The organism is Flavisphingomonas formosensis, from assembly GCF_009755815.1.
GTDB lineage: Bacteria > Pseudomonadota > Alphaproteobacteria > Sphingomonadales > Sphingomonadaceae > Flavisphingomonas > Flavisphingomonas formosensis.
Genome location: NZ_WRPK01000001.1, coordinates 333797 through 564482, shown reverse-complemented (window position 1 = coordinate 564482; position 230686 = coordinate 333797). Strand labels below are relative to the sequence as shown.

Annotated in this window: 205 protein-coding genes, 6 pseudogenes, 1 riboswitch and 1 other annotated feature (2 of these 213 cut by a window edge); of the genes and pseudogenes, 105 read left to right on the top strand and 106 right to left on the bottom strand. The window is 65.0% G+C overall.

All coding sequences use genetic code 11. From position 1 onward, the window contains the following. From GQY20_RS02750 to GQY20_RS02730, 5 genes are all read right to left on the bottom strand, one after another. Positions 1-251, bottom strand: the 5' portion of a protein-coding gene (locus GQY20_RS02750; protein WP_157215498.1) for a threonine aldolase family protein. 751 nt of this gene lie to the left of the window's left edge; only the first 251 of its 1002 coding nucleotides appear in the window; the start codon lies at positions 249-251; its stop codon lies beyond the left edge, outside the window. A 31-nt stretch (positions 252-282) separates the two neighbouring features. Beyond that, the gene (locus GQY20_RS02745) at positions 283-579 is read right to left on the bottom strand and encodes a hypothetical protein (protein ID WP_157215497.1); all 297 of its coding nucleotides are present in this window, start codon (positions 577-579) and stop codon (positions 283-285) included. A gap of 178 nt (positions 580-757) precedes the next feature. Continuing rightward, positions 758-3172: a TonB-dependent receptor gene (locus GQY20_RS02740; RefSeq protein ID WP_157215496.1), complete on the bottom strand. Its 2415-nt coding sequence runs from the start codon at positions 3170-3172 to the stop codon at positions 758-760. Positions 3173-3310: 138 nt separating this feature from the next. Next, entirely contained in the window at positions 3311-4144 is an 834-nt protein-coding gene (locus GQY20_RS02735; protein WP_157215495.1) for an oxidoreductase, read from the bottom strand. Next, positions 4141-5376: a DUF1214 domain-containing protein gene (locus tag GQY20_RS02730; protein WP_157215494.1), complete on the bottom strand. Its 1236-nt coding sequence runs from the start codon at positions 5374-5376 to the stop codon at positions 4141-4143. The genes GQY20_RS02735 and GQY20_RS02730 overlap by 4 nt, the downstream gene beginning before the upstream one ends. A 136-nt stretch (positions 5377-5512) precedes the next feature. On the opposite strand from GQY20_RS02730, the gene GQY20_RS02725 reads away from it, so the two are divergent. From GQY20_RS02725 to GQY20_RS02705, 5 genes are all read left to right on the top strand, one after another. Next, positions 5513-6379 carry a helix-turn-helix transcriptional regulator gene (locus tag GQY20_RS02725; RefSeq protein WP_157215493.1) on the top strand — a complete coding sequence of 289 codons (867 nt, stop codon included), beginning with the start codon at positions 5513-5515 and terminating at the stop codon, positions 6377-6379. 112 nt (positions 6380-6491) lie between these two features. After that, positions 6492-7748 (top strand): MFS transporter, encoded by a 1257-nt coding sequence (locus GQY20_RS02720; RefSeq protein ID WP_157215492.1) that lies wholly within the window; start codon positions 6492-6494, stop codon positions 7746-7748. Further along, entirely contained in the window at positions 7745-8494 is a 750-nt protein-coding gene (locus tag GQY20_RS02715) for an SDR family NAD(P)-dependent oxidoreductase (protein ID WP_157215491.1), read from the top strand. Before GQY20_RS02720 ends, GQY20_RS02715 begins: the two co-directional genes overlap by 4 nt. A gap of 30 nt (positions 8495-8524) precedes the next feature. After that, complete coding sequence (locus GQY20_RS02710; RefSeq protein ID WP_157215490.1) at positions 8525-8965, top strand: carboxymuconolactone decarboxylase family protein; 441 nt, start codon at positions 8525-8527, stop codon at positions 8963-8965. Beyond that, on the top strand, positions 8965-9492 hold the full coding sequence (locus GQY20_RS02705) for a carboxymuconolactone decarboxylase family protein (protein ID WP_157215489.1): 528 nt from the start codon (positions 8965-8967) through the stop codon (positions 9490-9492). Before GQY20_RS02710 ends, GQY20_RS02705 begins: the two co-directional genes overlap by 1 nt. A 40-nt stretch (positions 9493-9532) precedes the next feature. Here the strand turns inward: GQY20_RS02705 and GQY20_RS02700 are convergent, their stop codons facing one another. From GQY20_RS02700 to GQY20_RS02680, 5 genes are read right to left on the bottom strand one after another with little or no spacing between them, the layout of a single operon-like run. Then, on the bottom strand, positions 9533-10657 hold the full coding sequence (locus GQY20_RS02700) for a Gfo/Idh/MocA family protein (RefSeq protein ID WP_157215488.1): 1125 nt from the start codon (positions 10655-10657) through the stop codon (positions 9533-9535). Further along, on the bottom strand, positions 10654-11517 hold the full coding sequence (locus tag GQY20_RS02695; protein WP_157215487.1) for a sugar phosphate isomerase/epimerase family protein: 864 nt from the start codon (positions 11515-11517) through the stop codon (positions 10654-10656). The genes GQY20_RS02700 and GQY20_RS02695 overlap by 4 nt, the downstream gene beginning before the upstream one ends. Then, positions 11517-12734 (bottom strand): DUF1214 domain-containing protein, encoded by a 1218-nt coding sequence (locus GQY20_RS02690; RefSeq protein WP_157215486.1) that lies wholly within the window; start codon positions 12732-12734, stop codon positions 11517-11519. The genes GQY20_RS02695 and GQY20_RS02690 overlap by 1 nt, the downstream gene beginning before the upstream one ends. Beyond that, positions 12731-13999 carry a sulfotransferase family protein gene (locus GQY20_RS02685; RefSeq protein ID WP_157215485.1) on the bottom strand — a complete coding sequence of 423 codons (1269 nt, stop codon included), beginning with the start codon at positions 13997-13999 and terminating at the stop codon, positions 12731-12733. The genes GQY20_RS02690 and GQY20_RS02685 overlap by 4 nt, the downstream gene beginning before the upstream one ends. Positions 14000-14012: 13 nt before the next feature. Further along, positions 14013-15032, bottom strand: a complete 1020-nt coding sequence (locus GQY20_RS02680; RefSeq protein WP_232475855.1) for a zinc-dependent alcohol dehydrogenase — start codon at positions 15030-15032, stop codon at positions 14013-14015. Positions 15033-15626: 594 nt separating this feature from the next. Here GQY20_RS02680 and GQY20_RS02675 point away from each other — a divergent pair. Further along, positions 15627-16148 carry a MucR family transcriptional regulator gene (locus tag GQY20_RS02675; RefSeq protein WP_157215484.1) on the top strand — a complete coding sequence of 174 codons (522 nt, stop codon included), beginning with the start codon at positions 15627-15629 and terminating at the stop codon, positions 16146-16148. Positions 16149-16309: 161 nt separating this feature from the next. On the opposite strand, the gene GQY20_RS02670 is transcribed toward GQY20_RS02675, so the two are convergent. From GQY20_RS02670 to GQY20_RS02655, 4 genes are all read right to left on the bottom strand, one after another. Further along, on the bottom strand, positions 16310-17245 hold the full coding sequence (locus tag GQY20_RS02670; RefSeq protein WP_157215483.1) for a ribose-phosphate pyrophosphokinase: 936 nt from the start codon (positions 17243-17245) through the stop codon (positions 16310-16312). A gap of 321 nt (positions 17246-17566) precedes the next feature. After that, the gene (locus GQY20_RS02665) at positions 17567-18277 is read right to left on the bottom strand and encodes a hypothetical protein (RefSeq protein ID WP_157215482.1); all 711 of its coding nucleotides are present in this window, start codon (positions 18275-18277) and stop codon (positions 17567-17569) included. Then, positions 18277-19467 (bottom strand): toxic anion resistance protein, encoded by a 1191-nt coding sequence (locus GQY20_RS02660; protein ID WP_157215481.1) that lies wholly within the window; start codon positions 19465-19467, stop codon positions 18277-18279. The genes GQY20_RS02665 and GQY20_RS02660 overlap by 1 nt, the downstream gene beginning before the upstream one ends. Before the next feature lie 59 nt (positions 19468-19526). Continuing rightward, positions 19527-21200 (bottom strand): diguanylate cyclase, encoded by a 1674-nt coding sequence (locus tag GQY20_RS02655; RefSeq protein WP_198350815.1) that lies wholly within the window; start codon positions 21198-21200, stop codon positions 19527-19529. A gap of 260 nt (positions 21201-21460) precedes the next feature. Between GQY20_RS02655 and GQY20_RS02650 the strand changes: the two genes are divergently transcribed. The 6 genes from GQY20_RS02650 to ribH all read left to right on the top strand — a co-directional run bounded on the left by GQY20_RS02650 (position 21461) and on the right by ribH (position 25590). Beyond that, entirely contained in the window at positions 21461-22108 is a 648-nt protein-coding gene (locus GQY20_RS02650) for an energy transducer TonB (protein WP_157215479.1), read from the top strand. Between the two features lie 116 nt (positions 22109-22224). Further along, complete coding sequence (locus GQY20_RS02645; protein ID WP_157215478.1) at positions 22225-22491, top strand: hypothetical protein; 267 nt, start codon at positions 22225-22227, stop codon at positions 22489-22491. Next, positions 22488-23450, top strand: coding sequence for a bifunctional diaminohydroxyphosphoribosylaminopyrimidine deaminase/5-amino-6-(5-phosphoribosylamino)uracil reductase RibD (gene ribD / locus GQY20_RS02640; protein ID WP_332836073.1), 963 nt, complete (start codon positions 22488-22490; stop codon positions 23448-23450). The genes GQY20_RS02645 and ribD overlap by 4 nt, the downstream gene beginning before the upstream one ends. A 10-nt stretch (positions 23451-23460) precedes the next feature. Beyond that, entirely contained in the window at positions 23461-24069 is a 609-nt protein-coding gene (locus tag GQY20_RS02635) for a riboflavin synthase (RefSeq protein ID WP_157215477.1), read from the top strand. Further along, positions 24059-25171 carry a 3,4-dihydroxy-2-butanone-4-phosphate synthase gene (gene ribB, locus GQY20_RS02630; RefSeq protein WP_157215476.1) on the top strand — a complete coding sequence of 371 codons (1113 nt, stop codon included), beginning with the start codon at positions 24059-24061 and terminating at the stop codon, positions 25169-25171. Before GQY20_RS02635 ends, ribB begins: the two co-directional genes overlap by 11 nt. After that, the gene (ribH, locus tag GQY20_RS02625; protein ID WP_157215475.1) at positions 25171-25590 is read left to right on the top strand and encodes a 6,7-dimethyl-8-ribityllumazine synthase; all 420 of its coding nucleotides are present in this window, start codon (positions 25171-25173) and stop codon (positions 25588-25590) included. Before ribB ends, ribH begins: the two co-directional genes overlap by 1 nt. A gap of 225 nt (positions 25591-25815) precedes the next feature. Here the strand turns inward: ribH and GQY20_RS02620 are convergent, their stop codons facing one another. Then, positions 25816-26895 (bottom strand): alkene reductase, encoded by a 1080-nt coding sequence (locus GQY20_RS02620; RefSeq protein ID WP_157215474.1) that lies wholly within the window; start codon positions 26893-26895, stop codon positions 25816-25818. Positions 26896-27153: 258 nt separating this feature from the next. On the opposite strand from GQY20_RS02620, the gene GQY20_RS02615 reads away from it, so the two are divergent. Then, entirely contained in the window at positions 27154-27357 is a 204-nt protein-coding gene (locus tag GQY20_RS02615) for a hypothetical protein (RefSeq protein ID WP_157215473.1), read from the top strand. 184 nt (positions 27358-27541) lie between these two features. Here the strand turns inward: GQY20_RS02615 and GQY20_RS02610 are convergent, their stop codons facing one another. Beyond that, positions 27542-28135 (bottom strand): urate hydroxylase PuuD, encoded by a 594-nt coding sequence (locus GQY20_RS02610; RefSeq protein WP_157215472.1) that lies wholly within the window; start codon positions 28133-28135, stop codon positions 27542-27544. Positions 28136-28350: 215 nt separating this feature from the next. Here GQY20_RS02610 and GQY20_RS02605 point away from each other — a divergent pair, with 215 nt between their 5' ends. The 4 genes from GQY20_RS02605 to ssb all read left to right on the top strand — a co-directional run bounded on the left by GQY20_RS02605 (position 28351) and on the right by ssb (position 31986). Further along, complete coding sequence (locus GQY20_RS02605; RefSeq protein WP_157215471.1) at positions 28351-29010, top strand: COQ9 family protein; 660 nt, start codon at positions 28351-28353, stop codon at positions 29008-29010. A 190-nt stretch (positions 29011-29200) separates the two neighbouring features. Further along, complete coding sequence (locus tag GQY20_RS02600) at positions 29201-29443, top strand: FeoA family protein (RefSeq protein WP_157215470.1); 243 nt, start codon at positions 29201-29203, stop codon at positions 29441-29443. After that, positions 29443-31293, top strand: a complete 1851-nt coding sequence (gene feoB / locus GQY20_RS02595) for a ferrous iron transporter B (protein WP_157215469.1) — start codon at positions 29443-29445, stop codon at positions 31291-31293. The genes GQY20_RS02600 and feoB overlap by 1 nt, the downstream gene beginning before the upstream one ends. A 132-nt stretch (positions 31294-31425) precedes the next feature. Continuing rightward, positions 31426-31986, top strand: coding sequence for a single-stranded DNA-binding protein (gene ssb, locus GQY20_RS02590; RefSeq protein ID WP_157215468.1), 561 nt, complete (start codon positions 31426-31428; stop codon positions 31984-31986). 70 nt (positions 31987-32056) lie between these two features. On the opposite strand, the gene GQY20_RS02585 is transcribed toward ssb, so the two are convergent. Beyond that, on the bottom strand, positions 32057-32578 hold the full coding sequence (locus GQY20_RS02585) for a YceD family protein (protein WP_157215467.1): 522 nt from the start codon (positions 32576-32578) through the stop codon (positions 32057-32059). After that, positions 32575-33099 (bottom strand): ubiquinol-cytochrome C chaperone family protein, encoded by a 525-nt coding sequence (locus GQY20_RS02580; RefSeq protein ID WP_157215466.1) that lies wholly within the window; start codon positions 33097-33099, stop codon positions 32575-32577. The genes GQY20_RS02585 and GQY20_RS02580 overlap by 4 nt, the downstream gene beginning before the upstream one ends. Positions 33100-33304: 205 nt before the next feature. On the opposite strand from GQY20_RS02580, the gene GQY20_RS02575 reads away from it, so the two are divergent. Further along, positions 33305-33787 (top strand): outer membrane protein assembly factor BamE, encoded by a 483-nt coding sequence (locus tag GQY20_RS02575; protein ID WP_232475854.1) that lies wholly within the window; start codon positions 33305-33307, stop codon positions 33785-33787. A 175-nt stretch (positions 33788-33962) separates the two neighbouring features. Here the strand turns inward: GQY20_RS02575 and GQY20_RS02570 are convergent, their stop codons facing one another. Together GQY20_RS02570 and mutS are read right to left on the bottom strand one after the other, a co-directional pair. After that, entirely contained in the window at positions 33963-36725 is a 2763-nt protein-coding gene (locus tag GQY20_RS02570) for a [protein-PII] uridylyltransferase (RefSeq protein WP_157215464.1), read from the bottom strand. Positions 36726-36897: 172 nt separating this feature from the next. Continuing rightward, positions 36898-39513, bottom strand: a complete 2616-nt coding sequence (mutS, locus tag GQY20_RS02565; protein ID WP_408641042.1) for a DNA mismatch repair protein MutS — start codon at positions 39511-39513, stop codon at positions 36898-36900. A 442-nt stretch (positions 39514-39955) separates the two neighbouring features. Here mutS and GQY20_RS02560 point away from each other — a divergent pair, with 442 nt between their 5' ends. Continuing rightward, positions 39956-42220: an NADP-dependent malic enzyme gene (locus GQY20_RS02560; protein WP_157215463.1), complete on the top strand. Its 2265-nt coding sequence runs from the start codon at positions 39956-39958 to the stop codon at positions 42218-42220. A 225-nt stretch (positions 42221-42445) separates the two neighbouring features. Here the strand turns inward: GQY20_RS02560 and GQY20_RS02555 are convergent, their stop codons facing one another. Further along, complete coding sequence (locus GQY20_RS02555; RefSeq protein ID WP_157215462.1) at positions 42446-42655, bottom strand: hypothetical protein; 210 nt, start codon at positions 42653-42655, stop codon at positions 42446-42448. A 234-nt stretch (positions 42656-42889) separates the two neighbouring features. Here GQY20_RS02555 and GQY20_RS02550 point away from each other — a divergent pair, with 234 nt between their 5' ends. Further along, positions 42890-43432 (top strand): nuclear transport factor 2 family protein, encoded by a 543-nt coding sequence (locus GQY20_RS02550; RefSeq protein ID WP_157215461.1) that lies wholly within the window; start codon positions 42890-42892, stop codon positions 43430-43432. Positions 43433-43500: 68 nt separating this feature from the next. On the opposite strand, the gene GQY20_RS02545 is transcribed toward GQY20_RS02550, so the two are convergent. Further along, positions 43501-45855: a TonB-dependent receptor gene (locus GQY20_RS02545; RefSeq protein ID WP_157215460.1), complete on the bottom strand. Its 2355-nt coding sequence runs from the start codon at positions 45853-45855 to the stop codon at positions 43501-43503. Between the two features lie 387 nt (positions 45856-46242). On the opposite strand from GQY20_RS02545, the gene GQY20_RS02540 reads away from it, so the two are divergent. Next, positions 46243-48000, top strand: coding sequence for an N-acyl-D-amino-acid deacylase family protein (locus GQY20_RS02540; protein ID WP_157215459.1), 1758 nt, complete (start codon positions 46243-46245; stop codon positions 47998-48000). A 259-nt stretch (positions 48001-48259) separates the two neighbouring features. Here the strand turns inward: GQY20_RS02540 and GQY20_RS02535 are convergent, their stop codons facing one another. Further along, positions 48260-48787 carry a nuclear transport factor 2 family protein gene (locus tag GQY20_RS02535; RefSeq protein ID WP_157215458.1) on the bottom strand — a complete coding sequence of 176 codons (528 nt, stop codon included), beginning with the start codon at positions 48785-48787 and terminating at the stop codon, positions 48260-48262. A 154-nt stretch (positions 48788-48941) separates the two neighbouring features. Continuing rightward, a riboswitch (ZMP/ZTP riboswitch) is annotated at positions 48942-49024 on the top strand. Positions 49025-49060: 36 nt separating this feature from the next. Here GQY20_RS02535 and folB point away from each other — a divergent pair. Together folB and GQY20_RS02525 are read left to right on the top strand one after the other, a co-directional pair. Next, on the top strand, positions 49061-49483 hold the full coding sequence (gene folB / locus GQY20_RS02530; RefSeq protein ID WP_157215457.1) for a dihydroneopterin aldolase: 423 nt from the start codon (positions 49061-49063) through the stop codon (positions 49481-49483). Between the two features lie 51 nt (positions 49484-49534). Beyond that, positions 49535-50545: a 2-hydroxyacid dehydrogenase gene (locus GQY20_RS02525; RefSeq protein ID WP_157215456.1), complete on the top strand. Its 1011-nt coding sequence runs from the start codon at positions 49535-49537 to the stop codon at positions 50543-50545. Positions 50546-50866: 321 nt separating this feature from the next. Here GQY20_RS02525 and GQY20_RS02520 read toward each other — a convergent pair whose 3' ends face one another. Both GQY20_RS02520 and GQY20_RS02515 read right to left on the bottom strand, forming a co-directional pair. Further along, entirely contained in the window at positions 50867-51328 is a 462-nt protein-coding gene (locus GQY20_RS02520; RefSeq protein ID WP_157215455.1) for a DUF2721 domain-containing protein, read from the bottom strand. A 20-nt stretch (positions 51329-51348) separates the two neighbouring features. Then, positions 51349-52113, bottom strand: coding sequence for a class I SAM-dependent methyltransferase (locus GQY20_RS02515; RefSeq protein WP_232475853.1), 765 nt, complete (start codon positions 52111-52113; stop codon positions 51349-51351). A gap of 424 nt (positions 52114-52537) precedes the next feature. On the opposite strand from GQY20_RS02515, the gene GQY20_RS02510 reads away from it, so the two are divergent. Continuing rightward, positions 52538-52957 (top strand): hemerythrin domain-containing protein, encoded by a 420-nt coding sequence (locus tag GQY20_RS02510; RefSeq protein ID WP_157215454.1) that lies wholly within the window; start codon positions 52538-52540, stop codon positions 52955-52957. An 83-nt stretch (positions 52958-53040) separates the two neighbouring features. Here the strand turns inward: GQY20_RS02510 and GQY20_RS02505 are convergent, their stop codons facing one another. Continuing rightward, the gene (locus tag GQY20_RS02505; RefSeq protein ID WP_157215453.1) at positions 53041-54249 is read right to left on the bottom strand and encodes an LL-diaminopimelate aminotransferase; all 1209 of its coding nucleotides are present in this window, start codon (positions 54247-54249) and stop codon (positions 53041-53043) included. Between the two features lie 88 nt (positions 54250-54337). On the opposite strand from GQY20_RS02505, the gene GQY20_RS02500 reads away from it, so the two are divergent. The 3 genes from GQY20_RS02500 (at position 54338) to clpS (ending at position 57496) form a co-directional block, all read left to right on the top strand. After that, positions 54338-56080 carry a PHA/PHB synthase family protein gene (locus GQY20_RS02500; protein ID WP_157215452.1) on the top strand — a complete coding sequence of 581 codons (1743 nt, stop codon included), beginning with the start codon at positions 54338-54340 and terminating at the stop codon, positions 56078-56080. 125 nt (positions 56081-56205) lie between these two features. Beyond that, a complete protein-coding gene (locus GQY20_RS02495) occupies positions 56206-56982 on the top strand; it encodes a phasin family protein (RefSeq protein WP_157215451.1) in 777 nt (258 codons plus the stop codon). A 157-nt stretch (positions 56983-57139) separates the two neighbouring features. Next, the gene (gene clpS, locus GQY20_RS02490; protein WP_408641049.1) at positions 57140-57496 is read left to right on the top strand and encodes an ATP-dependent Clp protease adapter ClpS; all 357 of its coding nucleotides are present in this window, start codon (positions 57140-57142) and stop codon (positions 57494-57496) included. 61 nt (positions 57497-57557) lie between these two features. Here the strand turns inward: clpS and GQY20_RS02485 are convergent, their stop codons facing one another. Together GQY20_RS02485 and GQY20_RS02480 are read right to left on the bottom strand one after the other, a co-directional pair. Then, entirely contained in the window at positions 57558-58643 is a 1086-nt protein-coding gene (locus GQY20_RS02485) for an MBL fold metallo-hydrolase (protein WP_157215450.1), read from the bottom strand. After that, positions 58643-60166, bottom strand: a complete 1524-nt coding sequence (locus GQY20_RS02480) for a fumarate hydratase (protein WP_157215449.1) — start codon at positions 60164-60166, stop codon at positions 58643-58645. Before GQY20_RS02480 ends, GQY20_RS02485 begins: the two co-directional genes overlap by 1 nt. A 171-nt stretch (positions 60167-60337) precedes the next feature. On the opposite strand from GQY20_RS02480, the gene GQY20_RS02475 reads away from it, so the two are divergent. Beyond that, positions 60338-61207 (top strand): alpha/beta fold hydrolase, encoded by an 870-nt coding sequence (locus GQY20_RS02475; RefSeq protein ID WP_198350814.1) that lies wholly within the window; start codon positions 60338-60340, stop codon positions 61205-61207. 250 nt (positions 61208-61457) lie between these two features. Here GQY20_RS02475 and GQY20_RS02470 read toward each other — a convergent pair whose 3' ends face one another. The 8 genes from GQY20_RS02470 to uvrB all read right to left on the bottom strand — a co-directional run bounded on the left by GQY20_RS02470 (position 61458) and on the right by uvrB (position 69104). Continuing rightward, positions 61458-61904, bottom strand: coding sequence for a hypothetical protein (locus GQY20_RS02470; RefSeq protein WP_157215448.1), 447 nt, complete (start codon positions 61902-61904; stop codon positions 61458-61460). Between the two features lie 316 nt (positions 61905-62220). Further along, positions 62221-62799: a hypothetical protein gene (locus GQY20_RS02465; RefSeq protein ID WP_157215447.1), complete on the bottom strand. Its 579-nt coding sequence runs from the start codon at positions 62797-62799 to the stop codon at positions 62221-62223. Between the two features lie 57 nt (positions 62800-62856). Continuing rightward, on the bottom strand, positions 62857-63282 hold the full coding sequence (locus GQY20_RS02460; protein WP_157215446.1) for a hypothetical protein: 426 nt from the start codon (positions 63280-63282) through the stop codon (positions 62857-62859). Continuing rightward, positions 63275-65131, bottom strand: coding sequence for a pre-toxin TG domain-containing protein (locus GQY20_RS02455; RefSeq protein WP_157215445.1), 1857 nt, complete (start codon positions 65129-65131; stop codon positions 63275-63277). The genes GQY20_RS02460 and GQY20_RS02455 overlap by 8 nt, the downstream gene beginning before the upstream one ends. A gap of 539 nt (positions 65132-65670) precedes the next feature. Continuing rightward, complete coding sequence (locus GQY20_RS02450) at positions 65671-65820, bottom strand: hypothetical protein (RefSeq protein WP_157215444.1); 150 nt, start codon at positions 65818-65820, stop codon at positions 65671-65673. A 52-nt stretch (positions 65821-65872) separates the two neighbouring features. Then, the gene (locus GQY20_RS02445) at positions 65873-66415 is read right to left on the bottom strand and encodes a hypothetical protein (protein ID WP_157215443.1); all 543 of its coding nucleotides are present in this window, start codon (positions 66413-66415) and stop codon (positions 65873-65875) included. A 77-nt stretch (positions 66416-66492) separates the two neighbouring features. Further along, entirely contained in the window at positions 66493-66765 is a 273-nt protein-coding gene (locus GQY20_RS02440) for a hypothetical protein (RefSeq protein WP_157215442.1), read from the bottom strand. Positions 66766-66920: 155 nt separating this feature from the next. After that, on the bottom strand, positions 66921-69104 hold the full coding sequence (gene uvrB / locus GQY20_RS02435) for an excinuclease ABC subunit UvrB (RefSeq protein ID WP_157215441.1): 2184 nt from the start codon (positions 69102-69104) through the stop codon (positions 66921-66923). A gap of 232 nt (positions 69105-69336) precedes the next feature. On the opposite strand from uvrB, the gene GQY20_RS02430 reads away from it, so the two are divergent. From GQY20_RS02430 to GQY20_RS02420, 3 genes are all read left to right on the top strand, one after another. Then, positions 69337-69711 (top strand): VOC family protein, encoded by a 375-nt coding sequence (locus tag GQY20_RS02430; protein ID WP_157215440.1) that lies wholly within the window; start codon positions 69337-69339, stop codon positions 69709-69711. 82 nt (positions 69712-69793) lie between these two features. Then, complete coding sequence (locus tag GQY20_RS02425) at positions 69794-70624, top strand: arylamine N-acetyltransferase family protein (protein WP_157215439.1); 831 nt, start codon at positions 69794-69796, stop codon at positions 70622-70624. Next, on the top strand, positions 70621-71892 hold the full coding sequence (locus GQY20_RS02420; protein WP_232475851.1) for an MFS transporter: 1272 nt from the start codon (positions 70621-70623) through the stop codon (positions 71890-71892). Before GQY20_RS02425 ends, GQY20_RS02420 begins: the two co-directional genes overlap by 4 nt. Before the next feature lie 107 nt (positions 71893-71999). Here GQY20_RS02420 and GQY20_RS02415 read toward each other — a convergent pair whose 3' ends face one another. From GQY20_RS02415 to GQY20_RS02400, 4 genes are all read right to left on the bottom strand, one after another. Next, on the bottom strand, positions 72000-73196 hold the full coding sequence (locus tag GQY20_RS02415; protein ID WP_157215437.1) for a threonine ammonia-lyase: 1197 nt from the start codon (positions 73194-73196) through the stop codon (positions 72000-72002). A 205-nt stretch (positions 73197-73401) separates the two neighbouring features. After that, positions 73402-75045, bottom strand: a complete 1644-nt coding sequence (locus GQY20_RS02410; protein WP_157215436.1) for an ATP-binding protein — start codon at positions 75043-75045, stop codon at positions 73402-73404. A gap of 60 nt (positions 75046-75105) precedes the next feature. Then, positions 75106-75879 carry a TIGR02186 family protein gene (locus tag GQY20_RS02405; protein ID WP_232475850.1) on the bottom strand — a complete coding sequence of 258 codons (774 nt, stop codon included), beginning with the start codon at positions 75877-75879 and terminating at the stop codon, positions 75106-75108. Further along, positions 75876-76790 carry a sulfite exporter TauE/SafE family protein gene (locus GQY20_RS02400; RefSeq protein WP_157215434.1) on the bottom strand — a complete coding sequence of 305 codons (915 nt, stop codon included), beginning with the start codon at positions 76788-76790 and terminating at the stop codon, positions 75876-75878. Before GQY20_RS02400 ends, GQY20_RS02405 begins: the two co-directional genes overlap by 4 nt. A 216-nt stretch (positions 76791-77006) precedes the next feature. Here GQY20_RS02400 and GQY20_RS02395 point away from each other — a divergent pair, with 216 nt between their 5' ends. From GQY20_RS02395 to nhaA, 3 genes are all read left to right on the top strand, one after another. Then, positions 77007-82778 carry an alpha-2-macroglobulin family protein gene (locus GQY20_RS02395; protein WP_157215433.1) on the top strand — a complete coding sequence of 1924 codons (5772 nt, stop codon included), beginning with the start codon at positions 77007-77009 and terminating at the stop codon, positions 82776-82778. 182 nt (positions 82779-82960) lie between these two features. Beyond that, on the top strand, positions 82961-85114 hold the full coding sequence (gene pbpC, locus GQY20_RS02390; protein WP_157215432.1) for a penicillin-binding protein 1C: 2154 nt from the start codon (positions 82961-82963) through the stop codon (positions 85112-85114). A 164-nt stretch (positions 85115-85278) separates the two neighbouring features. Continuing rightward, on the top strand, positions 85279-86439 hold the full coding sequence (gene nhaA / locus GQY20_RS02385; RefSeq protein WP_157216119.1) for a Na+/H+ antiporter NhaA: 1161 nt from the start codon (positions 85279-85281) through the stop codon (positions 86437-86439). A 108-nt stretch (positions 86440-86547) separates the two neighbouring features. Here nhaA and GQY20_RS02380 read toward each other — a convergent pair whose 3' ends face one another. The 5 genes from GQY20_RS02380 to GQY20_RS02360 all read right to left on the bottom strand — a co-directional run bounded on the left by GQY20_RS02380 (position 86548) and on the right by GQY20_RS02360 (position 90156). Continuing rightward, a complete protein-coding gene (locus tag GQY20_RS02380) occupies positions 86548-86823 on the bottom strand; it encodes an acylphosphatase (RefSeq protein WP_157215431.1) in 276 nt (91 codons plus the stop codon). A 12-nt stretch (positions 86824-86835) separates the two neighbouring features. Then, complete coding sequence (locus tag GQY20_RS02375) at positions 86836-87765, bottom strand: electron transfer flavoprotein subunit alpha/FixB family protein (protein ID WP_157215430.1); 930 nt, start codon at positions 87763-87765, stop codon at positions 86836-86838. Next, positions 87762-88511, bottom strand: a complete 750-nt coding sequence (locus tag GQY20_RS02370) for an electron transfer flavoprotein subunit beta/FixA family protein (RefSeq protein ID WP_157215429.1) — start codon at positions 88509-88511, stop codon at positions 87762-87764. The genes GQY20_RS02375 and GQY20_RS02370 overlap by 4 nt, the downstream gene beginning before the upstream one ends. Before the next feature lie 46 nt (positions 88512-88557). Next, on the bottom strand, positions 88558-89757 hold the full coding sequence (gene sucC, locus GQY20_RS02365) for an ADP-forming succinate--CoA ligase subunit beta (protein WP_157215428.1): 1200 nt from the start codon (positions 89755-89757) through the stop codon (positions 88558-88560). 81 nt (positions 89758-89838) lie between these two features. Continuing rightward, positions 89839-90156, bottom strand: a complete 318-nt coding sequence (locus GQY20_RS02360; RefSeq protein ID WP_157215427.1) for a hypothetical protein — start codon at positions 90154-90156, stop codon at positions 89839-89841. Between the two features lie 123 nt (positions 90157-90279). On the opposite strand from GQY20_RS02360, the gene GQY20_RS02355 reads away from it, so the two are divergent. The 5 genes from GQY20_RS02355 (at position 90280) to GQY20_RS02340 (ending at position 95165) form a co-directional block, all read left to right on the top strand. Continuing rightward, positions 90280-90804, top strand: a complete 525-nt coding sequence (locus GQY20_RS02355) for a sterol desaturase family protein (protein WP_157215426.1) — start codon at positions 90280-90282, stop codon at positions 90802-90804. 109 nt (positions 90805-90913) lie between these two features. Beyond that, entirely contained in the window at positions 90914-92110 is a 1197-nt protein-coding gene (locus tag GQY20_RS32415; RefSeq protein ID WP_232475849.1) for a DegT/DnrJ/EryC1/StrS family aminotransferase, read from the top strand. Beyond that, the gene (locus GQY20_RS32410) at positions 92107-93471 is read left to right on the top strand and encodes an FAD-dependent oxidoreductase (RefSeq protein WP_232475848.1); all 1365 of its coding nucleotides are present in this window, start codon (positions 92107-92109) and stop codon (positions 93469-93471) included. The genes GQY20_RS32415 and GQY20_RS32410 overlap by 4 nt, the downstream gene beginning before the upstream one ends. After that, positions 93468-94523: a glycosyltransferase family 2 protein gene (locus GQY20_RS02345; protein WP_157215425.1), complete on the top strand. Its 1056-nt coding sequence runs from the start codon at positions 93468-93470 to the stop codon at positions 94521-94523. The genes GQY20_RS32410 and GQY20_RS02345 overlap by 4 nt, the downstream gene beginning before the upstream one ends. Before the next feature lie 90 nt (positions 94524-94613). Next, positions 94614-95165, top strand: a complete 552-nt coding sequence (locus GQY20_RS02340) for a nitroreductase/quinone reductase family protein (RefSeq protein WP_157215424.1) — start codon at positions 94614-94616, stop codon at positions 95163-95165. A 97-nt stretch (positions 95166-95262) separates the two neighbouring features. On the opposite strand, the gene GQY20_RS02335 is transcribed toward GQY20_RS02340, so the two are convergent. Both GQY20_RS02335 and GQY20_RS02330 read right to left on the bottom strand, forming a co-directional pair. After that, a complete protein-coding gene (locus GQY20_RS02335; protein WP_157215423.1) occupies positions 95263-95790 on the bottom strand; it encodes a nuclear transport factor 2 family protein in 528 nt (175 codons plus the stop codon). A 203-nt stretch (positions 95791-95993) separates the two neighbouring features. Beyond that, positions 95994-97775 (bottom strand): acyclic terpene utilization AtuA family protein, encoded by a 1782-nt coding sequence (locus GQY20_RS02330; protein WP_157215422.1) that lies wholly within the window; start codon positions 97773-97775, stop codon positions 95994-95996. Between the two features lie 194 nt (positions 97776-97969). On the opposite strand from GQY20_RS02330, the gene GQY20_RS02325 reads away from it, so the two are divergent. Next, positions 97970-98983, top strand: coding sequence for a cyclase family protein (locus GQY20_RS02325; protein WP_157215421.1), 1014 nt, complete (start codon positions 97970-97972; stop codon positions 98981-98983). 38 nt (positions 98984-99021) lie between these two features. Here the strand turns inward: GQY20_RS02325 and GQY20_RS02320 are convergent, their stop codons facing one another. From GQY20_RS02320 to GQY20_RS02295, 6 genes are all read right to left on the bottom strand, one after another. After that, positions 99022-99777, bottom strand: a complete 756-nt coding sequence (locus tag GQY20_RS02320) for an SDR family NAD(P)-dependent oxidoreductase (RefSeq protein ID WP_157215420.1) — start codon at positions 99775-99777, stop codon at positions 99022-99024. A 125-nt stretch (positions 99778-99902) separates the two neighbouring features. After that, positions 99903-100271, bottom strand: coding sequence for an EthD domain-containing protein (locus tag GQY20_RS02315; protein WP_157215419.1), 369 nt, complete (start codon positions 100269-100271; stop codon positions 99903-99905). A 3-nt stretch (positions 100272-100274) separates the two neighbouring features. Next, complete coding sequence (locus GQY20_RS02310) at positions 100275-101915, bottom strand: acyl-CoA dehydrogenase family protein (protein ID WP_157215418.1); 1641 nt, start codon at positions 101913-101915, stop codon at positions 100275-100277. Positions 101916-102046: 131 nt separating this feature from the next. Continuing rightward, positions 102047-102901 (bottom strand): hypothetical protein, encoded by an 855-nt coding sequence (locus GQY20_RS02305; protein ID WP_157215417.1) that lies wholly within the window; start codon positions 102899-102901, stop codon positions 102047-102049. Positions 102902-102924: 23 nt separating this feature from the next. Next, complete coding sequence (locus tag GQY20_RS02300) at positions 102925-104397, bottom strand: 3-hydroxyacyl-CoA dehydrogenase (protein ID WP_157215416.1); 1473 nt, start codon at positions 104395-104397, stop codon at positions 102925-102927. Positions 104398-104402: 5 nt separating this feature from the next. Next, positions 104403-105176: an enoyl-CoA hydratase-related protein gene (locus tag GQY20_RS02295; protein ID WP_157215415.1), complete on the bottom strand. Its 774-nt coding sequence runs from the start codon at positions 105174-105176 to the stop codon at positions 104403-104405. Positions 105177-105339: 163 nt separating this feature from the next. On the opposite strand from GQY20_RS02295, the gene GQY20_RS02290 reads away from it, so the two are divergent. Next, a complete protein-coding gene (locus tag GQY20_RS02290) occupies positions 105340-106527 on the top strand; it encodes a CaiB/BaiF CoA transferase family protein (protein ID WP_157215414.1) in 1188 nt (395 codons plus the stop codon). Between the two features lie 96 nt (positions 106528-106623). Here GQY20_RS02290 and GQY20_RS02285 read toward each other — a convergent pair whose 3' ends face one another. Genes GQY20_RS02285 through GQY20_RS02275 form a run of 3 tightly spaced genes read right to left on the bottom strand, consistent with a single transcriptional unit; the run spans position 106624 to position 109078 of the window. Then, the gene (locus GQY20_RS02285) at positions 106624-107445 is read right to left on the bottom strand and encodes a TIGR03084 family metal-binding protein (protein ID WP_157215413.1); all 822 of its coding nucleotides are present in this window, start codon (positions 107443-107445) and stop codon (positions 106624-106626) included. After that, positions 107433-108299, bottom strand: a complete 867-nt coding sequence (locus GQY20_RS02280; protein ID WP_157215412.1) for a phosphatidylglycerol lysyltransferase domain-containing protein — start codon at positions 108297-108299, stop codon at positions 107433-107435. The genes GQY20_RS02285 and GQY20_RS02280 overlap by 13 nt, the downstream gene beginning before the upstream one ends. Then, a complete protein-coding gene (locus GQY20_RS02275; RefSeq protein ID WP_198350813.1) occupies positions 108296-109078 on the bottom strand; it encodes a FadR/GntR family transcriptional regulator in 783 nt (260 codons plus the stop codon). The genes GQY20_RS02280 and GQY20_RS02275 overlap by 4 nt, the downstream gene beginning before the upstream one ends. A gap of 103 nt (positions 109079-109181) precedes the next feature. Between GQY20_RS02275 and GQY20_RS02270 the strand changes: the two genes are divergently transcribed. Then, positions 109182-110033, top strand: coding sequence for an SDR family oxidoreductase (locus tag GQY20_RS02270; protein WP_157215410.1), 852 nt, complete (start codon positions 109182-109184; stop codon positions 110031-110033). A gap of 20 nt (positions 110034-110053) precedes the next feature. On the opposite strand, the gene GQY20_RS02265 is transcribed toward GQY20_RS02270, so the two are convergent. Then, positions 110054-110893: a helix-turn-helix transcriptional regulator gene (locus GQY20_RS02265; RefSeq protein WP_157215409.1), complete on the bottom strand. Its 840-nt coding sequence runs from the start codon at positions 110891-110893 to the stop codon at positions 110054-110056. A 158-nt stretch (positions 110894-111051) separates the two neighbouring features. On the opposite strand from GQY20_RS02265, the gene GQY20_RS02260 reads away from it, so the two are divergent. Next, positions 111052-111876, top strand: a complete 825-nt coding sequence (locus GQY20_RS02260; RefSeq protein ID WP_198350812.1) for an SDR family NAD(P)-dependent oxidoreductase — start codon at positions 111052-111054, stop codon at positions 111874-111876. Between the two features lie 104 nt (positions 111877-111980). Here the strand turns inward: GQY20_RS02260 and GQY20_RS02255 are convergent, their stop codons facing one another. The 3 genes from GQY20_RS02255 to GQY20_RS02245 all read right to left on the bottom strand — a co-directional run bounded on the left by GQY20_RS02255 (position 111981) and on the right by GQY20_RS02245 (position 114651). Then, entirely contained in the window at positions 111981-112484 is a 504-nt protein-coding gene (locus GQY20_RS02255; RefSeq protein ID WP_157215408.1) for a nuclear transport factor 2 family protein, read from the bottom strand. 10 nt (positions 112485-112494) lie between these two features. Further along, positions 112495-113313 carry an SDR family NAD(P)-dependent oxidoreductase gene (locus GQY20_RS02250; RefSeq protein WP_157215407.1) on the bottom strand — a complete coding sequence of 273 codons (819 nt, stop codon included), beginning with the start codon at positions 113311-113313 and terminating at the stop codon, positions 112495-112497. Positions 113314-113409: 96 nt separating this feature from the next. After that, positions 113410-114651 carry an FAS1-like dehydratase domain-containing protein gene (locus GQY20_RS02245; protein WP_157215406.1) on the bottom strand — a complete coding sequence of 414 codons (1242 nt, stop codon included), beginning with the start codon at positions 114649-114651 and terminating at the stop codon, positions 113410-113412. An 85-nt stretch (positions 114652-114736) separates the two neighbouring features. Here GQY20_RS02245 and GQY20_RS02240 point away from each other — a divergent pair, with 85 nt between their 5' ends. Genes GQY20_RS02240 through GQY20_RS02220 form a run of 5 tightly spaced genes read left to right on the top strand, consistent with a single transcriptional unit; the run spans position 114737 to position 119611 of the window. Continuing rightward, positions 114737-115528 (top strand): enoyl-CoA hydratase/isomerase family protein, encoded by a 792-nt coding sequence (locus tag GQY20_RS02240; protein WP_157215405.1) that lies wholly within the window; start codon positions 114737-114739, stop codon positions 115526-115528. Positions 115529-115538: 10 nt separating this feature from the next. Then, positions 115539-116996, top strand: coding sequence for an ANL family adenylate-forming protein (locus GQY20_RS02235; RefSeq protein WP_198350811.1), 1458 nt, complete (start codon positions 115539-115541; stop codon positions 116994-116996). Next, a complete protein-coding gene (locus GQY20_RS02230) occupies positions 116993-118171 on the top strand; it encodes an acyl-CoA dehydrogenase family protein (protein WP_157215403.1) in 1179 nt (392 codons plus the stop codon). Before GQY20_RS02235 ends, GQY20_RS02230 begins: the two co-directional genes overlap by 4 nt. Beyond that, positions 118168-119136 (top strand): acyl-CoA dehydrogenase, encoded by a 969-nt coding sequence (locus GQY20_RS02225; protein WP_198350810.1) that lies wholly within the window; start codon positions 118168-118170, stop codon positions 119134-119136. Before GQY20_RS02230 ends, GQY20_RS02225 begins: the two co-directional genes overlap by 4 nt. A 25-nt stretch (positions 119137-119161) precedes the next feature. Next, complete coding sequence (locus tag GQY20_RS02220; protein ID WP_157215401.1) at positions 119162-119611, top strand: nuclear transport factor 2 family protein; 450 nt, start codon at positions 119162-119164, stop codon at positions 119609-119611. Positions 119612-120795: 1184 nt separating this feature from the next. Here the strand turns inward: GQY20_RS02220 and GQY20_RS02215 are convergent. After that, entirely contained in the window at positions 120796-122046 is a 1251-nt protein-coding gene (locus GQY20_RS02215) for an arsenic transporter (RefSeq protein WP_157215400.1), read from the bottom strand. Continuing rightward, positions 122043-123341, bottom strand: a complete 1299-nt coding sequence (locus GQY20_RS02210) for an MFS transporter (protein ID WP_232475847.1) — start codon at positions 123339-123341, stop codon at positions 122043-122045. Before GQY20_RS02210 ends, GQY20_RS02215 begins: the two co-directional genes overlap by 4 nt. A 731-nt stretch (positions 123342-124072) precedes the next feature. Between GQY20_RS02210 and GQY20_RS02205 the strand changes: the two genes are divergently transcribed. Then, complete coding sequence (locus tag GQY20_RS02205; protein WP_157215399.1) at positions 124073-124459, top strand: response regulator; 387 nt, start codon at positions 124073-124075, stop codon at positions 124457-124459. Positions 124460-124513: 54 nt separating this feature from the next. On the opposite strand, the gene GQY20_RS02200 is transcribed toward GQY20_RS02205, so the two are convergent. After that, positions 124514-124936 carry a hypothetical protein gene (locus tag GQY20_RS02200; protein WP_157215398.1) on the bottom strand — a complete coding sequence of 141 codons (423 nt, stop codon included), beginning with the start codon at positions 124934-124936 and terminating at the stop codon, positions 124514-124516. Positions 124937-125211: 275 nt separating this feature from the next. Between GQY20_RS02200 and GQY20_RS02195 the strand changes: the two genes are divergently transcribed. From GQY20_RS02195 to GQY20_RS02185, 3 genes are all read left to right on the top strand, one after another. After that, positions 125212-125463, top strand: a complete 252-nt coding sequence (locus tag GQY20_RS02195) for a DUF6894 family protein (RefSeq protein WP_157215397.1) — start codon at positions 125212-125214, stop codon at positions 125461-125463. 1044 nt (positions 125464-126507) lie between these two features. Next, positions 126508-127488 carry an AraC family transcriptional regulator gene (locus GQY20_RS02190; RefSeq protein WP_157215396.1) on the top strand — a complete coding sequence of 327 codons (981 nt, stop codon included), beginning with the start codon at positions 126508-126510 and terminating at the stop codon, positions 127486-127488. A 138-nt stretch (positions 127489-127626) separates the two neighbouring features. Continuing rightward, positions 127627-128628 (top strand): oxidoreductase, encoded by a 1002-nt coding sequence (locus tag GQY20_RS02185; protein ID WP_157215395.1) that lies wholly within the window; start codon positions 127627-127629, stop codon positions 128626-128628. A gap of 104 nt (positions 128629-128732) precedes the next feature. Here GQY20_RS02185 and GQY20_RS02180 read toward each other — a convergent pair whose 3' ends face one another. Beyond that, positions 128733-129074: a DUF2314 domain-containing protein gene (locus tag GQY20_RS02180; RefSeq protein ID WP_157215394.1), complete on the bottom strand. Its 342-nt coding sequence runs from the start codon at positions 129072-129074 to the stop codon at positions 128733-128735. Between the two features lie 348 nt (positions 129075-129422). Here GQY20_RS02180 and GQY20_RS02175 point away from each other — a divergent pair, with 348 nt between their 5' ends. The 28 genes from GQY20_RS02175 to GQY20_RS02040 all read left to right on the top strand — a co-directional run bounded on the left by GQY20_RS02175 (position 129423) and on the right by GQY20_RS02040 (position 150309). Continuing rightward, on the top strand, positions 129423-130667 hold the full coding sequence (locus GQY20_RS02175; RefSeq protein ID WP_232475846.1) for a tyrosine-type recombinase/integrase: 1245 nt from the start codon (positions 129423-129425) through the stop codon (positions 130665-130667). 349 nt (positions 130668-131016) lie between these two features. Continuing rightward, positions 131017-131355 (top strand): flagellar biosynthetic protein FliQ, encoded by a 339-nt coding sequence (locus tag GQY20_RS02170; protein ID WP_232475845.1) that lies wholly within the window; start codon positions 131017-131019, stop codon positions 131353-131355. Between the two features lie 6 nt (positions 131356-131361). Then, positions 131362-132123 (top strand): flagellar biosynthetic protein FliR, encoded by a 762-nt coding sequence (locus GQY20_RS02165; protein ID WP_157215393.1) that lies wholly within the window; start codon positions 131362-131364, stop codon positions 132121-132123. A gap of 3 nt (positions 132124-132126) precedes the next feature. After that, on the top strand, positions 132127-133176 hold the full coding sequence (locus tag GQY20_RS02160) for an EscU/YscU/HrcU family type III secretion system export apparatus switch protein (RefSeq protein ID WP_157215392.1): 1050 nt from the start codon (positions 132127-132129) through the stop codon (positions 133174-133176). A 58-nt stretch (positions 133177-133234) separates the two neighbouring features. Then, positions 133235-135226, top strand: a complete 1992-nt coding sequence (locus tag GQY20_RS02155) for a flagellar biosynthesis protein FlhA (protein WP_232475844.1) — start codon at positions 133235-133237, stop codon at positions 135224-135226. Positions 135227-135315: 89 nt separating this feature from the next. Next, positions 135316-136032: a flagellar hook-basal body protein gene (locus GQY20_RS02150; RefSeq protein WP_157215390.1), complete on the top strand. Its 717-nt coding sequence runs from the start codon at positions 135316-135318 to the stop codon at positions 136030-136032. Further along, complete coding sequence (locus GQY20_RS02145) at positions 136029-136802, top strand: flagellar hook-basal body protein (RefSeq protein WP_157215389.1); 774 nt, start codon at positions 136029-136031, stop codon at positions 136800-136802. The genes GQY20_RS02150 and GQY20_RS02145 overlap by 4 nt, the downstream gene beginning before the upstream one ends. After that, positions 136799-137323 carry a hypothetical protein gene (locus tag GQY20_RS02140; protein WP_157215388.1) on the top strand — a complete coding sequence of 175 codons (525 nt, stop codon included), beginning with the start codon at positions 136799-136801 and terminating at the stop codon, positions 137321-137323. The genes GQY20_RS02145 and GQY20_RS02140 overlap by 4 nt, the downstream gene beginning before the upstream one ends. Then, on the top strand, positions 137320-137889 hold the full coding sequence (locus tag GQY20_RS02135; protein ID WP_157215387.1) for a flagellar basal body L-ring protein FlgH: 570 nt from the start codon (positions 137320-137322) through the stop codon (positions 137887-137889). The genes GQY20_RS02140 and GQY20_RS02135 overlap by 4 nt, the downstream gene beginning before the upstream one ends. Continuing rightward, positions 137886-139004, top strand: coding sequence for a flagellar basal body P-ring protein FlgI (locus GQY20_RS02130; RefSeq protein WP_157215386.1), 1119 nt, complete (start codon positions 137886-137888; stop codon positions 139002-139004). The genes GQY20_RS02135 and GQY20_RS02130 overlap by 4 nt, the downstream gene beginning before the upstream one ends. Before the next feature lie 8 nt (positions 139005-139012). After that, positions 139013-139357, top strand: a complete 345-nt coding sequence (locus GQY20_RS02125; RefSeq protein ID WP_157215385.1) for a flagellar basal body rod protein FlgB — start codon at positions 139013-139015, stop codon at positions 139355-139357. A 2-nt stretch (positions 139358-139359) separates the two neighbouring features. Next, positions 139360-139803 (top strand): flagellar basal body rod protein FlgC, encoded by a 444-nt coding sequence (gene flgC / locus GQY20_RS02120; protein WP_157215384.1) that lies wholly within the window; start codon positions 139360-139362, stop codon positions 139801-139803. After that, entirely contained in the window at positions 139800-140108 is a 309-nt protein-coding gene (gene fliE / locus GQY20_RS02115) for a flagellar hook-basal body complex protein FliE (RefSeq protein WP_157215383.1), read from the top strand. Before flgC ends, fliE begins: the two co-directional genes overlap by 4 nt. Before the next feature lie 9 nt (positions 140109-140117). Beyond that, the gene (gene fliF / locus GQY20_RS02110; RefSeq protein ID WP_157215382.1) at positions 140118-141338 is read left to right on the top strand and encodes a flagellar basal-body MS-ring/collar protein FliF; all 1221 of its coding nucleotides are present in this window, start codon (positions 140118-140120) and stop codon (positions 141336-141338) included. After that, a complete protein-coding gene (locus tag GQY20_RS02105) occupies positions 141328-141672 on the top strand; it encodes a hypothetical protein (RefSeq protein WP_157215381.1) in 345 nt (114 codons plus the stop codon). The genes fliF and GQY20_RS02105 overlap by 11 nt, the downstream gene beginning before the upstream one ends. Beyond that, positions 141669-142343, top strand: coding sequence for a FliH/SctL family protein (locus tag GQY20_RS02100; RefSeq protein ID WP_157215380.1), 675 nt, complete (start codon positions 141669-141671; stop codon positions 142341-142343). Before GQY20_RS02105 ends, GQY20_RS02100 begins: the two co-directional genes overlap by 4 nt. After that, positions 142340-143653, top strand: a complete 1314-nt coding sequence (locus GQY20_RS02095) for a FliI/YscN family ATPase (RefSeq protein WP_157215379.1) — start codon at positions 142340-142342, stop codon at positions 143651-143653. Before GQY20_RS02100 ends, GQY20_RS02095 begins: the two co-directional genes overlap by 4 nt. Further along, the gene (locus GQY20_RS02090) at positions 143650-144099 is read left to right on the top strand and encodes a hypothetical protein (protein WP_157215378.1); all 450 of its coding nucleotides are present in this window, start codon (positions 143650-143652) and stop codon (positions 144097-144099) included. Before GQY20_RS02095 ends, GQY20_RS02090 begins: the two co-directional genes overlap by 4 nt. Continuing rightward, complete coding sequence (locus GQY20_RS02085; protein WP_157215377.1) at positions 144096-144821, top strand: hypothetical protein; 726 nt, start codon at positions 144096-144098, stop codon at positions 144819-144821. Before GQY20_RS02090 ends, GQY20_RS02085 begins: the two co-directional genes overlap by 4 nt. Further along, a complete protein-coding gene (locus GQY20_RS02080; RefSeq protein ID WP_157215376.1) occupies positions 144802-145203 on the top strand; it encodes a flagellar hook assembly protein FlgD in 402 nt (133 codons plus the stop codon). The genes GQY20_RS02085 and GQY20_RS02080 overlap by 20 nt, the downstream gene beginning before the upstream one ends. Before the next feature lie 17 nt (positions 145204-145220). Next, a complete protein-coding gene (gene flgF, locus GQY20_RS02075; protein ID WP_157215375.1) occupies positions 145221-146429 on the top strand; it encodes a flagellar basal-body rod protein FlgF in 1209 nt (402 codons plus the stop codon). Further along, positions 146426-147157: a hypothetical protein gene (locus GQY20_RS02070; RefSeq protein ID WP_157215374.1), complete on the top strand. Its 732-nt coding sequence runs from the start codon at positions 146426-146428 to the stop codon at positions 147155-147157. The genes flgF and GQY20_RS02070 overlap by 4 nt, the downstream gene beginning before the upstream one ends. A gap of 34 nt (positions 147158-147191) precedes the next feature. Next, a complete protein-coding gene (gene fliN, locus GQY20_RS02065) occupies positions 147192-147467 on the top strand; it encodes a flagellar motor switch protein FliN (protein WP_157215373.1) in 276 nt (91 codons plus the stop codon). Beyond that, positions 147464-147874, top strand: coding sequence for a FliO/MopB family protein (locus tag GQY20_RS02060; protein WP_157215372.1), 411 nt, complete (start codon positions 147464-147466; stop codon positions 147872-147874). Before fliN ends, GQY20_RS02060 begins: the two co-directional genes overlap by 4 nt. Further along, on the top strand, positions 147865-148656 hold the full coding sequence (gene fliP / locus GQY20_RS02055) for a flagellar type III secretion system pore protein FliP (RefSeq protein ID WP_157215371.1): 792 nt from the start codon (positions 147865-147867) through the stop codon (positions 148654-148656). Before GQY20_RS02060 ends, fliP begins: the two co-directional genes overlap by 10 nt. 5 nt (positions 148657-148661) lie before the next feature. Beyond that, a complete protein-coding gene (locus GQY20_RS02050; protein WP_157215370.1) occupies positions 148662-149402 on the top strand; it encodes a sigma-70 family RNA polymerase sigma factor in 741 nt (246 codons plus the stop codon). Positions 149403-149410: 8 nt separating this feature from the next. Continuing rightward, on the top strand, positions 149411-149962 hold the full coding sequence (locus GQY20_RS02045) for a tetratricopeptide repeat protein (protein WP_157215369.1): 552 nt from the start codon (positions 149411-149413) through the stop codon (positions 149960-149962). Positions 149963-149973: 11 nt separating this feature from the next. Continuing rightward, on the top strand, positions 149974-150309 hold the full coding sequence (locus GQY20_RS02040) for a hypothetical protein (RefSeq protein WP_157215368.1): 336 nt from the start codon (positions 149974-149976) through the stop codon (positions 150307-150309). A gap of 28 nt (positions 150310-150337) precedes the next feature. Here the strand turns inward: GQY20_RS02040 and GQY20_RS02035 are convergent, their stop codons facing one another. The 3 genes from GQY20_RS02035 to GQY20_RS02025 form a co-directional block, all read right to left on the bottom strand. Beyond that, entirely contained in the window at positions 150338-151441 is a 1104-nt protein-coding gene (locus GQY20_RS02035; protein ID WP_198350809.1) for a tetratricopeptide repeat protein, read from the bottom strand. 340 nt (positions 151442-151781) lie between these two features. Then, positions 151782-152333 carry a hypothetical protein gene (locus GQY20_RS02030; protein ID WP_157215366.1) on the bottom strand — a complete coding sequence of 184 codons (552 nt, stop codon included), beginning with the start codon at positions 152331-152333 and terminating at the stop codon, positions 151782-151784. Positions 152334-153320: 987 nt separating this feature from the next. After that, positions 153321-153614: a hypothetical protein gene (locus GQY20_RS02025; RefSeq protein ID WP_157215365.1), complete on the bottom strand. Its 294-nt coding sequence runs from the start codon at positions 153612-153614 to the stop codon at positions 153321-153323. A gap of 1315 nt (positions 153615-154929) precedes the next feature. Here GQY20_RS02025 and GQY20_RS02020 point away from each other — a divergent pair. From GQY20_RS02020 to GQY20_RS02005, 4 genes and pseudogenes are all read left to right on the top strand, one after another. After that, a pseudogene (locus tag GQY20_RS02020) lies at positions 154930-156102 on the top strand (IS3 family transposase). Further along, positions 155155-155271, top strand: a sequence feature (AL1L pseudoknot). Its footprint overlaps the pseudogene before it by 117 nt. 128 nt (positions 156103-156230) lie before the next feature. Continuing rightward, positions 156231-156326, top strand: a pseudogene (locus GQY20_RS02015) (integrase core domain-containing protein); the annotation flags it as partial. A gap of 58 nt (positions 156327-156384) precedes the next feature. After that, positions 156385-157526 (top strand): IS3 family transposase gene (locus GQY20_RS02010; protein WP_157216114.1). Its coding sequence is split into 2 segments (ribosomal slippage): positions 156385-156625 and positions 156625-157526, totalling 1143 coding nucleotides; the frame shifts between segments, so codons are not numbered across the junction. 19 nt (positions 157527-157545) lie between these two features. Next, positions 157546-157734, top strand: a pseudogene (locus GQY20_RS02005) (IS481 family transposase); the annotation flags it as partial. Here GQY20_RS02005 and GQY20_RS02000 read toward each other — a convergent pair. From GQY20_RS02000 to traA, 4 genes are all read right to left on the bottom strand, one after another. Next, positions 157731-158015 carry a hypothetical protein gene (locus GQY20_RS02000; protein ID WP_198350808.1) on the bottom strand — a complete coding sequence of 95 codons (285 nt, stop codon included), beginning with the start codon at positions 158013-158015 and terminating at the stop codon, positions 157731-157733. The pseudogene GQY20_RS02005 and the gene GQY20_RS02000 overlap by 4 nt on opposite strands. Positions 158016-158029: 14 nt before the next feature. Continuing rightward, entirely contained in the window at positions 158030-169027 is a 10998-nt protein-coding gene (locus GQY20_RS01995; RefSeq protein ID WP_157215363.1) for a LysM peptidoglycan-binding domain-containing protein, read from the bottom strand. Between the two features lie 392 nt (positions 169028-169419). After that, complete coding sequence (locus GQY20_RS01990) at positions 169420-170034, bottom strand: DUF6118 family protein (RefSeq protein ID WP_157215362.1); 615 nt, start codon at positions 170032-170034, stop codon at positions 169420-169422. Positions 170035-170044: 10 nt separating this feature from the next. Beyond that, complete coding sequence (gene traA, locus GQY20_RS01985) at positions 170045-172942, bottom strand: Ti-type conjugative transfer relaxase TraA (RefSeq protein WP_157215361.1); 2898 nt, start codon at positions 172940-172942, stop codon at positions 170045-170047. A 171-nt stretch (positions 172943-173113) separates the two neighbouring features. On the opposite strand from traA, the gene GQY20_RS01980 reads away from it, so the two are divergent. Together GQY20_RS01980 and GQY20_RS01975 are read left to right on the top strand one after the other, a co-directional pair. Beyond that, complete coding sequence (locus GQY20_RS01980; protein ID WP_157215360.1) at positions 173114-173446, top strand: conjugal transfer protein TraD; 333 nt, start codon at positions 173114-173116, stop codon at positions 173444-173446. A gap of 16 nt (positions 173447-173462) precedes the next feature. Next, positions 173463-173690, top strand: coding sequence for a conjugal transfer protein TraD (locus GQY20_RS01975; RefSeq protein WP_332836072.1), 228 nt, complete (start codon positions 173463-173465; stop codon positions 173688-173690). Positions 173691-173696: 6 nt separating this feature from the next. Here the strand turns inward: GQY20_RS01975 and GQY20_RS01970 are convergent. Both GQY20_RS01970 and GQY20_RS01965 read right to left on the bottom strand, forming a co-directional pair. After that, positions 173697-174606, bottom strand: a pseudogene (locus tag GQY20_RS01970) (nucleotidyltransferase domain-containing protein). Positions 174607-174679: 73 nt separating this feature from the next. Continuing rightward, positions 174680-175036, bottom strand: coding sequence for a sigma factor-like helix-turn-helix DNA-binding protein (locus GQY20_RS01965; protein WP_232475842.1), 357 nt, complete (start codon positions 175034-175036; stop codon positions 174680-174682). A gap of 548 nt (positions 175037-175584) precedes the next feature. Here GQY20_RS01965 and GQY20_RS01960 point away from each other — a divergent pair. Beyond that, positions 175585-175791 (top strand): helix-turn-helix transcriptional regulator, encoded by a 207-nt coding sequence (locus GQY20_RS01960; RefSeq protein WP_157215358.1) that lies wholly within the window; start codon positions 175585-175587, stop codon positions 175789-175791. A 162-nt stretch (positions 175792-175953) separates the two neighbouring features. Here the strand turns inward: GQY20_RS01960 and GQY20_RS01955 are convergent, their stop codons facing one another. Beyond that, positions 175954-178494: a polynucleotide kinase-phosphatase gene (locus GQY20_RS01955; RefSeq protein ID WP_157215357.1), complete on the bottom strand. Its 2541-nt coding sequence runs from the start codon at positions 178492-178494 to the stop codon at positions 175954-175956. After that, the gene (locus GQY20_RS01950; RefSeq protein ID WP_157215356.1) at positions 178491-179897 is read right to left on the bottom strand and encodes a 3' terminal RNA ribose 2'-O-methyltransferase Hen1; all 1407 of its coding nucleotides are present in this window, start codon (positions 179895-179897) and stop codon (positions 178491-178493) included. The genes GQY20_RS01955 and GQY20_RS01950 overlap by 4 nt, the downstream gene beginning before the upstream one ends. A 383-nt stretch (positions 179898-180280) precedes the next feature. On the opposite strand from GQY20_RS01950, the pseudogene GQY20_RS01945 reads away from it, so the two are divergent. Continuing rightward, positions 180281-180979: pseudogene (locus GQY20_RS01945) on the top strand (transposase). A 413-nt stretch (positions 180980-181392) separates the two neighbouring features. On the opposite strand, the gene GQY20_RS01940 reads toward GQY20_RS01945, so the two are convergent. From GQY20_RS01940 to GQY20_RS01930, 3 genes are read right to left on the bottom strand one after another with little or no spacing between them, the layout of a single operon-like run. After that, on the bottom strand, positions 181393-181905 hold the full coding sequence (locus tag GQY20_RS01940; protein ID WP_157215355.1) for a Mov34/MPN/PAD-1 family protein: 513 nt from the start codon (positions 181903-181905) through the stop codon (positions 181393-181395). Positions 181906-181934: 29 nt separating this feature from the next. Next, entirely contained in the window at positions 181935-183485 is a 1551-nt protein-coding gene (locus GQY20_RS01935; RefSeq protein ID WP_157215354.1) for a ThiF family adenylyltransferase, read from the bottom strand. Beyond that, positions 183482-184696: a CBASS cGAMP synthase gene (locus GQY20_RS01930; protein WP_157215353.1), complete on the bottom strand. Its 1215-nt coding sequence runs from the start codon at positions 184694-184696 to the stop codon at positions 183482-183484. The genes GQY20_RS01935 and GQY20_RS01930 overlap by 4 nt, the downstream gene beginning before the upstream one ends. Positions 184697-184788: 92 nt before the next feature. On the opposite strand from GQY20_RS01930, the gene GQY20_RS01925 reads away from it, so the two are divergent. Then, on the top strand, positions 184789-185484 hold the full coding sequence (locus GQY20_RS01925) for a hypothetical protein (RefSeq protein WP_157215352.1): 696 nt from the start codon (positions 184789-184791) through the stop codon (positions 185482-185484). Between the two features lie 17 nt (positions 185485-185501). Here GQY20_RS01925 and GQY20_RS01920 read toward each other — a convergent pair whose 3' ends face one another. Genes GQY20_RS01920 through GQY20_RS01905 form a run of 4 tightly spaced genes read right to left on the bottom strand, consistent with a single transcriptional unit; the run spans position 185502 to position 188994 of the window. Continuing rightward, the gene (locus GQY20_RS01920; RefSeq protein WP_157215351.1) at positions 185502-185738 is read right to left on the bottom strand and encodes a hypothetical protein; all 237 of its coding nucleotides are present in this window, start codon (positions 185736-185738) and stop codon (positions 185502-185504) included. 31 nt (positions 185739-185769) lie between these two features. After that, positions 185770-187083: a SidA/IucD/PvdA family monooxygenase gene (locus GQY20_RS01915; RefSeq protein WP_157215350.1), complete on the bottom strand. Its 1314-nt coding sequence runs from the start codon at positions 187081-187083 to the stop codon at positions 185770-185772. A gap of 1 nt (position 187084) precedes the next feature. Next, positions 187085-188758: a hypothetical protein gene (locus GQY20_RS01910; protein WP_157215349.1), complete on the bottom strand. Its 1674-nt coding sequence runs from the start codon at positions 188756-188758 to the stop codon at positions 187085-187087. Continuing rightward, entirely contained in the window at positions 188755-188994 is a 240-nt protein-coding gene (locus GQY20_RS01905) for a hypothetical protein (protein WP_157215348.1), read from the bottom strand. Before GQY20_RS01905 ends, GQY20_RS01910 begins: the two co-directional genes overlap by 4 nt. A gap of 1054 nt (positions 188995-190048) precedes the next feature. Between GQY20_RS01905 and GQY20_RS01900 the strand changes: the two genes are divergently transcribed. Further along, complete coding sequence (locus GQY20_RS01900; protein ID WP_157215347.1) at positions 190049-191356, top strand: tyrosine-type recombinase/integrase; 1308 nt, start codon at positions 190049-190051, stop codon at positions 191354-191356. A 7-nt stretch (positions 191357-191363) separates the two neighbouring features. Here the strand turns inward: GQY20_RS01900 and GQY20_RS01895 are convergent, their stop codons facing one another. The 14 genes from GQY20_RS01895 to GQY20_RS01830 all read right to left on the bottom strand — a co-directional run bounded on the left by GQY20_RS01895 (position 191364) and on the right by GQY20_RS01830 (position 204445). After that, positions 191364-191579 (bottom strand): helix-turn-helix transcriptional regulator, encoded by a 216-nt coding sequence (locus GQY20_RS01895; RefSeq protein ID WP_157215346.1) that lies wholly within the window; start codon positions 191577-191579, stop codon positions 191364-191366. Further along, positions 191576-191806 carry a DUF2274 domain-containing protein gene (locus tag GQY20_RS01890; protein WP_157215345.1) on the bottom strand — a complete coding sequence of 77 codons (231 nt, stop codon included), beginning with the start codon at positions 191804-191806 and terminating at the stop codon, positions 191576-191578. Before GQY20_RS01890 ends, GQY20_RS01895 begins: the two co-directional genes overlap by 4 nt. Positions 191807-191815: 9 nt before the next feature. Next, on the bottom strand, positions 191816-193036 hold the full coding sequence (locus tag GQY20_RS01885) for a TrbI/VirB10 family protein (RefSeq protein ID WP_157215344.1): 1221 nt from the start codon (positions 193034-193036) through the stop codon (positions 191816-191818). After that, positions 193033-193875: a P-type conjugative transfer protein TrbG gene (trbG, locus tag GQY20_RS01880; protein ID WP_157215343.1), complete on the bottom strand. Its 843-nt coding sequence runs from the start codon at positions 193873-193875 to the stop codon at positions 193033-193035. The genes GQY20_RS01885 and trbG overlap by 4 nt, the downstream gene beginning before the upstream one ends. Then, the gene (trbF, locus tag GQY20_RS01875; RefSeq protein ID WP_157215342.1) at positions 193872-194660 is read right to left on the bottom strand and encodes a conjugal transfer protein TrbF; all 789 of its coding nucleotides are present in this window, start codon (positions 194658-194660) and stop codon (positions 193872-193874) included. The genes trbG and trbF overlap by 4 nt, the downstream gene beginning before the upstream one ends. A gap of 19 nt (positions 194661-194679) precedes the next feature. Further along, complete coding sequence (trbL, locus tag GQY20_RS01870) at positions 194680-195984, bottom strand: P-type conjugative transfer protein TrbL (protein ID WP_157215341.1); 1305 nt, start codon at positions 195982-195984, stop codon at positions 194680-194682. Positions 195985-196092: 108 nt separating this feature from the next. Then, the gene (gene trbJ / locus GQY20_RS01865) at positions 196093-196839 is read right to left on the bottom strand and encodes a P-type conjugative transfer protein TrbJ (RefSeq protein ID WP_157215340.1); all 747 of its coding nucleotides are present in this window, start codon (positions 196837-196839) and stop codon (positions 196093-196095) included. Between the two features lie 6 nt (positions 196840-196845). After that, entirely contained in the window at positions 196846-199284 is a 2439-nt protein-coding gene (gene trbE, locus GQY20_RS01860; RefSeq protein WP_157215339.1) for a conjugal transfer protein TrbE, read from the bottom strand. After that, positions 199278-199538 (bottom strand): VirB3 family type IV secretion system protein, encoded by a 261-nt coding sequence (locus GQY20_RS01855; protein WP_157215338.1) that lies wholly within the window; start codon positions 199536-199538, stop codon positions 199278-199280. Before GQY20_RS01855 ends, trbE begins: the two co-directional genes overlap by 7 nt. Next, positions 199535-199870, bottom strand: coding sequence for a TrbC/VirB2 family protein (locus GQY20_RS01850; protein ID WP_157215337.1), 336 nt, complete (start codon positions 199868-199870; stop codon positions 199535-199537). The genes GQY20_RS01855 and GQY20_RS01850 overlap by 4 nt, the downstream gene beginning before the upstream one ends. 1 nt (position 199871) lies before the next feature. Next, a complete protein-coding gene (gene trbB / locus GQY20_RS01845; RefSeq protein ID WP_157215336.1) occupies positions 199872-200864 on the bottom strand; it encodes a P-type conjugative transfer ATPase TrbB in 993 nt (330 codons plus the stop codon). Continuing rightward, positions 200864-201268, bottom strand: coding sequence for a CopG family transcriptional regulator (locus GQY20_RS01840; RefSeq protein WP_157215335.1), 405 nt, complete (start codon positions 201266-201268; stop codon positions 200864-200866). Before GQY20_RS01840 ends, trbB begins: the two co-directional genes overlap by 1 nt. A 7-nt stretch (positions 201269-201275) precedes the next feature. Beyond that, positions 201276-203300, bottom strand: a complete 2025-nt coding sequence (locus GQY20_RS01835) for a conjugal transfer protein TraG (protein ID WP_157215334.1) — start codon at positions 203298-203300, stop codon at positions 201276-201278. A 161-nt stretch (positions 203301-203461) separates the two neighbouring features. Next, entirely contained in the window at positions 203462-204445 is a 984-nt protein-coding gene (locus tag GQY20_RS01830; RefSeq protein ID WP_232475841.1) for a nucleotidyltransferase and HEPN domain-containing protein, read from the bottom strand. Between the two features lie 141 nt (positions 204446-204586). Between GQY20_RS01830 and GQY20_RS01825 the strand changes: the two genes are divergently transcribed. From GQY20_RS01825 to GQY20_RS01785, 9 genes are all read left to right on the top strand, one after another. After that, positions 204587-205771 (top strand): Fic family protein, encoded by a 1185-nt coding sequence (locus GQY20_RS01825; protein ID WP_157215333.1) that lies wholly within the window; start codon positions 204587-204589, stop codon positions 205769-205771. 209 nt (positions 205772-205980) lie between these two features. After that, complete coding sequence (locus GQY20_RS01820) at positions 205981-206604, top strand: restriction endonuclease subunit S (RefSeq protein WP_157215332.1); 624 nt, start codon at positions 205981-205983, stop codon at positions 206602-206604. Continuing rightward, positions 206601-208145: a type I restriction-modification system subunit M gene (locus GQY20_RS01815; RefSeq protein ID WP_157215331.1), complete on the top strand. Its 1545-nt coding sequence runs from the start codon at positions 206601-206603 to the stop codon at positions 208143-208145. The genes GQY20_RS01820 and GQY20_RS01815 overlap by 4 nt, the downstream gene beginning before the upstream one ends. Continuing rightward, positions 208145-209170, top strand: a complete 1026-nt coding sequence (locus tag GQY20_RS01810; protein WP_157215330.1) for a virulence RhuM family protein — start codon at positions 208145-208147, stop codon at positions 209168-209170. Before GQY20_RS01815 ends, GQY20_RS01810 begins: the two co-directional genes overlap by 1 nt. Beyond that, on the top strand, positions 209167-210369 hold the full coding sequence (locus tag GQY20_RS32405) for a restriction endonuclease subunit S (RefSeq protein ID WP_157215329.1): 1203 nt from the start codon (positions 209167-209169) through the stop codon (positions 210367-210369). Before GQY20_RS01810 ends, GQY20_RS32405 begins: the two co-directional genes overlap by 4 nt. Continuing rightward, entirely contained in the window at positions 210369-210902 is a 534-nt protein-coding gene (locus tag GQY20_RS32400; RefSeq protein ID WP_157215328.1) for a hypothetical protein, read from the top strand. Before GQY20_RS32405 ends, GQY20_RS32400 begins: the two co-directional genes overlap by 1 nt. Next, a complete protein-coding gene (locus GQY20_RS01795; RefSeq protein ID WP_157215327.1) occupies positions 210899-211759 on the top strand; it encodes a Kiwa anti-phage protein KwaB-like domain-containing protein in 861 nt (286 codons plus the stop codon). Before GQY20_RS32400 ends, GQY20_RS01795 begins: the two co-directional genes overlap by 4 nt. A gap of 9 nt (positions 211760-211768) precedes the next feature. Further along, on the top strand, positions 211769-215050 hold the full coding sequence (locus tag GQY20_RS01790) for a type I restriction endonuclease subunit R (RefSeq protein WP_232475840.1): 3282 nt from the start codon (positions 211769-211771) through the stop codon (positions 215048-215050). After that, positions 215047-215772: a M48 family metallopeptidase gene (locus GQY20_RS01785; RefSeq protein ID WP_157215326.1), complete on the top strand. Its 726-nt coding sequence runs from the start codon at positions 215047-215049 to the stop codon at positions 215770-215772. The genes GQY20_RS01790 and GQY20_RS01785 overlap by 4 nt, the downstream gene beginning before the upstream one ends. 93 nt (positions 215773-215865) lie before the next feature. Here GQY20_RS01785 and rlxS read toward each other — a convergent pair whose 3' ends face one another. The 10 genes from rlxS to GQY20_RS01730 form a co-directional block, all read right to left on the bottom strand. After that, entirely contained in the window at positions 215866-217854 is a 1989-nt protein-coding gene (rlxS, locus tag GQY20_RS01780) for a relaxase/mobilization nuclease RlxS (RefSeq protein WP_157215325.1), read from the bottom strand. Positions 217855-218197: 343 nt separating this feature from the next. After that, the gene (locus GQY20_RS01775) at positions 218198-218557 is read right to left on the bottom strand and encodes a hypothetical protein (RefSeq protein WP_157215324.1); all 360 of its coding nucleotides are present in this window, start codon (positions 218555-218557) and stop codon (positions 218198-218200) included. Positions 218558-218878: 321 nt separating this feature from the next. Continuing rightward, positions 218879-219493, bottom strand: a complete 615-nt coding sequence (locus GQY20_RS01770) for a lytic transglycosylase domain-containing protein (protein WP_157215323.1) — start codon at positions 219491-219493, stop codon at positions 218879-218881. Next, positions 219481-220053, bottom strand: coding sequence for a S26 family signal peptidase (locus tag GQY20_RS01765; protein ID WP_232475839.1), 573 nt, complete (start codon positions 220051-220053; stop codon positions 219481-219483). Before GQY20_RS01765 ends, GQY20_RS01770 begins: the two co-directional genes overlap by 13 nt. Continuing rightward, the gene (locus GQY20_RS01760; protein WP_332836070.1) at positions 220046-220366 is read right to left on the bottom strand and encodes a helix-turn-helix transcriptional regulator; all 321 of its coding nucleotides are present in this window, start codon (positions 220364-220366) and stop codon (positions 220046-220048) included. Before GQY20_RS01760 ends, GQY20_RS01765 begins: the two co-directional genes overlap by 8 nt. Positions 220367-220629: 263 nt before the next feature. After that, positions 220630-220950 carry a DUF736 domain-containing protein gene (locus GQY20_RS01755; protein WP_033967046.1) on the bottom strand — a complete coding sequence of 107 codons (321 nt, stop codon included), beginning with the start codon at positions 220948-220950 and terminating at the stop codon, positions 220630-220632. Positions 220951-221857: 907 nt separating this feature from the next. Continuing rightward, positions 221858-222067, bottom strand: coding sequence for a hypothetical protein (locus GQY20_RS01745; RefSeq protein WP_157215318.1), 210 nt, complete (start codon positions 222065-222067; stop codon positions 221858-221860). Positions 222068-222225: 158 nt separating this feature from the next. After that, the gene (locus GQY20_RS01740; RefSeq protein ID WP_157215316.1) at positions 222226-224067 is read right to left on the bottom strand and encodes a ParB/RepB/Spo0J family partition protein; all 1842 of its coding nucleotides are present in this window, start codon (positions 224065-224067) and stop codon (positions 222226-222228) included. A gap of 85 nt (positions 224068-224152) precedes the next feature. Further along, complete coding sequence (locus GQY20_RS01735; protein WP_157215314.1) at positions 224153-224569, bottom strand: DUF2958 domain-containing protein; 417 nt, start codon at positions 224567-224569, stop codon at positions 224153-224155. Further along, entirely contained in the window at positions 224566-225657 is a 1092-nt protein-coding gene (locus GQY20_RS01730) for an ArdC family protein (RefSeq protein WP_157215312.1), read from the bottom strand. Before GQY20_RS01730 ends, GQY20_RS01735 begins: the two co-directional genes overlap by 4 nt. A 429-nt stretch (positions 225658-226086) precedes the next feature. Between GQY20_RS01730 and GQY20_RS01725 the strand changes: the two are divergent. From GQY20_RS01725 to arsB, 6 genes and pseudogenes are all read left to right on the top strand, one after another. Next, a pseudogene (locus tag GQY20_RS01725) lies at positions 226087-227186 on the top strand (IS110 family RNA-guided transposase). 408 nt (positions 227187-227594) lie between these two features. After that, positions 227595-228641 carry a phosphate ABC transporter substrate-binding protein PstS gene (gene pstS / locus GQY20_RS01720; RefSeq protein WP_157215311.1) on the top strand — a complete coding sequence of 349 codons (1047 nt, stop codon included), beginning with the start codon at positions 227595-227597 and terminating at the stop codon, positions 228639-228641. Between the two features lie 10 nt (positions 228642-228651). Further along, on the top strand, positions 228652-229032 hold the full coding sequence (locus GQY20_RS01715; protein WP_232475838.1) for an ArsR/SmtB family transcription factor: 381 nt from the start codon (positions 228652-228654) through the stop codon (positions 229030-229032). Further along, positions 229029-229532, top strand: coding sequence for an arsenate reductase ArsC (locus GQY20_RS01710; RefSeq protein ID WP_157215308.1), 504 nt, complete (start codon positions 229029-229031; stop codon positions 229530-229532). Before GQY20_RS01715 ends, GQY20_RS01710 begins: the two co-directional genes overlap by 4 nt. Further along, positions 229529-229957: an arsenate reductase (glutaredoxin) gene (gene arsC / locus GQY20_RS01705; RefSeq protein WP_157215306.1), complete on the top strand. Its 429-nt coding sequence runs from the start codon at positions 229529-229531 to the stop codon at positions 229955-229957. The genes GQY20_RS01710 and arsC overlap by 4 nt, the downstream gene beginning before the upstream one ends. Before the next feature lie 7 nt (positions 229958-229964). Beyond that, positions 229965-230686, top strand: partial view of an ACR3 family arsenite efflux transporter gene (gene arsB / locus GQY20_RS01700; RefSeq protein WP_157215305.1) — the 5' portion only. The gene runs 355 nt beyond the window's last position; the window shows 722 of its 1077 coding nt (coding positions 1-722); its start codon is at positions 229965-229967; its stop codon lies off the right edge, out of view.

Sequence of the window (230686 nt, the reverse complement as noted above, 5' to 3'; positions counted from 1 at the left end):
ATATGGGCTTCGCGATGCGTGACCACTGCGCCGTGCGGCGGGCACAGCGCAGCAAGCGCCAACGCGTTCGCCGCGGTGCCGGTCGTGACCCAAAGCACCGCCACCTCCGTCTCGAACAGCGCGCTAAAGGCCGCATCGAGGCCCTGGCTCAGCGCGTCGCCGTCATAGGCGGTATCGACATGGTTGGCACGGGAGATCGCCTCCATCACCTGGGGGCAGACCGGGGCGGCATTGTCGGAAAAGAAGCGCATCGCTGCGCCTTGGAACCGCGCCGGGGCGCCGTCAACTCTGTGTTGGCGCCTTGCTGACCGGGGTGGCGGCCGGATCGATGCCGAGGATGCCGAGCACGGCATTGGCGCCGCCCGAATTGCGTTCGGAGACCCGGCGCAGAAAGGCCGCGGTACGCCCGGCGGCCTCGGTGAGCTTCAGGTTGCAATCCTCCATGCGGCAATCGATGAACTCCGGCAGCGCGCCGCCGCTATATTCGAAGCATGTCTTGTAGAAGCTGCAGGCCGTGAACGTCGCGCCGTCGAGCGCAACCTTCTCGCCTTCGCCAAATGCCTGCTTCTGATACCGCAATCCGCCCTCCACCCCTTGCGGTCTTCCTGCCGCGCCTACGATGATGCTGAAACCGCGCAGGATTACAATATCACCTGCGAATATCGCCGCGACAGGGCGGACCCGAAGAACGCCAGACAGCGAAAATCCCCGGAGGCCAGGCCTCCGAGGATCTTCGTCGCCCCCGCTGCGAAAGGGATCAGTAGGTCAGCTTGAACTCGACCATGAAGCGGCGCGGCTCGCTGTAGAATTTGCCGCCGAAGCCGAGGCCGCCGAAGTCGATGCCGTAGACGACCTGATCTTCGTTGAGCAGATTCTCGCCAAGGACCGCGATCTCCGCCTTGGCTCGGTTGCCGACCGGCATGTCGCTGAGCGCGATGCGCGCATCGACATTGTTGGTCGCGGGCGACGCCACCTGCTTCTGGAACGGGTTCACCGCATCGTTCGGGTAGAAGTAGACGTGGCTCCGATAGGCGTAGGACACCCGCGCGGAGAGCTGACCGAAGGACATCGGCTCGAAATCATATTCCGCCGCGACGTTTGAATTGAACTTCGCAACCGCCGGGAAGCGTGCCGAGCTCGCGATATCCGTCACCATGTTGGTGGCCGGATCAAGGAACAGGAACTGCTTGTACTTCGGATCGGTGTAGCCGAGCGAGCCGCTCAGCGTCAGCCCGCGTACCGGAATGGCGGTCACTTCCAGCTCGACGCCCTTGAAGTCGGCCTTGCCGGCATTGACGAGGAGCGTGGTCGCGCCGCCGCTGCCGGAGGCGAACTGCGGCACCTGCAGGTCGCTATACTTGCTGTAGAAGGCCGCCACATTGATGCGCAGGTGACGATCGAAGAAGTCGGTCTTGGCGCCGATCTCAAACGAGGTCAGCTTCTCCGGCTTGAAGGTGTTCAGGTGATAGCCGACCCCGGTCGGGCAGGTGCCATCGGGTGCCGGCGCGTTGCAGATACCGTCGGCGCGGGGATTGAAGCCGCCCGACTTGTAGCCGGTCGAGACCTTGGCATAGGTCAGCGCCTGCGGGGTCACCTGATAGCTGACCGATCCGAGGAATGAGACGTTGTCGAAGCTGACGCCGCCACTCGTGTTGCTTACGTTCGGCACGCCATAGGTGCTATTCTCGAGACGAAGGAACTTCTTGTCCTTCGTATAGCGGATGCCGCCCGTCACCTCGAGCTTCTCGTCGAGCGCCTGCGGCCGCCAGCTCACCTGCCCGAAGGCGGCGTAGGACTTCGAGGTCTGATGATATTTGGCCTCGGGATTGAGGTTGAGGCCGACATAATCGAGCGGCAGGCCGAAAGTGGAGCCGGGCAGGACGGCGGTGAGGAACTGATGATTGTCCTCGCTCACCTTCTCGCGGAAATAATAGAGACCGACGACGTAGCTGAAGTCTCCCACCTTGCCGAGCGCCTGAAGTTCCTCGGAGAACTGCTTCTGATTCTGCGGGCCGTTATAGCCGTTATAAGGCGTTACCGACTGCACCGAGGTGAAAGTCGGCGACGTGGGATCGAAGACCACGCCTTTAAGATCGCCTTGCCCGCTGAGGCCCAGCACGTTGAACAGGTGCAGCTTGCGGTAGCCGGTGATCGACTTCAGCGTGAATGCGTCCGACGCCTGCCAACTCGCCGTCAGATTGTGACCCTGGCTGACGGTCTTCGAGGTGTAATGATTGTCGAAGCCAGGCTGCTGCTGACCACTGGTGAGGCGCGTGTCGGCGCCGACATACTGCAGCGGCGCGCCGCCCAGCGAAGCCGACCGGCTGTAATAAGCCAGCGCCGCATCGCTCAGCGCCACGGTCTGGAAGAAACCTGGAGCGCCGGTGCGATTGTCATAGTCATAGCTATAGTTGATCTGGACATTGTCCAGATCGGCGCGAACGGCGATGTTGTAGGCGTCAACGTTCAGCGAGCCCGGATCCTTGCTCTTCGGGGTCAACGTGTTGTCGAAATAGCCGTCCTTCTGGCGGTGATAATAGGTCAAGGCGGCAGAGAAGGGCGAATTGCCGATCTTGCCCGTATCCATCCGAACACGGCCGTACCAGTTGTTACGCGTGCCGTAGCCGCCCTTCACCGTCAGGCCGAATTCGTCCGACGGCTTCTTCGACACCAGCTGGATCGCGCCGCCGGTCGTGTTGCGGCCGAACAGCGTGCCCTGCGGGCCGCGCAGCACCTCGATGCGCTCCAGATCGACGAGATCGAAGATCGAGCCGGCGCTGCGCGCCACATAGACGCCGTCGAGATAGACGCCGACCGCGGTGTCGAGACCGAGCGACGGATCGGTCTGGCCGATGCCGCGGATCATGATCGACGAGGCGGACAGCGCCGAGGACTGCTGGCTGATCACCAGGTTCGGCACGACCTGCGCGATCTTGTCGACCTGCTGGACGTTGATCTTCTCGAGCGCGGACGAATTCAGCGCGGAAACGGCGATCGGAGTCTTCTGGAGCGATTCCGACGTGCGGCGTGCCGTCACGACGATGTCCTGGAGGCCGCCGGATTCCGGCGCGGCCGCAGCTGGCGCGGCATCCTGCGCCCAGGCGCTGCCCGAAGCGGCAACCACGGCAAGGGTGGCAGCGCAGGTCAGCAGGGCAGATTTTTTGAATATCATTCGAAAATTCCCTCCTTAGCCGCGCGGAGCAAAAGCGCTGGCGGCATGTCGTTTTCGCCGCTGCGCATATCCAGAGCTTTTGTGATTTTCAATCGTCTTCGCGCAAAAGAATCCCATAATCACTACGCACTGTGTGGTTCATGCCACGAAGTCGGTAGAATGGGTCAAAGCGCGGTGTTCCTCCATCGACGCACGTGTCTCCGCCATCCGGGCCTCGATCGCCGCAAAGGCGTCCGGGCCGAGGATCAGCTGGATGGGTGGCGCCGCCATGTCAGCCACGGCGACGACCGCCTCGGCAAGCTTGGCGGGATCGCCCTGCTGCCGGCCGTCCACCCAGCGGACCAGCGCCATGCGGGCATGCACGCCGTCCTTATAATCGGCGATACCCTCTTCCCCGTTCTTCAGCGAGCGGCCCGAGAAATCGGTGCGGAACATGCCGGCCGCGATCGAGGTGACGCGCACGCCGAGCTCGGCCACCTCGCGCGCCAGCGCCTGGCCCATCGCCTCCAGCGCGTGCTTGGACATGCTGTAATAGCCGGTGGCGGGATTGGCGATGCGCCCGGCGAGAGACGAGATGTTGATGATGTGCCCGCTACGCCGCGCACGCATTTCTGGCAGCACCGCCTTGGCCATGCGGATTGCGCCGAACAGGTTGACGTCGAACATGGCCTTCACCTCGGCCTCGTCGCCCTCCTCGATCGAAGCGACATAGCCGTAGCCGGCATTGTTCACGAGGACGTCGATCCGGCCGAACCGGGCGCGGGCCGCCTCGACGGCGGCCTTCACCTGCTCCGGATCGGCGACGTCGAGCGCCAGCGCGATCGCATTGTCACGGCCCGCGACTATGTCGGCGACGTCCGCCGGCTTGCGCGCCGTGACCGCGACATTGTCGCCCAGCGCGACGATATGCTCGGCGATCGCCCGGCCGATGCCGGTCGAGCAACCGGTGACGATCCAGCTGCGCCCGCTCATTCGGCGATCCGCCATGCATAGCTGTCCGCGCGCGCGGCGCGCTGCGCCTCGCGTTCGTCCGGGCTCACCCAGCGCGTTTCCGCCCGCAACGCATCTTTCAGCGCGGCATGTTTTACAACGCGGCTCCTGGCGCCGAAGCCTTCGTCCGGCCGGCCGTTGGCGAACTCGGCCCAGCGCAGCGTGAGCAACCCTTCCGGCATGTCGCAGGTGTCGAGCCAGTTGTGGACGCCCGGATCGCGCTCCGAGACGACGAAGGTCACGGTGCCGTCCGCGTTGCGCACGGCCTGGGTGAGATTGAGGCTGGAGGTACGGTGGACGATGTCGTTGGTGGTCCCCCAGATATTGGTGATCGGCGCGAGGAAATAGTCGGCGCCGCCGAGATTGACGTCGATCACCAGCGCCTCATCCTCTGCGAGATCGAAATAGCCCATGACGTAGATCTGGTTGCGCAACGCGCCGTCGCTGTCGCGATCGATGGTGAAATCGAAGGCATTGGCAGGCTTGTTGGTGGCCTGCGCGTTCCAGCGCATCGTGTTGTCGATATTCCTGGTCAGCATCGCGATGGCGTCGTCGACCTTCTGGTCGAAGCTACGCTCGGGCTTTTGCGGCGCGCCGCCCAGCCGCTCGATCGACAGTTCGTTGGGCCGCTCGCGCGCCCAGTCGGTCACGACGTCGCGGATGTAGAATTCAACCGCCTCGGGCGAGGAGCGGACATGGTTGGGCCGATCACCCCTCGAATCGCTGTCCACCGCGATTTCGAACCGTCCGTCAGCATCCAGCACCAGCGACTTGCCGTCGAGCACGTCGACGGTGCCCATATGCGCGTTCCACAAGGTGAAATAATTCTCGGTCAGACGATGCTCGGGCACGCGACCGCGGATCACGTACCGCTCCGCCCCGCTGATCGGGATGACGCGATAGACCGAGTCCGGATTGTCGAGCCCCCAGCGCGATCCCGGCACGTCGAGCCCGCCGAGCCTGTGCGGGATGCGGCTGATGGTCACCACCGCCGGCCGCTCGGCATCGGTGTTGAGCGACCAGATGATCGCGCCGAACACCACCTCGTCATATTTGCTGTCGAACGCCTTGCGCATGCCGGGCCGCGGCTGCGCCTTGTCCAGCCAGTAGGCGCGCCGGTCGGCAATCGCCGCCTGCATGCGCGGATCGGCCAGCACCTGCAGCGCCTCGCGCTCGAAGCGGGCCTGTTCCTCGGTCGCAATCGGGTTGTTCATATCCTCTCCGTCGGTTCTCCGCTCATTCTACTGCGCAGGCAGCGGGCAGCAATCGCTACGCATGTGGCGATGGAGACGTGGATCGGCTAAAGTGACGCGATCTGAACGACGCGACGAAAAGCGCGCGGAGGGACGCATGGAAGGTGAATTCTGGACTGCGGCCGAGCTGCAGCTCGCCAATTTCCGGCTCGAGGTGCTGAGCCAGCACAGCAGCGGCCCGTTCCAGCGCACGCACGAGATCGACGAGCCGTCACTGATCTACATGCCGCCGCCCTTCACTTCGCCCGCCAGGGGCTGCCTGGGCGAGGGCGGCACCTATTCGCCGTTCGGCACCGCCATCGTGGTACCGGCGCGCACACCGCTGCACGTCATCTCGCCCGGCTTCCCGAATCGCGAGTTCATCATCGCGCGCTTCGACGAGGATCGCTTTCGCGAGCTGACCCGGATCGGCCCGGAGTCGAGCGGCGAGGAACTGGCCGCCTGCGTCGACATCCGCGCGCCGGCGGTGCTCGACCTGCTGGAACGCCTGTCGATCGAATTGCCGCGTCCAAGCATCGCACGCGACACGGTGATCGCGGGACTCGGCCTGATGCTGCTCGGCGAGCTGGCCCGCTATTTCGCCACGGTGCGCGGGGGCGAGGGGCTGCACGTGGGCAATCTCGCACCGTGGCAGATGCGGCGCATCGACGAGCGGCTGGCCGACCGCACCCGCCCGCCGCCGGACGTGGGCGAGCTGGCCGAGCTGTGCGGCGTCGGGCGCCGCCACCTGATGCGCGCCTTCAAGGCGACGACCGGCCGCACGGTGATGGACCATGTCGAGCGATCGCTGTTCACCCGCGCGGCGTGGATGCTCGCGGAAACCGCAATGCCGCTGAAGGCCATCGCCGCGGAGCTCGGCTATGATCACCAGGGCAGCTTCGCCACCGCGTTCCGCCGCCGCTTCGGCGAGACGCCGAGCCATTACCGCACCCGGCGGATGAACGGGGTGCCGGTGTTGCAATAGCCGGGCGGCGCCGGGCGGGAGGAGCGAGCAGCCACCCGAATCTGGCCGGATTTCATTTTGCTTTGCGAATATATCCTGCGCTTCGATTACGCATGCTGCTAAACGAGCGAGCATGGCCGAACGCAGCATCGATCTTTCCGCCCCTGCCGAGCGCTTCACCGCCACCCATGCCGGGCTGATCGCCATGCTGGCCTTCGTCGTGATGTTCGAGGGATTCGACATCAGCCTGACGGGGGTGGTGCTGCCTTATGCGGGCAAGGCCTATGGAGCGGACGCAGCACAGCTGGGCAGCGCCCTTTCGGTGATCGGCCTCGGTGCCATTGCCGCCTGGTTCCTGATCCGCCTGGCCGACCGGATCGGGCGGCGGCCGGTGCTGCTGATCGCGGCCGGCGGCTTTTCGCTGGGGTCTCTGGCCACCATGCTGGCAAGCGACCTGATCGCCTACACCGCGCTGCAGTTCGTCACGCGCGCCCTGCTCGTCTCGCAGATCGCGATGGCCTATCTGATCGTCAGCGAAACACTGCCGCCCGCCTGGCGCGGTCGGGCCAACGGCTTTTTAGGCGCGTTCGGCAGCTTCGGTGCGGCGCTGCCGCTCGTGCTGCTGGCACCCGCACTCGAAACCCCGCTCGGCTGGCGAGCGCTGTTCGTGATCGGCGGCGCGCCGCTGCTGCTCCTGCCGCTGCTGATTGCCCGGCTGCGCGAGACACCACTTTTCCGGCCGGATCGGGCGCGGCCGTCGCTGATCGGCGAATTGCGCCTGCTCGTCGCGCCAGCGTTGCGCGGCCGCTTCCTGACGATGAGCGCGCTGTGGTTCGTCACCAATTTCGCCTCGATCGCAAGCACCGCCTTCTTTTCCTTCTACGTGCTCAACGAGCGCGGCTGGGTGGCCGCCGACCTCGCGCTGATCGCGCCCTTCGGCCTTGCCGCGGCGGCCGGCGGCTATGTCGCGTCCGGCTATCTGATGGACCTGCTCGGCCGCCGCGTCGCCGCCAGCCTCTATTTCGTCATGCTCGGCACGCTCACCGTCACCGCCTATTCCAATGTGGATTACCGGGTGACCGCCGCCTGCTGGGTTGGCTTGCAGGCGATGCTCGGCCTGTGGACGATCGCATATACGCTGAATTCGGAGCTGTTCCCGACCGAGGTGCGCGCCGCCGCCAATGGCTGGTGCCACAATCTGATCGGCCGCTGGGGCATGGTGGCAGCGCCGCTGCTGCTTGGCTGGCTGGCTGCGCGGTTGGGCACTACCGGGGCGGCAGCACGACTGCTCGGCTTCAGCGCCTTCGCCGCGCTGCCCCTCATCTGGCTGGCCCTGCCCGAGACGCGCGGCGCGCAGCTGGAAGCAATGAAAGCAGAGGAGAGAGGATGAGGGGTCTCAGGGACAAGGTCGCGCTGGTCACCGGCGCGGCATCGGGCATCGGGCGGGCGACCGCGATCCGGCTGGCCGAGGAAGGCGCGCTGGTCGTCGCGGCGGACCGCAACCTGCCCGGCGCCGAGGAAACGCGCGGCATGCTGGCGCGCCAAGGGCTTGCACTGCGCTTCGACGCGGCCGACGCCGCGCAATGCGCCGCGCTGGCCGAGGCTGCGCTCGCTTGGCAGGGCCGAATCGACATCCTCGCCAATATTGCCGGCATCGGCGGTTTCGGCCATGTCACCGACACGAGCGAGGAGACGTGGCGCAGCCTCGTCGACATCAATCTCGGCTCGGTCTTCCACCTGTCCAAATTCGCGCTGCCGCATCTCGCGGCAGTGAAAGGCAATATCGTCAACGTCGCCTCGGCAGCCGGCTTGGTCGGCACACCCTATGCAGTCGCCTATGCCGCCTCCAAGCATGGCGTGGTGGGGCTCACCACCTCGATCGCGGTGGAATATGCCTCGCGCGGGGTGAGGGTGAACGCGGTCTGCCCGGGCTCGGTCGATACGCCGCTGATCGCCGGTGGGTTCAGCATGATCGACGGGATCGAGGAGAAGCTGCTCGATCATCTGAGGCCCAAGCTGGGGCCGATCGCAACGCCCGAGGATATCGCTGCATCGATCGCGTTCCTCGCGTCGGATGAGGCCAGATTCATCACCGGCGCCCTGCTTTCGGTGGATGGCGGACAGGTTGCGGGGTAAGTTCGACCTAAAAGGAAACGGAGAGCGAGCATGAACACGAGCCTGACATTGGACGAGCGATTGCGCCCGGCTGGCAAAACCGCCGCTGCGTTCGAGGCATTCACCCAGGCGGTATGGACGCAGCCGCGCATCCCCGCCCCCCTGCTCGAGCTGTGCCGCCTGCTGATCGCACGCATGCACCAGGCCGATGGCGAACGCAGCGCCGGCAAAGTGCCGGTCGATGCGGCGAAGAAAGCGGCGGTGCTGGCCGGCGACTGGTCCGACGCGGCGCTGTTCACGGCCGGCGAACGCGCGGCGCTCGACCTCGCCGAGCTCTATGCGATCGAGCCGGATACGATCACCGATGACGCGGCCGCGGCCGTGATCTCCCATTTCGGCGACGCCGGGCTGGTGACGCTGATCGAGGCGCTGGGCGTCATCGACGGGCGGATCCGGCTGGCGCTGCTGTTCAACGCGATGGAGGACAAGTGATGGGCGGTATTTCCCGCATTTCGGCGCCTGCACCCGCCGGCACCGGCAATCTGATCCGCGACAGCGCGCTGGCGCTGGCCTCCGAAACGCTCGACACGCTGGTGACGCTGAGCGGCGGCGTGTGGACGGACGGCACTCTCTCCCCGACGCTGCTGGAGCTGCTGCGCCTGCGTAACGCGAAGAGCGTGAACTGTACGGTCTGCAAGGCCGTGCGCTACGACGTTGCCAAGCAGGACGGGCTGACCGAGGAACGGATCGCGCAGCTCAACAGCGACAGGATGGACGAAGGCTTCAGCGACCGCGAGCGCGCGGCCATCGCCTTCGCCGACGCCTATCTCGGCGATCCCGCCGCAATCCCGGCGGAGACGGCCGCCCGGATCCGCAGCCAGTTCAGCGAAGCGGAGATCGCGCAGATGGCGGTGGCCCTCGTCACCTTCAACCTCTCCTCGCGCTGTGCGGTCAGCCTGGGCGGCCTGCCGGAATCGGTGCCGGTGATGGAAGTGCCCGTCGCCAAGCTGGTGGATTAAGTCCCTTTCCCCTCCCTGCAAAGGAGGGGAAATCCATCCCTCACACCCGTTCGACCTCGACGACACGCCCCTCTTTCGCCGATCGCCGGGCGGCGTCCATGACGGCCTGACCGGCGGCGGCGTCACGGAAGGTCCCGGCCGTCTCACGTTCGGTCCATACCTCACCCCGCATCCGCGTCTTCATCTCGCGGAACAGGCGCGCATAAGGCGGCACGTCGATGCCCATGGTGTGCCAGCGGTCCTGCTCGGTCTGGATCAACTCGGCGATCGGGAAGGGCGTCGCCGGCGGATTGACGAGATCGGCGGGCGTGTCGATCTTCCGCGATCCCTGCGCATCGCTGACCCAAACCTCCTCGGGATCGCCATAGGTGGCGCCGCTCTGGATCCAGGCGCCACCCCTGGTACCCACCACCTTGGTGGTCATCACCAGCGGGCCAGGGGCCGCCATCGCCGCCACCAGGATCGCATGCGCGCCATTTTCGAGTTGCATCTGCAGGCTGTAGGAGTCGTCCGCGGTCATCGTCGGCCGGCCCGGCGCCATCGTCTGGAGCAGCGCGCTCACCGTACGGATCTCGCCGAGCGAGGAGCGGACCTGGTCGATCATGTGCGAGCCGAACGCGCCGAGGAAGCCTCCGCCCTGATCGGCGTCCTCCCACCAGTCGCTCAGCTTTTCGTTCGGATCCTGCAGTCCCGGCTGATGATAGATGCGCAGGAACTGGAGCGGGGTGCCAATCGCGCCGTCCTGGATCACGCGGCGCAGCAGCGCCTGGGGCGTGTCGAAGCGGAACTCGGCGCCGAGCATATGGACGATGCCTGCCTCCTCCGCCGCGGCCAGCATCGTGCGCGCCTGGGCGAGGTCCTTCGCGAAGGGCTTTTCGCAGACGATGTGGCGCTTCGCCTGTGCCGCCTCGATCACCGCGTCATAATGGGCGTGCGGCGGCGTCGCGACGGTCACCAGCTCGACCCTGGGGTCCTCCAGCGCCTCGGCGAGGCTGTCAGTCGCCAGCGGAATGGCGAGCGGAGCGGCACGCTCGGCCGTACGCGCGCGGCTCCGGCCGACGATGGCACGCACTTCGAAGCCCGCATCGCGCAACGCGCGCACATGGGTGAACAGGCCGAAGCCCGTGCCGACGACGACTGCGCCGGGCATGTCCGATCCGCTCATTGTGCCTTGCTCCTTGTCTGGGCGATCAGGGCCCGCACTGCCTGGGCGCATTCCCGCGCCGCCTCGCCAGGCGGCAACGCGGACAGCCGCTCCGAAAAAACTTCGACGCCGATCGGCGCGCGCGATCCGATCGCGTCCAGCGTGCGGACGACGCCCGCGACGTCGAACCCGCCCTCGCCGGGCAACAGGCGACCGCGCATCATCTCGCGGGCGAGATCGTCGCTCGCTCGAGCCGGCGCATCGTTGATCTGCACGCTGCCGATCGCGCTTCCCGGGATCTGCGCCAGCTCCTCCAGGGTCGATCCGCTGCGGAACAGATGCCAGCTGTCGAGCACCAGCTTGCCGTTGGACCGGCCGGCGCGGCGCACCACTTCCCATCCCTTGCCGAGCGACGGAATGCCGCCGCCGACGATGAATTCCAACGCCACGTCGATGCCGTGCGGCGCATAGAGATCGCAGATCGCGGCGAAGCGTTCCGCCATCAGCTCGGCGTCATAAGACACCTCGAACATCTCGCCCACGGTGACGACGCTGGCGCCGAGCTCCACCACGATCGGCAGCATGGCCTCGGGCGTGAGCCGATCGAGCAGCTCGGCCATCCATGTCGGCATGCCTGGCGGCTGCGCCCGGCCGGGCAGCCAATTGCCGATGATCTCGACATCGGTGATCGCGAGCCCGTGATCATCGATCCGCCTGCGGATGTCGCGCAGCGCCACTCCGTCCGCCGCCAGGCGCTCGCAATCGGCGGCGAACAGCGAGAGGCCCGCGAAGCCGGCCTCCGCCGTCGGCGCCAGGCGATCGAGCAGCGGCGTGAACTGCAGCGTGCCGCCGCAAAGCACCAGATCGTCCGGGCCGAGCATCAGTCGGTAATCTCTCCGCTGACGATCGGCTCGATATCCTCCAGCGCCGCAAGCCCCTTCTCGCGCAGCGCCGCAAGCGGCACCCGGTGCAGCGTCACCGGCGGCGGATCGCCCGCCGTCTTGATGAAGCGCAAGCTCATTCCGCCATGGGCATGGCCGAAGGGATCGATGTGATTGCCGCCGATGCCAGGATCCTGCGCCGCGATCACGATGCGGATCGAGCCATCGGGCTCGTAGCGGGCGGTATATTTTTGGATATAGCCTTGCCCGTCCTCGTAATTGTCCAGATTTTCCTGCCAGATATTGCAGAGCTGGAAGATCCAGTAGTCGCACGCGACGGGCATGAAGGAGAGGACGAGCGCCTCGTCCGGCCCGCACTGCCAGGTGCCGAAACCGTGATGCCGATCCGGCACGCCGCCGTTGGACAGATAGACGGCGCGGCTGAAACGGATACGATTGGGGCGCTTGCCGAGATTGTCCTGCCACCAGCTGCGCACCAGCTCGGCATAAGCGAGCGTCATCTGCCCCGCCTTGGCGAGGCCGCCGGCGATGAGGTCCGCATCGGCCGGGCGGGGCGCGGGCCGGTCGATGCGTTCGATCGTCATCGTCGGAGGGACGGTCTTGTCCCGCTCATGATAGACGGTGCGGACCAGCAGGCCGACGCAATCCGCGGTGATCGGCAGCCAGTCCTTGCCGTCCGCCGGCTTCTCCTGGCTCACGATCACCTCGAAATTGCCCTTGGCATCGAAGCGGATCGCGTCGCTCTGGAGGAAGCTGGTAGTGCGCAGCATGGCCGGATCGAACTCCTCTAGCCCCTGCGTGCCGCGATGCGCCCAGTCGCGCGCGCCGGCATCGGCCGGCTGGCGCGCCGTCCAGGCAGCCATCACGAAATAGGGCAAGGTGCCGCGATTGCCGGTGATGCGATAGTCGTGCGTGCCGTCCGGAAATTCGGTCAGCAGGTGATCCTGGTCCGGCGATTGGAAATTGATCCCCTGCCGCCAGGGCGCATCGCGCAGGCGCGGCCGCTCCGGCTCGCAATTCTCGACATAGCGTTCGAAGCCGTTGCGCATCAGCCGGGTAACGAACCGATACCATTCGACCTTGTCGAGGCTATCCGCATCGTCGCCGAACTGATCGACCATATGGCCGACCTGGCGGACCTGCTCGCAAAAATCGTCCCACGCCTGGCCGGACAGCAGCCTTTGTTCCGCGCTCATGCCTTCTCTCCCGCAACCCGCTCGATCCGCACGGGGAAGCGATCATAATAAAATTGGAAGCGCTCCCGGACGGCGCCGATATCCACGCCGAAATCGCCGATCAGGTCATAGACGACCTGGCCGTGCTTGCCGCGCGGATTGGCATGGAGGAAGCGGTCGATGTCGCTCTCCGTCTGTGCCGTCATCGGCAGGTCGGCCATCGCCAGCACCCGCGCGACGACCGATTTCTGGTCGGCCATATATTCGTGGAAGAGGATGTCGATCGACCGCGACGGCGGCAGCAAGTCGCGATCCCGCACGCATGCGCGCAGCAGGGCCTCGATCCGGTCGATCCAGTAGTTGGCGGTTGCGTTCGGATCGATCCGCGTGCGGCGGATACGGTCGCCATAGGTGATCATGGTGATGGCCGACTGGATCACGGCCACCGGATCGCGATGGGTGATGGGCACGATCGCATCCGGATAGGTGCGGATCAGTGGTCCGAAATTCTCCATGTGCGGCGGCGATTTCATCACCCAGCGATTAGGGCCGCGCAGCCACGTCATCGCCTTCAGCACGCGCTTGCCATAGGCATAATGTGGCGTCTGGTCGTGCGCGAAATAATAGTCGCGCCAGCGATAGGGACGGCTCAGCCATTCGGGCAGGTAGGAGGAGAAATCCGCACCCTGCAGATCGATGTCCTCATGCACATGATCCGGCGCCATGCCGTGCATGGCGGGCATCAGCGGCAGGATCTGCTCGAACGTGCCCCACATCGCGCTGGTCCGCACGAAGCGCGGATCGGGATCGCCGCCTTCGCCCGGCACCGGGATCGGCTCCATCGATTCCCACAGCTGCATCGAGCGCAGCCGCCGGTCCGCTGCCAGGATGTTGACGAGATGGGTCGTGCCCGATCGCGGCAGGCCGGCGACCATGATCGGCCGATCGATCGCCACCTGCTCGATCTCGGGATGACGCTTGTAGAGATCCTCGACGCGCAACCGCGTCGAGGCATAGCGCACGCAATCGCCGAACTGTCCGGCGCGGCCGAGTGGCCCCAACTCCGCATCCTCATCGAAGCTCTGCAGCCAGACGGCGAGACGTTCCTTGAAATCGGGCGCGCCGAAATCGTCGAGCCCGGTCGCCGCGCGCGCCGCACCGAGCACCGCCTCGACGGAAAGCTCCACATCCGGTGCGCCCGCGATCGCCGCACGCTGCAGGTCGGTGAGCCGGGGCTCCGCCAGATCGGTCAGGCGGATGGTTTCCGGTTTGAACGCCGTTGCCATGGAAGCGCAGTCCTTATCGATCGAAGGTTATGAGGACCTTGGCGGAGCGGTCTTTGTCCTTGGCCGTGGCAAAGGCTTCCATGAAATCGTCGAGCGGGAAGCGGTGGCTTACCATCGGTGTCAGGTCAAAGGCCGGGTCGGCCAATGCCTCGATCACCGCGGGGAACTCGTTCGGATAGGCGCAGGAAGTGATGATCGACATCTCCTTACCCAGCGCCATCTGGAAATCGACCGGCACCGGCTTGTGATAGACGGCGACTACGATCAGCTTTGCCGCATGGGGCGCCATGCCGATAATTTGCGGGATGACCGGCGGCGCGCCCGACGCCTCGATATGGATGTTGGTACCGATCACCGACCAGCCGAACAGCGAATCCCGGCCGTGCAGGTCGCCCAGCACCTGCGCCACGTCCTCGCGCCCCGGATTGATCGTATGGCGGACGCCGAGCGCACGGGCGCGTGCCAGCCGCTCGTCCGACATATCGATGGACACCAGCTCGGTGATGCCCCGACGCAGCAGGTGGAAGCAGATGCCGAGCCCGATCGGCCCGGCGCCATAGACCGCCACTTTGTCTCCGGGCTCCGGATCGGCGCGGTTGACTGCATGGAGACCGACCGACAGCGGCTCGGCCAGCGCGGCGCGATCGAACGGCATGTCGTCCGGGATCGGCAATATGCTGCTGCCACGGGTGGCGTTGCGCACGATCACGAAGGGCGCGAAGGCACCGTCCGGCCCGCCATTGCCAACGCCGTTGCCGTCGCCCATCGGGTTCACGATCACGCGCATGCCCGGCGCGATCGCGGCGACGTTCGCGCCCACGACTTCGACGACACCGGCAAATTCATGGCCGAGGCCGAACGGTTCGGCAGCCGGCGCTGCCACGCCGCCTGTCGTGACATAGGTGACATCCGACCCGCAGATACCCGATGCCACCACGCGCACGAGCACGTCGTTCGGACCGATATCGGGAGTTGGAACCTCGTCGATTCTGACGTCGCCCGGCCCATGGACCCGCACCGCTTTCATACGCATTCCCTCTCCCAGAGCCGGCCACGCCAGTCTTTTGCATGGCTTGGACCGCAGCCGGCCACGCGTTTGTGTGGCTATACTATAGCGGGGCGATCATAGGCGTCGCCACCCCCCGGCGGCACCGCTTTTTCATTTTGCGACACGAACGCGTTGTGAAGGGAGCACTCCGCAATCATTGGCAAAAATTCATCTTCCATGTCGAAGTAGAAGCGTCCGACGAACGGAAAAATTCTTGGCGTGTTCCGTGCGACGCAGAAGCAAAATCATCCGTCGGCGGCAGGTTCCGGAATCCGAATTTCCGCGTCGGCAATGCATATCCGGCCGCAAGCATCCTGGGAGATGTCGGGACGCAACGTTCCGCAAGATCAAATAGGATTAACTTGCCTGATCTGCCGTTGCAATTTTGCTTGAGATGTGGTGCGATAGCAGGACTGCAATGCACAGCATCGTCGCTTCAATGAGCCGCGGAAAGTCGAAGGCAGCCGCCTGAAATATTGGCGGATGCTTCTTTCGGCTGGAAAGGAAACGGAAAGGTTTCATGGCCATCGGTGGCGATGATTGCAGAATATGGGTCATCTGCCAGACGGAGGGTCGAGCATGACGGATGAATCGAAGGAAACGCTGCTGGCTCTGACGGCAGACATCGTTGCCGCGCATGTCGGCAACAACAATGTACCGGTCGGCGATCTGCCGGGCCTCATTCAAAAAGTGCACAATGCGCTGAGCGGGCTTGGCTCGCCCAGCGAACCCGAACCGCAGCCGCTGACGCCGGCCGTATCGGTGCGCTCTTCTGTGAAGCCGGACTACATCGTCTGCCTCGAAGACGGAAAGAAGCTGAAGATGCTGAAACGGCATCTGATGACACACTATCAGATGACGCCGGACCAGTATCGGACGAAGTGGAAGCTGCCGGCGGACTATCCGATGGTGGCGCCCAACTATGCCGATCAGCGCAAGGCACTGGCGATCAAGATCGGTCTCGGCCGCAAACCAAAGGTGAGCGAGCCGGTCGAGGTGAAAGCCCCGCGCAAGCCGCGTGCGACGGCCCCCGCCGAGGGCGCCATCAAGACGCCCGCGAAGCGCGGACGCAAGCCTGCCGCCGCAAAGACGGCGGAATAGCACCGAGCGGCCGCAAGGCCGCTCCGGCCATAAGGAACGGCCCGGCCTCCTTTGGACAGGAAGCCGGGCCGTTTCGTTTTCGATCGACAGGCGGCACGCCGACCGGATAGCGGGTCGAAGGCCGTCTCGGAAACGCGATCCTTCGCGTTTCCTAACGGCCCTCAGTCGAAAAGGCTGGAGACCGACGTCTCGTCGGCGATGCGCTTCACCGCTTCGGCGAAGAGCGGCGCGATCGTGAGCCGGCGGATCTTGCCCGCCTTGGCCACCGCGTCGGGCACGCCGATCGAATCGGTGATCACCAGCTCGGTCAGTGCCGAGCCCTCGACGCGCGCCACGGCGCCGCCCGAAAGCACACCATGGCTGACATAGGCTACGACGCCTTCGGCCCCCGCTTCGAGGAGCGCCGCAGCGGCATTACACAGCGTGCCGGCAGAATCGACGATATCGTCGATCAGGATGCAGAAGCGTCCGGAAACGTCGCCGATGATATTCATGACTTCGGACTCGCCCGGACGCTCGCGCCGTTTGTCCACGATCGCCAGCGGCGCGTTTTCGAGCCGCTTGGCGAGCGCGCGGGCACGTACCACCCCGCCGACGTCGGGCGAGACGACCGTGAGCTTCTTGCCCGAGAAGCGCGCCTGAATATCGGCAGACATCACCGGCGCCGCATAGAGATTGTCGGTCGGGATATCGAAGAAGCCCTGGATCTGGCCGGCGTGCAGATCCATCGCCAGCACACGGTTCGCACCCGCGGCGGTGATCAGATTGGCGACCAGCTTGGCCGAGATCGGCGTACGCGGACCGGGTTTCCGATCCTGCCGGGCATAGCCGAAATAGGGAATGACGGCCGTGATCCGTTTGGCTGACGCGCGCTTCAGCGCATCGATACAGATCAGCAGTTCCATGAGATTGTCGTTGGCTGGAAAGCCGGTGGACTGCACGACGAACACGTCCTCGCCGCGCACATTTTCATGGATTTCGACGAACACCTCTTCGTCGGCGAAACGCCGCACGCTGGCATCCGTCAGCTTGATCTCGAGATAGTCGGCGATTGCCTGCGCGAGCGGCAGGTTCGAATTGCCGGACAAAAGTTTCATGTGCGTATCCTGTAATCCGCCCGGCGGCCTCTTAGTCGCCGTTTCGCCGGGGGGAAAGGGGGTGGTTGCCTGAGCGCTGCGTAGCGGACCTGCACGAAAATCTCCACGTTTCTTCCCGGTGTGGACGGGCGGCGCCATGGAGAAGAGCAACCGCTTGGATTCGTAGCGTTTATCCGGCTCATCTGGAGCGCGGCAGCGGAGCTGAAGCGATGACTTTGCGCTACTGGGCTGTGGCCGGAGACGACGATATGGGCGAGGGGCGCCTCCGTCCTCTCGCCCCCACCGAACGATGAAAAACCGCGCAGCTGGGCGGGAGTCGCCTCAGTTTCCCAACTCGCTGTCGCCCTTATATTTGAGTTCGAGATAGCGGCCCTGCGTCGCCAGCTTCTGCAGATCGCCGGTCGCAAGCTGTTGGGTCATGCGAGCAAGCTCGGAATCGACGACGGTCAGCCCGTCGACGAGTTGCTTGTCCGCGGAGATCCCGTTGCGCACTTCGCGACGCAGCGACTGCGGCACGCGCTGATAGCCGGAAACGAGCTCGGGCAGTTCTTCTGCGATGAGTTTGCGGATCTCGACGGCCGCAGGCTCGCGCGGATCGAGGCCAGCGAGTTGCGGCGCGAGCCCTTCCAGCTTTACGCCGATCCCATCGACCAGCCGCGCGGCTGGCGCGGGCAGGGCCGGGCGCTGCCGCTCCAGCCATTCTTCGGTGCGCTGCGGCAGCAGGGTGAGATCGGCCGTGGCAAGCTTTTCCGGGGTTGGCGCGGGCGACGGCCAGAAAAGGATCATCGCGGCGACGAAGGCGATGGCGAGCGCTGCGAGCAGCAGGCCGGTCATCCCGATCGGCTCGACGAGCAGGCCGAACGCGCCGACGCCGATGGTGATCAACAGGGCCGCCACCGCCGCGCGGAAGAAGCGGCGCAGCAACGCCTCGAACCGGCGCTGGCGCGCGCGCCGCGCCTGGCGCCGGCCTTCCGGCGAGATTCGGCGGAGCATCGCCTCCGCCTGCTCGATTACCCGGCTCGAATCGACCATCAGCCCTCGACCGGCTTGAACGGCTCGGTCTGCGACTGAGCGGCGCCTTCCGCCCGTGCAATATAGCCGCGCGATTTCTCGACTTCCTGGCTCAGCACGTCGACGGTCTTCTTCATCGATCCCAATGCCTGAAGCTTGAAGGTGTCGATCGAATCCATGGTCGCATAAATATTCTGGAAGGCACGCTGCAGCGTATCGAGCGGGATCGTCGAGGCCGCGGCCTGGGCATGAATCTCGCCCGTCTGGGTGCGCAGCATCTCCCCCGTCGAATCGATGATGTTGGCGGTGGTAGTGTTGAGCGCTGTGATCTGCTGCAGCACCAGCTTCTGGTTGGTGAGCGCCTGCGCGACGGTGACGGCGGTGCGCAGCGCCGAGACGGTGGTGGTCGAAGCACGGTCTACGCCCTTCACCAGCTCGACATTGTTCTTCTTCACGAGGTCCAGCGCCAGATAGCCCTGCACCGTCACCGCCATCTGGGTCAGCAGGTCCTGGGTGCGCTGCCGCACATAGAAGAGCGCGGTTTCCTTGATCGCCTTGGATTTGGCGGGATCGGTGATCTCAAGGTCGGCAGCGGTGGATTCGAGCTTCGCGTCCAGCGCCTTGGAGACGTGGATCATCTGCTCTAGCCGGCCCATCGCCGCCCACAGGCTCTGGCGCTCGACATCGATCGCGGCATTGTCCTTGATCAGTTCGTCCTTGCCGCCCGCCAGCCTCTCGAGGATGGCAGCAATGTGGCTCTGCGCCGATTTGTAGCTGTCGAAATAATTGCGGATCTTCGAACCGTAGGGGATGAGCCCGAACAGCTTGCGCGGCGCCATCAGGTCACCCTGTTTGCCGGGATCGAGATCCTCGATGGTGCGGCGCAACTGGGCGAGATCGGCGCCGACGCCCGACTCCTGGTCCATGGCGCGCACCGGGCGATCGAGGAAGCGGTTGGACTGGCCGGCAGCCTCACGGATCTCGGCGCGCCCCATATTGGTGATCTGGTCCACCTTCTTGCCGAAATCCGGGCTGTTCGCATCGAGCGCCACCAGCTCTGCGACAAAACCCTCGACGCGCTGATCGAGCTGCGTCTTCTGGGCTTCGGTGATCGGCACCAGCCCCGCCGCCTTTTCCGGCGCAACCGCCGGAACCGGCGCCGGAGGCGTCAATACGAGATCAGTTTCGGTCGCGGTCGCCGTAGTCGCCATTCACAGTCTCCACCCCGTCTGTCGCGGCCAAGATGGAGGGGAACCGGCCCCGGTTCAAGCTATTCGGCGGCTTTCAGCAGGTCCGGCTCGCCGCGTCCGTCATCCGAGGGGGCCTCGCCGGAGCGGCGCGGTGCGGACATGACACGGTTCCGCCCGGCCTGCTTGGCGCGGTAGAGCGCAGTGTCGGCCATGGTGATCAGGTCACCCGCCTGGTTCGCCGTCTCGGGGATCGCCGCGACACCGAAGGACGCGGTGATGCGCGCACCATGGACGTCGGACAGCGCCTCGATCCGCTGGCGCAGCGTCTCCGCCTTGGCTTCGGCGCCGTCCAGGTCGCAATCAGGCAGGATCACGATCAGCTCCTCGCCACCATAGCGGCAGGCGACGTCGCTCTGCCGCAGCACGGACGTGATCGCGGTGGCCGCGGCGCGCAGCACGGTATCGCCCATCGCATGGCCATGCTGGTCGTTGAGCGCCTTGAAGTGATCGAGATCGATCATCACCGCGGCGATCGGGCTCTGGTTGCGATCGGCGAGATGGACCAGCCGATCCATCGTGTCTTCCATGAAGCGGCGATTGTAGAGGCCGGTCAGCGGATCGCGTAGCGCCTGGTTGCGCAGCTTCTCGCGCAGCGCAATGTTGGACAGCGCCAGCGACATGGCATCGCCGAGCGCCGTCGCTATGGCCTGCACGGATTCAAGCCGGTCCGCCGCATCCGCGCCGTCGGCATGGACGCGCAGCAGCCCGAAGACCTCGCCGCGCGCCATCATCGGCATCTCCAATACGGTGCCGCCGTCCTTGTGATGCTCACAATGCAGCGCGCCGTTTCCGGGGCGGTTGATGTGCGGCTTGCCGCGCTTCAGCGCCCAGCAATGATTGGGCGACACGGTGGGCTGGGTGACCACCGTTTCCGGCAGATCCCAGGAGGTTGCGAGATCGAGACGATCGCGCGAATTGTTGAAGATGTAGAGTTCCCCGCCGAAATCCGGCAGCAGCCGGTCCGCCGTCGCGCGCAATACCGCGTTGGCGTCGTTATAACCGGACGCGCTCTGCAGCATGTCCGTCATCTCGAACAGCGTCTCGACCTGACGCCGCGCAGCGATGGCCGCATTCATCGCCTCCCTGCGCCCGCGGGCCTCGCGTGCGCCATTGTAGAAAGCGTAGATCAGGCAGATCAGGGTCAACACGCCACCGGTCGCCTGCAGCGCCATCACCAGGCTGCTGCCATTGGAGATGCGCTCCTCAAGCGCCGAGCCCTTGTTGTTGGTGATGTCGAGATAGCGCGCGACCGCACCGCGCACCTGCACGACGAGCTGGCGGGTATTGCCGTCGATCAGCAACGCCTGAGCCTCGTCTCGCTTGCCCGAGCGCGCCAGCGCGATCGCCTCGCGCCAGACATTTTCGAGCTGGTCGATCGCCACCAGCGCCGGGCGCTGGCCACGCGCCACGTCCTGCGGCGCTGTGACGTCGTCGAGGGCGCGCAGTGCCGTGGTGCGCCGCGACTCGATCGCGTCCACCGCCCACAAATAGCTCTGCAGATAACCTTCCTCGTTGGTGAGGAGATAATCTTCGACGCCGCCGCGCGCATCGACCAGCGCCTGTTGCACGATGCGCAGTTCGCGCGTGCCCTGTCGAAGGCCGATCAGATCCTGCTGCTGTCCGCGCGTATAGACGAAGCCGGTAATCTGCGTGGCGATCATCACCACGACGAGGAAGATAATCGCTGTCGACATGCCGAGCCAACGGCGCTGCGGCGCCGAAGCTTCCGATAAAATCAGCGCAGTCGAGTTCCGCATCGCGATCCGTTTCGTCAGATTCGGGTCGCCCGCACCCGCATGCTAATCTTCGCCCAGGAGCGTTTACCAATATCTTAAAAACAGCACCGAAATGAGACAGGCTGAATCGTAAATAGGATATATGATATCGTATCGATATGTTGTAACATCCTCTTCCAGACGGCGCAAAAGCCGCTCAACGAGGGATGGAGGATAGCATGCAGCAAGGAGGTTTCCTCGACGCCAGATCCAGGCACCCGTTCGGCATGGGTGCCGTCATCGCCGCCCACACGGTGGTGCTGACCGCGATTATCTTGTCGCCGCCGGAGTTCATTCAGCACCGGATTCCAATTTTGACAGTCTATCCTGTCGACGAAACGACACCGCCGCCCCCGATAGAAAAACATCAGGAAAAGGCGAGACAACAGCCGACGCACAAGCCGGAACAGATCACCAAGCCTGACGTCATAGTCCCCACCCGGGACGCAACCGACACGGTTCTCAAGGTCGACCAGACACCCACCTTCCCACCCTTGCTGCCGAGCACCGGTACGATACCGCAGATCGCAATATCGGATCCGGTGTTCGTGCAGGCCCGGCCAAACATGAGCGCCGATGCGATGCAGCCCCCCTATCCCGCCGCGCTCGCCCGCGCCGAGATCGAAGGCAAGGCGGAGATCCGCATCCTGATCGGCATCGACGGGCGGGTGAAGCAGGTGGACGAAGTCTCTTCCACCGATCCCGGCTTCTTCGAGGCGACCAGGCAGCAGGCGCTGCGCCACTGGCGCTTCAAGCCGGCGACGCGTGACGGCGTGCCCGTCGAGAGCTGGCGCACGATGACGGTGCGCTTCCAGCTCCAGGCGTGAGCGCTCTTCCCTCTCCCGCACGGCACGGGAGAGGGCTTTCTTCGGGGGGAAGCTCCGCCTATCTAGGCACGATGTGGTTCCCCCGGCCTTCCTCGCCCGCCGCCGCCTGGCGAGATTTGCGTGCATTCCTCGCCACCCGCGATCGCACGCGAGTGGGTTTTGCGCTGCTCGCCATCGCGATGCCCATGCTGATCATCGTCGGCTTCGCGATCGACGCCAACATCAAGCCGCAGCCGCAGATCATCTATGTCGAGAGCTGGCCGGCCAATCGCAGTGAAGAAGAGATACTGGCCGACCAGAAGAAGGACCAGGCCAAGCGCGACGCGATACGGCGCGAGCGGCAGCGTCAGTTCCAGGAGCTGGAAAAGCGGCTCGGGATGTGAGCGCCGACGACGCGCGCTGGATGGGCGCCGCGCTGACGCTGGCCGGCCGTGGGCGCGGGCAAACCGACCCCAATCCGTCGGTCGGCTGCGTGATCGTGCGGGATGGGCGCGTCGTCGGGCGCGGCTGGACGCAGCCGGGTGGACGGCCCCATGCCGAGGCGATGGCGCTGATCGAGGCCGGCGCGGCGGCGAAGGGCGCGACCGCCTATGTGACGCTGGAGCCTTGCGCCCATGTCTCGCCGCGTGGCCCGGCCTGCGCCGACCTGCTGGGTGCCGCCGGCATCGGACGCGTGGTCATCGCGCATATCGATCCCGATCCGCGCACCCATGGACAGGGCGCAGCGCGGCTTGGCAACGCCGTCTTCCTCGACGGCCGCGCCGCCGAGGCCGCGCACACGATGGAGGGTTTCTTCTCCCGCCTCGCCCGCGGGCGCCCGCATGTGACGCTGAAGCTCGCCACCTCGCTGGACGGCGGCATCGCGCTCACGTCCGGCGAAAGCCAATGGATCACCGGCCCCCGCGCCCGCGCGCATGGCCATCTCGAGCGCGCCCGGACCGGGCTGATCGTCGTCGGCCGCGGCACGCTGGAGGCGGATGCGCCACGCCTCGACGTGCGCCTGCCGGGCCTTGAGGCGCGCTCGCCGCTCCGCGCGGTGCTGACTCGCGGCGCGGCGCCCGACGGCTGGCTGACACTGCCCAGCCCGGGGGCGATCGCCCGCGCGGCTGTCGACCATGTGCTGGTGGAGGGCGGCGCAGGCGCGGCATCGGCCTTCCTCAGCGCCGATCTCGTCGATCGGCTGCTGCTCTACCGCGCGCCGATCCTCATCGGCGCGGCGCGGCCCGCGCTGGGCGATATCGGCCTCGACCACCTCGCCGATGCACATGGCCGCTGGCGGCTCGCGGATTCACGCCTGCTTGGCAGCGACCGTCTGGACGTCTACGAGCGCGTCCGGGACTGAGGATGGACAAGTGTTCACGGGCATCATCACCGACGTAGGCACAATAGAGGCCATCGAACGCCGCGGCGACCTGCGCGCGCGCATCTCCACCGTGTTCGACACGACGACAATCGATCTCGGCGCGTCGATCGCCTGCTCGGGCGTGTGTCTGACGGTGGTCGACAAGGGGCCGGGCTGGTTCGCGGTGGACATTTCGGCGGAAAGCATCGCGCGATCGGCGGAAGGCATGTGGAGCGCCGGCACCCCGCTGAACCTCGAGCGCGCGCTGAAGGTAGGCGACGAACTCGGAGGCCATATCGTCAGTGGCCATGTCGACGGCGTCGGCGACGTGGTGGACGTGCAGATGGAGGGCGATTCGCACCGCGTGCTGTTCGCCGCGCCGCGCGCGCTGGCACCCTATATCGCGCCCAAGGGCTCGATCGCGATCGACGGCGTCTCGCTGACGGTCAACCTCGTCGAGGATGAGGAGGCGCGAGTGCTCTTCTCGATCAACCTCATTCCCCATACCGTGGCGATGACCAGCTTCGCAGGCATCGCCCCCGGCCGCCGGGTCAATATCGAGATCGACACACTCGCCCGCTATCTGGGGCGCATGGAGCAGCTTCGTCATGTCCGCTGAATCGCTACCCCGCCTCCGCCACGGCTTCCTCTCCTCGCCCGAGGAGATCATCGACGAGGCGAAGAACGGCCGGATGTTCATCCTCGTCGACGACGAAGACCGGGAAAATGAGGGCGATCTCGTCATCCCCGCCCAGATGGCGACGCCGGACGCGATCAACTTCATGGCGAGGCATGGCCGCGGCCTGGTCTGCCTCGCGCTGGCCAAGTCGCGCGTCGATCAGCTCGGCCTCGGCCTGATGAGCCGCAACAACGGCACCCGGCACGAAACCGCCTTCACCGTCTCGATCGAGGCGAAGGAAGGCGTGACCACCGGCATTTCGGCGGCCGACCGCGCGCGCACCATCGCCGTGGCGATCGACGCCTCCAAGGGCGCGGACCAGATCGTGACGCCCGGCCATGTCTTCCCGCTCGTTGCGCGGCCGGGCGGCGTGCTCGTCCGCGCCGGCCACACCGAAGCGGCAGTCGATGTCGCGCGGCTCGCGGGCCTCAATCCTTCGGGCGTGATCTGCGAGATCATGAAGGATGACGGCACGATGGCGCGAATGGACGATCTCGTCGCCTTCGCGCAGCTGCACCACCTCAAGATCGGTACCATAAGGGACCTTATCGCCTATCGCCGCCGCTATGATCACCTGGTGGAAAGGGTGCGCGAAGCGCCCTTCACCTCCGATTATGGCGGGGACTGGCGGGTGCTCACCTATCGCAGCAAGGTGGATGGCGCCGAGACGTTGGTGCTCCAGAAAGGCCGCGTCACCCCCGGCACGCCTACCCTCGCGCGCGTCCACGCAATCTCGCTGTTCGGCGACATGCTGGGCCAGCCCGGCGACCGCAAACGCCTGCTCCAGCGTGCCATGGCCGAGATCGGCCGCGAGGGCGCTGGCGTGATCGTGCTGCTCGCGCCGCGCTCGATCGGAGCCAGCATCGGCGACGGCGAACCGGACATGGACCTGCGCGACTATGGCATCGGCGCCCAGATCCTCGCCGATCTCGGCGTACATGACATGGTGCTGCTCACCAATTCGCATCACACGCTCGTCGCGCTCGCGGGCTACGGCCTCAATATCGCCGGCGAGCGCGCAATCCCCGAAGGGCTGGACTGATGGCCCGCGTCCTCATCGTCGAAGCCCGTTTCTACGATCATCTCAACGACCTGCTGATCGAAGGCGCCCGCGCCGCGATCGAGGAGGCCGGCCACAGACATGAGACGATCACCGTGCCGGGCGCGCTGGAGATTCCTGGCGCGGTGGCGCTCGCGGCCGAAACCGGGCGCTACGACGCCTTCGTCGCGATAGGCGTAGTGATCCGGGGCGAGACCTATCATTTCGAGGTCGTGTCGAACGAGAGCGCCCGCGCGCTGATGGCGCTGACGCTCGACGGTCTCGCGATCGGCAACGGCATATTGACCGTCGAGAACGAAGCACAGGCCCTCGCCCGCGCCCGGCCGACGGAGAAGGACAAGGGCGGCGAGGCAGCCAAGGCCGCGCTCGCCATGCTGGACCTCAAGCAGCGCTTCGCCTGAAAGGCAGACATACGACTTCCCCCTCGCGCAAGAGCTGCCGGCTTCACGCATCGGTTTGATTTCATTTTTCCACGTCATGCCAGCGGAAGCTGGCATCGCTCTCGACAGGCAGCCGGGTGACCGTTGAGCAGGACCCCGGCCTCCGCTGGAGTGACGAAGAACAATCGCCAAAATCAAAGACGTATGAATACCGCAGCCCGCGAGGGGGAGAGGGAGGCGCGCGCCTTAAGCCGCCTCGTACAACGGGTAATCCGTATAACCGGCAGTGCCCGGCCCATACCAGGTCGCCATGTCGTTCGGGTTGAGCGGCAGCTTCTCGGCGATGCGGCGCGGCAAATCCGGGTTCGACAGGAAGAGCCGGCCGAACGCGATCGCGTCCGCCTCGCCGCGATCGAGCGCGGCCTGACCGGTAATCCCGTCATAATCCGAGTTGAGCACCAGCACCCCATCGAACGCGGCACGGATGAGGGGATGCACGGGCGGATGATCGGCTTGGCCGAACGTGCCCCCAGGGCCCGGCTCACGTAGCTCGAGGAAGGCGATACCGAGATCGGATAGCGCCTTAGCCGCTGCGGGGAAGAGCAGTTCGGGCTGGCTGTCATTGACCCCCTGGGAATCGCCGTTTGGCGAAAGCCGTACGCCGACCCGATCCGCGCCCCACACGTCGATCAGCGCCCGCGTCACCTCGATGAGCAGCCGGATGCGGTTCTCGATCGATCCGCCATAGGCATCGTCGCGGAAATTGGCGTTGTCGCGCAGGAATTGGTCGATCAGATAGCCATTGGCGGCATGGAGCTGCACCCCGTCGAACCCTGCCTCCCGCGCGTTGCGCGCTGCCCTGCGATAATCGTCGAGCACGCGGGGGATCTCGGCCAGCTCCAGCGGGCGCGCCTCGGTGTAGAGCTGGCGTCCGTCATAGGTGTGCGCGCTGCCCGGGGCGGTGGTCGCCGAGGACGAGACCGGGGCGTGGCCGGTAAAGGACGGATGCACGACACGGCCCATGTGCCAGAGCTGGGCGACGATCCGGCCGCCCTTGTCGTGCACGGCGCCGGTCACCGGCTTCCAGGCTTCGACCTGCTCGCCGCTCCACAGGCCCGGCGCAAACGGCCATCCGAGGCCTTCGGGGCTGATCCCCGTGGCTTCCGTGATGATCAGCCCGGCGCCGGCACGTTGCGCATAATAGTCCGCCATGATCGGCACCGGGACATGCTCGCGCGTCGCCCGGCCGCGCGTCAGCGGCGCCATGAAAATGCGGTTCGGCGCGTCGATGGCGCCGAGGCGGATCGGATCGAACAAGGAAGCCATTTGCGTTTCCCTTTGCAACGGTACTGCCGGCAGATAGGACGATGCAGGGACTGATGCACGACTCGTCCCTTCCAAGAAAAGCTTTGTCCGCGCCAAGCCCGGCACGCTTCTCCCTTGCGGCAATGCATTGGGAAATATCTGCTTGGCCTGCGGCCCCTGGCGGGTGCGGTTGTCGGGCGAAGGGCGGGCCGTCGGGGCGGTCGCCTCCAACTTCTGGCGGCTCGGGCCGCAACCTGATGAGCGATGCGATGTGCATGTTTGCTGGCATGCTACACCGCCCGTCTCGCCGCGATGAACCGGGCGCGCAAGGCGCTGTCGCCGCCGCCGGCGCTCACCATTGCACCTTCGCGGGGCTCGCCGCTGCTGCTCTTCGCCTGGACGGTGGGCGAGCGGATCGTGCCGGGCAACTGGCTGCCGGTGATACTGCTGGCGCTTGGCGGCAAGGTGCCAGGCAGGGCTTGATGATCTTCTCGCTCGGCCACCTCTCACCGGTGGTCTTCGGCGCGGGCCTGCCGGCAACCCGCAATCAGCGCGGCCCATCGGCTGGCTGATCTATCGCGAGCAGCTTTCCGTGCTGGATCTGATCGGCGGCGGCGGCGATCGGAACGGCGATGATATTGGTGCGCCGTCCCGATCGGCCTCCGGCTCAAACGCCCAGATAGGCCTGGGTGACCATGCAGTACAGCATGGGAATAGAAAGCAGCGTGTTGGTGCGCGAGAACATCATCGCCGTGGTCGCCGCCTTCGCCTTGGTGTCGGCGTCCGCCTCGACCAGGCCCAGCGCCTTCTTCTGGTTGGGCCAGATCACGAACCACACGTTGAACGCCATGATGAGGCCGAACCACATGCCGAGCCCGATCACGCGATAGGGCGACTGGAACATCAGCGCCTGCAGAATATAGGCGTCGCGCCCCGGCCACGGCGTGCCGGCGATGATCAGGCCCATCAGCACTGTCAACGCCGCGCCCCAGCGGAACCAGAACAGCGCCTCCGGAGCGATATATTTGGACACGCCCGGTTTCAGCTCGGCGGGCACCTTGGGCATGGTTGGGATCTGCACGAAGTTGAAATAATAGAGCAGGCCGATCCACATGACGCCGCACAGGACGTGCAGGAACAGAACGAAGCTACGCATGTAGGACGCATCGACAACGTCTCGATGCAGTGCGAAAATGACGACGAGCAGGAGCAGTACGGAGACCCCGATTACTGCGCCGAGATTGCCGAAGAATTTTGCCATGGTTTCGCTCGCTCCCCTGATTGGTCCGGTTATGACCCGGACAGGCAGGGATCGTAGCGCAGCAGAAACGGTCTGTCATTGGCTTTACGAGACGCGGTGTCGCAGACGGTACAAGCTGCGCAGGGCACCCGGAAAAGCGCGGTTTTGCGCTCATGCTGCGCAACATCGGCAGGAAGGCGGTTTCCAGCGGCGGGCAGCCGCCTTATGCTGACGCCATGACCATGCCCGATGAGATGACGCTGGACGAACTGCGCGCCGCCCTGGCGCCTCGCATCCCCGCGCATGCCGCGTTCGACGGCTGGAGCGATGCCGCGCTCGCCTCCGCTGCGGCGGAGATCGGGGTGCCGGCCGATCGCGCGAAGCTGGCCTTTCCCGATGGTCCGATCGGCATGATCGATGCCTGGATCGGCTTGGTCGATGCCGAAATGGTGCAGCGGCTGCCGTCGGACAGGCTGGCGTCGATGAAGATTCGCGAGCGCATCCGCGCGATGGTTCTGGCGCGCCTTGCGATCGCCGCGCCCAACAAGGAGGCGCTGCGCCGCGCACTCGCCTTGCTGGCGCTGCCCGGCAATCTCGCCACGGCAGCGCGCATCGGCTGGCGGTCCGCGGACGCGATGTGGCGGCTGGCCGGCGACCAGTCGACCGATTTTGCGTGGTACAGCAAGCGCAGCACGCTGGCCGCCATATATGCGGCGACGCTGCTCGCCTGGATCGACGATGAAAGCGAGGGAGATGCGGATACGCATGCCTTCCTCGATCGGCGGATCGACGGCGTCATGCGATTCGAGTCGCTGAAGGCCAAATTGCGGCCGGATCGCGATCGCCATTTCAGCCCGGCCCGGCTGCTCGGCCGGCTACGCTATCCGGTCCGCTGAGAGTTTCACCGGTCCGCCAGCCGCCTGTGTCAAATCGTTGAACCGAGACGGTACCGCCAGTTCGAGCAAGGATGGACACCGGTTGCGAAGGCAAGCGGAGCTATCGGACTACCGCATATTAACATGCTGGCAAAAGCGCACGGTTATTGATAATCAGTCGCATTGATATAGCGAACTGGAATCCGAAGCCGTGCGTCTCGATCAACTACCGCTGCGCAAACCCGCCCATGTCGCCGTGATCGACTGGTCGGCCATGCGTCCCGACGAGGCACGCCGGCTGCGGGAACTCGGCTTTGACGAAGGCGTCAAGGTGGAAGCGCTGCATCAGGGGCCGGTCGGCCGCGATCCCATCGCCTGCAAGGTGGGCCGCATGACGATCGCGCTGCGCCGCGCGCAGGCCGCAGCGATTTCGGTCGAGCCGGCCGAAGCCTGATGAACCCCTCGCCGCTGGTTGCGCTGGTCGGCAATCCCAATGCCGGCAAGAGCGCCCTGTTCAATGCGTTGACGGGCGCGCGCCAGAAGGTTGGAAACTATCCCGGCGTCACGGTCGAGCGTAAATCCGGCCGGCTCGCCCTGCCGGATGGCCGCCCGGTGGAGCTGGTCGATCTGCCCGGCACCTACAGCCTAGATCCAGTCAGCCCCGACGAAGCCGTGACCCGCGACGTGGTGATGGGCAAGCAGGGCCGCGAAAGACTGCCCGCCGCTCTGGTGATCGTGGTCGACGCCAGCAATCTCGACAATCATCTGCGCTTCGCGCTCCAGCTCATCGCCCTCGGCCTGCCGGTCGTCCTCGCCCTGAACATGTACGACATGGCCGAGCGGGACGGGCTGAAGATCGATGCCGAAGCGCTCTCGCGCGAACTGGGCGTGCCGGTCGTCGCCACCGTGGCGGTTCGCAAGCGCGGTATCGAGGAGCTGAAGGCCGTGCTCGGCACGCTGGTCGGCAACGGCGCCACCACGATCCGCTCATCCCAGCATGTGCCGACCGACATCGCCGCGCTCCAGCGCCGCGCCCGCTCCATCTCGCTCGCCGCGACGGTGGAGGAGCATGGCGCCCGCCGCTGGATGCATCGGGTGGATTCGATCGCGCTGCATCCGATCTTCGGACCGCTCCTGCTCGCCGCGCTGATGTTCCTCATGTTCCAGGCGGTGTTCAGCTGGGCGCAGGCGCCGATGGACATGATCGACGCAGGCAAGACGGCGCTCGGCGCTGCAGTCGAGAAGGCGCTGCCGGAGGGATTTTTGCGCACGCTGATCGTCAGCGGGGTGATCGAGGGCGTCGGCTCGGTCGTCGTTTTCCTGCCGCAGATCCTGATCCTGTTCTTCTTCATCCTGCTGCTGGAAGCGACCGGCTACATGGTTCGCGCCGCCTTCCTGATGGACCGGCTGATGGCCGGGGTCGGCCTTTCCGGCCGCGCCTTCATCCCGCTGCTCTCCAGCTTCGCCTGCGCCATACCCGGCATCATGGCGACGCGCACCATCGACGATCCCAAGGACCGGCTGACCACCATCCTGATCGCGCCGCTGATGACCTGCTCGGCGCGGCTCCCGGTCTACGCCGTGATCATCGGCGCCTTCATCCCGGCGCGCGACGTGGGGCTGGGCATCGGACTGCAGGGCCTCGTGCTGTTCGGCCTCTATATCGTGGGCATCCTGACCGCGATGCTCGCCGCCTTCGTGCTGCGCCGCACGGTGGCGAAGGGCGCCCATTCGGGCTTCCTGATGGAGCTGCCCAAATATCAATGGCCGAGCGTGCGCGACATCGCGATCGGGCTGTGGACCCGCGCCACGATCTTCCTGAAGCGCGCCGGCACGATCATCCTCTCGGTCAGCCTGGCGCTGTGCGTGCTGCTCAACCTGCCCAAGGCGCCGGCGGGCGAGAACCAGCTGGAATATTCAATCGGCGGGCGCATCGCCTCCGTGATCGACGTGATCGTGAAGCCGATCGGCTTCAACCACGAGATGTCGGTGGCGATCATCCCCGCCATGGCGGCGCGCGAGGTGGCGGTGTCCGCGCTCGCGCAGGTCTATGCGATCCAGGGCGAGGGCGAGGATGCCGATCGCGCGCTCGGCGACCGGCTGCACGGCAAATGGCCGCTGCCGACCGCGCTCGCCTTCCTGATGTGGTTCGCCTACGCGCCGCAATGCATGTCCACCATCGCGGTGATGCGGCGCGAGACCAATGGCTGGAAATGGCCCCTCTTCGCGCTCGGCTATCTGTTTGCGCTCGCCTGGCTCGCCGCCGGCGCGACCTTCTGGACAGCGACGGCGCTGGGCCTCTGAACCGCCGCCGCAGCGCACGCATATTTTTCGGACAAAGGCGGTTCCCACGCATCCGCCCGATGCTTTAAACGATCCGCTTTGCAGAAAGTGAATCGCCGCCGGCTAGCCCGTGCGTGCGTCAGGAGATCATGAATGGCAGGCAGCGTGAACAAGGTGATCCTCGTCGGCAATCTGGGCCGCGATCCCGAAGCGCGCAGCTTCTCGAACGGCGGCAAGGTGGTGAACCTGCGCATCGCGACCTCCGAAACCTGGAAGGATCGCGCGAGCGGCGAACGGCGCGAGCGAACCGAGTGGCACTCGGTCGCGATCTTCAACGAGAGCATCGCGCGCACCGCAGAACAATATCTGCGCAAGGGCAGCAAAGTGTATATCGAGGGTTCGCTGCAGACCCGTAAGTGGCAGGATCAGTCCGGCCAGGATCGCTATACGACCGAGATCGTCGTGCAGAATTTCAGCGGCGTCATGGTGATGCTCGACGGCCGTGGCGAGGGTACGGGCGGAGGTTCCGGTGGTGGTGGCGGTGGCGGCTCCAGCTGGGGCGACGATGGCGGCTATGGCGACCGCGGCGGAGGATTCGGCGGCGGCAGCGGCGGCTCGGGCGGCTTCGGCGGTGGCACAGGCGGCGCTGGTCGTGGCCAGTCGCGCCAGCCCGATCCTTTCGGCAGCGATCTGGACGACGACGTCCCCTTCTGAGACCGGGCTGGTCACGTCAGCCTTTCTTCCGTCTCCTCGGCGAAAGCTGGGGTGACGCGGGAAGAGACGTCTACAGCTTGTCGCGCAGCGCCTTGAGCGCGGCAAAGGGGCCGGCATCCTCCTCGCCGATCACGCCAGCATCGCGCAGCGCGGCATCGGCATGGGGGCCGCGTGGAAACGGGTCGATCGCCAGCGCCAGTGTCTGGGCAACGGCCTCGCCGAGATCGATCGCTCCGCCGTCATGCTCCAGCGTGTCGCAATCCTCGTCGCTGAGCTCGATCTCCTCCTCGCCCCCGCCGTTCTGCGCCTCGGGCACGAAGCGCAGCCGAAAGGGCACGAGGCGGTGCGCCGGCAGCGGCTCTCCGGTCGCGATGCAGGCCTGTTCGTAATCGGCAGTCGCCTCGCCCTCGGCCCAGACGACGTCGCCCTCGCGCCGCAGCGTGGCATCCGCTTCCAGCTTCGCCAGCGATAGCAGGCCGAACCGCTCCGCCAGCGCCGCCCGCTCCTTCTCGTCCGCCGCAACGTGAACCGCGCGCGCGCCGCCCAGCGTATCGAGCCGGTAAGGGCGGCAAAATTCGTTGATGCCATTCATGGCTGCGGCAGCACCCCGTCGATCACCCGATCGAACGGGCTCGCCATCAGTGCGCGGTGGAAGCCGCGCAGCCGCTCCTCGACGAGGGCGAGCTCGGCAGGCTCGGGAGCCTCGCCGCGATAAAGGTTGCGGGTCAGCGCCGCATCCAGGCTGATGCCGCCGGTCAGCGCTTCCCGATAGGCGGACAGGCGGCCGCCCAGCGCGCTCATCATCTTGCCGACATGCTTGCCGACGACGATGTCGCCGATGCCGATCTGGCGAAGCTGACCGTCCATGTCGTCGATGAACAGCTCCGTGACCAGCGCGGCCGGCCCCATCCCCTTTTCGCCTTCGGATTCGAGCCGGATCAGAACGGTGGAAAGGATCACCGCGATCATGTCGAACCGGCCGTCGAGCGTGTCCGGCACGCCGCCTTGCGCATACCAGAAGGGCTCTCGCGCGCGCGCCACTACCGCCTGATAGAGCGGCGCCAGCGCCAGCCTTTCATCCTTTTCACCGAAAAGCTTCTTCAAGAAAGACACGTCTCATCCCCTTACAGGCCGATCGCGGCACGCCGCGCTTGCCTAGGCCCGGTATCCGCGCATATTGAGGCAGGCGAGCGCCGATGCAATGCCGCGCGTCTCCCGGGAACAGTTCCGACGTCCGGAACCGGTCCGGGTTTGTGATGTGCGATTTCGGAGATGCAGGATCAGCCCTGTACCGGAATCGCTCTGGATGGAGTCGTTGATGGTCCGTACCCCGCCGCTAGCCGCCTCTGCGCTGGCGCTCGTGCTGGTAGCGTCTCTCGCCGGTTGTGCACGGATCAAGGATCATAAGGGCTATGTCGTCGATTCGGCGCTGATCTCTTCGATCCAGCCGGGTATCGACAATCGCGATTCCGTCGCGAAGACGCTGGGCCGGCCGACCTTCGCCGGCCAATTCAGCGATCGCGACTGGTATTATCTTTCGCGTGATACGCGCGCCCTCGCCTTCTCCAATCCGCGCGTGGAAAAGCAGCTCCTCCTGACGGTGCATTTCGATCCGGCGGGCAACGTCGCAGCGGTCGAGAGGTCGGGGCTCGAGCGCGTCGTTTCGATCACGCCCAATGGCGACAAGACGCCGACGCTGGGCCGCAAGCGCGGCTTCTTCCGCGATCTGTTCGGCAATATCGGCCGCGTCGGCGGCACCACCTCGGGCAGCACCGCCGATAACCCGACCGGCGGCCAGTAAGGCTTTCTCGGGCATCCATGCCGAACCCGTTCAAGGAAGAAAGAACGTTCTTCTTTCGTCCCGGCGCGAGCTGAAGCGCTCGCGCTATCAATCGGTTGCGGGAAGGCTGTTCTGAGCGAAGCCGAGGGGCCACGTGACCGTTCGGCTTCCAAGCCTGACGTCAACGCTCTTGGCTCTACGCCGCAACCTTCGCCGCAGGCTTGCCGGCCGCTTCCAGCAGCAGCCGCTCCAGAGTCTTGACGCGGCTGGGGCTGGTGATCTTGTCGCCGGTCAGATCGGTCAGATAGAAAGTGTCGACCGCGCGCTCGCCATAGGTGGCGATATGCGCCGAATGGATCGTCACCTTCGACTGGAAGAGTGCGTGGGCGAGCGTGTTGAGCAGCGCGGGCCGATCCCGCGCGTTCACCTCGACGACCGTATAGCGGTTCGACGCCTTGTTATCGATCAGCACCACCGGCTGGATCGGAAAGGCCTCCGCGCGCGTACGCGGCAGCGGCCGCGCCGCCAGCCGGTCGTCCAGCCGGTTACGGTTCGCCAGCGCATCGTCGATGGTGAGCTTCAGCCGCTGCAGGCGATCGGGATCGTCGAACGGCCGGCCGAACGGATCCTGCACCAGCAGATTGTCGATCGCCATGCCGTCCCGCGTCGTATGGATGCGGGCGTCGATGATGTTGCCGCCGGCCAGGTGGATCGCCCCGGCCATACGGTAGAAGAGGCCGGGATGATCCGCCGCATAGACGGTGACGAGCGTCGCACCACGCTCCGGATCGGGCACCGCCGCGATCGAAAGCGGATTATGCGCCTTGTCCGCCGCCTCCATCAGCCGGGCATTGGCCTCGACGATATCGTCCGCTTCGGCCACCCAATAGGATTCCGGCAGCCGCTCGACGAGCTTGGCGAAGCGGGCCTGCGCCCAGCCCAGCCGCCGGCCGAGTTCCGCCTGCTTCACATCGATCCGCTCGCGCCGGCCCTTCTGCTTGTGGCCGAGCCGCAACACTTCTTCGGCCGACTCGTAAAGATCGGCGAGCAATTGTCGTTTCCAGCCGTTCCATACGCCCGGCCCAACGGCACGAATGTCGACTACCGTCAGCAGCAGCAGCAGTCGCAGCCGCTCCGGGCTCTGCACCGCTTCGGCGAAATCCAGCACCGTCTTGAAATCGGAAAGGTCGCGCTTGAAAGCCGTCGCCGACATCAGCAGGTGGTGGCGCACCAGCCAGGCGACCATGTCAGTCTCCGCCGGCGTGAGGCCGAAGCGAGGGCAGAGCTTCTCGGCCACCTCCGCGCCCAGCACGCTATGATCACCGCCGCGGCCCTTGGCTATATCGTGGAGCAGCACCGCGACATAGAGCACGCGGCGCGAAACGATACGCTCCATCAGCTTGGTCCCGAGCGGATGGTCCTCCGCCAGCTCGCCTTTCTCGATCCGTGCGAGCAGGCCGATGGCGTGCACCGTATGCTCGTCGACCGTATAGTGGTGATACATGTCGAACTGCATCTGCGCGACGACCCGGCGGAAATCGGGCACGAAGCGGCCGAACACGCCGGCCTCGTTCATCCAGCGCAGCACGGTTTCCGGATCGCGCGGCGAGGTGAGCACGTCCATGAAATAGGCATTGGCCTTGGGATTGCGCCGCACCGCATGATCGATCAGCCGCGCGTCGCGATTGGCCTGACGCATGGTGAGCGGATGAATTTCCAGCCCATGCTTGTCGGCCAGCGCGAACAGCTCCAGCAGGCGGAGCGGATCCTCCTCGAAGAAGTCGTCGCTCGGCGTCTTGAGCCGGCCGCGGTCGAGCAGGAAACCGCCGAGATTGCGGGGCCGCCGCCGCAGCCCGGCGAGACCGAAACGCCGCCCGCGCGCCGCGAAAAGCTCGTCCAGATGCGCGAGGAACAGGCCGGTGAGATCGCCCACCTGCTTCGCCACCAGGAAATAATGCTGCATGAAGCGCTCGACCGCCGAGCGACCCGGACGATCGGCATAGCGCATCCGCTCCGCCACCTCGCGCTGCACGTCGAAGGTCAGCCGCTCCTCGGCACGGTTGGTGACGAGATGCAGATGGCAGCGCACCGCCCACAGGAAATTCTCGGCTTTCTGGAACTGGCGCAGCTCCTCCGGGGTCAACAGCCCCTTGTTCACCAGCTCCGGCACGGTGCGCACCTGATGCGCATATTTGCCGATCCAGAACAGCGTGTGGAGATCGCGCAGCCCGCCCTTGCCTTCCTTGAGATTGGGTTCGACGACGTAGCGGCTGTCGCCCATGCGCTGGTGGCGGGCATTCCGCTCCGCCAGCTTCTGCGTGATGAAGGTACGCGCGGTGCCGGCCATCACCTCGTCGTCGAAGCGGCGCGCGGCTTCGTCATACAGCGCCTCGTCACCCCACACGAAGCGCGATTCGAGCAGCGCCGTGCGGATGGTGAGATCGCTCTTCGCCATGCGCACCATGTCGTCGAGCGAGCGGCTGCTGTGGCCGATCTTCATCCCCAGATCCCACAGCATGTAGAGCATCGATTCGATCACCTGCTCCGCCCAGCTGGTCTGCTTCCAGGGTGTGAGGAAACCGATATCGACATCCGAAAACGGCGCCATCTCGCCGCGCCCATAACCGCCGACCGCGATCAGCGTCAGCCGCTGGGCGGCGGTGGGATTGCTCAACGGGTAGAGGCGCTGCGTACTGAAATCATAGACCAGGCGAAGCACCTGATCGGTGAGAAAGGCATAGGAGGCCGCTGTCTCGCTGCCGCGCGTCGGATTGGCCGTCAGCCGCGCCGCAATCTCGCGCCGGCCAGTTTCCAGCGCGCTCTTCAGCATCGCCGTCGCCTCGCGGCGCAGCGCGGACACATCGCTGCTGTCCGGCAGCAGCTCAACCAGGGCATCCGCCAGCTTGCGCCGATCGATGATCGCACGCCGATTATGAAGGGCTTCGAAACGCGTCGCCATGCCCGTTCACCTAGGGACGAATAGTTAAAAGAGCTAGGCTGAGCGGTCTGAAACCGCACTCTTTTTGCATTGCTCGACAGTCATGCCGAACGGATGTCGCCGCATGCAAAGGGCGTCGCCCTCGCTGGCGCTACGGACCTCGCGCGTCGGAGCTCCAACCCCCGGCGCAGGCTCATTCCGCCACGATCGCCTTCAGCCGATAAAGCAGATCCAGCGCCTCGCGCGGGCTGAGCGTGTCGGGGGAAATGGCGTCGAGTGCGGCGCGCAGCGGGTCGGGCGCAGCCTCCTCCCGCACTGCGGCCGCGGCGAAGAGCGGTAGATCGTCGAGGCCCGCAGCGAGGCCACCGGTGCTCGCCCGGCCAGCTTCGAGACGCCCCAGCACCTCCTTCGCGCGCGCCAGCACGATCGGCGGCAAGCCAGCCAGCTTGGCGACAGCGAGACCGTAGCTGCGATCGGCCGGCCCGCGCGCCACCTCGTGCAGCAGGACGAGATCGCCCTTCCATTCCCGCGCGCGGACATGGTGGAGCGAGAGCGCGTCGAGCCGCTCCGCCAGCCGGGTGAGCTCGTGATAATGGGTGGCGAACAGGCAGCGGCAGCGATTCTTGTCGTGCACTGCCTCAACCACTGCCCAGGCGATGGCAAGCCCATCATAGGTCGATGTACCGCGGCCGACCTCGTCGAGGATGACGAAGGACCGCTCGGTCGCCTGGGCCAGGATCGCCGCCGTCTCGACCATCTCGACCATGAAGGTGGAGCGGCCTCGCGCGAGATTGTCCGACGCGCCGACCCGGCTGAACAACTGGTCGACCAGGCCGAGGCGCGCCTGGGTCGCCGGCACCGGGCTACCCGCCTGGGCCAGCACCGCGATCAGCGCATTCTGCCGGAGGAAGGTCGATTTGCCGCCCATATTGGGGCCGGTGATCAGCCATAGCCGCGAATCCTCGGAAAGGCGGCAATCATTGGCGACGAAGCGCCCGCCGGTCAGCGCGACCGCGCTTTCGACGACGGGATGGCGGCCGCCCTCGATCTCGAAGCAATTGTGATCCTCGAACCGCGGCCGGCACCAGCCACCTTCCGCCGAACGCTCGGCAAGGCCCGCCGCGACGTCGAGCCGTGCAAGCGCCTCGGCCGTCGCCGCGATCTCGACGGTGCGATCGAGCGCGGTGGCGATCAGATCTTCGAGATGCGCCGCCTCGGCGGCGAGCGCATGCGCGCCCGCCTGCCCCACCCGCGTCGCCTGCTCGTGCAGTTCCGGCGCGTTGAAGCGGACGACGCCCGCCAGCGTCTGGCGATGGGTGAAGCCCGAATCGGCCGCCATCAGGGGATCGGCATGCTTGGCCGACACCTCGATATGATAGCCGAGCACGCCATTGTGCCGGATTTTGAGCGACGCGATGCCGGTCTTCTCGCGATAGCGCGCCTCCAGCATGGCGATGGCGCGCCGGCCTTCGCCACCCTGGCCGCGCAGATCGTCGAGCGCGGCGTCATAGCCTTCTGCGATATAGCCGCCCTGCGCGGTATCGATCGGTGGCGCGGGCACGAGCGCACGGCGGAGCAGATCGGTGAGCGCGCCATGGCCGGTCAGGCGGGGCAGCAGCCGATCGAGCAGTGCCGGCCGCGCCTCGATCCGCGCCAGTCGGTCATGCAGGTCGCGCGCTTCGTTGAGGCCGTCGCGCAGCATGCCGAGGTCGCGCGGGGAGCCGCGCTTGGCGACCAACCGGCCGAGCGCACGGCCGATATCCGGCGCGGATTTCAGCCGGCCGCGAATGGCCTCACGCAGGCCCCCGTCCCGCTCGAACAGCGCCACCAGGTCCAGCCGCTCCTCGATGCGGATGCGATCGGTGAGCGGCGCACCGACATCGGCGGCGAGCAGCCGCGCGCCCGCGCCGGTGACGGTGCGGTCGATCGCGTCGAGCAGGCTGCCGCGCCGTCCGCCGCCGCTTGCCTGGGTCAGCTCCAGGCTCTCGCGGGTGGCCGCGTCGATCATCATGTGATCGCCCGACCGGCGCCGCTCGGGCGGTTGCAGGAAAGGCAGGCTGCCCTGCCCGGCCGTGTCGAGATAGGAGATGAGGCCGCCGGCCGCCGCCAGCTCGGCACGCGAGAAGCCGCCATAGCCGTCCAGCGTCGCAACCCCGAACAGCGTTTTCAGACGCCGTTCGGCGGCGGCGCTGTCGAACCGTCCGGCGGGACAGGGCAGCGCATGTGCCGGCGCCTCGGCCATGCTGTCCGGCGCGATCAACTCGGCCGCATCGAGCCGGGCAAGTTCGGCATCGAGCGCGGCGGGTGCAATCTCGGCCAACTCGAACCGGCCCGTGGAAATATCCGCCGAGGCGATGCCGACCACGCCCCCGACCGGCGCGATCGCGGTCAGCCAGTTGGCGGAACGGGAATCGAGCAACGCCTCCTCGGTGAGCGTGCCCGCGGTGACGACGCGCACGATCGCGCGGCCGACCAGCGACTTGGATCCGCGCGCCTTGGCCTGCGCGGGCGTCTCGGTCTGGTCGGCGATGGCGACGCGGTGGCCGCCCTTGATCAGCCGCGCCAGATAGCCTTCCGCGCTGTGCGCAGGCACCCCGCACATCGGCACCGGCTGGCCCTGATGCTCGCCGCGCGCCGTAAGGGCGATGTCGAGCGTCGCCGAGGCAGCCTTCGCATCGTCGAAGAACAGTTCGAAGAAATCGCCCATCCGGTAGAACAGCAGGCAATCCGGTACCTGCGCCTTCAGCGACAGATATTGGGCCATCATCGGCGTCGCGGCCGGTTCGGAAGCGTGCGAGCGGGAAGACATGGGCGGCAGCGATAGGGCTTTTGACCGGAGAGCGGAACCGACTTTGCACGGGCTGCAATCGGCCCGCGGAAGCGGCGAAGGCCGCCCGTCCAGAAGCCGCGCGTAACCCCACTCGACTGCGCATTCGCGTATCGATCTACACCCCGGATCGCATAAAAACACAGCCATCCGGCACCACGACGCCGATCTGCGAATCAGGCATGCTCATTCAGCAACGATGCCAATCGCACCGGCCGTTCCGCACTATGGAACGGTCGTTGCGATTCCTGCGAGAAAGCTGCCGATATCGGCTTGCCGTGGCCCGGTAATGGCCTAGAGCGTTTCGGCTCCGATCAACCGCTTTACCTTGTTCCGGCTCGTGCCTGAATTGTGCGCGCGGGTCGATCCACCGGGGTGGAGCGATGTCACGGCTCTGCGACGCGGGGCCGCCATGAGGACGACAATGAGCGAAGGCAGCAACGTTCAATTTTCAGAGCGCGAGGCTCTGCTATTCCACTCCACCGGACGTCCCGGCAAGATCGAGATCATCGCGTCCAAACCGATGGCGACGCAGCGCGATCTCAGCCTCGCCTATTCGCCGGGCGTGGCCGTGCCCGTGCGTGCGATCGCGGAGGATCCGGCGACCGCCTATGATTATACGGCGAAAGGCAATCTGGTCGCGGTGATCTCCAACGGCACGGCGATCCTGGGCCTCGGCAATCTCGGCCCGCTCGCCTCCAAGCCTGTGATGGAAGGCAAGGCCGTCCTCTTCAAGCGCTTCGCCGACGTCGATGCGATCGACCTGGAGGTGGCGACCGAGGATCCCGAAGCGTTCATCAACGCGGTCGCGCTGCTGGAGCCGAGCTTCGGGGGAATCAACCTCGAAGACATCAAGGCGCCCGAATGCTTCATGATCGAGCAGACGCTGCGCGAGCGGATGAACATCCCGATCATGCATGACGATCAGCACGGCACTGCGATCATCACCGCAGCCGGCCTGATCAACGCCTGCTATCTCACCAAGCGCGACATCCGGGACATCAGCGTCGTCGTCAACGGCGCGGGCGCCGCCGCGATCGCCTGCACCGAGTTGATCAAGGCGATGGGCGTGCCATCCGATCGGGTGATCATGTGCGATCGTTCCGGCGTGATCTATCAGGGCCGCCAGGAATCGATGGACCAGTGGAAGTCGGCGCACGCAGTGAAGACCGATCGCCGCACGCTGACCGAGGCGCTCGTCGGCGCCGACGTGTTCCTGGGCCTGTCCGCCGCCAATGTGCTGACCGGCGAGATGGTCAAGGCGATGGCACCGGAGCCGATCATCTTCGCAATGGCCAATCCCGATCCCGAGATAACTCCGCCGGCTGCCCGTGCGGCGCGTCCGGATGCGATCATCGCGACCGGCCGTTCGGACTATCCGAACCAGGTCAACAACGTCCTCGGCTTCCCCTTCATCTTCCGGGGCGCGCTCGACGTACGGGCGACGACGATCAACGATGAGATGAAGATCGCCGCGGCCCGCGCGCTTGCCGAGCTCGCGCGCCAGCAGGTACCCGAGGAGGTCGCGCTCGCTTATGGCGGCGTCGCGCCCAGCTTCGGCCGAGATTATATCATCCCCGCACCCTTCGATCCCCGGCTGATGGAGATCGTGCCCGCGGCGGTGGCGCAGGCCGCGATGGATTCGGGCGTCGCCCGCCGTCCGATCCTCGACATGGAGGAATATCGCGACAGCCTGAAGGCGCGCCTCAACCCGACCACCGGCGTGCTCAGCATGGCCTATGAAGGCGCGCGCCAGCATCCCAAGCGCGTCGTCTTCGCCGAGGCGGAGGAAGAAGCGGTGCTGCGGGCCGCGATCGCCTTTCGCGACGGCGGCTACGGTATTCCCGTGCTGGTCGGCCGCGACGACGTGCCCGAACGGCTCAAGGCGCTCGGCGTCGACGATCCGGCGAGCTTCGAGCTGCACAACAGCCGCATCTCGCCGCTGGTGCCGAAGATGGTCGACTTCCTCTACGAGAGGCTGCAGCGGCGCGGCTATCTGCGCCGCGACGTGCAGCATCTGGTGAACACCGATCGCAACATCTTCGGCGCCCTGCTGCTCGCACTCGGCGAAGCCGATGCGATGATCAGCGGCGTCACGCGCACCTATTCCGAAACGATGCGCCAGGTACGCCGGGTGATCGATCCGCTGCCCGGCCGCAAGCCGTTCGGCATCCACATCCTGGTCGGCCGCAGCCACACCGTGTTCATGGCGGATACCACCGTGAACGAGCGGCCCAGCGCCTCCGATCTCGCCGACATCGCCGAACAGACAGCGGCGGTGGCGCGCAAGATGGGCCATGAGCCGCGCGTCGCCTTCCTCTCCTATTCCACCTTCGGCAATCCCCCGGGCGCGTGGCTGGAGAATATCCGCGAGGCGGTGGCCATCCTCGACGCGCGCCAGCCCAGCTTCGAATATGAAGGCGAAATGGCGCCGGACGTTGCACTCAACCCGGCGATGAAGAAATATTACCCCTTCAGCCGCCTGTCGGGGCCTGCCAACGTGCTGGTCATGCCGGGCCTCCAATCCGCCAATCTCTCGGCCAAGCTGCTGCGTGAGCTGGGCGGGGATTCGGTGATCGGCCCGATGGTGGTGGGCATGCAGCATTCGGTGCAGATCGCCACCATGGCATCCACCGCATCGGAGCTCGTGACGCTGGCGGTGCTCGCCGCCGGCGGCATCGCGCGCTGAGCCAGGCCGGCGCCCCTACGGGGGCGCCGTGCGGCTTGACCGGGATTTGAGGGGGGCCTGCCTTGAAGGCAGCTATCCGGAAAAGAAGGTATCTCGCGGCAGCGAGGCGCCGTTTCATCGCGCCCTAGAGAAGCTGCGCGATCTATGGATCGCACTGCTTGCGCCAAGCCTTTGTGGTCGCATCCTTTCCGCGGAAAACCGATTCCCGCTTTTCCGCACGATGCTCTAGGCGCGCCGGGCCTCGGCAGAGCGTGACGTTGCCAGCGGGTGGATATGCATGTGGGCCACCATGAAAGCGCCCGCATGCGCCGCGCGCAATTCCCGCACCGTCAGCACGCCCGCCACGGCCCAGAAACAGCAAAGCACCAGACAGCCGATCTGGATCAGCGTGGCGCGCAGCCGACGATCTTCGTATCGCGAACGGGTCAAATCCATGATCGTTGGTTACGCTCCCGTCGCTGTCGGCAGGCTGAATGGCCAGGGCAGGCGCGAAGCAGGCCAACCTGCCCGAAAGCGCGATCGCAACGGCGCGGAAGATGGCGCGATGGATCGAACCCGTCAGCCCGGAACATACCGCCGTCCGTCTCGGAGGCGGGGGCCGAGCCTATGCTGCCGCCGGATCGCGGCTGAACCCTGCTGGCCGTGACCATCCTGCGAGAGGGGAACGAAATGGGCTTTACACCGCAGCAATTGTCCGACCTGGAAGAAATCAAGCAGCTCAAGAGCCGCTATTGCCGCGCGACCGACCTGTGCGACGTCGCGATGCTGCGCGCGCTGTTCACGCCGGACGTGACCGTCGACTATCGCGGAGGCGCCTATACCGCCATCTGCCGCGGGGTGGACGAGATGCTCGATTTCCTGCTGAACGCGCATCATTCCGAGATGATCACCATGCACCATGCGCATCTGCCGGACATCGCCTTCACCGGCCCCGACAGCGCCGAAGGCACCTGGTATTGCGAGGACTTCCACATCTCGCTCGATCGCCGCGAAATCACCATGGGCTGCCTGATCTACCGGGATCGCTACGTCCGGCGGGATGGCGTTTGGAAGATCTCCAGCACATCTTACGACCGCGTCTGGGAAGCGTTCGAGCCGTTGCGGGACGGTATCGAGATCACGGCGCACAGCCTCGCACGCGCTGGCCTCCCGCGCGACCAGCGTCGCGACATCGGCCATCTGCTCCACTGGAAGGACCGGACAGCAGCCTGAGCCTCGAAACGCAAGGGCGCCCGTCGGAAATCTCGGACGGGCGCAGCATGCATCGAACCGCAGACGGATCAGTAGGCGATCGTCAGGCTCGCGCCGAAGCTGCGCGGCATCTGATACTGCACCTCAGAAAAGCCGAGCGAGCCGAAGTCGATGCCGCTCACGACATGCTTGGTGTCATTGAGCAGATTCGCGCCATAGACAGATAGATCGGCCTTGATCCGTTCGGTCAGCGGTATGCCGGTCAGCGAAATCTGCGCCCGCAGGTCATCGAAGCCGGGATCGACCGTCTTGAACTGGAGCGGCGAGACGATGTCGAGCGGCTGGAAATACCGCTTGCCGGTATGATCATAGTCCACCCGCACCGAAGGCGTGCCGAAGCCCGTCTCCGGGAAGGTGTATTGCGCCGCCACGTGGGTGGTCAGCTTGCTGGCATAGCCGAAGCGGGCCTGATCGGCGACGTTGATCGGCTGCGACGCGGGATCACCCGGATTGGGATTGAACAGGTAGGTTTTGAACTTGGGATCGACATAGCCGATCGATCCTTCGAGCAGCAGGCCGCGCACCGGCAGCGCGGTGATTTCCGCCTCGATGCCCTTATAGGTCGAACGGCCGGCATTCTGCGTCGTGGTGCCGGCCCCGCCGCTCGCCGAGGCGACGAACACGGTGAGCTGGCGATCCTTGTAGTCGGTATAGAAGCCGTCGATGTTGAAGCGCAGCCGGCGATCGAACCATTCGGACTTGAGGCCGATCTCGTAGCTCTTCACCTTCTCCGGGCCATAGCCGTCATCGTTGATGTCCTGGCTGCTGAACCCGCCCGACTTGTAGCCGGTGGCGTAGCGCGCATAGAGATTCGCATTCTCGGTGAATTTATAGGCTACCGAGACGTTGTAGGAGAAATTCTGCCAGCTCTTGGCAAGCTTGCGCGCGAAGGGCGGCGTGGTCGCAGGAAAGCCGAACTGCGTGTCGTCCTGATCGATCATCCGCTTGTCCTTGGTGTAGCGGCCGCCCACCGTCAGCTCCAGCTTGTCGTTCAGGATCGGCGGCGTGTAGCTCGCCTGGCCATAGGCCGCATAGGATTTGGACGTGCCCGTATAGGTGGGGCTGCGCTGCAGATTGTAGCCGAGCGGCGGCAGGCCCGGACCCGGCGAGAAGACATAGGTATAATATTGCGGGTTCACCTGGCCCACGCGCTCGCGGAAATAGTAGAGGCCTGCGGTATAGTTCAGCCGGTCGCTGGTGCCGATGAGCTGCAATTCCTGCGAAAATTGCCGCTGGTGGGATCGGTTGCTGGACTGGAAGGGCGAGACCGGCTGCACCGAAACCGAGAAATCGACCGGATTGAGCACGAGCCCCCTCATCCCGGTCTGACCCGACAGGTCGGAGAATTCGTGATTGTTGAGCCCGCGATAGGCGCTGATCGATTTCAGCGTGATCGCGTCCGAAAGATCATATTGAAGCGTATTGGAGATGCCCCAGACGCGGCTGTGGCTGAAGCCGCGGAAATCATAGGCTTGGTCCTTCTGGCGCGTGTCGGAGATCTGGAAGGTTCGGCCGCCGAGCAGCGGCGAGAGCGCATAATATTGCTGCACCAGCGCGGACGCGCCGGTCAGCTGCATCGCCGCCGGCACGCCGCGACGGGCCTGATAGTCGCCGCGCACGTCCCATTTCAGCGAATCCCACTCGCCATGCAGCGAGGCGAACACCGTATCGGTCTTCAGCGCGCCGGGATCGCGATTGTCCGGCTGCAATATGTTGTTGGTGTAGCCGTTGCGCTGGCGATGCTGGTAGGTGACGCGGAAGGTGAGGCCGGTATCCGCCAGCTCGCCGAAATCGACTCGCGTGCGCGACGACCATTCGTCGAACGAGCCGTAGCTCAGCTTCTGCTGGAAGCCGAAATGATCGGACGGCTTGCTGGACGTGATCGAGACCGCGCCGCCCGTCGTGTTGCGGCCGAACAGCGCGCCCTGCGGACCGCGCAGCACCTCGACGCGCTGCACGTCGACGATGTCGAAGATGCCGCCCGCCGTGCGGCCCAGATAGACGCCGTCGAGATAGAGGCCGATCGGCGGATCGTTCGTATAGACGGTGGGATTGGCGTCGATGATGCCGCGGATCGCGATGTTGACGCCCGCGATCGACGAGGCCGATTGGGTGATGGTGAGGTTCGGCGCCACCGAGGCGAGATTGTCGATCGACTTGAAGTTGCGCTGCTCCAGCGCGGCGCCTGAGATGGCGGTGATCGAGAGCGGCACCCGCTGCGAGGCTTCCTCGCGTTTGCGGGCGGTGACGACGATGTCCTCCAGCCCCTGGGTCTGCATGTTGGTTCCGCGCTGTTGGGCGTGCGCTGCCGGCGCGACGGCAATGACCGAGCCCGCCGCGCCCGCGCACAGCGCATGACGCAGCATAGTCCTGTTCCAGGCCATGATTTCCCCTCCTAAGGAATGTTCGTTTTCGTTATCTCCGCCCCGCTTTGCGGGTGCGCGATCTCACGTCAGGTCCGTCGTTTGTGGATGCTCGGCGTCCTGGCCCTCCCCTGTCCCGATGGGTCCTACGCACTCAGGTGGCGGAGGATTGACGGTCGCGTGGGAGGCGTCAATTCATATCCCGCGATCATGTCCCGATCACATTGTGTGACCCGATTTCACGCGCGCCCGCGCCTGTGCGCGCGCTTGCGAATATGGGCTGTGGCGGACGGTGGGCCCTGGCCATCACAATCTGTTACACCAAGTCTCCGCTTTACGATTCGCCTGCAAAGGCATAGCCTGCCGGCCGCAACGGGATAACTCCGCAAGGATGAGGAGGCTGGAGAGATGGTGGCGGAAACGGGCAAATTCCTGATCAAGGGCGGCAAGCTGGTCGACGGCACCGGTGCGCCCGCGACGATGGCCGACGTGCGCGTGGCGGACGGCCTGATCGCCGAGGTCGGCCCGGGCCTTGCAGCCCAGCCGGGCGAGCGCGTCGTCGACGCGTCCGGCTGCGTCGTGACGCCGGGTTTCATCGAGCCGCACACCCATTATGACGGCATCATGTGGTGGCAGCCGGATCTCGATCCGCTGCCCGGCCATGGCATCAGCACGATCGTGATGGGCGATTGCGGCTTCACCTGTGCGCCGCTCTCCCACGATCCCGAAGTGCGCATGGAGATGATCAAGATCTTCTCCTTCTTCGAGGACATCCCCATCCAGCCCTTCCTCGACAATGTCGCGTGGGACTGGAACAGCTGGTCCGAGTACAAGGCCTCGATGGAGCGAAATCTCAAGCTCCCGGTCAATTATAGCGCCTATGTCGGCCATCTCGCGCTGCGCTTCGCGGTGATGGGGCTGGAGGCGTGGGAGCGGGTGGCGACGCCGGACGAGATCGCGAAGATGGCCGCGATGCTGGACGACGGGATGAAGGCCGGCGCGCTCGGCCTGTCTACCAACCTGCTCGACCTCGACGGGCAGAACCGCCCGGTGCCGACGCTCCTGTCGGACGACGCCGAATTCGCCGCGCTGATCGACGTGCTCGACCGCTACCCCAATGCGCAGATGGAGATCGCGCTCGACATCTTCCTGCGCATGACCGGCCTCGAGCAGATGGAACGCATCGCGCGCCTCACCAAGGGCAAGAAGGTGCGCGTCCAGTGGGGCGGCCTGCCGACGCTCGAATTCCAGAAGGCGATGGGCACGCAGCAGCCGCTCGAGCAGTTCCATGAGCGGATGAAGGCGGAAGGCCGCGATTTCTGGACGGCCTTCGCCCATGTCTCGCCGACCCTCACGATCAGCGTGCAGCACTCGCTGGTCTGGGCGCAGTCCGGCTCGATGGCCTGGAACGAGGTGGTCGAGGCGCAAGGTGACGAGGCCAAGGCCAAGCTGCTGCGCGACCCCGAATGGCGCGCCCGCGCGCGCAAGTCGCTGGACGAGGACGTCTATCGCCAGTCCAACATGGCCAATCCCGACAAGCTGATCTTCCTTGCCTCGGACAATGGCCACGGCCCGGTGAAGGTGACGGTCGGCGAGGTCGCCCGCGAGCGCGGAGTCCATTATTCCGACGCGATGGCCGACTGGTTCCTCGACAACGGCCTGGAATCGGCGATCCACCTCGAGGGCTGGACGCAGGACGACGAGATGGTCGTCAAGCTCTACAAGGACGATTTCGCGGTCGGCAACATCAACGACACCGGCGCGCACGGCCAGATGTTCTGCGGCGTCGGCCAGAACATGATGCTGTTCACCGAATTCCACAAAAAGGGCCTCCTGACCCTGGAAGAGGCGGTGCACGCCATCACCGGCCGCCCCGCCCGCCATTTCGGCCTCGCCGATCGCGGCGAGATCAGGGTCGGCAAGCGCGCGGACGTCGCCGTGTTCAACCTCGACGAGATCGAGGTGGCCGACTGGGAACGCGTCTACGACGTGCCCGAAGCAGATGGCCGGAAGACGTGGCGCTGGACCCGCTCGGCGGCGCCGACCCGCCTCACGCTTGTCAACGGCGTCGTCACCTTCGAGAATGGCGAAGCGACCGGCGCACGCCCCGGCACCTTCGTCGCGCCTTCGCAAGAAGAGACGGTGGTGCTCGAAGCCGCGGAGTAAGCGACCTCATCCCCTCCCTGCCAAGGGAGGGGGCAGGGGTGGGTGCGCGCGTCCGCGCGCCAAAAGACTGTAATCACCCGATCCGGGCGACTTCCCTGTCATCCTGACGAAAGTCAGGATCCATTTTGCCGCAGCGTCGCGTCTTATCGGCACTGCTGCGGCGAATGGATCCCGGATCAGCGAAGCGATCCGCTGAGCCGGGATGACGAAGAAGCAGAATCTCCCGCCTGTGGCGTGTGCATCACCAGGGAACCCCTCCCTACTCCGGCAAGCGATAGCCATGCTCCTCCAGATACCGCCCCGTGAAACGCGGCGGCCGCGGCGGGAATTCGACCACCTCGATCACCCGATAATATTCGCTGTGGGCGAGCTTCCACCCGTCCGCCCGTTTTTCGTAGCGATCGTCATAGATCAGCGTGCCGTAGATCAGCTCGTTGGTGAGATATTTGTAGACCACGTCCTGCAGATACCAGCGGCCCTCGGCGTGGGTCTCGTCGACTATGTCGATCTCGGGATGGTGGAGCTGATGCGTGGCGCCCACCTTGGTGTTGAAGCTCTCCCGGATCATCTGGACGAACTCGTCCCGCCCATTGGCAACGAATTCATAGGAGGCGCCGATATAACGGCACGAGAATTCGGGGGTCAGCAGCTCGCGAAACTCGTCGAACCGCGCCGTGTCCATGCAGCGGCAATAGGCGTAGCGCAGTCGCTTGATCGCCTCGATATCGGTGAGGATGCGTACCTCGCGGGCGAGGCGGGCAAAGGCTTCGGGATCGATGTCGCTCATCGTAGGCTCCTTTCAGGCGGTTGCCGGCTCGGTGCAGCGGGCTGGTCCACCGCCGAGCCTAGGCCGCAGCCCAGGCGCCGCAACGCGCGGCGGATTACGGCGACGGGCTTTCTTCTCGCCGATTGAGCTTTTCCGCGGCTTCGGATAGAGGCGAGCCGCCTCGCGTGACTGGCGTTCAGGATGGACTACCATCGGGCAGCGCGGGGCGTAATCGTGCCGCGCGCCTGGGCCGTCGGATTTTCCGACCCATTTTATTCACGAGGAGTCGGCGTGATGCGCACGACGATCCAGATCAAGGGCCTTCAGGTCTATGGCTATCACGGCATCTTCGAGGAAGAGCGCCGGCTCGGCCAGAAATTCGTCTTCGATATCGATGCGGACCTCGCCCCAGTCGCCACGCATGACGACGATCGGCTCGATGCCTCGGTACGGTACGACGCGATGGCCGGTACGATTGTGGAGATGGCAGGCGGCGCTGCGTTCCACACCTTGGAAGCGCTCGCCGAAGCGATCGCCCGCGGCCTGATGCACCATTTCCCCGCGATCGACGCGATCGCGATCGGCGTGTGGAAGGCAAACCCTCCCATTCCCCACATGATGGACCGGATCGGCGTCTCGATCGCCCTCTCCCGCGCCGAAATGGACGCGGGCGACCAACGCGCGGCCACCGACGCTTCCGCCCGGACCCGGGCCTGATCCTTTCGCGGGGCAATTGACGAATCCGCGCGGGCCGGCTGTTCTGTCGCCATGCGCGTCGCCGTCTTTGCCACCAAGCCCTATGACGAACGCTTCCTCGCGGCGGCGAACGGCGATTTCGGCCATGCGCTGACCTTCTTCGAGGCGCGGCTGGATGCCGGCACCGCCGCCTTGGCCCAAGGCTATCCCGCAGTCTGCGTCTTCGTGAACGACCGTGTGGACCGCCCCACCCTCGAGAAGCTGGCAGCCGGCGGCACCCGTCTCGTCGCGCTGCGCTGCGCCGGGTTCAACAATGTCGATCTGGTCGCGGCAGAAGCGCTCGGCATCGCGGTGGTGCGCGTGCCCGCTTATTCACCGCACGCCGTCGCCGAATTCACCATCGGCCTGCTGCTCGCGCTCGATCGCAACATCGCACGCGCCTGGGCACGGGTGCGCGAGAATAATTTCGCGCTGGACGGGCTGATCGGCCGGAATCTCCACGGCCGCGTCGTCGGCGTTGTCGGCACGGGGCGGATCGGCGCGCTGGTCGCCCGCTCGCTGCGGCTCGGCTTCGGCTGCGAGGTGCTGGCGCATGACGTGCGGCCGGATCCAGACCTGCTGGCGATCGGGGTGCGTTATGTCGATCGCCATGCGCTGCTCGTCTCGAGCGATGTGGTGACGCTGCATTGCCCGCTGACCCCCGACACCCATCACCTGATCGATGCCGCGGCCGTCGAAGCGGCGCGGCCGGGGCTACAGATCGTCAACACCAGCCGCGGCGCCCTGATCGATACGCGCGCGCTGATCGAAGGCCTCAAGAGCCGCCGGATCGGCGGCGTGGCGCTGGATGTCTATGAGCAGGAGGCAGATCTGTTCTTCGAGGATCTCTCCAACGAGATCATCCAGGATGACGATTTCCAGCGGCTGCTGACCTTCCCCAATGTGCTCGTCACCGGCCATCAGGCCTTCCTCACCGAAGAAGCGCTGACCAGCATCGCCCGCACCACCCTGGGCAACATTGCCGACGCGGAATCGCGACGGCCGCTGGCCAACGCCATCTCGGCACGGACGGTTTTCGGCTAAGCGGCGTAAGGTCGCAGCCGCGGAGAGTGATCCTCCACGCTGGGAGCCATTGTGAAAATGGCGATGGCTCGAAACACGTCGTCCCAGCGAGAGCATCGTGACGAAACGTGGGAACCGGTTTTCCGCAGAAACGATGCGACAGCAAAGGCTTAGAGCAAGCTCGGGATCGCGCTCTGCCACGAGCAGAGCGCCTTTTCGAAAGCGATTCCAGCTTCCGCTGACATGACGGCTCAGATTTACTCGCGACGCTCAAGATGTGAGGAGCGCTTCGAGACGCTCGGCGCAGGCGATAGGAGCTGCATTGCCACAGCCGCGCGTCCCTCAAGGACGCTCGCCGCGCTCCAGAAGCTCATCGCGGATGCGGATGGAACGCACTGCGATGCGGATCTCGCCCAGGAAGAAGCAGAGCCCGGCAATGAGCAGCACCATCGCGAAAACGAAGAGCCCCGCCATCGTCCGCGCAAAGCCGAGCCCGGCAAGGCTGGCGACGAACAATGCCGCCACCACGACGCAGACGGCGACCGCGCTCGTCGTGCAGAGCAGGATCGCCATGTTCACCAGCGCGATGCGGCGATCGAGGATGCGCAGCTCCGCTACCTGATCGGGATGGCGCGGATCATCGAGGGGCGTAAAGGCACCCTCTATCTTGCGCGCGCGATCGACGACGCGCGCCAGCCGCCCGGCCAGCATGTTCAGCAAGCCGGCGATTCCCGTGAGCAGGAAGACAGGGGCGAGCGCGAGCTGGATGGTATGCGCGATATCGGAGACGGCGATTTCGGACATCAGCGGATGCGACAGCGCACTCAACCCGGCTTGCGGAAACGCAGGATGACGCGATCGGTCTTGCCGCGTATCGCAGGATCGAACACCAGCTTGTCGTGCGCATCGCCAGGATTGCGCAACAGATCCGATTCGCCGTCGAGCACGAATCCCGCCTTGGCGAAATCCGCCTTGATCGTCTCGGGATCGATACGGTGGAATTTCTCCACCACCTCGCGCGTATCACCTGCTGGCCCGACATGATCGACGACGCCGACGATGCCGCCCGGCTTCACCACCGAGAATAACATCGACAGCACCCGCGCTGGATCGATGCGCGGATATTTGTACTTTTCGCTTTCCCAGTAGAGATCATGATAGACGAGGTGGAACAGCACGAAATCGAAGCTGTTCGGCGCGGCGGCGAACTGGCCGATCGGCACGGACATCAGCCGCGCATTCTTCTGCCGCGCGAGTAGAGCCTCCCAGCCCTTCCTCGCTTTCTCCTCCTCGACGAAGGATGGGTGCTCGAAGCCGATCACCATGCCCTTGGGGCCGACGGAACGGGCCAGGATCTCGGTATAATATCCGCCCCCGGCTGCGAAATCGAGCACCCGCTCTCCCGGCTTCAACCCGAGAAAATCCAACACCTTGGCCGGCTGCCGCCCCGCGTCCAGCGCCACCATGTCGGCCGGACGTCCAGGCGCCGCGACGGCGCGGGCGACCACTGCCTCCATCGGTCCGGCCAGCGCCGGCAGAGGCGCGGCGGCCGCGATCAGCAAGGCCAGGAAGGGAATTCGGATCGGCATGGGACAGTCCTCCGGATACGGAGCGGCAAGCCGCGCCTATAAGCCATCAGGTGGATGCGGGCGCAAGGGCAAGGCCGTTACGCCGGCATAATATCGTGTTTCCAACACATTGGCCGCCAGCCGCAGGAACGCGCCGGCAACCGCAGCGGTTGCTTTCGTCGTCCACGGGAGCATTCCGCCGCTCCGGAAAAAGGAAAGCCATGAACGACAAGCAGGATAAGTTCGGTCGCGATGCGCAGCTTTGCCGACGGAGCGATACGCAAACCGATGGTGACCGGCTCGGTTGAGCGCAGCCCGTGCACGGTCCGGGGGCTGCACGCGCATTGACACCCGCTTTTCGTATCGACGGTAATTTTTCGTTTACGGCCCTCCGCAATGGTGACGACTCGTGGGGCCAATTTTTAAGAGGGGGAATTGGGCACCCATGCCGACGTGTCAGTTACGCTCGGAACATGCCGAGCTGATTCGACTATCCCATCAGCTCCGCATGCATCTCTATCCGGCGCATGCCGCGCGCAACGACGAGCTGCTGCTGTGCCGGGATCGCCTCTACAAACTGCTCACCGCGCATCTCCAGCGCGAAGACGACATGCTTTATCCACGGCTGATCGACGGGCCGGATCCGCAGCTCGCCAAAACCGCAGAGGATTTCACCCGCGAGGTGGGCGGCCTGCGTGACAGTGTCGAGGTCTGGATGGCGATCTGGACTCACGATGCGATCACCCGCGGCTGGGACGCCTTTCGCGCCGAGACGGAGGATTTGCTCGATGCGCTCTCGGTGCGCATCGTGCGCGAGAATCGCGAGCTTTTTCCCCTGATCGAACGGATGACGGTGGATGCCTGAACGGCGGCGCCCCTCGCCAGGGGCGGCCGCCGCAATATTGGGCGCAACAATCCCGGATGCGCCAGCATTTCCGGGATGGCGTGTCAGCCGGCCTTTTTCGCCACGCTGTTGACGCCCATGCTCTGCAGATAACGCTTCACGTTGCGTGCCGCTTGGCGGATGCGATGCTCATTCTCGACCATCGCAATGCGCACATAGCCTTCGCCATCCTCGCCATAGCCGACGCCCGGCGCGACCGCGACCTGGGCATGGGTGAGGAGCTGCTTGGAGAATTCCAGGCTGCCGAGATGTGCCAGCGCCGGCGGCAGCGGCGCCCAGCAGAACATGGAGGCGCGCGACGGCGGAATCTCCCAGCCGGCGCGGCCGAAGCTCTCGACTAATATGTCGCGGCGGCGCTTGTAGAGCTCGCGATTCTGATCGACGATGTCCTGCGGTCCGTTGATCGCCGCCACCGCCGCCGCCTGGATCGGCGTGAAGGCGCCATAATCGAGATAGCTCTTCACCCGAGTCAGCGCCGCGATCAGCTGTTTGTTGCCGACCGCGAAGCCCATCCGCCAGCCCGCCATGCTGTAGGTCTTGGACATGCTGGTGAATTCCACCGCCACGTCCTTTGCGCCCGGCACCTGCAGGATCGAGGGCGTCGGCACGCCGTCATAATAGAGCTCGGAATAAGCGAGATCGGAGAGCACCCAGATCTGATGCTCCTTCGCCCAGGCGACCAGCCGTTCGTAGAAGGCGAGGTCGACCACCTCGGCGGTCGGGTTGGACGGATAACCGACCACCAGCACCGACGGCTTGGGCACCGTGAACTTCACCGCCCGGTCGAGCGCGTCCCAATAGCGCTCGTCCGGCGTGGTCGGCACCGAGCGGATGGTGGCGCCGGCGATGATGAAGCCGAACGTGTGGATCGGATAGCTCGGATTGGGCGCCAGCACGACATCGCCCGGCGCGGTGATCGCCTGGGCAAGGTTGGCCAGCCCCTCCTTGGAGCCGAGCGTCACCACCACCTCACTCTCGGGATCGAGCTCGACCCCGAAGCGGCGCTGATAATAGCCTGCCTGCGCGCGGCGCAGGCCAGGAATGCCCTTGGAAGCGGAATAGCCGTGCGCGTCGGGCTTGCGCGCGACCTCGCACAATTTGTCGATGACGTGCGGCGGCGGCGGCAGGTCCGGATTGCCCATGCCCAGATCGATGATGTCCTCACCCGCCGCGCGCGCCGCCGCCCGCATCGCGTTCACTTCGGCGATGACATAGGGGGGCAGTCTGCGGATGCGGTAGAAATCGTCGTTCATGGGTTCCTCTTCGACGCGGCGGGGATCGCCTGTGCGTCGTGGGGGCCTTATAGGGCGGAAAGCACCCACTGTCAGCGGAAGAAGGGCGATGGCCGACGCGAGCGAAAAAACCATCCCGGACATGCCTTCGCTGGAGGAACTGCAGCACTGGACCTGGATCATCGGCCGCGCCCAGCAGATGGTCATGGAAGCGATGAGCCAGGCGGACGGCGGCGACGGTAAGAAGCTGGCCACCCTGTTCTTCGACCCGAATCGCGCGGCCGAGGTGCAGAATGCGTTCTGGAACGACAGCATCCGCCTGTGGCAGCGCTTTCTCGCCCCACCCGCGCCCGATACGGCGCCAGCAAATCCCGCGGACAAGGATCGCCGCTTCGCCGCCCCGCAATGGCGCGACAATCCGGTGTTCGATCTGATTCGGCAGACCTATCTGATGCTGTGCGAGCATCTGTTGAGCAGCGTGGATGCGATCAGCGGCGTCGACGCGCGCCAGCGCGAGCAGATCCGGTTCGTCACCCGCCTGTTCGCGGACGCGATGAGCCCGTCCAACTTCCCGCTCACCAATCCGCAGGTGCTCGAGAAGACGATCGAGACGCGCGGCGAGAATCTGCTGAAGGGCCTCGAATATATGCTGGCCGATCTCGGCAAGGGCCAGCTCACCCAGACCGACCCGAACGCCTTCGAGCTCGGTCGCAACATCGCCGCGACGCCCGGCAAGGTGGTCCGCGAGACGCCGCTCTACCAGCTCATCCAATATGCACCGACCAGCGAGACGGTGTTCGAGACGCCTCTCGTCATCTTCCCGCCATGGATCAACCGCTATTATATTCTCGATCTCTCGCCGCAGAAGAGTTTTATCCGCTGGGCAGTGGAACAGGGGCTGACCGTCTTCGTGGTCTCCTGGAAATCGGCCGATGCCAGCATGGCGGACATCACCGCGGACGACTATGTGCTGCGCGGCCAGGTGGACGCGATCGACGCGGTGCGCGAACTGCTCGGCGTGGAGGGGGTGCATGCGATCGGCTATTGCGTCGCCGGCACGACGCTGGCGATGACGCTTGCCCTGCTCGCGGCGCGGGGCGAGGCGCAGAAGGTGAAGAGCGCGACCTTCTTCACCGCCCAGGTGGATTTCGCGGGCGCGGGCGATCTCAACCTGTTCGTCGACGACGATCAGATGAAGCTCATCTCGATGCTCACCAGTGAAGGCGCCTATCTCGACGGGCGCTATATGGCGGCCACGTTCAACCTGCTGCGCGGGCGCGACCTGATCTGGAGCTATGTGGTCAACAACTATCTGCTCGGCCAGGAATATCCGCCTTTCGACCTGCTCCACTGGAATGGCGACTACACCAACCTGCCGGCCAAATGGCACCGCGCCTATCTCGAGGATCTGTATCGGGACAACAAGCTGGTCCAGCCCGGCGGCGTCACGATCGACGGCACGCCGATCGACCTCAGCCGCGTAGAGACGCCCAGCTATATCCAAGCCGGACGGGAGGATCACATCGCGCCGGCTGAAAGCGTATGGAAGCTGATGCACCATCTCGCCGGGCCGAAGCGCTTCGTGCTTGCCGGGTCAGGTCACATCGCCGGCGTGGTGAACCCGCCCTCGGCAAAAAAATATCAATACTGGACCAATCCTGGAAACCATCGGACGCTTCAAGAGTTTGTTGCGGGCGCGAAGGAAGTGGCCGGGAGCTGGTGGCCCGATTGGATCCAATGGATCGAGGATCAGGCAAGCGCCCGTGTTGTGGCCGAAAACGCGCGCATTCCCGGCAACGGAGCCTTTCCGGCGATCGAGGATGCGCCAGGCCGATATGTGAGAACCCGCTGACGCAGGGGCCGTCCGCCCCGGCGCAGGGTGGCTGTGACGACTTTGTTGCAGTGCACAAAAACTTCTTGCAATTCCCCCCCGACTCTCTATTTGTGCATTGCAACATCGAATCTCGGGAGCAGTGCATGTCCGAAACCCCAGCGGACAAGAAGCCGGGCTCGCCCGCGGCGAAACGTCCTCGCAAGGCGACGGCTTCCGCCGAGGACGCGCTTCCCGTGAGCTCCTCTGTCCAGGCCGAAGCCCCGGCGGAGGCGACAAGCGCTGCGGCGGAGGCTCCGGCCGATGCCGTGGAAATTGCGGCCGAAACCCTCGCCGCATCCCCGGCTGTCGAGCCGCCGGCCCCCGAGGCCGTCGTCGCGCAGCCCAAGACGAAGGCGGCAAAAGTCGCCTCGGCGAGTGAGGCAACTGAGGCTGCTACTCCCACGACCACGGCAGGCGTGACCATCGCGTCCGCGCCGGCGCAGAAAGGAACGAAGATTATGGCGACGGAAAAGGTGCAGGCGATGTTCGGTGATCTGAACGAGCGCGCCAAGGCTGCAATGGAAAAGAGCTCCAAGTTCGTGGAGGAGCTTACGGACCTGACCAAGGGCAATGTCGAGGCGATCGTGACCTCGTCGCGCGTGGCCGCCAAGGGCGCCGAGACGCTGGGCCAGGAAGCCGTCGAATATGGCAAGAAGAGCTTCGAGACCGCGACCGCGACCTTCAAGAGCTTCGCCGGCGCCAAGTCGCCGTCGGAACTGTATCAGCTCCAGAGCGACTATGCGAAGACCGCGTTCGACTCGGCGATCACCGAAGCATCGAAGGTCAGCGAGCATATGGTGAAGCTCGCCGGCGAGATCTTCCAGCCGATCTCGACCCGCTACACCGTGGCGATGGAAAAGCTGAAGGCTACCGCGCTCTAATCGGCAGCGCCTTCCCGCGCACTCCGCGCGGTTTGCATAGCAGGAACGGTCGCTCCAGCGGGGCGGCCGTTTTCGCATGTCCGACGAATGGCGCGCGACGCTCTTGCCCCCGGGGCCGACGCACCATATCTTTGTGCCACGGAGATTCATGGAAAATATGCACCACGCGCTTGCCCCTCAGGCGATGGCCACGCGCAAGGACGGTGATGCGGAAGGCGGCACCGGCGTTGGCGTCGCAACACGCACCCGTACGCGGACGAAGCAGCCGCAGCCCTATCGCGTCCTGATGCTGAACGACGATTACACGCCGATGGAGTTCGTCGTGCTCGTGCTCCAGCGGTTCTTCCGCATGAGCATCGAGGACGCGACGCGCGTCATGCTGCACGTCCATCAGAAGGGTGTCGGCGTGTGCGGCGTCTTCACCTACGAGGTCGCCGAGACCAAGGTGGGTCAGGTGATCGACTTCGCCCGTCAGAACCAGCATCCGCTCCAATGTACGCTGGAGAAGGCCTGAGGGCTTACTGGCCTCTTCCGAAAGCGTGGAGAAGGACCTGATCGCGACGCAGGTCGCTCCGCTATCGCACCTTCGGCACGAGCCAGGCTTGGCCCGCACCGGTGGTGCGAAAGCGCTGCGGATCGACGCCTTGGGCCGCTTCGGCCCTGTGCATCGAGTCCACCGGCTCGTCTATCCCATCGGCACCGAGCTGGAAGGTGCCCCAGTGGATCGCCAGCGCGCTTTTCGCACCGAGCAAGGTGAACACGCGGACGGCATCCGCGCCATCCACATGATTGGGATGCATCATCGCGCGCGGCCGCTCGGGGCCGATCGGGATCATCGCGAATCGGATCGGCCCATGTGCCTTCGCCTCCAGCGGCCAGCGCATATCGCCCGGACCGGTATCGCCGGCGAAAAAGACGTTGCCGCCATGCGGCATCGTGATCGTGAAGCCGGACCATAGCGCGCGGGAACGATCCTTGCCCCAGCGCGTGCCCCAATGATGCACGCGATCGAGGATCACCGCGACGCCCGGCTTCACCGCGACGCTCTGTCCCCAGTCACGCGCGATGGCGGTGATGCCGTGCCAGCCGAGAATGGTGTCATTGCCGAGGCTGGTGACGATCAGCGGCCGGTCGCGGGACCATAGCCGCTCCAGGGTCGGCAGGTCCATATGATCGTAATGGTTGTGGCTGACGAGGACGAGATCGATCTTCGGCAGATCCTCGAACCGGACGCCCGGCTCGCGAACCCGGAGCGGGCCGAACCAGGGGAAGGGCGAGGCCCGTTCCGAGAAGATCGGATCGGTAAGGATGTTCAGCCCCTGCGTCTGGATCAGCACCGTCGCGTGGCCGATCCAGGTCACCCGCATCGTATCGCCCGTCACCTTGCGCGGCGGATGCGCCGGCTGGACGGGCACGTGCCGCGGCCAGGGCGTCCGCTCCCCACCGGTTACGAAACGCAGGATGCGCGCCGGGTTGAAATATTTCGGCGCCCCCCCTTTGGGTTCATCGGGATTGAAGAAGCGCTGCCCGTCGAAATGCGCGGATTTGGGGCCGGTATAATAGACCCGGTCGAGAAAGGGCGGGAGGAGGATCGGCGTGAGCAGCAGGAGGACGAGCAGCGCCAGCAGCGCGCCCCCCAGCCGCTTCAGCCAGCGGCGCATCAGGCCTGCTCCAGCAGCCGCTCCTTCGCGATCTTCTCACGCCAGACCAGCGGGCCGGTGTGGTGCACGCTCTCGCCGGTGGCGTCGACCGCCACCGTCACCGGCATATCCTTCACGTCGAACTCGTAGATCGCCTCCATGCCGAGATCCTCGAAGCCGACGACCTTCGCGCCCTTGATCGCCCGCGCGACGAGATAGGCCGCGCCGCCGACCGCCATCAGATAGGCGGCCTTGTGCTTCTTGATCGCCTCGATCGCCACCGGGCCGCGCTCGGCCTTGCCGACCATCGCGATCAGCCCGGTCTCGGCCAGCATCATCTCGGTGAACTTGTCCATCCGCGTCGCGGTGGTGGGGCCGGCGGGGCCGACCACCTCATCGCGCACCGGATCGACCGGGCCGACATAATAGATCACCCGGCCCTTGAAATCGACCGGCAGCTCCTCGCCCCTGGCCAGCATGTCCTGGATGCGCTTGTGCGCGGCGTCGCGCCCGGTGAGCATCTTGCCGTTGAGCAGCAGCCGGTCGCCGGGCTTCCACGAGGCGACGATCTCCGGCGTCAGCGTGTCGAGGTCGACGCGGATCGACTCCTTGGAGGGCGCCCATTCCACCTTGGGCCATTCGTCCAGGCTCGGCGGCTCCAGATAGGCCGGGCCCGATCCGTCGAGGTGGAAATGCGCGTGACGGGTCGCGGCGCAATTGGGGATCATCGCGATCGGCTTGGACGCCGCATGGGTCGGATAATCCAGGATCTTGACGTCGAGGATGGTGGCGAGGCCGCCCAGCCCCTGCGCGCCGATGCCGAGCGCATTGACCTTGTCGAAAATCTCGACGCGCAGCTTCTCGATGTCGGTCTGCGGCCCGCGCGCCTTGAGCTGCGCCATGTCGATATCGCCCATCAGCGATTCCTTGGCGAGCGTCATCGCCTTCTCGGCGGTGCCGCCGATGCCGATGCCGAGCATGCCCGGCGGGCACCAGCCGGCACCCATCTTCGGGACCATCTCGAGCACCCAGTCGACGATCGACTCGCTCGGGTTCAGCATCGCGAACTTGGACTTGTTCTCCGATCCGCCGCCCTTGGCCGCCACCTGCACGTCGACATGATGGCCAGGCACCATCTCGACGTTGAGCACGCACGGCGTGTTGTCCTTGGTGTTGACGCGGCTGAACGCGGGATCCTTGAGGATCGAGGCGCGCAGGCGATTCTCCGGGTGGAGATAGGCGCGGCGCACACCCTCGTCGACCACCTCCTGGAGGCTCTTGTCGCTCTCCAGCAGGCACTGCTGACCCCATTTGATGAAGACGGTGACGATGCCGGTATCCTGGCAGATCGGACGATACCCCTCGGCGCACATCCGGCTGTTGGTCAGGATCTGCGCGATCGCATCCTTGGCGGCCGGGCCCTGCTCCGCCTCATAGGCGACGCCGAGCGCGCGGATATAATCCATGGGGTGATAGTAGGAGATGAACTGCAGCGCGTCGGCGACGCTCTCGATCAGGTCGGCTTCCTTGATGATGACGGTCATTCGAATCCCCGAAAGGCGGGCTGCGGATGCAGCGGAGTCGTACCCCTAGCCCCTAACGCCGCAGGCCGGTCCGGCGCAATCCCGCTGAAAGCCCGTTCTCACAGACAACACTCCTTGCCGGGCTTCGGGCCGCCATGCTCTGCTCGGGATCCGCCCAGCAAGAGGCGGTCCATGGATGAGGATGCGATGGCCGCTGTCGATTTCTTCCCCGGCTACACGGCCGGGCGCTTCACCGTCGACGACGGCACCGGCATCCATTATGTGACCGGCGGGTCCGGCCCGCCGCTGCTGCTGCTCCACGGCGCGCCGCAATCGCATATCATGTGGCGCCACCAGGCGCCGAGGCTGGCCGAACGCTTCACCCTCGTCCTGCCGGACCTGCGCGGCTATGGGCGCAGCGACAAGCCGGCGCGCGGCGATTATTCCAAGCGGCGCAGCGCGGCCGACATGGCGGCGCTGATGACATCGCTCGGCCATTCGACCTTTTGCGTCGCCGGCCATGACCGCGGCGCCCGCGTCGCGCGGCGGCTGATGAAGGATCATCGCGACCGGGTGGAGCGCGGCATTCTGCTCGACATCGTGCCCACCACCCACATCTACCGCAACATGGATTACAAGGTCGCGAGCAACCTGTGGATCTGGGTGCTGCTGCCGCGGCCCGAGCCGCTGCCCGAAATGATGCTCGACCCCAAAATGCTCATCGCCGGCGGCGCGAAGCTGATGGGCGACGATCCCGATGCGCTCGCCGATTATCTGGAGACCAACGGCAATGCCGAGGGCCTGCACGCCATGTGCGAGGATTATCGCGCCGGCGCGAGCATCGACATGGCGCATGACGATGCGGATGCCGACCGCCCGATCGAGGCGCCGCTGCTGATCCTATGGGGCTCACGCTCGCTCTCCACCGGCCAGCTCTTCGACGTCCCCGCCGCCTGGACGGGACAGGCGACCGACGCCACCTTCCGATCGATCGACAGCGACCATTTCCTGCCGGAGGAAGCGCCGGAAGAGACGCTCAAGGCGATACTGAAGTTTCTGTAGCGGCACTGGTTTCATCGTTCGCGCCAACAACCTGATCGGCGATGACGAACGTCGTAGGTTATTTGAAGCTTATCTTTGACGGTCCGTAGTCACGACCTTAGGTCATATCCCCACGATCGTGTGGGTATGTTCAAAAATTCTTTTCTTAAACTAAATTGGTTGCCTTGATCACATTATAATGGTGTGCGCCAATCGATGAGACACATGCCCCAAACATACTTGCCCCACCCACGGAAACTCAGACAGTATTTTACTCAAGGCAACTCTTACGCAGTATGCTTCGATGATTTTTTAATACATCCTGAAAAATAATCTGTAAATTTTCCTCCTCTACAAGATCACTATAAATACATATTCCATTACGTTTGAAATCCCATGTAATAATTTTCAATTCTCCATCAGGTTGCTTTCTCGCAAGAATATAAATTTGTACGTTGCTACGAGGCATGCCGTGCATCAGCACTCTTATCACAGCGTGATCATTTATCCTGATTCCAGATATATTTCGAATTTTTACGAGATATAGATCAATAACCACTGGTGGCAGAATAAGCTCCTGACCTTCCTCGCCGTAATCAATATTTATTAACGTTGCGCCTTCGATCGTTCCCTTGAAGAGCGTCAAATCATTTGAGGGGGAAGGGGCATTTGCACTGGTCGCAAGCAGAAACGCGAACAGCGCACTGACAATATTCATTGCCTCTCTCCCTTCGTGGTTCACCGGCAACCAGCCAGAGCTTCCCCGGATAGGCGAATATTTCTAGAACATTCAGGGAACATATCAAGCCGATTCGCACAGCTTTGGGAGACCGTGGCAGGTCAGGATTGAATGTATGGAATCCGGACAATCCAAGACGGGACTCAACGCCCCGTTTCCCGATTATATCTGTAGTCCGCGGCGCTTTCCTGAAATTTTTCCCAGCGTCCCGGACGCTTCGGATCTCCCACCGATCGTATCGATATTTCGTTATTATCCCGCCCGATCTCCCAGAGACGCGATCCATCCGCGCTTATCACGAAAGACGGTTTGCCAGTGCGCTCGCCGCGTCCGGATCGAGGCCCTGCCGGCGGCTGCGCCCGCGTACCTCGCCGATAATCCGCCGCTCGCCATCCGCCACGGCGCCCATATCGTTCAGCCGCGCGCCGCACCGCATCGCCGCCAGCGCGATATCCTGGCGCCTCTGCGATTCCGCTGCGTTGAAGGCCCGCCGCCTCGCGTTCCCATGGGCGCGCGCCTCGTCGCCCCAGGCCGAAAGCCGCGGTGCCATGATGTCGCGGTACATGTTCCGCTGCCGCGTGGTCGCCAGCTCGCCCAGCGGCCGACGCACAATCTCGTTCAGCCCTTGCTCGATGTCCTTCCAGCGTGCCGCGGCCTCCTCGCCGCGCGCGTCGAACCAGGGGCCGGAAAAGGTCTTCCAGCGGTCCACCGTGTCGTTGTCGGCCTTGCGCACCAGCGCTTCGTCGAGGTTGAGCTGGAACGGATCGTTATCGTCCGGCAGGCCGGAGACGGCGGGGGTTGCGGGACTCGGTCCGTTGGGCGTATCAGCCCATACGACGGGATAGAGCGGATCGGTGTGTGGGAATCTTGGCATGACCAACTCGTCCCATTGCCGCGGGGATTGCTGCTAGGATCTCGCGCCTCCTACCGATCAGGGCGTTCGCGCGCCGCCCGTCTCTCCGGTCTGATATTCCTCGGGGGTGTACCAGAGCACATCCCCGAAGCGCGCGTCGCGACCAATTTCCGCGTTTAATTTAATGAGCAGCTGGCGCAATGCCTCCTGTGCCGGCGCTTTCCGCATTAAAAAACCGCCTCGGGGCTCTGCCATAAGCAACCACGGCTCTGCACCTTGAAGCATGAGCCAGTATTTATATTTTCCGTCTGAGGCGACCATTTCCCAGCCATAGAATTGATACTGGTCGACCGCGGAAACGCTGAGACCCAGACTCTGAAGCATGCCCCGCAGTGCAACGCAGATATTTCTGCCACCCGGCGTCACCTCGTCTTCATCTTCCGATTCGGATAAATCGTCCGGAAATGATGCCTCAAATGTGGCGAAGCTGCGAAGCTCACTCATGCTCATTGTCCCCGTAAAGATACGCCCCGGTACCGCCGGCAGCGGCGCCGCCGACAGTAGCTTTAAGCGGGGAAGGACTGCCATGCCAAAGCCTTCCGGCGCGATCATATTTCTCAAGCCCAAGCCGGCGGCCGCTCCAGCTACCGCCTACCCGTTTTGGAAATCGGGCGCCGAAAAATTTCGGATCGACTTTGAAATGCAATTCGTAAAACTCACCGCGGGTCATGCCTCGCGGCTTCAGAACATTAAGGGAGCTGTCGCTTAGTTTCTTAGGAAGCCCCGTTCTTCGAGGAATAAAATGATGACCCATTCCCTTATAAGGCTGGGCGAGATACTCCGCTTGCTTGAGAGTAAAGCCTTGAGCTACATATTTCGCGACGTGCTTCTGAGAGGCTCTTGATCCAAGCTTTCTTCCGAGCGTCCTAAAACCTTTCGCAGCCAATTTTCCGCCAGGTATGATCCCCAACGCCAGTCCGGCTGCTTCCATCGGACGATTAATCGGTTCGCCAGAGATCAAATCCTTTCCCGTAATAAGCTGCTCTACGGATTTTACTGAGCCCAATATCGGCAGCATGTCCCCCGCGAAGGAGGTCACGCTTTTCCAGGCTGCAAGATCCGGATCCTCATATTCCTCAAAATGGGCCTCACCCGATCCCGGTAGACCTTCGTATCGGCCGAATACCCATCGGCCGTCGGGCAACTGCTCATAATGGGGCGGCTGAACGCGATATTCGGGTCTTTGAACGATGATTCCTCCCTGGGAACCGCCGGACAGCCGAATCGGGCCAGCTTCTTTCGCAGACTCCGTTGCGGCATTCGAATCGGCTATTTCCGTAGTATGGGCAAGCGGGTTTGCGACATCGGGCGCACCTTCCGGGCCGCCGGGTGCCGTAGCCGCTTCTTCCCCGCCATCAGAATCTGCCGAAGAATCGCGGAGAAGTTTGCTTCCGCTACGATACATATCGCCCGACGGCTGGACACCTCGCGCAGCTTTGTTTGCGAGACGATCTTTCAGCCGTTTCGAGGTGTCCGCGTCGAGCCCCCTCGCATCCACGGCGACATACTGAGCCGCCAGATCGCTGACCTCCCCACGGATCAGGTCGGCCAACCCGTCTTCCTGCTGCTCCGCCACATAGGGCTGCAGCATGCTGTGCAGCCGATCCACCTTCGCCGTATCGCCGATCGTTCCGGCGCGCGCGTTCAGCCAGTCCTGCGCCCGCTGTGGATCATGCTGCGCCAGATGCTCGACTACATCCGCATGCGCCGCAGCTCGTGCATCCTTCTCCGCCACGCTTGCCGTGTCCGGATCGAGGCCCTGCCGGCGGCTACGCCCGCGCACTTCGCCCACGAGGCGCCGCTCGCCGTCCGCTACGGCGCGTATGTCATTCAATCGCGCGCCGCGGCGCATCGCTGCCAAGGCCAGATCCTGACGTCGGCGGGATTCACTGTCGTTGAAGGCTTGGGTCTCGCGTTCGCCATGGGCGCGCGCCTCGTCGCCCCAGGCCGAAAGCCGCGGTGCCATGATGTCGCGGTACATGTTCCGCTGCCGCGTGGTCGCCAGCTCGCCGAGTGGCCGACGCACGATCTCGTTCAGCCCTTGCTCGATGTCCTTCCAGCGTGCCGCGGCCTCCTCGCCGCGCGCGTCGAACCACGGGCCGGAAAAGGTCTTCCAGCGGTCGACCGTGTCATTGTCGGCCTTGCGCACCAGCGCTTCGTCGAGGTTGAGCTGGAACGGATCGTCATCGTCCGGCAGGCCGGAGACGGCGGGGGTTGGGGGTCTATCCGGTCCGTTGGGCGTATCAGCCCAGACGACGGGATAGAGCGGATCGGGGTGTGGGACTCTTGGCATGGCCAACTCGTCCCATTGCCACAGGGATTGCCGCTAGGGTGCCCATCGGTTCGGCCACAATTCCACCCGTCATCCTGACGAAAGTCAGGATCCATTTTGCCGCAGCGTAGCGTCTTATCGGCAACGCTGCGGCTAATGGATCCCGGATCAGCGAGGCGACCCGGCGAGCCGGGATGACGAAGAAAAAAGACGCTGATGCCGCGTGTTTTGGGACTTCGCACCTAAGCACGGACACATCGAACATCCGCAAAAACGAAAAAGGACCGCCGGGGCTCTCACCCCGGCGATCCCCTAACATGGTCAGCGGCCGGAAGGTGCCGGCCCGGGAAACCCTGGCGGTTTTAGAACCGCGTTCCCCGAACGGACCGAGCCGACCTCTCAGCTGAACCATGAGACATCGGATCACCTCCTTTCGCAAAATTGCTAACGAGGACGATGGTGAATCATCGCGAGTCGCCGAACAAGACTTGTATTAAAAAATTTTCCTGGCAATCATCTCAGGCTTCCGCGCCATCCGCGCCGCGGGCACTCTCCCTCATTCAATGGCGCTTGAAATACTGCACCTCGCGCTCATGCTTTTCCGCCGCCGCGCGGCTGGCGAAGGTGCCGAGGTTGCGGCGCTTGCCCGTCTTGGGATCGGTCTTGCGCGAGTAGAGCCTGTATTCCCCGGATTTCAGCTTGCGGATCATGGCCTGCGTCTCCTTCCCCGCCCGCCGGGAAAGGAAACGAGCCGCGCGCCGCTTATTTCCGGCAATCCTCCACCACTCGCCCGAATTCGGGCCAGCTCGGCACCACCAGGCGCGAAAAGCCGGTGGTCGCGATCACGAAGCGGCCGCGGCTGAAGGCGATCTTGTCGAGGAACGGGTCGGTCGTGCCCAGCTGTATCGCCACATAGGGCGGGGTGCCGCCGGTCGGCTGCGCGCGATAGCTGGCGGTGCCGGCCGAGGTGGTGATAGCCATGATCGCCTCCTGCCCGATGGCCAGGGCGCCCGGGCGCGAAACATAGATGCGGCGGGTCGCGCGATCGCAGCGTATCACGAGTTGCGCATCGAGGCCGGCCACGCCGAACATGGCTACGGATCCGCGCGCGTCGTTGCGCCAGGTCCAGCCGCCGGGCGTCACGGGAATGTCCCGCCAATCCTCGCTTGCCACCGGCGGCGGGGGCGGCGTTTCGGGCAGCACCACCGGCAATCGGGGCGGCGGTGGGCCTTGCTCGGTGGTTTGTGGCACGCAGGCAGACAGCAGCAGCGCGCCGGCGAGAGCGGACGGAAGGACGATACGCATCGCCCTATCCTCGCCGATCCGCCCGACGAGGGAAAGCCCCTCATGCCGCAGACCGGCCAGATCCCGTTCCGACCGGATCAGTTCAGCGCGAACGGCACTTTCACCTTCACCCGGTTGACGCGCCAGCGCACCTGCACGCCCTGCGGCTTCGATCCATAGGTTTCAGGCAGGTCGTCGATCAGCATGTAGCGGCTGCGGGCGGGCTCGCGACCGACGGCAGTCAATCCAGTAAAGATCATCTTGGCCGGCATCCGGGTTTCGAACGCTGCCGCCCTTTTCGCGTTCGCACCAACGGGCATCGCGACGAGCGCCGCCGCGAAGGCCACCGTCATCGCCAACCTCGCGGTCATCGATGCCTCCTCATTGTGATATGGCGCGAAAACCACCGATAATAGGGGTTGGTTCCGCAATCGACGCGATGGACGGCGCTTCCCCGGCGCGCCCGCGCCGTCTGCCGGATCAGCCCCTCGCCAAACCCTTTTTCAACGGCTGCAGCCGCTTGGCGCTATCGGCCCCATTTGCGCTGCGTCTTGCCGTAGCGCAGCTTGCGCGTGCCCGGCTTGCCTTCGCTCGCGCGGCCCTTGGCCGGCGCGCGATGCTCCTCCACCGGCAGGCCGAGTTCTTCCTGCTCCAGCCGCCTGATCTCGTCGCGCAGCCGCCCGGCCTCCTCGAACTCCAGGTCCGCGGCGGCCTTGCGCATCTGCTTCTCGAGATCCTCGATATAGGCGCGCAGATTGTGCCCCACCATGTGCGGCCGATCCTCGATGCCGGTGTCGACCGTCACCTGATCCTTGGACGCGAGATGGCCGACGATGTCGGAGATGGAACGCCGGATCGTCGCCGGCGTGATGCCATGCTCGTCGTTATAAGCCTCCTGCTTCGCGCGACGGCGGTCGGTCTCCGCCATCGCCCGCTCCATCGATCCGGTGATGCGATCGGCATAGAGGATCACGCGCCCGTCGACATTGCGCGCCGCGCGGCCGATCGTCTGGATCAGCGACGTCTCGGAGCGCAGGAAGCCCTCCTTGTCCGCATCGAGGATCGCGACCAGCCCGCATTCGGGGATGTCGAGCCCCTCGCGCAGTAGGTTGATGCCGACCAGCACGTCGTAGACGCCGAGCCTGAGGTCGCGAATCAGCTCGATACGCTCCAGCGTCTCGACGTCGGAATGCATGTAGCGGACCTTGAGCCCCGCCTCGTGCAGATATTCGGTCAGGTCCTCGGCCATGCGCTTGGTGAGCGTCGTCACCAGCGTGCGATAGCCCTTCGCCGCCGTCTCGCGGCATTCGCCGACCAGATCGTCGACCTGGCTCTCGACCGGGCGGATCTCCACCGGCGGATCGATGAGGCCGGTCGGCCGGATCACCTGCTCGGCGAACACGCCGCCCGATTGCTCCATCTCCCACGGCCCGGGCGTCGCCGAGACGCACACCGTCTGCGGGCGCATCGCATCCCATTCGTTGAAGCGCAGCGGCCGGTTGTCGATGCAGCTGGGCAGGCGGAAGCCATATTCGGCAAGGGTGATCTTGCGGCGATGGTCGCCCCGCGCCATCGCGCCGATCTGCGGCACCGTCTGGTGGCTCTCGTCGACGAACAGCAGCGCATTCTCAGGCAGATATTCGAACAGGGTGGGCGGCGGCTCGCCCGGCAGCCTGCCGGTGAGGAAGCGCGAATAATTCTCGATGCCGGCGCAGGAGCCGGTCGCCGCGATCATCTCCAGGTCGAAATTCGTGCGCTGCTCCAGCCGCTGCGCCTCGAGCAGCCGTCCCTCGGCATTGAGCTCCTTCAGCCGCTCGGCGAGCTCGAAGCGGATCGCCTCGGTCGCCTGCTTCATCGTCGGCCCGGGCGTCACATAGTGGGAATTAGCGAAGACGCGGACACTGTCCAGGCTCACCGATTTCTTGCCGGTCAGCGGGTCGAACTCGGTGATCTCCTCGATCTCGTCGCCGAAGAAGGCGATGCGCCAGGCGCTGTCTTCATAGTGGGACGGGAAGATCTCCAGATTGTCGCCGCGCACCCGGAAGGTGCCGCGCGCGAAGGCCGCGTCGTTGCGCTTGTACTGCAGCGCCACCAGCTTGCGGATGATCTCGCGCTGATCGACCGTCTGGCCCTTCTTGAGATCGAAGATCATCGCTGAATAGGTCTCGACCGAGCCGATGCCATAGAGGCAGGAGACCGAAGCGACGATCAGCACGTCGTCCCGCTCGAGGAGCGAGCGCGTGGCCGAATGACGCATCCGGTCGATCGCCTCGTTTATCGAGCTTTCCTTCTCGATATAGGTGTCCGACCGCGGCACATAGGCCTCGGGCTGATAATAGTCGTAATAGGAGACGAAGAACTCGACGGCATTGTCCGGGAAGAAGCTCTTGAACTCGCCATAGAGCTGCGCCGCCAGGATCTTGTTGGGCGCCAGCACAAGCGCCGGGCGTTGCAGCTGCTCGACCACCTTGGCCATAGTGAAGGTCTTGCCCGATCCGGTGACGCCGAGCAGCACCTGATCGCGCTCGCCCGCCTCGGCCTGCGCCACCAGCTCGGCGATCGCCGTCGGCTGATCGCCCGACGGCTCGTAATCGGATACGATCTTGAACCGCCTGCCGCCCTCGCTCTTGTCCGGGCGCTGCGGGCGGTGGGGGATGAACGTCTGGCCGGTCTCGGGCTCTTCGAGGCTGGTGCGGATCTGGATCGCCATGAGGGGGAATATGGGCTGCCCACCCTTCGATCGCAATCGGCGAGCGCTTGGCTGGCATGCCGATCACCCTCCCTGGGGCTGAACGCGTCCAGCATGACGCGGATCGATGGACCAATGGTGCCGCGCACGACATCAGGGCTGGATTTATCGGTACACAGTTCGCCAAGCGCCCTTTAGAGACGACCCCGGCCGTTCCGGACTCGCCGGCACGGCCGGGCGAGAGGAGAGACATATGCTCGGATATGTGACCGTCGGTTCCAACGATCTTCCCAAGGCCAACGCTTTCTACGCCGATCTGCTCGGCGACATCGGCATGACCAAGCTGTTCGATCATCCGAGCGGCGGCACCGTCTTCGCCAAGGACGGCAAGATCCAGTTCGGCGTGCTCGGGCCGTTCAACGGCGAGCCCGCGACCGCCGGTAACGGCTCGATGGTGGCGATGCAGCTCTCCGATCCCGCGACGGTCGACGCCTTTCACGCCAAGGTGCTCTCGCTCGGCGGCAGCTGCGAAGGCGCGCCCGGCGATCGCGGCGGCTTCTTCTATGCCGCCTATATGCGCGATCTCGACGGCAACAAGCTCTGCGCCTACACGATGCCAGCCGCCTGATGACGGCCCACGCGCGCGAACCGCGCGGCCTCGACTTCGCCGCCGCATCCCCGGCGGCGGCGGAACGGGGCGGCGCTGCCCGATGACGGACGCGCCACCGATCGACCTCGAACGCTATCTCGACCGCATCGGCCTAGCCGCCGCGCCCGCCGCGACGGAAGACGGGCTGGCCGCGATCCAGCGTGCGCAGCGGCTCGCCATTCCCTTCGAGAATCTAGACATCCCGCTCGGCCGCGGCATCAGCCTCGATCCCGACGCCGTGTTTGCCAAGCTCGTAACCGCCCGGCGCGGCGGTTATTGCTTCGAGCAGAACCAGCTTTTCCTCCGCGCCTTGATCGCGCTCGGCTTCGCCGCACGCCCGCTGATCGCACGCGTCTGGCTGATGGCGACGGACGTGCCGGGCCAGACCCACACGCTCAATCTCGTCACGCTCGCCGGCCATGAATGGATCGCCGATGCCGGCTTCGGCGGCGCCTACATGCCGGTGATGCCGCTCGAGGCCGATCGGGTCCATCGCACCGACGATGGCGCGCTGCATCGCCTGCGCCGCGACGCGCAATTCGGCTGGATGCTGGAGCGGGACGGCGGCAGCGCCACCGGCTGGCAGCGCCAGTACAGCTTCGAGACCGCGCCGGCCTTTGCGAGCGACTTCGTCCAGGCCAATCACTGGATCGCGACCGCTCCCGAATCCCGCTTCACCGGCTGGCGCATCGCCGGCATCGTCCTGCCCGGCGGCCACGCCACGCTGATGGAACGCGCCCTCTCGATCCGCGATGCGAGCGGCTCGATCGAACGCACGCTCGACACGCCGGACGCATGGCGCCATGCGCTGGCGGAGATTTTCGGCATCCGCCTGACCGCCGCAGAGGTGGCGCGGATCGGCCTGTTCGATGTGGGAGACATCGCCGCGTGACCCGTATCCGATCGATCCTCGGCGGCTCGGCCGGCAATCTCGTCGAATGGTTCGATTGGTACGTCTACTCCGCCTTCTCGCTCTATTTCGCCAAGACCTTCTTTCCCGGCACCGATCAGACCGCCCAGTTCCTGGCGACCAGCGGCATCTTCTGGATCGGCTTCCTGATGCGCCCGATCGGCGGCTGGCTGATCGGCCGGGTGGGCGACCGGCACGGCCGACGCACCGCGCTCGCCTGGTCGGTCACGCTGATGGGCGGTGGCTCGCTGCTCGTCGCGCTGACGCCAGGCTATGCCGAGATCGGCATCGCGGCGCCGCTCCTGCTGATGCTCGCGCGGATCATCCAGGGCCTCAGCCTCGGCGGCGAATATGGCGCGGCGGCGACCTATCTGACCGAGGTCGCCCATCCCGACCATCGCGGCTTCTGGTCGAGCTTCCAATATGTGACGCTCTATGGCGGGCAGCTGCTGGCGCTCGGCCTGCTGCTGTCGATGCAGTCGGCGGGCCTCGGCGAGGCGGCGCTCTCCGAATGGGGCTGGCGCGTCGCCTTCGTCGCCGGCGCGGCGCTGGCGCTCACCGTCTTCTGGATCCGCCGCGGCATCGACGAAACTCCCGATTTCGAGGCGGAGGCAAAGGGCAGGAAGCGCACTGCCGGCGGCGTGCGCGAGCTCTGGCGATCGCATCGCCGTTCCGTGCTGATCGCCTTCGCGCTCGCCATGGGCAGCAACGTCGCCTTCTACACCTACACCACCTATATGCAGAAATATCTGGTGGTGACCTCCGGCTTCACCAAGCCGGTCGCCAGCACCATCTGCGCCGCCGCGATCTTCGTCGCGCTGCTGATCCAGCCGCCGATCGCCGCCCTGTCAGACCGGATCGGCCGCAAGCCGCTGCAATATGCATTCGGGATCCTGGGCGTGCTGTGCACCGTTCCGCTGATGACCGCGATCGGAGCCACCCACGATCCAACGACCGCCTTCCTGCTGGTCGTCGCCGGCCTCGCGATCATGAGCTGCGCCACCGCCACCAACGCGGTGGTGAAGGCGGAGCTCTTCCCCGTCCACGTCCGCGCGCTCGGGGTCGGCCTGCCCTATGCGGTCAGCCAGTCGCTGTTCGGCGGCTCGGCCGAGACGCTGGCGCTGAGCTTCAAGCATGCCGGCATGGAGAGCGGCTATTTCTGGTATGTGAGCGGGATGGTGGCAATCGCGCTCGTCGCGGCGATCCTCATGCCGGAGACGGCGCCGCGCAAGCAGCGGGCCAAGGGCTGACACAACCCGGCTCCGTTTGTCCCGAGCGAAGTCGAGAAGGTGCGCCGTCGCCGGCCTCGACTACGCTCGGGACAAACGGAGCGGGGAATGTCTCGCTCCCCTCCCCCCTACAGCCGCGTCACCGCATAATGTTCCTGCAGCGCGGCGACCACCGCCTCGCTGTGAGTCGCGTCGCGCGCCTCGAACATCACCTCCAGCCGCGCCGCCTGCACGCTGGGCGAGGTGAACAGCCGGTGGTGCGACACCTCGATGATGTTCGCCCCCGCCTGACCGATCCGCGTTGAGATCTCGCCGAGCACGCCGGGCCGGTCGGGAATGTCGAGCACCAGCCGCATCATCCGTCCGTCGCGGATCATCACCCGCTGGAGCACGTTGGCGAGCGCGCGATTGTCGATATTGGCGCCGCAGATCGGCACGCCCACGGTGCGCCCGCGGAACAGCTCTGGCCTTGCCAGCAGCGCCGCGACGCCGGCCGCGCCGGCCCCCTCGGCGACGATCTTCGCCTCCTCGGCGAGCAGCGCGATCGCATTCTCGATCTGATGCTCCAGCACGGTCTGAATCCGGATGCCGAGAGTGCGGAGGATTTCCAGCGGCCGCCGGCCGACATCGCGCACCGCAATGCCCTCCGCAATGGTCGCGCCGCCGACGTCCACCGGCTGCCCCGCCAGCTCCTGCGCCATGGCGGCATAGCTCTCCACCTCGACGCCGACCGTCTCGATCGCGCGGCCCGCACCCAGCGCCGCGACCGCCGATCCTGCGACCAGCCCACCGCCACCCACCGGCACTGCCAGCATGTCGAGCGCCGGCACGTCTTCGATCAGCTCGAGCGCCAGCGTGCCCTGCCCCGCGATCACCGCATCGTCGTCATAGGGATGGATGAAGACCAGCCCGTCCTTCTCCGCCCGCTCATGAGCATGCGCCGCCGCCTCGGCCAGGGTCGCGCCATGGAGGACGACCTGCGCGCCCCATTTGGCGGTGCGCGTCACCTTGGTGGCGGGCGTGAAAGCGGGCATCACGATCACCGCGCGGATGCCGAGCAGCGCGGCGTGGCGCGCCACCGCCTGGGCATGGTTGCCGGCCGACATGGCGACGACGCCGGCCGCCTGCTCCTCCGGGGTCAGCAGCGCCAGCCGATTGGCCGCGCCGCGCTCCTTGAACGCGCCGGTCACCTGCAGCGTGTCGAGCTTCAGCCAGACGTCCGCGCCGGTCAGCCGGCTGATCGCATCGCTGTGGATCGCTGGCGTGCGGACGACCTTGCCCGCGATCCGCTGGGCGGCTGCCCCGACATCTTCGAACCCGATCATTGCGCCATCTCTGCTCCGCTGCCGTGCGAAGCCGGATAGCGGCGCGCGGGGGCGAGGCATAGCGGCTATCGGGGCGGTATCCCCACCATCGTTTGGGCTGAGCTTGTCGAAGCCCTCCCATTCTTGTCCGAGCTCGAAAGGAGGAAAGGGCTTCGACAAGCTCAGCCCAAACGGGTGTGGTCGTCCAAATGCGAAAAGCGTCCCCTCACGCCCCCTGGCTGCGCCAGCGCGCGATCACCCGTTGCAATATTTCGGCCTCGCCGCCGCTGTCCTTCCACAGTTCGGAGAAGAGCGGATCCTCGGAGGCCGGTCGCCGCTCCGGCTCCAGCGTATCGAGCGCGACACGGATCGGGATCGCCACGCCTTCGCCGCAGACGATGCATTCGCGGTTGCGCAGCGCCGGGATCACGTCGAGGAAGCCGCGTGCGCCCTCGGGCATCGCCGAGCGAACATGCGCCTGGTCGCGATCATTGTTGAGCCGCATCGCGATGATCGTGCCGCATTGCGACAGCACGCCTTCGGCGAGGTCCGACGGACGCTGCGTGATGAGGCCCAGCGAGACGCCATATTTGCGTCCTTCCTTGGCTATCCGCTCCAATATCTTGCGCACCGCCGAGGCGCCGGTCATCCGGTCCGACGGGATGTAGCGGTGGGCCTCTTCGCAGACGAGCAGGATCGGCCGTTGCGGCTCGCCACGCGACCAGATGGCGTAATCGAACACCATGCGCGAGAGCAGCGCCACCACCGTCGAGGTGATCTCGGAGGGCACGCTGGACACGTCGATGATCGAGATCGGCCTGCCCTCACCCGGCAGGCGGAAGATGTCGCCCAGGAACTTCGCCATGCCATCCGACACCAGCATGCCCGAGAACATGAAGGAATAGCGTGGATCGGAGCGCAGTTCCTCGAGCTTGGTCTTGAGCCGCATATAGGGCGCGCTGTCGCCCGCCTTGTCGAGCTTGCCCATCTCCGTATTGATGAAGCCCAGCAGGTCGGAGAGCAGATAGGGCACCGGACTATCGACGGTCAGGCGCGAAAGCGCCTGGCCGATCCTTCCCTTGGCGCGCGCAGCAAGCAGGCATTTGGCGAGGACGTCGGCGTCCATCTGCCGGTCCGACCCTTCCGAGGTGAGGATCACCTCGCAATGCTCCTCGAAGTTGAGCAGCCAATAGGGGATGGAAAGGTTGGCGACGTCGAACAGTTGGCCGCGCTGCTTGAACGCCGCCGCATATTCGCCATGCGGATCGATCATCAGGATATGGCCCTGCGGTGCCGCGTCGCAGATGCGGTGGAGGATCAGCGCGGCCGCGGTCGATTTGCCGGTGCCGGTGGAGCCGAGCAGCGCGAAATGCTTGCCTAGCATCGCATCCACGTAGAGCGCGCCGCGAATATCCTCCGACGGATAGACGGTGCCGATCTCGATATGGGCACGCTCGTCGGCGGCATAGATTTGCTTCATGTCCGCGGCGGAAACGGGAAAGACCGGCGCGCCCGGCATCGGATAGCGGGTCACGCCGCGCCGGAAGTTGGAGAGGCGGCCGTCCCCTGCCGCTTCCTCCGCCTCGCCGAGGAAGTCGATGAACGCCGTCACCATGCCACTCTGCGTATCCGCCATGCGCAGCGAGCGGACATTGGCGACCAGCCACAAGCGCCCGACGCGCAGCTTCACCTGGCTGCCGATCTGGCCCGCGCTTGCGATGCCGGGATCGGGATGGTCGGCAAGCGCGGCGACGATGCCCCGATCGAAGCTCAGCTGCGAGGCGGATCCCGCGACCTCAAGCAGCCGCCCGATCTCCGTCGTGCGGGCTGACTCGGCGCTTCCCGCCGCGATCATGCTCATCTCATTCATGCATCAGCCGTCCCTGTATCGGACGGCCTAGCGCCAAGAGATTAACGATTTCTCTTAGGGTTAACGGCGCATACGCTGAAACCCGGCGGAGGCGGCCCAGCCGAACAGGAGCGAGAGCAGCACCGCGACCAGCCCGTAACTGAACGGCCAACGCTGGGCGGAATTGGCCACGAAGCGCTCGAATCCCGACTTGTCGATCACGATGTCGCGCACCGCCACCGCCACGACGCGTCCATTCTGGATCAGGAAGGTCTCCGCCGTATAGGCGCCCACCGGCACGCGCGCCGGGATCGACAGCCGTGCCCGATAGAGCACCCGATCGGTGATCTCGACGCTGCCGCTCTGCTCGTCGAACAAGCCGCGGCGGCGCATGAGATCGACCAGCCCCGCCTGGAAGCGCGCCTGATCCTCGGGCAGCGCGCCACTGGAGGGGGACAGCTGCAGATTGGCGAGGCCGAGTTCGTAGATCGCCGCCGTCCGCTCGTCGACCAGCGTCTTGAGCGGGCGCGACGAGGCGATCGCATAGAAACCCGGCACCGACCGGAAACGCGCGCTCTCCGCATTCACCCACATGCCGAGCACCTTCGCCTTCTCGCGCAGCAGCATCGGATCGGACGGCCCCTTCAGTACCACCACGATGTCCGGCGCCTTGTCCGGCATGCGCCCGTCCGGATAGAGGATCGCGCCGAACAGCAACAGCTCCGCGCCGGTGAAGCTGTAGGCGATGCTGATCTCGCGCTGGGACACGTCCGGCACGAGGCGCGGCTTGTCTGCGCTCGCTGCGAGCAGCAGTGGCGCCAGCGCAAGGATCAGCCATGCGCCGAGCCGCGTCACAGCGGATCGACCGAATAGATTTCGTCCGGACGCCAGCCGAGCCCCAGCGCCATGCGCAGCGCCACCGCCAGCACGATCAGCGCCAGGAACAGGCGGAGCCATTCCGGCCGCGTCTTCGCCGCCATGCGCGCGCCGATCTGCGCACCGGTCACGCTGCCGATCAGCAGCAGCCCGGCCAGCACGATGTCGACCGCCTGGGTGGTGACGGCATGCACCATCGTCGTCACCGCCGTCACGAACAGGATCTGGAACAGCGAGGTGCCGACCACGACGCGCGTCGACATGCCGAGCATGTAGATCATCGCCGGCACCATGATGAATCCGCCGCCTACACCCAGCGTCACCGTCAGCACGCCGGTCAGAAAGCCGAGCGCCAACGGCGCCAACGGCGAGATGTAGAGGCCGGAACGATAGAAGCGCCAGCGCATCGGCAGGCTGGCGATCAGCGGATGGTGCCGCCGCCCGGAGCTCGGCACCGGCTTGCCGCTGCGCAGCGCGCCGATGCTGGTCGCGGCTTCCTTGGCCATCAGGAGGCCGATGCCGCCGAGCAGGATCACGTAGACGAGCGCGATCACCGTATCGATCTGGCCGGATTCCTGGAGCAGCCGGAACACGCCCGCCCCCGCGATCGACCCCGCCACGCCGCCTACCACCATCACCGTGCCCATGCGGAAGTCGACGCCCTGCCGCCCCATATGCGCGAACACGCCGGAGACGCTGGCGCCGGTGATCTGCGTCGCCGAGGAGGCGACCGCGACCGTCGGTGGTATGCCGTAGAAGATCAGCAGCGGCGTCGTGAGAAAGCCGCCGCCGACGCCGAACATGCCGGAAAGCAGCCCAACGACGCCGCCGAGCCCGACGATGACGAGCACGTTCACGGACAGCCCGGCTATCGGCAGGTAGATGTGCATAGGCGGAGCAAGGCGTAGCGCTTTCTGCCCGCCCGCGAAACCCGGTGGGTGGAGCACAGGCGCGAAGTTCCGCTTCGGATCAACTATCATCGCCCCCATTCAGGCGGGGAGACGAGTGGATTTCCGGGTGTATCGCCCCACCCCGATCGTTTCGACTGGATTCCCCGCACATTAGCCGCCAATCTCCGCCCCCAAGATACAGGGGCGAGGGGATCGATGCGCGATTGGCTCATTCGTCTGGCGGTGATGGCGCTCGCTTTGGGGCCTGTCGCGGCCTCGGGCGATACCGCGCCGCAGGTGGTGATGGCGACGCCGGGGACCGGCGATTATGGCACGATCGACCGCTTCACCGTGCGCTTCTCCGACGCGATGGTGCCGCTCGGCGATCCGCGCGCGCAGGGGCCGTTCGCCGTTTCCTGCCCGACCGGCGGCACCGGCCGCTGGACCGACCAGACCACCTATGTCTACGAGTTCGAAAAGCCGCTGCCCGGCGGCGTGACCTGCGCCTTCACGCTGCGGCCGGGGCTCGCCAGCGTGAACGGGCTCGCCGTCACCGGCCAGAACCGCTTCACGGTCGACACCGGCGGGCCGACCGCGCGTGCGGTGCTGCCGAGCCGCTACAATGGTGACATCGAGGAGGATCAGGTCTTCCTCGTCGCCGCCAATGTGCGGGCCGATCCCGCCTCGGTCGCGGCCAACGCCTATTGTGCGGTGGATGGCATCGGCGAGAAGATCGCCGTCGACCTGCTGCCCGCCGACACGGCCGGCAAGGTGATCGACGGCCTCGGCGGCCAATGGCAGGCGCGCGAGTTCCTGAGCCAAGCCGGCCTGCCCGAGAAGCTGCCTGCCGCCGCGGGAGACAAGGCGCGCGCCACATCCTCGATCGTCGCGCTCAAATGCCGGCGGCCGTTGCCGCCGGGGCGGGACATGGCACTCGTCTGGGGTGCCGGCATCAAGGGCGCGGGCGGCCGCACCGCGGGTGCCGACCAGCGTTTCGACTTCACCGTGCGCAAGGCGTTCGAGGCGCGCTTCGAATGCTCGCGGGTCAATCCGCAGGCCGGCTGCAGCCCGGTCGAGGCGGCTTGGCTGCGCTTCACGGCGCCGATCGCCACCAGCCTCGCCAAGCAGATCCGGCTGGACGTCGGCAATGGCAAGACGATCGCGCCCACCCTCTCCGCCAGCAGCGACGACGACGAGGAACGCGGCGACGCCAGGACCTCCGCGACCGTCACCGAGGTCAAGTTCGCCGCGCCGCTGCCCGAGGCGATCACCGCGCGCGTCTTGCTGCCGGGCGGCGTCAAGGACGAGAGCGGCCGGCCGCTCGCAAATGCGCAGCGCTTCCCGCTCGACGTGCGGATCGACCAGGCGCCGCCGCTGGTGAAGTTCGCCGCCCCCTTCGGCATCATCGAGGCGGGCGATCCCGTGCTGCCGGTCACCGTGCGCAACGTCGAGCCGGCGCTGGCCGGCAAGCTGGCAGGCGTCGGCGGCAAGGTCGCCCGCGTCGCCGCGTCGGATGGCGCGGTGGCCAATTGGCTGCGCACCATCGCCAAGGCGAACGAGAATGATTTCCGCGAGGAAAAGCATGGCGGCCAGTCGGTCACCGTCAACCACACCGGCGATGCCTCGATCCTCACTGCCCAGGGCAATGCGAGCCCGCTGAACCTCGCGCTGCCCGGCCAGGGCAAGGCGTTCGAGGTGGTCGGCATTCCTCTCAAGTCGCCCGGCTTCTATGTGGTGGAGCTCGCCTCGCCGCGGCTCGGCAAGGCGCTGCTCGGCCGCAACGCGCCGCGCTACGTCTCCGCCGGCGCGCTCGTCACCAATATGGCGGTCCATTTCAAATGGGGCCGCGCCGCCTCGCTCGCCTGGGTCACCGCGCTCGACAGCGGCAAGCCGGTGGCCGGCGCCCAGGTCGCGGTGACCGACAGCTGCTCGGGACGGACGCTCGCCCGCGGCACCACCGACGGCACCGGCCGGCTGCTCATCCCCGCCGGCGGCCTGCCGGAACCGCAGACCTACAGCAGCTGCGACGACAAGGACAATCACGCGCTGATGGTCTCGGCGCGCAAGGCGGACGATTTCAGCTTCACCCTCACCGACTGGGGCGAAGGCATCCGCCCCTATGACTTCGATCTCAGCTTCGGCTATGAGAAGGCGAGCAACATCCTCCACACCGTGTTCGACCGAACCCTGCTGCGCGCGGGCGAGACGGTGAACATGAAGCACATCCTGCGCCGGCCGATCGCCACCGGCTTCACCTATGCCGGCGCGCTCAAGGGCACGCTGCGGCTCAGCCATCGCGGCTCGGACACCCAGTTCGAGATGCCCTTCCTGATCGGCGTCGACGGCATCGGCGCGACCACCTGGGCGGCCCCCAAGGGCGCGCCGCTCGGCGACTATGACCTGAGCTTCATCATCGGCGACAAGACCATCTATTCGAGCCAGTCGATCCGCGTCGACGAATATCGCCTGCCGACGATGCGCGCGACGGTGACCGGGCCGAAGCAGCCCGCCGTGCGGCCGACCTCGATGCCGCTCGACCTCTATGTCGGCTATCTCTCCGGCGGCGGCGCGGCCTCGCTGCCGGTCAGCATCCGCACCGCCTTCTCGACCAACTATGAATCGCCCAGAGGCTGGGACGGCTGGACCTTCGGCGGCCGCGCGGTGAAGGAAGGCACCGAGCCGCTCGATGGCGACAACAACGCGATCACGCCGCCGCTGCCCAATGCGCAGACCCTGCCGGTCACGCTCGACAGCCAGGGCACGGGGCGCACCACCGTCGATATTCCGCAGGCGATCGACGATCCGACGCTGATGACGGTCGAGATGGATTATCAGGACGCCAATGGCGAGACGCTGACCGCCTCGCGCCGCATCCCGCTCTATCCGTCCGCGGTGCGGCTCGGCATCAAGACCGACGGCTGGATGATGAAGGCCGACGATCTGCGCCTCAAGCTGGTCGCGATCGATCCCGAGGGCCATCCGATCCGCGGCCAGAAGATCAGCGTCGCGCTCTACAGCCGCGAGATATTGTCCGCGCGGCGGCGGCTGATCGGCGGCTTTTACGCCTATGACAACAACGCCAAGACCACGAAGATCGATGCGAACTGTTCGGCCCGGACCGACGAGATGGGCCTGGCGAGCTGCGCGATCGATCCGGCCGTCTCGGGCGAGGTCTACGCCGTCGCGACCACCACGGACGAGAATGGCAATGTCGCTCGCGCGGTGACCTCGGTCTGGCTGGCCGGGGCGGACGACTGGTGGTTCGGCGGCGACAATGGCGACCGGATGGACCTGATCCCCGAGCGCAAGGATTACAAGGCGGGCGAGACCGCGCGCTTCCAGGTGCGCATGCCGTTCCGCTCGGCCACCGCGCTCGTCACCGTCGAGCGCGAGGGCGTGCTCTCCAGCTTCGTCACCGAGCTGTCGGGCAAGGATCCGGTCGTCGAGGTGAAGATGCCGGGCAGCTATGCGCCCGACGTCTATGTGTCGGTGATGGCGGTGCGCGGCCGCATCGCCGGCTGGCGGCTGTGGCTCGCCGACTTCGCCCGGCGCTGGCATCTGCCCTTCTTCAGCCGCGAGGGCGCGCGGCCGACCGCGCTGGTCGATCTCGCCAAGCCCAGTTACCGGATCGGCATGGCCGAGGTGAATGTCGGCTGGGAATCGCATCAGCTCGCCGTCGAGGTGAAGGCGGACAAGCCCAAATATCGGGTGCGCGATACCGCTGAGGTGCAGGTCTCGGTGCGCGGCGAGGGCGGCAAGCCGCCCGCCCAGGCCGAGATCGCCTTCGCCGCCGTGGACGAGGCGCTGCTCCAGCTCCAGCCCAATCCGAGCTGGAAGCTGATCGATGCGATGATGGGCGATCGCCCGCTCTCCGTGCTCACCTCCACCGCCCAGACCCAGGTGGTCGGCAAGCGCCATTATGGCCGCAAGGCGGTAGCCGCGGGCGGCGGTGGCGGCGGCGACATGGCGGCGATGAATCGCGAAGATTTCCGCCCCGTCCTTCTCTGGAAGGCGCGCGTACCGCTGGATGCGACGGGCCATGCACGGATCGCCGTGCCGCTCAGCGATTCGCTGTCCTCGTTCAAGCTGGTCGCGATCGCGACCGCCGGTGCCAACCGCTTCGGCACGGGCGACCTGTCGATCCGCACGACGCAGGACCTCAGTATCTATTCCGGCGTGCCGCCGGTGGTGCGCACCGGCGATTTCTACGGGGCGAGCTTCACCCTGCGCAACGGATCGGACCGGCCGATGACGGTCACGGCCAATGCCGAGACCATGCCCCGCATCGGCCGCGCCCCGCCGCTGACCGTCACCATCCCGCCGGGCGGCGCCGCGCCGGTGACCTGGCACGTGCCCGCCCCGGCCGGCGTCGGCCAAGTCACCTGGAAGGTGAATGCCCGCACCGCCGACGGCCGCAACGCCGACGCGATGACCGCGATGCAGACCATCGTGCCGGCCGTTCCGGTCGAGACCTGGGCCGCCACCCTCGCCCGCGTCGGCGAACAGGGGCCGCTGCCGATCACGCCGCCCGCCGGCGCGCTGCCCGGCCGCGGCGCGGTGGACATCCGCCTCACCGACACGCTCGCCCCGCCATTGGCCGGCGTGCGCGACTATATGGCGGCCTATCCCTATGGCTGCTTCGAGCAGCGGCTGTCGAAAGCCGTGGTGGCGGGCGATCTCGGCGCCTGGACGCGGCTTGCCGGCGACATGCCGACCTATCTCGATGGCGACGGGCTGCTCCGCTACTTCCCGGGCGATACGCTGCAAGGCTCGCCCGAACTCACCGCCTATGCGCTGTCGATCACCGCCGAAGCCGGCTTCCCCGTGCCCGAGGGCGGGCGCGCCAGGATGATCGAGGCGCTGAAGGGCGTCGTCGACGGGCGGATCGACCGCACCAGCGACTATGGCGGCGACAAACGCTTCCTGAAGGTCGCCGCGCTCGCCGCGCTGGCCCGCAACGGCGCCTCGACGCCCGAGCTGCTCGGCCAGGCCGGGATCGCCCCCAATGAGATGCCGACCGCAGTACTCGCCGAGTGGATGGCGGCGATCGATCGCACTAAGGGCGCCAATCCGGCGCTGCGCCAGCAGGCCGAGGCCGTGCTGCGCACCCGCATCACCTATGAGGGCGCCCGGCTCGACCTCACCGACACCGCCGATCCGCCCTGGTGGATGATGATCTCCGGCGACGAGATGGCGATCAAGGCATTGCTCGCCGTACTCGGCCGCCCCGGCTGGCAGCAGGAGGGGCCGCGCATGATGATCGGCATCGCCACCCGCCAGCAGCGCGGCCATTGGGACACCACCCCGGCCAATGCCTGGGGCACGATCCTCGCGCGGCGCTTCGCCAGCATCTATCCGGCGACCGCGATCGCAGGCACGACCACCGCCAGCCTCGGCGCGGCCAGCCGCAGCCAGAGCTGGCCGATGCCCGCCAACGCCGCGCCGCTGTCGCTGGCCCTGCCGCGCAGCGCCACGCCGCTGCTGCTGAGCCAGTCGGGCGGCGCCGGTCCCTGGGCGATGGTATCGGTGCGTGCCGCGGTGCCGCTCACCCAGCCCTTCTTCGGCGGCTATCGCATCACCCGCGAAGTGAGCGTGCTCCAGCGCCGCAAGCCCGGTCAGCTCACCCGCGGCGACGTGCTCAAGGTCCGCATCACGGTGGAAGCCAATGCCGCGCGCAGCTGGGTGGTGATCAACGATCCCATCCCCGCGGGCGCGACCATCGTCGGCGGCCTCGGTGGCCAGTCCCAGATATTGAGCGACAAGGCGAGCGGGGGCGACGGCTGGTCGCCCAGCTATATCGAACGCTCGCAGGAAGCCTGGCGCGCCTATTTCAACTGGCTGCCGCGCGGCAAGGCGACGGTGGAATATGCCGTGCGGCTGAACGGCGTCGGCACCTTCCAGATGCCGCCGACCCGGGTGGAAGCGATGTACTCCCCCCAGATCCGCGGCGCCCTGCCGAACCGGCCCGTCACGGTGGCGATGCGGTGAGCCATTTCCTCATCCTCCCCGGAACGGGGAGGGGGACCATGCGCAGCATGGTGGAGGGGCTCCCGCCCACCCCAGGCAAGCGGCATCACGTTCCGCACCGGCTCGCCCCTCCACCACCAGCCTTCGGCTGTCGGTCCCCCTCCCCCTTTGGGGGAGGATGAGAGGCGCCCGTCTCGCCCAACATGACCTTCCGCACCCGCCTCCACGCCTTCGCCGCGCTTTCGCGCCGGCGCCAGGCGATCTACGCCGCGCTTGCCCTCCTCGCCCTCATTCTCGCGACCCTCTGGATCGTCACCCTCCCACCATCGCTCCCCTCCTATGTCGAGGTCAGGGCCAACTGGCGCCCCAGCGAAGCCTGGCTCTACGACCGCAATGGCCAGCTGATCGACAGCGAGCGCGTCGATTTCGACGTCCGCCGCCTCGCCTGGACGCCCCTCGACAAGATCGCGCCGGCGCTGCGCACCGATCTGATCGCCGCCGAGGACAAGCGCTTCCTCTGGCATCGCGGGGTTGACTGGATCGGCATCGTCTCGGCGTTGCGCGATCGCATCGAAGGCAAGGGGCCGCAGCGCGGGGCGAGCACGCTCTCGATGCAGCTCGCCGGCTTCCTCGCGCCCGACCTCGCCAGGCCCGGCGCACGCGGCTGGTGGGACAAGGCCCGGCAGATGCGCGCCGCGATGCGCATCGAGCAGAGCTGGACCAAACCGCAGATCCTCGAGGCCTATCTCAACCTCGCCGGCTATCGCGGCGAATCCCAGGGCATCGGCGCGGCCGCCTACGGCCTGTTCGGCAAGGCGCCCGATGCGCTTTCCAGCCAGGACGCGCTGCTGCTCACCGCCCTTCTGCCCGCGCCTCAGGCGGGGCCCGACGAGGTCGCCCGCCGCGCCTGCACGATCGGCCGCATCGCCGACTGCCGCGCGATACAGGCAGCCGCCTTCGCGATGCTCGGTTCCGCGCGGCGCCTCGCCCTCGATCCCGGCCTCGCTCCCCATCTCGCGCGCAAGCTGCTGACCGCGCCGGGCATGCGCGTCACCACGACGCTCGACCGGCAGGCGCAGCGCATCGCCGCCATCGCGCTTGCCCGCCAGCTCCAGGGCCTCGGCCCCGACCGCGCCCGCGACGGGGCGGTCGTCGTGGTGGATAACAGGAGCGGCGACGTGCTCGCCTATGTCGGCGGCATCGGCGGCGCCTCCACCGCGGCGCAGGTCGACGGCGCCGACGCCTATCGCCAGGCGGGCTCGACCCTGAAGCCCTTCCTCTATGGACAGGTGATCGAGAAGGGCTATCTCACCCCCGCCTCGATCCTCGACGACAGCCCCGTCCAGCTCGACACCGCCTCGGGCCTGTACGTGCCGCAAAATTACGATCACGAGTTCAAGGGGCCGGTCTCGGTGCGCAGCGCGCTCGCCGGCTCGCTCAACGTGCCGGCGGTGCGCACATTGCTGCTCGCCGGGGTCGATTCCTTCCGGGATCGGCTGTGGGACACGGGCTATCGCGGTCTCACCGAGGACGGCGCCTATTACGGCTTCAGCCTGGCGCTCGGCTCGGCCGAGGTCACCCTGCTCGAACAGGCCAATGCCTATCGTACCCTGGCCAATGGCGGGCGCTGGGCGCCGCTCCGCATCCGCACCGACGATCCGTCACCCGCGCCGCGCGCCGTCTTCTCTCCCCAGGCCGCCTGGATCGTCGCCGACATGATGGCCGATCCGGGTGCGCGCGCCGCCACCTTCGGCCTGGATTCCGCGCTCCGCCTGCCCTTCTGGGCGGCGGTGAAGACCGGCACGTCCAAGGCGATGCGCGACAATTGGTGCATCGGCTTTTCCGATCGCTACACGGTCGCCGTCTGGATCGGCAATCTCGAGGGGGATTCGATGAAGGCGGTCTCGGGCACCAGCGGCGCCGCCCCGGTCTGGCGCGAGGTGATGCTGGCGCTGCACCGCGACCGCCCGAGCGCCGAGCCGCCCCGCCCGGCCGGCGTCGAGCAGCGGTTGGTGCATTTCGCCGGCAATATCGAGCAGTCCCGGCGCGACTATTTCCTCGCCGGCATGGGCCAGGCGGCGCTCGCCCAGGCACCGGGCAGCGCGCGTCGCCCCCGCATCGCCGATCCCGTCTCGGGCGCGGTCTATGCGCTCGATCCCGACATCCCGATTGACCGCCAGCGCATCCGCATCGACGTGACCGGCGCAGTCGAGGGCCATCGCCTCGCCATGGACCGGCAGGACCTCGGCCCCGCCGACGCCCGCCCGCTGGTGCTCGCCGGGCCGGGCCTCCATCGCATCACGCTGCTCGACGCGCTTGGTAAGCCGGTCGACCAGATCCTGTTCACGGTGCGCTGAGATTTCTCAGCGAAAACGGCGCCCTCGAAGGAGAGCGCATGCCGCTTAACCCCGTCATCCCGATTTTCGTCGGGATGACGAGCCGCATGACAGTGGTTATGGCCTAGTCTCGACAGGCCTATCCCAACGGAGGAAGCGTGGCACCCCCTGCCCCCACCCGCAGCATGCCCCTGCAGGAGTTCCTGCGCAGCGAGGCCGCGGGCGGTATCATCCTCATCGTGGCCGCCGCGCTGGCGCTGATCGTCGCGAACGGCCCGCTGGCCGACGCCTATTTCCACGCGCTCCACGCCAAGCTTGGCCCTCTGAGCGTGCACCACTGGATCAACGACGCACTGATGGCGCTGTTCTTCCTGCTCGTGGGGCTGGAGATAAAACGCGAGTTCGTCGATGGCGATCTCGCCCGGCCGTCGGACCGGATCCTGCCGATCCTCGCCGCGGCCGGCGGCATGGCGCTGCCGGCGCTCGTCTATCTGCTGATCGCCGGCGGCGAGCCCGGCCTCGTCCGCGGCTGGGCAATTCCGGCCGCCACCGACATCGCCTTCGCGATCGGCGTGCTCGCCCTGCTCGGCCCGCGCGTGCCCGCCTCGCTGAAGCTGTTTCTGACGACGGTGGCGATCGTCGATGACATGGGCGCGGTCGCGATCATCGCGGTCTTCTACACCGCCTCGCTGAACCTCGCCGCCCTCGCCGCCGCGCTGCTGATCTTCGCTCTGATGGTCGCGCTCAACCGACGGGGCATCACCGTGCTCTGGCCCTATCTGGCCCTCGCCGCGGCGCTGTGGCTGGCGGTGCTGCTGTCAGGCGTCCACTCCACCATTGCGGGCGTGCTCGCCGCGCTGACCATCCCGATCCGGCCGGCGTCGCAGGACACGCCTTCACCGTTGCACAGGCTGGAGCATGGGCTGCACCCATGGGTCGCCTATGCCATCGTGCCGCTGTTCGGCTTCGCCAATGCCGGCGTCTCGCTGGCAGGGATCGGCCCGGCCCGGATCTTGTCGCCGCTTCCGCTCGCGGTCGCGTTCGGCCTGTTCGCGGGCAAGCAGATCGGCATCTTCGCCAGCGTGCGCCTCACCGTCGCGCTTGGCCTCGCCGAGCGCCCGGCGGGCGCTAGCTGGCTGCAGGTCTATGGCCTCGCCATGCTCTGCGGCATCGGCTTCACGATGAGCCTGTTCATCGGCGGCCTCGCCTTCGGCGACCCGCTGCTGGTCGACGAGGTGAAGATCGGCGTGCTGGGCGGATCGCTGCTGTCGGCGATCGGTGGATATATGTTGCTGCGAGCAGTCTCATCTCATCCTCCCCCAACGGGGGAGGGGGACCACCCGTAGGGTGGTGGAGGGGCCAACGCCCACCACGCGCGACTCGTTTGTTGCGGGCGGCGGCCCCTCCACCGCGCTATGCGCGGTCCCCCTCCCCGTTCCGGGGAGGATGAAGGCTCAAACCGTCGCTATCTTGGAAAAGCCCTCACAGGGCCGGACCTCGTCCTCTTCGATCACCACCTCGGCCACGCGCGAGGCAGGCGAGCCCTCGTGGCAGCGCGCCACAAAGGTCTCGATCAATTCCGGCGCGCCAATCGCGTAGATCTCGACGCTGCCGTCGCTACGGTTGCGTACCCAGCCGTCTATGCCGAGCGCGCGGGCCTGTTCGGCCGTCCAGTCGCGAAAGAACACATTCTGGACCCGGCCGGTGACCCGCAGGCGTCGCGCGATCACCGGCCCGGCCTTTTACAGCTTGCCGGTCAGTTCCGGGACAACCTTGAAGAGGTCGCCGACGAGGCCGATGTCCGCCACCTGGAAGATGGGGGCGTCCTCATCCTTGTTGATGGCGATGATGGTCTTGGAGTCCTTCATGCCCGCAAGGTGCTGGATCGCGCCGGAGATGCCGACCGCGATATAGACTTCCGGAGCGACGATCTTGCCGGTCTGGCCGACCTGATAGTCGTTGGGCACATAACCCGCATCCACCGCCGCGCGGCTCGCGCCGACCGCCGCGCCGAGCTTGTCGGCCAGCGGCTCGATGATGGTGTGGAAGTTCTCGCTATTCTGCAGCGCGCGGCCACCCGACACGATGATCTTTGCCGAGGTGAGCTCGGGACGTTCGGACTTGCTGATTTCCGCGCCGACGAAGCTCGACAGGCCAGAATCGCCCTTGCCCGCAACGGCCTCGACCGCCGCGCTGCCGCCTTCCTTCGCCGCCTTCTCGAAGGCGGTGCCGCGCACCGTGATCACCTTCTTGGCGTCAGAGGATTGCACCGTGGCGATCGCGTTACCCGCATAGGTCGGCCGGGTGAAGGTGTCGGCGCTCTCCACCGACAGGATCTCGGAGATCTGCATGACGTCGAGCAGCGCGGCGACGCGCGGCGCGATGTTCTTGCCATTGGCGGTGGCCGGCGCGACGAACGCGTCGTAACCCGCCATCAGATCGACCACCAGCGGCGCCACATTCTCGGGCAGCGCATTGGCATAAGCGGGATCGTCCGCCAGCAGCACCTTGGCGACGCCGGCGATCTTCGCCGCCGCATCCGCCGCGCCCTGCGCGCCCGAGCCTGCGACCAGCGCATGGACTTCGCCCAGCTTGCCCGCGGCGGTCACCGCGGCCAGGGTCGCGTCCTTCACCGACCCATTGTCGTGCTCGACCAGGACCAACACGCTCATGCCGCAACTCCCATCGCCTTGAGCTTGGCGACAAGCTCGTCAACATCCGCAACCTTCACGCCCGCGACGCGCTTCGGCGGCTCGGACACCTTGAGGGTCTTGAGGCGCGGCGTCACGTCCACGCCGTAGTCGGCCGGGGTCTTCTGCGCGAGCGGCTTGGACTTGGCCTTCATGATGTTCGGCAGCGAGGCATAGCGCGGCTCGTTGAGGCGCAGGTCGGTCGTGATGATCGCCGGCGTCTTGAGGCTCACCGTCTCGAGGCCGCCATCGACCTCGCGCGTCACCTTCACGCTGTCGCCCTCGACCTCGACCTTCGAGGCGAAAGTGCCCTGCGGACGGCCCGTCAGCGCCGCCAGCATCTGACCGGTCTGGTTCGAATCGTCGTCGATCGCCTGCTTGCCGAGGATCACGAGGCCGGGGGCCTCCTCCTCGACGATCTTGGCGAGCAGCTTGGCGACGCCCAGCGGCTCCACCTCGCCCTCGGACACCACCAGGATCGCCCGGTCCGCGCCCATCGCCAGCGCAGTGCGCAGCGTTTCCTGCGCCTTCGCCTCGCCGACCGAGACCGCCACGATCTCGGTGACGACGCCCTTCTCCTTCAGGCGGATCGCCTCTTCCACGGCGATCTCGTCGAACGGGTTCATCGACATCTTCACATTGGCGAGATCGACGCCGCTGCCGTCCATCTTCACCCGCGGCTTCACATTATAATCGATCACCCGCTTCACGGGCACCAGGACCTTCATGGCCTCACCTCCTCAATACTCCGCGGCTCGCTGCCCCCCGGGGGGATCAGGCGGCCTTCTTCACTTCCGCGACGATCTTCTTCGCCGCATCGCCGAGATCGTCGGCCGCCACGATCGGCAGGCCGGAATTAGCGAGGATGTCCTTGCCCTGCTGCACGTTCGTGCCTTCGAGGCGGACGACCAGCGGAACCGACAGGCTGACGTCCTTCGCCGCCGCGACGATGCCGTCGGCGATGATGTCGCAGCGCATGATGCCGCCGAAGATGTTGACCAGGATGCCCTTCACGGCCGGATCGCTCAGGATGATCTTGAACGCCGCGGTGACCTTCTCCTTGGTCGCGCCGCCGCCGACGTCGAGGAAGTTGGCCGGGAAGGCGCCGTTCAGCTTGATGATGTCCATCGTCGCCATGGCGAGGCCGGCGCCGTTGACCATGCAACCGATATCGCCGTCGAGCTTGATGTAGGCGAGGTCGTACTTGCTCGCTTCGATCTCGGCCGGATCCTCCTCGGTCTCGTCACGCAGCGCGACGATGTCGGGATGGCGATACAGCGCGTTCGAATCGAAGCTCACCTTCGCGTCGAGCACCAGCAGCTTGCCGTCGGTGGTCTCGATCAGCGGGTTGACCTCGAGCATCGACATGTCAGTGGCGACGAAGGCGTTGTAGAGCTGCTCGGCGAGCTTCACCGCCTGCTTGTTGAGATCGCCCTTCAGCTTGAGCGCGAAGGCGACGGCGCGGCCGTGATGCGGCTGGAAGCCCTCGGCCGGGTCGATGGTGATGGTGCGGATCTTCTCGGGCGTGTCGTGCGCCACCTGCTCGATGTCCATGCCGCCCTCGGTGGACACGATCATGGCGACGCGGCCGGTCTTCCGGTCGACCAGCATCGAGAGATAATATTCCTTCGCGATGTCGGCGCCATCGGTGATGTAGAGGCGGTTCACCTGCTTGCCGGCCTCGCCGGTCTGCACGGTGACGAGCGTGTTGCCGAGCATATCGGTCGCGTTCGCCCGCACCTCGTCGAGCGTCTTGGAAAGGCGTACGCCGCCCTTGGCGTCCGGCCCGAGTTCCTTGAACTTGCCCTTGCCGCGGCCGCCGGCATGGATCTGCGCCTTGACGACATAAAGCGGCCCGGGGAGCTTGCCCGCGGCGGCGACCGCTTCATCGACGGTCAGCGCGGCATAGCCGGCGGGGATCGCCACACCGAATTTCGCCAGCAGCTCCTTGGCCTGATATTCATGGATATTCATCGCGTGGCTTTCCCCAATGATTCCGATTCCGCCCGGGCCTAAAGCATAACCCGGCGGGGATGGAAAGCCCGCCCGCTCACCTCATGCTGCAATTGCACATTTGAGACCGGCCGAAGCAACCACAGCGAATATCTCCGGATCGTTCAGCGCGCGCAGCCTATAGGCGAGCTCGTCGACGGTCAGCGTGCTGCCGTCCTGGTGACGCAGACCTGCAAACTGAGACAATTGACGAAGCTGGCTGACCGAGAGCTTGTCCACCATGCGGTGCGCCATGCAACGCGCCATGGGCGGATTGAGGCCCGCTTCGACCAACTTGTTCTCCACGCGCTGCTCGACGCTCATCGTCGCACAGGCGGACAGGGCCAAGATGGGAAGAGCCAGCAAGAGCAGACGATGCATCGGTTTCGATCCCCAGCGGAAAAGCGCGCATCAACCGCTTCCCGGCTGAGCCTGTGCTGAACACAAGCAACGCCGCGCACGGAACGGCTCGCCCTGGGCGTCGGGCAAGGCTATAGCGCCGCCATGGCGATTGCCAGCGGCATCCTTCTCTTCCTGGCGACGATCGGCGCGATGGAGCTCTTCGCCTATGTCGCCCACCGCTGGATCATGCATGGCCCCGGCTGGTTCCTGCATGCAAGCCATCATCGCCCGCGCACCGGCCCGTTCGAGGCGAACGACTGGTATGCGGTGATCTTCGCCATACCCTCGATTCTCCTGCTGCTCGCCGGCGTGCGACTCGGCTGGGGGACGGGCTATGCCTGGGCTGGCGCGGGAATCGCCGCCTATGGAGCCATCTATTTCGGCTTCCACGACGTCATCGTGCACCGTCGAATCGCCCACCGCTACGTGCCGCGCAGCCGCTACATGAAGCGAATCGTGCAGGCGCACCGCATCCACCATGCGGTCGAATCGCGCGAAGGCGCGGTGAGCTTCGGTTTTTTGTGGGCACCGAAACCGGCGGATCTGAAGGCGGAACTGGCGCTGCGCGGCCGTGTGGGCCTCCGGGCTCCGGCGGGAAGCGCGAACACCCCGAAAAATCAGGGTTAATGTCAAATTCTAAACTTTTTATTAAACATAGATGAGCATAGCGTCACACCAGTGGGGCGCCTCCATCCATCCTAATCGAGAACCGACGCGCCGCACGGAGAGACATGCGATGCGTTATCCTTTGATCAGGCCCAACCCGCCCAAGTTGAGCAAATTGCGCGGCGCGCTGGAATCGCTCGAAGACTCCGGCATCTACAGCAACAACGGCCCCGTGCTGCGCCGATTCGAAAGCCAGGTTCGCGACCGGCTCTTTGGCGGACGCGGCGAATGCCTGGGCGTCGCCAATGCGACGCTGGGCCTGATGCTCGCCATCCGCCATGAAGCGCATGTCCGCTCCAAGGACAGCGGCATCGCGCTGATGCCCTCCTTCACCTTCGCCGCGACGGCGCAGGCCGCGATGTGGGCCGGCCTCACGCCGATGTTCTGCGACATCGATCCGGATAGCTGGTGCCCCTCCCCCGAATCCGAGGAACGGCTGCTGCGCCAGAATCGCGGGCGCGTCGCGGTGATCGTGCCTTATGCGACGTTCGGCAACCCGATCGATCTCGATCGCTACATCTGGCTCGGCCGACGGCACGAGGCGGGCGTGGTGGTCGATGCCGCTGCCTCGCTCGGCGCGCGAGACGAGCGCGGGCTCGGCTTTGGCACCGGCGCGCCTTTCTCCATCGTCTTCTCGATGCATGCCACCAAGACCTTCGCGACGGCGGAAGGCGGCCTGATCTACAGCGCCGACACCCAGCTGATCCACACCCTGCGCGAGATGGCGAATTTCGGCTTCGGCGAGCCGCGCACCGCGACGATGCCCGGTCTCAATGCCAAGCTGGGCGAAATCAACGCGCTGCTCGCGCTCGAGAAACTGGGCGAGATCGACGCCGTCGTCGCGCACCGCACGGCGCTCGCCGGCCGCTACCGCGCGCGCCTGCCTGACTTCCAGCTGCAGCAGATGCTGGGCGAATCGCAGTCGCCCCAGTTCATGCCGCTGCTGCTGCCCGAGGCGCTGGCGCCGCAGCGTGCCGCGATCATGGCGCGGATGGCCGAGCTGGGCATCGGCGTCGGCACTTATTTCAGCCCGCATCTGGCCGAGCAGCCCTGGTTCCGCGAGCGCTGCCGCTTCGGCCCGTTGCCGGTGACCGATGCCGTGGCGGCGCGCATGCTCTCGCTGCCGATCGTCGATCAGATGGCGATCGAGGATGTGGACGCGATCTGCGACGCGCTGCGCACGACATGTCTCGAGGCCGCAACCGGCAGGCTTGCCGATCCGGCCGACGTCTCCCTTCCCCGCCGCGCAGCAGGAGGCCGCGCATGACTCTCCATCCCGTACTCCAGACCGTCATCGTCGGCGGCGGCCCTGCCGGCACTGCGCTGCTCACCGCCGCCTCCAAGCTCGGCCGGCTCGGCGAGCTCGCCCAGGCCGGCCTCGCGATCATCGACCGCAACGAGCGGATCGGTGCGGGCAAGCTCGGCGGCTATGCGATCAATTCGGACAGCACCGCCGAAACCTTCCTGACCAGCATCAAGGATTCGACCTTCCCGTCCATCTCCTCGCTGGCCAGCCACGGCGCGGCACGCCAGATTTCGGGCCATATCGGCGATCTGGGCGTGCCCTTGACCAAGGTCGGCGATTTCCTCGACGTGCTCGGCGACAGGTTGCACGCGCTGGTCGAGGGGGCCGGCGGCTCGGTACTCACCGGCCAGGAGGTGCTGCGCTCCGAACGCACCGCCCAGGGCCTGTGGAAGACGCGCATCCGCGATCGCGCGACCGGCGGTGAAGCGGAGATCCTCTCGCGCACGCTGGTGATCGCGACCGGCGGCCACCAGCCGCTGTCGCAGCTGCGCGGTGAATATGTCGCCGGCGTGCCGCTGGCCGACCGCTACGAGGACAAGCTCGTCCAGTCCGACGAGGTGCTTTCGCTGAGCGGCCTCGAAACCGTTCGCAGCCGGATCGCGGGGCGCGCACGGCCGCGCATCGCGATCATCGGCGGATCGACCAGTGCCGTCACCGCCGCCAACAAGCTCTTGAAGGGCGAGCCTGCGCTGGAGCTTGCCGAAGGCTCCGTCACCCTGCTCCACCGCCGTCCGCTGCGACCCTTCTACCCCTCCGCCTCGGCCGCGCTGGCCGAGGGCTATGACGATTTCGGGCCACAGGACATTTGCCCGGTCAGCGGCTTCGTCTACCGGCTCGCCGGCTTCCGGCTGGAGGCGCGCGAGCTGGTGATGAAAGCGCTCGGCATTGGTGGGCGGCAGAATGATCCGCGCTTCCGGCTTCACCGCATCACCGGGCCGGCCGACGACGAGGCGGTGGCGATCCTCGACCGGGCCGACCTAATCGTCGCCGCATTGGGCTATCGGCCGCACGCTCTGCCGCTGTTCGGCAGCGACGGCCAGCCGATCGCGCTCGCTTCGGAAAGCCTGGGACGCCCGGCGATGGTCGACAATCAGTGCCGCATCGTGGACGCGGACGGCGAGCCGGTGCCCGACCTGTTCGGCATCGGTCTGGCCGCCGGCTTCGTGCCGCACGGCGATCTGGGCGGCGAACCGAGCTTCTCCGGCCAGGCCAACGGCCTCTGGCTGTGGCAGAACGGCGTCGGCTTCCGCATCGTGGAGCAGCTTCTCGCGCAGCAGGCGCGGCGCCCGGCGCCGCTGCCCGTCGCGCGGGCGGTGGCATGAGCCGCGATCCCGTCGTCAGCGTCATCATGCCCGCCTATCGCGGGGCCACGCTGGTCGGCGAGACGATCGAGAGCGTGCTCGCGCAGACGATGGGCGATTTCGAGCTGATCGTCGTCGACGACTGTTCGCCCGACGATACCCGCGAGGTGCTGCGCACCTACACCCGCGATCCACGCGTGCGCCTGATCGAGGCGGAGGAGAATCAGGGGCCGGTGAAGACGCGCAACCGCGCCTTCGCGGCCGCCCGCGGACGCTACATCGCCGGGCTGGACCAGGACGACATATGCCTGCCGGACCGCTTTGCCCGCCAGGCCGCCTATCTCGATGCCCACCCCGAAACGGTGATCGTCGCCGCGAAGGCGGACAAGCTGATCCAGGGGCGCCGGCGCCCCGACGACGGGCCGCCCGTCACGACGCCCGGTTTCCTGCGTTGGCTGAGCCACCTGCGCAATCCGCTGGTATGGTCGACCGCGATGATACGGGGCGCCTCGGCGCGCGCGCTGAGCCCGTTCACGCGCCCGGAAATATTGTTCGCCGAAGATTTCGATCTCTATCACCGCATCGGCAAGCTCGGCACGATCGCGCGCATAGACGAGCCGCTGCTGCTCTATCGCTGCCATCCCGGCGGTGCCTCCAAGGCGTTCACCGCCAAGATGATGGAAAGCGCCGAGGCCGTGCTGACCGGCGTCTATGCCCCGATCTTCGGCGAAGGATCGGCCGAGGCCGCGCGGCTCGTCACGCTCCACGTCTCTGGCGGCCAGCCGGTGCCGGACATCGAGACGCTCAACAGGATCAACAGCGTGCTTTTTCGCGTCTATGCGGCGCTGACCCGCAGGCGGCCGTTCGACGACGTCAGCGAGGCGCTGATCCAGGACTATAATTCACGTCTCTGGTGGAAGCTCGCACGCACCAGCCTGCGCTCCGGCAAATTCTCGCTGGGTGCGGCGCTTTCGGTACGGCCCGGCACGGCGCGGATCCGGCCGGGGGCCGCCACGGACCTCGTCATGTCTCGCCTGATCGGCAGCGGCCGGACGATCCGGAAGCGAGCGTAGCCGGACCGTCGGACGAGACCTCGCCGGACGGCTCTCTCAATGCTAGACTGAGTCCAACAGCATTCGACAACGGGATGCGGGAGGATGGCCATGGCATTGACCGCGGAAGAAATTCAGGAACGACAGCGCTTTTCGTCGGGCGGCCGGACGGGATGGATCATATTGCGCGGCCAGTGGGGGCTCGCGATAGATCGCCTGCTCGTGCGATGGACCGGCTTTTCGTTCGTAACCTGGCAATATGCCAAGGCGCGCGGCGGCAGCTATACGCCGGTGATCCTCTTCACCACCATCGGTCGTGCATCCGGCCGCCGGCGCGAAACAGTGCTGCCCTTCTATGTCTGGCAAGGGAAGCTGATCCTCACCGGATCCAATGGCGGCGGCCCGACCGATCCCCATTGGACGAGCAACATCCGCAAGACGCCGCTCTGCGCCTTTCGCTTCGGCCGCCGCCGCTACGACGCGATCGGCCACGTCGCGGCGGGCGAGGAGCGCGAGCAGATATTGGATGCCATGGCGAAGGAGCAGCCCTTCGTGCGCGCCTATGCGCAGGAAACGGCGCGTAACGGACGAGAATTGCCCTTCGTCGTGCTGGAACCCGTGACGCCGCTGCCACCCAGTCCGAAGCTGAAGACGATCGGCTAGCGCGGTTTGCGATCCGCTTGCATCGGATCGACCGCTCCAGCTCTTTCCATACCGCGCTTTCCGGGCGGGGACGGCGACCGGAACGAACTCGGAGAGCCTAGGCCGCGTCGGCGGCCTGGCCGAATGCCACGCCGGTCTGCTCGCCCAGCCCGGTGACGCGCACGATGCCGTCCGCACTCACCTCCTCGGAGAGGAAGGAAAGCCGGCGCGACTTGGATTTCGCGAAGAGCCATTTGCCGTCACGCTTTACGAAGCTGTCCTCATAGGAGGATGCGAGCTGGATCAGCGTACGCGCCTTGGTATCGATCTGGAAGAAATAGAGGTCGAAAAGACCCTCGGCGGTATCCGGTCCCGTCAGCGTGACGATCGGATTCTGCATGTGATGCATGTCCATCACGTTGGGAACGCAGCCGAAGCGTGCATAGAGGTCGACGAACTCGTCGCGATTGGTGAAGACCGGAAAGCCCTCGAAATCGATAACCGCATCGGGGATGAAACAGGCGCGCACGATTTCGGGCTGCTTGCGATCGCAGGCGCGCAGATAGACGTGCTTGAGCTGGGTGATGGCAGCGACGTCCTCCATCGCGGCCACGCGTCGGGCAAGATCCTCCACGGTCACGGTCATTCTACCTTCTCCTCTCGTCGCGACACCGCGGTCTTGGGGCACCAAATCGATTTAACGGGCATCAATACGCAATTTGATGCGCCGATCTCAAATTTTTCATGCTTTTCGTAGCAATCGCTTCTTCTCCCGCCGGCGAAGTGCCGATACGGCAGGGGGTCCACCTCTCCGTCCTTTCCAATTGGGCAGCCGTTTTCGGTCCGGACCTAACCCACCAGGGCTGCCGGCACCTTGATCGGCGTTTCCAGCAGCTGCTGCGCCATGCCCTTGGCGGCATTGTCGATCCGCGGCGACATCAGGATGCCGCCGTCCATCGATGCATGCACGACGAAATTCACCGCATGGAAGCCGGGCACCTCGAAGGTCGACACCTTGGGTTGCACGCCATCGCACAGGAAGGCGTAGCGATCCGCAACCACCTGCGCATCCAGCGACGCGCGGATATAAGGCACATATTCCGGACGCCGCGCAATCGCCGCGACGTTGAACAGATTGCCCTTGTCGCCGCTGCGGCCCCAGGCGAGCTTGATCAGCGGCACTTCGGTCATGTCGTCCGACGTCTCGGCGCCGGATGGCGGCGCCGGACGGACCAGTGCAGCCGGATCGAAGCGCTGGCCGCCATATTGTGGCGCAGCCATGCGCTTGCCGGCGACGACGATGCTCACCTCCACCGCGCTCTTGGGCATCAGGAAGAGGAACAGCTTGGAGAGCGGCGTGATCGCGACGCTGATCGTTGCGGTCGATCCCACCGCCATCGCCGAGGTGGAGGCCAGCGCCTCGCGGCAATAGAGTTCGACCCCCGCTTTCTCCTTGTGGTCGACCGATGCGCGCATGAACACCTCGCGCACGTCGGCGGCACGGCCATGCGGCCCATAGGCGGTCTCGGCGCCGACCAGGTCGACGTCGGTGCGCAGGAACTCGCCGAGGTTGCTGCCACGAAGCAGCCGCCGGCCGCGCTCGACCAGCGCCTCGCCTTGCCGCTGTGCCTTGCGCACCGCGTCCATGCCGATGATCACCTGGCTGTAGCTGCCGCGCCAGCCCGCCTCGTAGCTGATTACGCCCTTGTACGTGTCGGTTGCCGGATAGCCGCGCGCATTGGAGACGGAGACGCGATTCTCGCCGACCTGCCGGAGCGTCACGCCCGACCAGTCGCATACCACGTCCGCGACGATATAGGCCTGCGGATCGGAGACTTCGTAGAGCAGCTGCTCGGCGACGGTGCCGACACTGACCAGGCCGCCCGTGCCTTCGGCCTTGGTGATCACCGCCGATCCGTCCGCCGAGACGTCGGCGATCGGGAAGCCGACATCCTCCCAGCCGGGCACGTCCTCCCAGTCGGTGAAGGTGCCGCCGGTCACCTGGCAACCGCATTCGAGCAGATGGCCGACCAAGGTGCCGGCCGACAGCTTGTCCCACTCGTCCGCCTTCCAGCCGAATTCGTGGATCAGCGGGCCGAGGCCGAGCGCGCTGTCCGCGCAGCGCCCGGTGACGACGATGTCCGCGCCCTCGGCCAGCGCCTGCGCGATCGGGAAGGCGCCGAGATAGACGTTGATGCTGTCCACCTTCTCCGGGAAGGGCTCACCCGAGAACATCTCGGTCGGCGCGATCTTGCGGACCTCCGCCTCGCGCGCGAGGAGATTGTCCCCATCGACATAGGCAACCTTCAGCGCGACACCGCGCTCCTTCAGCATCGCCTCGATCGCCTCGGCGCAGCCTTTCGGGTTCATGCCGCCTGCATTGGCGATCAGCTTCACCTTCTTGGCGACGATGTCGTGCAGGCTGCCGGCGATGTGGATGGTCATCAGGTCGCGCGCATAGCCACCGTCCGGATCGCTCGCCATCGAGCGCGCCATCGATCCGATCGTGCCTTCGGACATGAAGTCGAACATTAGATAGTGCGGGCAGGGGTCCGCCTTCAGCAGCTGCGGCACCGAGGTCGTGCTGTCGGTGTAATAGGAGGACGCGCCCCCGATGCGCACTGTCTTCATCGTTACCTCTCCTCAGCGATTCCCGCGCCCCGGTCCGTGCCGGCATCTCGGAAAATCCCGGTATCAAAAGCCTTGGACGGTTCCGCGCGGACCCGATCCGTTTTACGAGCCCATCCCCGTGGCCTGCGTCAAACCCGCTTTCCGGCGGAAGGGACGCTGCCACAAGGAATGACCGGTTCGAGGAGCGGAAAAGCATGAATGCCGGCGGCCCACGATGGAAGAATCGCCCCGAGGGATCGAACTGGGGCGATTATGGCCCTGACGATCAGCTTGGCCGGATGAATCTGATCACCCCCGAGCGCCGCCGCGCCGGCCTTGCCGAGGCGCGCGAAGGGATCTGTTTCTCGCTCAGCCTGCCGCTCGACTATCCGGGCGGCACGCTGCTCAGCGGCGGCGTGCGCCAGCCGCCCAAGCTGTTCGCGCCCGAGTTCGCCGACGGCCTCTATCCGTATAATGTCGGCTATGAGGAGCTGCCGAGCCGCGACATCAGCTGCGACGACGCGGTCGTGATCTACAGCCAATATTCGACACAGTGGGACAGCTTCGCCCATTGGGGCGGCCTGTTCGACGCGGACGGCGACGGCGTGCCGGAGAAAGTCTATTATAACGGCTATCGTGCCGGCGAGCATCTCGTCGGCCCGGCCGAGGGCGGCCCCTATGCCCGAGCGCTCGGCATGGAGCATCTGGCAGCGACCGGCGTGCAGGGCCGCGGCGTACTGCTCGATCTGGTCGGCCAGCCCTCCTGGGTGGACTATGACGCACTGATGCGCGCGATCGAGGCGCAGCGGGTCGACATCCGCGCCGGCGACATGCTCTGCCTCCACTCGGGCGCGGACAAGTTGATCCTCTCGATGAACCGCGATCCCGACAAGCCGCGCGTCCTCGCCTCCCCCGGCCTCGACGGCCGCGACCAGAGGCTGCTGCGCTGGATCGACGAGAGCGGCATCGCCGCGCTCTGCTCGGACACGCCAGCGGTCGAGCAGACCGACTTCGTCGGCACTGACGGCGACCCGCACGACCATACGCTCTTGCCGCTGCACGAGCTCTGCCTGTTCAAGCTCGGCATCCATCTCGGCGAGATGTGGCATTTCGCCGAGCTCAAGGCCTGGCTGCAGGCGCACGGCCGCACCGCCTTCCTCCTCACCGCCCCCCCGTGGCGCCTCCCCGGCAGCGTCGGCTCCCCGGTGAATCCGGTCGCGACGGTGTGAGCGATCTCATCTCCCCTCTGTCGAGGGGGACGAAGAAGTCACGGCCGCATCGACGACCCACCATCCACGCTCAACACCTGCCCGGTGATATAGGCCCCCTCGTCCGACATAAGCAGCGCGCTCAGCGCCGCGATGTCCTCCGGCCCGCCGAGCCGCGGCTTGTAGGGCGTGCGGCTCTTCGCCCATTGCTCGAAGCCCTGCGGCACCGATGCCGCGAGCTTCGCATGCATGATGATCCCTGGCGCGATCGCATTGGCGCGGATGCCGTCGCGGCCATGGCGCACGGCGACATGGCGCATCAGCGCATGTCCGGCCGCCTTGCTCATCGAATAGGCGGCGCGGGTATCGTCGGCGACATGCGCCGCGCCCGAGCTGGTATAGACGATCGATCCGCCGCCGCGTGCGATCATCGCCGGCACGGCATGGCGCGTGCACAGCAGATAGCCCCGCGCGTTGATCGCCATCACCTCGTCATAGACGTCGAGCGGCAGCTCGATCGCCGGCAGGTCGATCAGCCCGTCCCTGAAGCTCGCGAAATTGGCGTGGAAGCCGTCGAGCCCGCCGAAGCGCTCGACTGCCAGCGCGACCAGCGCCTGGACCGATCCCTCGTCGGCGCCGTTCAGCTCCGTTCCCACCGCGGCGGCGCCGATCTCGTCGGCCACAGCCCGCGCATGCGCGCCGTCGAGATCGCCGAGCACCACCGACGCGCCCTCCGCGGCAAAGCGCCGCGCCAGCGCATCCCCGATTCCGCCGCCGCCCGCGACGGCGATCACCTTGCCTTGCAGCCTTGCCATGCGTCTCTCCCTATTTTCTGCGTCATCGCGGACTTGATCCGGCATCCATTCGCCGCAGCGATGAAGATAAGGCGCAACGCTGCCGCTAATGGATCTTGACTTCCGTCAGGATGACGGGGAGGAGGCTACCGCCCCGTCGACCGGTCCGGCCCATGCTCCTCGACCAGGAACATCTGCGTCGCCGGCCGGTCGATGAAATGCTCCTCGTCCGCTGCCACCTTGGGCCCGCGCTCGGGATCGGCCATCACGCGCATCGCGTCGTCGAAGGCGGCGCGGTCCTCGAACCACAGCTCGGTCACCGAGTCATAGCCGAACGGCGCAGCGGCCGGCCCGGCGACGCTGTCGACGCCGCTCACATAGTTGCGGCGATAATCGGTCACGCCGTGCAGCAAGCCCATCATCAGCGGCACGTGCGACGTCTCATAATGCTTCACGAACGCCTCCCGGCTTATTCCGGGCTTGCGCTTCAACAATGCGATCGCCTTCACGGTCATGCCTCATCCTCCCGCGATCAGGCCTCGTCCGACGACATGGGCCTGTATTTCCGCCGCGCCCTCGAAGATGTTGAGGATGCGCGCATCGCAGAGCACGCGGCTCGCCTCATATTCCAGCGCATAGCCGTTGCCGCCGTGGATCTGCACGGCAAGGTCGGCATTGCTCCAGGCGACGCGCGCTCCCAGGAGCTTGGCCATACCCGCTTCGATATCGCAGCGCTCGCCCTTATCCTTGTGCCGGGCGGCCGCATAAGTGAGCTCGCGGGCCATCACCAGCTCCGCCACCATCAGCGCCAGCTTGTCCGACACGCGCGGGAAGTCGGCAAGCGGCCGGCCGAACTGCCGGCGCTCGGCGGCATAGCGCAGCGCGAGATCGAACGCGTTCCAGCCGACCCCGATCGCGCGTGCCGCGGTCTGGATGCGCGCGCCTTCGAAGGTGCGCATCAGCTGCCTGAAGCCCTGCCCCTCGACCCCGCCGAGCAGGCCGTCGGCGGCGACGCGGAAGCCGTCGAAGGACAGGACAAATTCCTTCATTCCCCGATAGCCGAGCACCGCGATCTCGCCGCCCTCCAGCCCCTCGTCGGGAAAGGCCGCATCCGGCGTCTGGCGGGTCTTGGCGGCGAGCATCATCGAGAGGCCGGCATGGCCCGGCTTGGCTGCATCGGTGCGCACCAGCAGGGTCATCAGGTCGGTGCGCGCGGCATGGGTGATCCAGGTCTTGGAGCCGTGGATCCGCCAGCCGCCATCGTCCGCCGGCACCGCGCGGGTGCGCAGCGAGGCGAGGTCGGAGCCGGTGTCGGGCTCGGTGAACACGGCGGTCGGCAGCACCTCGCCCGAGGCGAGCTTCGGCAGCCAATAGGCCTTTTGCTCGGGCGTGCCGCCGGCACCGATCAATTCGCCCGCAATCTCGGATCGGGTGCCGAGCGAGCCGGCGCAGATCCAGCCGCGGCTCAGCTCCTCGGAGACGACGCACATCGCCATCTTGCCGAGGCCGAGCCCGCCATGGGCGGGATCGATGCAGACCCCGAACACGCCGAGATCGGCCATCTCGCGGACCACCGCGTCCGGGATCAGCACATCGGCGAGATGCCAGGCATGGGCATTGGGCGCGATCCGCTCCGCCGCGAAGGTGCGGAACTGGTCGCGCACCATGTCGAGCGTCTCGTCGTCCAGCGATTCGTCCGGCCGCTCGCCATCGCGGAGGCGCTCGGCGAAGGCCGCACGGGTGGCGGCAGTGTTGCCGTCATCGAGGAAGCGCCGCGCCGCCGGATCGGTGGCGAGCGCCGCCGCCGCATCGGCAAGGCCCAGCTCATGGGGGCGGACGAACTCGTTCTGGCTCATCGGCACGCCGCCGATCAGCTGCGCCAGATATTCGCCGAACCCGATCCGCAGCATGAGCGCCTCGATCGCACCGAACCGCCCGGCGGCTTCGCTGCGCCGCGCCCAGTCCGCCGTCGCGGCCAGCGCCTCGGCGGTCGTCGCGATCCAGGCGAAGCCGTGCACCAGCCGCTGCTCGCGATCGGCGAGCGCGGAATCCGGCTTGCCGTCGGGCGCGACCACGGCGCGGACGCGGTCCTTCGCAGCGGTCGCGAAAGTGCGTGCTGCGGTGGCGGCGGACTGGGCTAGACTGATCCACTCATTCATTGGCAATACCCTAGATACAAACCCCAAACCGTTTGCACTGAGCTTGTCGAAGTGCTCCCTTCCATCTTCCCGTTTCGCCGAAGAAGGGAGGAAAGGGCTTCGACAAGCTCAGCCCAAACGGGGCTGATAGATCAGCCATTTCCGCCCCCGACATACCCCGCCTTCGCCACCATCGCGGTCGCCCCATCGCAGCGCAGCGCGTGGAACTCGCCCGCCTCGGTCCGCACCAGCCGCACCGGCTGGCCGGCGAACAGCGGCGCCTGCGCGCGGAACTCGAAGCTCGCGAGCGGCCCCTGCCGCGCCGCCAACGCGGCAAGCTTCGCCGCGGAGAAGGGCCCGTGGACGACCAGCGCGGGATAGCCCTCCACCCCCGTCGCATAGGGCGCGTCATAATGGATGCGGTGGCCATTGAAGGTGACCGCCGAGAAGCGGAAGAGGTTGACCGGCCCCGGCTCCCACAGCTCGCCCCCCGCCGGCACCGCGCGCGCATCCTCGGCCTCGACCGGCATCGTCAGCGGTGCGACCTCGCCCGCCTCGGCGCGGTAGACCAGCGTCTGCCGCTCGCTCACCCGCACCGCGCCTTGCTGCGTCAGGATGCGGTCGACATCGACGAACAACAGGTCGCCCGAGCGGCCCGCCTTGTGGCGCATGTCGCCGATCCGCGTCTCCGCCTCGGCCGGCGCATCGAGCAGCAGCGGCGCTTCGAAGCGGATCGCGGTGGAGGCGAACATGCGCCGCGGCAGCTCGGGGATGTCGGGCAGGAAGGCGCCGCGGCGCGGATGGCCATCGGCGCCGATCTCGGCATCCGCGCTGGTCTCGAGGAACCAGGCCCAATGGCCGAGCGGCGGCTGCGCCTCCTCCACCTTGCCGTCGCCGCCGATCGCGACCGAGAAGCGGCGCAGGCTCTCCGTGTCGAGCAGCTGCGTCCGCGTGAAGCTCCGTCCGATCGCGCCGCGCCATTCGGCGAGCTGTGCCTCGCTGATCATCGTGCCGATCCCCTCCCGCCCGCTCAATCCGCCTGGTGCACCGGCAGGCCGAGCATCGCGCGGCGGCGCAGCCACAGGCTCGGCCGGTAGCGGTCCGATCCGGTGATGGCATGGAGCTGGCTCATGATGGCGAAGGTCTTGGCCTCGCCCAGCCAGGCCGCCCACTCCAGAGGGCCCTTGGGATAATTTTGCGCGAGCTTCATCGCGAGATCGATGTCGGCGGGCGATCCCACGCCTATCTGCGCCAGCTCGCAGCCGAGATTGGCGATCATCGCCAGCATCCGCTGCAGCACGAAGCCGGGCGAATCCTTGATCGCCTCGACGGTGAAGGCATGACTGCGCAGCCATTCCGCCACGCCCTGCGCCGCCGCACCGCCACCCGGCGCGGTCATCAGCGTGAGATGCCGGCGCTCGGCCGCGGTGAAATCGATCGCGACAGTGTTCGCCGGATCAAGGCCGAGGCGATGGCAGGCGGTGGAGCAATCCTCGCCGACCGGCGCGATCAGCACCGGGCCGGCGCCTTCGGACAGGCCATGCTGCCTCAGAAGATCGAAGCCCGCCGCCACCTCCCCGATCGTGGCGGAGAAGGGCCGCGCGTCCCCGATCTCGGGCGCGGGATCGGTTTCCTGCGCGGCGCCCTCGCGATAATCGTGGAAGCCTTGGCCGGTCTTCCGGCCATAGCGGCCGGCGTGGAACATCAGCTCGTGCAAGGTCGTCGTCTTCAGCCGCGGATCATGCTGATAGCCTTCGTAGATGAAGGTCGTCGCCGCGAAGTTCACGTCGATGCCGGTCAGGTCCATCAGCTCGAACGGGCCCATGCGGAAGCCGGCGGCGTCGCGCATGATCCGATCGAGCGTGGCGACATCGGTGACGCCCTCCTGCACGATCGCCAGCCCCTCGGTCGCATAGGCGCGGCCCTGCAGGTTGACAAGGAAGCCGGGGCCGTCCTTCACCGTCACCGGCACCTTGCCGATCGCCTTGGACAGCGCCGTCGCGCGCTCCGCCGTCTCGGCCGAGGTGCCCGGAGCCACCACCACCTCGACCAGCTTCATCAGCGGCACGGGGTTGAAGAAATGGAGCCCGCAGACCCGGCTCTTGTCCTTGCAGCTCGCCGCGATCGCCGCGACCGAGAGCGAGGAGGTGTTGCTGGCGAGGATCGCGCGCGGACCGACCACGGCCTCCAGCGCGGCGAACAGCGCCTGCTTGGGCTCCAGCCGCTCGACGATCGCCTCGACCACCGCCTCGCAGGGGGCGAACGCCGCCATGCCTTCGGCCAGCGTCAGCCGCGCTTCGGCCTCCGCGGCATAGCCCTCGGGAAGCTGCCCCTTCTCGACCAGCCGGGCGATGCGGGCGATAATGTCCTTGCCCGCCTTGGCCAGCGCCTCGCCACTCAGATCATGGAGGATCACGCGCATCCCGGCGGTGAGGCCGATCTGCGCGATGCCCGCACCCATCGGCCCCGCGCCGACGACACCCAGGGTGGTCACGTCCGTCATGATGGTCAGCGTCCCTTGAACACGGGTTTGCGCTTCTCGAGGAAGGCGGCGATGCCCTCGTCGCGGTCCTCGGTGGTGAAGAGCAGCTGGAAGGCCTTGCGTTCCAGCATCAGCGCGGTTTCCAGCGAGGCGTCGGGGCCGAGCGCGATCACCTCCTTGAGCGCAGCGACCGCGAGCGGCGGCAGCGCGGCGATCTTGGACGCGATCTTCAGCGCATGCGGCACCACCTCGGCATCGGGCACCACCTCGGAGACGATGCCCATCTCGCTCGCCGTCGCGGCCGACATGAAGTCGCCGGTCAGGAGGTAGCGCGCAGCCTTATACTTGCCGACCGCGCGCACGAAGCGCTGCGTGCCGCCCGCGCCCGGCATGATGCCGACCTTCACCTCGGGCAGGCCGAACTTCGCCCCCTCGCCCGCGACGATGATGTCGCAATGGAAGGCGAGCTCCGATCCGCCGCCGAGCGCGAAGCCGTTCACCGCTGCGATCAGCGGCTTGGGGCACGCCCGCAGCGCCACCCAGGCCGAAACCGATTCCCTGGTCTGCGCATCGCGCACCGTCCGCTTGCGCAGCTCGGCAAGATCGGCGCCGGCCGCAAACGCCTTCTCGTCGCCGGTGATCACGATCGCGCGGACCTCCGCATCGTCGGACAGCGCATCGATATGCGCGGCGAGCGCGAGACGGACGGGCACGCTCAGCGCGTTCAGCACCTCCGGCCGGTTGAGCCGGATCAGCGCGACGCCGTCCGATGGCCGCTCGAGCAGAACTTCTTCGGACATCACCCCCCCCAGACGCGTTCATATCCCGGATCGGCATCGTCTCTGCCATAGCTTGGCTCGGAATAGAACTACCTCATTGAGAAAATCCGTTGTGCCCCCTATGCGATGGAAAATGGCGGCAGAGCTGGCCCGGAAACGGGATCGGGCGTGCGAAGGAGGCGGGATGGGCGGGGTGCTGGATGGAATAAGGGTGCTGGATTTCGGCCGTTTCGTCGCGGGCCCCTATTGCGCGACGATCCTTGCGGACTTCGGCGCGGACGTGATCCGGATCGAGCGGCGCGGCGGTGGCGAGGATCGCACCATCGTGCCCGTCACCCCGTACGGCGAGGGCTCGCTGTTTCTCCAGATCAACCGCAACAAGCGCTCGCTCACCTATGATCCCCGCCACCCCGAAGCCGCCGAGATCCGCCGCCGGCTGATCGCCGGGGCCGATGTCGTGGTGGTCAACGTGCCGTCCACCGCGCTCCCCGCGATGGGCCTCGACTATAAGTCGCTGTGCGCCATCCGCCCGGACATCATCCTCGCCAACGTCTCCTCCTTCGGCACCAGCGGCCCCTGGCAGGACCGCGGCGGTTTCGACAGCGTCGGCCAGGCGATGTGCGGCTCCACCTATCTGAGCGGCGAGGAGGGCCGCCCCTTCCGCACCCCGATCACCTGGGTGGACCATGCCGCCGGCCTCTATGCCGCGATCGGCATAGCGATGGCGCTGATCGAGCGCGGCAGAAGCGGCCGCGGCCAGCAGGTCGACGCCAGCCTGCTCGGCTCGGCCATGGCATTCAGTTCAACCTATTTGATCGAGCAGGCGCTGACCGGCATCGGCCGCACCGCGATCGGCAACCGCAGCTTCGTCAACGGCCCGACCGACCTGTTCGCCACGCAGGACGGCTGGATCGTGACCCAGGTGGTCGGCGACCCGCTCTACCGCCGCTGGGTGAAGCTGATCGGCGAGCCCGCCTGGCTCGACGACCCGCGCTTCGCCAATGACGCGCTGCGCGGGCTCAACGGCGCCATCCTGTCCGAGCGCATGGCCCGCTGGTGCGGCGAGCGGACGAACGCCGAAGCCCTCGACGCCCTCGCCGCCGCCGCCATTCCGGCCGGCCCGGTGCTCTCGCCCCAGCAAGCGCTGGAGCATCCCCAGGTCCAGGGCATCGGCCTGTTCCAGGACGTGCGCTATCCCGGCCTTCCCGATCGCCCCGCGCCGCTGACCAAGGTGCCGGTGACGCTCAGCGCCACCCCCGCCGACATCCGCACGCCGCCGCCGACGGTGGGCGAGCATAATCGCGCGATATTGGAGGGGCTGGGCTTCTCGGCGGAAGAGATCGAAAAGCTGGTCGAAACAGGCGCGGTGTAACCTCTTCTCGTCCTCCCCCAGAGGGGGAGGGGGACCGTTCGCGGAGCGAATGGTGGAGGGGTTCCGCTCTCCTCAGGCCGGAACCCCTCCACCGTCCTACGGACGGTCCCCCTCCCCCTCTGGGGGAGGATTACCAACGCGCACTCCCTTCGCTGGCCCCGTCGCGGGGGCGCCGGCAAAGCATTGTGCGATCTCCATCCAGGCGCGTGCTCCCTCGCCGCGCACCAGCAACGCGGTATCGTCGACATGGCGGCGCTGCGTCACCACCAGCGCGAAATCCTCGGCCGGGCCTGCGATCGATTCGGACGCCCCGGCATTCCAGATCCACTCCGCCCTCGACGGCGCCGCCAGCCGGACCTGCGGCGCAGGCGGCTTTTCGAGGCCACGGTTGCGGAAAGACCAGCCATGGGTGCGGACGCCGAGATCGCAGATGGCGCGGATGCGATCGCCGTTGGTGCGGCGCACGCGCAGCAGATCGTAAATGTCCTGGCCGTGCGCCCAGACCTCCATCTGGCGCGCGGCCGCGAAGGAGGCGACGCTCATTTCCGGCCCGAACCACGGCATGCGGGCTTGCGGATCGCTCGCCGCGAACAGATCGCACAGGCTGGTCCACCCGGCGCGCCACAGATCGAGCAGATCGCGCGGCGGCAGATGCCCCCAATCCGCGCGCATGCGCTGGCTCAGCTCGATCCCCTGCGCCTGCCCCGCACGCACATCGGCGACCAGCGTGGGAAAGGACGCCGGATCGGTGAGCGCCACCCGCCCGAATTCGTCGACCTGATGCAGGTGCATCACCTCGTCCGCGATCGTCCAACCGTAGAAGAGCGTCCGGCGATCCCACTGATCGGGCGTCACGCCCTGCAGAAAGGCGTCGAGATCGGCATATTCCTGACGCACATCGGCGATCAGCCGGTCCATCGCGCTCTCCTCACCCGATATTTATGCAGCCGCGCGGCGGGCGCGAGCGCGCGCTTGGCCTGGGCGAAACCCGGCTTGCCGAGATCCTGCTCGAAATTGATCCACGCTGCGCCGCATTGCGCAGCATAACGTGCGAACATCCAAGGATAGGCCCCTGCAAAGGCGCGCCGTCCCTTCGCGAAATGCACGATCCGGCTGTCCCCGGCGCCGTGGCCGGCGAGCAGGAAAGCGACGGGATCGCCGTCGCCGGTTCGTACGACATGGCCGTCGAGGCCAAGCGTGTCGCGCAGGGCGATCGCTTCGCGGCATTCGGCGACATCGGTGGCGTCGGGCACGCGGCCGACATCGGCCAGCCAGCCTTGCAATACCGCCAGCGCAGCCGCTTCGCCGACCAGATCGAGCGGCACCAGCTCCGGCGCCGCCTCCCCGGCGAAAGCGCGCGCCTGCGCCCGCTTGGCCTTGGCGCCGTCCAGCCGGGCGAGGTGCGGCGCCTGATAGAGATAATCCGAATCCGCCTCCCGCCAGTCGAGCGCGAAGCGGCCGGCCGATGCGAGCGCTACTGCCTCGGCCTCGTCGAGCGGATAGATGCAATCCGCTTCGTCGAGCAGCCGGACCGCATCCCGCGCGTCCAGCGGCACGAGCGGCAGGGCGTGGCGCTCGCTATCATAGGTGCGCCCGAGGAGGTGCGGAAGCGGCACCTCGCACAGCCGATAGGCGTGACGGCGCCGATAGAGCCAGAGATTGGCGAGACTATATTCCGAGGGCCGGCGCGGGCATTCCGCGAGCAACGCGGCCAGCCGATCGAGATCGGCGGGCTGCAGCAGGGCATCCGCCGCCGCCCCGGCCGGGCTCATCGCGGCCCGGCGCGGGCGGCCTCTCCCTCGCCGCCGGCAAAGCCGTGGCCGGCCATGTCCTCCTGCATCCATTCGGTGACGATCGCGGTGCAGCGCTTGGTGGCGAGCACCGCCAGTTCCTCGTCGCCCTCCAGGATCGCGGCGGCCATGCGGTTGCGGTGCGCGCGGTACAGCGCCACGCGCTCGGGCCGGTTGTGATAGACGTCGACGTCCCGCCCGATCAGGGCCGACAGGTCGTAGACGATGCCGAGGAACAGCGAGAGCACCTCGCTGCCGCTCATGGCCCCGAGCACGCGGCCGAAAGCGCGCTCGGCGCGCAGGAAGGCGCGGTAATCCTCGCGCCTATCGTCCGCCTGCTGCTCATGCTCGAGAAAGGCTTCGAGCTTCTGGCGCGCCTCCGGATCGCGGTTGCGGCTGGCGAGACGCGCCAATTCGGTGCGGATCGGATCGACGGCATGGATCACCTCGGCAAGGCCCGCCTTGCGCGACTGGAGATAGATGGCCGCCATGCGGGCCACAGTCATGCTGCTCGGCAGCGCGGCGAAATAGCCGCCGTTCACGCCGCGGCGGATGTTGATGAGATGATCCTGCGCCACTAGCGCCGCCGCCTGGCGGAGGGTCGGCCGGCTCACGCCGAGGCCCGCCATCAATTCCTCCTCGGATCCGAGCAGCTCGCCGACCTCGCGTGTCATCGCCATGTCACGCAGCACGGACGCGGCACGCTGCACGGCGGAGGGAGGCTGCTTGGAACGGGAGGGGTTGGGCTTCGCTGTCGACATGGTCTCCCTGCATAGTCGAGTCGGGCGGCACAGCAAAAGAGGTAATTCAATATTGCGGCGCGTGACTCCCCTGGTGCAAACCGAACGGGGAAAGGGGACGGCAATGAGCCTGGCGGGCAAGACGTTGTTCATCACCGGCGCGAGCCGCGGCATCGGCCTCGCCATCGCGCTGCGCGCCGCGCGCGATGGGGCCAACATCGTCGTCGCGGCGAAGACGGCCGAGGCCCACCGCCATCTGCCGGGCACCATCTATTCGGCAGCCGCGGCGATCGAGCAGGCAGGCGGCCGCGCGCTGCCGATCGTGGTCGACGTGCGCGACGAGGCGGCGATCAACGCAGCAGTCGCCGCCGCCGTGGACCGTTTCGGCGGCATCGACATCGTCGTCAACAACGCCTCCGCCATCTCCAAGACGCCGGTCGAAGAGACGCAGATGAGCCGGTGGGACCTGATGATGCAGGTGAACGCCCGCGGAAGCTTCTTCACCGCCAAGGCCGCGATCCCGCATCTGCGCCAGGCGGAAAATCCGCATGTGCTGACGCTCTCGCCGCCGCTCAACCTCGATCCGCGCTGGTTCTCGGGACACGTCGCCTACACGATCTCCAAATATGCGATGTCGATGACGGTGCTCGGCATGGCGCGCGAATATGCGGCGGAAGGCATCGCCTTCAACGCGCTCTGGCCGCGCGTCGGCATCGCCACGGCGGCGATCGAATTCGCCGTCGGCAATGCCGAGGAGCTGCGCAAATGCCGCAAGCCGGACATCATGGCGGACGCGGCCCACGCCATCTTCCTGAAGCCGGCGCGCGCATGCACCGGCAATTTCTTCATCGACGACAGCTTCCTATATGGGGAAGGCGTGCGCGATTTCGCCCCCTACAAGAATGATCCGGATGCCGGGTGGCGGGTGGGGATGTTCCTGCCGGAAGACGATGTGGCGCCGCCGGGCGCGCTTTGACCCTTTCCCATCGCGCTCGTTCAATGCGAGCGGCGATAGTCCGAGGGCGTCACCCCGAAACGGCGGCGGAAGGCCGTACTGAAATTGCCCGCATGGCCGAAGCCCACGCGCCACGCGATGGCTTTCAGCGGCAGATCGGTGGTGCGCAGCAGGGTCGCCGCCTTACGGAACTGGATGCGGTCGATGTAGGTGCCGAGCGATTCCCCTGTCGTCTCGCGGAAGCGAACCTGTAGCGCGCGCACGCTCATGCCCGTCAGCGCCGCCACATCCTCGACGCGCGGATAGGCGTCCTCCATCGCGAAGAGTGCCTTCTCGATGCGGCCGAGCGCGAGCGCATCGATCCCTTCGCCTGCGCGATCGGCTGGCCGCGCGTGCAGATGGTGGCGGAGCTCGAGCAGCATGGCATCGGTGACGCGATCGATCAGCATCGCGCTCTCGCCGCCCGGATCGATCGCCTCGCGCTCCAGCAATGCGAGGCATTCGGCGATGAAACTCGACCGGATATCGAAGCTGCCGAGCAGCGCGTCCGGATCCTCGGCGAGCCGCTGCCCGACCAGCGTTTCGAAGCGCCCCGGATCGATCGCGCACAGCAGCACGCGTGCGCCGGCGCCCGGCGATTCGACTTGCCAGGGCCGCGCGGCAGGGCGGAAGACGACCGAGCCCAGCCCGCGAAAATCCTCCCCGCCGGCAAGGTCGGGATAGCGCGCGCGGACCGCGGTCGCGCCGCTGCGCAGGCCGAGCGTGTAGACCGGCTGCACGCTCGTCTGGCAGAGCGGTGCGCCGGGCGCATAATGGCGCAGCTCGATGCGCACGCCCGGCGCCTCGATCCGGCGCGACACGTTGAAACTCCCCTGTGCCATGCCGGCCTCCTCCCGATAGGAGGCTATGCCGCCACTCGGGGCAGGGCAAGCCGGGCGGCTTCGCATGTGCCTTTGCCATTGTGCAAAAGGGTCACTTCTATTCTCGCTGCTGCATGCTGCCTAAGCGTTGGTGCCGGATCGGAAGAAGGGTGCATGCGATGAGGATGGATCTGAACGGCAAGGTGGCGCTCGTGACGGGAGCGGGTGCCGGCATCGGCAAGAGCATCGCCGAGGAATTCGCAAAGATCGGTGCGCAGATCGTCGTCGCCGAGATCGACGCCGCGAAATGTGATGCGCTGCGCGCGGCGATGCCGGACGCGCTGATCGCCGAGGTGGATGTGCGCAAGGTGGCCGAGGTCGAGGCGCTGTGTGACCGGATCGCGGAACGGTTCGGTCGGCTCGACGTGCTCGTCAACAATGTCGGCCATCATCTCGGCATCTCCGGGCCGCTCGCGGAATCGCGCGAGGAGGATTGGGAGGCGATCTACGAGATCAACCTCAGGCACATGTTCGTCGTCTGCCGGGCGATGATCCCGCTGATGAAGCGCAGCGGCGAGGGCGGTAGCATCATCAACTTCTCCTCGATCGAGGGTTTCCGCGGCTTCCCCTACAATGTTCTCTACACGACGTTCAAACATGCGGTGACCGGCCTCACCCGCGGCCTCGCGACCGAGTTGGCGCCGGACAATATCCGGGTGAACCTGATCGGGCCGGAGACGACGGATTCGGAGCAGGTGCCGCTCGACAAGGTGATCCCCGCCGGCAAGCGCGCCATCGCCGACCGCTCGATCCCGCTCGGCCGCTTCGGCCGGCCGCAGGACCATGCCGGCGCGGCGATCTTCCTGGCGACGGAGCTCTCCGCCTGGGTGACGGGATCGTGCATTCTCGTCGACGGCGGCGGCTTCAACGGCAATGTCTTCCAGCGCACGCCCGAGGGCGAGTGGACCAACATGCCGATCGTGGTGGGCAAGGCCTCGATCTGAGGCCAAATCCTGACGAAAGTCAGGATCCATTGACGCTCCGCCTGGATGGGCATCGAAGCGCGAACGGATGCTGACTTTCGTCAGCATGACGGGAATCGATCTGGCTAAGCCGTCTGGCCCAGCTTGCGGTCGTGGATCGCGGCCAGCCCCGTCTCAGGCTTGCCATCGAGCCCGAGGCCGCTGCGCTCGAACACCGGCACGTAGAAGAACCAGCGCCGTTCGCTGAACAGCCAGCGTCCGTCATAGCGACGCGCCTTGTCGTGATAATAGCCCGAGAAACCGCCCTTGCCGTCCGGCGAACGGCTTTCCATCGCACAGCTGCCGTGCGCCTCGTCGCCGTCGACCGTCACGATATCGTTGTGGATCATCGGGAAGACCATGCCCGGCACCATCGTCGCCTGGAGGAAGGTGCGAATTTCTTCGCGGCCGCGGAGCGCGCGGCGGGCGCCGTCGAACGTCAGCTCGAACAGCCCGTCCGGCGCGAACAGGCCGACGATGCCCTCATAGTCGCCGCGCGCTGCATGCCAGCCGTAGCGGGCGCGCAATTCGCGCACCGCTTCGCGCGCCAGCAGATCGTGCAGCAAGGCGGCGTCCGCCTGATCGCCCATGATTTCCTCCTCAAGTCCGCGCCGGCACGACGATGTGCGGATGGGCGATCTGGTGCTCGACGAAGCCGTCGAAATCGGTCGCGCGCCGGATCAGCACGTCCCGCACCTGCGGATCGGTGGGCAGGAAGAAGCGATTCTCTCGGATCGCCTCCACCACCTGCGCACCGACCGTCTCCGGCTCTTGCAACGCAAATTGCGGGCCGGGGGCGCGTATCTCCAGCCCGGCATTGAGGAATTTCGCGCGGCTCATAATGGTGGTGCGCACCGGGCCAGGGCAGAGGCAGGTGACGCCGATGCCGAGCGGACGCAGATAGAGGGCGAGGCCTTCGGACAGCGAGATCAGCGCCGCCTTGCTGGCGGCATAGGGCAGTCGGTCATAGGCATAGCCATAGAGCCCGGCGAAGGAGGCGGTGTTGACGAGATGCCCCGCGCCCTGCGCGATCAGCCCGGGCAGGAAGGCGGCATTGCTGCGCACCACCGCCATCAGGTTGATGTCGAACACGCGCTGCCATTCGGCAACGGGGATTTCGAGCGGCAGGCCGGAAAGCAGGATGCCGGCATTGTTGACGACGATATCCGTGCGTCCGAACGCGGAGATCATCCGATCGCGCAGCCGCTCGAAACAATCGGGCTCGGCGATGTCGCAGGCGACGGCGATCGCCGCGCCGCCCGCTGTGGCGATCGCTGCTGCAGCATCGGCCGCAGCATGAGGATCGATATCGGCGATCAGCACCCGCACGTCCCGCGCAGCAAGCGCCTCCGCAATGGCACGCCCGATGCCGTTGCCCCCGCCGGTCACCAGCGCGGCCTTTCCGGCAAGATGCTGCATCCTCGTTCTCCCCCGAATCTCTTTGTTAGGCAAGCTAAGCCACGGTGGCTCGAACGAAATGGAAGAAAACCGGCTGGGACAGGCTCGACGGGGTGATCACCCCTTCGCGCGATGGGGCGTCGGCGGCGGGCTTTGCGGCAGTTTCACGGGCCCGTGGCTGCGCGAGGCAAGGAGGATCGTGGCGGTCGCGCGGATATTCTCGCTGCCGCGCTGATTGGTGCCGCGCATCGTCACCTCGATCAGCGGCCCGAGCGTCTCGTCGATGCGCGCTTCGCTGATCTCGCCGGTCAGCCAGGTGATGTCGCCAATGTAATTGAAGCGCCTGAATTCGAATCGGATGCGGTGGATCCAGGCATCGTCGCCGGCAAAGTTGGTGAGATAATTGCTGATGTGGAACTGCCGGACCGGGCCGATGTCATACATCATCCGGACGCCCACTTTCTGGGCGAGATCCTTGTCCCAATGGACGCGCTGCACCGTGTCCCACGCATTATATTCGTCGCGGCTGTAGAAGCCGCGCAGCTTCTTGCGATTCTCGTATGCGAGGCGATTGGGCCAGTTGCCGTAGACCAGCCAGCCGGCGCCCATGTGCAGGTTGATGAGATCGGTGACGGTGAGCGGTCCCTTGACCATGCGCGGCAGAACGGTGCCCGGCACGACATCCTCGAACCACAAGGTGTCCGCACCGCGGCGATATTCGACGTCATAGGCCGCCTCGATCTCGGCAAGCTGCTCGTCGGTATAGCGGGCTGGCTCGTCGCGGACATATTTGTCCGTTTTCTCGCTTTTCCTGCGTCGCTCGGCATGGATGAACCAATCGACCCCGTCGACCAGTACGCGATCCTTTTGATCCCACAGACAAAGACCATTGGTCACAATCACCGAACGGCCCGAAAACTCCGATTTCTTATCCTCGACATTGGCCACCCAGCGCGAGCGATGCAACGTCGTGCCCTCCATGATCGGCGCATAGTAGAAATTCTCGCCGCCGGAGTGGAACAGCTGAATGCCGCGCAGCGCCTTGGACGTCGCCCGCGCTTCCTCGATATCCATTTCCGGATTGCGGTTGAGCCCCATCGACTTTTCGAAAGCGGGCGGCGCGATCACCCCGCCCCAGCGGGTACGGCGAGCATAATCCGGCCTGCAGAACAGGGGGTTGTCGTCCCCGATGCAGATCGAGAAGCGCCGCACCGCGTCGTCCGTGCAGCTGATGTTCCAAGGCTCGTCGATCGCACCGGTACGCAATGTGGGATTGGGGAACCCGATTCGACGGCGCATGAGCTCGACGGATTCATCGGTAATCCTGTTGCGCAGCAATCCGTCGTCGGTCTCAGCCATCGGCTCTTCCCCTCTCGTCTGAATTGAGTAATATCTATTGCCGCACTGGCCAACAAGGGCCGCGCATTGTGGAGGGGCTGCCAGAGTGTACGAAGGGTATGAAACGCTGAAGGTCGTCCGCGAGGGCAAGATCGTGACCGTCAGCTTCAATCGGCCGGAGGTGAAGAACTCCACCAATGCGCGCATGCACCAGGAGCTGGTGCGCGTCTTCCCCGAGATCGGCCGGGACCCGGAGGCGCATGTGGTGATCCTCACCGGCGAGGGCGACAGCTTCTCCGCCGGCGGCGACATTGCGGGAATGAAGCGCAATCTCGACGATCCCGCCCGCTGGGTGGAGAGCATGGGCGAAGCGCGCGACATATTGATGGGCGTGATCGACCTCGATCGGCCCGTGATCGCCAAGGTGAACGGCCATGCCGTCGGCCTCGGCTCCACGCTGGCGCTGGTCTGCGACATCGTCGTCTGCAAGGACACGGCGAAAATCGTCGATCCGCATGTGAAGGTGGGCCTCGTCGCCGGTGATGGCGGCTCGGTGATCTGGCCTGCGCTGATCGGCTACGCCAAGGCCAAGCGCTATCTGTTGACCGGCGAGCCGATCACCGGCGCCGAGGCGGAACGGATCGGCCTCGTGTCGGAGGCGGTGCAGGCCGAACGGCTCGACGCGCGCGTCGCCGAGATCGCCGAGGAGCTGGCCAATGGCGCCGCCGTCGCGATCCGGCTCACCAAGAAATCGGTCAATATGGGCCTGCGGCAGCTGATGGCGACGCAGATCGAGGCGCATCTCGGCTACGAGACCATGTCCTACATGTCCGCCGACCATCGCGAGGCGACCCATGCCTTCGTCGAGCGGCGCCCGCCGGTCTTCACCGGCCGCTGAACCCATCGCCATGCCCCTCGACCTGCCAGCCACGGTGCGCGCCAGCATCGCCGCCGGGGGCGCTGCCGACGCGATCGCGTTCGGCGGGCGCTGGCGGAGCTGGGCGTGGCTCTGCGAGGCCGCGCGCGCGATCGACGAGGCGATCGGGGAGGCGCCCGCCACGGGGCTCGTCGCGCGCAACCGGCCGCAGCATGTCGCCGCCTTCGCGGCCGGCGTGATGGCGCGGCGCGCGACGGTGATGCTCTATGCGGCGCAGACCCCGGCCGGACTCGCGGCGGACATCGCCGCACTCCGCTTGCCCGCCATCCTCGCCGATGCCGAGGACTGGTCCGACGCGGCGCTGGCGGCCGCGCGCGAGGCGGGGACGGCGGCGATCGCCATCCATGACGGCCAACCGGAGCGGATCGCGGTCCGCCTCGCCCCCCACGGTCAGGGTCCGTTCCGTACCCTCGCACCCGACACCGCGTTCGAGCTGCTCTCCTCCGGCACCACCGGCGCGCCCAAGCGCGTGCCGCTGAGCTGGGACGCGATCACCGCCGTCGTCGCAAGCGCCCAGGCGGCCTATGCCGGCACCGGCACGACCGGCGCGCCGCAGGTGATGGTACATCCGCTCGGCAACGTCGCGGGCCTGGCCTATGTCACGCCGCCGATCGCCTTCGGCCAGCGGCTGGTGCTGCTCGAGAAGTTCGAGGTAGCCACCTGGGCAGACGCGGTGCGCCGCTACCGCCCGGCGCGCGGCACCATCCCTCCGGCGGGCGTGCGCATGCTGCTCGATTCGGACGTGCCGCGCGAGGACCTGGCAAGCCTCGGCCTCGTCGCGGTGGGCGGCGGCAAGCTCGACATCGCGCTGCACGAGGCGTTCGAGGCGCGTTTTGGCATCCCCATCCTCACCGCCTTCGGCGCCACCGAATTCGGTGGCGTGATCGCCAACTGGACGCTCGACCTCTATCGCGCATGGGGCGCTGCTAAACGCGGCAGCGCCGGCCGGGCGAGCGCCGGCGTGGCGCTGCGCACGGTCGACCTGGAGAGCTTCACGCCGCTGCCACCCGGCGAGATCGGGCTGCTGGAGGCGCGCGTCGACCGCATCGGGCCCGACTGGATCCGCACCACCGACCTCGCCTCGATCGACGCCGACGGATTCCTGTTCCTGCACGGCCGGGCCGATGCGGCGATCAACCGTGGCGGCTTCAAGGTAGTGCCCGAAATGGTGGCCGAGATGCTGAAGGCGCATCCCGATGTCGCCGATGCCGCGGTGGTGGGCGTGGCCGACGCGCGGCTCGGCGAGCTGCCGGTCGCCGCGGTCGAGCTGCGCCGGGGCGGCTCCGCCGATGGCGCGGCGCTGCGCGCCTGGCTCAAGGACCGGCTGGTCGCCTATCAGGTGCCGGCCGAGATCCGCGTCGTCTCCACGCTGCCGCGCAACGCCTCAATGAAGATCTCGCTTGCCGACGTGAAAGCCCTCTTCGCATGAAGATCATCGAATCCCCCGAACTCGACGCCTTTCGCGACGAATGCCGCGCCTGGCTGGCCGACAATGTGCCGCGCGAGAAACGGCCGCCGGAAGGGCCGGCGATGCGCGACTTCGACCTTGCCTGGCAGAAGCGCCAATATGAGGGCGGCTGGGCCGGCGTCTCCTGGCCGAAGGATTATGGCGGGCGCGGGCTCTCGGTGCTCGAGCAGCTCGTCTGGCACGAGGAATATGCCCGCGCCGGCGCGCCGCCCTCGGGATCGATGTTCGTCGCGCTGAGCCATGCCGGGCCGACCTTGATCGTCTCCGGCAGCAAGGCGCAGAAGGCGCGCCATCTGCCGACGATCCTCCGGGGCGAGGAGAATTGGTGCCAGGGCTTTTCCGAGCCGGGCGCGGGGTCGGACCTCGCCGCACTCAAGACCCGCGCGGTGATTGATGGCGACCATCTGGTGGTGAACGGCACCAAGATCTGGACGAGCTACGGCCATCTCGCCACCTGGCAGGAGCTCTTGGTGCGCACCGATCCCGATCTGCCGCGGCACAAGGGGATCAGCTGGGTGATCTGCGATATGCGCACGCCCGGCATCGACATCCGCCCGATCAAGGCGATGTCGGGCCTCACCCATTTCTGCCAGGTCTTCTACGACGATGTGCGCATCCCGCTCGCGAATGTGGTGGGCGAGGTGAATGGCGGCTGGCGGGTGGCGATGACGACGCTCGGCTTCGAGCGCGGAACGGGCACGATCGCGCACCAGATCGAGCTTTCCAACACGGTCGACCGGCTGATCGCCGCCGCGCGCGACCTGCCCGCCGCCGACGGACGCGGCCGGGTAATCGACGATGGCGCGGTGGTCGCCGATCTCGCCACCTTGCGGGCCGAGGTGCTGGCGCTGCGCTCGCTCACCGCCGCCTCGGTCTCGCGCGGCATGCGCGAGGAGGTGCCGGGCGCGGAGGGCAATATCGTCGCGCTCTGGTTCGGCGAGCTGTCGCGCCGCGTGCACGCCGCCGCGCTGGACTTGCTCGGCCCGCGTGGGCTGGAGCGCGGCGGCGACCATGACTGGCCGCTCCACTATCTCGAAGCCTATAAATGGGCGATCGGCGGCGGCACTTCCGAGATCCGCCGCAATGCGATCGGCGAACGGGTGCTCGGCCTCCCCAAGGGACCTTCTGCACGATGATCGTCGATCTCCATCCCACCGAAGACCAGCGCATGATCGAGGAGAGCGTGCGCGCCTTCCTGGCCGACCGGCTGCCGGTCGAGCGGCTGCGCGAGCCCGCCCATCAGGGCGGCGCGGCCGAAGCGGCGGCCTGGGCGGAGCTGACCGCGCTCGGTCTGTTCGGGCTGGGCCTCGACGAGGCACGCGGCGGCCTCGGCCTTGGCCTCGCCGAGGAGGCGCTGGTCGCCCGCGCGCTTGGCCTCCATCTCGTCTCGCCGTCGGTGGTGGCGCAGATGATCGCGCCGCATCTCGCGCCGGACGATGCGCTGCGCGCCGCGCTGGTGGCCGGCGAGACGCGCGCCGCCTTCGCCAACCGGATCGGCGAGGCGGGCGGCCATCTGATCGACGGCGCGGGCGCATCCCATGCGGTGCTGCTGGCCGGCGGCGTCGCACTGATCGGCATCGATGCGCTCGGCAGCCCCGAGCCGGTCGACGCGATCGACGAGACGGTGCGGATCGCCCGCATGCTTGCCGCATTTCCGGCTGCGCCGCGCGATGCCGCCTCGGATCGCGCGCTGTTGCTGCTCGCTGCCTATCTGACCGGAATTGCCCAGGCGACGCGCGACATGGCGGTGGCCTATGCCATCACGCGCGAACAATTCGGCCAGCCGATCGGCGCCTTCCAGGCGATCAAGCATATGGCCGCGGATATGGCGACGCGCGCTGCGGCGGCCGAAGCGCAATGCTTCCATGCGGCGGTGACCTTCGGGCGCGGGCTGGACGACGGGATCGAGGCGGCCGCCGCCGCACTGCTCGCCGAGACGGCGGCACTCGCCAATGCCGGGGCGAACATCCAGATCCACGGCGGCATGGGCTTCACCGCGGAGTGCGACGCGCATCTCTACCTCAAACGTGCGCATCTGCTGGCGAGCCTCGCCGGCGGACGGCGCTTGCACCAGCGCCGCCTGTTGGGCACGGCATCATGAAAGCGAACACCGAGCGAGAGGATCCATGGACATTGCGGAAGAATTGCGCGCGATCGAACAGATCAAGGCGCTGAAGGCACGCTACTGGCGCGGAATCGACACGCGTGACCGGGCGCTGCTGCGCGGCGTGTTCACCGACGATGCGATCACCGATTTCCGCGATTCGACGCAGAGCGACGACGATACGCAGCTCAAGCGGAATCCCGACGCCTTCGTCGATGACCTGTTCGCGCTGCTGAACGGCGTCGTCACCGTCCATCACGGCCACAGTCCGGAAATCGCACTGCGCTCCGAAACCGAGGCGACTGGCATCTGGCCGATGGAGGACTGGCTGTGGGTGGAGGATGAGGCTTCCTCCCTGCCCTTCCGCAAGCTCAACGGCTGGGGCCATTATCACGACACCTATCGCAAGACCGCGATCGGCTGGCGTATCGCCTCGACCAAGCTGGTGCGCATCCGCGTCGAGGCCGAATAGCCGCATCCGCGACTGTCGGAAGGCGCAGTAAACCGGGTCGATCAGGCAGCGGCCGCGATCGACCCGGTCCTGCTTGCAAGGGTGGCGCGACCCGAAGAGCCCTTGCTCCTTAGCCAAATCGTCATGACCATCCTCTGCCCTAAGAAGGCGCATGTCGAGCAGCACTCCCTCCGGCCCGGAGGAAAATTAGGCCATCCGTTCGGAATCGACGCCCTTTCGAAGCATGGCTCCATCCACGCGGCCAGCGACGGTCGGCCGAAGACGCTCGATCGGGTTCCACGGCATGCCCGATCCGTAATCGCGTCGCCGCCAGGGGAGATTGGCCATGATTGGAGGATCACCGCGCAGACCAGGCCAGGCCGCGGCCTGACCGTCGAGCATGCATGCTTGCGATATAGACTGCGTTGCCATCCGCTGCGACGCGGGACGAACAGTGGCAGGGATGTCCGTTGCATCCCCGGCGCAGCCTATTTCGCGGCGGACCGATCGAAAAAAGAACCCGGCGGACTTATGCTCCGCCGGGTCCAGAGAAGAAGGCCCCTGTTGAAGGCCCCCTTCGGGTCGCAAAGCGACTGTAAGGGCTATTGCGGCGCAAGGAAACTATATGATGTTAAATTATGGGAATTAACCAGAAAAGATTATCGCGCCAACTGACTCTATTGTCACCAAGCATTGATCTTATCATTCATACTATAACCCATGTCATTATATTCCGATGTCGTTTCGATGGAGCGGGCCAGCGCCTTTCGGGCGCGCACCCGGCAGGCGACAAGAGGCCGATTCAAGCCTGCCGATACCGCCCTACATCCAAAGGATCATGCAGCACTCCGGGATTCACGAAGGGAAAGGCCGCTTCCCGTCAGCAATCCGGCAACTATCGTCCAATAGGGAAGGCCTCTTCGGGATAGCCTCCCTACCTCTTTCGGATAGGGACGAGCGATTAAGAACTATACAGTCGATATAGTTTTTTCCGGGATCGCTTCTGTGTCATCAGAACGACGCTTTGATCGATTCCCACAGATCCAAGCGAAGAGCCGGCGCATCGTCAGGTGTGTCGGCTCTTTTACCTCCGTCGGCGCGTGTTGTTCGATCGGGATCCATTCCGTCTCGGAAAGAGGTTCTCAATCTGAAAGCGAGCCGGGGATGCAGCTGGATTTTGTCCTGTATGGTCGCCCAGCGCCTTTTCATCCCGTCAAAATTCGTGCGCTAAGGGCGACGGCCAGTGCAGCAGGCATCACGAAGATACCCACCCTCAGGAAACGCCAGAAACTGACGTCCTCGCCTTCGCGCCGAATGGCTTGCAGCCACAATATCGTCGCCAGGGAACCGGTAACCGACAGGTTGGGACCGAGATCGACTCCAATCAGCAGAGCATCGGTTACGATTCGCGGCGGAGCCGCCCGGGCGACGGCGGTGCTCGTTATCAGGCCTGCCGGCAGATTGTTTATCAGGTTTGTTGCAACGGCAAGCGCAGCTCCGGAGGAGGCCGCGGCTTTCATCGGATTGGCTGCCATGCCCTTCAGCTGATCTGAAATGATCGCGATCGCTCCCGTTCGATCGAGCGCTTCGACGAGAACGAACAGCCCCGCGACGAGGGGCAGCACTCCCCAGGACACGGACCGAACGATCGGGATCGGGGATCGTCGCCCGGTCAGGCTCACGAACAGGGCCGTCGAGAATCCAGCGATCGCGGTCGGCAGCCCGAGTTGCTTGTCCAGAGCGGACGCCACGATCAGGCCGATCGCGGTCAAGATGATGCCGGCAATAGAAAGCCTGCCGCCGGACGACAACGGTCCCCGAGCCACATCATATTCGCAGTTGCCGCGGATCCGTTTCTTCTCGACCAGCCGGAGAACCAGGAACGTGACGACGATAGACGCCAGCGACGGGAGCGCGAACGAACCGATCCACTTTGCGAGCGGCGGTATCTGCCCATCGTAGAGCACCAGATTGGCCGGGTTGGAGATTGGGAGGACGAAACTCGCCGCGTTGGCGATGAGTGCGCAGGCGAACAGCAGCGGCAACGGATCGGCTCTTGCCTTCCGAGCCGCGACGAAGACGGCGGGCGTAAGCACGACGGCCGTGGCGTCGTTGGACATGAAGACAGTGACCACGGCGCCGGCGATGTAGACGAGCAGGAACAAGCGGGCCGTCGATCCGTGTGCGTGGTTCACGGCAGTCGCTGCCACCCAGTCGAAGACCCCATTTTCGCGCGCTGTCTCGCTCAGCAACATCATGCCGGTGAGGAAGAGATATACGTCGAGGCCCTTGGCGATCGCTTCACCTGCGGCTTCTACCGGCATCAGCCCCGCGCCAACGAGAAGCATGGCGCCCGCCACCGCCCAGATCCATTCGGGCCAGCGCATCGGGCGTCCGATGACACCCGCGGTGGAGATCCCCGCAATCGCCCACGTCGCGCCGATCGCGGCCGTCATCCGGACACGCTCGTCCTGGTTGCAGAAGCGTCGGTGGCCCTTGCCCTGCAGGCGGGACGCAGCGTGTTCGCGAAGCCTACCCATAGCGCGACGCTGGCGACGGCGAAGCTGCCGAGGATGTAGAAGGCGACCGGATAGCCCAGTTCCTGCGCGAGCCAGCCCCCGATCGCGGGGGACAGGCTGGCTCCCACGCCCTGCACCGTCATGACCGCGCCTTGGCCGACATTGACGCGACCGGTGCCGTTCAACAGACAGGCGACGAGCCCGGGCACCGCAACGCTCTGCAGCCCCGCCCCGATGCCGTCGAGGGCCTGTACCGGCCACACGCCCCAATGTTCGATGAAGGTACCTGCAATTACGCCGCGAACCGGCAGCGCCGCGAAGGACACGAGCAGCACCAGCCAATAGCCGCGTCCGGCAGCAACCTTCATCGCCGCGATGCTGGCGAGGATCATCACAGCCTGCGCCACCACGACCGTCGTTGCCGTGAACATCGCGGCATCGCCCTTGCCCGCGCCGACGACAGCAAGACCATAGAGCGGCAGCATCGCTCCGTTGCCAAGGTGAAAGCAGGCGAGCGCCGCGGCCAGAATGAGCATGGGTTTGTTGCGCGCTAAAACCTTGAAGCCTTCTGCTTCATCAGTTCCGTCGTGCTCCCGGCCGTGCTCCAGTCCTCTGGCGGCCTGATGATCGATCGCACGCTCGGGGATTGAGAGGACCGAAGCGATGGCAATGACACCGAAGCCCGCCGCCAGCCAGAAGATCGCCGGTATGCCGAGTTTCATGCCCAGCCAGCCGGCGAGCCCCGCACCCACCATGTTGCCGGCGTGGTTATAGGCTTGGTTCCGACCGTTCTGCGCGTTGAAACCCTTCTGCCGGAAAATGCCAAGTGTCATGCCGGCGACCGCCGGGCCAATAGCGGCGCCGGCGATCGCGGTGGCGATCTGGCTGACAGTGACGACCTGCCACGATTGGGACCAGAGGATGAGAAAGGAGGCCAGCACCGTGCAGATGCCGGTGATGACGACGATCCACCGTTTTCGGTGCGTGTGATCGATGAAGGCACCTGCCGGCGCTGTCATCAACATGCCTGCGACGCCGCCAGCGGTCATGACGGTGCCGATCGGCCCCGATGTCCAACCTCGCTGCTGTAGGAAGACTCCAAGGAAGGGCCCGATGCCAGCCTGCATATCGGCCATGAAGAAATTGAGCGATTGAAGCGCCCGCCTGGACCGTCTCAGGTCGCCATCGCGCGTGGCGGCGGCCGGTGACGTCGCCGGGATGGTGCTCGTCACCACGGGTCCTCCAGTTCAGACCGAGACATAACTCAGGTTAAGGCTGAAATTTCCCTGAGTTTCTTGCCGCCACGGATTCCGTGGTAAGGCCGTGCGCAGGATGCGAGCATGCTGATACCGCTGCCGGCAACTGCGCGGCGAATTTAAGCGGACCGGCGAGGTTGCCGGTCGATTTCGATCGCGGAAGGGCGCCAGTCGCCTGGCCCGAAGCGAATCAGCTCTACGCCACAAACATCGCAGCGAGAGTAGATGTCGCCTGCTCTTTTCCTGACTCTATTCCTGTCGGGCAGATGCCCGACCCGTGCGCAGCCTCGCACCGCGCGATATAATTTCCGGACAAAATACATAGATCCCCACGACCCGATTTTTATCTTTTCACGCAACGCGACCTGCCATGATGTTAGCCGGCCGTATGTGACATTATATCCCTACAGAAACTGAATTTTGCTTCATGACGATGGACGACTTCCGGCGAAGCTCGAAAATCGATCTCGAACGAGCAGCCACACGGCACGACCAAATCTACATCCGGTTTGGACCTTTAATACATTACGGATCCATAATAATCTCGCAAAGGATTGTTTATGGTCGTTATAAACTGACATCGCCCGTAGATATACTGCAGAATTATAGCGGATTAATTGCTTGAAGTCCGATATTTCGGTAGCTGCGGGGCTAGAATTCCAAAATATTATAGCCAATTCTGGTCACTTGACCCGAAGGGTAAAATCATGGATCAATTTGGTTTGACCGGCAGATATGTCCTCGTTCTGGAAGACGATTATTTCATTGCCAGCGAAGTAAGCCAGGCATTGCAGAATTCCGGCGCCAACATAATCGGTCCGTTCGGTTCCGAAGCCAGCGCCATAACCGCGATTAACCGCACACCGCCGGATCTGGCGATCTTGGATCTCAACCTCGGCGCCGGGCAAACTTTTGCCGCCGCGCGGGCGCTTCGGAAGGAGGGCATCCCCTTCTTCTTCCTCACCGGCTATGATCAATGGGCAATTCCCCCGGAATTCAGGGATATTCCTCTTCTCGAAAAACCTGTCGGCCTGACCCAGGTTGTTCGAACCGTCGATATGTTGCTGGATAATGGTGCGGCCCGCCTTCACTGAGTGGAAGGTGGACGATCTGCCATCCCAGCTTTCCCCGGGCCGAAGCACCCATGTTTACGTCTGGGGCATCCCGTCGGAATGGACCGGTCCCGCCTCGCGAGATTTTGCCAACTTTCCTACGCTTATCCTTTGCTCTGGTGCGCCGACACCCCCTTTCCGTAGGACTGCGGTGGCCTGCGCCGTCAGTGGATTTTGCCGAAGCACGCCTTCTATGCGTGAGAAGATCGAGTTTGCGTCGGGGCCACGCAGATGCAGCCTGCATTCGGCAGGCCGTTGCTCGAACCAATCGCATTCGCCGGCATCGCCCATCACCGCCTGAATTTCTTTCTCCAGCGCGCTCGTGTCGCAACGCCGCAAGCTGCCTCCCGCCAATGCTTCGCATTCAAAAATGATCGTTACGGTATGAACCTGCCCCTTCATGACGGCGGCGCGGCGGCCGAACAGCTTCAGCAACACGGTGTTCGTAAATCTCATCATTCTTGATATCGATCTGTTCGCAGCGGTGGCAATACCGCATGATCTGCAGGTTCAGCGGGTCCGATGCTGGCAAAAGGCCGCTGTCACGCCCGCCCGGCAACCGTCAGATGCGTGTCGGATTGAGATGCCCCGCGTGGATCAGCACCGTGTCACGGAGCCTCGCCGTCCCGGCAGGCATGCGCACCAAGAGCTCTTTGTTTTTGGGGAACTAACATGGGTTATTCGGTTTATACCGTGACTCACTTTTGGGAGCCTTGCAGTGCCAGGGGTGGTCGATGCCGCGCTATCATTTCAGGATATTCGACGGCAGGCCGAGTTCGGATCATGTCAGTATCGAACTTGAGGGCCCTAATGCGGCCAGAAACTACCTCCCGAAACTCACTGGCGATCTTCTTCGGGAGCAAGGCGACTCCTTCTGGGAGGGCGAGGATTGGCGAATAGAAGTGAGCAACGAAGCCGGTCTCATTCTATTTGCGATCTTCGTCAGCGCCGTCATATCTCCTGCTGGCGGACGGCCGACTGAATAAAGTGCGGGCAATGATACCGGCCCTTGCCTGGGCAAATCGACAGGGTGATCGAGCCAAGATGTGGCCGGACCGGCCGAAGCACGTATCATAATGGCGTCGCCCCACGCTCGTCGCGCGATTTGCCGACATCGATGAAGGGCAATCGCATGATGAGGCGCCGAGTGAGCCCCCCGGAGTGGTGCCGGGGGAAAATTGATCGGACGAGAAGCCTCCGTTCCGTCACATGGCGATCATGCTGACCGCCAAAAGCATGCACACGGCGATGATAATTCCACCCCACCGCAGGAAAAACTCGTCCATTGCCTCTCACGAATCCCGCTGCGACGCCCTTGCAGGCGCACTCTAATCATTGAAGTCCATTCTCATCAACCAATCCGTCGATAGGGTACATTAATTAACATTGTACCCGCGCGGGTAGCGGCTGCAGCTATGCTGCGGCCAACTAGTCATGGCCTTATAAGCCGCGAAACGCTTTGTGCGACCTCCGCGGGCACAATGCCGAAAATAGGTGCGGGTGTAATCGGAATGGACCCAAGTCGCCTGTATGTCCCACCGAGGGAAAGCGGTCCGGCTTTAGCGAAGCGCGGCGTAGCTGGCGCTCCCGGTTGCGACGAAGACCGCCCACGGCGACCGAGCGCCGACCTGAGGCAGCGCACGACGGACGGGCCGAGGCACGCCCGAATGGGCCTCGTACCGGAATTCGCCCTTATGGACACAAACCATCGAGCAGCGGCTTTGCGCCGCGCTCGCAAAAGCGTCCTTTGCGTCAATTCCGGCGCATGTCTATGTAATAATTTACATTATATGCAGCATATTTTACGCGCACATAAAGTAACTATAGTACAAATTGCAGATCATATCGAGTATCATACTCAGTTTTGTCACGAATATGTGCAATAAACCGGATGACAGATAGAATTTTGCGTCGTTATGGCGACGCATTTATCTATTTTTATCGCCGAAGGACCTTGACGCTTTCGGCTGACTTGGCATAATTTGATTTTCTCGCTTGATCGGGCACGTTCAAGCTAGAGGGATCGGTCGATGATCAGAATACCGAATACCGCAGAAATCTTGCCTTTTCCTCCAGGCGGGGTCGACGGCCCACGGACTCCCACGCCGCCAGCCCTGATGTCGGCCGTCCTGGATCTGATCGAGCAAAGGGGTGGAGGACAGGGCCTGTTCGAGACCGGTATGGCTGGGGTCAATCTGGTCCGCTCCTCCCAGACCATTATGCCGATTGCGAACATGTATCGGCCCTCGCTCTGCGTCGTCTTCAAGGGCGCCAAGGAAATCCTCTTCGGCGAGACCACGCTATACTATACGGAAATGGAGTGTCTCGTCGTCAGCGTCGAGATTCCGGCAATCGGGCGGATGGTAGGCGCAACGCCGGACAATCCCTATCTCGGCATCACGATCGAGTTCGACACCGCCATCCTGCGGGACGTGCTGCAGCAGATCGCGACGCCCCCGGTGCCGAACAGCCGATCTTCCCCGTGCGTGTTCGTCGGGAAGGTCGATGAAGCCCTTGCGGATTGTCTGACGCGGCTTGTTCGGCTGATGCAGAACGCCCCGGCGATCCCCGTTATTTTCCCCTCCATCATGCGCGAGATCCACTATTGGCTGCTGGTCGGGCCCTACGGAAGCGAGATCGCAAAGCTGGCGCTGCCCGACACGCATGCGGAGCGCGTCGCCAAGGCGATCAACCATGTGCGAGATCATTTCAACGAACCGCTGCGCGTCGAGGATCTGGCCGAGGTAGCTCGGATGAGCCCGTCGTCTTTCCACCACCACTTCAAGACCATGACGTCGATGACGCCGGTGCAGTACCAGAAGCAGCTGCGCCTTCTTGAAGCCCGCCGCCTGATGCTGTCCGATGCTGCAAATGTCTCCGAGGCCGCATATCAGGTCGGGTATGAAAGCGCGTCCCAGTTCAGCCGGGAATATACGCGTTCGTTCGGCACGGCGCCCAAGCGCGACGTGATGAACTTCAAGGCATTGTTGGCGCAGGCCACACCTCGCTGATCCTAACGACGGCCGCCAGAGCGGCAGCGGATGGAGGATTGGGCAAGTAAGTTCCGGGTTCAGGCATGGAGCTTTGGCGGCCGGGGCTTAGCTTTGTGAGGAAAATGCCGCGCAACTTCCTCAGCAAAGGCGAACATCATGAGACGTTGGACCGAGTCCGATATCCCTCCGCAACATGGCCGCGTGGCCGTGGTGACGGGCACGGGTGGCCTGGGATTCGAAGATGCCCTCGCGCTTGCCCGCGCGGGTTGCGACACGATCATAGCGGGCCGCAACCCGCGGAAAGGGGCCGAGGCGCTCGAAAAGATCCGCTCGCATGTACCAAATGCGAAGGCGCGGTTCGAGCTGCTCGACCTCGCGGAAATCGCGTCCGTCGCCGCCTTCGCCGAAAAGATGACGCGTGAGCACGAGCGGCTCGATATCCTCATCAACAACGCGGCCGTGATGGTGCCTCCGACGCGCAAGGTCACCGCGGATGGTTTTGAGCTGCAGCTCGGGACCAATTATCTCGGCCATTTCGCGTTAACGGCTTACTTGCTTCCCGTGCTGCGCCGCAGCCCGGCTTCGCGCGTCATTTCTGTATCGAGCGTGGCGGCCCTTCAGGGCGTGATCGCCTTCGACGACCTTAACGCCGAACGCGCTTATCGCCCCATGGTAAGTTACGCGCAATCCAAGCTCGCGTGCCTTCTGTTTGCATTCGAGCTGCAGCGCCGCAGCATTGCCGCCGGGTGGAGGATAGCGAGCATTGCGGCCCATCCGGGACTCTCCCGCACCGACCTGATCCATAACGGGGCAGGTCCGGACAGCATACAGGGTCGCATCCGAACCTACCTGCCCTTTCTCTTTCAATCAGCTTCGCGAGGGGCACTCCCGACGCTGTTCGCCGCGACGGCGCCCGAAGCAAAGCCAGGGGGTTATTGCGGTCCGAACGGATTGGGTGGCATCCGCGGTTATCCGGGCGCTGCCAAAATCCCATCCCGCGCACTCGATGAAAGCGTCGCTGCGCGCCTCTGGGAGATCTCGGAGAAACTGACGGGCGTGCGCTTCATCGACCAAGCGCCCGTTCCCTCAGAGCCTTCTCCAGATCCCGGAACAATCCTCCCGCACCAGCAAATCCTCGGGCTTGCTCAGCCGGGATAGCAGCCCGTCCAACAGCTCCAGCTTGCTCTCTCCTGGCATCGTCGAGTCCCTTCTTCTCAAGAATGAGACCCTCTCCAATCCTTACAGGATATCTGACACCCCGCTCAATAGAGGCGCTCGTCCGGGTCCCGCCAATCTATCCCGATTATCTGAAATCGCGCGAACTGGACATTATCGCCGAGTTTGACCGTAGCAGTCGGCTCAAACGGCTTACTCGCAAGCGCACCGCCCAACTGATCATTATTCACTTCCTCTACGCTCACCCACATCCGCTCAACGCCCCACTTCTGGTCAGGAGGCATGTGCTCGAACATCAATTGTACATGATCCCCCACCGAGATGGCGGCCAACTCCGCTTCCCGAGGGAGGAAGAAAGTGTACGGCGCCTCCGCTGCGTTGATGCGCGGATCAAGTAGCTCGTAACCAGGGGCGGTCGGCGATGTCATGCCCTATGCTACGAACTGCGCCCTCCGGTGAATAGCCTGCTTCACCGACGCTCATGACCGGACGCTGACAGCTCCATAACGCACAGCGATCATCCAGCGTGAGCCGACGAGTTCGAAGAGGATTGGGTGAGATCCGGCTTTGTCCGAATTTCGTCTATAATCAGGATATTGCGGAAGGCGGTTGGCGGAGACGGAGTCCTTAGAATTAGAGAGAACTCATCCTCTCCCATGACACCGTCTGTTTCTAAGCAATTAGCTGATTTACATACATTTTATTCATAGCGTACTGCCGCTGCGATTGCTCACCTTATACCACGATATCCCACCGAAGCGCATCTCAAAGTGGGCATGGAAGTGGGCACGGATTTCGGTTACGATGGTTCGACGGACAAGGACGCATTCATGTCGAGAGCCCTCAACCGAATGACCGCGCGCAAGGTCGCCTCCCTGAAGGAGCCGGGACGCCATGCTGACGGTGGAGGCTTGTATCTGCGGATCACGCCGGGTGGCGCACGTTCCTGGGTGTTCATGACCGCGAGTCATGGCAAGCGCACCGAGATCGGCCTTGGCGCAGAAGCTGCCATCCCGCTTGTCACCGCCCGCAAGCTGGCAGCGGACATGCGCGAAGCTGTCGCCACCGGCATCGATCCGCGCGAGGTCATCGCGCCCAAGCCTCTGACACCGGCGCCGGAGGTCATCACCTTCGGAGCCTTCGCCGAGACCTATATCGCGAGCGTGGAAGAGGGGTGGCGCAACGATATCCATCGCCAGCAATGGCGTAATTCACTCCGCGACCATGCCGGAAGCCTCAAGGACAAGCCGATCAAGGATATCTGCACGGAGGATGTCCTTGCGGTGCTGCAACCCATCTGGCTCTCCAAATCCGAAACCGCCAGCCGGGTGCGGGGCCGAATCGAAAGGATCCTCGCTGCTGCCAAGGCCCGCGGATTGCGCCCTCTCGACGCCCCAAATCCGGCTCAATGGAAGGGCCATCTGGATGTCCTTCTCCCGCGCCGTCCGAAGCTCACCCGAGGTCATCACGAGGCGCTCCCCTGGCGCGATGCGCCCACCTTCATGGCGCAGTTGCGCAAGCGCACCGCCTTGGCGGCGAGAGCGCTTGAATTCACGATCCTGACCGCTGCACGGTCGGGCGAGACGCTTGGTGCAACGTGGGGCGAGATCGACTTCGATCAAAAGCTTTGGACGATCCCGGCCAAACGCATGAAGGCCGGCGCGGAGCATGTGGTTCCGCTGTCCGGTGCGGCCATCGCGCTCTTACTGGAACTGAAGCCGGAAGCGCCAGCGGCAACGGACCTCATCTTCGCGGTCGGTGGTGCTGCCCGCTCCAACATGGCCATGGCGATGCTTCTGAGACGAATGGGCCAGAGCGTCACGACCCATGGGATGCGGAGCACCTTTCGGGACTGGGCTGGCGATGCCACCGAGTTCCCACGGGATCTCGTGGAACAGGCTTTGGCCCACACCATCAGCAACAAAGCCGAGCGCGCTTATCGTCGCGGAACCGCAATCGAGCGACGGCGTGGACTGATGGATGCGTGGGAACACTATCTCACCGGATCAACGACCCGCTAGGCTCGCTTCAGCCAGATAGCTGTACATCTGCCTCCTGCTTGACGACCGGCAGCCTCAACGCGACCCAATGCCAGTCGTTCAGCTGCTTAGCTGACAGCGAACGATGACTGGACAAGCCGCTTACCCAGATTGGCGCCGCTACACCTCCGGCTTACCATCAGACCCGCTCCTGCGCTTCCGGAATCCAAAGGTGTGTGTCGCAAAAACACTCAGACCGAAGGCCTCCGTTTAGGTGATTTTTCACTTGCGCTTTGGCAGGGCGATCCAGGATAGCAACTGTGCTCCGAACAAAGCGGAAAACGTCATCTCACCCGGACGATCTGTTCCAGCTGCAGATTGTTACGGTGCGATGTTCAACACGATCACATTGGCATCTGCCTCGCGTGGCTCTATGCTGGAGTTGGGGCACAGGGGAAATTCGGTGGATGGTGACAAGGCTCTCGGCCTGATGAATGCGCTGTTGTGGAACAGCCTTGTCATTTCCGGACCGATTCTGATTGCTGCGCTCGTAACCGGCCTCGTCATCAGCGTGCTGCAGGTTGCGACGCAGCTGCAGGAAATGACCCTCAGCTATGTACCCAAGCTGTTCGTATGCGCACTAATGCTCGCTTTGCTGGGCCCCTGGCTACTGGCCCGCCTCACCCAATTCGCCATCACCATGATCGCACTCATCCCACAGCTTGGCTAACCAATCGTGCCTGCGACCGCCATCTCTGCCTGGCTGGCGTCCTGCCTGCTGCTTAGCCTCCGCATCGCGCCGACCTTCGCCTGGGGACCGCCATTCTCCCTGGTCCGCGCGCCGCTGCTCGTCCGCCTGCTGCTCGCGCTCGGACTGGCGGCGGCGACCACAGCGGCGATGCCGACAACGGCATTGGTCCGGGATCTTTCGCTTGCAAGCCTGCTCCTTGGATCGGCCCGCGAACTTCTGCTCGGCGGCCTCTTCGCGCTCGCCTTTCAGCTGGTCTTTGCCGCGCTCTACCTCGCCGGCCGCACGATCGATATCCAGGCCGGCTTCGGGCTAGCCGTGCTGGTCGACCCGACCACGAGAACGCAAACGCCGCTCGTCGGCACGCTGTTTGCCTATGCAGCTGGAGCGGTGTTCTTCGCGACGGACGGCCATCTCGAGTTGCTCAGACTCATCGTCGCATCGCTCGACGCAGTCCCGCTCGGCAATTGGGTCATGGCCGATCCAACCGACCGGCTCGCCGGTCTCCTTTCGACTGTTTCGCTGATTGCCTTCGGTTTCGCCGGAGCGGCCGCGCTTGCGCTCTTTCTGATCGACGTTGTGATCGCCCTGCTTGCTCGGACGGTGCCTCAGATGAACGTGCTGGTGCTCGGTTTCCAGGTGAAGACACTTGCCCTGCTGGCAGTGCTCCCTCTGGTTTTCGGCCTCAGCGCCGCGCTCCTCGCCCGCATGCTCGCCATCGCCCTCGAAACGCTGCCGCGATTGATCTGACCGATGGAAGAGACCGAACAGGACAAATCCGAGGCTGCGACCCCCTTCAAGCTCGACCAGGCGCGCCGCAAAGGTACGGTCGCGCGGGGCATGGACCTCGGCTTCCTCACCGGCCTCGCCACCTTCCTCGCTTATATGTGGATGACCGGCCCCGCCCTGTGGGCATCGCTCAGCGAGATGATGCGACGAGCGCTTGTCAGCGCCCCCGGCCTTGCCGACGATCCCCACGCGGCGGCCGCGGCGGCGGGAATGCTCGTCCAGATGATCTGGCGCCCCGTAGCCGCGCTGGCTGGCGCCGTTCTGCTGGTCGTGCTGCTGTTCGAGATACTCCAGACCGGCATCGTCTTCTCCTCGCAGCCGTTGAAGCCCGACTTCAACCGGCTCAATCCGATCCAGGGATTGAAACGGCTGTTCACGTTCAAGCTGCTCATCGAAACCGCCAAGAACGCCCTGAAGCTGTTCGTCTATGCGCTGGTCGGATGGTTGGTTATTCGATGGGCCGTCAGAAATCGCGCCGACGAGGCTCTCGGCCTCGGCCTGCTGCTTGCGCGAACCGGCCTCAGGCTGCTCGCCGCTTTCGCGCTGACTGCCATCTTCTTCGCCGTTCTCGACCAGATCATCAACCGCCGCGCCTTCGCAAAGCGCATGCGGATGAGCCGGCGCGAGGTCAAACGCGAAGCGCGCGACCGGGAAGGCGAGCCGCGGCTCAAGCAGAAGCGCAAGCAACTCCATGCGGAGTTCGTCAAGATGAGCACTAGCTTGCGCGCGATTCGGGACGCGGACGTGCTGATCGTCAATCCGCGCCACGTCGCCGTGGCCCTGCGGTACGATCCGCGGCAGATGGCCGCGCCGCAGGTGGTATCGCTCGGGACGGATCGCTTGGCGCTTCGCCTGAAGCGCCTTGCGTTTCTCTACGGAATTCCGGTCGTGGAAGACCGGGAACTCGCCCGGGCGCTGCTCAAGGGCAGTGCGCTCGGCCGGCCGATACCGGAAGCCAATTTCCGGCCGGTGGCCGCAGTCTACAACCGACTGCAGAAGCAGGGTCGTTTCTAGGAAGGTGGACCAAGGCGTGTTGAAGTCCGTGTTCGGCAGGAATCAGGATCTTGTCCTGGTGTGTGGGGTCATCGCGATCCTGCTCATCCTCTTCTCGCCAATTCCGCCGGCGCTGCTCGATCTGCTGATCATCGTGAACTTCGCATTCGGCCTGACGATCCTCCTGCTCACCTTCTACGTCGTGCGGCCGGTGGCCTTCTCGACCTTTCCCTCGCTGCTTCTCGTCGCGACGCTGTTTCGGCTGTCGCTGAACGTCGCTGCGACGCGGCTCATCCTGACCGGAGCCAATGCCGGCGAGGTGATCGGCGCGATCGGCTCCTTCGCCGTGCAGGGCAATTTCGTGATCGGCCTGGTGGTCTTCTTCATCCTCGTCGTCGTCCAATATGTGGTGGTCACCTCCGGCGCGCAGCGCGTCTCGGAAGTCGCGGCTCGCTTCGTGCTGGACTCGGTGCCGGGCCAGCAGATGAGCATCGACGCCGACCTCAACATGGGTCTCATCGACCAGAACGAGGCGAAGCGCCGGCGCAAGGATCTCGAGAAGGAAGCCGCCTTCTACGGCGCGATGGACGGCGCATCCAAGTTCGTGAAGGGCGACGCCATCGCCGGAATCATCATCCTGCTGATCGACATCATCGCCGGCTGGATCGTCGGCGTCGCCCAGATGGGCATGGACTGGAGCGCGGCGCTCCAGACCTTTACCCTGCTCACGATCGGCGACGGCATCGTCACTCAGGTCCCGGCCCTGGTCATCTCGGTCGCGACCGGCATCATCGTCACCCGCTCTTCCGCCGATCGGCAGCTCAGCACGGAAGTGTTCAGCCAGCTGACCTCCGTGCCGAAGATTCCGCTGATCGTCCTCGCCGCGTTGCTGCTGCTGCTCGCCATGCCCGGTATGCCCAAGTGGCCGATCATCCTGATCGCCATGCTGGCGACAGCATCCTTCTTCGCAGTCCGGCGGCGCCAGCGCGCGGAGGAGGATGGCCAAGGCCTGTTCGAAGCCGCAGCCGATGCGGCCGAGTCCCAAGCCGGTGCACCGGTGCTCCCCGTCGAGGTCCGGCTCGGCAAGGAGCTCGGCCAGCAGTGGGTCGCGATCAAGCCGCTCCTTTCCGAGCGGATCGCTACCCTGCGTAGCCAGCAGGAGCAGCTTTCCGGCTTCGCTTTCCCGTCGGTGGTCTTCCAGGACGGCAGCGGCCTCAAGCCGCTGCATTATGAGATCGCCCTGTTCGGAGTGCGCCACGGCCAAGGCGAGCTCCATCCCGACCAGATGCTCGCAATCCAGCCCGCCGAAGGAAACAGGCGCGCCTTGCCCGGCGTCGAAACGCGTGATCCAGCTTTTGGCCTGCCCGCGGCATGGATAGAGGAAAGCCACTACGAGCAGGCCCGCAGCGACGGCTACACGCTGATCGATCCGGTCACGGTGCTGATGACGCATCTCGGTGAGACTCTCCGCCGCGAGGCGGCGATGCTTCTCACGCGCGCCGACGTCCTCGCGCTGCTGGAAGGCGTGCGCGCACGGCAACCCGGACTGATCGAAGAACTCGTTCCCGCGATCATGACCGTATCCGACGTCCAGCGCGTTCTGCAAAACCTCCTCGCCGAGGAGGTCTCGATCCGCAACATGGACCTCATCACGGAAACCCTCGTCGACTGTGGACGCGCAGCGAAAGATCCGGCCGAGCTCACCGAGCTGGTCCGGCAGCGGCTGAGCTACAGCATCTGCGATACGCTGCGTGGCAACCATGACCAGCTGGCGGTGCTGAGCCTCGACCCGCGCACCGAAGGGCAGATTGCCGAAAGCCTTCGCCGCAGCGAAGGCGCCGGCTTCCTGCTCGATCCCCGACTCGCCGACCAGTTGATCCGCAAGCTGATTCCGATGGTCGAGACGATGATTCGGCAGAGCCTCGCTCCGGTGCTGCTCTGCAGCCCTGAGATACGCCGTCACCTGAAGACGTTCACCCGCCGCAGCGTGCCACGGCTCGCCATCCTGTCGGTCAGCGAGGTCCCGCATACGGTTGATCTGGCATCTTTTTCTGTTCTTAAAATCGACTGATCCGATTTGAATGCAACTGAGCATATTTGCGGTGAGCCGTGCTTCGCCCCCGTTGCAATGTTCATCGACCGTACATATTCGGAAAAGCCATGGGAGGCATCATTCACATCGGGGGCACGCTCCTCGCGCGTGCGGAAGAGCGCGCGGCGGTCATTGCCCAGAACATGGCGAACCTTGCCACGCCGGGCTATCGGTCGGTCGGCTCGTTCGCGCGGCTCGTCACCGTCGACGACCCCGAGAGCTCGGCCAATGCCGACACCAGCGAGGCCTTATTCCCGACTCACGCGACCAGGGGCAAGCTGATCGAGAGCGGCAGCCCGCTGGATTTGGCTCTTGCCGGCAACGGCTATTTCGTCGTGCGAAAGGATGATGCACAGTATCTGACCCGCGCCGGGCAATTCCATCGTGACGATCTCGGGCGACTGTTGACCGCAAATGGCGATATCCTCCAGACCGATCACGGCGATGCGGTGCTCGCACAGGGTGAAGTCCTGGTCTCTCCGGACGGTTCGATCAGCCAGTCCGGCCGTTCAATCGGTCGCATCATGGTCATGGATGTCGCAAACCCGGCAGCCTTGCGGCCAGCCGGAAGCGCGCGTTTCTTAGTCGAAACGGCGGAGCTGCAGGAGGTGGCCAGTCCGGTCGTTCGGCAAGGCATGGTCGAGGCTTCCAACGTCTCGCAGGCAGGCGAGATGCTGGCCCTGATGCAGGTGATGCGTTCGGCGGAGGCCGGCCAGCGCCTCGTCCAGACCTATGACGACCTGGTTCAACAGGCGATCACGAGCTTCAATCCGGGGCAATCATGAACGGCGCTTTCTATATCGGTGCGACCGGGCTCGACGCGCAGCAGCGCGCGCTCGACACGATTGCCAACAACATCGCCAATATCAACACGCCGGCCTTTAAGCGCTCGGCGGCGCGCTTCGCCGACCTGATGGCGACGCCGCGCGATCGGGACGACCTGCCCGTCACGCTGTCCGACCGGACGGGCACGCTCCAGGGGGTGACGGTCCAGGCCACCCCACACGTTTGGACGCAAGGAGAATTGCGCCAGACCGGCAATGCCATGGACCTGGCGATCGACGGCGAGGGCTTCGTCGAGCTGATGGGCCCCTCCGGCCAAATGCTGCTGTGGCGGGGCGGCACGCTCAAGGTCAATGGCGATGGCTATCTGGCCACAGCCGACGGAACGCCGCTACGGGCGATGATCGCCGTCCCGGCGGGAGCCACCGATCTCTCCATCAGCCGGGACGGCGTCCTGTCCGCGACGGTCGACGGCGAAACCGGCGCACGGGAGATCGGCCGGATCGACTTGGTCACCGTGCGCGACTCCGATCAGCTCATCGATCGCGGTGCCGGAACCTATGAGATCGCCGAGGACGATCAGGCGCAATCTGCCGAACCAGGCTCCGAAGGAGCAGGTGTCTTCCGTCAGGGCGTCCTCGAACAGGCTAACGTCAGCCTGTCAGACGAGATGGTGACGCTCCTGCTCCTGCAGCGGGCCTATGCCGCCAATGCGCAGGTGGTGCAGGCTGGCGATCAGTTGATGGCTCTGGTCAACGGGCTGCGCCGATGACCCTCCTGCTGGTGGCGCTGGCAAGCGGTTCCGCCGCCTGCCCGGCAGTGCCGCCCATCCACTTCCATGAAAACGTCTCGGTCGAGCAGCCCGTGCTGCGCTTCGGCGATGTCGCCGAGTTGGAAGCGCTGCCGACCGCGTTGCGGAAGCGAGCGGCCTCGCTCCCACTTCTCCGCCTGCCGGGCCGCCAGCGGCAGTTCGACTTGGCATCCGGCTGGATCGCCGCTCGGGGCCGCGGGCAGATGCCAGCGCTTGCCTGCTGGCTCGCAGCATCCACCGGCGGCGTATCGAGGGTGCGGGTGACATTGCGCTCACCCGCACCCTCGATACGCCGCCGGGACCCGCCCGTAGCGAGCGGCGCGCATCGCACCGAACGGCTCACGCTGGTCTCAAACAGCGGCGTCGTCCGGGTGAGCCGTGTGGTCGAGGCCCTGCAGGACGCACGGCCGCACCAACGCCTCTTCGTTCGCACTGAGGACGGTTCGGTTGTTTCCGCGCGATATGGGGAGGCCCGGCGATGAAGCGTCGTGGCTGGCTGTGCCTCCTCGTGGCCCTGGCGTCTCCCGCCACCGCGACGGATCTCTATGCGCGCGGCAATTGGGCGGCGCTCGCGTCGGACCGCATCGCGCGCGAGCCCGGCGACGCCATTACCATCCTGGTCTATGAGAGCGCGACCGCGACCAATAGCGCGAATACGGGATCGCGCAAGGGAACGTCGCTGAGCGGCTCAGTCCACGGCCCCCATTTCGACAAGTCGGCCGGGCTCGACATGGGGGGATCGTCGCAGGCGAACGGCACCACCGGCCGCTCCGGCCAAATGGTTGCGCAGATCAGCGCCCTGGTCGAGTCCGTCCTGCCCAACGGCGACCTGATCGTCGCCGGCCAGCAGGAGATGCGGATAAACGGCGAACGCACGCATATCAAGGTGCGCGGTCGTGTCCGACTGGCGGACGTCTCGGCATCGAACGCGGTCCTTTCCACCCGGCTCGCGGATGCGATGATCGACTATGACGGAACTGGCTTCGTGTCGCGGAGCGGCAAGCCAGGTATCATAACCCGGGTCTTCAACTGGCTCGGCATTCTATGATCCTGCGCCTGTTCGCATCGCTGCTCCTGCTCTGCCTTGCCCCGCCGGCTCTTGCGACCGGCGGCGAGGTGCGCATCAAGGAGCTCGGCCGCTTCCTAGGCTGGCGCGACAATGCGCTGGTGGGTTACGGCATTGTGACCGGTCTCGCGGGCTCCGGCGATTCGCCGCGCAGCGGAGCGACGCGGCAGGCGCTGAGCAACGTGTTGAGCCGGCTGGGCGCCACCATCCTTCCAGATCAGGTCCAGAGCCGCAACGTCGCGGTCGTCATCGTCACGGCAACACTGCCGGCCGATTCCAATATTGGCGACCGCCTCGATGCGACGGTGACCTCGATCGGTGACGCGCGCAGCCTCGTCGGCGGCACGCTGCTGATGACGCCGTTGCTGGGCCCCGACCAGAAACCCTATGCGCTGGCCCAGGGAGCGCTGGTCGTCGGCGGCTATAATTTCGAGGACAGCCTCAACCTGCGCCAGAAAAACTATCCGACGTCGGGGACCCTTCCGGGCGGGGCGACGGTCGAAACCGCGGTCGAATCTGGCGTCGGAGGCCCCGACCGCCGGCTGACCTTCGTGCTGCGCGATCCCGATTTCACCACCGCCAACCGGGTCGCCGCCGGTATCAACGGCGCGTTCGGGACAGGGATCGCAAGTGTCAGGAGCGCCGACAAGGTTGTCATCGACGGCAATCTTGCCGGGCTCGACACGGTCTCGCTGATCAGCCGCATCGAAGGCCTCAATGTCCAGCCTGACGAGATTGCCCGTATTGTCATCAACGAACGGTCGGGAACCGTTGTCGCGGGCGGCCCGGTCCAGATCTCGAGCGTCGTGATCGCTCAGGGTGACATCAAAGTCTCGGTCAGCGTCGATAACCAGGCCTCGCAACCCTATATCTTCGGCGGCTATGCGCCGGGGGCACGTAGCCTCGTTGTCACCAACACCAAGCTCGATGTGACCGAATCAGCCCGCAACGACGCCGTGGTCCGCTTTCCGAGCACCACTGTCGCCGATCTCGTCCAGGCGCTGCACCGCGCCCACGTCGGCACCCGCTCCACCATCGCCATCCTCCAGGCGATCAAGGCAGCAGGCGCCCTCCACGCCGAAATCATCGTCCAGTAGGATTCTTCATGGCAGCCGATAACATCGTGATCATGCTGAAGGCGCTCGATGGCCTCGCCGCGCGCGGCACCGTGATCGCACAGAATATCGCCAATGCCGGCACGCCCAACTACCGTCCGCTCCGACTCCGCTTCGAACAGGCGCTGCGCGATGCCGCTCTGGTGGGGGACGAGGCGGTCCGGGCGCTTGCTCCGACGATCGCCCCGGTGCCGGCCGGCGCGCCCGAGGCACACCAGCGGCTCGATCTCGAGCTCGCGGCGGCGTCTACCACGGCGCTGCGATACGGTGCGCTCATCGACATGCTGGGACGCCAGATGCAGCTTGAGGCGCTCGCCGTCAGAGGGAATAACTGATTATGCACGCGATGGAAATCAGCCGCACCGGGCTCGAGGTGGAATGGCGGCGGCTCGAGGTGATTTCGGAAAATCTCGCCAATGCGGGCACCGTACGCACCGCCGGCGGCGGTGCCTATCAGCCGCGGCACCTTATCTCCGGGCCGCGCGGCGAATTCTCCGCCTATCTCGATCGCTCCCACGCTTCGGCGACCGCGCAGGACGAGCGGCTGGACGGCGTCATGGTCTATGCGATCGAGCCGGACGCGACGCCGCCGCGCCGCGCTCACGAGCCTGACAACCCGCAAGCCGACGCAGACGGGTTCGTGACCTATCCGGCGATCAACCATGCAGAGCAGATGGTGCTGATGGCGAAGACGGCCCGTGTCTACGAAGCCAATATCGTCGCCATGAACACTGCACGGCAGATGTACGCCAAGGCGCTCGAGCTGGGGATGCGGGGATGAGCATATTGCCGATCACTCCGATCGCCGACGCCCTTCCCATATTGTCCCCGGTCCAGCCGGCGCCGCCGATCGCGCCAGCGCCGAACGGTGGTTTCGCCAGCCTGCTCACGAACGGCATCGACGGCGTCGATGCCAAGCTGCGCGCCGCCGACGACCTCACCCGCCGGTTCGCGCTCGACGATTCGATACCGGTTCATCAGGTCAGCTTCTCGCTCGAGCAGGCCCGGATGTCGCTCGAGCTCATGCTGCAGGTGCGCAACCGGCTGGTCGAGGGCTATCAACAACTCATGAACATGCAGCTCTAGGCCACCGGGATGCTCGACCGCTTCCGCAGTGCCTCGCCGCGTGCCCAGATGCTGTTCGTCGCGGCACTGTCCGCCGTGCTGCTGGCGCTCATGCTAGTCGCCTGGCTCCTGCTGCGCGAGCCCTATCGGCCGCTGTTCACCCGCCTGCGGCCAGCGGACGCGGCGACGATCGTCGCCGATCTCGACAAGCGCAAGATCGACTATCGCCTCGCGGATGGCGGGAGCACCATCCTGGTACCAGCAAATGCCGTCGAAAAGACCCGGCTCGGTGTCATGACCGGAGATCTGCCGCTGAAGGGCACGGTCGGGTTCGAACTGTTCAACAAATCGGACATGGGACTCACCGATTTCGCGCAGCGGATCAACTATCAGCGCGCCCTGCAAGGCGAGCTCGAGCGGACCATCATGTCGCTCGACAATGTGGAGTCCGCCCGCGTTCATCTGTCACTTGGCGAAGATCGCCTGTTCCGCGAGGATCGGGTCCCGCCCAAGGCCTCCGTGACGATCCGGACACGCGACGGCACAGCGATCGACGAGGCGACGGCGGCGGGTCTACAGCGGCTGATCGCGGCAGCCGTGCCGCGGCTCGAGACGGATGCCGTCGTCATCCTCGATTATGCCGGCGATGTGGTCAGCGCCGCGCAACCGTCCTCTGTCGCGGCCGTCACACCGGCGACCGCCGAACAGCTGGCGATCGGCCAATATTATGAAGCCCGTGTGCGCGAGGCCATCGAAGCCAGCTACCCCGGCGATATGATCGGCGTCTCGGTCACTCCGATCTTCGGCGAGGCCGGCGAGGCGGATCATTGGGATCCCGCGGCACGCAGTTTCCCGCTGGCCATCATTCTTGCGCCGAAGACAAGCCTCGACGCTGGGGCACAGGCGGACCTGCGGACCCGTGTGGCCAGCGCGATCGGTGCCGACCCCTCCCGCGGCGACAGCATCCGGTTCGGAACCCTGCCACAGGCGGGACAGGCTGCGCTCGCCCCTCCCGCATCCGCCAGACACGCCGCGGCATCGGTGCCGCTGCCGGACGACCAAGCGGAAGAGCCGAAGTGGCGGCTGCACTCTGTGCTCTGGCCGGCCATCGCGATCGGCCTGGTCCTCGTCCTTATCCTCGTCCTGCGCGGGCGGGCGGCCACGACGCTCAGCGATGCGGAACGCGCGGACCTCGCCGCCCGGCTTCGCCACGCGCTCGACACCGAGAACGGAGCCGCCCATGGCCTCTGATCGTAGCCTGCGCCGCCTGGTTATCCGCCTGGCCCGCCTGCGCGCGGATGACCGCACCGCGGTACTCGATGAGCTCGAGCCGGACCAGCGTGCGACGGTCGAGCGGCTGCTTGGCGGATATCTGGGTCTCGCTGCTGGAACGCCGTCGGTGCCGCACAGCCCCGTGTCGCTCTGGCTTGTGGGCCGATTCCGGGAAGAGGGACGGATGACAGACGAAGCGCGCGAGACATTGCGGCACTGTGCCGCCGAGCTGTTTCCGGTACCGCCGACCGCCGGCCCAAGCCCCTCCGCAAGTCTGCTCGGACGCCTGACCTCCTGGGCGCTGCCGCGATGACGATGCTGATCAAGGCCGAAGATGCCGCCTCTTCCATCGCTCCGGACGCCGCGCGACACATCTCACGCGAGGATCAGGCCTTGCGTGACGCTCAGGCGCGTATCCGGGCGCTGGAGACACAACTCACCGAGCGGCGGCAGGCCGAGCAGGCTCTGCTAGCCGAGCATGAGCGTGCCTTGGCCAAGGCTAGAGAAGATGCATTCGACGAGGGGCGCGATGCAGCTCAAAAGGAGGATGCGCAAAGGCTCAGCTTGCTGCGCGACGCGCTCGTGGCTCTGCGTGATCAGGTCGATGCGCGGATGCGCGAAACCGAGCGTCTCGCGGTCCTGCTCGCGCGCGACTGCCTGGACATTTTGTTCGGAGCCGCCAGCAACCGCCAGGATGACGTCGAGCGTCTGATCCGCCATCAGATGGAGCAGATCGACCGCGCGATGATCCTCGAGATTCGGGTCTCGGCGTCCGATTTCCCGGAAGAGGTGCTCATCCAACAGCTCGCGTACCGGCTGACACCGGATGGTGGGCTCACCCTTCTGCGGGATCCCCGGCTCGCAAGCGGCCAGTGCACGGTGGTGGTCCGGCTCGGCCGGATGGAAATCGGACTGGATCAGCAATGGCCTGCCTTGCGAGAACTGCTCGGCGAGCTTGCCGCGCCCGAAGCGCTGGCCGCGTGAGCCATCGCTGGTCCGCCCGGCTGCGCGCGTTCGACCCGGTCCGCAGGACTGGGCGCGTCAACGCCATACGCACGACGGTCGTGGAAGCCGATGGCCCCAACGTCCCGCTGGGCACGCTCTGCGAGATAGAAGCGCGGGGTGCCGGCAGCGCGATGCTGGCCGAAGTGGTGGCGGTTGACACGCAACGGGTCATGCTCGCGCCGCTGGAGCAGGGCCTCGTCACCTATGCCGGCGCAACCGTGACCGCCCTGCCGGCCTCGGATCGTATCGCAGCCGGACCAGCCCTGCTCGGCCGGGTGCTCGACGCTCTCGGCCGCCCGCTCGATGGCCGGCCGGCGGCGCCGGCCCACGAACTGCACCCTCTCGAGGCCCCTTTGCCATCGCCGCTCGAGCGCGCGTCGCCGCGCCAAATCTTCGAAACTGGCGTGCGTGCGATCGATGGCGTGTTGACCCTCGGCGAAGGGCAGCGGGTGGGGATCTTTGCGGCGGCCGGCGTCGGCAAGACCAGCCTCATCGCGCAGATCGCCCGGCAGGCCGAAGCGGACGTGACGATCATCGCGCTGATCGGCGAGCGCGGGCGCGAGGTTGACGCGCTGTGGCACGACGGGCTGGACGTCGCGGCGCGCGCGCGCAGCACACTGATCGCGGCGACCTCAGACCAGCCGGCCGCGCTGCGCGCGCGCGCTGCATTCCAGGCACTGGCACTTGCCGACTATTGGCGCGCGCGCGGCAAGCATGTGCTGCTTCTGCTCGATTCGGCCACCCGCCTCGCAATGGCCCTGCGCGAAATCGGCCTGGCCGCCGGCGAGCCGCCAACCGTCCGCGCCTATACGCCCAACGTGTTCGCGACCATGCCGCGACTGGTCGAGCGCTGCGGCGCGCTGCGCAGCGGCGGCGCGATTACCGCCATAGTGACGGTGCTTAGCGAGACCGATGCGGGCGACGATCCCATAGCCGAGATGATGAAGTCCCTGCTTGACGGCCATCTGATGCTGTCGCGCGCTCTGAGCGAACAGGGGCATTTCCCGGCGATCGACATCTGCCGCAGCGTCAGCCGGCAGGCGGAAGGACTTGTCGGGGACAGGCAAGCCGGCCAGGCACGCCGCCTCGTCCAGTGGCTCAGCCTCCACGAGGCGTCGCGCACATTGCGCGAGAGCGGCCTCTACGTGCCCGGACAGGATGCCGCCACCGATCGTGCGCTCGAACGCCATGCCGCTGTGATGGAGTTTCTCCGGCAGGACAGGCGCCAGCACGTCCTGCTCGCTGAGACGCATAGGCGGCTCGACGCGGTCGCGGGAGACGCGACATGACCACTTCGATCAAAACCCGCAAAGCGACAGAGATAGCTGTCGTGCGGCATCTTCAGTCGCTCGCCCGCGCCCGAGATGTCGGCGTCGCCGTGGAGAAGCGGACGGCAGCCGAACGCGAGCGCTCGGTGGCGGCCGACGAGCTGCTGGATCTCGAGGCCGAATGGCGCGCCGCGGTTAGTCGCGCCACCTTCCTGCCCGAACTCGCTCCGGCGTGGAGCGCGCAGATTCGCGGCCAATCTCACGCCCTCGCCCGCGCCGAGGATCGCTTGCGGACCACGCAGGCTGCGCTCCTCGACCATCGCAAGGCCTGGCAGGTCGCGCTCGTACGGGAGACCGCAGCTCAGGCGAACCGGGATACGCTCGAACGACAGGATCGGGCCGAACGCGACGAACGGGCCCTTAAAGAGGCATCGGACCTCCACCTTGCCCGGAAGCGATCGAGATGACCGCAGTCCGTCCGCCGACCGGCCTGCCATCCGCTTCCCTCGTCTCGATCCGACCGCTTCCAAGGGCGATCGCTGACGGACGCGCCTTCGATGCGCTTCTCGACAGGCGCGAGGCGCGTAGCGCCGATTCGGGTTCGGCAGCCGCTTTCGGCGAGCGCGGCATGTTCGGCCGCCATGGTGCCGCGAAGATGCCCGCCACGAAGACGCTGCCGCCGAATGGGTCCGGCGGCGTAGACCAAACCGCCGACAGCATCATATCCGATCCTATCGACCGCGCGCCCGCGACACCGGATCTCACTCTGGTGGGCCGGGACGGCAACCGGGTCCGGTCGACCGCGGTTTCGCCGGTCGACGCGCCCGCCGCATCGAAGGCGGCCGATGGCCCATCGTCACAGCTGATCGCAGCCTGTCAACAAGCGCTCGCGACGCGCGCCGAGGCTCCGTCGCCAGAACCTTCACAGGCCGGTCCAGCCGGAATTTTGCGACGGGCAATGTTGCAGGCGCGTCCATCCGTTGCGCTCATCAGCTTGACCGGGCCGGACACGGCGCTCACCGTGGTCGCGCATGTCGCAAGCGGCACCGTCGATGGAGGCGAGCTCCGCCGGCGCGTGCAGGCGCTGGCCCAGCAGTTCGGGGTGACCGTCACGGATCTCGTATTTACCCCGTCCGGACAGCCGTCCGCCACGCCCACCGGAGGAATCCATGGCCATAGCCCCCGTTAGCTCAAGTACGGGCAGCGCACAGAACGCCTTCGGACTGGATTTCCAGTCGCTGCTCCAGATCATCCTGACACAGCTGACTTATCAGGATCCGCTGAAGCCGGTCGACAATTTCCAGTTCGTCTCGCAGCTGGCGCAATTCTCGCAACTTCAGCAAAGCCAGACGCTCAACGATCAGATTACCAGCCTGCTGTCAGCTCAGGCAGCCACGCAGGCGACTGGTTTGCTAGGCAAAACGGTCGATCTGTCGTCCGACACCGGCAATGTGTCTGGCAAGGTCACCGCAGTGTCGTTCAGCAGCGGTCAGCCACGCCTGACACTGCAAGTTGCAGACGGCCAGACAATCTCCGGCGTCACCCTCGGCGCCGTCACGCAGATCCGCTGATTGAGGAAACGAACGACATGCTGGGCGCAATCTATATCGGGCTGAGCGGGATGGATGCCTATCAAAAGGGGCTGCAGACGATCAGTAACAATGTTGCCAATCTCAATACGTCGGGCTTCAAATCCTCCGACGTGAATTTCGTGGATCTGTTCAGCTATGGCGGCAGCGGCACGTCGCTTTCAAGCAATCCGAACGAAAATGGCGGTAGCGGGGTGGCTTTCGGCAAACCGCATATTGACATGACCCAAGGTGAACTGCGCAGCACCGACAATGATCTCGACCTGGCGATCCAGGGCAATGGCTTTCTGATGCTGCTCGACGGCGACAAGACCTATTATACCCGAACCGGCCAGTTCATGGTGGGCACGGACGGCTTCATCACCGAGCAGGGAACAGACTATCGTCTCGCCGTGCTGGACGAGAGCGGCCGCGCGACCGCCCTCCAGATCGACACCAAGCGCCTCAACCCACCCAAAGCCACAACGACCATCGCCATCACGGGCAATCTTGTGCGCGGCACCGACCCGTCGATCTCGAACATTACCGTTTATGACGACAATGGCGGCTCCCATGTCTGGACGGTCAAGCTGACACGCGACACGACGACGGGGACCGTCGATACGTGGAACGTCACTATCAAGGACGAACACGGCGTCGACGTACCCAGTCAGTCGGGCCTGACTACCCAGATAAAGCTGACGGGCGGCATCATTGATCCGACGACGGCCAAGCCAGTGTTCGTCAGCCACCAGGCAAACGCGAGCGACATCCAGGTCACGCTGGATTTCTCGTCGGGAATCACCATCTTCGCCGGCACCGAATCGAACCTTTCAGCAAAGCCGGATGGAAATGCGGTGGGCACATTGACGGCGACATCGCCGATCACAATCGACGATGAGGGTCGTGTCAAGCTCAACTATACCAACGGGCAATCCGAGACACTCGGGGCCATCGTCATCGCGGATTTCCGGGATCCGCAAAGCCTTGAGCGGATCGGCAACGGACTTTTCCGGGGCACGGGCGGCAACGCTCCCCATCTCGTCGCCAGCGGCGTTGATGGCGCCGGTACTGTCCAGTCGAAGAAGACCGAGGCATCGAACGTGGACCTCTCGCAGGAATTTGGCCAGCTCATCCTCATCCAGCGCGGCTTCCAGGCGTCCTCTCAAGTCGTCAGCGTCTCGAACGATATGATCCAGCAGCTTTTCGGCATCAGGGGCCAAGGGTGAGCCATCGCGTCCGTCCTTGGCTGCCAGCCTCGGCCCTAAGCGTCGAGAGGGTGCGGGCGGCGCTTGCGGCCCCGCTCGATGCGTGGACGCAGCGCTGGTTCGCGCAAGCTGCGATCACCCTTTCAGCCTGCCAACCCGCCGCACGTCTCGCCGCCGTTCCCGAGTCGACCGTACGCATCGCGCACGCCACCTCGACCAGCGCGATCCTTCTGCCGGCGCGCGGGAAGCGCCACCTTATCGAAGCCGTGCTTGATATCTCTCTCTCGGACGTGACGGTCAGCGAGGATGACCACCGGCTACTCGACGCCTTCGCCCGGCGGATCTGCGAAGACCTGCTCGACCGGCTCGGCGCCTCAGGGGAGGCTCCGGCACCCGGTGCAACGTCGTTGCGCCTCACAATTTCCCATGGCCGCGACGAGCTCCTACACTTGGACTGCGCGGACACGCTGATCATCGCCCATATCCGCCGCGCGCGGCGGCCTGCGGCACAGCCCCCGAAACTGACCGGCCGCTGGCAGGCACTGGGCGGCCAGCCGGTCGCAGCGGTCGCGCTCGCCGGACGGGCGCAATTGTCGCTGGAGGAGCTCAAGGGTCTCGCGGTCGGAGACGTCGTCCTGCTCGAGGGGGCCGTGAACGGACGCGCCGCCCTCAGCTTCCCGCCCTCGGGCGCCATCATGGCGCAGGCTACGCTCGGCAATGACCAGGGCCGCCGCATCCTCAGCTTCTGAAAGCTTCATCGTGTCAAAACAAGCTTCCGAAAAAATGTCCGGCGGCCTGTCTGCCGCAAAGCCCGGCCTCGTCGCGATCGATCGCACGCTGTTCGACGACGTCAAGGTCGAGGTCGAAGCCCGTCTTGGCTCGGCTGAGCTCACCATCCAGGCGCTCATGGCGCTCGGGGCCGGCAGCGTTCTGCCGCTCGATCGCGATATCGCCGATCCGGTCGACCTCTATGTCAACGGCGCCTGCGTGGCACGCGGCGAGATCGTGGCGGTCGGCGACCGGTTCGGCATCCGAATCGTGGAAATCGCCTCATCGTGACCAGCGCCCGCCTTCGGCCCGGCCGACGCCCATGGCTCGCCGGACTGGCCGTAGCCTCCGTCGCGACGCCGGCGCTTGCCCTCGGCAATGCGGTGGCGGACGACACAATTTCCTATTGGCGCGTCCTTGCCTCGTTGATCCTGTGCCTGGCCCTGGCCGTCGGCGGCGCCTTCGCATTGCGCGCACGCTTCGGCGCGAACCCGCTGCCCCGCATGCTGCAACAGGGACGCGAGCGGCGACTGAGGCTGATCGAGATTATCCGTCTCAATCCGCAGACGCAGCTCTGCATCATCCGCTGCGACGGCGAGGACTTATTGGTCGCCGCGACGCCGCAGAGCGTGACCGTCCTGCGCTCGCTCCCACTCCCACTCCCTGCACAAGAGGGCGACGGTCGAGCATGCGCGTGATCAATCCGCGCGCCCTTTGGGCCACCCTGCTGCTCGCCCTTGCCCTGCTTGGACTCGCCGGAGCGGCTCTGGCCGCGGCCCCTGCCGCACCGCCCAGACCGCCAGTTGTGGCTCCGGCCACCGTCCAGGCGCTCGCGGCGAACGAAGATCTCTCCCGGACCTCCGGCGTCATCCGGATCGCGCTAACGCTGACGCTCATGGCGGTGCTGCCGGCGCTGATCATCTGCATGACATCCTTCACCCGGATCGTGATCGTCCTCTCGATGATCCGCCATGCCTTCGGCATGCCGGAGACGCCGCCCAACCAGGTGCTGATCGGGTTGGCATTGTTCCTCACCGCCTTCTCGATGGGCCCCACCTTCGATGCGCTCAACACCCAGGCGCTCCGACCTTTCCTCGACGGCCGGCTGACCGTCAGCCAGGCGATGGACGAAGGGAGTGCGCCGCTGAAGGCATTCATGCTGCGGCAGGTGCGGGACCAGGATATCGCGGCCGTCTACTCGATCGCCCGCAAGCCATTGCCGGCGCGCGCCGCCGATGTCGGCCTGATGCAGCTCGTGCCCGCCTTCATGCTCAACGAGCTCCGGGTCGCATTCCGCATCGGCTTCGTCGTTTTCCTCCCATTCCTGCTGATCGATCTCGTCGTCTCCAGCATATTGCTGGCCCTCGGCATGCTGATGGTTCCGCCGTCGACCCTCTCGCTGCCGATCAAGATCCTGATGTTCGTATTGATCGATGGCTGGAGCCTCGTGCTCCAGGGCGTGATGGGAAGCTTCCATTAGCCGCCATGGCCAGCGCCCTTGCCGATGGGAACGCGGAGGCCAGCCTTTGGCTCGCTTGCCGGGCAGGCTCCCAGGCGGCGCGCGAGCGCCTGTTCGAGCGGCATCACGGCTTCGCGCTGGCCATCGCCCGGCGCCATCATCGGCTCAGGGATCGGGGCGATCTCGATCTCGCCGATCTCAGGCAATGGGCCTATTCGGGGCTTCTGGAGGCGATCGACCGGTTCGATCCGGATCATGGCACACCCTTCCGCGGCTATGCCACACGGCGTATATCGGGGAGCATATTGAACGGGATCAACCAGATGAGCGAGGTGCGAGAGCAGATCGCGTCCCGCGCACAGGCCGAGCGCGACCGGCTGCACTCGCTCGCCCCATCGACTCCTCCGCGTGCAAAGGATGCCATCATCGAACTGGCCGAGCTGATCGGCAGCTTGGCGATCGGATTCATGCTCGAAGGAACCTCGCTCTACGTCGATGACGAGGCTGGCCAGCCCGCACCGCAGCCCTCCGCCTATGACAGCGCGGAATGGCGTGAGCTCATCGGCCGGCTGCACGCCGAACTGGCGGCGCTGCCCGAGCGTGAACGCATGATCCTGCGTCATCATTATCTTTCCGGAGTCGGCTTCGAACAGATTGCGGATCTTCTCGGCCTGAGCAAGGGGCGCATCTCCCAATTACACCGCGCCGCCCTCGTTCGCTTGCGGCAGCGCCTGACGCAACGCGGCCATTTCACCCTTCAACGATAGGACAGCCGATGAGCGAGACCATCACCCTGTGCCCGGACGATCGGATGACCGCGCTGCTCGGCGCGATCGAAGCGGGAGACGAGCGCGGCTTGCCCGTCCTGCTCGGAGAGTTTCCCAGGGATCCACGGCTGCATTTTCTCGAAGGTTCGCTCCTCGCCGCCCGGCAGGACTATGCGCAGGCGCGCCTGGCAATGCGCAAGGCCGTGGACATCGCGCCCGATTTTGCCATCGCGCGCTTCCAGCTCGGTTTCCTTCTCCTCACCTCCGGCGAGGCGCATGCCGCGCAGGAAGCGTGGGGGCCCCTTTTTGGCCTGCCCGACGAGGAACCCCTGCGTCTGTTCGCGCGCGGGCTCTCCCATATGATCCGGGACGAGTTCGACGAGGCGATCGAGCATCTTGAGCGCGGCATAACGCGCAACACCGAAAATCTGCCGCTCAATCGCGACATGCGACTGCTCATCGACGAGATGCGGAACAAGCAGCCGCCATCGGACGGGGAACCGCTTTCGGCCGCATCACTGCTGCTGCGGCAGACGACGTTCAAGCCGACCCGACACTAGGACGCCCCCTGATGGAACCGGTCTCCAGCGCCGATCACCTGATTGCCGTCCTGCGCCGGCGCCTGCTCGAAAGGACGCAGGCGAAAGGCGGTGGACGGCCCGAAGCGGGCAAGCAGCAGGAGAAAGCCCCGTCCGGGCTCGATACGCTTGCGGCGTTGCAGGGAGCCGAGCCATCCCAGCTTCGGCGCGCCTGCGTGCAAGCCCTGCTTACCGAGCAGTTCGGAGCCGCGCTGATCAACGATGCCCAGTTCCAGCAGATCGTATCGAGGGTCAGCGACACGATCGCGGCTGATCCCCAAGCCTCCTCGCTCATCGATCAGGTGATCGCGCAGCTGCGCCCGCGCTGATCCACTGGCGCCCGGTCGAGCGGATAGGCTAACCACCCATCCTGAAACTGAGCCGTGCCAGCGCTTGGGCGATGGTCTGCCCGTCCGGCCCTATCGGAAGATGGAGAGCGCGCTCTCGCAGCGCCTGGGCAGTGCTGCTGTCGCCAGCCGCATCGAGCATCATGGTCTTCGCCAAAGTCCCCCCGAGACCCGCACGATCGAGCCGGAGCGCAGTCTCGGTCCGGCGCCGTGCGCCGTCCGTATCGCCCGCCAGGAGATCGAGAACTGCAAGGCCGCCATGCGCTTCGCCGAACGTGGCATCAATCGCGATCGCCCTCTCAAACCGCGCGCGCGCCGCGGCCGCGTCGCCAGCGACGAAATGCGCCCAGCCGGCGGCGATCCACGATCCCAGATGATCGCCGAACTGTTGCGCTCCTCGATCGATCGCCGTGGCCCCCGTTGCGGCATCGCCGGCCGCCAGCCGCGCGAGCCCCTTGCCGACCCAGGCGCGCGGGTTGTTCGCCCTCGCGGCCAGCGATCGGTCGAGCATAGCTTCGGCCTCGCCGGGCTCGGAGCCGTCCAGCGCCAGCACGCCGCGTGCCGCCAGCGCCTCCGGATCATCCCCGGCCCGCTCGGCATAATGCCGGGCGAGGTCGCCCTTCCCGGCATCTATAGCGAGGGTGGCGAGCGCTGCCATCAGCGGGGCATTGTCTGGAAAACGCTCGGCAAGCGCGACCCCTGCCGCCAACCCTTCCTCATAGCGTTCGAGATGATGCAACATCTGGACCTTGAGCGACGGTGCCCGCGGCGAGGCGGCAACCACCTCGTCGTGGAGCAGGGCGAGCGCGTCTTCGTGGCGGTTCCGCATTGCATGCGCCCAGGCGAGGTTGAAGCGCACAGCGGCATCGGCCGATCCGGCTTCCAGCACGGATTCGAATGCGGCAGCAGCCTCATCGAACCGGCCGGCCTGAAGGGCGACAAGACCACGCAGATGGACCAAGGGGGGAGGAAGCGGCGGCGCCGCCTGCTCCAGCCGGGCGAGCAGCGCCTCGGTGCGGTCGGGATCCCGCTCTTCGAACGCCGCCGTCGCGGCATCGGCCAGCAGGCGGGGGTTGGCGGGATCCCGTTCGAGGAAGCCCAGGAGCCGATGCATCTGGCTCATGGCTTCGGTGCGTTGAGTCTGCACGGTTCTTCAACCTTGACTATTCGGCGCGCGGCCGAGGAAATGTGAGGAGGAGTGGCAGTATTTCGATCCAGGCGCAATTGGGCAATGCGCCATCCGATCAGGATCTGTCCGACTCATGCCAAGGGCTCCCGAGTGGATAACCGCGGCGGCTCAGATCATTCTTACCAAGCGTACCATGGGTCGCGATCGAGGTCAAAGTCGGCGACACGCGCGGATCGCAGCCGAGGTGATCAGACAGCGGGGATCTTCCACGCCATCACGTCACAGGTTTCACCACAGGTTGAGCCGATCCTTTTATCTTGCCCTCTTAATTTGACAACTTGTACCCGTCCGAAGTTCGCACATTGTTCCGGTGCATGACGATGTCCCATGTGATCCGCTTTCCGATGGGGAGGTGGGCTGATGCCGCGTCGAATATTTGCCAACAAGGCCAAGCGCGCCTGGTGGTCGGTGCATGTCGAGGCGTGGCAGTGGTGCGGATCAGCTTGCCCATCGTGTTGTAGCTGTAGCTGGTCAGCGCCAGATCGCCATTGGCGTCGGTGATCGGCGCGGTCTCGCTCGCCACCTCGCCGAACGCATTGTAGCTGCGCGAGAACACGGTCGAGGCCGTGCTCGTCGCACTGCGCTGCAGATAGAGCGAGCGCGTCTGGGTGGCCTGGTTGCGCCGGTCGTAGAGGGTGAGCGTGCCCGCCTTGCCCGGCACGAACCCGGCCAGCAGCGCATTGGCATAGGTCACCCCATCGGCCTGGGTCGCACCCGACAGGTCATCGCCGGTCGAGCTGATCGCGAAGGCCTGGTTGCCATTGGCATTGTAGAGGAACAGCTTGACCGTGCCATCGTCGCCGCTCGACTTCCACACCCGGCCGGCCGCGTCGTAGCTATACGTCTCCTGATAGCCGTTGATGCCCTTCGCCGCGATCTCGCCATAGGCGCTCAGGATCGTTCCCGCGGGGGAATGTCAACAAACGCTGGCCAATTAGTAAACTGTTGCCGTAATTAATTGCTTCGATCTTCAGTAATCTTCACCGTAATCTTAATCTCAATCCAGGGGGGGGGGGGCATTGTCCTGATAGCACCCGATTCCTCTATTTTAGAGATTAAAGTTACTAATTTCTCATCAAGAATTTCTGCTTCGAATTATGCATTGGAAGGATTAACAGGATCAAGCAAATTTTTCCCAAACTATAGTTGTCATCGGTTGGATCATCAGTTGGAAATCCTGCAGGTAAATCAACTCCATTGGCATATATATTTGCGTACTCAGGAAGTACTCTAATCTCACGTAGCCTGTGTTCATGAGAAAATGCTGAAGCGCAGAACATCCTCGTGAATCAGCATTCCAGCGGCCATCAATGTTAAATCCATTAGAAGAAAACCAAATGATTTCTCATCTTATTCATCGTACTTCACTAATATTGACTTACCTAACTTAACGCCCCTGTTGTAATCCATGCAAATCATAAAATAATTAGTGCTCATACTTTGGCGTCCATCTGATAATGGCATTCGTCGCCCTAACTTCAAAGCCAGCCATATGTGCTAGATCGTTACCTCGTTCCAATCGCACAACCTCCGCCAGAATTTTTGCTACATCATCCCATACAGGATTTTCACGCACATCGAGCAGCGCCCTCGTGTCTGCCCTCGTCAATCCAAGCTCTTCAACTGCATATTGTCCGGAAAAATTATCCTTTGCACTTCGTAGGGAGTTCTGAAGCGTTCCCGTACCCGTTACCCGTTTTATATCCCAATACTCCCCGTTCCTTATCGCATCGGGTCCGGGCTATTCTCCCCACGCAGAATGATATCATCGCCTTCCGATTTCCATAACTCGCCTATTTCCTCCTCATGTTTCGTCGGCGATCGTCGTGGATCTGGCGCTCCGCTCGCGCCTGCAGCAATGGCCTGACCTGTTTCTTAGCCCGTTGGCGATGTCTGTGGGAGTGAGCGCACGGCCCTCAACCGATTTATCGGGGCCTTGATTCATGAAGATGCGTCCCGCCCCGTAAGCAGCGACGAACCCGACACCTAAACCAAACATCGCTGGTGCAGTCTTGCCTTCTACGCCGATGATGCGACTCGGTGCGGGCGTAAATTCCGAGAAGAGCCGGGCGCCCGGCGCGCTCGCCAGCACGGACATGTTCGATCCCAGCGCAGCCCCCACGGCGGCCGTATCAACCGACGAGGCAATCGCGGGCGTCGAAGTAACTGCTATTGTTGGAACGCTCGCTCCCTGTGGAGGAACCCAGTAGAAGTTGCCCTCTTGATTTAGTTGAAATTATCCATTGGGATTATTGGCCGCACCGGGATCTACCACCCAGTCAGACTCGGCCCCATTTCGCAGATAGATGCCTCGACCTTGCTGCCCCGGTATGAAATCTGCATATTGAACCAGTCCGCCGCCTTGTTGATCAGCGATTGCTTGCGCTCCACGCTGCCCTGATGTGCCTGCGCCATCGTCTGCCAAGGGATGAGCCGATTTGCTGGTAGCCTTTTGGCCGGCATCCTTCAGTGCCTTTTGTGCGAGGCCGCCGATGATATTGCCGATTACTGCCTTGGTGTAGGTCCGAATGGGTTCACGAAATGAACCACTCGAACGGGCTCATCTGTGAAGACACCTTCCCTCGACCACGTGCTCTCCTGAATTTCCCAATGGACCTCTGTATCTCGTAAGGCCGCCAGTATCTCGTCGGTTGTATCGATAAATTGCAGCGGCCGTCCGGCCATGCCGCCATTGATGCGGCTCGTCGATAGTTCGACCCATTCGACGTCCCGGAGTGGCACTGGTCCACCAGACGCCTCTAGATAGCCACTCGTTGGGATTATCAGAAGTTGTCCCCACCGTTCCTCGACCGTCAATCCGCCCTCTCTCCATGCCATCCGAACCCAACAGTTGAGTTGCGCTACCAACTCGCATAGCGCGCTCCAATATAATCCCGAGTTATTCATAATCTCTTCCTTAGTATATCAGTTAGTAGTTCGTTATAGAATCGCCCGGATAGGTCAAGTGTTCATCCTTAGGCCCGTGGTAGTGAGGTAATTCGAACTCGTTTTTATTGCGGAAAAGTGTCCGTACGGGTGGTGGTCAAATTCGACAATATTTCCGTTCGAATTCAGTCCAGAGACTACTTCCCAAGGCTCGCCATTTGGTCCTTTTAGATTCATATTCTTCCCGTACTGTGGAGTGAATTCAACGGTGCTCGGGTCGATGCCGCGGCGCCCCAAGGCCTCAGCGAGCGCGTCCTCTGCTGTCGGGAAATGCATGTCACCCGGGGTCGAAGGCGCCTTGTTGCGCTCTCTGTAGCAACAGTACCGTTGCCTTATCTGGCCATCACGATGCAGCCTGATTGAACCGCACCGGGTTTGCCGGAGGCTCCAACTCCTGAGAAGGTGGAGCCTGTGTGAGCAAGACGACGAACAAGTTTGCACCTGAGGTCCGCGAGCGAGCGGTACGGATGGTGCTGGATCACGAGCGCGATCACCTGTCACGATGGGCAGCGATCATATCCATTGCCGAGAAGATCGGTTGTTCAGGACACGCTGCTGGAGTGGGTGAAGAAGGCCGAGGTGAACAGCGGCAACCGGGCGGGCGTCCCGACCAAGGTTGCCGACAAGGTGAAGGCGCTGGAGCGCGAGGTCCGTGAGCTGCGGCAGGCCAACGAGATTCTCCGCAAGGCGTCGGCATATTTTGCGTAGGCGGAGCTCGACCGCCCGTTCCGGCGATGATCGCTTTCATTGACGATCACCGCGATGCCTATGGGGTCGAGCCGATCTGCAGCGTTCTGCCGATCGCCCCATCCACCTATCATGAGCGCGTCGCGCAGCGGCAGGACCCGACACGGCTGTCGGCGCGGGCGCAGCGGGATGTCATTCTGAAGCCGGAGATCGCGCGCGTATTTGCCGAGAACTTCGCGGTCTACGGCGTGCGCAAGGTCTGGCGGCAGATGATGCGGGAGGGCTTTCCGGTCGCCCGCTGTACGGTCGCGCGGTTGACGCGCGAGATGGGCCTGGCAGGGGTGATCCGGGGCAAACCGGTGCGTACGACCATCAGCGACAGAGCAGCGCCGTGCCCACTCGATCACGTCAATCGCAAGTTCTACGCGCCAGCGCCGGACATGCTCTGGGTATCAGACTTCACCAACTTCGCGACCTGGGCGGGGTTCGTCTACGTTGCCTTCGTCATCGATACCTGCGCCAGGCGGATCGTCGGCTGGCGGGCCAGCAGGACGGCGCATGCCAGCTTCGTTCTCGACGCCCTGGAACAGGCGCTTCACGATCGACGGCCGGCCCATCGGGGCTGCCTCATCCATCATAGCGACCGTGGGTCGCAATACGTGTCCATCAAGTATACCGAGCGCCTCGCCGAAGCCGGGATCGAGCCGTCGGTCGGCAGCCTCGGGGACAGCTACGACAACGCTTTGGCCGAGACGATCAACGGCCTCTACAAGGCCGAGGTGATCCACAGGCATGGGCCGTGGCGCAGCTTCGAAGCCGTCGAATACGCCACGCTCGAATGGGTCGACTGGTTCAACCATCGTCGGCTGCTGGAGCCCATCGGCAACATCCCGCCGCCCGAAGCCGAAGAGCAATATTATGCTGCCGCGGACAACCTCGATATGGCAGCGTGACTCACACCCCAGCGCCTCCGGCAGACCCGGCGCGGTTCAGTTCGGCCGTGCCGCTCATCAAGGAAGCGATCGCCAACGGCGAACTCTTCCGCGCTCATGCCTTCGAATATGCCTGCGCGCTCAGCGACATCGATCACCGTACCACCAGGCCCAAGCATCCCTGGACCAACGGACAGGTGGAGCGGATGAACCGCACCATCAAGGAAGCGACCGTCAAGCGCTTTGAGTAGTCCCTAGATTTCTGGACGCCTTCTATCCTAATTTTGAGGACAGGAGGCGATGATGGGGAAGCCCAATTTCAGTGATGAGTTCAAGCGTGATGCGGTGGCCCAGATCACCGAGCGCGGGTATCCGGTAGCGGAGGTCTCGCAGCGGCTCGGGGTCAGTGCGCACTCGCTGTATGCGTGGAAGCGGCAGCTGGCGAAGGTCGTATCCGGCGATGCTGGCAAGGATGCCGAGATCCGCCAGCTGAAGCGCGAGCTGGCTCGGGTGACCGAGGAGCGCGACATCCTAAAAAAAGCCACCGCGCATTTCGCCAGAGATGCAAAGTGAGATACGCGTTCATTGCCGAGCATCGCGATCGCTTTGGCGTACGGGCAATGTGCCGCTGCCTCGCTGTGCAGCCCAGCGGTTTCTATGCTTGGCAAAAGAACCCGCTTAGCCAGCGGGCTCGGGAGGACGCTCGGCAGACCGATCTGATCCGCAAGGCTTGGAACGACAGCGGCAAAGTCTGTGGCTACCGCAAGCTGCACAATGACCTGCTGGATCACGGCGAGACCTGCTGCCCCAACCGCGTTGCGCGGTTAACCAGGCTGGCGGGCATCAGAGCACAGATCGGCTACAAACGCCGGCCTGGCAGCTACGGTGGCAAGCCATCCCTAGTGGTCGACAACATGCTGGATCGCCAGTTCGATGTTGCTGCGCCCGATCGCGCCTGGGTGACCGACATCACTTACATTCGCACACTGGAAGGCTTTGCCTATCTGGCGGTCGTGATCGACCTCTACTCGCGCCGCCTGGTGGGCTGGTCGATGCAGAGCCGGCAGACCACCGATGTGGTGCTACAGGCGCTGCACATGGCGGTATGGCGGCGCAAGCCGAAGCAGCGGGTGCTGATCCACTCGGACCAGGGCGCGCAGTTCACCAGCATGGACTGGGCTGCCTTCATCCGGGCTCACAATCTTGAGCACTCGATGAGCCGACGGGGCAACTGCCATGACAATGCCGTGGCCGAGAGCTTCTTCTCCTCGCTCAAGCGCGAGCGCATCCGGCGCCGGACCTACAAAACCCGCGAGGAAGCCCGGCAGGACGTGTTCGATTACATCGAGATGTTCTACAACCCGGTTCGCAAGCAGGTCAGGAACGGGATGCTGTCACCCGTCGAGTTCGAACGGCAGCAGATTTTGAAAGCCGAAGGCGTCTAGAAAACTAGGGACTACTCACTTCTACTACGAAACGCACGACCAACTGCGTGAACATCTCACCAACTTCGTCGCCGCATAGAACTTCGCCAAGCGGCTGAAGACCCTTCAGGGCCTCACACCATATGAGTTTATTTGCAAATGCTGGACAAAAGAACCCCAGCGCTTCACATCAGACCCGCAACATCAAATCCCGGGACCAAACATCTAGTCCGCGATTCCGCGCAGTGGGTGACCCGCAGGTAGTTCCGAAGTTGGAACATCGGCAGGGTTTCGGTGGGCCATGTTCATCGCCCGATCCACAAGCTCTTCATCGGTCATTGGATCGAGGCATTCCACCACCAGCCAGCGCGCACCGACCGGATCAGGACATCCGGCACAGAACGCAAGCAGGACTTCGTCACCTTGCTTTTCATTGAGGCCGTACGCTTTCGGCCTCATGATTTTATCCAGCAGTTGGAGTAGTTCCTGCCGGCTCAATAGATTGCTCATCATCTTCACCTAGCTTAGAATCCGGGGCCGTAGTGTATTGAATAGTGCACCTTAGGAGATACAATGCGCAAGTTACTTAGATCGTAGACCGGTCCACCGTTTGCGATCGGGTCTATATGATGGAGATTGAAACGCTCCCCAAAGGCTCCGGAATCAGCGAGATATTCACTCGGTGCAAATGGCGCATTGCCAGCATTCATTTGCCCCAAGTTGCCTCGTGAGAAGCCTCCATTCAGCTCCGCGTTACCGCCTATCTGCTCCCAAATAGCCGATCGTAGGTCGTTGAACGAGTTAAAATTCCTGCCGACAAGTGCATCCGCGACTTGACCGGGAATCGGCGTTGGAACGCCGGGGTCAAGCCAACGACCAGAGGCCGGCGCCAGATCACCGCTAGCCGTAGCGACACCAGGAGCGCCTCTCAATTGACCGGCGGTAAGAGGTACTTCCGTCTCTGCGGCCTCTGCGGTCAACGTAATTGGCCCCAATGGGCTACTTGGCATTGGCGTGGAGAGGATAGTGGGCCCTTGGGTTACCGCAGGATAACCGGCGAAAGGCGTGGGCACTATAATTTCGCCAGGAAGGGATTCGACGTCGGGAAGCTGCGGAACCGGGATGGGGTGACCGGTTGACAGTGGCGTACGAGGGCCATCGCTGGGGAAGAACTCGATATCCGGGCCATTCGGCACGCCATCAGTCGACGTATTCAGCGTGCCGGCAAGATACGCCCCTCCAAATCCCAGTACCAGACCAGCTACGGCAGCCGGTGTTCTTGCTTCTCCACCCAGGAAGCGCTGTAGTGCCGGCGCAACTTCGGAAAATAGCTGGGCTCCCGGCGCGTTTGCCAGAACTTGAGCCTGCACAACTAGCTCTGTGGATTCTAGCGCAGCTCCCACGGCGGCCGTATCGACCGGTGCAGTAAACGCAGGAGTGGACGCCACCGCTATTGGCGCAGACGCCACCGCCACCGGCGCGGACTGCGACCAATCCGTATAATATCCGTTGCCGGACCCGTCGTCCAACCACGCCCCATTGGGATATCGGGCACGTGCCTCATCGAGCGGCATTCTCAGAACGCCGGATGCCTTTTCTCCGTTATATCCACCACCATATAATAGCTGCGCATTCGTTAACTGGGCCGGCCCACCCACACCGTCGGGGCCATCGAGGTAACGCGTTGAATATAGACCATCATCGGGCGGCCGCTGACCGGACTGACTCGTCGATTTCTGTCCCACATTCTTCAGCGCCTTTTGTGCGAAGCTGCCGATGGTATTGCCGATGACGCTGGGCAGGACGGCCATGATATTGTCACCGAAGTCAGTGCCGGTGATCAAGCTCCGCGTCGCCGCGCTGGCGAGGCCGTCCGCCACATTGCCCAATATGCCGCCACCGATGACGCCGCCGGCTGCAGCGCCGACGCCGGCTGCGGCCACGCCTGCCCAGTCGAAACTGTGCTGTAGTCCGGTAGCCACCGCAATGCCTTGGGTCGCCAGGCTACTGACAACCCCGCGTGCGGCTACGTTGGCGACACCCGAGCCGCTCAGGAAACCGCCGAGTTTGTCCAGGCCGCCCGAGACTCCCCCTGCAATCGCGGCTATCGCCACGCCTTTGAACGAGAACTTGTCCTGGATCCCCGTGGCTACCCCGACGCCCTGACTGACGACGCTGGCAAGCGCGCCTGTTGCCGCGCCACCGCCGATCGGACCAAGGGCGGAGAACAACTCATACTGATGCGAGATGACGATAACCGCCACCGCAATCGCCATCAGCAATATTTGTCCGAACACGCCGCATTTGGAGCTGTTTTTGGGCGGTTTGACGTAGGTTGTGGGGATATCGCCGCTGATGGCCTCGTTCGGGTCGTAGACCCGATAGGTCGAGGCGTTGTTGTGGATGTTGGCGACCTTGTTGGGGATGAGCAGGGTGCGGCCTGCGGCGAGCGTCTCGGTGCCGTCGAGCCCGTTGGCGTCGGCGATCTTGTACCAGAGTGAGCTGTCGCCCCACACCGTCTGGGCGATCGACTGCAGCGTGTCGCCGGTGCGCACCGTGTAGCGGCTGGCGGTTTCGTCATAGCTGAACCCGTTGATCGGGTCGTAGCTCTGGTCGAAGTCGGCATAGGGCTGGCCCGAACTGGTGCCGTAGCGGAAGATGCCGTGCTTGTAGCCCTGGTCGAACCGGTGGCTGATCGAGGTCACATAATCGACGTCCGACGTGCCGTTGTTCGATATGTCGCCGACCGCGGTGCCATCAAAATAATAATAGACCTGCCGCGGCTGGCGGCCGGTGTCGGAGGAGTGGATTTCCCGCCGCTCGAGGATCACCCCGTTCGCGTCGGTCACAAAATTGGTGGTCACCGTGTCGCCGGGCTGGTTCGCCGAGGTCTGCTTCAGCCGCCCGAACCCGTCATAGATATAGCTGGTGGTGACCACCGAGGGATCGCTGTCGGTGACGTCGCTGTCATAGGCCGAGGAAGACTGGATCGCGCTGTCGCGCCACACATAGCTGTTGGTGGTGACCCCGGTCTTGTAGTCGCTGACGTCGTCATGGCGATCGGCGGAGTCGGTCCGCCAGGTGTTGCTGACGATGCGGGTGGTCGCGCCGCCCTGATAGAGACCGGTGCCGTCCCCGTTCGAGTCAAAATAATAGTCGGTGTCGCTCCAGCGCCAGTGGCCGTCATCCTCGCGCGTCGCCGTGGTGTCGCCGATGATCTGGCCCTTGGTGTTGAGCTGGAGCGTGCGGGTATACCAGGCCGTCACCCCGTCCGGACCATATTCGGTGAGCGCAGTCACGCGGCCAAGCGTGTCGATCACATAGTTCGCCTGGAGCTTGGTATCGGCGGTCGAGGTGGTCGGCTCGGTACCGCCGACCGCCCAGGTCGCCACCCGCACCGTCGCAAGATAGCCGTCGGCCGTGTAGCCATAATCCTCGCGGCGATTGGTGAGATAGCTGATCGTGCTGGTCGCCGAGATGCGCTGGCCCGCCTTGTCGTAGCCGATGTCGGTCCCGGTATAGCCGCGCACGATCTGGCCGCCGGAGAGCGTGCCCTTGGTCGTCACGAACCGGTTCATCGCATCATATTTGTACCAGAAGTCCTGCGGCGGATTGGCGAGCGAGCCATAGCTGCCGTCATTGTTGATGTTGTAGTAGCTTGCATGCATGTGGCGGATATTGCCGGCGAGATCGTAGCTCCAGCTGATGCTCGCTTCGTCGCCCGCCGCGCTGCCCCGGCTGTCGTTCAGGGTGATCATCCGCCCTGCCGCATCCCAGGTCACCGTGGCATTTTCATATTGGGTGATGCTTGCCGCGGTGGTCGAACCGCTCCAGAACAACTCGGCCTTGTAGCTCTCGGCAATGCGCCGCCCCATGGCATCATAGCCATAGCTCGCCGTCGACCGGTCGTCTCGCGTCAAGCCAGGATAGACCGTGGTTATGTCGTCCGAGACGGTCTGGGCGATCAGGCCGCTATTGTACCAGCCATAGGTGGTCGTATCGCCACCGATCGCCATCGAGACCAGCCGGCCGCCCTTGTCATAGGTGTAGGCATAGTCGTTGCTGCCGAAGTCGTGCTTCGCGACCGTCCGGCCGAACCGGTCGAGTGTCTCCGTCTCCGGATCGCGGATGTTCACCACCGTGCCGCCGGCGATCGTTGTCTGCAACGCCGTCGTCTTGACCCAGCCGCCGAACGTGCCGAGCCCGCCGGTCGCGATGCTGCCGTCCCACTGATAGCTGTAGCTGGTGATGTTGCCGCCCATGTCGACCATCTTGGTGACCCGGCCCTGGGCGTCGTAATCGGTGGTCTCGCGCGTTCCCGTCCCGAACAGCGAGTTGGTGTGCTTGATGCGCTGGCCGAGCCCATCATAGGTATAATAGTCGATCAGCTGGTTGCTGGCTGTGGTGCTGTAGCCCGGCGTGCCGGAGGTGCGGACCTCATGGTCCTGCTCGATCAGCCGGCCCATTCCGTCATAGATGTAATATTCCTGCCGGCCGATCTCATTCTTGGTGTAGCGCTTGTCGCCGAACACGTCGTAGCGGTTCTCGAAGATGCCGCCGTCGGCATGGAACTCCTTGAGCACGAGCGCATCCGAGCCGCCATGGCCGGTATTGGCGAGCAGGCTCAGCGTGTTGAGATTGCCATTCTCGTCGCGCACGCCGACCAGGCGACCCGATATGTCGTAATAGTTGAGCCGGGTCGGGCGGGCGATCGCGTCCACCCCGGCCTCGTTGGTCCAGCTGACATAGGGCAGCTCGGTGCGGACCAGCTTGCCCATCGTGTTGTAGCTGTAGGTGGTGACCGCGGGATTGCCATTGGCATCGGTGATCGGCGCGGTCTCGCTCGCCACCTCGCCGAACGCATTGTAGCTGCGCGAGGCCAGCGTCGTCGCGGTGACCGCGCCGGTCTGCTGCTGGAACAGGGACTGCGTCTGCACCGCCTGGTTGCGGCCGTCATAGACGATCTCGGTTCCGACCTTGTCGGCCACGAACCCGGCGCGCAGGGCATTGGCATAGGTCACGACATTGGCCTGGGTCGCCGCCGACAGATCCGCCCCGGTCGAGCGGATCACGAACGTCTGGTTGCCATTGCCGTCGTAGAGATAGAGCTTGACCGTGCCGTCGTCGGCGGTCGACTTCCACGCCCGGCCGGCATTGTCGTAGCTGAACGTCTCCTGCAGGCCGTTCACGCCCTGCGCCGAGACGTCGCCATAGGCATTATACTGGACCTGGTTCTGGTCGCCGGCGAGGAAGGTGCCGTCCGACTGCTGGGTCGCGACCGACTGCATCACCACCCGGCCGGCCGCGTCATATTGATAGACATTGGCTTCGATGACGCTGCCGGCGTTCGTCAGGCGCGACCAGCGCTCCTTCAGCAGCCGCCCAGCCGCATCGTAGGAATAGGTGCGCGTGAACCCGCTGGCATCGGTCATGGTGGCGAGCCGGCCACCCTTGCCATAGGTGTAGCTCGTCACCCGGTCGCCGCTGGTCGCGCCTTCCGCGTTGATCGTGGTGCTCAACAGGTTGCCGAGCCGGTCATAGGCATAGCGGGTCAGCTGCTTGACGCTCGCCGAGGTCACCCCGTCCGATGCCGTGAACGCCGAGGTCCGGCTCCAGTCCTGGCGCCCGGCATCGTCATAATGATAGTCGGTATAGTCCCCGGTCGCTTCCTTCTTCTGGGTCACCTCGCCCAGCGCATTATAGGTGTAGCTGATCGTCGCCGTCGACGCCGCCACGCTCAGCGCGCCAGTCGAGGCGTTCACCGTCCCGGCCGTGACCCCCAGCCGCTTTTCGGTGAGCCGCCGGCCCATCTTGTCATAGGTGAACGTCGTGATGCGGCTGGCTTCCAGCGCCACGCTGCCGTTCGAGCCCGCCACATAGGCCGGCTGGTCGACCTGGCTCGCGGACACGGCCGTCACCATCGGCTGTATGAGGCTGAACGAGCCGCTGCCTGACCCGGAGGTGGTCATGTAGAGTTCGAGCCGCGCCTTGACGGCGCCCGCCGGGACGGTGACGAACCCCGACATCTTGCTGTTGAACGCCTGGGCGCCGCTCAGCGTCGCGACGTCGACCGAGCTCCAGACGCCGTTGGGATCCTGGAACCACACCGTCAGCCTGAGGCTCCCGACCGCGCCCACGGCTTCGACCCCTGCCTGGACCGCCAGCCTCTCGCCTTCGCTGACCGACCACCAGTTATTGTCGTCGGTGGCCATCGAGACCTGCTGCCCCGACGCGGTCGCGACGAACTGGTCCTTGACGTAGCCGACCCCGCCCGTGCTCCCCGACACCGGCTGGCCGCCATTCTGCACGATACCGGCCGGATTATAGCCCGTGGTCCAGCCGGTCGTGCCCGAACCGAACTGGCTGTAGGCGATGCGGTTGGCGTAGAGGCCGTCGACCGTGGCGGGGACGCTGGCGAGCTTGTAGGCGGATCGCTCCTCGCGGGTGACATTGCCGTCGGCGTCGAGCGTGTAGAGGGTATAATAGCGCTCGCCATCGACCTGGGCGATCTTACGGCCGAGCTTGTCGTAATAATAATAGGTCGAGTTGCCGTTGGCATCGACCTGACGGGTGATGTTGCCGAGCTTGTCGTAGAAGGTCTGGGTCGTGAGCGTCGTATTCTGGGTGATCGTGTAGGAGGTCGCATCGACCGCCCCCGAACCGATCGTGACCCCGGTGGTGGCGGCAGCGGTGCCGATCTTGGTCGACCCGCTGCTCGTCGCCGACGTCATCCGGCCGGCCTTGTCATAGGTATAGGTCGTGATCCGGTAATTGTTCGCGTCGCCCGCCGGCGGCGTGCCGCCCGGGCTCGCCGGCAGCGTCACACTGGTGCCGTAGACCCGTGCGGTCTTGACGTTGCCGGCATCGTCATAGCTCCAGGTCGACAAGGTGCCGGTCGGGCTGATCTCGGCGATCTTGCGGTCGAGGTGATCGTAGAAGAACAGCGTGCGGCCGCCTGTCGCGTCGTCGCTCTCGATCACATTGCCGCGTGCGTCGTAGACCAGCGTCTCGATCACGTCGACATAGCTCGACCCATCCACATAGGTGGTCCCGTCGGCGACCTTGACCTGGTCGTGGACCGTGCTGGTCAGCCGGTCGAGCTTGTCATAGACATAGATGGTGGTGCGCTGCTCGGGGTTGGCGCTGTTGTTGGGCGGATCGAGCCTGTCCGCCTCGATCATCTTGGTGCGGTTGCCGCGCTTGTCGTAGCTGTAGCTCGTGCGGATCTGGCTCGTCGGCCCTGCCGAGCCGTCCGAGTTCACCGTGGTGATCGTCTTCGTCTCGCTCAGGAGGCGGCCGAGCTTGTCGAACACATTGTCGGTGATCCCGCCCAGCTTGTTACGCACCTGGACCCGGTTGCCATAGGCATCCAGCGTATATTGCTCGTAATTGCCGAGCGCGTCCGTGCTCCTGGTCAGCCGCTCCAGCCTGTCATAGGTGAAGCTGGTGGTCGCATCCTCCCCGCTGGTCACGACCGGTGTCGGGGCCACGCCCGGCGTGATCGGATTGGCCACGAGATCGAGTCGCGTGGCATAGCGGATGATCGAGGCCACCGATCCGCCCAGCGTATAGGTCGTCTTGGTCACATAGCCTTCGGCATCCACCTCCAGCGTCTTGCGGTCCAGCTTGTCGTAGAAGCTGTAGGTCGCCCCGCCGAGCGCATCGGTCGCCTTCAGGACATTGCCGAACGCGTCGTAGAGATAGCTGGTCGCGGCCTCGTCCGTGGTGCCGTAGGCGCGCGCCACGCTCGCCACCCGGCCATCCGCGCCATAGACATAATGGGTGGTCGACGCATCGCTCGTGCCCGATGCCACCGTCTCGTCCGTCACCCGCCCGAACGCGTCATAGAGATAGGCGGTGGTCGACGGCTCGGGCTCGCTCGTGCTGTAGCCGCGCGTCACCGTGGCCACCAGGCCCGCGGCATTATAGGTGGTCCGCGTCGTTGCCGCGTCCGCCGTCCCGGCGCCCACCGTCACGCTGTTCACCCGCCCGAACCCGTCATAGGCGTAGCTGGTGGTCGACGCTTCCGGCGCGCCATAGCCGCGCGTCACGCTCGCGACTCGTCCCGCCCCGTCATATTCGGTGTGGGTGACCGAGGTCGACCCGTCGGTCGCACCGCTCGCCTCGGTTACGTCCGACACCCGGTCGAGACCGTCATAGCCATAAGCGGTCGTCGTCGCCGCCGACGAGCCATAGCCCGCCGTGACCGTACTCAGCCGTCCGAACGCATCATAGACATAACGCGTGGTCGACGCGTCGGCATTGCTGGTCGACCAGCTGTCCATCGTCGCCAGGTCCGGCGGAACCGTTCCGGCATAGAGTGTCGAGTAGCGATACTCGTAGGTCTTCCGGCCCTCCAGATCATAGCTGTACCGGGTGACGCCATTTTCAGCGTCGATCGTGTAGTTGAGCTGACCGAGCTGGTCGTAGACCATATAGGTCGTGCGGTTGGCCGTGTTCGTCGAAGCCGTCGAGGCCCAGGTCACCATCGTGGCGTAGGGCGCATCGCTCGTCGTCGTGCGCAGCGTCGCATAGCGCGTCTGGCTGATCACGCGGCCGAGAGAGTCGTAGCCGTAGCTCGTGACCGCGCCGGTCGCATCGATCGAAAAGGCCAGCTGGCCCGTCGCCGGGTCATAGACCGAGAAGCTCTTGCGCGGCGTCGTATTGGTCGCCGGCCAGTTGGTGCCGATCTGGCCCTGCACATAGGCCAGCGTCCAGCCCCCGCTCGCCGGCGCCGCGATCGTGCCGGGATAATCATAGCTGTGCAGCAGATGACCGGCGGTGTCATAAGCGAACTCGGTCGGCTGGCCGGACGCATCCACTTGGTAGCGCAGCTGCCCCTTATTGTCGTAAAAATAGCGGACATGCTGGTCGTTGCCATTGTCCGCCGGACGCAGCGCCGCCAGCGTGCCGCCGGCAAGATCGCCGGTCGAGGCGGTCCAGTAGGCGATCGTCTCGATCTTCTCGCCGGCCGCATTGTAGCGGATCTCGCTGAGATGGCCGGTGCCGTCGAGCACACCCACCAGGCGGCCATCGCCGTCGTAGAAGTTGCGCGTGACGACATCGCCGCTGTTGGCGGTCGGCACCCGCAGCGTCACCGGCGGCGTCGTCCGGTAGGTGGCGAGCGAGCTCGTGAGCTTGTTGACGTAGGAGGTCGTGCTGACCAGGTTCGACATGCCGTCATAGGCGTAGATCACCGCGACGCCGGTGCCGTCGATCGTCTCGATCAGCCGGTCGGCATTGTCATAGACCCGCCAGGCATAGACGTCCTTGGTATCGTCGGTGGTCGGCCGCACCGTGGCGAGCGCCAGTCCTTCGATTGGATTGCCGCTCTCATCGACCAGCGCCGAGGTGTCGACATGGTTGCTGTAGGCGATCGTCGCCACGATCCGGTTGCGCTTGTCGTAGACATATTCGACGAGCGCGCCGTCCGCCGCTATATCGGCGACCTTGCGGCCCACTGCATCATAGAGATGATAGGTCTTGATCCCGGTCGGGCTCGTCTCGATCCGCAGCTTGCCGAGGCTGTCATATTTATAGCTGGTCGTCGCCACCGGCGGCGTGTTGTCCGCCTCCACGAAGCTGGTGAGCTCGCCTGCCAGATTATAGGTGGAGGTCTGCACCACCCCGCTCGCCAGCGTCACCACCACCTTGTTGGTCGTGTCGGTGAACACCGTGTCGACGGCATCCCCGTTCAGGTCGACCGCGTGGATCAGCCGCCCCAGCCCGTCATAGGCGAACACCTCGGTGTTGGTCATGCCGCTGGTCTGACGGGTCAGCAGCTTACCGAACTGGTCATAGGTGTAAGTGACCACCGTCTTGCCGGTCGATGTCCCGGCGCCCGTGGTCGAGGCCGTCGCATAGGTCGTCACCGTCGCGACATTGCCGCGATAGTCGTAGGTGACGTCGGCGCGCTCGACCGTGCTGCGATCCAGTCCGTCGCGCCAGGTCGACAGCGCCGCCGCCCAGCTCGTCGGATCGCTGCCCAGCGCCGGTGCCGGCGAGGCCGTGCCGCTGGTCGTCACCATGTCCCGGTAGACGATCGTCGCCGTGCGCTGGCCCTTGGCGTCATAGCCATATTCGGTGACCTCGCCCTCCGGGCTCACCACGAACAGCAACCGCTGCTTGCCGTCGGTCGAATAGGCATAAGAGGTCGTGAACGGACCCGAGGGCTGCCCCACGCCGGTACCGTCCGGATCGGGCACCGTGTAGCGCGTCTCGCTCAAGAGCGCATTGGTCGCGCTGTAGGTCCGGGTCACCGTGTTGCCCGCCGCATCGCGCTGCAGGGTCACATTGCCGTTGGCGTCATACTCATAATAGGCCAGCACCTGGTTGCTGACCCCATCGCTCACCGTCTTGAGATGCCGGTCGCCATAATAGGCATATTTGAGGACCTGGGCGGGTGTGCCCGCCTGCGCCGGCGGCAGGTCGACCTGGGTCAGCAGGTTCGTCGTCGTCGCGGTCGCGCCATAGGTCAGCACCGTCGCCTGGTTGTTCGGATCGGTGATCGTCGTCTTGTGATTGACGTCGTCATAGCTGATCGTGGTCTGCCGCGTGACGCCGCTCGCCGTATATTGCGTGATCGCGGTCACCCGGTAATCGTCCGTCGTGCCCGTGGTCAGCGTATAGGTGAAGTCGACCCGCGCTCCGCCGGTCTGCCGGATCGAGGTCACCCGATCGCTCGTGCCGTCATAATAATAGGTGGTGGTCACCGCCGAGCTGTCGCTGGTATCGCCGGGCGTCAGGTCGGTGGTGACCGTCGACAGCCGGTTCTGCGAGTCATAGGTGTAGCTCACCCGGGTGATAGAGCTCGCCGCCGTGTCGCCCGAGGCGTTCCAGTAGGAGGTGGTCACCGACAACAGGTTGTTCTGCTTGCCGCTCGCCGTGTCCCAGGTGAACAGCACCTGCTCCACCCGGCTGCCGGTCAGGCTGTCGGTGGTGGTGATGCTGGTGAGATGGTCGCCGGTATAGGCGTAGGTCAGCGTATTGCCGTCGAGGTCGCGGCTCTGGGTCAGCCGCCAGCCGACACTCGCCGCGGCGTAGGTCTCGGTCGCCTGGCTGTCGCCGTCGGTCCAGGTCCAGACATTGCTGCCGCTGTTATAGCTCAGCGTGTCATAGGCGCCCGCGCCCTCCTTGCTGACATATTTACCGCTCGCCGCATCATAGCTGTAGACGACATCCGATCCGTCCCAGTCCATCAGCGTGATCGTGCTGCCGGTCGTGTTCGCGGTTCCGGTCAGCCCGATCACCCGGCGCTGCACGTTGAGCTGCCAGTTGTCGCCATTGCCGTCGGCGTCGAACGTGCCCTTGCTGTTGTACACCCGCGAGATCACGCTGTCCGGGCCGATCCCCATCAGCATCTCGTCGGTCCGTTGGATCACCAGGTTGCCGGTCGCCGCGTTGAGGGTGACGTTCTCGCCCAGCCGACCGAACGCCGCATCGCCCAGCTGCCCGCGCGAGCCCAGCAACCACCCCGACGTCCGCTCGACGCCAAGCCCGTTGCCCGTGACGATCGCTACCATGCCATTCCCCCGTCATCCCCAGGGGCAACGACACCGCCCCCTCAATGACAAGGTCCAAAGATCCGCAAATCCGTTTAGCGATTTTTTTGAGAAAAATGCCGGACGCCGATCAACTAGTTGAAACGGAAGGAAAGATTTTCGGGGTTCCGTCATGACAATGTGCTTACCCATGTCGCGGTCGGGTCAGCTCCGCTGTCTCGATAGCCACCGCCGGATATCCCGAGCGAGATGGAAGGCAGTCACCGCTCCGGTCCACAGGACCATCAGATCACGTACATGTTGGGCAAGCTCATGCATCGAAGGCCACTCCGAACTAAACGAGAACATGCTCGCTTCGTCCGGGGGATTGCCGAAAGCCCCGTCTCACCCTTGATGCTGTGAATCGACCAAGCCTATCTGTCTGGACGTGGCAGATCGGCTCGGTTTTGCCAGGGCGCCCTGTTTTTGAAATCGGCCGCTGCCATCATCCTCCGCCCAGCCTGCCCCATATCCATCCTCAGCACCCGCGCTGCCATCCTCTCGGGCACCGCCCAGCTCTGAGGCAAGGATCGCGCGACGACTCCGGGCAGGATCGCCCACAACAGCATGCCTGCGGCCGCGAACCCGGCACGGTTCCCGTTCAGCAAGCGCTTCTGCTCGCGAACCGATCGCGACCGCGCAACCATACCATCGATGCGACCGACCGCAGCGTTCATGGCGCCTGCCACCTCCCCAAGCATCTTGCGATCCTCGGCGCGGCTGTTAGCCGCAGCCGCGGTAATTTCCCTCGCCAGGCTCTCCGGCGTGAGCCTGAGCGCCGGCCGCTCCGACACGCGTCGCGCCCAGGTGCAGATATCGTCGATGCTCTTCGCCATCGCCTCGAGCGTCGGCGCATAATCCGGCTGCGCGGTCCGCTCGTCGGTCAGCCGCTCTATGCCTCGGCGGAGCAAGCTCACCTCGGCGCGCAGCTCCGCAAAGGCCTGAGCGGCCGTGCCGGTATCGCCCTCGTTGCTGCTGTCCTGATCCATCGACCGGCTTTTACATGCCGATGCCCAACCCACGCGAGCGGCCGAGCCACTCTTCGATGCCATGAGACAAGGACGCGCCCTCCCGCGGCTCGATACCGAGCTTGGGCAGCTTCCTGCGCACCAGCGACTCGGCCTGGGCATCGCGCTCCATGCTCCAGGCCATGCCGCTCATCTGCTTCTCGATCGCGCGTTTGGCGCTATCCTCGGCAGACTCGCTCAGCCTGCGATGCTGCCTCACCAGCTTCTCAAAATCCTCGATGAACCGGTCGGCCCTGAGCTCGGGGCTGATCCGCATCTCGGCCTCCAGCGCCATGGCGCGGATGGCATTGCCGGTACGGCCCTGCGCGGCCTCGTCGATCAGCCCCATGTCGCGCAGGAACGCCGCGCGCAGATCGCGGGCTGCCTCCGGCCGCACCGCATCGAGCATGCGGCGTGCCTTCTGATAGGCTGCCGTCTGATGCGGCAGTTCCTCATAACCGTCCCGCCGCATCCGCACGATGTCGGCGCTCGCGCGAGCGAACCGCTGCACGGCGATACCGAGATTGGGTCGGCCGGCGGTGGGCGTTGCCGCCGTGCCGCCGAGCTGCATGCCCTCGAACAGGTCACGCTGCGCCGGACCGACCGGCCGCAGCCTGATGCCCGCAAACGGATCGCGGGTTCGGGCCTGCCTTTCGATGATCGCCTCCGGCATTCGGATCTCGCGCCGGTCGGCAAAGTCCCGCGTGTAGTCCGACGCCATGTCCTTGCCGCGCTCGCGGCTGAGCGCACGCACCAGCCTGCCCTGATCGGCAAAGTCGTCCCGGCCATAATGAAGATCGACCGTGTCGCGATGCCGGGACAGCGCGACATAGGCGGCATGGCGATCGAGCCCTGGTGTCGCCAGCACATGGACCCGGTCGACCGTCACCCCCTGCGCCTTGTGGATGGTGGCGGCATAGCCATGATCGATCGCGGCATAATGTTTCACGTCGAACGCGACGCTGCGCCCATCGTCGAGCATCACCGCCATGCGCGTGGGCGTGACGCTCTCCACCGTTCCGAGCGATCCGTTCTTCACCCCAAGACTGCGCTCGTTGCGTAGGAACATGATCCGGTCGCCGTTGGCGAACGGCCGTTCGCCATGCTCAGTGTTGAGGGCGATGTCGTCGCCGAGGTCGCCCGCTCCGCGGAGCTTGTCGCGTGCGGCGAGGTTGAGCGCCTGCACCTCGTCATTGGTGTGGGTGAGGATGATCCGGCTGGCATCGGGTGACACTGTCCGATCCCGATCCCAGCGCGCGATCAGGTCAGCCCGCGCCTGCTCGCGGGTCTCCTTTGCATGGACACGGCCGGCATCATCATAAGCCTGGATCGCCTCGGCGGTGCGGCCGGTGGCGAGATGGCGGGTGGCATCGCGCTGCCACTCCTCGCGCTGGCGTCGGATGGTGGTGATCTCGACCCCGCCATGGCGCTCATGGATGCTGCGGAACGCAGCGCCCGCCTCGATCGCCTGGAGCTGCTCGGGATCGCCGACCAGCACCACTTTCGCCCGGCGTTTCTCCGCTTCGGCGATCACCCGCTCCATCTGGCGCGTGCCGATCATGCCGGCCTCGTCGATCACCAGCACGTCACGCACCCCAAGCTGCTCCCTGCCCTGCGCCCATTGATGCTCGAGGCTGGCGATGGTGCGCGAGGCGATGCCCGATCCGCTCTCCAGATTCTCCGCGGCAATGCCGGAGAGGGCAAGGCCGCGCACCTGATAGCCGGCCGACTCCCATGCCTCGCGCGCCACCCCCAGCATCGCCGACTTGCCGGTGCCGGCATAGCCGATCACCACGCTCAGCCCCTTCGCGTCGGTGACATGCTCGAACGCCGAGCGCTGCTCGGTCGATAGGGTCATTCCGCGCGCCGCTGATCGGGCGAGCGCTGCCTCTCTGTTATTGTCACCGACGCCATGGTTCCGCCGGGATTCGAGCCCGACCGTGGCGCGCTCCAGTCGCTGCTCGGTGGCGATCATGTCGCGGCTGGTGAACCGCTCCTCGCCGCGACCGTCGCGGCCGAGCTTCATCAGCTCGGGCGCGGCCTTGACCGCCGCCATCACCCGGTCGAACTGCTCCTTGTCCTCGCTGTGGCGATGGACGAACAGGGCAAGGTCACGGGTGGTGAACGTCGCCTGGGTGCGGGTGATGGCATCGAGCGCGATGTTGGGATCGGCAAGAATCCTCTCGCCATTGGCCCTGGCAATAGCGTGATGCTCTTCGAGCCGCTCGGATTCCAGCCCCTGACCGGCCATGCGAGAAGCCGCCGGGCCGATCTTGTGCTGGGGCTCGAGGGCGATGCCCTGCGCTTCGAGGCTGCGATGATCGACGCTGGCGTCGATATCGAGTTCGGCGAGGCGCTGGTTCACATGGTCTGCCCAGGCCTCGCGCCAATGGGAGAGCAGCTCGGTGCGGTTCCAGTCGCGGACCTTGGCGCCGAACCCCGCCTCGTTCACCTCGCGCAGGCTCAGCATGACATGGGCATGGGGCTTGGGCTCGCCATCGGCGCCCATGTCCCAATGAACGTTGAGATCGGCGATCATGCCGCGTGCGACGAACTCCCGTTCGGTGAACTCGCGGGCAAGGCGGATGCCCTCGATCTGGTCGAGCTCGCGGGGAATGGCGAACTCGACCTCGCGGGCAAGCTGCGCATCCTTGCGGATCTCGGCCGCCTCGACCGCATTCCACAGGGTCGCCCGGTCGGAAAGATGCTCCGGCGCGCCGTCCGGCAGCATCACCTCGCTATGGACGACGCCGGCCTTGTTGGAGAAGTCGTGGTGGCGGTCGAGCCTTTGGTCGGGCAGCCAGCTGGCCGAGCGATAGGCGGCCGCGGCCACGGCGCTCGATCCGCTGGCGCGGCCGATCAGCTTGGCGGACAAGTGATAGATCGCCATGGCGATCGTCCACTTACTCCCACGAAGCGACGTCGGCACGACGTATAAGCGCGCCCTCGAAAGATTTCATCTGTCTCGGGACGGCGGTTTCCCAGGAGATTTCAGGCGGTTGCCGCTGATCGAGCCGGCCGATAACTGGTGTGTCCTCTCCACTCTAACGGAGGACCAACCATGCGCAAACCCCGCGACTATGCCGCCGAGCTCCGGGTGCTCGACGCCAAGGCGAAGCAGCTCAAGGCGCAGCGTATCCGCCAGCTCGGCGAGCTGGTGATCGCCTGCAGAGCCGACGGACTCGGTCCTGAGCAGCTCGCGGGCGCGCTGCTCGCCGCGAAGGACGCCAACGCCCAGGCCAAGGAGGCGTGGCGCCAGCGCGGCGCCGCCTTCTTTCGCGGCGGGAGCGGTGGAGCGAAGCAGGATGATCGCCGCTCTCGTCCGGAACAGAGCGGCACTTTGCCGTTTGACGGCCCGGCGGCATCGGATCGAGCTGACCCGCGCCCGTCATGATGCGCGCGAATGGATCGTGAAGCGGCGCGAGCGGACCCGGCAGCTGATCGAGCTGGGCGGGCTGGTCGCCAAGGCCGGGCTCATCGACCTCACCGATGATGACCGGGCCGTCCTGTTCGGTGCTTTCCTTCAGGTCGCCGGCAAGCTGAGCGGCGAAGAACGAGAGCAGGCGCTGTTGATCTGGCGGCGACGCGGCAAGCGCGCGTTCGAAGAGGATGCGCAGGCGAAGGCGGACGGCGGCTGAGTGTGGTTAGCTCTCGGCGAGCCGCTGCTCACAGATCGCGCGCACGAGATCCTGCAGGATGGCGACGCGCTTGCCGAGCCAGTCCAGCTCCTCGTCGCTGATCTTGTAGTGCGGCGAATAGCGGGCGTTCACATAAGCCTGGCGCAGCAGCTCGAAGCAGCGCCGGCTGAACTTGTCCTCGCGCGGCCAAGCCGCAATCAGCGCCGGCAATCTCTTCGCAATGCGAGCGCAGGAAATTAAGCTTGTGCGATTTGGGCGAGTACAACCGCAGCACGAGCATCGTGCAGTGATAGAGCTGTTCGGTAGCCTGATGCAGCTCGAACGCGGCCTTCCGATGCCAGGTCGCCGTATCCGGTTGGGTTCGTTGCCACTCGGCCGTCGCGAGAGAACTCGCGGCGGTCGCGAACCAGCGGTCGAAATACTCCTGCGCCTCTGCCCGCGCCTGTGCGGGCGGCAGCTTCTGCGGCGTCGTGAATCCGAAATTCTCCGCCTCATAGAGCGCGATGCCCTGGCGCACGATGTCGATGAAGAAGGGCCGCCCGCGCTCAAGCTGCTTGTTCACATCCGTGAAGCTGTGGACGATGAAGTTGACCGGTGCGCTGAGGCTGTGCGTGATGCTGGTCTCGCGCATCAGCCGGTCGTCGGCCGCCGCCCAATAATCCACCACATCGGTCAGCCGCTCGTCATTGACGACGACGAGGATATCATAGTCGGACTGGTAGCCGCCGACCGGATCGTCGACCCAGTCGCCCCTCGCATAGCTGCCGTAGAGGATGAGCTTGAGGATACGCCCCTTCTTCTTCCAGGGCTGGGTCGCGCGGGCGAGCGCTTCGTCGAACTCCTCGAACAGGATGCGCACGATATCGGCAAGCTCGCGCTGCTTGGTCGCCGGCAGATGGTCGAGGCTGGTCTGCATCACAAAGGCCTTCCTAACCGCTCGGGTCCGGTTGGGACAGTCTCGCCGGTTGCGGCCGGCGAGACCCTCCTGATCAGGATCGATTCCTGCGGCCGATCCATCGCAACAGGCGCCGCCACCACGGAACCGGTGGGTATCCGTCAATCGCATCGCAGAGCTGCCGAATGGCGATACGGAACTGCCGTTCCACTTGTCGGCGCGAGAGCCCGGTGCGTTCCACGATCTCGGCGAATGGCATATGATCGAGCCGGGCAGCGAGGAAGATCTGCCGCCGGATGTTCGGCATGCGCAGCAGCGCCTGCTCCATCCGTTCGAGATGCTCAGCCTCGGTGAGATGCTGCGCCATCACGCTGCCTCCAGTGCGAGGCCAGCAGATGGTCGGCCGCCTGCTCGGGGCACAGAGGCTCTGCCGGTCGATCTTGCGGTCCATCGTCCTTGCTCCTTTCCAAAACCACCGCAACCGGCGCCGGATCGGCGGGTGGGCGGCAGGAGCGAACCGACGGTCCCGCCGGCAGAGGCGGGCCGCACCTCCGGGGTCCCCGTTGCGCTTGCGCAATGGGGTGGGTCCATGGCCGCAATGCAATGGAGGACCCCGGCCTGCCGGGGTTGCAGCCCGCCGCGGCGGGACCACAGGGCCGCGACGCCCACCCGCCGACACGGTGCCGGAGGCACCCGACGCCAGCGCGCCTGGCGCGCTGTCCGCATGCCGCAGCGAAGCAAGGCCTGAACAGGGAAGTCGACGAGTCGCGCAAAGCGACTCGAGCGAATCATCGACGCTACGGCAGCAACCGCGCCGACCGCCGAGATGCTCTGGGACGTCAGGCCCGAGACCGACCCAATCCGCTGATGGCCTTGATGGGACCTTTATGGCGCACCACGGCGCGCCACGGGGAATCTCGATCCCACGCCTCTTGCATCCACTCATCCGATCCCGATCCTGCTCGCGGGGGACGACAGCAGTGCAAGGAGACCCAGCCGATGTCAGAAACCCCCGACCGCATCCTCCGGCTCAACGCGGTGCTCGACCGCACCGGGCTCAGCCGGGCGACGCTCTATCGCAAGATCCAGCAGGGCACGTTCCCCAGGCAGATCGCGATCAGCACCCGCTGCGCCGGATGGCGCGAGTCCGCCATCGCCGCCTGGATGCGCAATCCCATGTTCTATTCTGCCGAGCAGGGGGAATAGATGTCGCTGGACAGCGGACCAGCGGGAATGCGCCCTACATCCGGTCGTTCCGGTGCTCGTTGAGCACACCTAAAAGCTGCCCTTCGCGTCACGTAAGGAGCCGTTTCCTCCGGGCCATAAGCGGCCCGGAGAAAACCCGGCTAAGTGTCAGTTCAATCCCAGCTAGAGGCGGGGATCGACCGGCTCCGTCTCCATCGCCAACACGCCGAACACCGCTTGGTGCACCCGCGTCAGCGGTGCATGCTCGACGAAGCGGTGTAGCGCTTCCAAACCCAGCGCGAACTCGCGCATCGCCATCGAGCGTTTGTGGCCGAGTCCGCGCTTCTTGAGGCGCGACAGGTTTTCGGGCCGGTCGTAGTCAGGGCCGTAGATGATCCGCAGATATTCGCGGCCACGGCACTTGATCGCCGGCTGGAGCGGACCCTTTTGCCCGCGCGCGATGAAGTCGAGCGGCTTTACCACCATGCCTTCGCCGCCGGCCGCGGTCATCCCCTCCCACCAGGCAATGGCATCGGCGACCTTCGCAGGGTCTTCGAGGTCGATCTGGCGATAGTCGGTCGCGACCAGCATCGCCGGGTCAGCCGCCGCCAGACGGTGCGCCATCGCCATGTGCCAGAGATGATCGCGCGCATCGTGCACCGCGCCTTCACTGGCTAGCAGGTGGAAGGGTGCGATGCGCAGGTCGTCGATCCCGGCGAAGGGCGCAACATAGCGGTTGTAGGCCGCCCGGTAGCGCACCGCGTCGTCCAAGCGCGTGGCAGCAGCCTCGGCCAGATCTTCAACCGCGACACCGCGTGCCCGTGCCGCCGCGAGTGCCTGTGACGCCGCATCCAGCCCGGCGATCGCAGCCGATCCCACCGCCGCATATTGGCCGCGGACCAGCGACCCGGCCTTCATGCTCCACGGCATGATCTCCGCGTCCCACAGCACCCAGTCGGAGCCAAGCTCCTCCCACAACCCCGATGCCTCCATCGCTGCGTCGAGTCGGTGCATCGCCGCCGCCTCGATCGCTGCGTCGTTGAAGAAGCGCCGTCCGGTTCGCGTAACGATAACACCACGCGAGCCGTCATGGACGCCGAAGCGCTTCTCGGCGACGCTCTGGTTCCGCGCGAGCACGATCAGCGCGCGCGATCCCATATGCTTCTCTTCGGCCACGAGCGTTTTGACGCCCTTCGAGCCATAGTAAGCGAACGCCTCCTCGGGCCGCTCAAGCCAGCCGTCCATGACGCTGGTCTCAGCCGGCGACATGGTGGGAGGCAAGTGGATCAGCCAGCGCGGGTCCACGGCGTAGCGGCTCATCACCTCGAGCGCCGCCGCGGCATTGTCCTCCCGCACCGTGACGAAGCCATAGAGCCGCGTTTCGATCGCCTGCTTGCCCAGTACGTCGCCAATGTCGAGCTGATGCTGACCCAGCCCCGTGTCCGCCGCCGGAGCCTCCAGCGGGCGGATCGGTTCATAATAGGTCCGCTCGGCCGGCACCGAAACCAGCTCCAACTCAGGATAGCGCAGCGCGGTCAGCTTGCCGCCGAACACACAGCCGGTGTCGACGCAAATCGTGCCGTTGACCCAGTTGGCCTCCAGCACCGGCGTGTGGCCGTACACGACCTTGGCCTTGCCCTTGTAATCCGCCGCCCAGTCCCAGCGCACCGGCAGGCCGAACTCGTCGATCTCGCCGGTCGTCTCGCCATACATGCAGAAGCTGCGCACCGCGCCCGATGCGCGGCCCTGCATCTCTTCCTTGAGGCCCGCATGCGCGACGACGAGCTTGCCTCCGTCGAGGACATAGTGGCTGATCAGGCTGCCGAGCCATTGACGCATCTCGGCCAGGAACTCGGGCGGCTCCTGCGCCAACTGCTCGATCGTCTCGCCAAGGCCATGGCTGACCTTGACGTTGCGACCGTCGAGATGGCGCTTGAGCTTGTCGTCGTGGTTCCCGACCACGACTAGGCCGGTTCCGCTATCGACCATGTGCTTAGCGACGCGCAGCACGTCGGGCGAGCGCGGGCCGCGATCCACCAGGTCGCCGACGAACACCGCGCGACGCCCCTCGGGTGGCGTGACCTGCACCTCCTTGCCGTTCCAGGCAACCGCATAGCCGAGCTCGCCGAGCAGCGTTTCGAGCTCGGTTGCACAACCATGGATATCGCCAATGATATCGAACGGCCCGGTCTCCTCGCGGCGATCGGTCCACAGGCGCGTGCGGGTAATCTCGACCGCGTCGACTTCCTCGACCGAGCGCAACCGATGGACATAGCGAATGCCTTCGCGGTTCATGCCGCCGATCGATCGCTTGAGCGCCTGTGCATGGCGACGCACCGGACCGTCGCCGAACTGGCGATCCGGGCGCTCCTTATTGCGCGCCACGGCCAGCTCGACGGGAAGATCGAACACGATCGCGACCGCCAGCGCATGCCATTTACGCGCAAGCGAGATCAGCGTCTTGCGCGACTCCGGCTGGACATTGGTCGCGTCCACCACCGTGAGGCGCCGCCCCTTGAGCCGCTTCTCCACCACATAGTGAAGCACATCGAACGCGTCGCCGGTCGCGTCCTGATCGGTCTCATCATCGGCGACCCATCCGCGCATCCGGTCCGACGAGATAACCTCGGTCGGCAGGAAATGCTTGGCCGCAAAGCTCGACTTGCCGGTGCCAGAAGCACCGACCAGCAGCACGAGCGCAAATTCGGGAATCTCGATCTTCATGCCGCGGTCTTCGCTTCATCCATGCGCGTGAAAATGGCGACTTGGGTCGCGTGGCCATGAGTGGGGTCTTCAGTGCCGATTCCGTCAAAACGGATGGCATAGCCATGGGCGAGCGCCACGCTTTCCGCCCAATGCCGGAACTCGGCGCGGGTCCATTCGAAGCGATGGTCGGGGTGTCGCATCGCGTCGGGCTTCATGCCCTCGAACAGCGCGTTGTATTCGCGGTTCGGCATCGTCACGATCACCGCGCCTGGCCGCGCATGGCCGAACACATTGGCCTCGAACGCGGGCAGCCGCTCGGCCTCCATATGCTCGATCACCTCGATCACCGCGGCGACGTCGAACCCCTTCAGGCGATCGTCGCGATAGACGAGCGAGCCTTGGAGCAGCTCGATCCGCTGGCGCTTCATGTCGGGCATGTGGTCAAGCTTCAGGCGATCGCCGGCGCCGGCGAGCACGCGCGGTGCCACCTCCACCCCGGTGATCTTGCTGAGCCCCGGAAGCTTGAGCAGTTCGCGCAGCAACCGGCCCTCGCCGCAACCAAGATCGACCACGCTCACAGCACTAAGCTCGCGGATCATCGCGACCACGCGCTCCATCCGCTGGTCGTTGAGGCGGATCGGCTTCTCGATCGCCTCCTCGGCCGAATCCCGCACGGCATGTTCCTCGACCTCCTCGGCTTCGACGCGCTCATCGAGCTGCTGACGCGCCTTGCGCACGAGCCCGCCAAAGCCACGCAGATAGCGACGCACGATCAACTCGCGATCGGGGTGCGTCTCGAGCCAGCCCTCGCCCTTGCGGAGCAGCTTCTCGACCTCGGCCTCACCGACATAATAATGCTTGTTGTTATCGAGCACCGGGATCAGCACGAACAGGTGCGTCAGCAGCGCGGCCAGCCGCACCTGACCACTGAGTCTCAACGTGACATAGGGGCTATTGCCCCAATCGGGATGCGCGGGATCAAGCGGGATCGCGTCAACCTCGACCGTATATCCGAGCGGCGCGAACATGCGCTCGAGCAGAGCCAGTCCACCGCGCGCAGGCAATGGCGTGATCATCGCCTCGAGCGGGATCGCCTGATCGGCCAGCTCCTGCCGAATCTTCGAACGCCCACCCATCGCCGTGTTGAGCAGTCGCCCCAACGCGACCGACAGCAGCGACGACGCTGCATAGGGCCGGTCGTTGACATATTGATCCTCGATGCTGCCCTTGCCGCGCACCAGCTCGACCGCGTCGACTTCAAGCGTGATCGCGGCGGTGCAGCGCTCCTCCGTCGCCTCGGGGTAGAACAGCGTCGCCTTGCCGAAGCTCAGATCGACGACATGCACATTGTCGGGGTGCTTCATCAGTAGAAAGCCGAGATCGGTCGCGGGGTGATGCGTCGTAGTGATCGTCAGGAGCATGGAATGATCCAGGTATGAAAAAGCCCCGTCGAGGGCTCGGCGGGGCTGCGGTCATGGTCGGGTGCTAGGAATGGGTCCGACTATGGCGCAGCCTGGGCGTGAGGATACGGGTTGAAGGCGCGCAGTTCTGCGGCGCAGGAAGCGCTGCGAATGCTCAGGAGGACGTTCCGGCGTGCCATGCCTGATCATTGCTCGCCAGCCAGAGTCCGTCAAGCGCCGGATAGCGCCCGGTAGCTGCTAACGGAGTGCACTATCATCGACTGGCGGCTACGCGCCCTAACTCAGGCCTTAGAGCGAGATGATGTTTCGCTGAATCGAGGGGGATTCCGCTGGCTGTGATTTTCTGATTCAAGATGTTTGCTGGGCTGAGGAGGCCGGCAAGCATGGCAAAGCCCTATTCGATGGATTTGCGCGAGCGGGCGGCGGCGCGCTTTGGCGTGGCGCCGAGTTCGGCGATCAAATGGGTCCGGCGTGTCCGGGAGACGGGGAGCGCCGCGCCGGGGAAGATAGGCGGCTACAAGCCGAACATTTTATCGGGCGATAATCGAACCTGGCTGCTGGAGCGGATCATGACGGACTTCACGCTGCGCGGGCTGGTAGCCGAGTTGGCGGAGCGTGGGGTGAAGGTCGATTACGTGCAGGTCTGGCGCTTCGTTCATGCCGAGGGGCTGAGCTTCAAAAAAGCGTACTGCCCGCCGAGCAGCTTCGGCCGGCAATCACTCGTCGGCGCGAGCAATGGAAGACGTATCAGGGCCAGCTTGATCCGACGCGGCTCGTCTTCATCGATGAAACCTGGGCGAAGACCAACATGACGCCGTAGCGCGGCTGGGCGCCGGTCGGTCAGGCGGCCTGCCATCCGTAAGGCGATCCGCAGCGCTGGCGCCAAACTCCTGTTCTTGCCGCCCTACAGTCCCGATCTCAATCCGATCGAGCAGGTCTTCGCTAAGCTCAAGCATCTCATGCGAAAGGCTGCCGAGCGCACTCGCGATGCCACCTGACAGCGCATCGGCTCTCTGCTCGAGGCCTTCAGCCCAGCCGAATGCCGCAATTACCTCGCCAACGCCGGTTATGGATCAAGGTAGTGTTATCCCGCTCTAGAGATCGGCGTAGGTGATCCCGGGAGCTGCCGCACGCGGGTTCGCGCGGCTATCACGATGGCAGCAGAACCGATTAAGGCTGCCGAGACGACTACGATGATCCCTAAAAATGCCCTTCATGGTGATCGTGCCTTCGAAAGCTACGGCCTGGCCGATACGCAAGGACAGTTGGGCGTCGTTGCTCAATGGCGTCGGTCCGTCCCGTGACATAGGTCACCTACAGCGCCGGCACTGAGGTTTGTCACGGTCGACGCCTTGGCAGCGCGCGACTTTGCGCCAGCCGCTGCCGCGCCCAAGCCCCAACCAGCGTGCTGTGCGCGGCAATCAAGCCCGCGATCCCCGGCGGCTTCGCAGAAGAGCCGGCGTGCGCTCCGCTGATCCCGCGCACCCAACGCCGGTCAGCGCGCGGCGCCGCCAATTCCTCGCCAGAACAGGGTCCGGGTGACCGGCCGCTTGGTTTCATCCACCTCCGGTGCGGCAAATATCAGATGCCCTGCATCCTGATCGGCAAGCCCCAGCTCAACCGCGAACGAGCGAAGCCATGCGGCCGCAAAATAGAGATTGGGCGTCGCGCACCCGGCATCCACCAGCCCGAGCATCGGGCGACTCGATGTCCGCACCAGGGTCCGCCATGCGGAGTGATCGACCCCGGAAGCATCGGCGGTCCCGTGCGGATGCGAGTGCCAATCGCCGACGAGGCTCTCGATACCGCCACTGCGTTCCCAAGCCGCGTGAATCTGGTCGCGGTGCGACGGACACAAGCGTTCGAAGCTGATGCCGCTCGCGCGGTCGAGCGGCCCCTGCCTGGTCAGGCTGGTGACCTCGATATGGGGCCCGCGTCGTATGCCGATCAGAAAGCCGCCGGTCTCGTTGGGAAGATGAAGTGATCGTTCCGTCCGGATGGTGCGCATGACCCACGCCGGAAGCAGGACATAGGCTGTCACAGGGCAGCGCAGGCGGGACAGGCTGGAGAACGGTCCGGACTTTTAGGATCGCGCCGGACGCTCGCTTCCCAATCGATTCGGACGGTGCGCAGCAGATGGTGCGGCCGACCGAGCCCCCAGTCCTCGGCATGGCTTGCGGCGAGACTCGCGGCCGCCATTGAGGCTGCCGGGCCATAGCGCGAGACGGGCTGGGTGCCGCAGGCCGCGACGGGTTCGGCAACGGGCTCCTTTAAGGGATCAAACCGCCCCGGTTTGGAGAGGTCGGGCTGCAGGCAGCGGAGGCAAGCATGCTTCTCATCGACGCTTAAAAAGCTCTGCGTCGCCGCGCCATGCCCGGCGATCCAGCTGTAGAGCAGCGCCGGGCATGGTTGTTCGGCAGCTCGCCGCTGCAATGCCCAGGCGTTCAGCCAGTCGCTGAATGATTGCTCGCCGGTTGCATCGATCACCAGATCCGCAGCGGCGAGCACCGCTGCCTGATCCTGTGCCGCTGTGCAGATCGGGACAATGTCGACGCCAGGAAAGTCGCGGGCGACCAGCTCGGCGCAACCTTCTGCCTTGTAGCGCCCGACCTCGCCCAGACCCAATTGATGTCGGCGGACATTAGGCCGGTCGAGTTTCTCGGGATCGATGATGGCAAACCGCGCGCCAACGCCGGCGCCGCTCTGGGCGAGCATTCGCGCCAGGTAGCCGCCGATCGCGCCGCAGCCGATCTGGACGATGGTGCGCCCCGCGAGCGGTGCGGTCCCATTGGGACCGTTGACACCAAACAGGCTGGCGAGGTCGGTCCGACGGCCTTCGCTGCGCTCGATCGGCAAGCTGCGCGCGGCAGTCGATCGCACGAAGCGCTGCCATGCCTGGGGCCGGCCGAGCGTCTCCCTGAACTTGGCGCCGCGGGCCGAGACCATCACCGTGGCGACGATCGTTCCGTTCGGCGCGCTCAGCGCGATTGCGGGATCGCGCGCGGTGAGCCGCGCCAACCCCGTGACCATTTTATCCGCGAGCGTAGCGTCCCAGAAGCTGGCCCAGTCGAGCAGTTCGCCAAGCGTGCCGGGCTTGGCTTGATGCGCCTCGAACGACAGCGTGGCGGCGGTGGTAAGGTGCGCCAGATTCGCCGGCACCTTGGTCCCCCTGGCACTCGGGAGCTCGAGATAGGTGCTGGACCAGTATGAAAGAAATTCCTCGGCAATCTCCCGCGTCCCGGCCTTGGTCATTCCGCGCTCGAGCACTTCGCCCGCGCGAACGATAAGACCGAGCACCTGTTCCGGCGCCTGATAGCGGTCGAATATATAGATTCGCCGGTCAACGACGCAGAGTTCGCCGGCTTCGTCGACATGCGGGACGACCTTGCGGCCGAGCATCGTCGTATCGGACAGGTAGAAGCGAGGCGCATCGGCAAGGGCCAGATCCGCGAAGCGCGCGCGCAGGGGTACCATGGCGGGCCCAACCGCAACCTGCCCAACCAAGTCGAGACCGTCGGCGGTAAGCCGCGGCTTGAAGCCGAGTTGCGCGGCCGCATCGATGACCGGCCGGATGGTCTCCATGTTCATCCCGACTTGGTCCGCGGCACCAGCGCGGCGGGTTGGCGCTGCGCGGGCGTGCTGCGCACCATCTCGACCGCGCCTACCGCGGCGATCAGATCCTCCCGCTCGGGCACGCGGGCACCAAACGCCTTGCGCGCCCGGGCAAGCGCGATCGTCTTGTGAAACGTACCATCGATTGCCGCCTCCAGCTCGTCCGCCGCCTCGGCGAACAAGCTCCGGACCCGCTTGCGATATTGCGGCGTCCAGCCCAAGCAGAGATGCTTGGCGGCATCACCGGGAAAGACCGGGTTCTCGACGGGCTGGTCCGCCAGCCGCGCGATTTCGCGTGCCGCACTGACGATGGCGAGATCGAGCCTTCCCGCATCAAGACCGCCCAGATTCTCGATTGCGCGCACGACGCTCGCCATGATGCAGATCGAGCTCAGGCCATCGTCGAGCCTGGCGTCGCGCAGCCCCTTGAAGCAGCGCGAAAGGTCGCGGACCTGGGAACCGTAAAGGTCGATCGCCGCGCGGAACCATTTCTCGAGACGGCGCGGATCGGATTCGATCCAGCCGCTGCTGCGATGCGCGAGGATGATTTCGGCGGCGGCAAGGTCGCGGTAGATGCGCTCGTCGAGTTCACGCGAATCGCGGATCTCGCTCGCCTTGGCCATCTTCGCGACCGCGGCGACCTCAACGAGCTGCTCGAAGGCTTCGTCGCGGATCGCGTAGAGCGGAAGATCGATGTGCAGGCGCCAATCGATCTCTACGCGCACGCACGAGTTCTTGGCCTTGCCCGGATTGAGCCTCCAGCCCTGGGCCTCGCACAGCGGGCCGAGCGCACGCTCGACGATCCGGAAGTAGGTGCTGGAGGCGATCGTCGGACGGGCTCGGCCATTCACGGTGACGAAGGAGATCGGGAGATAGACGCCATCGTCTTGGTCGATCTGCTGGTCGGGCGGGTTCTGGCAGTCGTTGGCGGTGTGATAGGCGAAGCTGCCCTGGATGCGGAATTTCGGGGTCGGCAGGCGCGGGGTCGCCGAGGCGACAACCAGCGAATCCTGCAGTTCGATGCGCGACACGAAATGGTGCCAGTTACGAAACGCGCTGCGCAATGTGTCGCGAATCTTCTCGCGCGCGGTGGTGAGCACCACGCGATCCCTTTCGGGAACGCGGATCTCGGCGAGATAGCCTTCGTCCGTCCCCATCAGCTTGTGCAGGTTCAACTTGGTGACCACCGGAGCGTCCTTGCCTATGTATATATGTACATATATACACGTTCTGCCAGCCCTTGCAAGAACAAGCGTGGAACAGGAAGGAGTGCCCCGCAATGGTATTTGCGCTGAACCGCTCAATGTTGATCGTGGCAGGCGTGACGCTCGTCGTCGGCCTGATCTGCGCAATCGTGCTCGTCGATGGCGGCGCCTCGTCGGGGGAAATCTGGGCAAGGCGCGGGTCGGTGATACTGGCGGTGAACCTGGTGATCGGCGCGCTGTGCATCCCACGCGTCTTCGCGCTCGCGCACGGGATCAGCTTCGCCAGATATTGGTGGTTCCCTCTGCTAGACGGCGAGTGGGACGCGGAGATTCATTCGAACTGGCCGCGTATCCGCAAGATGCACGAGGCTGCACTCAGCAAAGCGTCACGGTTCGATGCGCTACGCGACACGCTGAGCGCTGAGGAAGAGGCGGAGAGCGTGATCCGGGCCTCGGTGGTCATTCGCTCGTCGCTCATCCTGTTTTCTCTTCGACTGGAGCCCCACGGGTCGGCGCGGATCAGCCGCAGCCAATTCGTGCGCCCGCGCTGGAGTAAGCCGGACCTGCCCGAGCTTGCCTATGTCTACGAGCAAATCGACCCGGGCCGGGTGGCCGCCACCGATTCCCGGCGCCATTTCGGCGCGGGTATCATCCGCTACGACAGCGACAATGATACTCTCTGCGGCGAATACTGGACGCAGCGGCGCGAAGACCTAGGCTTCAACACCGCCGGAACAATCCTGCTGACGCGCAAGGAAAAGACGGCCTGACGCGTCCGGCGAACGCGTCAGTCGGCCTTCGCCGCCTTGGCAGCCGTTTTCTTGGCAGACGGCTGCTTCGCGGCGGCGAGCGCAGCCTCGTTATCGACAAGTTTGCGCAACGCCTTACGAATCAGGGCGCCCTTGCTGGTTGATGCGTGGAAGGCGAGCTTCTTCAACTCCTCGTCAAGACCGGCGGGGAGGTACACGGTGCGCAGGACCATTGTCTCCTGGTCCTCGTCATGATTGTGCGCGGTGTTCGTCATAGTCGCCTATATATACATATGTACACCCCAATCAAGACGCGATATAGGATGGAAGATAGCGATCGAGGATTCGATCGCTCATCGCCCCCAGCGCCATCAGGCTCATGAAGCCGGGACCGACTGCCTGTGACAGCATCGGCGCGTGGATAGGTCCTGGAGCTTCGTTGAACAATTCGAGATATTTGCTCATTCCGTCGGCCACCGCTTCGCGCATCGCCTTCTGCTTCTTCGCATTCGCGGCCGTCAGCCTGTCCCGCATGGCGGGGGGCAGCAGTGTCGCGAACCACCATGTGTCAAAGCCCGAGGCGTCGATCGCCAGTGACGCATAGGTGCCGATCGTCTTACCCGAACGGCGATATTCGACGAGAATTTCCTCGCCCGCCAGGCCGGTGCGCACCTCGATCTTCTCGCCGCGGCCGGGCTCGAAGCGGACCTTGGGCGAGCGCGCCAGTTCGTCGGAGATGGTCGACCATACAACTCCGCGGTTGAGACGGTCAGTGAAACCGCGGCGCGTGTTCGGCTCGAGGCGCTCCCAGATCGCATCGTCCGTGAAGATCTGACTTTCGAAAAATGCTTCCGAGCGCGTGAACAGCGCGGCCTGGTCGCCGATGATGAGGATGTCGCGCGGCGGCCGTGCCCGTACCGTCCGCGCCGCGATCGCCGCGGCAGTGCCGCCCGCGCCCAAGATGATGACCGGCTCGTCGGAAGCGGTCGGCTGGGCGAGGAAACCGTCGGGATCTTTCCAGAAATCGCGGCCGTCCGTGATCCGGGCGCTTGTACCGAGGCGCTCGACCCGGTGCAGCGGCGCGCCCGGTCCAGTGAAGACGACGCCGTCAAAGAGGCCCTGCGATCGGCTGCGGCCGCCAGGCCCGCGGCGATGGATCCGCCAGCCATGTGGCGTGGGCTCTAGCCGCGTCACGGTGCCGATCTCGAGCGTAGCCGACGACTTCGCGATCGCCCATTCGACGTAGCCGGCAAATTCGGCATGCGTCGGAGGCGACCGGCCGCGATTCACCCAGTTATTGAAGCCGGATTGCGCGTCGGCGCGGACATGCTCGAGCAGGTAGGCGCCCCAGGAATATTCGGCATACATGGCCGCCGCGATCCGGGGATCGAACACGCCTGCGTCATAAGGAAAGCCGAGGTCGCGTTCGGCAGGCGTGCACAGCCGCGCCTCGCCATCGGTGTAGCCGTACCTTCCAGACCAGTTCGCTGCGACAGCGGATTGCTCGAAAATCGTGACCTGCAGCTGAGGTTTCTGAACGCGATTGAGGATATCAGCCTTGGCAGCGATCGCCGCAGCCTTCGGTCCCGCACCAACGATCGCGATGTGCTTCCCAGACAAGCTACCACTGCCTTTCCGGCGGGTGGCGCTCGTAAAGCGGCGAATGGCTCGTCAGCGGGAAGTTGCGCACATCCCGCGGCTCGCCGTGTCCCGCCTGAAGAAACTCGCCAAGATTGCGCGCCTCGCCGCCGTGGGCGAGCATGAAGCGCGACGGCAGCCGGACGCCGCGGACGCGATCCACCGAGAAGGAATCACCGCCCGAATGACCGGCTTCGAGCAGGATCTCTCCAAGTTTGGAATGATTGCCGGTGAACAGGTCGGGCAAGGTGAGTTCGACCATCCACATCACTTCCGGGAGCGCCTCGCCGAGTGATTGGATCGACCCGTTGAGGTGCGACCCGTCGTGCCCGACCGTGGCGCCGATGTGCGCGCAATATTCCTCGCGGGTCAGCAGCACGGGGCGGGTGACGAGAGGCTTACGGTAGCGAAGCAGGTAGTTCAGCCATTTGTTGTCGTGCGCGTCATCGACGAACATTTGGGTCGCCTGCCCCATGATGATCGCGCTGGCCGCCTCGGCGACATGGGCTTCAAGCGTCGTGGGAAGCCGTCGCACGATCAGGATCTTCTCGGCACGCAACGTCGGATCGGCTTCGAGGGCGCGGCTGCTCAGTGCGAGGTAGGGACCGAAATTGTCGTCGTGGATGACGAAATGGTCGACCCAGGCACTCGACGGACAATGCCGCGCCGAAGGTTCACCGGTATATTCGGGAATTGCCTGGGGGTGCCACTCGTCCGAGTTTCGCGTGTAGCCGTAGACGACCACGACATGGTTGGTCGGCGATATCTCCGCCGGTGCGTCGTCGTTGGCGCTACCGTCTGGCTCGTCAGCGCGATCCTCGCCGTCGCCGTCGCGCGGCGGCGCGCCCGTCTCGAATACAAGCAAAGCGATATCGCCAGAGTCAGCGGCAGCCGTGAGCACCGAAACATATTCGGACGGCTCGATCGACGTGCAGTCAACCAACGCGACTTCGCGCTGCGTTATCGTCGCGAGCGCGCTCGAGATCTGCTCGACGAGCATCCCATCGGCGGGGGGCGGGTCACCCACGAGCCTGTTGATCTCCTCGGTGCTCGGGGACGGCTGGCTGGGATGGAGGGTTCGCGTCGCCATGCGAATGCAGGCATGCGCGCACACAGAAGTGATTCCATTTTGCTGGGCATAATACAGGCCCTTGATGCAAAACTTCCGGCCATGCACCGCGACCTCAAAGACGGCTTCACAATTGATGAAATTGTTGAGAAGCCGGGTGCCGCTATCAAGCGAGGGGGTCGCGAAGAAGGCTTCGTAGACAAACGTCGTCTGGAATTCAACGGCGTCTCTTGGCCGGTAATTTATCAGGGCGCACTGCCCGATGAGGCAGGCATCGCCCACCGTCTGGATATCTTCCTTCTCGGGCATTTCGTTCAGGAACGACAAGAGCATGGCTTCGGCTGTGCCACCACCGCCCATCCGCTCATCGAGCGTCGCAATCTCCTGTGCGACGCTCGGCAACTCCGACGCGTCCTCGATCAGCAACGCACGAGCCCCCTGTTTGCGGGCGAGCGTCGTTAGACGATGCAGCGGAGCGCTGTCGCTAGAGGTCGACTTCCAGAACGGCTCGATCAGGCTGAAATAAAAGGAATACGGAGCCTCGCACCCGACGACGCGCGAGAGAACCGGCAATGCGGTCCAGGTCAATGGGTCTGCAAGCCATCCAGGCAGTGGCGACGCAAGCTTGAGCCGCCGACCCGGCCCATCGGCCGGATGCGGCTGGCGAGACGCATTCGCTCGTCAAGGTACGCGATCTGCTCGTCGGTGAAGACAATGGTCACGACGCCATGATCGGCCGGGGGCGCGCCGCTAACGAAAGCGACAAGGTCGCCCTCGTTGTGCTGTGCCGTGTCGCCACGGCGATCTGCACGCCTGCCCGTCATATTAGGTCCACAACTAGCTGATGTGGGATGAGTGCCATAGAACCCCCAAAAATGCGTTAATTTTTGGCTTCGGGTCGAGCTTTGCGCCTTTCGATGCTGCGCCCGCTCCGCCCACGCCGTCAAGACATACTTGATGAACGGGCGGGACTGAGCGGCCAATGAACGAAAAGCAGCGGCGCGCGATGGCAGCGGATGACCGGGATCCTCTCTCGTCGATAGGAAGACGCCGTGCACCCTGGTCGCTTTCGCCTGTTTCCCCCGGAACCACTATAGGCAAGCTTGGGCAAGTTGCACCAGCCTTTTTCCTCCGTATTGGCCCAATAGCCGCAAGCTACGCACGCAACGTCGATCAAGGACCGGCGATCCCGCGCCGTTTATTGAGGCCCTCTCCGGGCAAAGATGGCACGGTTGACTCGAAACCGCCTTGAACACGACGATCCTGTTGCCGCGCGCCTTTACCGGTGCGCAGCATTACCCTCGGACGGCGACGCAGAGCAACGGTAGGCAGCTTTCCTGGCTTGGCCTTGGCTAACTGGACAGTCGGCAAGCGGCCCAGCTCCAGACGGAAGGTTCACCCGGATCGGGCCGTTCGATTCATGATGTTCGCGATAGCCTGTAGCGTGAATCACGCTGTCGGCCTTGCGACCGTGCTCTGGCGTGAATCGGAGCGCGTGGCAGGGGCTCGTTTCGCGTTTACCTAATCGAACTCACTACCGCTCGTTCGAAAGTGGGCATTGGAGTGGGCACTAGCCATTGGCACCACGCTAACCACCTGAAAACATCGCCTTTTTTGGCGGAGACGGAGGGATTCGTACCCCCCTTTTCGCGGCCTAGCAAATCCGCCGTTTTTATGCTCTAAAGTCTTTGTAAAACAACGGCTTTTCTAAGTCCAATCGGATTATTCGGGTCGTACCGGTTCGGAGTGGATCGCACCAATCCGCGACTCAAACCCGGACGGAAACCCGGACTGAGCCTGTCGGCGGAGGGATCGGGATTCGAACAAGACCCGGACGGACCCGGACTGAAGCCGATGGAAGGACGAAGGAGGATTCGAATGTCTCGCGCAATGCACAAGCTGAGCGCCCGTCGCGCGGAAACGATCAAGGCACCAGGTTGGCATGGTGACGGCGGCGGCCTTTGGCTGCGCATTGACAACAGCGGCTCTCGGAAATGGGTATTCGCCTGGGAACGATCCAAACGCCGCCGGGAGATGGGGCTGGGCGCCGCCTCCGAGATAACACTTGCGACGGCCCGTGAACTCGCTGCCGAGGCTCGTGCGTTGTTGGCACAGGGGCTCGATCCCATCGAAGAGCGCCGCGCGAAAGACCTTGAGCAGGAAGCTCCCGCAGCCACCGACGATGCCGTGGACGAGGTTCCCGGCGTTCCGACCTTCGGCCAGTTCTCCGATACATACATTGATGCCCACGAGGACGGTTGGAAGAATCCCAAGCATCGGCAGCAGTGGCGCAATACGATCAAGACGCATGCCAAGTCGCTGCTGAACAAGCCGGTCGATACGATCACATCGGACGACGTGGTCACCGTCCTTCGTCCAATCTGGCGCAAGGTTCCCGAGACGGCCGGTCGCCTGCGGGGCAGGATCGAGAACATCCTCGATGCGGCGAAGGCGTCCAAGCATATCGTCAGCCCATGGGAGAACCCTGCCCGGTGGCGCGGCAATCTGATGCATCTCCTGCCCCGCCGGCCAAAGAAATCCCAGGTCAAGCATCACGCGGCCATGCCCTATGATGATCTGCCGGACTTCATGAGACAGCTGCAACGACGCCCCGCGACTGCTGCGCGGGCACTCGAACTCACGATCTTGTGCGCGACCCGGACCAACGAAACGCTGAAAATGACCTGGTCGGAACTCGATCTCGAACTGGCCGTGTGGACCGTGCCGGGCGATCGGATGAAGATGGGCATCGAGCATCGCGTGCCCTTGCCCGGCAAAGCCGTCGAGCTGCTCAAGGCACAGGCAAAAGTCTCAAATCAGGCACCCGATGCCTATGTCTTCCTGGGCCAGAAGCCGGGTAAGCCCTTATCGCAGATGGCGATGACGATGGTCCTCCGACGGATGAACCTCGGACATTTCACCGTCCACGGCATGCGGAGCTGCTTCCGCGATTATATGGGCGACATGACCGATCATCCGGAGTCGCTCGTCGAGCAGGCGCTGGCCCACCAGATCGGCGACGAGACCACCCGGGCCTATCGCCGTGGCGACGCGTTCATCAAGCGGCGTTCGCTCATGCAGGAATGGCAGGACTTCCTGCTGCCGACCCAGAAGCTCAATGCCCGCGCGAAGCGCAACAATGCTGGCCACGCAGACACTGATCCCGCGATGCTCCAAGCCGCCTGATCGACAATCATTTTGCCCGGGAATCGCGAACGACGCCCGCGATCCAGGCATCGACCTCGCGCTCGCTCCAGCGTGCCGCAGCGGCGGTGATCTTGCATGGCTTCGGGAAGCGCCCCTCTCCAATCATGGCGTAGATCATGGTCTTGCCCAAACCTACCCGATGGCGAACCTCCGCCAACCTGAGCAATCTCTCCGGCTGCGCTGCGTCGGGTTCGACGGTCATTTGCGCCGCTCCGCGAGCCCTTCACGCGCCTTTGCGAAACCGCGATCACTCGCGAGGAAGAAGGCGAGCATGTGCGGGACCAGATCGGCAATTGCCTGCTCGTCGCCATATGCTTGCTGGTAGATCGCCGCGTAGTCCGCCAAGGCCAAATGTAGGTCTGGTGCTATGCTGACGGTCAACTTGATCGGCGTCCTGTCGGGCAGTCGAGGAAGCTTGAGATCGGTCATATCAGGTTCCTATTCCTTCCAGGGTGCCAGGATGAGATCGCGATGCACGACCAGCCTGACCGGGGCGCCGGGGCGGATCGTGATCGTCGGCTGGATTTGCAGGTTGCGGGACGTGATCAGGTCACCGGCGCGCGACACATTCTGCTGGGTGGACTCGCGGATCGCCTGGACCAGATCGCTCTCGCCGGAGAAGGTCACGTTCGCGCCCACGCCAAGCAGGGTCGAAATCGCAACACCCTTGAGCAGCGCCCATGTGTGGAAGTCGACCTTGTCGGCAAGCCCGGCATAGCCCGACGGGTCGGTCGCGGGCACGTTGTCGAGCCGGATCGAGCTGCCGTCCGGGAAGATGATCCGCTGCCACACGACCAGTGCGCGCTTCTGCCCGAAGGCGACGACGCTATCGTAACTGCCGATCAGCCGCGCGCCCTGCGGAATGAGAAGAATGCTGCCCGTCGCGCTGTCGAAGACCCGCTCCGTCACCTGGGCGGTGACGAGGCCGGGGAGGTCGGACCTGAGCCCGGTAATCAGGCTCGCCGCGATCACGCTACCGGCGGACAGCATGTCAGGCGACGCTGGCGGGCTCAACCGATGCTCGTTGACATCGCCGCCAGTATCGCGCGCCGCGACGAAGTCGGCCTTGCGCTGCTGGGCATTAGGATCGCGATCAGGATCGATCGCGAGCCGCGACGCATCGGTGGCTGCGACCGGTGGCGAGGATGGTGTCGCATCCGCGCTGCGGGTCGGATCGGTGCGATTGCCGGATTGCACAAGTAATCCCGACTCGCGCGCCGCCTTCAACTCCGCAGCCCGTCGATCGCGCTCGGTCGCAGCGGCCTGGTCCGCGCGCGCCGTTTCGCCGCTGGCCGGCTCGATGCCCATCGCACGCTGATGATCGAGGATCGGCCGGCCGAGATCACCCGGCAGGGGTGGTCCGAGCTTCGGCACGTCGCCATAGCTGCCCGGAAGCCCGCTCAGTGTATCAGCCGGCGCCTTCGCCGTGGCCGTCTGATCGTCGGCTTGACCGGCGAGGTGCAGCGCGGACGGCCGCAACGCCGCCCAGGCGGTCGCGATCAGGCTGACGGAGCCGAGCGCCGCGATCGCCACCACGGCTCCCCGCTTGAAGCGGATCGCCCGCGCCGGCTGGGCGCGAAGCGCCAGCGTTTCCGGGTCCATTTTGCCCGGTGCGGCGAGGGTCTCGGGTGCCGGTGGCACGGCCGCCTCGACGGTCATGATCCCCTCCGCTTGGGCGCGCTTTCCGCTACCCGGCTGATGCGGACAATCTGCTGGTGCTTTGTCCCGAAGCGAAGTTCGGCAACGTCGAAGATGCGATCGACGACGTAGAAGCGTCCCTTCACGCGATAGTTGACGAGTTGGGCTTCGCCTTTTGGGTCCACCAGGAAAATCGGCGGCGCCTCGCCGACGGCCAGCGTCGCCGGGAATTCGATGAACGTCTGCCGCCCGTCGTCAAAAGCACGAAATGGCCGCCAAGCCGGTCGATCGCCCGATACGGCATAGTTGAAGTGAAGCTGCTCAACCTCGATCCCTGCCGCCACCGGAGCCGCCGCTTCGGTCGCGGCGGCGGCGCGCCGCAATGCGATCAGCGCATCCTGGGGATAGGTCCAGGAGAGCGCGGCCATCGCCGTCTTCGTCATGCTGGTCAGCGCGATGTGATAGCTGCGCCGGTCGGTCGTGATCACAAGGTTGGTGGACAGGCCGGCACTGAACGGTTTCACCAGCACATGCGTCCGCTTTTCCGCGCCCGATCCGCTGGTGGTATCGCCAATCACCCACCGTACCGTGTCGCCGCTGGCGACGGCGACCAGCGTCTCGCCCGGTTGCAGCGCGATGTCCGTCACCCGCTCCGGGGCGGTGATGACATGATAGATGGCGCCGTCGGCGAACGGATAGACCTGCACGGCGTTGATGAAGCCCTGCGCGACCGGTTCGATCGTTGCTGCGCGATTGGCGGCGGCCACCGGCGTGGTTTTGTGTGCAGTCGCCTCTGCGGGTTGGGCAGCAAGGATCAGGTAAGGCGCCAGCAGCGCGGTGGCTGCGCGAATTCGATTCATGGCTGGGTCTCCGTATTGACGGTCGGTTGAGCGGCAAGGTTCGGGTCGAGCGGCACGTTGCTGGGCGGCTGCGTGGAGCGTGCGGGAGCAGTCGATGCCGCGGGCTCGAGTTCGCGGCTCCAGTCGATGGCGTCGATGTAGATACCGAGCGGGTTCTTCCGGAGCGTGTCGGCCGATACCGGCGGCTTCGTCAGGATCGTCAGGATGCCAGTCCAGTGGGAGGAGCCTGCCTCGCTTCCACGCTCATAGGCCGTCTCGGTCCATTTGACCTGGAAGGAGCGATCCGATGCTCGGACGACGCTTGTCACCTGAACGGACACGGTGCGCTCGCCGATCCTCGCGAACGGGTCCGCGGCCCGGGCATAATCGCCGAGGAACTGGCTCCCTCGCGTCGTTGTGAAGTCATAGGCCGACAGCCAATCGCGGCGCATCAGCACCGGGTCGAGCGAGACCCCGCGGACAATTTCGATGAACTTCGCCAGATGCCATGCGATCTGGGGATCAGTGGGGTGATAGCCCGCTTCAGCCTCGGTGACTGCCCGGGCCTCGCCCAGGCGATCGACCTCGACGACATAGGGCGTGACCCGGCTCTGCAGCGACTGCCAGATGAGCGCGCCCGACATGGCGGTCGACAGCGATAGCGTGCCGAACGCCATCAACCGCCAGTTACGAGCCTGGACACGCGCCGATCCGATGCGGTCATCCCAAGCCTGGCCGGCGCGTTGATAGGGCGTCTCGGGCTCGGGTGTCTGCGCGTAGCGCTGGACGGCGCGCTTAAAGAACATGGGGCTTGAAGATCATGGCTCAATCTTCCCTTTCCTTGATGTCGGGGGTGGCGGAGGCGCCGCCGCGATCGCCTTCCTTCAGCGTCTGCATGGCGACATGGCGGTGGTGGCGGGAGTCCTGCTGGCGACGCAGTGACTGTGCCCAGGAGGGAGCACCGTCGGGGGCGACGTCCGAAGCCGGTCCCCTCGAATTGGCGCCGCCGTTGAGCGCGGACCAGGCGGCGTCACGACCGCGCTCGGCAGCCTCGCCCAATCCCATCGCTGTCGATGCTTTCTGGCGGGCCGCGCCCGCCGCTGCCTGCGCCATGCCCCCGATGCCGACGCCGACACTCGACGATCCAGCGGCGGTCTGGCCAAGCTGGTAGGAGGCTGAAGCCGCCGAACCCATGGTCGTGCCGGCCCGGATCGCACCGAGCGCAGCGCCACCGACTGCACGGGCCGCGCCCATCGCGGCACCGCCGCCAAGCGCGACGACGCCGGCCGCGCCGATGGTCGTACCGACCGCCGCACCTGCGCCCAATTGCGGCGCGCCAGCCACGAGGCCCGAGGCGATGCCGGGGCCGAAGATACCGAGGCCGAACAGCGAGAGCGCGCCGAGCGTCAGGCTCATCGCGACGCCGAGATCGGGTTCCTGCCCCTGCATCGAGGTCGTGAACTCGGCGAAGAAATTGGAGCCGATGCCGACGATCACGGCGAGCACCATGACCTTGATACCCGACGAGACGACGTTGCCGAGCACGCGTTCGGCGAGGAAGCTGGTGCGATTCCAGAGCGCGAAGGGCACGAGGATGAAGCCGGCCAGCGAGGTCAATTTGAACTCGATAATCGTCACGAACATCTGCACGGCGAGGATGAAGAAGGCGAGGATGACGAGCACCCAGGCGAACAGCAGCACCGCGATCGTCAGGAAATTCTCGAAGAAGCTGACGAACCCCATCATGCTCGACGCCTGCTGGAGCAGCGGCCACGCGGCCGAGAATCCGGTCGAGGCGACGCGGCCGGGCCTGAGCAGATCGTCCGCCGATAGGGTCCCGCCCCCGGCGGTGAGGCCGGCCTGTGCGAATGACTTGAAGATGATGTCGGCAAGGGTCGAGAAGCTGTTCAGGATGAACGCAAACGCGCCGATGTAGAGGATCTTCTTGATGAAGCGACCGATGACATTGTCTTCGCCGCCCATCGCCCAGAACAGACCGGCCAGCGTGATGTCGATGCCGATCAGCGTGACGGTCAGGAAGTGGACGTCGCCGCCCAGCAACCCAAACCCGCTGTCGATGTAGCGGATGAAGGCCTGCATGAACCGGTCGATGACGCTGAGGTCGTTCACGTAACTTTTCCATCAAGAGGGGTGCCGCGGGGAGCGCAAGGGGAGCATCACGCCGCCCGCGGCGACGGCGGCGGGAGGCGAAACCGCCGCCGCCTGTCCGGCGTCCGACTACTGGGGCGTGTAGGCGGTGCCGGTACCGAGAAACTTCGTCGTGGCAGCACGTCCCTCGGCCTCGGCCTGGGCACGGCGGGCGGCTTCCATGGCTTCTGCGCGATATTGCGCCGCCATCAGATTCTGGATCTGGAACTGCTGCTTGGCGGTCAACGCGAGCAACTGGTTGGTGGCTTGGCTGACCTGCAGCGCGCCTTCGGCGCCCTGGCTTCGCGATACGATGCTACCCAGGGTCTGGGCGTCAGCCTGGACATTTTCGACGACCTGCGCCTGCACGCCCATTGTCTGTTTGTAGGCCGCCATCTCGGTGTCGAGCCGGGTCCGCGCTGCAACAACCTGGCCGTTCATGGTCAGCGCCTGATTGAAGCTCTGGGGAAAGAGCTGGCGGAATTGTTGGTCGAGACCGTCGACGCGGAACTGGATGCCCTGTGCCTGGCCCATCAACTGGTCGATCTGCTGGAGCGTGCTTGTGATCGCCTGGATCTCGGGAAAGCCGATCGTGGTGAGATTCTTTGCCTGGTTCATCAGGCTCTGGGCCTGGTTCTGAAGCGAGCGGATCTGGTTGTTGACCTGCTGGAGGGTTCGCGCGGCGGTGAGCAGGTTCTGGCTGTAATTGCTCGGATCGAACACGGTGAATTGCGCATGGGCGGGCGCACTCGGCACGATCAGCGTGACTGTGAGCGAACCGATGGCTGCAAACCCGAGCGCGGACGCGACCAGATGTTTGCGGGTGGGAATACGCATCACACTTTACTCCTTGGCTTGGGGGACGGGAAAATCGGCGAGGAGATCGGCGGCCCAATCGAGGCCGGTTCCCTCAAGGAATCGGGCGGCGAAATCCTTGGGGCCATGCTCGGCCAGCAGAGCGTCGATCCGCGCCTGGGTTGCGGGATCCGAAGCACCGCACAGGGCCAGCGCAACCGGACCCAGGCCCAGTTCGAACAGGCGGTTGCCGCGTGCGGATTGCAGATAATAGTGCCGCTTGGGCGTGGCGCGGCTGATCAGCTCGATCTGCCGGTCGTTGAGGCCGAACCGCTCGTAGGCAGCACGGGACTGCGGCTCGATCGCGCGATCGTTCGGCAGTAGGATCCGTTGCGGGCAGCTCTCGATGATGGCGGGTGCGATGCTGCTGTCGGCGATGTCGGCGAGGCTCTGCGTCGCGAAGAGCACCGCGACGTTCTTCTTGCGCAGCGTCTTCAGCCACTCGCGAATGCGGGCGGCGAAGAGCGGATGGTCGAGGAAGATCCAGGCCTCGTCGAGCACCAACAGCGTCGGACGGCCGTCGAAGCGTTCCTCGAGCCGGTGGAAGAGGTAGGTCAGCACTGGGGCGACCACCCCGGATTGCCCCATCAGCACCTCGGTCTCGAAGCACTGGACATCGGCCAGCGCGAGATTCTGCTCGGCCGCATCGAGGAGGCGGCCATAAGGTCCGTCGAGCGTATAGGCCGTCAGCGCGGTGCGGGGCGCGTTCGACTGGAGCAGCATGGCGAGCCCGGTCAGCGTGCGCTCCTGGGGCGGCGCCGAGGCGAGGCTGCCGAGCGCCGACCACACGGCGTCCTTGACCTCGGGCGTGACCGCGACTTTCTCGTGCGCCAGCAGCGCCGCGATCCATTCCGCCGCCCAACTGCGTTCGCTCTGATCATCGATGCGGTGCAGCGGCTGGAACGCCAGGGTTTCGCCACTGTCCGCGCCGAGCCCCAGGGCATGGTGCGCACCGCCCATCGCCAGCACGGCCGCGCGTGCCGAGAAGCCCTTGTCGAAGATATAGACCTGGCCTCTCGCGTAGCGCCGGAACTGCAGGGCGATCAGTGCGAGCAGCACAGACTTGCCGGCGCCGGTCGGCCCGACGACGAGCATGTGCCCCACGTCGCCGACATGGGTCGAGACGCGAAATGGCGTCGATCCGCTTGTCTGCGCGTAGAGCAGCGGCGGCCCGCCGAGATGGCGGTTGGCCGCCGGTCCTGCCCAGACCGAGGACAGCGGCATGAGATGGGCCAAGTTGAGTGTATGGACCAGCGGCTGGCGTACATTGGCGTAAGCCTGGCCGGGCAGCGAAGACAGCCAGGCCTCGACCGCGTTGAGGCTTTCGCGAACGCAGGTGAAGCCAAGACCGTTGACAATGCGCTCGACCGAGCGGACCTTGTCTCCCACTCGCGCCCGGTCGGCATCGGCGACGGTGATCGTGGTGGTCAGGTAGCCGAAGGCGACATGATCGCCGCCCAAGGCCTGCAGCGCGAGGTCGGCATCGACCACCTTGTTGTCCGCGTCGGTGTCGAGGAGCTGGACCGGCTGGTTGTACATCACCTCACGCAGCAGCGCGGTGATCGACTTGCGCTTGTTGAACCATTGCCGCCTGATCTTCGTCAGCGCCTTGGTCGCATCGGTCTTTTCGAGCGCGATAAAGCGCGTGACCCAGCGGTAGCCGAAGTCCTGGTGGTTGAGCGCGTCGAGGATGCCGGGCCGGCTCAGGTTCGGGAATCCCAGCACGGTCAGCGTGCGGAGATGGATCTGCCCAAGCCTGGGCTCGAGCCCGCCGACCAGCGGCGTGTCGGCGAGCAGTGCATCGAGATAGATCGGCGTTTCCGGCACCGCGACCGCGTGGCGGCGACTGGAAACCGTTGCATGGAGATAGGTCAGCGTCTCGGTGTCATCGAGCGCGCGCACCTCCGGCATGAAGCCGGAAAGAAGGTCGAGCATGCGGTCGGCTTCGGCGACGAAGCCGGCGAGGCTCGCACGCCAATCGCGGCCCTGCACATCGTCGGGCCGTTCGACCAGTGTCCGCCCGGCGGCATCGCTGCTGTCGGCGGGCGGCAGCCACGTCAGCGTGCCGTGATAGATGCTCTCGAAATGCTGGCCCTCGGCCTCGAACCCGGCCCGCCGTTCCTGCTCGACCAGCCAGGATGCGGCGTCGGGAAAGGCGCTCTCCGGATAGCCCAGCGCCTCGCGCCGCTCGGCTTCGAAGAACAGCGCCCAGCCCGTACCGAGCCGCTTGAGCACGTTGTTGGCGCGCGCGCAGGCCGAGACGAGCTCGGCTTCGGTCGCGCTCTCCAGGTCGGGACCGCGGAAGGCGAAGCTGCGCTGAAAGCTGCCGTCCTTGTTGAGGATGACGCCCGGCGCGACCAGCGCGGCCCAGGGGAGATGATCGGCGAGGCGGTCGGCGCGTGGCCGATATTCGGCGAGGCTCAGCACGCAAGATACCCCTTCTGGCGCAGGTGGCGGAGCAGCACGGGCGCGAAATCAGGATCGCGGCGTGCGGCGAACACCGCGACGCTATGGCCGACTGCCCACAACGCGATGCCGACCAGCCACTGCTGGAGGCCCAGGCCGACCGCCGCCGCGACCGTGCCGTTCACGATCGCGATCCCGCGAGGCGCGCCGCCGAGCAGGATCGGCGATCCCAGGCTGGCATGGATCGGCGCCTCGAAGCCCTCGATGTGGCTCATGCGACGAGGGCTCCGCCGCCGAAGCTGAAGAAGGACAGGAAGAAGCTCGAGGCGGCGAAGGCGATCGACAGGCCGAAGATGATCTGGATCAGCCGCCGAAAGCCGCCTGCCGTCTCGCCGAAGGCGAGCGTCAAGCCGGTCACGATGATGATGATCACCGCGACGATCTTAGCGACGGGTCCCTGCACGGATTCCAGCACCTGCTGGAGCGGCTGCTCCCAGGGCATGCCGGAACCGCTGGCCCGGGCCGTGCCGGTCAGGGTGAGCGAAAGGCCGAGCATCAGGCCGGTCAGGAAAAAGCGGTCACGATTGGGAATGGGAAAGATGCGCATGTCAGTCTCCTGTGTTGTCAGGGGTTGGAGAGAGATCGACGACGGCGTAGCCGCCATCGGAGTCGAGGCCCGCGACGCGGGCAACCGTCTCGATGCGCCGCGCTGTGCCGCGGCCGGCAATGAAGACGATCATGTCGATCGCCTCGGCGACCAGGCGCCGCGGCACGGTGACCACGGCTTCCTGGATGAGCTGCTCGATCCGGTAGAGCGCGGAAGACGCGCTGTTGGCGTGGACGGTCGCGATTCCGCCGGGATGACCGGTGTTCCAGGCCTTGAGCATGTCGAGGGCTTCGCCGCCGCGAACCTCGCCGACGATGATGCGGTCGGGCCGAAGACGAAGGGTCGAGCGCACCAGGTCGCCCATCGTGACGGCGCCCGCCCTTGTCCTGAGCGCGACCGTGTCGTGGGCGGGCGATTGAAGCTCGCGGGTATCCTCGATCAGGATGACCCGCTCATCGAGATGCGCCATCTCAGCGAGCAGCGCATTGGCAAGCGTCGTCTTGCCCGAGCTGGTCCCGCCGGCGATCAATATGTTCCGGCGATCGACCACCGCGAGCGACAGCAGGCGCGCGGTTTCCGCCGACATGACGCCGTCGGCTACGTAGTCCATGAGCGTATAGACGCGCGCCGCCGGCTTGCGGATCGAGAAGCACGGCGCGATCGAGACCGGCGGCAGAATGCCTTCGAAGCGTTCGCCGGCACCTTGCCCATGCGGCGGCAGCTCGGCCGAGACGATCGGGCGCTCGCCATGGACCTCGGCACGGGCATGCGACGCCACCAGTCGGATGATCCGTTCGACCTGGGGCGCATCGAGCCTCACCTCGGTATCGACCCGGCCTTCGCCGAGGATATCGACGCGGAGCGCGCCGTCGGGATTGACCATAATCTCGATGACGCGGGGATCGGAGAGCGCGGCGGCGATCGCCGGCCCCATCGCGGTGCGCAGCATGGCGCGACGGCGCTCCGCGGAAACGGTATCGGGTCCGGCCGGCATCACGACCTGCCTCCCTTCGTTTCGGGTGGCGCCAGCGTGCGCGTGCCTCCGGCGATCTGGCGGCCGACCTGGGCGACAAAGGATTCGAACCGGTCGCGCCCGATGGCACGGCCTGCGGCATCGGCCTCGGGCAGCGGCGCCGTCACCATCAACTGGTAGCGGACGAACAGCGACAGGCTTTCCAGCAGGACGTCGATGTCGCGCCGTGCGCCCTCTAGTTCGCGTGACAGCCTGTCGAGGCGAACCTTCAGGAGGTCGTCGACTTCCCTGGTCCCGCGTCGCGCCAGCCAGTCCTTCAGCGCGTCGTTGACCAGCCGGCTCTTGTTGCCGCGGTTGCCGGCTGCGAGCGCCTCGAGCGCATCGCCGATCTCGCGGTCGATATAGAGGTTCTGGCGGATCTTCATCGCCGCCTCACAGGCCAGGCAGGAGGTCGCGGTGGGCGCCCTCGTTGATTGTATAGCCGCGGGCAACGGCGCTCAGGCCCTGCGCCTGGTCCATGGCGCGCTTGTCGGCGGCGACATCGTCGTCGTCCGGCACAAGCTGCTGATCGCGCGTTTCAGCGGCGTCAGTTGCCCTGGAAACCTGCTCGGGAAGGCCGGGATGGCGCTGCTGCTGCATGCCGCCATCGTCCTCGCCACCCGCGGCATCCTCGGCTTGATGCAGCCGGGCATCGATGCCGCGCACCTGGTCGGACCAGTCATTGCTTCGCTGCTTTGGGCAATCGGCATAGCGGCCGGGCACCAGCATCGGTGGCGACGCCACGCGCATGATGAAGTTGCGGTCGTGGAAATAGCGCAGCTTGCGCGCCCGGATCGGCGCGAGCCCGGATACGAGAACAAGCTCCTCGTCGGGCGACAACTGCATCACCTCGCCTGGCGTCAGGAGCTGGCGGGCGGTTTCCTGGCGGCTGACCATGACGTGCGCGAGCCAGGGCGCGAGGCGATGGCCTGCATAGTTGCGCATGGCGCGCTGCTCGGTCGCGGTGCCGAGCGCGTCGGAAATGCGCTTGGCGGTACGTTCGTCATTGGTCGCGAAGGCGACCCGGACATGGCAATTGTCGAGAATGGCGTTGTGCTCGCCATAAGCCTTCTCGATCTGGTTGAGGCTTTGGGCGATCAGGAAAGCGCGGATGCCGTAGCCGGCCATGAAGGCGAGGCTCGTCTCGAAGAAATCGAGACGGCCGAGTGCCGGGAATTCGTCGAGCATCATCAGGAGCTGGTGCCGGCGCGCGGAAGTGCCGGGCTGATCCAGCCGCTCGGTCAGGCGACGGCCGATCTGGTTGAGCACGAGCCGGATCAGCGGCTTGGTGCGGCTGATGTCCGAGGGCGGGATGACGAGATAGAGCGACAATGGCCGCTCGGCCTCGATCAGGTCGGCTATGCGCCAGTCGCAGCGCGAGGTGACCTCGGCGACGGTCGGATCGCGATAGAGGCCGAGGAAGGACATGGCGGTGGACAGCACGCCCGAGCGCTCGTTCTCGCTCTTGTTGAGCAGTTCGCGCGCGGCGGAGGCAACGACGGGGTGGACCTTGGGATTCTTGTTGTCGCCGAGATGATTGGTGGTCATCATCCGGCGGAGCGTGGCGACGAAGCTGCGCTGCGGGTCGGAAAGGAAGGTCGCGACACGCGCGAGCGTCTTTTTTTCCTCGGCATAAAGGATGTGGAGGATCGCGCCGACCAGCAGCGAATGGCTGGTCTTTTCCCAATGGTTGCGGCGTTCGAGCGCGCCCTCGGGATCGACCAGGATATCGGCGATGTTCTGGACATCGCGCACCTCGTCCACGCCGCGCCGAACCTCGAGCAGCGGATTGTAATGCGCCGACGCGGCGTCGGTCGGGTTGAACAGCAGGCAGTGCGAGAACCGCGCGCGCCATCCGGCGGTCAGCGTCCAGTTCTCGCCCTTGATGTCGTGGATGACCGCCGAGCCGGTCCAGGAGAGCAAGGTCGGGACGACGAGCCCAACGCCCTTGCCAGAACGGGTCGGCGCGAACGCCATGACATGCTCGGGGCCGTCATGGCGCAGATAATTGCCGCGCAGCGAGCCGAGCATGACGCCGGCGTCGCGATGCAGTCCGGCGCGTTCGATCTCGCCGGTGTTTGCCCAGCGAGCAGAGCCGTAGGTGGTGACGTTGCTGGATTGGCGCGCGCGCCACAGCGAGCCGAAGATCGCCGCCGCGCAGCCGATGAAGCCGCTGGCGCCGGCGAACATGCCCGCGCGGTCGAAGACATGCGGGGCATAGGCGTCGTAATGATACCACCATGGGAACAGCGCCCAGGGATGGTAGACCGGCACGCCATCGAGCCGGAACCACGGCGCACCCAGTTCGGGTTGATAGGCCAGCATGGCTGCCGCCCATTGTGTCGCCGCCCAGATGCCCAGCAGGACGATGGCGAAGACGACAATGATCTGGCCGATGAGTAGTTTGGTGGGTGTCACGTCGAGGCTCCCGCCCGCCGGACAGGACCGGTTCGGGCGGTTTCAGACTCCGTGACAGGCGCCGAAAATTGAACGGTGCTGATGGGCGCAGATGGGCTCGCGTCGGTCTGTTCCGGTCGGATGCCGGAATGGAAGGCTATTCGGGAGCGGGTGCCTGGCGGTTAGAGGCCGGCGTCGGCTTTCAGTGTTTCGAGGCGTTCGCGCGAGACAGTCTCGACGATGTCGCGCAGGGCGCGGACCGACTGCGACAGGGCGTCGAGGTCGTCATTGCCGATCTCATAGCTCGCCGAATAGCGGGCCTCGACATAGGCGCGCTTCAGAAGTTCGAACCGGCGGCGGTCAAGTCTAGTGGCGCGGGGCCAAGCTTCGATCAGACGCGGCTCGCTGTCTTCGGCAAGCGAGCGCAGGAACTTGATGTTGTGCGAACGGGGGAAATAGAGGGTGCAGACGAGTAGGAAGCAGATATAGGCACGTTCGGTCGCCTGATGCAGAAGGAAAGCTGCATCTTTGCTTTCGCCTTCTCGGATCGCAAATGATGCCAGCTTGATACCGCTGTCGACCTTAGCCAGCCAATCATGGAAATAGGCTGATGCCATCTCATAGGCGTCGGCGGCGGTCAGCGGTTTAGGCATTGCGAGCGCGCTGCCGGGCAATTCGTAGAGCACGATCCCATCGCGGGCGATGTCTGTCCAGAAATACTCGCCCCGGCTCAGTGCCTGATTCACCTCGTCCAGCGTGTGGACGATGATGTTCACCGGTCGTGCAATCGCACTGTCGTGCAGGATCTTGTCCTCGGCGACATACCAGTAATCGGCGACGTCGGTGAGATCCAGGTGGCTGACGATGACGAGCAGATCGAAGTCTGACTGGTAGCCATTCTCCGGCTCATCCACCCAGTCGGTCCGGGCATAGCTGCCGAACAGAATGATCTTGAGGATCTTGCCGTTCTTCTTCCACGGCTGGTTCGCGCGCGCGATCGCATCGGCAAACTCGCCCATGAGCGTTTGCTTCACGCGGTCCAGTTCGCTTTGCTGGACCGGGGGCAGATGGTCGATGTCACTCCGCACGAAGGGGATTCTCGCGGCAGACCATGACGTTGGCAAGCCTTGACCACATCGACGGGTGCGCCGATGATCGCGCGTCACGCACGAACGCTATCCAGCGTGTGTTCCAGATGATCGCGCACCTTGCCGCCTTCCTTATTTAAGCCCGCTTATCTTAGCGCATTTGCTAATTAAGTGAAGTGGCGATTGCTTAAATAAGGCGTGCCATGCATATTGGCGCGCATGGCTGATCCAGAACCGAATCCGCGGCTGGGCCGTTTCGTGGAGACTCCCGTCGCCGCGGAGATGGTCAGGGCATTCGTACCGCCCCCGCTGCCGCCGGCACCGCCTATCGACGTGCTGGCGTTGCTCGACCGGCTCAGCCTCGCGGAGCGCGCCTTGGGTCGCCTGGACGGCATCACCATGCTGCTGCCACGCCAGGAACTCTTCCTCTACATGTACGTGAGGAAGGAAGCGGTGCTGTCATCCCAGATCGAAGGCACGCAATCGACACTCTCTGACCTGCTCCGCTTCGAAACCGAAGCGCAGGCCGGCCAGCCGATCGACGATATCCGCGAGGTATCGAACTACGTCGATGCCATGATGCACGGCCTCGAACGCCTGGAGGAAATGCCACTCTCGCTTCGCCTCATCCGCGAGATGCACGAGCGCCTGCTGCAAAGCGGCCGAGGTGGCACCAAGAGCCCCGGCGAATTCAGGCGATCACAAAATTGGATCGGGGGTACTCGCCCAGGCAACGCGCTGTTCGTGCCACCTCCGACTTCGGAACTCGACGCCTGTCTCGATGCCCTCGAGCGGTTCATGCACGAAAACGAATCCCGGTTGCCGGCACTCATCAAGGCGGGCCTGCTTCACGTCCAGTTCGAGACGATCCACCCCTTCCTCGACGGCAACGGCCGCATCGGCAGGCTGCTGGTGACATTGTACCTGTGCGTCAACGGCGTCCTTCGAAAGCCGCTGCTCTACCTCAGCTTGTATCTCAAGACCCACCGGAACGACTATTACCGATTGCTGCAAGAGGTCCGCGAACAGGGCGCCTGGGAGGCTTGGCTCGATTTCTTCCTCGCCGGCGTGGCCGATACCGCCAATCAGGCCTTTGACGCTGCCACCCGCATCGTCGATCTGTTCAAGGAGGATCGCGAACGCATAACGACCGGGAGTGATCGTGCCGGCTCAGCCCTGAGGGTCCATGACCTTTTCCAGCAGAACCCGTTCCTCAATGCGAACCAACTGGTCGAACGGACTGGCCTGTCGGCGCCAACGGTCAATGCGGCACTCGCAGACCTCGAACGTCTTGGTATAGTTGAAGAGATCACCGGCAAGCGACGTGGCCGCGTTTTCGGCTACCGCCGATATCTTGCGATCCTCAGCGAGGGTACCGAGCCGTTGCCCTCACGAACCATCTGACGACAGCTTGGTCGGACGATCCGGAGCGTCTCCCTTGCAGAATGCAAAGGCCAGAAGCCGCTATTCCGACCGCTCGATGGTATCGCAGGTACGTTGCCGAGATTGCACACGATCAACGTAGCTAGACCGCGCGCCACATTTTTGGTGCGTCAAGCGCCTTAATGCAGGATGGATTGACAAACTTCGCCCGCTAAATCATTATCTGACGCATGAACCGCTTTGATGCATATGATTCTGGTGCTTTGGGTGGCTTCGCGTCAATCTCTGCAGGCTACCCTTTTCGCGGCAAGATCGACGCACTGCCGGAAGGCGGGGTCGCCGTCATACAAATGCGCAATACCGATCCTGAAACTGGGATCGATTGGGATGGGCTTTCGCGCATCGAGCTGCCACGCCCATCCACAAAAGCATTTCTTCGGCCCGACGACATCATTTTGTCCACGCGCGGTGGACGCAACTTCCCCTATTACATCGAGGAACGCGACGAGCAGATCGTTTGCTCGCCGCATTTCTTCGTCATTCGCGTGATGACAAGTGCGATCCTGCCCCAATTCCTGGCTTGGCAGATGATGCAGAAACCCGCGCAAGACCACTTCGCAGCGGGCGCGACCGGCTCCTACATCCTCAATCTCAAACGCGAGGTGGTTGAGACCCTGCCGATCACGATCCCACGGCTGGCGCAGCAGCAGCACATTGTCGATTTGGATGCGGCAATGCGCAGCGAACGTGCGATCCTCACCCAACTTATCGACAACAGAGCCGCCGAAATGGCGGCCATTGCCCGGCAGCTGCTTGCACCTGCCTTTCAGCGCTCGGAGCAGAGAACATCGTGAACGACCAGATTAAACAGGACGAAGTGAACAAGGCCGTTTGGGCCGCTTGCGACACCTTTCGCGGGACAGTCTCTGCCGACGTTTACAAGGACTACGTCCTCACCATGTTGTTCCTGAAGTACCTGTCGGACGTCTGGCAGGATCACTACGACGAGTACAAGAAGCAGTATGGCGACACGCCCGAACTTATCGCGGAGCTGATGACGAGCGAGCGTTTCGTCCTACCGGAATCTGCCAACTTCACCACGCTCTACAAGGCGCGGCATGAACCGGGGAATGGCGAGCGGATCGACAAGGCGCTGCACGCCATTGAAGAGGCTAACGTCGGCAAGCTGCGCGACGTGTTCCAAGATATCAGCTTCAACTCCAACAAGCTGGGTGAGGAAAAGCAGAAGAACGACATCCTGCGTCACCTTTTTGAGGATTTCTCCCGTCCCGAGCTGAACATGCGCCCTTCGCGCATCGGCAACCTCGATGTGATCGGCAACGCCTACGAATTCCTCATCAAGAACTTCGCCGCCGATGCAGGGCGCAAGGCGGGCGAGTTCTATACGCCGCCCGAAGTGTCCGAACTGATGGCCGAAATCATGGACATGGCTGAGGGCGAAGAGGCATGCGACCCCACCTGCGGTTCTGGCTCGCTTTTGATGAAGTGCGGTCGCCGCGTGCAGGCCAAATTCGGCGGCTCAAAGCGGTATGCGCTCTTTGGGCAGGAATCGATCGGCAGCACCTGGGCGCTCGCCAAGATGAACATGTTCCTGCACGGCGAGGACAATCACCGCATCGAATGGGGCGACACCATCCGCAACCCCAAGCTGCTCGAAGTGGATCCTCGCCGTGCAAATAATATGCTCGAACCGAGCAGGGACCGGCTGAAGCACTTCGATGTGGTCGTCGCTAACCCCCCCTTCAGCCTCGACAAGTGGGGCATCGATACTGCGGAGAATGACCGGTTCGGGCGCTTCCGTCGCGGTCTGCCGCCCAAGACCAAGGGTGATTACGCCTTCATCCTCCACATGATCGAGACGATGAAGCCGAAGACCGGACGCATGGCGGTGGTCGCCCCGCATGGCGTGTTGTTCCGTGGATCGAGCGAAGGCACGATCCGGCAGAAGCTGATTGAGGAAAACCTGCTTGAAGCGGTGATCGGCCTGCCGGAGAAATTGTTTTACGGCACCGGCATTCCGGCATGCATCCTGATCTTCCGCAAGACAAAGACGGACGACAAGGTGCTGTTCATCGACGCCAGCCGCGAGTTCAAGGCGGGCAAGAACCAGAACCAGCTTGATGCAAACCATCTGGCGAAGATCGTCGATACCTATCGCAAGCGCGAGAGCGTCGACAAATATGCCTATCTCGCCACGCCCGAGGAGTTGGCCGAGAACGACTACAACCTCAACATCCCGCGTTATGTCGACACCTTCGAGGAAGAGGAGGAGATCGACCTGGTTGCCGTCCGCGCCGAGCGGTTGAAGCTCAAGGCCGAGCTTGCCGCATTGGAAGACAAGATGGACGGCTACCTCAAGGAGCTTGGCTACTGATGGCTGGCGAGATCATCCAGTACCAGACGGAGGATGGCGTCACCGTCATTCGCCTTCAGGCGCGCGATGGCAACGTCTGGCTTAGCCAGGCGGACATGGCCGAGCTGTTCCAGGCGACTAAGCAGAATATCAGCCTGCATATCCGTAACATCCTCGCCGACGGCGAGCAGGAGGCGGATTCAGTCGTCAAGGAATACTTGACAACTGCCGCCGACGGCAAAGCGTACCGCACCTTGCATTACAGCCTGCCAATGATCATGGCGGTTGGTTTTCGGGTTCGGTCCGCAAGAGGCGTTCAGTTTCGGCGGTGGGCAGCCGAGCAGCTGAGCGAGTATCTGGTCAAGGGATTCGTCATGGATGACGAGCGCCTCAAGGAGCCGGATAACGACTATTTCGAAGAGCTGCTTGCCCGCATCCGCGACATCAGGGCGTCGGAGAAGCTGTTCTACAAGAAGGTGCTCGATATCTACGCCACCGCCGTGGACTATGATCCGAAGGCGGAAACGAGTCAGCAGTTCTTCCAGACCGTGCAGAACAAGGTGCACCACGCCGCCCACGGCCAGACGGCGGCGGAAACCAAGCTGGCGCGCGCCGATGCCGCCAAGCCGATGATGGGGCTGACCAGCTGGCCCGGCGAAAAGCAGGGCCGCCTGCCCACCAAGCAGGACGCGCAGATCGCCAAGAATTATCTGCAGGATGGCGAGATGGAAACGCTGAACCGCATCACCGTCGCCTTCCTGGAATTTGCCGAGGCGATGGCGAAGAGCCGCAAGCCGATGCACATGGCCGACTGGATCGCCAAGCTGGACGACTTCCTGAAGCTGGGCGATCACCCGTTGCTCGATGGTGCGGGCCGGGTTTCCGCCAAACAGGCGCAGCGCCATGTGGATAGCGAATACGACCGCTGGCACAACCGCGCGATCAATGCGCCGAGCGCGGTCGAGCAGCATTTCATCGAGGCCACCGCCAAGGTGAAAACGCTCGCAGCTGGCAAGCCCGCCAAGGGCAAGGGTGGCGCGAAATGATTCCTGCAGGCTGGCAAGTCGCGACAGTTTCCGACATTTGCAAATTGCAGAATGGACACGGATTTCGTCCGCCCGATTGGTCCGAAAGCGGATATCCGATCATTCGCATCCAGAATCTAAACGGAAGCCAAAACTTCAACTATTTTGCGGGCATGCCCGAGCAGAAGTGGTTGGTGCCACCCGGCCAAATCCTGTTTGCATGGGCTGGCACCAAAGGAGCATCTTTCGGCCCGACGATCTGGAATGGCCCTACCGGGGTACTCAACCAGCATATCTTCAAGGTCTTCCCCGCCAAAGGCGTTGATAAGGATTGGCTATACGTTGCCTTACGGCATGTGACCGACCGGATTGAAGCCAAGGCTCATGGCTTCAAGGCAACGCTCGTTCACGTCAAAAAGTCGGACATTGATCAGCATAGCGTCTTGCTCCCCCCCATGTGCGAGCAGCGCTACATCGCCAATACTCTGGCAACATGGGACCGTGCCATCGAGACGGTCGAGGCGCTGATCGCCAACGCCCGCGCGCAGAAGCAGGCGCTGATGCAGCAGCTGCTCAGCGGCCATCGGCGCTTGCCAGGCTTCTCAGAGCCGTGGGAATGGGCTGACTTTGCGGACATTTTTGGGCGGGTCAGAACCAAGAATGCCGAAGGCAACACGAACGTGCTCACGATTTCAGCGCAGCATGGCCTCATCAGCCAAGTCGAGTACTTCAACAAGTCCGTCGCGAGTGATGACGTCCGAGGTTACTCGCTGCTCCAGCGCGGTGATTTCGCCTACAACAAGAGCTATTCCGATGGCTATCCGATGGGAGCGATCAAGCCGCTCGACCGCTACGACAGCGGCATCGTCTCCAGCCTCTATATCTGCTTCCGCCTGACCAGGCGTGGCTTCGACCACGATTTCTTCCGGCACTATTTCGAAGCAGGCCTCTTCAACCGCGAGATCGCCGCAATCGCGCAGGAAGGCGCGCGCAACCATGGCTTGCTCAATGTGAGCGTCGTAGAGTTCTTCGAGACCTCGCTCCACATCCCACAGCCGGGCGAGCAAGCCGCCATCGCGAAAGTCATCAACGCGGCAGAGGCCGAAGAGCAGGCCCACCAAGCCCAACTCACCGCCCTCCGCCAGGAAAAGGCCGCGCTGATGCAGCAACTTCTCACCGGCAAACGGCGGGTCAAACTCCCGGAAAGCGAGGTGGCCTGATGCTCAGCCGCTTTGCCAAGCTCATGCTCACCGGGACATCGCTTGCCCCGATTGCCCTCGTTTATGCGTGGGTGCTCTACTCGGATGGTAAGGGCAAAACTGCGCTGGGCCTTGTCGGCTTGGCAGCCGCGCTCGTTGTCGTGATGATTGCCCTGCTCGCATATTGCCGGAAGCATCTGGAGCGGTCGAAGTTCAAAGTGACATCGATCGAGGCGGCGGATCGGGAGTATATCACCTTTATCCTGCTCTACCTCTCACCGCTGTTCACCGCCCAGTTCGGCGATTTGAATTGGCACATACTCGTGCCGACCATGATCGTCTTTGTGCTCGTGATCAGCACTGGCTACGGATATCATTTTAATCCGCTTCTCGGCCTGTTGGGGTGGCATTTCTACAAGGTCGGCACCGAGGAAGGCGTCACCTACGTCCTGATCACGAAGAAGGAGCTGCGCTCCGCGAAGCAGTGTCTGACAGTCGGACAGCTCACCGAGTACATCGTCATCGATATTGAGGAAGGAGGTGGTTCAGTATGAATCTCCTTGCACTGTGCCGTGATGCCAATGGCATCACGATCAAACGCATCCCGCTGGACGGGGCATTGCAAAATCCCGTGATGCAGATTTTCTCCGACCAGGAAGCTGCGTTCCGTGCCGATCGGCCCAACGAGGTTGCGTTCGATGGGGACTGGAACCCGGACGACGACGAGATTCTCGTTCTCGACGCCACCGTCGAAGCGAATGCGATGGTCGCCGCAGCTTCCGGCAATGTCCTGGCGTTGCCGACGATCAACGCTGGCAATTTCGACGCTGAGAACATCAAGGCCCTGTTTGTGGGAGTAAACACGGGCACGGGACTTCGTTTGCTCGTTCAGCGCTTCACCGCAGCCCAGGTTCTAAGCCGCAAGTTTGCGATGATCGCCAACAACAACCAGTTCAGCAAGATCACTGATCCGGCGTTCAATCTCGCGACTTCGCTCACCTGCATCATCGAAGGCGGGCAGATCAAGTTTGAGAGCTATCACAAGCTTCGGGCCGTCTTCGACGTGGTCGAGTTTTTCGCCGCAGCGACCGACGAGGATATCGATGATTTCGCTGGACACGCCTCAATCGCAATCGCCGACGTTCCAGCACTGAAGGCACTTGTCACGCAGACGGAACGCAAGCTGATCCACAAGCTTGCGAGTACCGGCGTCCTTGATGCGCACGCCCCGCTGGATATCCAGACCAAGGCAAACGCAACTGGATTGGTGGTCAATATCGCCAATGGCCAGATTGTCTTCCCAAACGACAAGCAGGAAATTCGTCGGCTTCTGCGCTTCTTGGATGACAGCCTCTATGAAGCTCCTCTCAGTGGTTTGCGCTACGTTACCAATTCGAAGCGCGCAATCTGAGCGGTTATCGTGGTGACACCCAACACCGCCGAGCTCTACAGCTCCCATATCCCGGCCCTCGCAACGCTGGTTTCGCTGGGCTGGGATTATCTCTCGCCCGAGGCCTGCCGCGCCGCGCGCGGTGGTAATCAGGGAGTCGTCCTGCGGGATGTGCTGGTCGAGCAGCTGCGGCGGCGGACCTTCGACTACAAGGGGCGGACCTATCCGCTTTCGACCAATGCGATCGATCAGATCGTCCGTGAGCTGACGTCGCCCGCGCTCAATGAAGGGCTGATCACCGCCAACGAAAAGCTCTACAACGCCATCACGCTGGGCATCACCGTCACCGAATTCGTCGATGGCAAGAAGCACAGCGTCACTGTGCCGATCATCGACTGGGCGCACCCGCTGGCAAACAGCTTTGTTGTCAATGATGAGATGGAGGTGCTCGCCGTACCGGGCACCCACACGCGGCGGCCTGATATCGTCGGCTTCGTCAACGGCATCCCGCTGCTGGTGATCGAAGCCAAGCGGCCCGACAGCGGCAATCCCAACAAGTCGATGGTCGACGAAGGGATCAGCCAGACGATCCGGAACCAGGGGCAGGAGGAAATTCCGCACCTGTTCGCTTACGCTCAACTCCTGATGTCTATCGGCATGACAGATGGCCACTATGGCACCACCAAGACCCCTCGCAAGTTCTGGGCGCAATGGCGCGAGGAGGAGTTTTCCGAGGATCACTTCCGCCAGATCAAGAACGCCGCAAAGGAAATCGATCCGCGCGCGGCGATCTTGAAGAACCATGTGCGCGACGTGCGCGATCACTTCCAGCACCTGTGGAGCGACGAGCAAGCGGTGACCGCGCAGGACCGCCTGCTGATCGGCTTGTGCACGCCCGAGCGCTTGCTGGAATTCGTGCGCTCCTACGTCCTGTTCGACCGCAAGGTGGACAAGATCGTCGCCCGCCATCAGCAATTCTTTGGCATTCGCGCGCTGCTCGACCAGATCAGCCGGATCAAGCCGGACGGCGCGCGCGAGGGCGGGGTAATCTGGCACACCACGGGTTCGGGCAAGAGCTTCACGATGGTGATGCTGTGCAAGGCGCTGCTGCTGCACGAGAAGTTGAAGGCCTGCCGTCTGGTCGTGGTAACCGACCGCCGCGATCTGGAAAAGCAGCTGGCAGGCAACTTCTTGACCGGCGGCGCATTCGGTTCGGACATAGGCTCGAAAGATGCGGGCAAGGCCAAGGCGCAATCGGGCCGCGATCTGGCCAAGCGCATCGGCAAGGGCACCGAGCGAATCATCTTCACGATCATCAACAAGTTCGGCAGCGCAGCGCGCCACGCCGAATGCCGCAACGATAGCGCGGACATGATCGTGCTGGTGGATGAAGGCCACCGTAGCCAGGGCGGCGAGAACCACGAGCGGATGCGCAAGGCGCTGCCAAACGCCGCCTATGTTGCGTTCACCGGCACGCCGCTGCTGAAGGACGACAAGACGGCCAACAAGTTCGGGCGGATCGTTCACGCCTACACGATGAAGGACGCCGTGTCGGACGGCACGGTGACGCCGCTGCTCTACGAGGAACGGAAACCGATCCTCGACGTGAACGAGCGCGCAATCGACAACTGGTTCGAGAAGGTAACCGCTGGCCTTTCCGATGAGCAAAGGGGCGATCTCAAGAAGAAGTTCGGGACCAAGGGCGCGGTCTATGGCTCTGGCGACCGAATCAATTTGATCGCACTCGATATCGCGACCCACTTCAAGGAAAACTTCAAGGATTATGATCTCGGCCTGAAGGGGCAGTTGGCTACCGATTCCAAGCGGTCAGCTATCCGCTACAAGAAGGCGCTGGATGCAACCGGTCTGGTCAGCAGCGCCATCGTTATTTCGCCTCCTGATACCCGCGAAGGCCATTCGGAAGTTGATGAGGCAGAGCTGCCCGAGGTGCTGCAATGGTGGAAGGAAAACGTGCGTGGCGAGCCCGAGGATTACGAGCGCCAAGTTATCGAGGATTTCTCGACCGAGGGCCGACCCGACATCCTGATCGTGGTCGACAAGTTGCTCACTGGATTTGATGAACCGCGCAACGCTGTCCTCTATATCGACAAGAAGCTCGAACAGCACAATCTGATCCAGGCCATCGCCCGCGTGAACCGGCTGCATGAGCAAAAGAAGTACGGTTTGCTCATCGACTATCGGGGCATTCTGAAGGCGCTGGATACCGCGCTCACGGAATATCAGGACCTCGCTGAACGCACTCAGGGCGGCTTCGATCTCGACGACATCGACCAACTCTATGCCGATGTCAGCACCGAGTATAAGCGATTGCCAAGCCTCCACGCCGAGCTCTGGGCGATTTTCAGGCCGGTCAAGAACAGGGCCGATATCGAGCAGTATCGGCAGCTGCTGGTACCGCAGACTCGCGAGAGCGAGGGCGGATCACCTATCGACCTGAACCAGAAGATCAGGGAGGATTTCTACGAGGCGCTGACAGCCTACGGCATGTGTTTGAAGATCGCTCTGGGATCGCGTTCCTTCTTCGAAGACACATCGATCACCGAGGTGCAAATTGCGGAATACAAGCGCGACCTCAAGTTCTTTACCAACCTTCGCAAGATCGTGAAGCAGGACGCACAGGAAGCCGTCGATTACAGCGCCTACGAAGACCAGATCAGGAGGCTGGTCGATCGCTATGTTGTGGGCGAGGACGTGGAGAACGTGGGCGGCGTTCTGATCGTCAACGAGCTCGGGAATCAACCGGCCGCCGAAACCTGGTCTCCTGAGAAAACCCGCAACGAAACCGATATCATCCGATCCAGAGTGCGCAAGACGATTGAGCAGGAATTGGCTGACGATCCCTATGCGCAGCTATTTTTTTCCGACCTTCTCAAGCGCGCCATTGCGGAGGCGTCCGCGCTGTTCGATCACCCCTACAAACAGTATGTTCTGTTCAAAGACTTGGAGGAAAAGCTCGCTGCCAAGACCGTCGACGATCTGCCCAAAGGCCTCGAAGGTCACCGCCACGCCAGCGCCTATTTCGGGATTATCCGGCTGGAGATGGGGGATGTGGTCGCTGAAGCGGTTGAACAAGAGGAGTTCATCCACGCAGCGCTGGATATGGAGAAGTTTGTCGAGAACGCCATCGCGGAAAACTCGCTGAATCCAGCAAACATCGAAGCGGCCATCCGTAAAGCCTTATTGCCGCGTCTCTTCGGATTGACCGGCTTGGAGAAGGCCAAAGTCATCACCGACAAGGTTGTCGAGGTCACCCGTGTCGGTCTTGCTCGTGGTAATGGCGCGAAGGCATGATTGTTCGATACGGCGATCAAGAAGTGTCGTGCCTCGTTCGACAAACCGCTGCTGTCACGGGCCGTATCCGCATCCACGTCTACCCCAACGGTGATGTCGAAATTGAAGCTCCCGAAGATAAGGAAGCAGATCACATCAGGGCGGCGGCTCAGCGACGTGCAAGATGGATTTTCCAGCATCGGAACGCAGCCATCTCCGCGCGACGAATGGCGCTACCGCGCGAATATGTAAGCGGCGAAACCCACTTCTATCTTGGGCGGCGGCACAAGCTCATTGTCCATGAGAGCAAATCGCGGCACTCGGAAGTCAAACTCTTGCGAGGCAAACTCGAAGTTTCGTTGCCAGTGGCGGATCCAACCGCCGTAAGACGCAGACTGAATGCATGGTATAGTGATCGGGCTACCGAATATTTGAGCAAGAAGGTTGGCGAAATCTCGGAGCGGTTTAGTGGGATTAGCGCCCCGCCACCTTTCAAACTTATGCGTATGAGAACGCAATGGGGAAGTTGCTCCCCCGAAGGGGTTATCTACCTGAATCCTGCACTCATAAGGGCATCCCGTCACTGCATCGAATATGTTATTTTACACGAACTCTGCCATCTGATCGAACATAACCACAGTAAGAGATTTTTCGATTTGCTTACTAAACACATGCTTGACTGGCAGAGCGCTAAAAGGGAGCTAGACTCGCTTGCCGAGTTAATCTTGGCGGGAAATGAATGATCGGCAAAGGTTCGGATCGCATCCCGAGCTTCTGAACAACTGCTTTTAAGCGGCTTTCACCCTACACTGCGCACGCGTGTAAACCTCATGCGATCATGAGATCGCCGGCCCGCTCCGTCCTCGGCCGACCGACCAGCTGATGCCGTCGCCGCGCATCAATCCCGAGACCGTTTTCCCAACCTGCTTCTCCAGCACCGGGCGCCAAGGCACGAGAGTGAAATCCCGCGACCGTTCGATCAGCGCGAACCGACCGCTGACGAGATCGACCGGCCGGCGATAAACGCCCTCGACGCGGGCACCTTCGGCAACTTCCCGGAACGACATCTGGAGCTCCTCGGAAAGCTGCTCTGCGACCCGTAGCAGCTCGCGCCGCTGCAGCGATGCGATCATACCGTTCGGAAACATCGTGCCACTGCCGGTCTCTTCGGCAAATCCCTGCACCACCAGCCATTGCCGGCGGCGCGACTGAGCTTCACGCAGATCGTGCCCGAACTCGGCATCGCGTAGGGGCTCGGGCGCACCCGACACCAATTCTCGATCGATCCAGGTGGCGGCATCGGCATCGACCAGCCGATCGAGCGGCTGCTTCGACAGCAAGGTGATCGCGACTGGACGGTCCCTCAGGCGCGCTGCCTCATAGGCTTCCACTCGATCGAGATGATCGGGCGCAATGATCCAGCGGCCCGAGGGCTCACGCTCGACGATGCCGCTCGTGCGTCGCATCGCTTCGAGCCGCCGGACATGGGTCTCGGCGAAGGCTTCAGTCGCGGTCGGATCGTGGTGCAGATGGGCGTCCACGTCGTAGCGGCCGCCATTGGCGGCGGCGATGCTGGCAATGGTGCGATCGACCTCACGAACCTCCCGCCTGACGGGGGCGATCCGCACGATCGCACCCTGTGGCAAACTCATGTCGGTTTCCGCCCCTCGGCCCATCGCGACATAGTGGCTGCGCCCGTCCGTGCCGTCGATAATCAGGTAATGACGATCGGCATGTTCGTCGGCGAGCCCGCGCGCCAGCACGCGGCCGACCAGTGGGCGGGCATAGGGTGCAGCAGGGTCGTAGATTGCCTGGTCTGCCGGCTCCCGGTGGATCGCGGCGCGGGAAAACTCTCGCTGCATGGTGCGGATGATGTCGCCGCGTTCGCCCAGGCGCCGGAGCGTGTCGGCAAGGTTGGACGCAAGCCGAAAACGCCCGGCACCAATTGGCTCTGCGAGGCCCAGGCGCGACAGCTTCACCAGGCGGCCAGCCCGCAGCGTCTGGTCGAACCCATCGCGAGCATGGCTCGCGACCACCCGCACGGCGTCCGCGCTCTTGAGCAGGGAGCGGTCGATCGAGGTCAGCCGCTCCTGCTCCACCTCGGCGCGCAGCATCTGCTGGATTTCGCGGCTCGTGCGCGGCCCGAGATCAAGATCGACCAGTTCGGCGGTGCGCTCGCGAATGCCGGTGGTCATATAGTCGCGGGCGAGGATCAGATCGGCGCCGCGGTCGTCCTTGCCGCGCACGACGATATGGGTGTGCGGATGGCCGGTGTTGAAATGATCGACCGCCACCCAGTCGAGCTTGGTCCCGAGATCCTCTTCTATCCGCGTCATGATCCGTCGGGTCAGGGGCTTGAGGTCGTCATATTGGTCGCCGTCCTCCGGCGAAACGATGAAGCGGAACTGATGGCGATCACCGGCGCCGCGTTCGCCGAACGCGTTGCCATCGACGACATCGGCGTCGCGGCCATAGAGCGCGCCGCGTTCTCCCTCACGCGTGGTGCCGTCGCGCTGGAGATAGCGCAAGTGCGCGGCGGCGGCCGAAGCGCCCTTGCCGACGAGCTTGACCACGCTCGCCTTGACGATGACGCGGCGACGGCTCGCGGCAGCATGGCCACCACGGCTGCCGAGCAGGCGTCCCACGCCCGCCCCGCGCCCGATCCGATTGCCGGTGAAGCTGCCGGTGACAGGCCTGCTTCCAACCCCGCTGCCGCGCGCGAGATTGGCTGCAGCGAGCACGCGGCCGAGATAGCGTCGGGGGCGCTTGACGCCCTGGCTGCGCTGGCGCCCGAGGCGCGGCTCGAAACTGTCGTCGTCGGCCATTTTCCTGCTTCCGAAAGGCTTGGGCGGGCGAGCATGACCCGCGCCGGAACAGATGAAAACCGGTGCCACTGACCGTGGCAGAACCCCGCCAATTTCGCGGGCGATGGCACCGGCATATCAAGGGCAGTGCCGTCAATCTGGCCAAATAACGATGTGCAGACAAAGGCTTATGGATACGCAGTGCCATAGCTTTATCTTGCCTTACGCCGCCCTCCCGCCTGAACCGCTCCAATCGTCCATTCCAGCTGTCCTGCTGCCCGCCGATGTCGCCCGAGCCGAGGCAAAAAAGACCCGGGACACGATGCCTGTCCGGCACCCTGTCCCGGCGTTTCCGAGCTACCGATCAATGCGTTGCTGCAAAGGCTTCGCGTGCCTGGCGTTCGCTCCTGAAGCTGCGCCGCCCCATCAATCCATGCGCGTTGCCATTGCCATCGACGATGCTCACCGTGACGAACCAGCGGCCATCCAACCGCCCCATGATCGCCACCCGATCAAGCTCGAAATCCTCCTCGTCGATGCTCTCGTAAGCCCCGAGCCAGCGCTCCGACATCCGCGCATCCCACAGGAAATCGCTCTCCTCGGCCTCCAGGAACCGCTGTGCCAGCGCCTCGCCCGCGCCCCATCCGAACTCGATCTCGAGCCCCGCCACCAGCGTTGTCACCACGCGGTCCGACGCCGCACCAATGGATTGAAACATGGTCATGATCGCCTCCTTCGCTTGAAATCCTCCTCATTGAGGACAGCCCTCCGAAGACGGGTGGCGGAGCGGCTGTCAGGGCCGCTGGAGGTGAAGCCGGAAGCGCCGCGTAAGCGGCGGCGGAGGAACCGATTTTGTTGCGTTGGAAACAAAAGAATCGGCTGCGCAGCAGCCTCCGGCTCGCAGCAAAATTGGAGGGGCCGCCGGCCTTGCACAGCCGCTTCGGCGCCCGTCATGCTGGGCCTTGCCGAGACGAGCCCCTCCAACGTCCGCCGTCGCGCAGTGGCCTGTCAACCGGCACCGTTTGACGCTGCCGGATATGCCGGGTCAGCGGGGTGCGCGAACCGCGAACAGGGTATCCGGCGGCTCGTCCGGCGCGCGCGATGGTGATGGAGAGTCGGGTTCACTGCTGGTCCGAAGCGCGACGAACAATGCTGGTGGCGGCTGCTGCGAAAGCGATGGCAACGACACCGAAGGCGTGCCCGACACCTGCGCGAGATAGGCGCGCGTCTCGGTCGGCAGCGCCCGGCCTGTTGCCAGATGGGCGGCATAACGGCCGGGACCGGCATTATAGGCACCGAACAGCCCAGGATAGCCGAAGCGGTCATACATCGCGCGCAGATAGGCCGTGCCTGCGAGAATATTGTCGTGCGGATCGTGGGGATTACCGCCCAGACCGTGCGCCGCGCGCATCGCCGCCCATGTCGCCGGCATCAACTGCATCAGCCCCATCGCGCTCGCGTGGGATGTGATCGGTCGCCCGTCAAGCATGGTATGACCACCGCTTTCGGCGCGTATCACCCGTTCGATCCACGCCACCGGCACCCCGAACCGCGCGGACGCCTCGGCGATCTCCGCTCGCCAGCGATCGACCGGATCGGCAGCGGCGGCGCGCGCGACCAGCAATGCGACGGCGAGCGCGAACGGTTTCAGCGCAGCCACAGCGAGGTCGCCTTGCCGATGACATCATGCGCCAGTGTCGGCCCGAAATAGCGTCCGTCGAACGAGTCCGGGGTCTCCGCCATGAGCAGGAACAGCATGCCCGGCCCGAGCCGAACGCATCCCTGCCACGCGGGCAGCTGGCGGCCCGCAGAGTCGACGGCACGGCGCACCGCAACCGGCCGGCCGTTCACCGTCACCGCGCGATCGACCGCGCAGATCGTGTCCCCGGCAATGCCGGCGACGCGCTTCACCAGCGGCACGTTGCTGGGCAGATAGCGGCGGCTCGCGGCCAGTTGCCGCGCTTCGGCCGGTGGCCAGGCGATCACCATGTCGCCGCGTTTGAGCGTCGCGCCGGGCGACACGGCATAGAGGCCGATGGGTGCGCTGGCGCTGGCGTTCCAAACCAGTCGGGGCAGCGGCGGCAGCGCGATCGTGATGCCGAGGCAGGCGATGCCGGCGCCGAGCAGCGCGGCGCCGCGGCGCAATCTCGTGTGGCGTGCGCGGGCGGCGCGCAGTGCGTTGCCCCAGGCGAAAAGCGGTAGGTCGCGGCGCTCAACCACGGTCGCCTCCCCGCGCGCGGGCCGCCGACCACGCCTCGATATCGTCGATATGATAGCGCCAGGTGCGGCCATGCAGGCGGCATTTCGGACCCTTGCCCGTCTGGCGCAGGCGCTTCAGCGTCGAGTAGGCAAGGCCGAGATGAAAGGCCGCCTGCTTGGCGGTGAGGAAGGGGCAGGTTTCGCGCGCGGCCTGCGCGCGTTCGGCTGTGTCGTCCATGATTCCAGTCCACCCGCGCCGCCGCATCGTGCGCCGGCTGATGAGCGCGGATTGGATCGATCCGGCCGTCTTCGGCAGGGTCGCAAATCGACCCATGCGATGCCGACCCCCCTCGTTTCGGGCCGGTGCCGATGCCCCGGGCCCTTGCGGGACGCCGGGCGCTGAGTTCAGTCGGCTCGGTTCCTGAGGCTCGATGTCGTATAAAGCGGTGTAGGTTGAACCGGGTGGCACGGGCTTTCGTCCGTGCGACGGAAAGCGGACGGCGCAGACGCCCCCGCCTGCAGAGTCCCTCGCGAGCAATGGCAAATCCGGCGCACCGCTTTATGCCCCGCGCCCTTGGCGGACGCGGGGCGGTTCGCTCAATCGGCGGGATTCCAGATGATCGCGAAGGCGTCGTCGTCATCCTGCCCGGCGGCGCGGCCGAGATTGGCGTAGAGTCGGCGCGGGCCGAATTCGGGGGCGGCGAGCGACAGCGACACATAGTCCTTGCCGCTCATTTCGCCGCGCCGGACCCATCCGGCCCCGACCTCGACACCTGCCGCCGACACACGATAGTCGGGCTGGGTGTCGCCGGACTTGCGGGTGTTGGGAATGATCTCGATGTCGGTGCGGATCGAGAGCGTCTTGAGCTGGCCCTTGAAGCCTTCTCCGTCGCGAGTGACATAACCGATGGCGGGCATTGTTCGTCTCCTGAAAAGTCGCCCCGAACCGTTTCCGGGCGATGGGCGGACCGGAGGGACGGTCACGGCAGGCCTGCGAACCGGCAGGCCGGAGCGGCAGCGGAGGACCGGAGCCGAAGGCTTATTTGAAGCTAAGCGACCGCGAGGAGCCCGCAAGCTCGGGGTCCCCACGAGGCGTGCCGCGTGGGGTGGGCGCGGGCGGGGAAATAAGCCGCACGGCGATGATTTCGCGGGACTGCGGCCGTCCCAGGTCATGCGCCCGAGGAGCCGAAAACGGTGCGGGACACGGCAGTGGTAACGACGACAATGCCGCCGGTTCAACTCTCGCGATGGATTGGTCGTGGACTGCGCGGACGCATCATCGCGCCATCGGATCGATCGTCCAGGGCACACACGGCGACGCTGCCGCCATTGCCGGTTGGGCGGACAACGACGGGCCAGGGTTCCCGGTGCGGTACGAAAGGCGGGCAAGGTCAGCACCATGTCGATGATCGCCATCCGCCTGCCGGTGAGCTGCGCCGCACTCCTGCTGATTGCCGCCGCGCCGACGCGCCAGGAGCGCGCCGGCTAGGCACAAGATGGGGATACCTTCCGGCTGGAGAGCGGCTAGGCGCTCGCATCGCCGGGATCGTCGCGCCGGAAACACATGCAGGACAGGCGAAATGCAGGGGCGAGATCGCGCTCGGACGATCTGCGACCGCGCGTGCCCGGACACTGCTCGAGGGCCAGACCATCACCATCATTCGGGTCGGGACCAGCTATAATCGCACGGTCGCGCGGGTGAGGCTGGCCGGTCGCGATGCCGGTTCCGAACTGGTGGCGACCGGCGTCGCGCGCTGGTGGCCGCGCTGGCGGCGCAAGCCGAACTGGTGCGCGCTCCCGGCGTTGAGCCGGGCAGACAGGTGGATCAGTGTCGGCGAATCACCAGCTTGGTGACGCCGCACAGGCTGCAGAGATCCTTGCGCCGCTCGAATCCGTTCGATCCGGCAAGCTCGCGCGTCTTGTGATTGGCATGCTGTCGGATGGATAGCCCCAGCTTTTCGGTGATGCAGTCGTCGCAGACCGGCTCGGGCGAGAGCCGGGAAACAAACCGCTCGACATCATCAAATACCGTCATCGCAGCCCCCTTTTGTCTTCCGTGGGCTGGAGCCTGCATGGTGGCAACCACAAACTAATACCGCGCGCCCGAGCCCGCCAGGGCGAGGGCGCGCGGCCGGATATGAGGGTCCGGGCGCAAATCGGCCGAGCGGCATAATGCCGCCCGGCCTTCATCGATCAAGCGGCAAGGCGTTCGGCCTCGCCCTCGTCGTCGGGGTCCGGCAGGGCCATGACAGAGCCCGGCGCGCCGGGGTCCGGCTCGTCGTCGCCCGGCATCCGCCGTTCGATTTCGCGCGCTGCCTGCGCCTTGGCATGGGCCGCGACGGTGCCGACGCCGCCGCGCGCCGTATAGGCGGCGGGCGGGAACGCCATCCAGCGCGGCACCCAATTCTCGCGCCGGTCGCGTCCGTTGGTGCCGTCGAGGTGGTCGCGGACGATGCGTTTCAGGGTCTTGGTCTTCTCTTGCCGGTTGGCGCTGGCGACGGTTTCGCCCGCCACCTCGGCGACGATCCGGGTCAGCACTTCCCGGTCGCGCATCAACTCGAAAAAGGCGTCGTCGGCCTGCCAGCAGCGGGCCATATCGACGCCGATCTCCATGCCCACCGCCTCGACGGCGGCGCTGCCCGACGCCAGCGTTTCGCCCATGACGATGGCGATCACCTCCAGCACCACCGCATCGGGCAGGTCGAGCAACCGCTGGAAGATGCCGACGACGCCATAGTCGTCGCCATTGCCGCCGGTCACGGTCGGTTCCTCGGCGGAGAAGCCGAGAACCGCCAGCACCGCGCGGCGGCGCTCGTCGAAATCCGCCTCGGCCTTGCTGTTGTCGAGGCTGTCGCGCACGTCGTCGTTGCGGGTGGATTGCGGCTCGGGCGTGACGCGCCAGAGGTGCGAACCGCCGATGGCATGGGCCACCATCAAGCGTAGCGCGATGGCCGGATGGCCGGTCAGCGCGGCGCGGACGGCGGCGTGGCGATGCAGATCGACATAGGTCTGCATGGTCGATGTCACCTCGGGCCGCGCCGCTTTCTGGCCGGTCCCATTCTCCGATCCCTCGGCTTTGGCGATCCGGCGGGCTTCCTTGCCGGAGACATAGCCTTCGTGGACGATCACCTCGCCGGTCGCGCGCACGTCGATATAGACGCGCCCGCCCTTGCGCTTGCCCGCCTTCTCATATTCCCATGTCGAGAAATGATCGGACGGCGGCACGACGATCGCGTCGGCCCAGCCCTGTTCGACATAGGCCGCGCGGCGCGCCTCTATCTCGGCATTCTGCGCCGTCCAGAAGGCATCGGCATCGGCGACATAACGGTCCTCGCCGAACAGGTCGGCGATGGTCGCAAGCCCGCTCGCGTCCACGTCGAACAGCGCATGTTTCACCGGGATCGACTGCCCGCCGAACAGCCATGATTTCAACTGGTGGCCGGTCGGCAGATAGGCATTTTCGTCGTCGGCAAGCGCCAGCCACGCCTTTTGCTGGCTCTTGGACGCCATCGTCAGATGGCGCACGGTCGCCGCGTCAATCCGTTCCTTGCGGTAAAGGTCGCGGATGGCGGGGAGCAGATTGCCGAGCGCCAGCACGCGCTTGACGGTGAGGTCGGGCAGTCCGAACGTCGCGGCGATGTCTTCCACCTTGCGGCCCTCGCGGACGAGGCGGGTGAAATTCTCCCACTGCGTCACTTCGTCGGGGTCGAGCCGCGCCATATTCTCGATCATCGACGCCTCGATGGCGGCGGCATCGTCGCCGTCGTCGAGAATCGCGCAGGGCATCGGCTCGGGTGTCGCATCGCCCGCCGCGCGCCGTTCTTCGGCGACCATCTTCGCGGCATGGAAGCGGCGGCTTCCGGCGACGATCTCATAGCCATCGGGGGCACAGTTCGGGCGGACGATGACCGGCTGGATGACGCCACGGCTGCGAACGGTCGGCAGGATATCGGACACGTCCGGGGCCTTTTTGCCGTAGCGCATATTGGCCTTGCTCACGACCAGCTTGTCGAGCGGGATAAAATCGAGTTTCATGGTCAGCACTCCTTGTGAGTGCCGGTCCGTCGATCTTTCCGGGTAGGCGGACCGGCTTACGATAGGCGGCGTTACGCGCCGCGCGTCATCCGCCTTTCCCGTCTTCGGGATCGGTCGGAAGCTCGGGGACCGGCGCGGACTCGATGCGCCAGATGATGGATTGGGCTTGGCTGATCGAACCGGCCCGGCGCGCGGTTTCGGCCCAGACCGACAGGCTGACGGTGGTCGAAAAGCCGATATCGCGCTCGATGCCGAGGCCTACGGCCAAGCGGATGCCCGCCAGTTCGGACAGGCTGAAACAGCCAAGTTCGGGACAGCCGAACCCGAGGTCGGCCAATCCGAACAGGGTGTCGCCGTCTTCGTAAAGCTCGGTTGCAAGCCATGTCGCCGCGCCCAGCGGGTTGAAGAATTTGACGACCGGCGCGGGATCGTGATCGACCTCGGCGGAACGATGGGCATTCACGCACAACGCGGCGTGAAGCTCGGGGGTCAACAAGATCATGCCGCCCTCCGTTCGCCAATGTCGTCTTGGGCAGCCTCGGCCTGAACTACCTCGACCTGCGCGGCGGCGTGTCGCGCCAGCAGCCAGTCGGCGGCCTTGCTGGCGGCACTGGCGGCGCGGAAGATCGCGCGGTTATCCTCGCGCAGCACGTCCAGCCAACTGCCGAGATAATCGGCGTGGCGGACGGTCGGGACGATGCCGAGGGCCGCGCAGAGAAAGGCCGAACCCATTTCAGCTATCAATTCCTCGCGAACATAATCCTTCGATCCAAAGCTGTTGACGAGGTTCCGGTTCAGCCGCGACTTGTGGCCGCTGCCGTGACAAAGTTCGTGCAGGCAGGTCCGGTAATAGTTGATCTGCTCGAAGAAGGCCGGTTGCGGCGGCACCTGCACATAATCCTGCGCGGGCACATAGAAGGCGCGGTTGCCGCCGACGCGGAACTCGATGCCGCTCGCCGCGATCACTTCCTCGGCGACCGGCACGATCTGGCGTTCGGGCAGCGGCACGGGTTCAGGCGCGAGGCCGGGGCGCAGTCCCTCGCACTGCGCGACGTTGAACACGGTAAAGCGTTTCAGGAAGGGAATGGTCTTGGCTCGGCGGGTATCGCTCCCCCGGAGCGATCCCGGATCGCCTTCGCACCCGCCGGTTTCTACGGCGCGCGCCCTCTCGGCCTCGGGGGTGAAGCGGTCGGCATAGACAACGGTGGTGCCGCGCTCGCCCTTGCGGACGCAGCCGCCCGCCTCCAGCGCCTGTTTGAAGGTCAGCCACCCCTGCGAAGGAAAGCCCTGCTCGATCACCGCACCCCACAGGATCAGCACATTGACGCCCGAGTAACGACGCGCGGTGAGCGCGTTGCGCGGCAGGCCGGGGGCTGCCGTGCTGCCGCCGACTTCGGGACGGCCCCAAGGCTGAACCCACGGAAAGCGGCCCGCCTCAAGCTCGGCGATGATCCGCCCCGTCACCTCGTCATACAGGTTGGCGCGGGCCGGTTTGGCGCTGATCGGCGCATGGGCAGGCTTGGTCGCGGCACTGGCCGCCTTGTCCTTGCCACGCTTGCCGCGCGCGCGGACGTTCGGGGAGACAGGCATCGTTCACCTCCTGCACCGCCCCAAACCACCATGGCCTCCCCCGGAAGACCCCATGGGAGGGGCCGGTCAGTCTCCACGCGCGACACCAAATCCCGCGTGCCTGACCCCGGAGAGGGGGTTGGGCGGCAGGTGCGACTGGAGAGGCCCGCGGCGTGCGGCGGGCTGCACCCGAAGGGCCGAAACGAAGTGGAGGACGTGAGTGAAGCGAACGTTGCGGCACGCCGGAGCGGGCCTAGCAGGAAGCACCGCCCAACCCCCGACCGAGTCAGGCTTCCAACAACGCCATCGCGGCACGCGATGGCCGCATGCCCGGCTAGAATAGCCGGGCCGTCATCATAGTCGTCGGAGTCGATTTAGGAGGTTTCAGTGCAGAGTCAGCAGAGCGTTGATCAGGTCGTTCAAACCACCCTTGCCGCAGTGTTCTTCTCGATGGAGTTGAGCCGATCGAAATGGCTGGTGACCTATCCGGCGCCCGGTGCTGGCGAGCGAATGTCGAAGCATGTGCTCGTTGCCGGCGATGTCGCGGGGCTGTTCGAGCAACTCGATAAGGTCTGCAAGAAGGCGCATCAGAAGACCGGCCAGCATTATCCGATGGTCTCCATTCAGGAGGCTGGGCTGGACGGGTTCTGGATTCATCGCCTCCTCGAGAAAGAGGGCATCGAAAGCCATGTCGTCGATCCCGCGTCGATTGCCACGTCGCGCCGGCGACGGCGCGCGAAAACCGACAGGCTCGATGGTGAGACGCTGCTTCGCACGCTGCTCGCGTTCAAACGCGGCGATCCGCGCGCGGCTCGATGGTCGTGGTGCCAACGACGGAAGAAGAGGATCGTCGTCGAATCAGCCGGGAGCGCCAAGCGCTCATCCGCGAGCGCGTCGCCCTCGTCAACCGAATCAAAGGGCTGCTCTACAGCCAGGGCATCGGTGGCTTCGAACCGTTGAAGCGAGACCGGCGCGAGCGCTTCGAAGCGCTAACGACTGGCGACGGCCACGAGATCGCGCCGCATATGCGCGCGACGATCATGCGGATCCTCGATCGGATCGAACTTATCCTGCAGCAGCTCAAGCAGGTAGAGAAAGCCCGCGACGAGCTGGCATCGCATTCGTCGGCCGAGGTCGAGGATCCGGTATGCCCGGCGATGCTCAAATCGTTGCGAGGCGTCGGGCCGGACTTCGCCGAGATCATCTGGGCGGAGGGACTGTACCGGCATTTCGACAATCGCCGGCAGCTCGCATCCTATGCCGGTCTGGCGCCGACCCCGTGGCAAAGTGGCTCGATCAGCAACGAGCAGGGCATATCGAAGGCGGGTAATCCGCGCTTGCGATCGATCATGGTCCAGCTTTCCTGGTTCTGGTTGCTGCATCAGCCGGAGTCCGACCTGTCGCGCTGGTTTCACGAGCGGGTGAAGCTCGATGGCGGTCGCCGCAAGAAGGTGACGATCATCGCGCTCGCGCGAAAGCTGCTCATCGCGCTTTGGAAGTTTGCACGTCACGGCGTCGTTATCGAGGGCGCGGTCCTGAAGACCGCCTGATAGCGTCGCTTACCAGTTCGCCGGCACGATCGAGCCGGCGGATCCGGGTGAACGGACCGACACCCCCGCTGGCTTCAAATGCCGCCCGCGAAGAATGGTCCCGTTCCCTCTGAGCCTGCCCGACAGATTCGGGGACTTGGTGCGGCTGCTTTGAGCAGCGACCGTATGTGAGGTTGGACTGGTGAGCATGCTCGCCTGGCCGTGGACATGACTCTGGCCTGGATCGCTATTTGGAGTTGCCTATCGAAAGGCTCGAAAAATTGCCCGCTGACATGACTGATTGTGATGCGGGGCACGGACACCTGAGATCATTCCTGCGCTGGTGCGAGCCACACGCGTTCCGGCACGGATTGTCATGTCCCATATATTTCTATATTTCCTGATTCGTCGAATAATGGAGATGATGACATGGGGGCAGGATTGAAGATCGGCCGGAGAGCCGCACTGCTGGTGTTGATTGCTGTCCCGCTGATGGCGGATAAGGCACCACCGGCGACGGTGGTAACAGGCGCGGGATCGACCTTCGTGACGCCGATCCTGACGAGGTGGACGACCGACTATATGGCGGACTTCCACATCAGCGGCGGGACGAAGATCGCCTATCAGTCGGTGGGCTCCGGTGCCGGCATCGAGGCGATCAAGGCGCACAAGGTCGATTTCGGTGCGAGCGACAAGCCGCTGCCGCCGGCCGAGCTACGCCAGGCCAATCTCGCTCAGTTCCCGCTCGTCATCGGCGGCGTCGTTCCGGTCGTGAACATACCCGGCATCCGGCCTGGCCAGCTTCGCTTCACCGGCGCCGTCCTCGCCGACATCTATCAAGGCACGATCACGCGCTGGAATGACCCGGCCATCGTCCGGATCAATCCCGGCGCCAAGCTCCCGGATGCGCCGATCACGGTGGTCCATCGTTCCGACGGCTCGGGCACGACCTTCAACTGGGTCGACTTCCTGAGCAAGAAGAATCCGCGCTGGAAGGCGACGGTCGGCGAAGGCACCACGGTCAAATGGCCGGTCGGCGTCGGCGGCAACGGCAACGAGGGCGTCACTGCTGCGATAAAGTCGACAGCAAACAGCATCGGTTATGTCGAGCTGGCTTACGTGGCGCGCGAGCATTTGGCCTGGGCATCCGTCCAGAACCGGGCCGGCCGCTTCATCGCGCCGAGCCAGGCAAGCTTTCAGGCCGCCGCCGCCGGTGCGGCATGGGATCCGAAGCAGGACTTCTATCTCGTGCTGACCGATGCCCCCGGTGTTGACGCCTATCCGATCACGGCCACGACCTTCGTCCTGGTGCCGCGCCACATCAACGACTTCACCCGCACGCGAGCACTGCTTCAGCTTTTCGAATATGCCCTGTTCAAGGGGCAGCCGCAGGCGACCGCCCTCGGCTATGTTCCCCTGCCACAGAAGCTGGCGGCCCGCGTCGCCCTCTACTGGACGACCGAAGTGCAGCATTGAGGACGGACATTTGAGCATTCTCACAGCACCCAACGCCGTCGAGGCCCTGTCAGCACTGGCACACGGCGCACGGCTCGACGTCTTCCGCCTGCTCGTCCGGGCCGGCGAGGAAGGCTTACCGGCGGGCGAGATCGCGCGCCGGCTCGATACGCCCGCCAACACGATGTCGACGAGTCTGGCTATCCTCCAGCGCTCGAACCTGATCCGTTCGCGGCGTGATGGTCGATCCGTCATCTATTCCGCCGATTATGGCGCCTTCTCGGAGCTGCTGTCCTTCCTCGTCGAGGATTGCTGCGACGGGCGGCCCGAGGTGTGCAGTCGGTTGGCAAATGTCGTGGGGTCCGCCCTGAGCTGCGCAGCGGACGCCGGCGATCTCGGAGAGAAGCAATGAGCCGCAAGATCCTCTTTCTCTGCACGGGCAATTCCGCCCGCTCGGTCCTCGCCGAGGCGCTGGCGGGCCGGCTCGGCGCAGGCAGGCTCCAAGCCTATTCGGCCGGCTCGCAGCCCAAGGGTGTGGTCAATCCCGGCGCGGTCCGATGGCTGGAGGCCAACGGCTTCGATCCGACGAGCTTCCGCTCGAAATCCTGGGATGAGTTCGCTGGGCCGGATGCGGTCGCGTTCGATTTCATCATCACGGTCTGCGACAACGCCGCTGGCGAGGTCTGCCCGATCTGGCCGGGTAAGCCGTCGACCGCCCATTGGGGAATGCCCGACCCGGCGGACGCCGGCAGCAGCGAAGCCGAAAACGACGCGGCCTTCGCCGAGACGGCCCGCGTGCTCACGGCGCGCCTCGAACAGCTCCTGTCCCTGCCACTCGACGAACTGAGCGGACCTGCCCTCAAGGAGCGGCTTGCCGCCATCGGCGCCGCCCAACCGGAGACCATCGCGTGACCGACATCATCATCTATCACAATCCCGAGTGCGGCACCTCGCGCAACACGCTGGCGATGATCCGCAATGCCGGCATCGAGCCGCATGTCGTCGAATATTTGAAGACCCCGCCGTCTCGCGCGCTCCTCGTCCAGCTCGTCGAGCGGGCCGGCATGAGCCCCCGCGCGCTCCTGCGCGAGAAGGGCACGCCCTATGCCGAACTCGGCCTCGGCGACACGTCGCTCTCGGACGATGCCCTCGTCGATGCGATGATGGGGCATCCGATCCTGATCAACCGGCCGCTGGTCGTGACTCCGCTGGGCGTGCGCCTGTGCCGGCCGTCCGAGGTCGTGCTCGAGATCCTGCCGACGGCGCAGCTCGGCGCCTTTGCCAAGGAAGATGGCGAGCGTGTCGTGGACGAGGCGGGCAACCGCGTGACGGCCTGAGGACGATATGGCTACCGCAACCAAGACCATCGACACGTCGGCGCGTCCCGGGATCGGCTTCTTCGAGCGCTACCTCAGTGTGTGGGTGGCGCTCTGCATCGTCGTCGGCATCGCGCTCGGCTATGTCCTGCCCAGCGCCTTCGCGGCGATCGCGTCGGCGGAAGTGGCGAACGTCAACCTCGTCGTCGCCGTACTGATCTGGCTGATGATCATCCCCATGCTGCTGAAGATCGACTTCGGCGCGCTCGGGTCGGTTCGTCAGCATTGGAAAGGCGTCGGCGTCACGCTGTTCATAAACTGGGCGGTGAAGCCTTTCTCGATGGCCGCGCTTGGCACGGTCTTCCTGGCGTGGCTGTTCGCGCCGCTCCTGCCGCACGGCGAAATCCCGTCCTACATCGCCGGCCTGATTCTACTGGCGGCCGCACCCTGCACCGCGATGGTCTTCGTCTGGTCGAACCTGTGCGATGGCGAACCGAACTTCACGTTGAGCCAGGTCGCGCTCAACGACGTGCTGATGGTGTTCCTGTTCGCGCCGCTGGTCGCCCTTCTGCTCGGCGTCGCCTCGGTCAGCGTGCCGTGGAATACGCTCCTGATTTCGGTCGTCCTCTACATCGTTGTGCCGGTAATCGTCGCTCAGGTGGTCCGACGCTCGCTGATAGCGTCCGGGGGTCAGCCCGCGCTCGATCGCCTGCTCAAGGCGCTCGGGCCGATCTCGCTCAGCGCGCTGCT

What these genes read in the sequence shown, in the direction of transcription:
- GQY20_RS01940 (WP_157215355.1), bottom strand. Translation starts at nt 181,905, where the DNA reads ATGCGCACCATCCGGACGGAACGATCACTTCATCTTCCCAACGAGACC.
- GQY20_RS32400 (WP_157215328.1), top strand. Translation starts at nt 210,369, where the DNA reads ATGCTCAGCCGCTTTGCCAAGCTCATGCTCACCGGGACATCGCTTGCC.
- GQY20_RS02285 (WP_157215413.1), bottom strand. Translation starts at nt 107,445, where the DNA reads ATGGACCGGCTGATCGCCGATGTGCGTCAGGAATATGCCGATCTCGAC.
- GQY20_RS02540 (WP_157215459.1), top strand. Translation starts at nt 46,243, where the DNA reads ATGGTGGCGGAAACGGGCAAATTCCTGATCAAGGGCGGCAAGCTGGTC.
- GQY20_RS02040 (WP_157215368.1), top strand. Translation starts at nt 149,974, where the DNA reads ATGGAACCGGTCTCCAGCGCCGATCACCTGATTGCCGTCCTGCGCCGG.
- GQY20_RS02425 (WP_157215439.1), top strand. Translation starts at nt 69,794, where the DNA reads ATGACGGACGCGCCACCGATCGACCTCGAACGCTATCTCGACCGCATC.
- GQY20_RS02545 (WP_157215460.1), bottom strand. Translation starts at nt 45,855, where the DNA reads ATGGCCTGGAACAGGACTATGCTGCGTCATGCGCTGTGCGCGGGCGCG.
- GQY20_RS01955 (WP_157215357.1), bottom strand. Translation starts at nt 178,494, where the DNA reads ATGAAGATCGAGATTCCCGAATTTGCGCTCGTGCTGCTGGTCGGTGCT.
- GQY20_RS02265 (WP_157215409.1), bottom strand. Translation starts at nt 110,893, where the DNA reads ATGGCACAGGGGAGTTTCAACGTGTCGCGCCGGATCGAGGCGCCGGGC.
- GQY20_RS02395 (WP_157215433.1), top strand. Translation starts at nt 77,007, where the DNA reads ATGCGCGATTGGCTCATTCGTCTGGCGGTGATGGCGCTCGCTTTGGGG.
- GQY20_RS32415 (WP_232475849.1), top strand. Translation starts at nt 90,914, where the DNA reads ATGCGTTATCCTTTGATCAGGCCCAACCCGCCCAAGTTGAGCAAATTG.
- GQY20_RS02245 (WP_157215406.1), bottom strand. Translation starts at nt 114,651, where the DNA reads ATGGCTGAGACCGACGACGGATTGCTGCGCAACAGGATTACCGATGAA.
- GQY20_RS02495 (WP_157215451.1), top strand. Translation starts at nt 56,206, where the DNA reads ATGTCCGAAACCCCAGCGGACAAGAAGCCGGGCTCGCCCGCGGCGAAA.
- GQY20_RS02695 (WP_157215487.1), bottom strand. Translation starts at nt 11,517, where the DNA reads ATGCTCGGCCCGGACGATCTGGTGCTTTGCGGCGGCACGCTGCAGTTC.
- GQY20_RS01920 (WP_157215351.1), bottom strand. Translation starts at nt 185,738, where the DNA reads ATGACGAACACCGCGCACAATCATGACGAGGACCAGGAGACAATGGTC.
- GQY20_RS02195 (WP_157215397.1), top strand. Translation starts at nt 125,212, where the DNA reads ATGCCGCGCTATCATTTCAGGATATTCGACGGCAGGCCGAGTTCGGAT.
- GQY20_RS01885 (WP_157215344.1), bottom strand. Translation starts at nt 193,036, where the DNA reads ATGACCGTCGAGGCGGCCGTGCCACCGGCACCCGAGACCCTCGCCGCA.
- GQY20_RS02450 (WP_157215444.1), bottom strand. Translation starts at nt 65,820, where the DNA reads ATGATCCGCAAGCTGAAATCCGGGGAATACAGGCTCTACTCGCGCAAG.
- GQY20_RS02220 (WP_157215401.1), top strand. Translation starts at nt 119,162, where the DNA reads ATGGACATTGCGGAAGAATTGCGCGCGATCGAACAGATCAAGGCGCTG.
- GQY20_RS02175 (WP_232475846.1), top strand. Translation starts at nt 129,423, where the DNA reads ATGGAAGTGGGCACGGATTTCGGTTACGATGGTTCGACGGACAAGGAC.
- GQY20_RS02355 (WP_157215426.1), top strand. Translation starts at nt 90,280, where the DNA reads ATGGCGATTGCCAGCGGCATCCTTCTCTTCCTGGCGACGATCGGCGCG.
- GQY20_RS02440 (WP_157215442.1), bottom strand. Translation starts at nt 66,765, where the DNA reads ATGACCGCGAGGTTGGCGATGACGGTGGCCTTCGCGGCGGCGCTCGTC.
- GQY20_RS01840 (WP_157215335.1), bottom strand. Translation starts at nt 201,268, where the DNA reads ATGAAGATCCGCCAGAACCTCTATATCGACCGCGAGATCGGCGATGCG.
- trbF (WP_157215342.1), bottom strand. Translation starts at nt 194,660, where the DNA reads ATGTTCTTTAAGCGCGCCGTCCAGCGCTACGCGCAGACACCCGAGCCC.
- fliP (WP_157215371.1), top strand. Translation starts at nt 147,865, where the DNA reads ATGCGCGTGATCAATCCGCGCGCCCTTTGGGCCACCCTGCTGCTCGCC.
- GQY20_RS02720 (WP_157215492.1), top strand. Translation starts at nt 6,492, where the DNA reads ATGGCCGAACGCAGCATCGATCTTTCCGCCCCTGCCGAGCGCTTCACC.
- GQY20_RS02200 (WP_157215398.1), bottom strand. Translation starts at nt 124,936, where the DNA reads ATGATGAGATTTACGAACACCGTGTTGCTGAAGCTGTTCGGCCGCCGC.
- GQY20_RS02410 (WP_157215436.1), bottom strand. Translation starts at nt 75,045, where the DNA reads ATGAATGAGATGAGCATGATCGCGGCGGGAAGCGCCGAGTCAGCCCGC.
- GQY20_RS02610 (WP_157215472.1), bottom strand. Translation starts at nt 28,135, where the DNA reads ATGGCAAAATTCTTCGGCAATCTCGGCGCAGTAATCGGGGTCTCCGTA.
- GQY20_RS02320 (WP_157215420.1), bottom strand. Translation starts at nt 99,777, where the DNA reads ATGGCAAGGCTGCAAGGCAAGGTGATCGCCGTCGCGGGCGGCGGCGGA.
- GQY20_RS02335 (WP_157215423.1), bottom strand. Translation starts at nt 95,790, where the DNA reads ATGACCGTGACCGTGGAGGATCTTGCCCGACGCGTGGCCGCGATGGAG.
- GQY20_RS02145 (WP_157215389.1), top strand. Translation starts at nt 136,029, where the DNA reads ATGAACGGCGCTTTCTATATCGGTGCGACCGGGCTCGACGCGCAGCAG.
- GQY20_RS02655 (WP_198350815.1), bottom strand. Translation starts at nt 21,200, where the DNA reads ATGTCGACAGCGATTATCTTCCTCGTCGTGGTGATGATCGCCACGCAG.
- GQY20_RS02560 (WP_157215463.1), top strand. Translation starts at nt 39,956, where the DNA reads ATGAGCGAAGGCAGCAACGTTCAATTTTCAGAGCGCGAGGCTCTGCTA.
- trbJ (WP_157215340.1), bottom strand. Translation starts at nt 196,839, where the DNA reads ATGCGTATTCCCACCCGCAAACATCTGGTCGCGTCCGCGCTCGGGTTT.
- ribB (WP_157215476.1), top strand. Translation starts at nt 24,059, where the DNA reads ATGTCCGCTGAATCGCTACCCCGCCTCCGCCACGGCTTCCTCTCCTCG.
- GQY20_RS02550 (WP_157215461.1), top strand. Translation starts at nt 42,890, where the DNA reads ATGGGCTTTACACCGCAGCAATTGTCCGACCTGGAAGAAATCAAGCAG.
- GQY20_RS01890 (WP_157215345.1), bottom strand. Translation starts at nt 191,806, where the DNA reads ATGACCGATCTCAAGCTTCCTCGACTGCCCGACAGGACGCCGATCAAG.
- GQY20_RS02705 (WP_157215489.1), top strand. Translation starts at nt 8,965, where the DNA reads ATGGGCGGTATTTCCCGCATTTCGGCGCCTGCACCCGCCGGCACCGGC.
- fliF (WP_157215382.1), top strand. Translation starts at nt 140,118, where the DNA reads ATGCTCGACCGCTTCCGCAGTGCCTCGCCGCGTGCCCAGATGCTGTTC.
- trbB (WP_157215336.1), bottom strand. Translation starts at nt 200,864, where the DNA reads ATGCCGGCCGGACCCGATACCGTTTCCGCGGAGCGCCGTCGCGCCATG.
- GQY20_RS02375 (WP_157215430.1), bottom strand. Translation starts at nt 87,765, where the DNA reads ATGAGCGTGTTGGTCCTGGTCGAGCACGACAATGGGTCGGTGAAGGAC.
- GQY20_RS02585 (WP_157215467.1), bottom strand. Translation starts at nt 32,578, where the DNA reads ATGAATGGCATCAACGAATTTTGCCGCCCTTACCGGCTCGATACGCTG.
- GQY20_RS02090 (WP_157215378.1), top strand. Translation starts at nt 143,650, where the DNA reads ATGACCACTTCGATCAAAACCCGCAAAGCGACAGAGATAGCTGTCGTG.
- rlxS (WP_157215325.1), bottom strand. Translation starts at nt 217,854, where the DNA reads ATGGCCGACGACGACAGTTTCGAGCCGCGCCTCGGGCGCCAGCGCAGC.
- feoB (WP_157215469.1), top strand. Translation starts at nt 29,443, where the DNA reads ATGAACCCCTCGCCGCTGGTTGCGCTGGTCGGCAATCCCAATGCCGGC.
- GQY20_RS01825 (WP_157215333.1), top strand. Translation starts at nt 204,587, where the DNA reads ATGGCTGATCCAGAACCGAATCCGCGGCTGGGCCGTTTCGTGGAGACT.
- GQY20_RS02205 (WP_157215399.1), top strand. Translation starts at nt 124,073, where the DNA reads ATGGATCAATTTGGTTTGACCGGCAGATATGTCCTCGTTCTGGAAGAC.
- GQY20_RS01850 (WP_157215337.1), bottom strand. Translation starts at nt 199,870, where the DNA reads ATGCGCATCTTTCCCATTCCCAATCGTGACCGCTTTTTCCTGACCGGC.
- GQY20_RS02185 (WP_157215395.1), top strand. Translation starts at nt 127,627, where the DNA reads ATGAGACGTTGGACCGAGTCCGATATCCCTCCGCAACATGGCCGCGTG.
- GQY20_RS01980 (WP_157215360.1), top strand. Translation starts at nt 173,114, where the DNA reads ATGCGCAAACCCCGCGACTATGCCGCCGAGCTCCGGGTGCTCGACGCC.
- GQY20_RS02280 (WP_157215412.1), bottom strand. Translation starts at nt 108,299, where the DNA reads ATGAGCCCGGCCGGGGCGGCGGCGGATGCCCTGCTGCAGCCCGCCGAT.
- traA (WP_157215361.1), bottom strand. Translation starts at nt 172,942, where the DNA reads ATGGCGATCTATCACTTGTCCGCCAAGCTGATCGGCCGCGCCAGCGGA.
- GQY20_RS01925 (WP_157215352.1), top strand. Translation starts at nt 184,789, where the DNA reads ATGGTATTTGCGCTGAACCGCTCAATGTTGATCGTGGCAGGCGTGACG.
- GQY20_RS01855 (WP_157215338.1), bottom strand. Translation starts at nt 199,538, where the DNA reads ATGAGCCACATCGAGGGCTTCGAGGCGCCGATCCATGCCAGCCTGGGA.
- GQY20_RS01785 (WP_157215326.1), top strand. Translation starts at nt 215,047, where the DNA reads ATGATTGTTCGATACGGCGATCAAGAAGTGTCGTGCCTCGTTCGACAA.
- GQY20_RS02680 (WP_232475855.1), bottom strand. Translation starts at nt 15,032, where the DNA reads ATGCGTATGAAAGCGGTGCGGGTCCATGGGCCGGGCGACGTCAGAATC.
- GQY20_RS01820 (WP_157215332.1), top strand. Translation starts at nt 205,981, where the DNA reads ATGAACCGCTTTGATGCATATGATTCTGGTGCTTTGGGTGGCTTCGCG.
- GQY20_RS02215 (WP_157215400.1), bottom strand. Translation starts at nt 122,046, where the DNA reads ATGACGGCCGCGATCGGCGCGACGTGGGCGATTGCGGGGATCTCCACC.
- GQY20_RS01960 (WP_157215358.1), top strand. Translation starts at nt 175,585, where the DNA reads ATGTCAGAAACCCCCGACCGCATCCTCCGGCTCAACGCGGTGCTCGAC.
- GQY20_RS02520 (WP_157215455.1), bottom strand. Translation starts at nt 51,328, where the DNA reads ATGTCCGAAATCGCCGTCTCCGATATCGCGCATACCATCCAGCTCGCG.
- GQY20_RS01810 (WP_157215330.1), top strand. Translation starts at nt 208,145, where the DNA reads ATGGCTGGCGAGATCATCCAGTACCAGACGGAGGATGGCGTCACCGTC.
- GQY20_RS01900 (WP_157215347.1), top strand. Translation starts at nt 190,049, where the DNA reads ATGTCTCGCGCAATGCACAAGCTGAGCGCCCGTCGCGCGGAAACGATC.
- GQY20_RS02255 (WP_157215408.1), bottom strand. Translation starts at nt 112,484, where the DNA reads ATGGGCGATCAGGCGGACGCCGCCTTGCTGCACGATCTGCTGGCGCGC.
- GQY20_RS02230 (WP_157215403.1), top strand. Translation starts at nt 116,993, where the DNA reads ATGAAGATCATCGAATCCCCCGAACTCGACGCCTTTCGCGACGAATGC.
- GQY20_RS02670 (WP_157215483.1), bottom strand. Translation starts at nt 17,245, where the DNA reads ATGAAACTTTTGTCCGGCAATTCGAACCTGCCGCTCGCGCAGGCAATC.
- nhaA (WP_157216119.1), top strand. Translation starts at nt 85,279, where the DNA reads ATGCCCCTGCAGGAGTTCCTGCGCAGCGAGGCCGCGGGCGGTATCATC.
- GQY20_RS02035 (WP_198350809.1), bottom strand. Translation starts at nt 151,441, where the DNA reads ATGCATCGGCTCCTGGGCTTCCTCGAACGGGATCCCGCCAACCCCCGC.
- GQY20_RS02465 (WP_157215447.1), bottom strand. Translation starts at nt 62,799, where the DNA reads ATGCCAAGATTCCCACACACCGATCCGCTCTATCCCGTCGTATGGGCT.
- GQY20_RS02180 (WP_157215394.1), bottom strand. Translation starts at nt 129,074, where the DNA reads ATGACATCGCCGACCGCCCCTGGTTACGAGCTACTTGATCCGCGCATC.
- GQY20_RS01710 (WP_157215308.1), top strand. Translation starts at nt 229,029, where the DNA reads ATGAGCCGCAAGATCCTCTTTCTCTGCACGGGCAATTCCGCCCGCTCG.
- GQY20_RS02620 (WP_157215474.1), bottom strand. Translation starts at nt 26,895, where the DNA reads ATGGCTTCCTTGTTCGATCCGATCCGCCTCGGCGCCATCGACGCGCCG.
- GQY20_RS01775 (WP_157215324.1), bottom strand. Translation starts at nt 218,557, where the DNA reads ATGACCATGTTTCAATCCATTGGTGCGGCGTCGGACCGCGTGGTGACA.
- GQY20_RS02535 (WP_157215458.1), bottom strand. Translation starts at nt 48,787, where the DNA reads ATGAGCGACATCGATCCCGAAGCCTTTGCCCGCCTCGCCCGCGAGGTA.
- mutS (WP_408641042.1), bottom strand. Translation starts at nt 39,513, where the DNA reads ATGTCTTCCCGCTCGCACGCTTCCGAACCGGCCGCGACGCCGATGATG.
- GQY20_RS02225 (WP_198350810.1), top strand. Translation starts at nt 118,168, where the DNA reads ATGATCGTCGATCTCCATCCCACCGAAGACCAGCGCATGATCGAGGAG.
- GQY20_RS02190 (WP_157215396.1), top strand. Translation starts at nt 126,508, where the DNA reads ATGATCAGAATACCGAATACCGCAGAAATCTTGCCTTTTCCTCCAGGC.
- GQY20_RS02135 (WP_157215387.1), top strand. Translation starts at nt 137,320, where the DNA reads ATGAAGCGTCGTGGCTGGCTGTGCCTCCTCGTGGCCCTGGCGTCTCCC.
- sucC (WP_157215428.1), bottom strand. Translation starts at nt 89,757, where the DNA reads ATGAATATCCATGAATATCAGGCCAAGGAGCTGCTGGCGAAATTCGGT.
- GQY20_RS01730 (WP_157215312.1), bottom strand. Translation starts at nt 225,657, where the DNA reads ATGCCTGTCTCCCCGAACGTCCGCGCGCGCGGCAAGCGTGGCAAGGAC.
- GQY20_RS02105 (WP_157215381.1), top strand. Translation starts at nt 141,328, where the DNA reads ATGGCCTCTGATCGTAGCCTGCGCCGCCTGGTTATCCGCCTGGCCCGC.
- GQY20_RS02445 (WP_157215443.1), bottom strand. Translation starts at nt 66,415, where the DNA reads ATGCGTATCGTCCTTCCGTCCGCTCTCGCCGGCGCGCTGCTGCTGTCT.
- GQY20_RS01745 (WP_157215318.1), bottom strand. Translation starts at nt 222,067, where the DNA reads ATGACGGTATTTGATGATGTCGAGCGGTTTGTTTCCCGGCTCTCGCCC.
- GQY20_RS02130 (WP_157215386.1), top strand. Translation starts at nt 137,886, where the DNA reads ATGATCCTGCGCCTGTTCGCATCGCTGCTCCTGCTCTGCCTTGCCCCG.
- GQY20_RS02325 (WP_157215421.1), top strand. Translation starts at nt 97,970, where the DNA reads ATGAATGCCGGCGGCCCACGATGGAAGAATCGCCCCGAGGGATCGAAC.
- GQY20_RS01950 (WP_157215356.1), bottom strand. Translation starts at nt 179,897, where the DNA reads ATGCTCCTGACGATCACTACGACGCATCACCCCGCGACCGATCTCGGC.
- GQY20_RS02310 (WP_157215418.1), bottom strand. Translation starts at nt 101,915, where the DNA reads ATGAATGAGTGGATCAGTCTAGCCCAGTCCGCCGCCACCGCAGCACGC.
- GQY20_RS02085 (WP_157215377.1), top strand. Translation starts at nt 144,096, where the DNA reads ATGACCGCAGTCCGTCCGCCGACCGGCCTGCCATCCGCTTCCCTCGTC.
- GQY20_RS02050 (WP_157215370.1), top strand. Translation starts at nt 148,662, where the DNA reads ATGGCCAGCGCCCTTGCCGATGGGAACGCGGAGGCCAGCCTTTGGCTC.
- GQY20_RS02300 (WP_157215416.1), bottom strand. Translation starts at nt 104,397, where the DNA reads ATGACGGACGTGACCACCCTGGGTGTCGTCGGCGCGGGGCCGATGGGT.
- GQY20_RS02525 (WP_157215456.1), top strand. Translation starts at nt 49,535, where the DNA reads ATGCGCGTCGCCGTCTTTGCCACCAAGCCCTATGACGAACGCTTCCTC.
- GQY20_RS02665 (WP_157215482.1), bottom strand. Translation starts at nt 18,277, where the DNA reads ATGGTCGATTCGAGCCGGGTAATCGAGCAGGCGGAGGCGATGCTCCGC.
- GQY20_RS01965 (WP_232475842.1), bottom strand. Translation starts at nt 175,036, where the DNA reads ATGGACCGCAAGATCGACCGGCAGAGCCTCTGTGCCCCGAGCAGGCGG.
- GQY20_RS01760 (WP_332836070.1), bottom strand. Translation starts at nt 220,366, where the DNA reads ATGGGTCGATTTGCGACCCTGCCGAAGACGGCCGGATCGATCCAATCC.
- GQY20_RS02515 (WP_232475853.1), bottom strand. Translation starts at nt 52,113, where the DNA reads ATGCCGATCCGAATTCCCTTCCTGGCCTTGCTGATCGCGGCCGCCGCG.
- GQY20_RS02480 (WP_157215449.1), bottom strand. Translation starts at nt 60,166, where the DNA reads ATGACCGTCATCATCAAGGAAGCCGACCTGATCGAGAGCGTCGCCGAC.
- GQY20_RS02340 (WP_157215424.1), top strand. Translation starts at nt 94,614, where the DNA reads ATGGCATTGACCGCGGAAGAAATTCAGGAACGACAGCGCTTTTCGTCG.
- GQY20_RS02650 (WP_157215479.1), top strand. Translation starts at nt 21,461, where the DNA reads ATGCAGCAAGGAGGTTTCCTCGACGCCAGATCCAGGCACCCGTTCGGC.
- pstS (WP_157215311.1), top strand. Translation starts at nt 227,595, where the DNA reads ATGGGGGCAGGATTGAAGATCGGCCGGAGAGCCGCACTGCTGGTGTTG.
- GQY20_RS02160 (WP_157215392.1), top strand. Translation starts at nt 132,127, where the DNA reads ATGGAAGAGACCGAACAGGACAAATCCGAGGCTGCGACCCCCTTCAAG.
- trbG (WP_157215343.1), bottom strand. Translation starts at nt 193,875, where the DNA reads ATGAATCGAATTCGCGCAGCCACCGCGCTGCTGGCGCCTTACCTGATC.
- GQY20_RS02660 (WP_157215481.1), bottom strand. Translation starts at nt 19,467, where the DNA reads ATGGCGACTACGGCGACCGCGACCGAAACTGATCTCGTATTGACGCCT.
- GQY20_RS02510 (WP_157215454.1), top strand. Translation starts at nt 52,538, where the DNA reads ATGCCGACGTGTCAGTTACGCTCGGAACATGCCGAGCTGATTCGACTA.
- GQY20_RS02045 (WP_157215369.1), top strand. Translation starts at nt 149,411, where the DNA reads ATGAGCGAGACCATCACCCTGTGCCCGGACGATCGGATGACCGCGCTG.
- GQY20_RS02460 (WP_157215446.1), bottom strand. Translation starts at nt 63,282, where the DNA reads ATGAGTGAGCTTCGCAGCTTCGCCACATTTGAGGCATCATTTCCGGAC.
- fliE (WP_157215383.1), top strand. Translation starts at nt 139,800, where the DNA reads ATGAGCATATTGCCGATCACTCCGATCGCCGACGCCCTTCCCATATTG.
- GQY20_RS02345 (WP_157215425.1), top strand. Translation starts at nt 93,468, where the DNA reads ATGAGCCGCGATCCCGTCGTCAGCGTCATCATGCCCGCCTATCGCGGG.
- GQY20_RS02275 (WP_198350813.1), bottom strand. Translation starts at nt 109,078, where the DNA reads ATGTCGACAGCGAAGCCCAACCCCTCCCGTTCCAAGCAGCCTCCCTCC.
- GQY20_RS02575 (WP_232475854.1), top strand. Translation starts at nt 33,305, where the DNA reads ATGGTCCGTACCCCGCCGCTAGCCGCCTCTGCGCTGGCGCTCGTGCTG.
- GQY20_RS02505 (WP_157215453.1), bottom strand. Translation starts at nt 54,249, where the DNA reads ATGAACGACGATTTCTACCGCATCCGCAGACTGCCCCCCTATGTCATC.
- GQY20_RS02315 (WP_157215419.1), bottom strand. Translation starts at nt 100,271, where the DNA reads ATGACCGTGAAGGCGATCGCATTGTTGAAGCGCAAGCCCGGAATAAGC.
- GQY20_RS02675 (WP_157215484.1), top strand. Translation starts at nt 15,627, where the DNA reads ATGACGGATGAATCGAAGGAAACGCTGCTGGCTCTGACGGCAGACATC.
- flgC (WP_157215384.1), top strand. Translation starts at nt 139,360, where the DNA reads ATGCACGCGATGGAAATCAGCCGCACCGGGCTCGAGGTGGAATGGCGG.
- GQY20_RS02555 (WP_157215462.1), bottom strand. Translation starts at nt 42,655, where the DNA reads ATGGATTTGACCCGTTCGCGATACGAAGATCGTCGGCTGCGCGCCACG.
- ssb (WP_157215468.1), top strand. Translation starts at nt 31,426, where the DNA reads ATGGCAGGCAGCGTGAACAAGGTGATCCTCGTCGGCAATCTGGGCCGC.
- GQY20_RS02100 (WP_157215380.1), top strand. Translation starts at nt 141,669, where the DNA reads ATGACGATGCTGATCAAGGCCGAAGATGCCGCCTCTTCCATCGCTCCG.
- GQY20_RS01905 (WP_157215348.1), bottom strand. Translation starts at nt 188,994, where the DNA reads ATGACGGGCAGGCGTGCAGATCGCCGTGGCGACACGGCACAGCACAAC.
- GQY20_RS02710 (WP_157215490.1), top strand. Translation starts at nt 8,525, where the DNA reads ATGAACACGAGCCTGACATTGGACGAGCGATTGCGCCCGGCTGGCAAA.
- GQY20_RS02455 (WP_157215445.1), bottom strand. Translation starts at nt 65,131, where the DNA reads ATGCCAAGAGTCCCACACCCCGATCCGCTCTATCCCGTCGTCTGGGCT.
- GQY20_RS02730 (WP_157215494.1), bottom strand. Translation starts at nt 5,376, where the DNA reads ATGAACAACCCGATTGCGACCGAGGAACAGGCCCGCTTCGAGCGCGAG.
- GQY20_RS02570 (WP_157215464.1), bottom strand. Translation starts at nt 36,725, where the DNA reads ATGGCGACGCGTTTCGAAGCCCTTCATAATCGGCGTGCGATCATCGAT.
- GQY20_RS32410 (WP_232475848.1), top strand. Translation starts at nt 92,107, where the DNA reads ATGACTCTCCATCCCGTACTCCAGACCGTCATCGTCGGCGGCGGCCCT.
- GQY20_RS02140 (WP_157215388.1), top strand. Translation starts at nt 136,799, where the DNA reads ATGACCCTCCTGCTGGTGGCGCTGGCAAGCGGTTCCGCCGCCTGCCCG.
- GQY20_RS01990 (WP_157215362.1), bottom strand. Translation starts at nt 170,034, where the DNA reads ATGGATCAGGACAGCAGCAACGAGGGCGATACCGGCACGGCCGCTCAG.
- GQY20_RS02400 (WP_157215434.1), bottom strand. Translation starts at nt 76,790, where the DNA reads ATGCACATCTACCTGCCGATAGCCGGGCTGTCCGTGAACGTGCTCGTC.
- GQY20_RS02415 (WP_157215437.1), bottom strand. Translation starts at nt 73,196, where the DNA reads ATGATCGGGTTCGAAGATGTCGGGGCAGCCGCCCAGCGGATCGCGGGC.
- GQY20_RS02475 (WP_198350814.1), top strand. Translation starts at nt 60,338, where the DNA reads ATGGATGAGGATGCGATGGCCGCTGTCGATTTCTTCCCCGGCTACACG.
- clpS (WP_408641049.1), top strand. Translation starts at nt 57,140, where the DNA reads ATGCACCACGCGCTTGCCCCTCAGGCGATGGCCACGCGCAAGGACGGT.
- GQY20_RS02470 (WP_157215448.1), bottom strand. Translation starts at nt 61,904, where the DNA reads ATGAATATTGTCAGTGCGCTGTTCGCGTTTCTGCTTGCGACCAGTGCA.
- GQY20_RS02235 (WP_198350811.1), top strand. Translation starts at nt 115,539, where the DNA reads ATGCCCCTCGACCTGCCAGCCACGGTGCGCGCCAGCATCGCCGCCGGG.
- GQY20_RS02305 (WP_157215417.1), bottom strand. Translation starts at nt 102,901, where the DNA reads ATGATCAGCGAGGCACAGCTCGCCGAATGGCGCGGCGCGATCGGACGG.
- GQY20_RS02150 (WP_157215390.1), top strand. Translation starts at nt 135,316, where the DNA reads ATGGGAGGCATCATTCACATCGGGGGCACGCTCCTCGCGCGTGCGGAA.
- GQY20_RS32405 (WP_157215329.1), top strand. Translation starts at nt 209,167, where the DNA reads ATGATTCCTGCAGGCTGGCAAGTCGCGACAGTTTCCGACATTTGCAAA.
- GQY20_RS02725 (WP_157215493.1), top strand. Translation starts at nt 5,513, where the DNA reads ATGGAAGGTGAATTCTGGACTGCGGCCGAGCTGCAGCTCGCCAATTTC.
- GQY20_RS01795 (WP_157215327.1), top strand. Translation starts at nt 210,899, where the DNA reads ATGAATCTCCTTGCACTGTGCCGTGATGCCAATGGCATCACGATCAAA.
- GQY20_RS01995 (WP_157215363.1), bottom strand. Translation starts at nt 169,027, where the DNA reads ATGGTAGCGATCGTCACGGGCAACGGGCTTGGCGTCGAGCGGACGTCG.
- GQY20_RS02025 (WP_157215365.1), bottom strand. Translation starts at nt 153,614, where the DNA reads ATGTCCGTGCTGGCGAGCGCGCCGGGCGCCCGGCTCTTCTCGGAATTT.
- GQY20_RS02735 (WP_157215495.1), bottom strand. Translation starts at nt 4,144, where the DNA reads ATGAGCGGGCGCAGCTGGATCGTCACCGGTTGCTCGACCGGCATCGGC.
- GQY20_RS02330 (WP_157215422.1), bottom strand. Translation starts at nt 97,775, where the DNA reads ATGAAGACAGTGCGCATCGGGGGCGCGTCCTCCTATTACACCGACAGC.
- GQY20_RS01895 (WP_157215346.1), bottom strand. Translation starts at nt 191,579, where the DNA reads ATGACCGTCGAACCCGACGCAGCGCAGCCGGAGAGATTGCTCAGGTTG.
- GQY20_RS01935 (WP_157215354.1), bottom strand. Translation starts at nt 183,485, where the DNA reads ATGAACATGGAGACCATCCGGCCGGTCATCGATGCGGCCGCGCAACTC.
- GQY20_RS02370 (WP_157215429.1), bottom strand. Translation starts at nt 88,511, where the DNA reads ATGAAGGTCCTGGTGCCCGTGAAGCGGGTGATCGATTATAATGTGAAG.
- pbpC (WP_157215432.1), top strand. Translation starts at nt 82,961, where the DNA reads ATGACCTTCCGCACCCGCCTCCACGCCTTCGCCGCGCTTTCGCGCCGG.
- GQY20_RS02485 (WP_157215450.1), bottom strand. Translation starts at nt 58,643, where the DNA reads ATGCGCCGCTGGCTGAAGCGGCTGGGGGGCGCGCTGCTGGCGCTGCTC.
- GQY20_RS02690 (WP_157215486.1), bottom strand. Translation starts at nt 12,734, where the DNA reads ATGAGCGCGGAACAAAGGCTGCTGTCCGGCCAGGCGTGGGACGATTTT.
- GQY20_RS01740 (WP_157215316.1), bottom strand. Translation starts at nt 224,067, where the DNA reads ATGAAACTCGATTTTATCCCGCTCGACAAGCTGGTCGTGAGCAAGGCC.
- GQY20_RS02740 (WP_157215496.1), bottom strand. Translation starts at nt 3,172, where the DNA reads ATGATATTCAAAAAATCTGCCCTGCTGACCTGCGCTGCCACCCTTGCC.
- GQY20_RS02360 (WP_157215427.1), bottom strand. Translation starts at nt 90,156, where the DNA reads ATGCATCGTCTGCTCTTGCTGGCTCTTCCCATCTTGGCCCTGTCCGCC.
- GQY20_RS01755 (WP_033967046.1), bottom strand. Translation starts at nt 220,950, where the DNA reads ATGCCCGCCATCGGTTATGTCACTCGCGACGGAGAAGGCTTCAAGGGC.
- uvrB (WP_157215441.1), bottom strand. Translation starts at nt 69,104, where the DNA reads ATGGCGATCCAGATCCGCACCAGCCTCGAAGAGCCCGAGACCGGCCAG.
- GQY20_RS02295 (WP_157215415.1), bottom strand. Translation starts at nt 105,176, where the DNA reads ATGTCCGAAGAAGTTCTGCTCGAGCGGCCATCGGACGGCGTCGCGCTG.
- GQY20_RS02250 (WP_157215407.1), bottom strand. Translation starts at nt 113,313, where the DNA reads ATGCAGCATCTTGCCGGAAAGGCCGCGCTGGTGACCGGCGGGGGCAAC.
- GQY20_RS02270 (WP_157215410.1), top strand. Translation starts at nt 109,182, where the DNA reads ATGAGCCTGGCGGGCAAGACGTTGTTCATCACCGGCGCGAGCCGCGGC.
- GQY20_RS02685 (WP_157215485.1), bottom strand. Translation starts at nt 13,999, where the DNA reads ATGGCAACGGCGTTCAAACCGGAAACCATCCGCCTGACCGATCTGGCG.
- GQY20_RS02500 (WP_157215452.1), top strand. Translation starts at nt 54,338, where the DNA reads ATGGCCGACGCGAGCGAAAAAACCATCCCGGACATGCCTTCGCTGGAG.
- flgF (WP_157215375.1), top strand. Translation starts at nt 145,221, where the DNA reads ATGCTGGGCGCAATCTATATCGGGCTGAGCGGGATGGATGCCTATCAA.
- GQY20_RS02430 (WP_157215440.1), top strand. Translation starts at nt 69,337, where the DNA reads ATGCTCGGATATGTGACCGTCGGTTCCAACGATCTTCCCAAGGCCAAC.
- GQY20_RS02080 (WP_157215376.1), top strand. Translation starts at nt 144,802, where the DNA reads ATGGCCATAGCCCCCGTTAGCTCAAGTACGGGCAGCGCACAGAACGCC.
- ribH (WP_157215475.1), top strand. Translation starts at nt 25,171, where the DNA reads ATGGCCCGCGTCCTCATCGTCGAAGCCCGTTTCTACGATCATCTCAAC.
- GQY20_RS01735 (WP_157215314.1), bottom strand. Translation starts at nt 224,569, where the DNA reads ATGATCTTGTTGACCCCCGAGCTTCACGCCGCGTTGTGCGTGAATGCC.
- GQY20_RS02170 (WP_232475845.1), top strand. Translation starts at nt 131,017, where the DNA reads ATGTTCAACACGATCACATTGGCATCTGCCTCGCGTGGCTCTATGCTG.
- GQY20_RS02700 (WP_157215488.1), bottom strand. Translation starts at nt 10,657, where the DNA reads ATGAGCGGATCGGACATGCCCGGCGCAGTCGTCGTCGGCACGGGCTTC.
- GQY20_RS02715 (WP_157215491.1), top strand. Translation starts at nt 7,745, where the DNA reads ATGAGGGGTCTCAGGGACAAGGTCGCGCTGGTCACCGGCGCGGCATCG.
- GQY20_RS02605 (WP_157215471.1), top strand. Translation starts at nt 28,351, where the DNA reads ATGACCATGCCCGATGAGATGACGCTGGACGAACTGCGCGCCGCCCTG.
- fliN (WP_157215373.1), top strand. Translation starts at nt 147,192, where the DNA reads ATGTCCGGCGGCCTGTCTGCCGCAAAGCCCGGCCTCGTCGCGATCGAT.
- GQY20_RS02000 (WP_198350808.1), bottom strand. Translation starts at nt 158,015, where the DNA reads ATGAGCAATCTATTGAGCCGGCAGGAACTACTCCAACTGCTGGATAAA.
- GQY20_RS02260 (WP_198350812.1), top strand. Translation starts at nt 111,052, where the DNA reads ATGAGGATGGATCTGAACGGCAAGGTGGCGCTCGTGACGGGAGCGGGT.
- GQY20_RS02290 (WP_157215414.1), top strand. Translation starts at nt 105,340, where the DNA reads ATGGGCGGGGTGCTGGATGGAATAAGGGTGCTGGATTTCGGCCGTTTC.
- folB (WP_157215457.1), top strand. Translation starts at nt 49,061, where the DNA reads ATGCGCACGACGATCCAGATCAAGGGCCTTCAGGTCTATGGCTATCAC.
- GQY20_RS02125 (WP_157215385.1), top strand. Translation starts at nt 139,013, where the DNA reads ATGGCAGCCGATAACATCGTGATCATGCTGAAGGCGCTCGATGGCCTC.